This window comes from Streptomyces sp. NBC_00075, from assembly GCF_045041225.1.
GTDB lineage: Bacteria > Actinomycetota > Actinomycetes > Streptomycetales > Streptomycetaceae > Streptomyces > Streptomyces adonidis.
In genome coordinates, this window is record NZ_CP108243.1 from 6,771,434 (window position 1) to 7,000,977 (window position 229,544).

Consider the following 229,544-nt stretch of genomic DNA (forward strand, 5'->3'; position numbering starts at 1 on the left):
AACTCGGTACGTCCACCATCAGATCGCGCGGCAGGGACATCGCGGTGGCGCTGCGCCGGTCGGCGGCGAGATGCAACAGGATGGTCGTGTCCGACCGCTCGGTCCCGGAGTCCCGCCCGTACTTCCGGTTCCCTTTCCCGGCCCGCGAGTCCGACCCGATCAACAGAATGTTCTGCGCCCCACGCACCAACGAGGCGGGCCGCTCCTTCTCGTACCGAGCCAGCTCGGCGGCGGCACCGTGATCGGCCGTGATGTTCCCGTCAAGCTTGACGTAGACCGCGATCCCGACCCCGACGGCAACGAGAGAGACAGCCCCCACCCCGAACAGGCCCCGCCGCACCCACCGCCTGTCGATCACCCTACGACCATGACTCGGACAGGGGACGAGGGCACCCGCTACTGGACCGAACGAATGAACGCGGGACGAGGAGACTCACCTGGGGGCGCGGGGCTGTGACATTTGCGGCTCCGCCGCGTGGGCGCGACAAGCCCCCACCGGCGGGCAGCCAAAAGACAACCTCACGCCCGGCGAGTAGCCGAAACCCGCTCATCCTCAACCCGCTTGGCCACCACACCCTCGGACACCCGCTCCAGATGCCGGCACAGAACAACAGACCCCCCGGTGGCAAGCGGCGAGTACAACCCCGCACTGACCCCTTCCCACGTGTCGTACCCCAGCCCCGACAACAACCGAGACCCGGGCCCCGTCAACCCGAACCCCACCGCATCGGCCCCGGCCCGCTCCACAACCTCCGCCCCCGTGAACTCGGCCCCGGCAACGATCAACGCCGCCGCCTCCGGATCCACAGGCGCGTACGGCACGAACCGGTCCCCCTGACCCGGCACCTCCACCGCGTAATCGGCGAAGCCCTCCGGCGCCTGCGGAAACCGCCCACCCAACGGCCGCAGCGCGAGCGCGACCCGCTCACCGGAACACGCCCGTGCCGCGTCCAGCGTGTCGGGCCCGCTGACGACGATGTCGGCGACGGAAGCCTCGCCCCCCATGTCCGCGACAACCCCCACCGACGAACACGCCAGCAGCCACACCGCCGTCTGCCAGTGCGCGGGCAGCAGCAGCGCGACCCGGTCACCCGGTTCGGCGGACAGCTCGCCCTGGAGGAGATTCGCGGTCTTGGCCACCCAATTGGCGAAGGTGGCCACGGACAATTCGACACGTTCGCCCGTGGCGTCGTCGTAGAAGGTCACCAGGGGGCGCGCGGGGTCCGCGGCGAGCGCGGAACGCAGCAGGTCGGCAGGGGTGCGGTCGGTGGCGTTCACCCGCGCAAGGGTACGCGTGGGCATGAGTGCGGGCCGACCCCCGGGGCCCCCGTTTCGGGCCGACACGCCAGACGGACCGTCAGTTCATCGTTGGACAGATATGTATGACTATGTCCAGGATCAGGGGCATGCGTAGGTATCTTGCTTCCTCGATCGGCGTCACGTGTGCAACCGCCCTGGCGCTCCCGTTGACCCTGCCCACAACCCCGGCCTCGGCCACGGCGAGACCCGCCGAGGCGAGACCGGCAGCGGTGGCCCCCACCGTCCCCGGCAGCACCCAGTCGCTCCCGCTGGCCCCCCGCCCCGGCGACCGCATCCTCGGCTCGGCCGCCGAACAGGGCCTGTACCGTCCGGACGTACGCCGCTTCTCGCTCGTCGGCGTCATCTGGGACAACCCGGACACCGAGCTGTACGGCAGTGTCGAGGTCCGTACCCGGGAGGCCGGCGGCGACCACTGGTCCGGCTGGCAGGACGTCGAGACGCACAACCATGACCACGCGGCCGACCCCGACACGGCCGAACGCTCCTCGGGCCGGGTCCGGGGCTCCACGGCACCGCTGTGGGTGGGCGACTCGGACGGCGTCGAGGTCCGCGTACGGGCGGACGGCGAGGGCCGCACGACGGGCGCCCGCGAGCCCCTCCCCGCGGGCCTGCGCCTCGAACTGGTGGACCCGGGTGAGGCGGCGGCGGAACCCGAGGGTCAAAGCACACGCGACATGAGGGCGTCGGAGACACAGGCCGAGTACGCCACCGAGATCCCGGCACTGAACAGACAGCAGACGGAGGAAGAGGCCCGCCTGCTCCAGGGGGAGCAGGCGCAGCAGGGCGAGCTGCGGGTGAAGCCGTTCATCGGCCCGCGCCCGCGGATCGTCACGCGGCGCGGCTGGGGCGCCGACGAGAAGCTGCGCGAACGCGGCTTCGTCTACACGAAGAAGGTCAAGGCGGCCTTCGTGCACCACACGGCCTCGGGCAACAAGTACTGGTGCACACAGGTCCCGTCCCTCATCCGCGGCATCTACCGCTACCACGTGCTGAGCAGCGGCTGGCGGGACATCGGCTACAACTTCCTCGTCGACCGGTGCGGAAACATCTACGAGGGCCGCGCCGGGGGCGTGGCGAAGCCGGTGAAGGGCGCTCACACGCTCGGGTTCAACACGGACAGCATGGGGATCGCCGTCCTCGGAACTTTCGTCAGCTCCAAGCCGTCCAAAGCGGCAGTGGGGGCGATCGCGCGGCTCACCGCCTGGAAGCTCGGTCTGTTCGGGGCGAATCCGAACGGAAAGACATACCTGAAGTCAGGTGGTGGCAATCTCTACCCAAAGGGAAAGAACGTACGACTGAACGTGATCTCCGGCCACCGGGACGGCTTCGCCACCGAGTGCCCGGGCCGGCTGCTCTACGGAAGGCTCGGCTCGGCGCGCCTGACGGCGGCCAAGTACCAGGGCCGATGAAGACTTCGGCCGACCGAACGCGCTGATTCGGTCGGTCCCGGCAGAAATCAGAAAACAGGAAGCAGGGACGACAGGTGACAGAAGCGATTCTCCTGGTCGGTGGCAAGGGCACCCGGTTGCGTCCGCTCACCGTGCACACCCCGAAACCGATGGTCCCCGCGGCCGGAGTCCCCTTCCTCACGCACCAGTTGGCGAGAGCGAGAGCGGCGGGGGTGGAGCACATCATCCTCGCCACCTCCTACTTGGCCGAGGTCTTCGAACCCCACTTCGGCGACGGCGCGTCCCTCGGCCTCCATCTGGAGTACGTCACCGAGGACGAGCCCCTCGGCACGGGCGGCGCGATCCGCAACGTGGCCTCGCGCCTGCACTCCGCCCCCGACGACCCGGTCCTGGTCTTCAACGGCGACATCCTCACGGGCCTGGACATCCGGGCCCTGGTCAGCACACACGAGACGACAGGGGCGGACGTCTCCCTGCACCTCACCCGAGTGACGGACCCGAGGGCATACGGCTTGGTCCCGACGGACGAATCAGGCCGAGTAACAGCATTCCTGGAGAAACCCCAGACCCCGGAGGAGATCGTCACCGACCAGATCAACGCGGGGGCGTACGTCTTCCGTCGCTCGGTCATCGACACGATCCCGACGGGCCGCCCGGTGTCGGTGGAAAGAGAAACGTTCCCGGAACTACTGGCGCTGGGAGCCCACCTCCAGGGCTTGGTGGATTCGACGTACTGGCTGGACCTAGGAACCCCCGCGGCCTTCGTACGAGGCTCGGCGGACCTGGTACTGGGCCGAGCCCCGTCTCCCGCGGTCCCCGGCCGCTGCGGCGACCGCCTGATCCTCCCCTCGGCCCGAGTGGCCCCCGACGCCAAGCTGACCGGCGGCACGGTGGTGGGCGAGGGCGCGTTCGTGGCGGAGGGCGCACACGTCTCGGGCAGCACGATCCTGGCGGGCGCGGTCGTCGAACCGGGCGCGGTCATCACCAACTCGCTGATCGGCACAAGGGCCCGAGTGGGCGAACGCTCCATCCTGACCGGCACGGTGATCGGCGACGGCGCGATCATCGGCGCCGACAACGAACTCAGGGAGGGCGTACGAGTGTGGTGCGACGCAAGAATCCCAGCGGGCGCACTCCGCTTCTCGTCGGACCAGTAAGGGTCACCCCCTGGGGGCTGCGCCCCCATACCCCCGCTCCGGCCCTGAACGGGCCTTGTCCTCAAACGCCGGACGGGCTGGAGACACGGACCGGCGCCGAGAAAGCGAGCCCGGCCGCCACAACTCGGCCTGTCCCGGCGTTTGAGGACGAGCGCGCCCGCCCCCTCCAGCCCGTCCGGCGTTTGAGGACGAGGCCGTTCAGGCCGATGGCGGGGGTCTGGGGGCGCAGCCCCCAGGGATGGGACGGGTAGGGGCGGCGGGGGCGAGATCAAAGCCGCCCAATATCTCCCTTACGCATCCGCGGCCCCCGCCGCCCCGGCACACGCCCACTCAACAGAATCAACCGAGCCGCCCGATGCCGCTGCCCCGCATACGGCTCCAGCAACGACAACATCACGTCATCATCCGCATCCCGATCTCCCGCCAACGCAAACCCCACAATCCCCGGCAGATGCAGATCCCCCACAGTCACCGCATCCGCCGCCCCATGACTCCGCTGCACAACCTCCGCGGACGTCCAGGGCCCCACCCCCGGAACCACCTCCAGCCGAGCCCGAGCCCGCTCCGGATCCAGCCCCACGGCCTCCTCCAGCCGCCCCGCGACCCGAACCGCCCGCAGAATCGTCGAGGCCCGCTTGTTGTCGACCCCGGCCCGATGCCACTCCCAGGACGGAATCAGAGCCCAGTCGCGAGCGGCAGGCATGACAAAAAGCCCTGGCACGAAAACCTCGGGCCCAGGCGCAGGCTCCCCGAACTTCCGCACAAGCAACCGCCAAGCCCGATAAGCCTCGTCGGTGGTCACCTTCTGCTCCAGCACGGACGGAATCAGCGACTCCATGACCAGCCCGGTCCGAGTCAGCCGCAACCCCGGCCGCCGATGCCGAGCGAGCGCCACCACCCGGTGCCTGGGTTCGAACGCCTCGGGATCGTCGTCCGCCCCCAGCAACCCGGGCAAGTGCTCCAGCAGCCACTCGGCCCCGGGCCCCCACGCCTCCCCCCGGACCACCCCGTCCCGCAGCGCGACCCGCAAGGTCCCGGGCCCGACAGGCGTACGACTGGCCCGCCACACGGACCCATCGGACGAGGCCCGGAACGTCGGATCCCCGGGCCCCCGCCGCAACGGCCCCAGAACGAGCCCGAGATCGAGCGGGCCGGCGGGCACCCAGGTCCGGGTCACCCCCGAAACACAGGTCTGCCGAGGCACGACACCAGGCACGACGACATCCCCACCTCGCACGGTCGTACGAGTGGGCCGAGAAGGTTGCTGAGGAGCGAACCGTCCTGCCACGAAAACCGTTCCTAACCGGAGGAATCGAACCCCACGAACCTCACCGCACCTCGACCAGGCTCACCGAACCTCGATGAACGCCCCCGCGTCCCGATCCACCCGAGCCCGCGGAGCCTCCGCCGGATGCCCGACCGCGATCGCCCCCATCGGATCCCACCCGGCCTCCAGCCCCAGCACCTCCCGCACGACCTCCCGGCAGAACATCGTCGACGACACCCACGCCGACCCGAGCCGCTCCCCGGCCAGCGCGACAAGGAAGTTCTGCACCCCGGCCCCGGTCGCGACCACGAACATCTCCCGCTCGGCCCCGTCCCGCCGCGCGTCCCCGTACGTGTGCGACCCGTCCATCACCAGACACGGCACCACGAGATACGGCGCCCCCCGCAGCACCTCGCCCCGCCGCACCCGCTTCGCGACAGACTCCTCGCTCTTCCCGTCCCGCCGCAGATCCGCGATCCAGGCGTCCCGCATGGCGTCGAGCAGCTCGGTCCGCGACCGCTGCGACTCCAGCAGTACGAAGCGCCAGGGCGTCGTGTGATGAGGAGCGGGCGCGGTCACGGCGGCGGCGACCGCCCGCCGTACCGCACCGGGGTCGACGGGCTCGTCCGTGAACGCCCGCACCGTACGCCGCTGGGTCACCGCCTCCCGTACGGCCTCCGACGTACCGAGCCGGAACATGTCGTCGCGCGCATCACGTACGAGAGCCCGCGCCCCCGCATCCTCACCGCTGTCGGTCACCACATGCGGCAGCCCGCGCACGACGGCGACCGGCAGCCCGGAGGCCTTGCCCTTGACCAGGTCCCCGGCGGCGGCCAGTTCGTCGGCGGTCGCCACGACGGTCGCGGAGAGCGGATTGCCGTACGCGTCCGTGCCCCCGCGCAGATCGTCGAGCACCTGTACGCCCGCGGCACCGATCGCCACGTCGGTGAGCCCCGCGCGCCAGGGTCGCCCGAAGGTGTCGGTCACGACGACCCCGATGTTGACGCCCAGGGCGTCGCGCAGCCCGTCCCGGATCGCCCGCGCGGACGCGTCGGGATCCTCGGGCAGCAGCAGGACCGTCCCGGACGGTGTGTTGGAGGCGTCGACGCCGGCCGCGGCCATCACCAGCCCCTGCCGGTTCTCCACGATCCGCAGCGGCCCGCGCCGGGCGACGACCCGTACGGTCTCGGCGTCGATGGCGGCCTCCCGGTCCGCCGCCTGTACGACGCGCCCCTCGGCCTTGGACACGATCTTCGAGGTGACGAGCAGCACGTCCCCGTCGAGCAGCCCGGGCCCGGCAGCGGCGGCGATCAGCTTCGCGACATCGTCCCCGGGCTGAACCTCGGGCAGCCCACCCACGGCCCACACCCGAAACCCGCCACCGACCGCACCACCGCCGCCAGTGCCACCGTCACCGAAAACCTCACCGCTCACGCGCCCCGCACCTCCTCCGCCAGCGCGAGCGCCTCGCGCGCCATCTGCGCCGACGCCTCCACGTCCGTCATCATCAGCGGCACGGCACGGCAGCGGATGCCCGCCGTCTCCACCCGCTCCACCGCACCCGCGTCGACCGTGTCGACGAGCCAGCCGTCCAGCAGCCCCGAGCCGTAGTGCTCGGCGACCGCCGCGGCCGTGGCCTCTACGCCGACCGCCGCGAGCACCTTGTCGGCCATCCCGCGCACGGGCGCGTCCCCGACGATGGGGGAGAGGCCCACGACGGGCACCCCGGCCTCGGCGATCGCCTCGCGGATCCCGGGCACGGCCAGGATCGTGCCGACGGACACGACCGGGTTGGACGGCGGGAAGAGGATCACGTCGGCGTCGGCGATCGCCTCCAGGACCCCCGGCGCCGGCTTCGCCTGCTCGGCGCCGACCGGCACGATCGCCTCGGCGGGGACGGACGCCCGCAGCCGCACCCAGTACTCCTGGAAGTGGACCGCCTTGCGCTCGCCGTCCACCTCGACGGCGACATGGGTCTCCACGCGGTCGTCGGACATCGGGATGAGCCGCACCCCGGGCTTCCACCGGTCGCACAGCGCCTCGGTGACGGCGCTCAGCGGATAACCCGCGCCGAGCATCTGCGTCCGCACGATGTGCGTGGCGAAGTCCCGGTCGCCGAGGCCGAACCACTCCGGCCCGACGCCGTACGCCGCCAGCTCCTCCTTCACGTGGAAGGTCTCGTCGGTACGCCCCCAGCCCTGCTCCTCGTTGATGCCGCCGCCGAGGGTGTACATCACCGTGTCGAGGTCGGGGCAGACCTTCAGCCCGAAGAGGTGAATGTCGTCGCCGGTGTTGCCGATGACGGTGATGTCCGCGTCCGGCACGGCCCGCTGAAGACCGCGCAGGAACCGGGCACCACCGATGCCGCCTGCCAGAACCACAATGCGCATGCCGACAAGTCTGGCAGGCGGGTACGACAACGCGTCGCCCGGTCGCGGAGACCTTGCTCTCAGCCGGTCACGGCGGCCGACGGCGCGCAGCGGGCCGCGTGCATCGGCATCTCCGTCAGGCCCGGGTAGTAGACGTGCAGGCTCACGGCGGGTTCGAGCGCGTCGTTGACCACCTCGTGGACGTACCCCGGGGCGAACACCCGCTGGGCCCCTGCCCGCAACGCGCGCGTGCCGCGCTCCGTCCGCTCCGTCAGCTGACCGTCCAGGACCGTCAGGACGCCCGACGAGCCGCCGTGGTCGTGCAGCCCGCTGCCCTGGCCCGGGACCCAGGACAGCAGCCACACCTCGTAGCCGGGGCCGGTGCGCAGCCGGTGGTACCAGCGCGAGGTCGCGTCGTACTGGACGAGGTGCGCCCACTGGGAGCGGTCCTCGGCGATGGTGCGGGCCAGGCCGACGAAGTCGGCGACGGTGGCCGGGTGCTCGCGCGGGGCCTGGAGGAGGTGCGGTACTTCGAGGATGTCGCCGGCGATCTGGAGGTCGCTGTCGCTGTTCATAAGGTGCGGAGGTCCTCGGCGGGAGAAGTGTGGGGGCTGGCTGGGTGTCGCGTACCGTCCGCCCGGGTCGCGGGCGGGAAGGCCGGGAAAAACAGAGCCCTGATGTGGGCTTCGGGGGGAACAGCAGCCGAGTCGCGGTGGACTCAAAGGCAGCCGGAGCGCGTTGGGCTCAACAGCTGGAACAGCAACAACAGCTACAGCGAGCAGGGGCAGCACCGAGGGACCGCGCGGGGCGGGTCGAGGTGAGTGCCAAGTTCGCGAGCATGCCCACAAGGACAGCGGTTCACACCTTCACTGTCAACTCGACGCCCGGTATGTGGGACATGTTTCACCTCATCCGGTTCATCTCCTCGGTGAAAGGTTTGTGCGTACGGCTTCGGGGACACATGCGCACAACCAGGCGCACCGACCTCGGAACGAGATCGAACTTCTGGGCGTCCTCTCCCGTACAGGCTCTGTGTGCGGGGGCGGTCGTCCTCCGGGGCCTCCTCTGCCTGTCAAGGTTTATGCCGATTTGAACACTTTCCGCATGGCCTTGGTTCCGCAGAGTGAATAAGGGGCCCAATAGCAGATCTCGGCTTGACTCGCCCGGAGCAGCACACTTGTAATTTCACTCGTGTCGTTCGGCCGATATCGGTTGACGGCAACCTCACGGGGACGCGAAAGACGGACGAGGGGCGCACATGACCGAGACGGTGCAGCAACTGCTGGTCGACGACGCGGACGAGGAACTCGGCTGGCAGGAGCGCGCGCTGTGCGCCCAGACCGACCCCGAGTCCTTCTTTCCCGAGAAGGGCGGCTCGACCCGCGAGGCCAAGAAGGTCTGCCTCGCCTGCGAGGTCCGCTCCGAGTGCCTCGAGTACGCCCTCGCGAACGACGAACGCTTCGGCATCTGGGGCGGCCTTTCCGAGCGCGAACGCCGTCGGCTGAAGAAGGCCGCCGTCTGAGGCGTACGGCACCGGGCTCCACGTAAACCGGCACAACGCAACGCAAACGCGGGACAACGCAGCGAACGGCCCGTCGCGGGTGGGTTATCCACAGGCGGCGGGCCGCTGTGCTGCCCAGCCGCTAGTGTGGCTGCTCGTCCGAGACGCCCCGCCGCTCACAGAGGGCTCAGGCGTCCACCACAGTCCACCGAACCGGGGCCCGTACCTCGATGTCCGCGCACAGCCACACGGCAGCCGACTACGGCACTGCCACCACGCCCGAGTTCCCGCGTCACGTGGTGACCGCGGTGCTGGTCTCCCACGACGGCGCCCGCTGGCTGCCCGACGCGCTCGCCGGGCTGCTCGGCCAGGAGCGCCCGGTGCAGAACGTCATGGCGGCCGACACCGGCAGCGCGGACGACTCCGCCCAGCTGGTCACCGACGCCCTCGGCGCCGACCGCGTCCTGCATCTCGCCCGCCGCACCGGCTTCGGCCAGGCCGTCGAGGAGGCGAACCGCACCGCGCCCGTCCTCACCCCGGACGAGCTGACGTACCTGAAGCGCCCCAGCGGCTGGGACCCCGTCACCCGCAGCTGGCGCGACGACGCGTACGACATGCCGGAGCTGCCCCACGGGGAGCCGGTCCAGTGGCTCTGGCTGCTGCACGACGACTGCGCCCCCGACCCGGACGCCCTCGCCCAGATGCTGCGCGTCGTCGAGACCGAGCACGAACTGGGCCGGGGTGACGACATCGCGGTCGTCGGCCCCAAGCTGCGCGGCTGGTACGACCGCAGGCAGCTCCTCGAAGTCGGCGTCACCATCGCCAACTCCGGCCGCCGCTGGACCGGCCTGGACCGCCGCGAGCAGGACCAGGGCCAGCACGACCACGTCCGCCCGGTGCTGTCCGTGTCCACCGCGGGCATGCTCGTACGCCGCGACGTCTTCGAGGAACTCGGCGGCTTCGACCGCCGGCTGCCCCTGATGCGCGACGACGTCGACCTGTGCTGGCGCGCCACCACCACCGGCCACCGTGTCCTCGTCGCCCCCGAGGCGGTCGTCCGGCACGCCGAGGCGTCCTCCCGGGAGCGCCGCACCGTCGACTGCGTGGGCCGCACCTCCGCGTCGCCGCACAAGGTCGACAAGGCCGGCGCCGTCTACACCCTGCTCGTCAACAGCCGTACCGCGCAGCTGCCCTGGGTGCTGCTGCGCGTGGTCCTCGGCACCCTGCTGCGCACGGTGGCGTATCTGGTCGGCAAGGCCCCCGGACAGGCCGTCGACGAGATCCGCGGCCTCCTGGGCACCCTGCTGCGGCCCGAGCGGATCATCGCCGGGCGTCGGAACAGAGGCGCCCCCCAGATCGACAAGGGCGAGCTGCGGGCCCTGTTCCCGCCGCCCGGCGCAACCGTGCGGGCCACCATCGAACAGGCCGCCGGTGAACTCGTCGGCCGCTCCGACCCCGAGGTCACCTCCGGGGCCGGCCGGCACGGCGGCGCCGTCGAGTCCGGGCCCGGCGGGGACGACGCAGACTTCCTGGAGGTCGAGCAGTTCGTCCGGCTCAAGCGCATCGCCCGCAAGCCCGGCCCGGTGCTCTTCCTCGTCCTCCTGCTCGTCTCGCTCGTCGCCTGCCGTGAACTGCTCGGCGCCGGCGCACTCGCGGGCGGCGCGCTGCTGCCCGCCCCGGCCGACTCCGCCGAACTCTGGGCGCGCTATCTGGACGCCTGGCATCCGGTGGGCGTGGGCGACACCTCCTCGGCGCCGCCCTATCTGGCGCTCGTCGCGATGCTCGCCTCCACGCTGTTCGGATCGACGGGCCTCGCGGTCACCGTCCTGCTGGTCGCCTCGGTGCCGCTGGCGGGCTTCACCGCGTACTTCGCCTCCCGCCCGCTCGTCGAATCGCGCCTCCTGCGCGCGTGGGCGGCCGTCGCCTACGCCTTCCTGCCCGCCGCCACCGGCGCCCTCGCGGGCGGCCGGATCGGCACCGCCGTACTCGCCGTCCTCCTCCCGCTGGCGGCCCGCGCGGGCATCGCGGCCAGCGGTCTGGCACATGCGTCCGGAGCGCGCGGCAGCTGGCGTGCCACCTGGGCGTACACGCTGCTGCTGACGATCACCACCGCCTTCACACCGATCGTGTGGCCCATCGCCCTGCTGCTCGGCGTCGCACTCCTCGTCGTACGACGAGGCGAGATCACCGCCTACGGCCTCCGCTTCCTGGCCCAGCTCGGCGTCCCGCTGCTGGTCCTCGCGCCCTGGTCGCTGTCCCTGCTGCCGTTCGGCTTCTTCCAGGAAGCCGGCCTGGAGTACGGCTCCGGCACCGCCGGTGCCCTCGACCTCCTCAGCGCCAGCCCGGGCGGCCCCGGCACGGTCAGCGGCCTGATGCTCATCGGCGTCGTACTGGCGGCGCTGGCCGCCCTGCTGCGCACCGAGCGTCAGTTCGGCATCTGGACCGCCTGGGCGGTCGCCCTGGTGGGGCTCGTCTTCGCGGTCCTGTCGAACAGCTCGGCGTGGGCCGGACCCGCCACCCTCGTCTACGGCCTCGCCCTGCTGGCCGCCGCCACGCTCGGCGCCGACGGGGCACGTTCGCGCGTGGCCGAGCAGAGCTTCGGCTGGCGCCAGCCGGTCGCCGCGCTGATCGCCTTCGCCGCCGCCGCAGGCCCGCTGCTCCTCGCCGCGGGCTGGATGATCCGCGGCGCCGACGGCCCCCTGGAGCGGCGCGACCCCGTCCAGGTGCCGGCGTTCGTCGCCGAGGAGAGCGGCACCCGCGACCAGGCCCGCACGCTGGTCATGGCCAGCGACTCCACGGCCCGCGTCGGCTACACCCTCGTCCGTGGCTCCGGCGCCCGGCTCGGCGACGGTGAACTCGCCGCCGAGAGCGGTGAGAACGCGCTCCTCGACAAGGTCGTCGCCAACCTGGTCGCGGGCTCCGGCGCCGACCAGGCCGACGAACTCGGCGGCTTCGCCGTGCGCTACGTCCTCGTCCACCGGGGCACGCCCCGCCAGGTCAGCCGCATCTTGGACGCCACACCCGGCCTGAGCAGGCTCAGCCAGCAGGAGAGCGGCGCGCTGTGGCGCGTCGACTCGGAGGTCTCGCGCGCCGCCATCGTCCCGGCGTCCGGCGCGGGCGACCCGCAGCCCGTGGCCGCCGGGCCCGTCGAGATCCACACCACGATCCCGGCCGGCTCCGGCAACCGCGTCCTGCGCCTCGCCGACTCCGTCGACGAGGCCTGGACGGCCACCCTGGACGGCAAGCCCCTCACCCCCACCACCGTCGACGGCTGGGCCCAGGGCTTCGAACTTCCCTCCTCCGGAGGGAAGCTGGACGTCACCTTCGACACCCCGATCGGCCACACCGCCTGGCTGTGGACCCAGGGCGCGCTCGCCGTCGTCCTCGTCGTCATGGCCCTGCCGGGCCGGCGCCGGGACGTCGACGACGACCTTCCCGAGGAGGAGCGCGAGATCCCCGCCCAGACCGCCACCGGCGAGGGCCGCCGCGCCCGCCGCCTGCGCGCCCAGGCGGAGGCGGAGGCCGAACAGGCCGACGAACAGGCCGAGTTCCCGACGGACATCCCTCCTCCCGTGGAGGAGGTCCCGGCCGCGATCCCGCAGCAGCAGCCGTACGGCGACGAGTGGAACACCGCGGCCTACGCGGGCACCCAGTACGACGGCTACAACGCCGACCAGTACCAGAACGCCCAGCAGTACCCGCCGGGCACCTACGACCCCGCCTACCAGGGGGATCCGTACCAGAACGGCCAGTACGACCCGTACGCGTACGGCGCCTCGCCCCAGACGACGGCCTACGACCAGACGTACACCCAGGGCTACGACCCCGCGTACGACCCGGCGCAGCCACACCAGCCCCACCCGCAGGGTGAGCGCCCCGACGGGAGCCAGCAGTGAACCGCACCACCATCTCCCTGATCGCCGGCACGACCGCGCTCGCCGCCGTCACCGGGTTCGCCTCGCTCAGCACACCGGACACGGCCGACGCGGGCACGGCCAAGGCAGCCGCCCAGCTGCCCGTGGAGCGCACGAGCCTGCTCTGCCCGGCTCCCAGCACCTCCGACCTCGCGGACACGACGTACACGTCCTTCACGCCCGTCACAGAGGGCACCGGGAGCGACGGCAAGGCCGAACTGGCCGCCGCCACCGTCGAGTCGGCCGCGGGTGCGAAGGGCAAGCCGAAGGCCGTCAAGCCCGTCCTCACCCCCAAGGAGCCCGGCAAACCGGTCACCGGGGACACCTCGGGCGGTGACACGCCCGCGCTCGTCGGCACCGCCGAGGGCAGGTTCGCGCCGGGCTGGGCCGTGCAGGAGACCACCGAGGTCGCCGCGGGCACCGGGCGAGGCCTGCTGGGCATCAACTGCACCGTCCCGGACACCGAGTTCTGGTTCCCGGGCGCCAGCACCGCCGCCGGCCGCACGGACTACGTGCACCTGACCAACCCGGACGACTCCGCCGCGGTCGTCGACATCGAGCTGTACGGCAAGGACGGCAGCCTCAAGTCCGACGTCGGCGAGGGCATCACGGTCCCGCCGAACGGCAGCGAGCCGATCCTGCTGTCCACCCTCACCGACGCACCGCAGACCGACCTCACCGTGCACGTGAACGTGCGCAGCGGCCGGGTCGGCGCGGCCGTCCAGGCCCTGGACGCCAAGTCCGGCGGCGACTGGCTGACCGCCTCCGCCGAACCGGCGGGCAGCCTGGTCCTGCCGGGCATCCCCAAGGACGCCACCTCGGTACGCCTGATCGCCTTCACACCCAGCGAGAGCGACGCCGACCTGAAGGTGCGCCTCGCCTCCCCGAACGGCCTGATCACCCCGGCCGGGAACGAGACCCTGCACATCAAGGCGGGCATGACCGCCGCCGTCGACCTCGGCGACGTCACGCGCGGGGAGGCGGGCTCCCTGGTGCTCACCCCGACCGACAACTCGGTGCCGTTCGTCGCCGCCCTGAAGGTCGTACGCGGCAAGGGCGCCGACCAGGAGACCGCGTTCATCCCGGCCACGGGCCCGGTCTCCGCGCGCGCGACGGCCGCCGCCAACACCGCCAAGGGCACCACGCTCTCCCTGACCGCCCCGGGCAGCACAGCCCAGGTCAAGGTCACGGCGTCCGCGGGCACCGAGGGCGGTACGGCGGCGACGAAGACGTACACGATCAAGGGCGGCACCACCCAGGACGTCGAACTCCCCGTCCCGGCAGGCCTGAAGGGCACGTACGCGCTGACGGTCGAGCGGGTCTCCGGGGGCGCCGTCTACGCCTCCAGGACCCTCGCGGCCCCGGCGGACGGCGTCCCGGCGTTCACGATCCAGACGCTCCCGGACGACCGGGGGACGGTCGCGGTGCCGGACGCGGAGCAGGATCTGTCGGTCCTCCAGAAGTGACCCTCCGGGGGCGTCAGTCCTCGCCGTAGCGGGGGTCCACGGTGTCCGGGGTGAGCCCCAGCAGTTCGGCGACCTGCTCGACGACGACCTCATGGACCAGGGCCGCGCGTTCGTCGCGGCCCTTGGTACGGATCTCGACCGGGCGGCGGTAGACCACCACGCGCGCGGGGTGACCCTCCCGGGCGGGAATCGTGCCCCCCAGGGGGACCGTCTCGTCGGCCCACGCCTCGGGCGGACCTTCGAGCCTCGGCACCTCGAGGACGACGAAGTCGATGTCCGCGAGCTGCGGCCAGCGCCGCTCCAGCCGCTCCACGGAGTCCTGCACCAGATCCGCGAACGCCTCGGCGCGGCTCGCGGAGAGCGGAACCTGCGGCGGCGCCACGGGGCCGCGCATGCCACGGCCGTGGCGATCACGGCGGCGGGGGCCGGGGCCTGCGGCGCGGGGCGGTACGGGGTTGTCCATCACTGACGAAGAGTAGTCCCCGCGACCCCCGCACGGTTGCCGGGCACGCTGCGCCCGCCTGTGTCACAGAATGATCATTCCGGCCAAGGTTGGGCTTGATTTCGCACCCCTCTTCGATCGCCCGGAGCATCGATCTCATGGCAATTGACATGGTTTGCGGCAAGTAGTGATCGGGGTCGGGGTTGTTCGGTATCTCGTAACCCGATGTCGTCCCAGGTCAACGAGTTGTCCAAGAAGACCCGTGTGGGCGGTTTCACAGCACGACACGGGGGAGTGACCTGGTGGGGAGTCGTCGCGGCCCGCTCAAGAGTGCGGTACCGTCCAACGTCGTGAGCCCTGTACGTCGCTGTTCGCGCACCGCTTGCGGCCGTCCCGCCGTCGCGACGCTGACGTACGTCTACGCCGACTCGACCGCGGTCCTCGGCCCCCTCGCGACCTACGCCGAACCCCACTGCTACGACCTCTGTGCCGAGCACTCCGAGCGCCTCACCGCGCCGCGCGGCTGGGAGGTCGTCCGGCTCCTCGACTCCTCCGCTCCCGCGCGCCCCAGCGGAGACGATCTGGAGGCGCTCGCCAACGCGGTCCGCGAGGCGGCCCGTCCGCAGGACCGGGCGGCCGGGGCCGGCGGCGCGCGTACGGCGGACCCGCGCGAGGTCGCACCACGCCGCGGACACCTGAGGGTGCTGCGCTCGCCCGACAACTGAGCGCGCGCACAAGGCTCTTCGGGTCGCCACGCCCTCCGCACTCCCGTGATTCCCGTACGGCGATTTCATTGAGTGACGCACACGCATTGACGTGAGCTTGTCGCGGACACGACCATTCCGTCACCCGTGAGAAATCGTTTTCCGCATCGCGGAACCCGGGGAGGCGCCCGTGTACGTCCAGGAACTGGAACCCGTCGCCGGCTCGCTCGGCCTGTCCGCTCTCGTCGCGACCCTGCCCCTCGTCATCGTCCTCGTCCTGCTCGGCGGCGTCCGCATGAAGGCACACCGGGCGGGCCTGATCGGCCTTCTGGCCGCCGCTCTGGTCGCCTGCCTCGCCTACGGCATGCCGGTGGACCAGACGCTCTCCAGCGCCGCCCAGGGGGCCGTGTTCGGCCTCTTCCCCATCCTGTGGATCGTCGTCAACGCCCTCTGGGTGTACCGGATGACCGTCCGCACCCGGCACTTCGACATCCTGCGCCGCTCCTTCGGGCGCCTGTCCGACGATCCGCGCATCCAGGCCCTCGTCGTCGCCTTCTGCTTCGGCGCCCTCCTGGAGGCGCTCGCCGGCTTCGGCGCACCCGTCGCGATCTGCTCGGTCATGCTCGTCGCACTCGGCTTCGACCCGGTGCGCGCGGCGGTCGTCGCACTCGTCGCCAACACGGCACCCGTCGCCTTCGGCGCGATGGGCACACCGGTCGTGACACTCGCTCAAGTCACCGGCCTGCCACTGGACTCGGTGGCCTCGGTCGTCGGCCGCCAGACCCCGCTCCTCGCCCTCGTCGTCCCCCTGGTGCTCGTCTGGCTCGTCGACGGCCGACGCGGCCTGCGCGAGACCTGGATACCGGCCCTCGCCTGCGGATTCGCCTTCGCCGTCGCCCAGTTCGCCGCCTCCAACTACGTCTCCGCGCAACTCGCCGACATCGGCGCCGCGTTGGCGGGCGCGGGCGCCCTGATGGCCGTACCGCACGCGCGCAGGCCGGCCGCCGAACCCGTCCGCGTCGCCGTGCTCACCGGCGTCCGCAGCGAGGACCTCGACGAGGAGGACCCGCGCCCCGAAGTCCTGCGCGCCTACGCCCCGTACGCCCTGATCGTCGCGATCTTCTCCGTCGCGCAGATCCCCGCCGTCAAGGACCGGCTCGCCGGGGCGACCCGGACGTACGACTGGCCCTTCCTGAACGTCGTGAACCCCGACGGGAAGGCGGTCGGCGGCAACGTCTACACCTGGCCGATCGTCTCGACCGGCGGCACGCTCGTGCTGCTCGCCGGGGTGTGCACGGCGGCCGTGATCGGGGTCCACGCGCGCGTGGCGGTCAAGGAATGGGCGGCGACCGTCTACGAACTGCGGTTCGCGATCCTCACCGTGACGTCCGTACTGGCCCTCGCCTACGTCATGAACCTCTCCGGACAGGCAGCCACCATTGGCCACTTCGTGGCGGCGGCGGGCGCCGGACTGGCCTTCCTGTCGCCGGTACTGGGGTGGTTCGGCGTCGCCGTCTCCGGCTCGGACACCTCCGCGAACGCCCTCTTCGGCGCCCTCCAGGTGACGGCGGCGCGGGAGTCCGGGCTGTCCCCGGAACTGCTCGCCGCCGCGAACAGCTCGGGCGGTGTCCTGGGGAAGATGATCTCGCCGCAGAACCTGACCATCGCGTGCGCGGCCGTCGGCCTGGCCGGCCGGGAGGGGGACCTGCTGCGGAAGGTGCTGCCCTGGAGCCTGGGGTTGCTCCTGGTGATGTGCCTGATCGTGGTGGGGCAGAGCACGGTGGTGCTGGGCTGGATGCTGCCGTGAGGACGAGAACGCGGGGCGGGCGCGTGACCAGGGGCTTCCGGTCGGCGGGGTGTCAGTGGGGGCGGGTAGTTTGGGGTGACCGATAGGACGTTCAGGAAGGTTGGCCGTGTCTGCAGATCTGTCGCAGCTCGTGAAGGCGTACGACGTACGTGGTGTGGTCCCGGACCAGTGGGACGAGCCGCTGGCGGAACTGTTCGGCGCTGCCTTCGTCCAGGTGACCGGGGCGGACGCGATCGTGATCGGACACGACATGCGCCCCTCGTCGCCCGGTCTGTCGCGGGCCTTCGCGCGCGGGGCGGCGGCACGCGGCGTCGACGTGACCGAGATCGGCCTGTGCTCCACGGACCAGCTCTACTACGCGTCGGGCGCCTTCGGTCTGCCGGGCGCCATGTTCACCGCCTCGCACAACCCGGCCCAGTACAACGGCATCAAGATGTGCCGGGCGGGCGCGGCACCGGTCGGCCAGGACACGGGCCTGACCGAGATCCGCGAACTGACCGAGACCTGGCTGGACGAGGGCGCACCGGAGCCGGAGCCGGAGGCAGAGCCCGTGACCCCGGGAACGATCACACAGCGTGACACGTTGGAGGACTACGCGGCGCACCTCCTCTCCCTCGTCGACCTGACCTCCGTCCGCCCCCTGAAGGTCGTCGTCGACGCGGGCAACGGCATGGGCGGCCACACCGTCCCGACGGTCTTCGCCGGCCTGCCCCTGACCGTCGTTCCCATGTACTTCGAGCTGGACGGCACCTTCCCGAACCACGAGGCCAACCCGCTCGACCCGGCCAACATCGTGGACCTCCAGAAGAGGGTCCGCGAGGAGAACGCCGACCTCGGCATCGCCTTCGACGGCGACGCGGACCGCTGTTTCGTCGTCGACGAGAACGGCGACCCGGTCTCCCCGTCGGCGATCACGGCCCTGGTCGCCTCCCGCGAACTGGCCCGCAACGGCGGCTCCGGCACGGTCATCCACAACCTGATCACCTCCTGGTCGGTCCCCGAGGTCGTCCGCGAACAGGGCGGCACACCGGTACGCACGCGCGTGGGCCACTCCTTCATCAAGGCGGAGATGGCCCGCACGGGCGCGATCTTCGGCGGCGAGCACTCCGCCCACTACTACTTCAAGGACTTCTGGAACGCCGACACGGGCATGCTGGCAGCCCTTCACGTCCTCGCCGCCCTCGGCGGCCAGGACGGCCCCCTGTCGGCCCTGGTCGCCCAGTACGACCGCTACGCGGGCTCCGGCGAGATCAACTCCACGGTGACCGACCAGACGGCCCGCCTGGCCGCGATCAGGACGACGTACGAGGGCCAGGAGGGCGTGACCCTGGACGACCTGGACGGCCTGACCGTCACGGCGACGGACTGGTGGTTCAACGTCCGCCCGTCCAACACGGAGCCCCTCCTGCGCCTGAACGCGGAGGCGAGGGACGGGGCGACGATGGAGAAGATCCGGGACGAGGTACTGGGGATCATCCGGGCCTGACCCTCCCGAACTTCTTTCCTCGCCCCCGCCGCCCCTACCCGTTCCCATCCTCGGGGGCTGCCGCCCCCGAACCCCCGCTACGGCCCTGAACGGGCCTTGTCCTCAAACGCCGGACGGGCTGGAGGGTGCTGGCCGAGGCTGGAGAGTGGCCGTCGAGGCTTGATCTTTCAGCCCAAGCCCGGGCATTTCAGCCCGTCCGGCGTTTGAGGACGAGCGCGTTCAGCGCGATAGGGGGGTCTGGGGGCGCAGCCCCCAGGGATGGGAACGGGTAAGGGCGGCGGGGGCGAAAACCACCTCACCCGCACCCCACCCCACGCCCCGCCACCCCGCCCCCCACGGCGGTACCCTGACCAGGCCACATCACCGCACCCCCCGAAGGGACACCACATGCCGCTCGAAGCCGGCCTCCTGGAGATCCTCGCCTGCCCGGCCTGCCACGCTCCCCTCAAGGAGCAGGACGCCGAGCTGATCTGCACAGGCCAGGACTGCGGCCTGGCATACCCCGTCCGGGACGGAATCCCCGTACTGCTCGTCGACGAGGCCCGACGCCCCGCGTAACCCCGCCCCGGCGATCGGAGGTGCCACCCATGCTCGACGAATCGCTGCTCGACGCCCCCGAGGCGTTGGCGGAAGCAGACCACCGCGGCCTCCTCCGCGGAGCCGCCGAAGCAGGCGCCCGCGTCCGCACAGCCGCCCGCCACGCGGCCGAGGCAGGCATCAACGACCTGAAACCGGACGGCCGCCCCCGCGCCGTCCTCATCGCGGGCCCAGGAGCCGCCGCGACCTGCGTCGCCGACCTCCTCGGCACCCTCGCCGGCGCCACCACCCCCGTCACCCGCCTGGCCCCCACCGGCGTCGCCCCCGCGGCAGGCGCCCTGCGCTGGGAGCTGCCGGGCTGGGCCGGCTCAGTGGACCTGCTCCTGATCGCCACCCCCGACGGCACCGAACCGGGCCTGTCCCTGCTCGCCGAACAGGCGTACCGCCGAGGCTGCACGGTCGTCGCCGTAGCGCCCGCAGGCACCCCGCTCTCCGAGACGGTGCAGGGCGCGGCCCACGGCCTGTTCATCCGGATGGCGACCGCCCCGTACGAGCAGGAGGAGGCGGACCAGCCGCTCGCCGCATCCGCCCCCGGCGTCCTGTGGGCGCTGCTCACCCCGCTGCTCGCCCTCCTCGACCGCACCGGCCTGCTCACCGCCCCGCCGGACGCCCTGGAGAAGGTCGCGGACCGCCTCGACCACATCGCCGAACGGTGCGGCCCGGCCATCGCGACGTACAGCAATCCGGCCAAGACCCTCGCCGCCGAACTCGCGGACACACTCCCGGTGATCTGGACGGAGGGCACGTCGGCCGGGCCTGCGGGCCGTCGTTTCGCCGCCGCCCTCGCCGAACTCGCCGGCCGCCCCGCGCTCGCCGCCGAACTCCCCGAGGCGCTCGCCGCGCACGGAGCCCTGCTCGCGAGCCGACTCGCCGCGGGCGCCGACCCCGACGACTTCTTCCGCGACCGCGTGAACGAGGCACCGGCCCTGCACGCGCGCGTGGTGCTCCTCCGCGACCGCCCGACCGGCGGCCTCAGCGCCGCCCCCGCCGCCCGCGAACTCGCCCTCGGCCACGACACGGCGATCAGCGAACTCGAACCGGAGGACGGCGCCGAGTTGGAGAACCTGGCGGAACTGATCGCCACCACGGACTTCGCGGCGGTGTACCTGGCGCTGGCGGCAGGAACCTGACACCAGGGAACCGCCACAACAGCCCCCGAACCCCCCCCACCTGACCACCGCCCCGCCCCCTTCCCGCCCGCCTCATACCTCCCGCACGCAGAAAGACCGCTATGGACCGCCTCGACAACACCATCCGCCCCTACGCCTGGGGTTCCACCACCGCCATCCCGGCGCTCCTCGGCACCGAGCCGACCGGCGAACCGCAGGCGGAGATGTGGATGGGCGCCCACCCCGGCGCCCCCTCGCGCACCGGACGCGGCACACTCGTCGAGGTCATCGACGCCGACCCGCAGGGCGAACTCGGCACGGCGGCCGTCGCCAAGTTCGGCCCCCGCCTGCCCTTCCTCCTCAAGATCCTCGCGGCCGGCGCCCCCCTCTCCCTCCAGGTCCACCCCAACCTCGCCCAGGCGAAAGAGGGTTACGAGGACGAGGAGCGCCGCGGGATCCCGGTGGACGCCGGGCACCGCAACTACAAGGACGCCAACCACAAGCCCGAACTGATCTGCGCCCTCACCGAGTTCGACGGCCTGTGTGGCTTCCGCGACCCCTCGCAGGCCGCCGACCTCCTCGCGGCCCTGGACGTCGACTCCCTCAAGCCGTACGTCGACCTGCTGCGCGCCCACCCCGAGGAGGCGGCGCTGCGCGAGGTCCTGACGGCCGTACTCAGCGCCGACCGCGAGGACATGGCCCGCACGGTCACCGAGGCCGCGACCGCCTGCGCCCGCCTCGGCGGCGACTACGCGCCCTACGCGGACATCGCCCACCACTACCCCGGCGACCCCGGCGTCATCGCCGCGATGCTCCTCAACCACGTCCGACTCCAGCCCGGCGAGGCCCTGTTCCTCGGCGCCGGCATCCCGCACGCCTACCTCAACGGCCTCGGCGTCGAGATCATGGCCAACTCCGACAACGTCCTGCGCTGCGGACTGACCCCCAAGCACGTCGACGTCCCCGAACTCCTGCGCATCGTCCGCTTCGAGGCGAGCGACCCCGGCGTACTGCGCCCGGAGGCGTCCCCCGACGGCGAAGAGGTCTACGACACCCCCATCGACGAGTTCCGCCTCTCCCGGTACGTCCTCCCGGAGAACACCCCCGCCCGCGACCTCACCCTCCCGACCCCGCAGATCCTGCTCTGCACGGCAGGCTCGGTCCGCACAGGAGACATCGAACTCGCCCCCGGCCGGTCGGTCTTCGTACCGGCGAACGACAAGGCCGAACTGTCCGGCCCCGGCACGGTGTTCCGGGCGACGGTCGTCGTCTGACACCACCAGGCGCGTCGTTGTCGGAGCGGGCTGCAACAATGGCCCACCGGCAAAGGGCGGGCAAAGCCCGGGACAGCGTACGTACTGAAGGGACAACGCGAACACATGAGCGCGTCAGGCGGCACCAAGGCGATCGTGGCGGCACTCGGCGCCAACCTCGCGATCGCGGCAGCGAAGTTCGTGGCGTTCCTCTTCAGCGGTTCGTCGTCGATGCTCGCGGAGTCCGTGCACTCGCTCGCCGACTCCGGCAACCAGGGCCTGCTCCTCCTCGGCGGCAAGAAAGCCCAGCGCGAGGCGACCCCGCAACACCCCTTCGGCTACGGCCGCGAGCGCTACATCTACGCCTTCCTCGTCTCCATCGTGCTCTTCTCGGTCGGCGGCATGTTCGCGATCTACGAGGGCTACGAGAAGATCAAGCACCCGCACGAGATCGAGCACTGGTACTGGCCGGTGGGCGTCCTCGTCTTCGCGATCATCGCCGAGAGCTTCTCCTTCCGTACGGCCATCAACGAGTCCAACCCGCTGCGCGGCCAGCAGTCCTGGAAGGACTTCGTCCGCCACGCCAAGGCCCCCGAGCTGCCCGTCGTCCTCCTGGAGGACCTCGGCGCGCTCGTCGGCCTGATCCTGGCACTCGGCGGCGTCGGCCTCGCCCTCGCCACCGGCGACGGCGTCTGGGACGGCATCGGCACCCTCTGCATCGGCATCCTGCTCATCGTGATCGCCCTGGTGCTCGCCGTGGAGACCAAGTCCCTGCTGCTGGGCGAGGCCGCGGGCGCGGAAGCGGTCGTGGCGATCGAGAAGGCGATCGTCGACGGCGACACCGTCACCGGCATCATCCACATGCGCACGCTCCACCTCGGCCCCGAGGAACTCCTCGTCGCCGCCAAGATCGCCGTCCAGCACGACGACACCGCCGCCGAGGTGGCCACCGCGATCAACGCCGCCGAGTCCCGTATCCGCGCCGCCGTCCCGATCGCCCGCGTCATCTACCTGGAACCGGACATCTACAGCGAGACGGAAGCCGCCAAGGGCTCCGACCGCGAGGCGACTCCGGGCGGCCCGACTGCGCCCGCCGCCCACTGAGATCCCTTCCCTTCGGGCTTGATCTGTCCTGATGTGTTCGCAGGCGGACTGGGGACGGCCGGGCCTACAGGTGTAGCTTGGGACGGAGCCAGACGTCGCTGCTGATGGCGGTCGGTCGGTCCCCTCGCGGACCGGCCGAGGGAGAGAGGGCCTCCGACGGACTGCGCTGCGCGTACTCGGGCATGCCTGTGCCCTCCTCGGGCACACCTGTGTCCGCTGCCGCGCAGACCAGCCGTACCCACCTCGCCCCACCCTTGAGGAGCAGCCCGTAATGACGACTGTCGACGCCCGACAGGACTTCAAGGTCGCAGACCTCTCCCTGGCCGAGTTCGGCCGCAAGGAGATCACCCTCGCCGAGCACGAGATGCCCGGCCTGATGTCCATCCGCAAGGAGTTCGCCGCCAGCCAGCCGCTGGCCGGCGCCCGCATCATGGGCTCGCTGCACATGACCGTGCAGACCGCCGTCCTGATCGAGACCCTGGTCGCCCTCGGCGCCGAGGTCCGCTGGGTCTCCTGCAACATCTTCTCCACCCAGGATCACGCCGCAGCCGCCATCGCGGTCGGCCCGAACGGCACGCCCGAGAACCCCCAGGGCATCCCGGTCTTCGCCTGGAAGGGCGAGACCCTGGAAGAGTACTGGTGGTGCACGGAGCAGGCCCTGACCTGGCCGAACACCCCCAGCGGCGGCCCCAACATGATCCTGGACGACGGCGGCGACGCCACCATGCTCGTCCACAAGGGCGTCGAGTACGAGAAGGCAGGCAAGGTCCCCTCGGCCGACACCGCCGAGTCCGACGAGCACCGCGTCGTCCTCGAACTGCTCGACCGCACCATCACCGACGGCTCGCAGAAGTGGACCCAGCTCGCCTCGGAGATCCGCGGCGTGACCGAGGAGACCACGACCGGCGTCCACCGCCTGTACGAGATGCAGCGCGACGGCGCCCTCCTGTTCCCGGCGATCAACGTCAACGACGCCGTCACCAAGTCGAAGTTCGACAACAAGTACGGCTGCCGCCACTCCCTGATCGACGGCATCAACCGTGCCACTGACGTCCTCATCGGCGGCAAGACCGCGGTCGTCTTCGGCTACGGCGACGTGGGCAAGGGCTGCGCGGAGTCCCTGCGCGGCCAGGGCGCCCGCGTGATCGTCACCGAGATCGACCCGATCTGCGCGCTCCAGGCGGCCATGGACGGCTACCAGGTCGCGACCCTCGACGACGTCGTCGACAAGGCCGACATCTTCATCACCACGACCGGCAACAAGGACATCATCATGGCCGCCGACATGGCCAAGATGAAGCACCAGGCGATCGTCGGCAACATCGGCCACTTCGACAACGAGATCGACATGGCCGGCCTGGCCAAGATCCCGGGCATCGTCAAGGACGAGGTCAAGCCGCAGGTCCACACCTGGAAGTTCCCCGACGGCAAGGTCCTCATCGTGCTGTCGGAGGGCCGCCTGCTGAACCTGGGCAACGCCACCGGTCACCCGTCGTTCGTCATGTCCAACTCCTTCGCGGACCAGACCCTGGCCCAGATCGAGCTGTTCACCAAGCCCGACGAGTACCCGACCGACGTCTACGTGCTGCCCAAGCACCTCGACGAGAAGGTCGCCCGCCTCCACCTCGACGCGCTCGGCGTGAAGCTGACGACGCTCCGCCCCGAGCAGGCCTCGTACATCGGCGTCGAGGTCGAGGGCCCGTACAAGCCGGACCACTACCGCTACTGAGCCGACACCCCGCCGGTGGTGAGCACGTCAGTGCACCGACACGCTCACCACCAGCAGGTCCATCGCCCCGAGACAGGCCCCCGCACCCCCGTGCCGGGGGCCTGTCCCATTGCGAGGCTCAAGGAACAGCCCGAGAACACCCAGGATCCCCATGCCCCGCGGCCGTTATTCGCTCCACGATCCGCACGACCACACCCCCCTCGCAGAAGAACACTTCCACTGCGCCCCCGGCCCCTCCGGCTGGCGCTACGTCTCCCAGCTGACCGCCCCCTCGGGCGACCACACCGGCTCCGTCGACCTCACCCTCGACGACCTGGGCCGCCCCATCCGCCTCGAACTCCACGCGTCGAGCTGGCAGGTCCGCGGCGCCGCCCTGGACGGCGTCACCTGGGTCCGCACCGACCCCACCGGAACCCACGCCACCGAAGGCAACGTCCGTGCCCACGCCTTCACCGGCACATCCCCCGCGTTCCTCATCGCCACCGCCCGCCTCCTGCGCCTCACTCCCTCCTCCTCAGCAACCCGCGTACGCCTGGTGGCCCTCACGGACCCGGTCCTCGCCCCACGCACCGTGGACCAGTCCTGGGCCTTGCTGAAGAGAGAAGCACACGCCACTGACAACGGCCCCCTGACCGTGGACGAATACCAGGTCACAGCCCTGGACACCGGCGAACAGCACGCCGTGCACATCACCGGCGACGTGGTCCTGGCCGCACCGGGCATCGAGCTGGAACACCTCGAGTCCCCGCCGTCGGCGTTCTCCGACTAGGCAGGCGGCGCGAACCCACCGGAGGGGCGGTGCTCGGCAGCAGGGTCCTGCGGCGCAGCTTCGGTGACCGGGACGGGGAGGGGGACGGCGGCGGGTGGATACGGAGCCGCAGCCGGCGCCTGAGGCCGAACCGGAGGCCCGAACGGACCAGGCACCCCGTGCCCGCCGACAGCCGCCCCGCTCCTAAACGCCCGCCGAGCCTCCCGCACCTGCCGCTCCTGCACCACGGCCGCCAGATAGGCCGCCGGCGGAACATCGTGCGGCGCCGCAGTCCCCGTACACGCCGCCACGTCCGAGGCGAGCCGTTCGGCCATGGCCCAGCCCACCTGCGGATCCAGCTGCCCCATACGCGTCAGGTACTGACGTACGGCCAGCCACAGCCCGTCGGGCACGGCCGACAGATCGAGTTCCGCGAACCGTCCGGACAGCCAGGGCGGCGGGGGAGGAACGAAGGCGGTCCGACCGACGGGCACCCGCTCCCGTACGACGAGCGTGCCCGCGACGACATCACCGATCCGTCGGCCCCGCGCCGAGACGAGCGAGGCGATACAGGCCACCACACCGAACGTCATCAGAATCTCGACCACACCGACCGCACCCCGCACCAGCGCGTGCCGGAACCGGATCGGACCACCGTCGTCCCGCACCACCCGCAGCCCGCAGGCCATCTTGCCGAGCGAACGCCCATGGCTGAGCGTCTCCACCGCGATCGGCGCACCCACCAGCACCAGAATGAACGCGGCGATGGAGAGCGCGAACTGCGCCGCCTCGTCCAGCGAAGCCGTGGATATGACCAGAACAATGGTCACGACGGTGTAGACCAACCCGACCACAACAAGATCGAGCAACACGGCCAGCGCCCTGCTGGGCAGTTTCGCGGGACGTAGCTCCAGCGTCACCGCCTCGCCCGTAACCAGCTCACTCACGCCTGCCGCCCTTCACCTGACCTGCCCCTGGAACCGCCAGTCTGCCAAGCTGAAGGGGCATCGCGCCGCAGTACGACAAGCCGACACCCACGACGCGCAGTCGACGAACAGCCGAGGAGCAGGCAAAACGATGGACCTCGACGTCTTCGTCTCCGCCCACCGCGCCGAGTGGGACCGCCTGGACGCACTGCTGCGCCGCCAGCGCAGTCTCACCGGAGCCGAGGTGGACGAACTCGTCTTCCTCTACCAACGCACGGCCACCCACCTCTCGCTGATCCAGTCGAGCGCCCCCGACCCCCAGCTGACGGGTCGGCTCAGCCAACTCGTGGCACGCGCGCGTAGCGCCGTGACAGGAACCCGCCGCGCCTCCTGGCGCGACGTCACCCGCTTCCTCACCCACGGTTTCCCCGCGGCGGTCTACCGATCACGCCATTGGTGGGTCCCCGCCGCGCTCATCTCCACGGCGGTGGCGATCCTCCTGGGTTGGTGGATAGGCACCCACCCCGAGGTGCAGTCCTCCATAGCGGCGCCCGACGAACTGCGCGAGCTCACCCGCCCCGGTGGCCAGTACGAGACGTACTACTCCAGCCATCCCGCCGCGTCCTTCGCCGCCCAGGTGTGGACGAACAACGCCCAGGCCGCCGCGATGTGCCTGGTCCTGGGAATCTTCCTCTGCTTCCCGGTCGTCTTGATCCTCTTCCAGAACATGCTCAACGTGGGCGTCGGCATCGGCCTGATGTCATCGGCCGGCCGCCTCGACACCTTCCTCGGCCTGATCCTCCCGCACGGCCTCCTGGAACTGACCGCCGTCTTCGTGGCCGCGGGTACGGGTCTGCGCCTCGGCTGGACCGTCATCGACCCGGGGCCGCGCTCCCGCCGCACGGCACTCGCCGAGGAGGGACGAGCAGCCCTGGGCATGGTGATAGGCCTGGCCCTGGTCCTCTTCGTCTCGGGCGCCATAGAAGGCTTCGTCACCCCGTCGGGCCTGCCCACCTGGGCCCGCATCACGATCGGGGTCGTCGCCGAAGTGGCCTTCCTCGCGTACGTCTATGTCCTCGGCGGTCGCGCGGCACGCGCCGGCGAGACGGGCGACCTCGACGCGGTCGAGCGCAGTGCCGTCGTACCCACGGCTGCCTGATGTGCGGACACACCGGCGGGGCTGCTAGTCTCCTCTTCGCCCCACAAGAGCCGTTGACGCGGAGGGAGTGGGGAGGTAGATTAGAACAGTTGCCTAGAGCCGGACAGGCTCGGTGGCGACAGTGAAAATCTATGGGTTTCTCGAGGACTTGGATTCTTGAGGACCACTTCCCGATTACCTCAGGAATGAGCGGCCGGTAAGTCCGGCCAAAAACTTCTGATAAAGTCGGACTCGCCGAAAGAGAGCCGGAAGGCAATCGAATAGGCAAAAGCCCTCCAACGGCTACTGGATCAAAATCCCGACCGGAAACGGAACGGAAAACAGTCTGGTAAGGTTGGAAACGCAAGACCGAAGGGAAACTGCCCGGAGGAAAGCCCGAGAGGGTGAGTACGAAGGAAGCGTCCGTTCCTTGAGAACTCAACAGCGTGCCAAAAATCAACGCCAGATATGTTGATACCCCGTCCATCACATTCGTGGTGGTCGAGGTTCCTTTGAAGTAATACAACACAGCGAGGACGCTGTGAACGGTCGGGCTTATTCCGCCTGACTGTTCCGCTCTCGTGGTGTCAACCGGATTACCGGTGAACATTCACGGAGAGTTTGATCCTGGCTCAGGACGAACGCTGGCGGCGTGCTTAACACATGCAAGTCGAACGATGAACCACTTCGGTGGGGATTAGTGGCGAACGGGTGAGTAACACGTGGGCAATCTGCCCTGCACTCTGGGACAAGCCCTGGAAACGGGGTCTAATACCGGATGATACTTCTGCTCGCATGGGTGGGGGTTGAAAGCTCCGGCGGTGCAGGATGAGCCCGCGGCCTATCAGCTTGTTGGTGAGGTAGTGGCTCACCAAGGCGACGACGGGTAGCCGGCCTGAGAGGGCGACCGGCCACACTGGGACTGAGACACGGCCCAGACTCCTACGGGAGGCAGCAGTGGGGAATATTGCACAATGGGCGCAAGCCTGATGCAGCGACGCCGCGTGAGGGATGACGGCCTTCGGGTTGTAAACCTCTTTCAGCAGGGAAGAAGCGCAAGTGACGGTACCTGCAGAAGAAGCGCCGGCTAACTACGTGCCAGCAGCCGCGGTAATACGTAGGGCGCAAGCGTTGTCCGGAATTATTGGGCGTAAAGAGCTCGTAGGCGGTCTGTCGCGTCGGATGTGAAAGCCCGGGGCTTAACCCCGGGTCTGCATTCGATACGGGCAGACTAGAGTGTGGTAGGGGAGATCGGAATTCCTGGTGTAGCGGTGAAATGCGCAGATATCAGGAGGAACACCGGTGGCGAAGGCGGATCTCTGGGCCATTACTGACGCTGAGGAGCGAAAGCGTGGGGAGCGAACAGGATTAGATACCCTGGTAGTCCACGCCGTAAACGGTGGGAACTAGGTGTTGGCGACATTCCACGTCGTCGGTGCCGCAGCTAACGCATTAAGTTCCCCGCCTGGGGAGTACGGCCGCAAGGCTAAAACTCAAAGGAATTGACGGGGGCCCGCACAAGCAGCGGAGCATGTGGCTTAATTCGACGCAACGCGAAGAACCTTACCAAGGCTTGACATACACCGGAAACGGCCAGAGATGGTCGCCCCCTTGTGGTCGGTGTACAGGTGGTGCATGGCTGTCGTCAGCTCGTGTCGTGAGATGTTGGGTTAAGTCCCGCAACGAGCGCAACCCTTGTTCTGTGTTGCCAGCAACCTCTTCGGAGGGTTGGGGACTCACAGGAGACTGCCGGGGTCAACTCGGAGGAAGGTGGGGACGACGTCAAGTCATCATGCCCCTTATGTCTTGGGCTGCACACGTGCTACAATGGCCGGTACAATGAGCTGCGATGCCGTGAGGCGGAGCGAATCTCAAAAAGCCGGTCTCAGTTCGGATTGGGGTCTGCAACTCGACCCCATGAAGTCGGAGTTGCTAGTAATCGCAGATCAGCATTGCTGCGGTGAATACGTTCCCGGGCCTTGTACACACCGCCCGTCACGTCACGAAAGTCGGTAACACCCGAAGCCGGTGGCCCAACCCCTTACGGGGAGGGAGCTGTCGAAGGTGGGACTGGCGATTGGGACGAAGTCGTAACAAGGTAGCCGTACCGGAAGGTGCGGCTGGATCACCTCCTTTCTAAGGAGCATCTAGGCGCCAGCTCTTCGGAGTCGGCGTCCAGGGCCATTACGTCGGCACACGTTCGACGGTGGTTGCTCATGGGTGGAACGTTGATTATTCGGCCGGGTTCACGGGTCGGAGGCTTGCAAGTACTGCTCTCGCAAGAGGGCGTGGAAAGCATGATCTCCGGGCGGGACATGGTCGGGCACGCTGTTGGGTGTCTGAGGGTATGGCCGTTTGGCTGCCTTCAGTGCCGACCCCGGTAAAAATCCGCTCTGGTGGGTTGTGACGGGTGGTTGGTCGTTGTTTGAGAACTGCACAGTGGACGCGAGCATCTGTGGCCAAGTTTTTAAGGGCGCACGGTGGATGCCTTGGCACCAGGAACCGATGAAGGACGTGGGAGGCCACGATAGTCCCCGGGGAGTCGTCAACCAGGCTTTGATCCGGGGGTTTCCGAATGGGGAAACCCGGCAGTCGTCATGGGCTGTCACCCACATCTGAACACATAGGGTGTGTGGAGGGAACGCGGGGAAGTGAAACATCTCAGTACCCGCAGGAAGAGAAAACAACCGTGATTCCGGGAGTAGTGGCGAGCGAAACCGGATGAGGCCAAACCGTTTACGTGTGAGACCCGGCAGGGGTTGCGTATGCGGGGTTGTGGGATCTCTCTTTCACAGTCTGCCGGCTGTGAGACGAGTCAGAAACCGTTGATGTAGGCGAAGGACATGCGAAAGGTCCGGCGTAGAGGGTAAGACCCCCGTAGTCGAAACATTGACGGCTCGTTTGAGAGACACCCAAGTAGCACGGGGCCCGAGAAATCCCGTGTGAATCTGGCGGGACCACCCGTTAAGCCTAAATATTCCCTGGTGACCGATAGCGGATAGTACCGTGAGGGAATGGTGAAAAGTACCGCGGGAGCGGAGTGAAATAGTACCTGAAACCGTGTGCCTACAAGCCGTGGGAGCGTCGCGCATTGAGTTTACTCAGTGCGTCGTGACTGCGTGCCTTTTGAAGAATGAGCCTGCGAGTTTGCGGTGTGTTGCGAGGTTAACCCGTGTGGGGAAGCCGTAGCGAAAGCGAGTCCGAATAGGGCGTTTTAGTAGCGCGCTCAAGACCCGAAGCGGAGTGATCTAGCCATGGGCAGGTTGAAGCGGAGGTAAGACTTCGTGGAGGACCGAACCCACCAGGGTTGAAAACCTGGGGGATGACCTGTGGTTAGGGGTGAAAGGCCAATCAAACTCCGTGATAGCTGGTTCTCCCCGAAATGCATTTAGGTGCAGCGTCGTGTGTTTCTTGCCGGAGGTAGAGCACTGGATAGGCGATGGGCCCTACCGGGTTACTGACCTTAGCCAAACTCCGAATGCCGGTAAGTGAGAGCGCGGCAGTGAGACTGTGGGGGATAAGCTCCATGGTCGAGAGGGAAACAGCCCAGAGCATCGACTAAGGCCCCTAAGCGTACGCTAAGTGGGAAAGGATGTGGAGTCGCAGAGACAACCAGGAGGTTGGCTTAGAAGCAGCCACCCTTGAAAGAGTGCGTAATAGCTCACTGGTCTAGTGATTCCGCGCCGACAATGTAGCGGGGCTCAAGCGTACCGCCGAAGTCGTGTCATTCATACAACAGCCCCAACGGGTGTGTGGATGGGTAGGGGAGCGTCGTATGCCGGGTGAAGCGGCGGCGGAAGCCAGTCGTGGACGGTTTACGAGTGAGAATGCAGGCATGAGTAGCGATACACACGTGGGAAACGTGTGCGCCGATTGACTAAGGGTTCCTGGGTCAAGCTGATCTGCCCAGGGTAAGTCGGGACCTAAGGCGAGGCCGACAGGCGTAGTCGATGGATAACCGGTTGATATTCCGGTACCCGCTGTGAAGCGTCAAACATCGAACCAGGCGATGCTAAGTCCGTGAAGCCGTTCCGGACCCTTCGGGGAATGGAAAGTGGTGGAGCCGGCGAACCAGATCTGTAGTAGGTGAGTGATGGGGTGACGCAGGAAGGTAGTCCATCCCGGGCGGTGGTTGTCCCGGGGTAAGGGTGTAGGACGTGGTCTAGGCAAATCCGGATCACACATAGTCTGAGACCTGATGCCGAGCCGATTGTGGTGAAGTGGATGATCCTATGCTGTCGAGAAAAGCCTCTAGCGAGTTTCATGGCGGCCCGTACCCTAAACCGACTCAGGTGGTCAGGTAGAGAATACCGAGGCGTTCGGGTGAACTATGGTTAAGGAACTCGGCAAAATGCCCCCGTAACTTCGGGAGAAGGGGGCCATCACCGGTGATTGAATTTACTTCATGAGCTGGGGGTGGCCGCAGAGACCAGCGAGAAGCGACTGTTTACTAAAAACACAGGTCCGTGCGAAGCCGTAAGGCGATGTATACGGACTGACGCCTGCCCGGTGCTGGAACGTTAAGGGGACCGGTTAGTCACTCTTCGGGGTGGCGAAGCTGAGAACTTAAGCGCCAGTAAACGGCGGTGGTAACTATAACCATCCTAAGGTAGCGAAATTCCTTGTCGGGTAAGTTCCGACCTGCACGAATGGCGTAACGACTTCTCGACTGTCTCAACCATAGGCCCGGTGAAATTGCACTACGAGTAAAGATGCTCGTTTCGCGCAGCAGGACGGAAAGACCCCGGGACCTTTACTACAGTTTGATATTGGTGTTCGGTTCGGCTTGTGTAGGATAGCTGGGAGACTTTGATCATCGGACGCCAGTTCGGTGGGAGTCGTCGTTGAAATACCAGTCTGGTCGTGCTGGATGTCTAACCTGGGTCCGTGATCCGGATCAGGGACAGTGTCTGATGGGTAGTTTAACTGGGGCGGTTGCCTCCTAAAGAGTAACGGAGGCGCCCAAAGGTTCCCTCAGCCTGGTTGGCAATCAGGTGTTGAGTGTAAGTGCACAAGGGAGCTTGACTGTGAGACCGACGGGTCGAGCAGGGACGAAAGTCGGGACTAGTGATCCGGCGGTGGCTTGTGGAAGCGCCGTCGCTCAACGGATAAAAGGTACCCCGGGGATAACAGGCTGATCTTCCCCAAGAGTCCATATCGACGGGATGGTTTGGCACCTCGATGTCGGCTCGTCGCATCCTGGGGCTGGAGTCGGTCCCAAGGGTTGGGCTGTTCGCCCATTAAAGCGGTACGCGAGCTGGGTTTAGAACGTCGTGAGACAGTTCGGTCCCTATCCGCTGCGCGCGCAGGAACATTGTGAAGGGCTGTCCCTAGTACGAGAGGACCGGGACGGACGAACCTCTGGTGTGCCAGTTGTTCTGCCAAGGGCATGGCTGGTTGGCTACGTTCGGGAGGGATAACCGCTGAAAGCATCTAAGCGGGAAGCCTGCTTCGAGATGAGTGTTCCCACCCCTTTGAGGGGTTAAGGCTCCCAGTAGACGACTGGGTTGATAGGCCAGATCTGGAAGCCCGGTAACGGGTGGAGGTGACTGGTACTAATAGGCCGAGGGCTTGTCCTCAGTTGCTCGCGTCCACTGTGTTGGTTCTGAAACCACGAACAACCCCACACCCAGGTCACGGGTGATGGTGCGGTTGATGTGTTTCACCGTGTTTCGGTGGTCATAGCGTGAGGGAAACGCCCGGTTACATTCCGAACCCGGAAGCTAAGCCTTACAGCGCCGATGGTACTGCAGGGGGGACCCTGTGGGAGAGTAGGACACCGCCGAACAAATATTGAGAAAAGCCCCGTACCGGGGATACCGGTACGGGGCTTTTTTGCGTTGTCTCTCCTCCGAATTCGGATGGAATTGGAGGAGAGAAACTATTCAGAGGCGGCCTGCCGCCTTCAGAGCCAGATATGCGTCCGCCAGTGCCGGCGCCAGGTCGTCCGGTGTCGCGTCGACGACCGTGACGCCGTGGCGGCGGAGTTGCTCGGCGGTTCGATGGCGTTCCGTTTGCGCCTGGGCGGCGGCTGCGGCCTCGTACACCGCTTCTGTGTTTCCTCGGGCTGTTGCCATGGCAGCGATGTGGGGGTCTGCCACCGAGGCCAGGAGGACTGTGTGGCGCTGGGTCAGCTGAGGGAGCACGGGGAGCAGGCCCTCCTCGATGGGGGCCGTGTCCAGGCTGGTCAGCAGGACGATCAGGGAGCGTCTGGGGGCCGTACGGAGTGTGGTGGCCGCGAGGCCTCGGGCGTCCGTTTCCATGAGTTCGGGTTCCAGGGTGGCCATCGCGTTGACCAGGGACGGGAGGACGTCCGCTGCGGCGCGGCCCTGGGCCAGGGCGCGTACTCGGCGGTCGTACGCGAGGAGGTCCACGCGGTCGCCGGCGCGGGAGGCCAGGGCTGCGAGGAGGAGGGCCGCGTCCATGGAGGCGTCGAGGCGGGGTGCGTCGCCCACGCGGCCCGCCGACGTACGGCCGGTGTCGAGGACCAGGAGGATGTGGCGGTCCCGTTCGGGGCGCCAGGTGCGTACCGCGACCGTCGATTGGCGGGCTGTGGCGCGCCAGTCGATGGAACGGGTGTCGTCGCCGGGGACGTACTCGCGCAGGCTGTCGAATTCCGTGCCTTCGCCGCGGGTCAGGACGCTGGTGCGGCCGTCGAGTTCGCGCAGGCGGGCGAGCTTCGAGGGGAGGTGCTTGCGGCTGGTGAACGGGGGGAGGACCCGTACCGTCCAGGGGACCTGGTGGCTGCCCTGGCGGGCGAGGAGGCCCAGGGGGCCGTACGAGCGGATCGTCACGCGGTCGGCCTTGCGGTCGCCTCGGCGGGTGGGGCGCAGGCGGGTGGTGATGCGGCGGCGTTCGCCGGAAGGGACTGTCAGGCGGTGGCGGGAAGCCTCTACCTCGGTGCCGGGCTGCCAGCTGCTCGGGGGCCACGCGTCGCGTACGCGGGCGCGGAGCGGGCGGCCGGAGGGGTTGGTGATCGTGAGGGTGACGTCCGCCGGTTCGCCCAGGCGTGCGGAGGTGTCGCCGGAGCGGGTGAGGCCGAGACGGCGTACGGGGGCCGCCAGGGCGTAGTCGCAGGCGCACGCGAAGGCCAGGGGGGCGTTCACGGCGAGGATGCCTGTCCAGCTGGGGTCCCAGATGCCGATGGGGATCGAGCCCAGGGCCGCCAGGAGGGCGGCGCGGCCGGTGAGTGCCATCAGCGGGGGACGGGGACGTGGGCGAGGATCGCGTTGATGACGGAGTCTGCCGTCACGCCTTCCATCTCGGCCTCCGGGCGTAGCTGCACGCGGTGGCGGAGGGTCGGGAGGGCCAGCGCCTTGACGTCGTCGGGGATGACGTAGTCGCGGCCGGTCAGCCAGGCCCAGGCGCGGGACGTCGCGAGGAGGGCCGTGGCGCCTCGGGGGGAGACGCCGAGCGTGAAGGACGGTGACTCGCGGGTCGCGCGGCAGATGTCGACGACGTAGGCGGTGATCTCGGGGGAGATCGTTGTTTTCGCGACGGCCGCGCGGGCCGCCTCCAGGTCCTTCGGGCCCGCCACGGGGCGTATGCCGGCGGCGCGCAGGTCGCGAGGGTTGAAGCCCTCTGCGTGGCGGGTGAGGACGTCGATCTCGTCCTGGCGGGACGGGAGGGGGATTGTGAGCTTGAGGAGGAAACGGTCCAACTGGGCTTCGGGGAGCGGGTACGTGCCCTCGTACTCGACCGGGTTCTGGGTGGCCGCGACCAGGAACGGGTCGGGGAGGGGGCGCGGGGTGCCGTCGACCGTCACCTGGCGTTCCTCCATGGCTTCCAGGAGGGACGACTGGGTCTTCGGGGGCGTGCGGTTGATCTCGTCCGCGAGGAGGAGGTTGGTGAAGACCGGGCCCGGCTGGAAGGAGAACTCCGCGCTGCGCGTGTCGTAGACGAGGGAGCCGGTGATGTCGCTCGGCATCAGGTCCGGGGTGAACTGGACGCGCTTGGTGTCGAGTTCGAGTGCGGAGGCGAGTGCCCGGACGAGCAACGTCTTGGCCACTCCGGGGACGCCTTCGAGGAGGACGTGTCCGCGGCAGAGGAGGGCGACGACGAGGCCGGTCACGGCGGGGTCCTGGCCGACCACGGCTTTGGCGATCTCGGCGCGCAGGGCTTCCAGGGAGGCCCGGGCGGTGCCCGGGTCCCCGGTGATCCCGGCGTTGTCAGTGGTCGGGTCCATCATGGACGGCGTACCTCTCTTTCGAGGGCGTCGAGTTGGTCGGCGAGGGAGATGAGGGCTGCGTCGTCACCGGGCGGCGGGCCGAAGAGGAGGGTGTGCAGGGCCTGTCCGTCGCTGTGGTTCTGGAGCTGGGCGGACAGGGCGGGGAGCAAGGACTCGGGCGTGTGCGCCTGGGTGACGGGGACGCCTACGAGGGGGGCGAGGCGAGTGCGGGTGGTGGAGCGAAGAGCGCCTGCCGCGCGGTCGCGGGCGTTGGTCTTGCGGTAGAGGCGGGCGCGGCCTTCGACGGTCTCGGAGGCGCGGATCGCCACGGGGAGTCGTTCGGGTACGAGGGGGCCGAGCCGGCGTGCCCGCCAGAGGGCGGCCAGGACCGCGGCGACGAAGAGCTGCACGGTGCCCCAGAGCCAGCCCGAGGGGAGCAGGTCGAAGAAGTCGCGTTCGCCGGAGTCGGTGAGCGAGTCGTCGGAGAGCGAGGGGAGGTACCAGACCAAGTGGGGGCGGGAACCGAGCAGTTGGAGGGCGAGCGAGGCGTTGCCGTGCTCGTCGAGACGGTCGTTGTAGAGGATGTCGGGGGCGCCGAGCACGACGGTGTCGCCGTCTCCGGTGGCTGTCGGGACGCGTACGAGGGTGGGGAGACCGTTGCTCGGGTAGCAGGTGTCGGCGTCGCCGGCGGTGGTGTCGTAGCGGAAGCCGCCCGTGTCCGCGGTGCCCGCTCGTTGGGCGGCGGGCAGGGCGCAGTCCGGGGACAGCTCCGAGTCGAAGCTGATCGCGGGGTCGGCGGTGACGCCGGGAGCGAGTGTTCCGACGGACGGGCTGCTGGGGGCGATCAGGAGCGTGCGTCCGCCGGAGTTCTCCGTCGCCGTGTGCAGTTGCCGTTGTTGACGGTCGGTCAGCAGGTCGGGGGCCGCGACCAGGAGGGTGGTGTCGGCGTCGGCCGCGGCGCCTGCCTGGGCGAGCGTGGTGACCACGCGCGTGGACACGCCCCGGTCGGCGAGGAGTTCGGCGACGGCGCGGCTGCCGCGAGGGTCGGTGGAGCGCGGGTCGAGGCTGCCGCGCTGGGTGCCGGAGTTGATCACGGCGATCGCCACGGCGCCCACGAGGAGGAGAGCGACGCCGAGTACGACGCCTCGCGCGCGGGTCCACACCTGGCGGGCGGTGGGCGAGGCCGAGGTGGAGGCGGGGAGCGTGGCCTCGGTGCTCATTCGGCGGCTCCCTGGCGGGCGTTGTGGGCCGTTCCGGGCGTGCTGCTGCTGGTCGCGAGGGCCGGTTTCGTGCGCGTCAGGTCGTCGTCGAGTCCGGTGAGGCGGCGGTACGTCTGCGGGGTCGCGGTGCGTCCGCCGTACGTCACGTCGTCGAAGTCCCGGGCCGCGGTGCGCAGGCGGTCGGTGTGCGCGGGCAGGGTGCGGCCCGCTTCGGCGGCCGCCTCGTCGGCGGTGCGGCCGGGGCGGGCGTCGAGCAGCGCGCGTTCCTCCAGGGCGCGGACGACGGCACGCATGCGTTCCTGGACGGCCTGGTTCCAGCGGCCCTGGGCCGCGTGTGCCTCGGCGGCTGCGCGGTGTTCGGCGGCGCTGCGGGGGCGGTCGTCGAAGAGCGCGGCGGCGGAGGTGGGGCCGGGGCGCGGGGAGCCGAGGCGCCACCACAGGGCGCCGATCACGGCGACGACGGCCAGGAGGACGACCACCAGCCCGAGGACTCCTCCGGGGGTCGCGGTCGAGGCCGCGGTGAACAGCCTGCCGAGCCAGTCCCAGAAGGCGTCCATGGCCCGTTGCAGCACCCCGGGGTCGTTCTCGTGGTACATGCGCTTGGACAACTCGCGCCGGGCCGCCTCCCGCGCGGGATCACGCGGGATCGTCACCGGCGGCTCGTCGGCCGCCAGTGACAGTACGGCGGTGTCGCCGGCGCGCAGCAGGGCTCGTACGGCCGCTTCGGCGGTGGGCGGCAGGGCCGGCACCGTGGTGAGAAATCCCCCCGTCAGGATCACCGCATCAGCTCCCCGGGGTGGTGCCCGGGGCGCCGGAGCCGTAGCCCTGGACGCCGGCGGCGCGGGCCAGGTCGAGGTCGAGGGCCTCGCGGCGGATGCGGTGGTCGATGTAGAGGAGCACGGTCACGCCCGCGGTGATCGGGAAGGTGATCATGGAGCCGATCACCGAGCCGATGCCGCTGACGACGAGAAACGTCCAGCCGAGGCCGCCCGTGCCGTCGAGGAAGCCGCTGATGCCGTCTCCGGTCATGGCCGCGGCGACGAAGGTGAACGGGAGGACGACGATGGACGCGACGACGCCCGCGATGACCGTGGCGAGCAGCTGGATGCCGAAGACCCGCCACCAGGAGCCGCTGACGAGCTTCGCGGAACGGCTCATCGACTTCGTGATGCTCTGCTTCTCCAGCATCAGCGCGGGCGAGGCCAGGGAGAAGCGGATCATCAGCCACAGGGCGACGACGCCCGCGCCGAGGCCGCCCAGGACGGCGAGTGCCGCGCCGCCGCCCTCCGAACCCGCGACAGCCACGAGGACGCCCGGGGCGATGCCGACGGCGAAGACCGCGACGACGATGAGCAGCAGCAGGAAGATGAGGCCGAACAGCTTCGGGACCTGCGGGCGGGCGTCCCGCCAGGCCTCGCCGATGGTGACCGGCTTGCCGAGCACGGCGCGGCTGGTCACGGTCGTGAGCAGGGCCGTCGCGATGACGGTGCCGATCATGGAGATCACGAAGAGGAGGCCGGAGCCGAGGAGGGCGTCCCCCATGGCGCGGCTCAGCTCGTCGACGCTCGCGCTCGTGTCGTTGAGGGCGGCGGTGCTCGTGCTGTCGTCCAGGACGAAGCCCTGGAGGAGGATCGCGAAGATCTCCGTGACGACCGCGACGGTGAGCGAGATGCCCAGCACGGTGCGCCAGTAGGCGCGCATGGTGGAGACGGCGCCGTCGAGGATCTCGCCGACGCCGAGGGGGCGCAGCGGGATCACGCCGGGCTTGGCCGCGGGCGGGGGGCCGCCCCAGTTGCCGCCCCAGCCGGGGTGGCTGCCGGGCGGCGGGCCGTATCCGCCGTACCCTCCCGGGCCTGCGGGGCCGCCGTATCCACCGGGGGCACCGGGGTACTGGCCGCCCCAGCCCTGGCCGGGCGGCGGTGGCGGGGGCGGCGGGGCCTGGCCGGGGTTCTGGGGGCCGGTGGGAGCGGACCACTGGGCGGGTGGCGGCTGTTCCTGGGACCACTTCGGGCCGGGGCCGGTCGGGTCCTGGCGCGGCTGGTCCGCGGGTTCCGCGGGGCCGGGGCGGTCGGCGGGGGCGGACGCGTCGGGCTGCCGCCCGTCGGAGGGGGCGGATCCGGGCGAGGCCCAGCCCGGAGTGTCGTTCATCGTCGCTCCTTCACGGTGCCCGTCCGCGTTCGCGGCAGGTTGGCAGCCATCGTGCCATGGGGAGGGCACGCGGGGATCGGCCCCCGTATGGGCTGGACACCTTCAATTGTCCGACGTGCAGAGGGCAGACTGGGCGGATGGCTGATCAGTACGCGCAATCCCGCGAGGACAACCGGCCCACCGAGATACCGGCGATCCGCTGGGACGAACCTCCCGAAGGCCCGGTGCTGGTCCTTCTCGATCAGACGAGACTGCCGGCCGAGGAGGTCGAACTGGTCTGCACGGACGCGCCCGCGCTGGTGGCGGCGATCCGTTCGCTGGCCGTGCGCGGGGCGCCGCTGCTCGGTATCGCGGGGGCGTACGGGGTCGCGCTCGCCGCCGCTCGCGGCTTCGACGTGGACGAGGCGGCCGTCGCGCTGGCGCAGGCCCGGCCGACCGCCGTGAACCTCGCTGTCGGGGTGCGCAGGGCGCAGGGCGCGTACCGGGCGGAGCTGGCCAGGAGCGGTGACCGGGATCAGGCAGCCATCGCGGCGCTGGTCGCGGCGCGGGCGCTGCACCGGGAGGACGCCGAGGCCAGCGCGCGGATGGCCGTGCACGGGCTGGCGCTGCTGGACGAGTTGCTGCCCGGCGGCGGACACCGGGTGCTCACGCACTGCAACACCGGGTCGCTGGTGTCGGGCGGTGAGGGAACGGCGTTCGCGGTGGCGCTGGCGGCGCACCGGGCGGGGCGGCTGCGCAGGCTCTGGGTGGACGAAACGCGCCCGTTGCTGCAAGGTGCTCGCCTGACGGCGTATGAGGCGGCGCGCAGCGGAATGGCGTACACCTTGCTCACGGACAACGCGGCGGGCTCGCTGTTCGCCGCAGGGGAGGTGGACGCGGTACTGATCGGGGCCGATCGGATCGCGGCCGACGGATCGGTGGCGAACAAGGTGGGGAGCTACCCGCTCGCCGTGCTGGCCAGGTACCACCACGTGCCGTTCATCGTGGTGGCACCGGTGACGACGGTGGATCCGGACACCCCCGACGGGGCGTCCATAGAGGTGGAACAGCGTGCCGGACATGAGGTGACGGAGATCGCCGCACCTCAGGTGCCGGTGGCGGGAGCGGAAGCGGGAGGCGGGATACCGGTGGCACCCTTGGGAACCCAGGCGTACAACCCGGCGTTCGATGTGACGCCTCCCGAGTTGGTGACGGCGATCGTCACCGAAGCGGGTGCTGTTTCGCCCGTGACGGCTGAGGCGCTTGCTGAGCTGTGTGACAGGTCACGCCAGGTAACGATTTAGTTAATGGGATGATGTCGTTTATGAAGGGACGAGTCCTTGTCGTCGATGACGACACAGCACTGGCCGAGATGCTCGGCATCGTGTTGCGTGGTGAAGGTTTTGAGCCGTCTTTCGTAGCCGACGGCGACAAGGCGCTGGCCGCTTTCCGTGAGTCCAAGCCCGATCTGGTGCTCCTGGACCTGATGCTTCCCGGTCGGGACGGTATCGAGGTGTGCCGCCTGATCAGGGCGGAGTCCGGGGTACCGATCGTGATGCTCACGGCCAAGAGCGACACCGTCGACGTCGTCGTGGGCCTGGAGTCGGGTGCCGATGACTACATCGTGAAGCCGTTCAAGCCAAAGGAGCTGGTCGCCCGGATCCGGGCGCGGCTGCGGCGGTCGGAGGAACCGGCGCCCGAGCAGCTGGCCATAGGTGACCTCGTCATCGATGTCGCCGGTCACTCTGTGAAGCGGGACGGGCAGTCGATCGCGTTGACGCCGCTGGAGTTCGACCTGCTGGTCGCGCTCGCGCGCAAGCCCTGGCAGGTGTTCACGCGTGAGGTGCTGCTCGAGCAGGTCTGGGGGTACCGCCACGCGGCGGACACCCGCCTGGTCAACGTGCATGTGCAGCGGCTGCGCTCCAAGGTCGAGAAGGACCCGGAGCGGCCGGAGATCGTGGTGACCGTCCGTGGCGTCGGTTACAAGGCCGGACCGAGCTGACATGTCCGGGGACAGTGCCGCTTCGGCCCCCGGGCGTTCCGGGGGGCGCGCGGAGCGGCCTGTCGGCCGGCAGAAGGCGAGAAAGGCCGGCTCCGGCCGGCGGCAGTTCTTCGAGGGCGGGCTGCTCCAGGGCGGTGTCCAGGGCAGCCCGGTCCTTCGGCTGTTCATGCGCTGGGTGCGCCGGCCGCTGCTCCCCGTCATGCGGCTGTGGCGGCGCAACATCCAGCTCAAGGTCGTCGCCACGACGCTGCTGATGTCGCTGGGTGTCGTCCTGCTGCTCGGCTTCGTCGTGATCGGGCAGGTGCGCAACGGCCTCCTTGACGCCAAGGTGAAGGCCTCGCAGAGCCAGGCCGCGGGTGGATTCGCGGCGGCCAAGCAGAAGGCGGACACGGCGGCCAGCGCCGGCGGGGACGACGGGTCCGCTGCGGACGGCCGCCCCGCGCAGAACGTCATCCAATGGATGAGCGACCTGGTGGAGTCCCTCTCCAGCGGCGGCCAGGGCGCCTTCGACGTCGTGACGCTCCCGGTCGGTCAGGCCGGCGACGACAGCGGCGGCGGACGCGGCCCGCGTGCCTCCGGCGGGGTGGACCCGACGGCGAGCGTGCCGGACGCGCTGCGCGACCGGGCCGACGACAACAACCTGATGGCCCAGAGCTACACCCGCATCACCTACACCAACGGCAGCGAGTCGCAGCCCGCGCTGATCATCGGCAAGCAGGTCGACGACCCGAACGGGGATCCGTACCAGCTGTACTACCTCTTCCCGCTCACGCAGGAGGAGAAGTCGCTGAGCCTGGTCAAGGGGACGCTGGCGACGGCCGGACTGTTCGTCGTCGTACTCCTGGGGGCCATCGCCTGGCTCGTGGTGCGGCAGGTCGTGACGCCGGTGCGGATGGCGGCCGGGATCGCCGAGCGGCTGTCCGCCGGGCGGCTTCAGGAGCGGATGAAGGTCACCGGCGAGGACGACATCGCGCGGCTCGGCGAGGCCTTCAACAAGATGGCGCAGAATCTCCAGCTGAAGATCCAGCAGCTGGAGGACCTGTCGCGGATGCAGCGCCGGTTCGTGTCCGACGTGTCGCACGAGCTGCGGACGCCGCTGACGACCGTACGGATGGCCGCCGATGTCATCCATGACGCGCGCGTGGACTTCGATCCCATCACCGCGCGGTCGGCCGAACTGCTCGCCGACCAGCTGGACCGGTTCGAGACGCTGCTCGCGGATCTGCTGGAGATCAGCCGGTTCGACGCGGGCGCGGCGGCGCTGGAGGCCGAACCGATAGACCTCAGGGAGGTCGTACGGCGGGTGGTGAGCGGTGCCGAGCCGCTGGCCGAGCGCAAGGGGACGACAGTACGGGTCGTCGGCGATCAGCAGCCTGTCGTGGCCGAGGCGGACGCGCGGCGCGTGGAGCGGGTACTGCGCAACCTCGTCGTCAACGCCGTGGAGCACGGCGAGGGCAATGACGTCATCGTGAAGCTGGCCGCCGCGGGCGGTGCGGTCGCGGTGGCCGTACGGGACTACGGGGTCGGGCTCAAGCCCGGTGAGGCGACCCGGGTCTTCAGCCGCTTCTGGCGGGCCGACCCGGCACGCGCGCGTACCACCGGCGGGACGGGCCTCGGCCTGTCCATCGCGCTGGAGGACGCGCGGCTGCACGGCGGCTGGTTGCAGGCGTGGGGCGAGCCGGGCGGTGGCTCCCAGTTCCGGCTGACGCTGCCGCGGACCGCCGACGAGCCCCTGCGGGGCTCACCGATACCGCTGGAGCCCAAGGACTCACGGCGTCATCGGGGACTGGGCGAGGCGGGTCTGCCGTACGCCGGGGGCGACAAGCTCGCCACGGTGCCGGTGCAGACGGCGGCCGCCGAGCAGCGGCCGATAGCGCCGCGGCTCGCCGCCATGGCCCCGACCGCCGACCCCACGGCGCTGCCCGGCAACGGCGCGCGCGTGGTGCCGCGCCCGGCCGGCGGCGCGCGGCGGGACGGTACTTCCGGTACGGAGCCCGGATCGGAGTCGCCGTCCTCGGACACGGTGTCCTCGGATGCCGGGTCAGCGCGTGTGGACGAGCAAGGGGAGGCATTTCGTGGGCCCTGACCGCGAGCGGGACGGTCGGCGGCGGGGAACGGCTCGCGCGGTGGTGTACGCCGCCTGTGGCGCCGTACTGCTGGCCGGATGCGCCTCGATGCCCGACAGCGGGGATCTGCGCGGGGTCGAGTCCACGCCCCGGCAGGACGCCCAGGTGCGGGTCTTCGCCCTGCCGCCCCACGAGAACGCCCAGCCGGTGGAGATCGTCCAGGGCTTCCTGGAGGCGCTGACCAGCGACGATCCGCACTATGAGACGGCACGCAAGTACCTGACCCCGAGCGCGGCCAAGAACTGGCGGCCCGACCTGTCCACCACGGTGCTCGGCGGCGGGCCCAGTACGGGCCAGGTCCCCGTGGGCAGCCGGGAGGACGGGATCGACTCCTACGCGTTCACGCTGACCGGCGGCAGGTTCGCCACGCTGGACTCCCGGCAGTCGTACGAACCCGCCGACGGGCAGTACCGGGAGACCCTGCACCTGACGCGCGAGAAGAAGAGCGGGCAGTGGCGCATCGACGAGCTGCCGCAGGGCATCGTCATGGGCAAGTCGGACTTCCTGCGCAACTACACCTCCGTCAATAAGTACTACTTCGCGTCGAACACGCCGTCGGAGCCGGCCGGGCAGCCCGTGTCCGTCGCCGATCCGGTCTACGTCCGCAAGAAGGTCGACCCGATGACGCAGACGGTGAGTTCGCTGCTCGAAGGGCCCTCACGCTGGCTGGGGCCGGTCGTCCGGTCGAGTTTCCCGACGGGTACGGCGCTCAAGAAGGGCGTCACCTCGCTGACCCCCGACGACCAGAACCGGCTGACGGTGCCGCTCAACGACAAGGCGAGCCGGGTCGGGTCCGCCAAGTGCACCGAGATGGCGGCCCAGCTCCTCTACACCCTCCAGGACCTCACCCCCACCGGTGTCGAGGAGGTCGCGCTACAGCGCTCCAACGGCACCCAGCTGTGCTTCCTCGACAAGGACCGGGCCGAGATCGTCGCCGCGCGCGTCGCGGTGCAGAGTCCCGACTACCAGTACTTCATCGACGGCAAGCACCGCCTCGTACGCGTGGCCGGCGGGAACCCCGACCCCGACGACAAGGTCTCCCCGGTGCCGGGCGCGCTCGGCGAGGGGGAGAAGCAGCTGCGGTCCGCTGCGGTCTCGCGCGACGAGGACAGCGCGGCCGGGGTCTCGCTGGACGGAACCTCGCTGTACGTGGGGTCGCTGGTGTCCGGCGGATCGCTCGGCGAGCCGGTGCTGACCAGCCAGGGCGCCACCAAGGAAGACCGGCTGACCACACCCAGCTGGGACGGCGACGGCGACCTCTGGGTGGCCGACCGCAACCCTGCGAAGCCCCGGCTGCTGCTCCTGAAGAAGGGCGCGGGTGAGCCGCTGGAGGTGAAGACCCCGGGGCTCGACGGGCGCATCGAGGCGGTACGGGTGGCCGCCGACGGGGTGCGGATCGCGCTCATCGTGGAGAAGGACGGCCTGCGTTCGCTCTACATCGGGCGGATCGAGCGGGACGAGCGCTCGGCGGAGACGTCGGACGAGGCGGCGAAGTCGGGGCAGGCGGCGGGACAGAAGGCCGGGGAGCAGTCGGTCGTGTCGGTTCTCGAACTGCACTCCGTGACACCGCAGTTGGAGGAGGTCACCGCCATGTCGTGGGCCGGTGACAGTCGGCTCGTGGTGGTGGGGCGTGAGCAGCGAGGCGTCCAGCAGATGGCATACGTGCAGGTCGACGGCTCGACGCCGGTGGGGTCCGCGCCGACCGCGCTGACCGGCGTGAAGGCCATCGCCGCGGCCGAGGACGAGCGGCTGCCGCTGGTGGCGTACTCGGAGGAGGACGGGATCGTGCGGCTGATGGCGGGGTCCAAGTGGCAGAAGCTGGTCAAGGAGGGGTCGGCTCCGGTGTATCCGGGGTGAGAGGTTTCCTCCGCTGTGCTCGGTGTCCGCGGTGGTCTTGCGGGGGCTCTCGGGTGGTTTCGTTGTGACGGCTCGTCGGATGTCCGGCGGGCCGTCGGCGTTTCCGGGCGCTGTCGGGGCGCTGTTTTCGGGGCGCGGGGAGTTATCCACAGGGCGTTGTCCACAGGGGTGGCCGGGTCGCGCCGGTGTTGGCAGAGTGGTGGTCATGCGGGGGTGGTGGCAGGACCTCAGTGACCTGGTGCTGCCGGCCGAGTGCGGAGGCTGTGGGAGGCCTCGCACGGTGCTCTGCCCGGAGTGCCGTGCCGCCCTGGACGGGGCCGCACCGAGCCGGGTGCGACCTGTACCGGAGCCGCCCGGGCTGCCGGTGGTCCATGCGGCGGCCCGGTACGAGGACGAGGTGCGTGCGGTACTCCTCGCGCACAAGGAAAGGGGCGCACTGACACTCGCGGGGCCGCTCGGGACGGCTCTGGCGGGAGCTGTACGGGCAGGGTTGCCGACCGGCGCCCTGCGCGGTGGTACGGGTGTGCTGCTCGTGCCTGTGCCGTCCGCGCGTCGGGCCGTACGGGCCCGGGGGCACGATCCGGCCCGGCGGATCGCGCTCGCGGCTGCGGGGGTGCTGCGCGGGTCCGGTACGTCGGCCCGGGTACTGGCGGTGCTGCGGCAGCGGCGTGCCGTGGCCGACCAGGCGGGGCTCAACTCCCGGGAGCGGTTGGACAATCTCGCGGGTGCGCTGGGCGTGGTCGCGGGGGGTGGGCGGTTGCTGGTGGGTGGGAGTGGGAGTGGGAGTGGGAGTGAGGGAGGCGGGGGTGGGGAGGGGGGAGGGGGCCCCGGTTCGGGCTCTGGTGGGGGTGCGGTTGTTCTGGTCGACGATCTGATGACGACCGGTGCCTCGCTGGCCGAGGCCGCGCGTGCGGTGCGGGAAGCGGTTGCGGACGTGAGAGGGGCGAGGAACGCCGTGTATTCGGGAGCGGGGTGGGAAGGCAGAGGGGAACGGTGGCCGGGAGCCGCGGGCACGGGTGTGGAGCGGAGGCCAGGAGTGTCGGGAATGGTGGCGCCGGCCGCCTTCGAAGTCATGATCTGCGCGGCTGTGGTCGCCGCGACGCCTGATTCTTTCGAAATAAACCGGAACTGACCGCGAACTTGCATCGTTGCAGGTAGTGAGAGGGTCAATTCACTTGAACGGAGGTACGCGCCGGTAGAGGGTGACGACATCCGTCCGGGCGAGATATGTTCGGTTGTGAGGGAAAGCCGCAGGCCACACCTCGCAAATCCGAATGCCGTGCTGCGGGTTTTGCTTAATCACCCCAGCCGGCCGAGTGGGGATCTTGCCCATGGGGGAGGAGGAGGTGGAAGTCGCCGAGTCCGAGGTTCCGGGGCACACCGGAGCCTGGTGCAAAAGGGAGACGCTCCGCCACTGAAGCGGGGCGATCCGGGAACGGAGTTCTGCGTGGACATCGTCGTCAAGGGACGCAAGACCGAGGTGCCCGAGCGGTTCCGGAAGCACGTGGCCGAGAAGCTGAAGCTGGAGAGGATCCAGAAGCTCGACGGCAAGGTGATCAGCCTCGACGTCGAGGTGTCCAAGGAGCCCAACCCCCGGCAGGCCGACCGCTCCGACCGAGTGGAGATCACGCTCCACTCCCGCGGTCCGGTGATCCGGGCGGAAGCAGCGGCAAGCGACCCGTACGCGGCACTCGACCTCGCGGCCGACAAGCTCGAGGCCCGGCTGCGCAAGCAGCACGACAAGCGTTACACCCGACGGGGCGCAGGCCGGCTCACGGCCGCCGAGGTCGCCGACCACGTCCCGGACGCGGCAACGCTGAACGGCAACGGTCACCCCGTCCAGGAGGAAGCCGCGGACGGCGTGCCCATCAAGAGGATCGGCTCGCTGGAAGTGAAGGGCGAAGGCCCCCTCATCGTCCGCGAGAAGACCCACGTCGCCTCCCCGATGACGCTCGACCAGGCTCTCTACGAGATGGAACTGGTCGGGCACGACTTCTACCTGTTCGTCGACTCCGAGACCAAGGAACCGAGTGTCGTCTACCGGCGGCACGCCTACGACTACGGCGTGATCCACCTCAACACGGACCCGATGGTCGCCCATCAGGCGCATTCCCCCGCGGCGGGTGGCACGCTGGGCGGCTGACCGCCCCCGGAGAGAGCCGAGCGGGTGCCCCTGGAGCGCGCGTGCGCCCCCAGGGGCACCCGTGTGCGACCCCTCCGGAACCCGCTCTGTCACCGCACTGTCGCCCGGGCATGGAATCATGGCCGCAACGGCCCAACCGGTGGGCCGTTGCCTTGGGTTGGCGATGGCACAGAACCACAGGCCACAGCCTTCAGGGGGAGGAACGATGGCGGACAGCTTCGGACCGATGCAGGTCGAGGATGCCGACGACAGCGTCACCGGCATGGGCCCGGACACGGGTACCTCGCGCAAGGAGCCGATCAGAGTCCTTGTCGTGGACGACCACGCCCTCTTCCGTCGTGGACTGGAGATCGTGCTCGCGGCCGAGGAGGACATCCAGGTCGTCGGTGAGGCGGGGGACGGGGCGGAGGCGGTCGACAAGGCCGCCGATCTACTGCCCGACATCGTGCTGATGGACGTACGGATGCCGAAGCGCGGTGGGATCGAGGCGTGCACCTCCATCAAGGAGGTCGCGCCCAGTGCCAAGATCATCATGCTGACGATCAGCGACGAGGAAGCCGATCTGTACGAGGCGATCAAGGCGGGGGCGACCGGTTATCTCCTCAAGGAGATCTCCACCGATGAGGTGGCCACGGCCATTCGCGCGGTCGCCGACGGACAGTCGCAGATCAGCCCCTCGATGGCGTCGAAGCTGCTCACCGAATTCAAGTCGATGATCCAGCGGACGGACGAGCGGCGGCTGGTGCCCGCGCCGCGGCTCACGGAACGCGAGCTGGAAGTGCTGAAGCTCGTCGCCACCGGGATGAACAACCGGGATATCGCCAAGGAGTTGTTCATCTCCGAGAACACCGTGAAGAACCATGTGCGCAACATCCTGGAGAAGCTGCAGCTGCACTCCAGGATGGAGGCCGTGGTTTACGCGATGCGGGAGAAGATCCTCGAGATCCGGTAACGGCTTGAGTTCCGGTAGCGGTGAGTCAGCCCAGGGCCTTGGTCAGTTCCCTTGCCAGGGGGGTGCGTAGGTCCGGGGTGTCCACCCGTTCCACTCGTACGTCTGTGCAGTTCACCCAGGTCGCTGCCTCCAGGAGGGCCTGGGCCACCGCCGGGACCGCCTTCGGGCCGTGCAGGCTGACCTGTCTGGCCACCAGGGTGTTGCCCTCTCGGGCGGGGTCGACCCTTCCGACGAGGTGGCCGCCTGCCAGGACCGGCATCGCGAAGTAGCCGTACACGCGCTTCGGCTTCGGGACGTAGGCCTCCAGGCGGTGCGTGAAACCGAAGATCCGTTCCGTGCGGGCCCGCTCCCAGATGAGGGAGTCGAACGGGGAGAGCAGGGTCGTGCGGTGGCGGCCTCGTGGGGGTGTCTCCAGGGCTGCCGGGTCGGCCCAGGCCGGCTTGCCCCAGCCCTCGACCGTGACGGGGACCAGGCCCGAGTCCGCGATCACCGCGTCGACCTGTTCCGCCTTGAGACGGTGGTAGTCGGCGATGTCGGAGCGGGTACCGACGCCCAGGGACTGGCCCGCGAGGCGGACCAGGCGGCGCAGGCACTCGGTGTCGTCCAGTTCGTCGTGCAGCAGCGTGGGCGGGATGGCTCGCTCGGCCAGGTCGTACACCCGCTTCCAGCCTCGGCGTTCCACGCAGACCACCTCGCCGTACATCAGGGCGCGTTCGACGGCGACCTTGGTGCCGGACCAGTCCCACCATTCGCTGGTGCGTTTCGCGCCGCCCAACTCCGTTGCGGTGAGGGGGCCTTCGGTGCGGAGTTGCTTGATGACCTGGTCGTAGGTGCCGGGTGGGAGGTCGTGGTTCCAGTGGGGGCGGGAGCGGTAGGCGCGGCGGCGGAAGGCGAAGTGGGGCCATTCCTCTACGGGGAGGATGCAGGCGGCGTGGGACCAGTATTCGAAGGCGTGGGGGTGGGGGTGGGGGTGAGGGGCGTGGGGTGTGGCTTCTGCTGTGGGGGTGGGGTTCCAGTACGCCGCTTCGACGTTCTTGCGCGGTATGGCGCCCAGGCGGGCGTACGGGATGAGTTCGTGGGAGCGGGCCAGTACGGAGATCGTGTCGAGCTGGACCGCGCCGAGGTGGCGGAGGATTCCGCGGGTGCCTGCCTTGCGGTTGGGGGTGCCCAGGAAGCCTTGGGCTCGTAGGGCGATGCGGCGGGCTTCGTCGGCGGAGAGTTGTGTGGGGTGCGGCGGGCTGCTCGTCATGCTTCCGCACGATAGGGGGTGGGACTGACAGTGCGGGGTGAGCTGGGGGTTTGGGTGCGGGTGATGGTTTTTTCGCCCCCGCCGCCCTTACCCGTCCCATCCCTGGGGGCTGCGCCCCCAGACCCCCGCCATCGGCCTGGACGGCCTCGTCCTCAAACGCCGGACGGGCTGAGATGGCTGGCCTGGGTGGGTAGAAGGTCGCGCTGAACGCGCTCGTCCTCAAACGCCGGACGGGCTGGCATGCCCAGGTCGCCCTCAGACGCCGGACGGGCCGGAGGTGTTCGGGGCCGGGAGGTACGGGGACGTTGACGGGAGGCCCAGGTCTGAGGGGAGTAGGGAGGCTACCCAGCAGTCTCGGCGTACTCCCTTGTTGTTGATTGCTGAGCGGAGGGTGCCTTCCAGGGTGAAGCCTGCTCGTTCTGCTGTTGCTCGGGAGGGGGTGTTGCCCACCTCCGCTCGCCATTCCACTCGGTCCACCGAGAGGTGGGTGAAGGCCCAGTGGGAGGCTTTGGTCGTGGCTTCTGTGATGTAGCCGTTGCCTCGGTGGGTCTTCGTGGCCCAGAAGCCGATCTCGGCCACTCCCAGGGAGCGCATCGTCAGGGCGAGCATGCCCACCAGTTCCTCCCCTTCGGGGAGGAAGACGCCGAACGTGAACATCGAGCCGTCCGCCCAGCCGTCGGGCACCAGCTGGGTGGTGAAGCTGTGGGCGTGCTCGGGGAGGTAGGGCGACGGGATGGTCGTCCAGCGCTGGATGTCGGCGTCCTGCACCGCGGCGTACACGGCGTCCGTGTCGAGGGGGCCGACCGTGCGCAGGAGCAGGCGGGCCGTGGTGAGCGTGACGGGGTCCATCGGCCGATTCTGCTCGGGGCGGGATGAGGGCGCCATCCCTTTTGCTGAGCGTGAGTTCGTGATCACAATTCGTGCAATTCGTGGGTCGGGCGCGGCACCATCCGTGACTCCCGGCCGTTCTCCTTATGGCTGTCCCACTGGCAGGCCTCCCGGCTTGGCGGGGTCCTCGCATACGATGGCCGTTGCTCAGTTAAGACAATGGAAACCGACCGTCCCAGGCCCGACCGGCAAGGAGACCAACCCCCGTGTCCGTCCTCTCGAAGATCATGCGTGCAGGCGAAGGCAAAATCCTGCGCAAGCTGCACCGCATCGCGGACCAGGTCAACTCCATCGAAGAGGACTTTGTCGACCTCTCCGACGCCGAGCTGCGGGCCCTCACCGATGAGTACAAGCAGCGGTACGCCGACGGTGAGAGTCTGGACGACCTGTTGCCCGAGGCCTTCGCCACCGTGCGCGAGGCCGCCAAGCGCGTGCTGGGGCAGCGCCACTACGACGTACAGATCATGGGCGGCGCGGCCCTCCACCTCGGCTATGTCGCCGAGATGAAGACCGGCGAGGGCAAGACCCTGGTCGGCACCCTCCCGACGTATCTGAACGCCCTCTCCGGAGACGGCGTCCACCTCATCACGGTCAACGACTACCTGGCCGAGCGCGACTCCGAACTCATGGGGCGCGTGCACAAGTTCCTGGGCCTGACTGTCGGCTGCATCCTCGCCAACATGACGCCGGCCCAGCGACGCGAGCAGTACGGCTGCGACATCACGTACGGCACGAACAACGAGTTCGGCTTCGACTACCTGCGCGACAACATGGCGTGGTCCAAGGACGAACTCGTCCAGCGCGGCCACAACTTCGCCGTGGTCGACGAGGTCGACTCGATCCTCATCGACGAGGCCCGTACGCCGCTGATCATCTCCGGCCCGGCCGACCAGGCCACCAAGTGGTACGGCGACTTCGCCAAGCTGGTCACGCGCCTCAAGCGCGGCGAGACGGGCAACCCCCTCAAGGGCATCGAGGAGACCGGCGACTACGACGTCGACGAGAAGAAGCGCACGGTCGCCATCCACGAGTCGGGTGTCGCCAAGGTCGAGGACTGGCTGGGCATCGACAACCTGTACGAGTCGGTGAACACGCCGCTGGTGGGCTACCTGAACAACGCCATCAAGGCCAAGGAACTCTTCAAGAACGACAAGGACTACGTCGTCATCGACGGCGAAGTCATGATCGTCGACGAGCACACCGGCCGTATCCTCGCCGGCCGCCGCTACAACGAGGGCATGCACCAGGCGATCGAGGCGAAGGAAGGGGTGGACATCAAGGACGAGAACCAGACCCTTGCGACCATCACCCTCCAGAACTTCTTCCGTCTCTACGAGAAGCTCTCCGGTATGACCGGTACGGCCATGACCGAGGCCGCCGAGTTCCACCAGATCTACAAGCTCGGTGTCGTCCCGATCCCGACCAACCGCGACATGGTCCGCAAGGACCAGTCCGACCTGATCTACCGCACCGAGGTCGCGAAGTTCGAGGCGGTCGTCGACGACATCGCCGAGAAGCACGAGAAGGGTCAGCCGATCCTCGTCGGTACGACCTCTGTCGAGAAGTCCGAATATCTTTCGCAGCAGCTCTCCAAGCGCGGCATCCAGCACGAGGTGCTGAACGCCAAGCAGCACGACCGCGAGGCGACCATCGTCGCCCAGGCCGGCCGCAAGGGCGCCGTCACGGTCGCCACGAACATGGCCGGCCGTGGTACGGACATCAAGCTCGGCGGCAACCCCGACGACCTCGCCGAGGCGGAGCTGCGTCAGCGCGGCCTCGACCCCGAGGAGCACATCGAGGAGTGGGCCGCGGCCCTGCCGGCCGCCCTGGAGCGGGCCGAGAAGGCCGTCAAGGCCGAGTTCGAAGAGGTCAAGGACCTCGGCGGGCTCTACGTCCTCGGCACCGAGCGGCACGAGTCCCGGCGGATCGACAACCAGCTGCGCGGTCGTTCCGGACGTCAGGGCGACCCCGGCGAGTCGCGGTTCTACCTCTCCCTCGGCGACGACCTCATGCGGCTGTTCAAGGCCCAGATGGTCGAGCGCGTCATGTCGATGGCGAACGTTCCGGACGACGTACCGATCGAGAACAAGATGGTCACCCGGGCCATCGCCTCCGCCCAGTCGCAGGTCGAGACGCAGAACTTCGAGACCCGCAAGAACGTCCTCAAGTACGACGAGGTCCTCAACCGGCAGCGCGAGGTCATCTACGGCGAGCGTCGCCGCGTCCTGGAGGGTGAGGACCTGCACGAGCAGGTCCAGCACTTCATGGACGACACCATCGATGCGTACATCGGCGCGGAGACCGCCGAGGGCTTCGCCGAGGAGTGGGACCTGGACCGGCTGTGGGGCGCCTTCAAGCAGCTCTACCCGGTGAAGGTCACCGTCGACGAGCTGGAGGAGGCGGCGGGCGACCGGGCCGGGCTGACCGCCGAGTTCATCTCCGAGTCGATCAAGGACGACATCCACGACCAGTACGCGTCGCGCGAGGAGCAGCTCGGCTCCGAGATCATGCGTGAGCTGGAGCGCCGGGTCGTGCTGTCGGTCCTCGACCGCAAGTGGCGCGAGCACCTCTACGAGATGGACTACCTCCAGGAGGGCATCGGCCTGCGCGCCATGGCGCAGAAGGACCCGCTGGTCGAGTACCAGCGCGAGGGCTTCGACATGTTCACCGCCATGATGGAGGGCATCAAGGAGGAGTCCGTCGGCTACCTGTTCAACCTGGAGGTCCAGGTCGAGCAGCAGGTCGAGGAGGTCCCGGTCGCGGACGCCAAGCCGTCGCTGGACAAGGGCGTCGAGGACTCGGTGCCGGCGCAGGCGAGCGCCGGTTCCCGGCCGGAGATCCGGGCCAAGGGGCTCGACGCTCCGCAGCGGCGGGACCGGCTCCACTTCTCCGCGCCGACCGTGGATGGCGAGGGCGGCGTCGTCGAGGGCGACCTGGTCGGTGACGACGACGAGGTGCGGTCCGAGGCGGACGGGCTCACGCGCGCGGAGCGGCGCAAGCAGCAGCGGAGTGGGCGTCGGCGCAAGAAGTAGGCGAGAAGCCGGCGAGAAGCAGGCGGTAATTCGCTAGTGCAGTAGTGCAGTAGTGCAGTAGTGCAGCAAGCAGTGAGTACCTCTGGTAGTCGCTGTGTGAAGGGCCGGGCATCCGATGGGGTGGCCGGCCCTTCTGTCTTGTGTGCGGGAGGGCGGGCGGGGCTCAGTCGTCCGTGTGCGGCCTTCGGGGGCCGCCCAGTTCCACCGCCGTGCAGCGCCAGCGGAAGTCGTGGCCCAGTTCCAGGCGGAAGGCCATCGCGCGGAGCTGGTCGCCGGCGCCGATGCGGGCGAAGGCCTCCAGGGCGCCCTGGCTGGGTTCGTAGTAGCCGACGTCGCGGACCACGGGGCGGGTGCCGCGGGTGCGCAGGGGGCCGCGTTCCGCGAGCCAGGCCAGTTCGTCGTAGGCGCGGCCCACGGTGTGGCGCAGCATGCTGTGGACGGGGCGTTCGCCGCTCAGGACGGCCAGGAGGCGGTCGGCGAAGAGGTCGGTGGGGCGGGGCTGCGGGAGGGGTGCCTGGCGGGGCTGGAGGGGGCGCTGGGGCGTTGTCCTGTGCTGTCCCTGGGCGGGGACCCGGGGTTCGGGGCGGGTTCCGGTGCTGGGCGTGGTGGTTTCGAGGACGGGCGTACGGGGCGCGCCTCCGCCCGGGGTGGTGCGGTGTGGGGCGCTGCCGGGGCGGCGGGTGTCGCGGCGTACCGGCGGGCGGGACGGGGTTCGGCGGACCGTCCTTGTCATCACCTTGTTCATGGAATGTCCCCGTTTCTTGGGGCCCGGGTGGGTACCGGGCGGTAACTTTCTGGTGGGGATCTTGTACGGGGAGTGATCGACTGGGTGCAAGCAGGGAGAGGCCGTGGTTCGGAGGGATCCGAGGTTCACTTATCAGAGTGGTTTTCGGAGGGAAAAGGCCTGGTGGGTGCGGGGTGCGGGGGTGAATTTCGGGGAGCGGGGTGGACGCTCGGAGAGGCCTGGGCGGGGACTCGAAAGGGGACGCCCCGACGTATTCTGAGGGTCTTCCCGGGTCGTACGGGAGGGTCCCGGCTGCTGGTTTCCGGTTGCTCGTTCCGGTGCTGGTTCCGGTCGCGGAAACGCCTACTACGAAAGCGGTCAGTCATGCGCGTCTACGTCCCTCTGACCCTCCCTGGCCTTGCCGAGGCGTACAAGACGGGTGAGTTGGGGGCGGGGCCGTTCGTCGCGTACGCCGTCACGCCCGCGTTGCGTGAGTGGTATCTGTCCGACGACATCGAGGAGCTGGAGTACGCGGCGTTGAATCGGGCCGCGCTCGCTTCTCTGCGGTTGCTTGCGATGGAGCCCGGGGTGGTGCGGCGGCGGGTGGTTGTCGCCCTTGATGTCGCGGACGGGGTGGCTGTTGCCGACCCCGATCGTGGGCTTGATCCCGGGGCGTTGGGTGAGGTGCGGGTCGGTGGGGCTGTTTCCCTGGGGAAGGCTGCGGCTGTGCATGTCGATTCAGGGGAGGCGGAGGGGGATGTCGCGGCGGCTGCGGATGCGTTGGGGGCGGCGGATCGGGGGGATGACGATGCGCAGTTCGTCGTGGACGGGGCTGAGGATCATGAGCTGCTTTGGTATGCCACGCAGGAGATTCCCAACCTGGTGGGGTTGTCGGGGTGAGGCGTGAGGGGGCGGGGGGTGGTTTTTTCGCCCCCGCCGCCCCTACCCGTCCCATCCCTGGGGGCTCCGCCCCCAGACCCCCGCTGTCGGCCTGAACGGCCTCGTCCTCAAACGCCGGACGGGCTGGGTGGTGCCGGCCGTCGCTGGGGCGGGTGCGTGGGAAAGTCGGGCTGACGCGCTCGTCCTCAAACGCCGGACGGGCCGAAGATGCCTGGGCCTGCGCTCGAGTGGGGTCTGTCAGTGGTGCGGGGTACGTTCTTCGTATGGGGAAGTACGGAGTGGCTCACATCGTGTGGGACTGGAACGGGACCTTGTTTCATGACACCGAGGCCGTCATAGGGGCGACCAACGCGGCGTTCGGGGAGCTGGGGCTGGAGCCCATCACGCTGGAGCAGTACCGGGAGCTGTACTGCGTACCCGTGCCGCGGTTCTACGAGCGGCTGCTCGGGCGGCTGCCCACCGAGGACGAGTGGGCTGTCATGGATGACATCTTTCATCGGTACTACGCGGAGCATCGCGTGGCTTGTGAGCTGGCCGTGGGGGCGCGGGATCTGCTCGCCGGGTGGCAGTCGGCCGGGCGTAGTCAGTCCATTCTGAGTATGTATGGGCATGACGAACTTGTTCCGCTGGTCAGGGGGTTCGGGATCGAGCCGCACTTCGTCCGCGTCGACGGGCGGACCGGGCCTTCCGGTGGCAGCAAGGCCGAGCACATGGTGCGTCATCTCGGTGCGCTCACCGGTGTCGAGGCCGCGCGCACCGTGGTGATCGGGGATGCCGCCGACGATGCGATCGCCGCCCGGCATGTGGGGGCGCGGGCCGTGCTCTACACCGGTGGGTCCCATGGGCGGGCCAGTCTTGAAGCGGTGGGTGTGCCCGTGGTGGACAGCCTGGAGGAAGCCGTCGCGGAGGCCGAGCGTTTGGCCGCGTAGGGCGGTCTGCGCAGTCGTCCGGGGGTGTTTCGGGCTTCCTTCCTTCTCCCGCTGTTCAGAATGTCAAACTTCCCGGCCTGCTTTTGTACACAAATGGCTCATGACGTGGCCCCCGTCATGAGCGATAGCCTGGTGGCGTGATCAGCGCGATACGTCGCGGGGGCGCTCATGCCCCTGCCCTGCGCCCGGAGTGCACGGACCACATCCGTGCCCGGGCGGTGATCGCTGGTCGGCGCGGGCGGGACGGAACCCCGAGGGTTCCCAGGACGCCGTACGCATCCCATGGACCGGCGTTGCCGAGAGCAGCGTCACACTCCGTCGGGGTGCCGAGAATGGCTGATAACCCCCCGCTCTTCCCACCCTGCGGCATAGCGTCGGAACTGACCGGAGACCCCGCGTCGTGGCGTTGTGCCGGAGAGGGAGACCTACTTCCTTCTACGTCACGCAACGACGCGCGACAGGAGCCAGAGGACAATGCAGACCAAGCTGGACGAAGCCAAGACCGAGCTGCTCGAAAGGGCCGCCCGGGTAGCTGAGAACAGCCCGGTCGGGGGGCACCTACCGACTGGGACGACACGTGCAACCACGCCCGGCGGAGACCCCGGCACCCCGGACCACGACACCGTGCTCGCGTTCCTCCAGCGCTACTACCTGCACACCGCCCCGGAGGACCTCGTCGGCCGCGACCCGGTCGACGTCTTCGGCGCCGCCTTCTCGCACTACCGCCTGGGCGGGACACGGCCGCAGGGCACGGCGAGCGTGCGGGTGCACACCCCGACCGTCGAGGAGAACGGCTGGACGTGCAGTCACTCCGTCGTCGAGGTCGTGACGGACGACATGCCCTTCCTCGTCGACTCGGTCACCAACGAACTGTCCCGGCAGGGGCGCGGCATCCATCTCGTCGTCCATCCGCAGTTCGTCGTACGACGGGACCTCACCGGCAAGCTCGTCGAGGTGCTGCCCGCCCAGGCGACCGGGAGTGCGGCGAGCGCCGAGCTGCCGCACGACGCGCACGTCGAGTCGTGGATCCATGTCGAGATCGACCGTGAGACCGACCGCGCCGATCTGAAGCAGATCACCAACGACCTGCTGCGCGTCCTGTCCGACACCCGTGAGGCCGTCGAGGACTGGGAGAAGATGCGCGACTCCGCGCTGCGCATCGCCGAGGAACTGCCCAAGGAGCCCACCGCCGACGACCTGCGCGACCAGGACGTCGAGGAGGCGCGCGAGCTGCTGCGCTGGCTCGCGGACGACCACTTCACCTTCCTCGGCTACCGCGAGTACGAGCTGCGGGAAGATGATTCGCTGGCCGCTGTGCCCGGTACCGGGCTCGGCATCCTGCGGTCCGACCCGCACCACTCCGAGCACGAGGGGCATCCGGTCAGCCCCTCCTTCGAGCGGCTGCCCGCCGACGCCCGCGCCAAGGCCCGCGAGCACAAGCTCCTCGTCCTGACCAAGGCCAACAGCCGGGCGACTGTTCATCGGCCCTCCTATCTCGACTACGTCGGGGTCAAGAAGTTCGACGAGAACGGTGAGGTCGTCGGGGAGCGGCGGTTCCTGGGGCTGTTCTCCTCCGCCGCCTACACCGAGTCCGTGCGCCGGGTGCCCGTCGTCCGCCGCAAGGTCGACGAGGTGCTGCGGGGCGCCGGGTTCTCGCCCAACAGCCATGACGGGCGCGACCTCCTCCAGATCATGGAGACCTACCCGCGCGACGAGCTGTTCCAGACGCCGCCCGATGAGCTCCGGTCGATCGTCACGTCCGTTCTCTACCTTCAGGAGCGGCGGCGGCTTCGGCTCTACCTGCGGCAGGACGAGTACGGGCGCTACTACTCCGCCCTCGTCTATCTGCCGCGTGACCGGTACACCACCGGCGTACGGCTGCGGATCATCGACATCCTGAAGGAGGAACTCGGCGGTACCAGCGTCGACTTCACCGCCTGGAACACCGAGTCGATCCTTTCCCGGCTGCACTTCGTCGTTCGCGTTCCGCAGGGGACCGAGCTGCCGCAGCTGTCCGACCGGGACAAGGAGCGCATCGAGGCGCGGCTCGTCGAGGCCGCCCGGTCCTGGGCCGACGCCTTCGCCGAGGCCCTCAACGCCGAGTGCGGCGAGGAGCGCGCCGCCGAACTGCTGCGCCGGTACGGGAACGCCTTCCCCGAGGGCTACAAGGCCGACCACAACCCGCGCGCCGCCGTCGCCGACCTCGTCCACCTCGAAAAGCTGGGCGTCGGCACGAACTTCGCGCTGAGCCTCTACGAGCCGGTGGGCGCCGCGCCCGGTGAGCGCCGGTTCAAGATCTACCGCACCGGCGAGTCCGTCTCGCTGTCCGCCGTACTGCCCGTCCTCAACCGGCTCGGCGTCGAGGTGATCGACGAGCGGCCGTACGAGCTGCGCTGCTCGGACCGGACCACCGCCTGGATCTACGACTTCGGGCTCCGGCTGCCCAAGTCGCTGAGCGGCGGCGGGGATTATCTCGGGGACGACGGCCGCGAGCGTTTCCAGGAGGCTTTCTCGGCCACCTGGACCGGGCAGGCCGAGAACGACGGCTTCAACGCGCTGGTGCTGAGCGCGGGCCTCGACTGGCGGCAGGCGCTGGTGCTGCGGGCGTACGCCAAGTACCTGCGGCAGGCCGGTTCCACGTTCAGCCAGGACTACATGGAGGACACCCTCCGCAACAACGTCCACACCACCCGGCTGCTCGTCTCGCTGTTCGAGGCGCGGATGTCGCCGGAGCGGCAGCGGGCGGGCCTGGAGCTGACCGACGCCCTCATGGAGGAGCTGGACGCGGCTCTCGACCAGGTGGCCTCCCTCGACGAGGACCGCATCCTGCGGTCCTTCCTCACCGTCATCAAGGCGACCCTGCGGACGAACTTCTACCAGGAGAGCGCGGGCGGCAGGCCGCACGACTACGTCTCCATGAAGTTCGACCCGCAGGCCATCCCGGACCTGCCGGCGCCGCGTCCGGCGTACGAGATCTGGGTCTACTCGCCGAAGGTGGAAGGCGTCCATCTGCGGTTCGGGAAGGTCGCGCGCGGCGGTCTGCGCTGGTCGGACCGGCGGGAGGACTTCCGTACGGAGATCCTCGGGCTGGTCAAGGCGCAGATGGTGAAGAACACCGTCATCGTGCCGGTCGGCGCCAAGGGCGGGTTCGTCGCCAAGCAGCTGCCGGATCCGAGTGTGGACCGGGACGCGTGGCTCGCCGAGGGGGTCCGCAGCTACAAGACGTTCATCTCGGCGCTCCTCGACATCACCGACAACCTGGTGGCCGGCGAGGTCGTGCCGCCCGCCGACGTCGTACGGCACGACGAGGACGACACCTATCTCGTCGTCGCCGCCGACAAGGGCACGGCGACCTTCTCGGACATCGCCAACGAGGTCGCCCAGGCGTACAACTTCTGGCTCGGCGACGCCTTCGCGTCGGGCGGCTCGGCCGGGTACGACCACAAGGGCATGGGCATCACCGCGCGGGGCGCCTGGGAGTCCGTCAAGCGGCACTTCCGTGAGCTGGGCGTCAACACGCAGAGCGAGGACTTCACCGTCGTGGGTGTCGGTGACATGAGCGGTGACGTCTTCGGGAACGGGATGTTGCTGAGCGAGCACATCCGGCTCGTCGCCGCCTTCGACCACCGGCACATCTTCATCGACCCGAATCCGGACGCGGCCACCTCCTACGCTGAGCGGCGGCGGATCTTCGAGCTGCCGAGGTCGAGCTGGGCGGAGTACGACAGCAAGCTGATCTCGTCCGGGGGCGGCATCTTCCCCCGTACCGCCAAGGCCATTCCGGTCAACTCGCACATCCGCGAGGCGCTCGGCATCGAGGCCGGCATCGCCAAGATGACACCGGCCGACCTGATGAAGGCGATCCTCCAGGCCCCGGTCGACCTGCTGTGGAACGGCGGCATCGGCACGTACGTCAAGGCGAGTACGGAGTCCCACGCCGACGTCGGCGACAAGGCCAACGACGCCATCCGCGTCGACGGCGGCGATCTGCGCGTCAAGGTCGTCGGCGAGGGCGGCAACCTCGGGCTCACCCAGCTCGGGCGGATCGAGTTCGCGCAGACCGGCGGGAAGATCAACACCGACGCCATCGACAACAGCGCGGGCGTGGACACCTCCGACCACGAGGTGAACATCAAGATCCTGCTCAACTCCCTGGTCGCGGAAGGCGACATGACCGTCAAGCAGCGCAACACGCTGCTGGCGAAGATGACCGACGAGGTCGGCAAGCTCGTCCTGCGCAACAACTACGCGCAGAACACGGCCATCGCCAACGCCCTCGCCCAGTCCAAGGACATGCTCCACGCCCAGCAGCGCTTCATGCGCCACCTGGTCAGGGAGGGGCACCTGGACCGGGCGCTCGAATTCCTGCCGACCGACCGGCAGATCCGTGAACGGCTCGGCGGCGGACAGGGGTTGACCGGTCCGGAGACGGCCGTGCTCCTCGCGTACACGAAGATCACCGTCGCGGACGAGCTGCTGCGCACCTCGCTCCCCGAAGACCCGTATCTGCGCCGCCTGTTGGACGCCTACTTCCCGAGCGCGCTGCGCAAGAAGTTCCCCGAGCAGATCGACGGGCACGCGCTGCGCCGCGAGATCATCACGACCGTCCTCGTCAACGACACGGTCAACACGGGCGGTACGAGCTTCCTGCACCGGCTGCGCGAGGAGACCGGGGCCTCGCTGGAGGAGGTGGTGCGGGCGCAGACCGCGGCCCGCGCGATCTTCAACTCCAGCGCGGTGTGGGACGGGGTCGAGGCGCTCGACAACACCGTCGAGGCCGCCGTCCAGACCCGGATCCGCCTGCACTCGCGGCGACTTGTCGAGCGCGGCACCCGCTGGCTGCTCAACAACCGGCCGCAGCCGCTGCAACTCACGGAGACCATCGAGTTCTTCGGCGAGCGGGTGGGCCAAGTCTGGTCCCAGCTGCCCAAGTTGCTGCGCGGCGCGGATCTGGACTGGTACCAGAAGATCTACGACGAGCTGACGGGCGCCGGTGTCCCCGACGCACTCGCCACCCGGGTCGCGGGCTTCTCGTCCGCCTTCCCGACGCTGGACATCGTCTCGGTCGCCGACCGGATGGGCCGTAAGCCGATGGACGTCGCCGAGGTGTACTACGACCTCGCCGACCGGCTCCACATCACCCAGCTGATGGACCGCATCATCGAGCTGCCGCGCGCCGACCGCTGGCAGTCCATGGCCCGCGCCTCCATCCGCGAGGACCTGTACGCGGCCCACTCGGCGCTCACGGCGGACGTCCTCGCGGTCGGCAACGGCACGTCGACGCCCGAGCAGCGCTTCAAGGCGTGGGAGGAGAAGAACGCGGCGATCCTGGGCCGGGCGCGCACGACCCTGGACGAGATCCAGACCTCGGACGCCTTCGACCTGGCGAACCTGTCGGTCGCGATGCGCACCATGCGGACGCTGCTGCGGACGCATTCGTAGGCGGTACGCATGTACGGGGGTGCCCCGGGCCGTGACGGCTCGGGGCACCCCCGTTTTTCTTGACAACTGTTGGAGAAAAGCAGACGGGGAATTTACCCTTTCCTGCTAGTCCGAGCGCCTCGGATAAAGTCGCGGGCGTGAGTGTGAATGTCTCCGAGAACCCGATTTCGGATCCTGCCCGGCCGGTGCGGCGCGTAATCCTCGAAGCGGTGAAATTCGGGGCCGTCGGCGGCAGCGGTGTGCTGGTGAACTTCCTGTTCTTCAACCTGCTGCTGCACGGGCTCGGTTGGCGGGCGATGACGGCGACCGTGTTGGCCAGCCTGATCGCCATGGGCAGTAACTACCTGGGTTTCCGCTATTTCACGTACCGGGACAGGGCCTCACGGACCAGGCAGCAGATCGTGCTGTTCTTCGTGTTCAGCGCGATCGGCATCGCGATGGAGAGCGGGCTGTTCTACATCGGTTATCACGGCCTGGGGCTGCACGGGCCGGTCGAGTCGAATGCCGTGAAGGGCGTCTCGATCGTGCTCGCTTCCGGGTTCCGGTTCCTTGTTTATCGGACGTGGGTTTTCCGCCACTAGGCGGCTTTGGGTGCGGCTTTGGCCGGGCGGTTCGTGAAGGCCTCGTACTCCTTCAGTACGTCGTCGGTCGGGCCGTCCATGCGGAGTTCGCCGCGTTCCAGCCACAGGACGCGGTCGCACGTGTCCCGGATCGACTTGTTGTTGTGGCTGACCAGGAACACCGTGCCCGCGTGCTTGCGCAGCTCGCGGATGCGTTCCTCGGAGCGCTGCTGGAAGGAACGGTCGCCGGTCGCCAGCGCCTCGTCGATCAGCAGCACGTCGTGGTCCTTGGCGGCGGCGATGGAGAAGCGCAGGCGGGCGCCCATGCCGGAGGAGTACGTGCGCATGGGGAGGGTGATGAAGTCGCCCTTCTCGTTGATCCCCGAGAAGTCGACGATGCCCTGGTAGCGCTCCTTGATCTGCTCCCGGGACATGCCCATCGCGAGACCGCCGAGATAGACGTTGCGCTCGCCCGTCAGGTCGCCCATCAGGGCCGCGTTGACGCCGAGGAGGGAGGGCTGGCCGTCGGTGTAGATGTGGCCGTGCTCCACCGGGAGGAGGCCCGCGACCGCCTTGAGCAGCGTGGACTTGCCGGAGCCGTTGGTGCCGATCAGGCCGATGGCCTCGCCGCGGTAGGCGACGAAGGAGACGCTCTTGACGGCGTGCACCTTGCGGACCCCGGCCGCCTTCTCGCTCTGCTTGCGCCGCAGCATCCGGTTGAGGGCGGCGGTCGCGGTGCCGCGTCCGGCGCCCGTGCCGTTGACCCGGTAGACGATGTCGACGTGGTCGGCGACGACGGTGGGGATCTGCTCGTTCGGGGTCTCGCTCTGGTTCTGGTTCGGGGTCTCGTTCGGGTTCTCAGCCACGGCCGTACGTCTCCTCAGCCTTCCAGAAGTAGATGAAGCCGCCGACGCCGACGAGCAGCGCCCAGCCGGTCGCGATCGGCCAGACGTGCGCCGGCAGCTGGCTGGAGTGGTAGCTGTCGATCAGCGCGAAGCGCATCAGGTCGATGTAGATCGCCGCCGGGTTGGTCTCAAGCAGCACCGACACCACGTGCGGCAGGTTGTCCTTCGTGGCCAGCTTGTCGATGCTCCACATGACCCCGGACACGTACATCCAGGTGCGCAGCACGAACGGCATCAGCTGGGCGATGTCCGGAGTGGACGCGCCCATCCGCGCCATGATCATCGACACGCCCGCGTTGAACACGAACTGGAGTACCAGGGCGGGGACGACCAGCAGCCAGGAGGCGCTGATCGGGATGCCGAAGCAGAGCAGGATCACGATCAGCGCGGCCATCGAGAACAGCAGCTGCTGGAGCTGCTGGAGGCAGAACGAGATCGGCAGGGCCGCGCGCGGGAAGTGCAGGGCCCGTACGAGACCGAGGTTGCCCGCGATCGCGCGGGTGCCCGCCATGATCGAGCTCTGCGTGAACGTCCAGATGAACACGCCCGTGACCAGGAACGGGATGTAGTCCGGCACGCCGTGCTTGGTGCCCAGCAGGACGCCGAAGATGAAGTAGTAGACCGCCGCGTTGAACAGCGGGGTCATCACCTGCCAGATCTGGCCGAGCTTCGCCTGGCTGTACTGGGCGGTCAGCTTGGCGGTGGCGAACGCGGTGATGAAGTGGCGCCGCGCCCAGAGCTGGCGGACGTACGTCGGCAGGCTGGGCCGGGCCCCGCTGACCGAGAGGCCGTGCCGGAGGGCGTACGCCGAGAGGTCGCCCTCGGGCGGGACGACCGGCGGCGCGGGTGCCGTGGACTGGGGCGGTGTGTCGAGGGCCTGGCTCACATCCGCTGCTTTCGCTTGGGGGAGTGGGGTGGAGAGGGGGCTGTCTTACGCGTTTCTTGCCAAACTCTTACGTCGGGACGGGACCGTATCGTCGTAACGGGAGCGTATTCCGATTCGGCGTCGGAACGCAACCGTTTCGTCGTGACGCCCCTATGCTGGTCCGTATGACGACGAACGCCGACGAGCCCGGGACCGCGCCGGTGCGGACCCGCCGCCGGGCCCCCGCCGGGGCCGCCGTACTGCGGGAGGACGTGACGGAGGCCATTCGCACGGCCGTGTTCGAGGAGCTGGCGGCCGTCGGATACGCCCGGATGTCCATCGAGGGCATCGCGCGGCGGGCGGGCGTCGGCAAGACGGCGGTGTACCGGCGCTGGCGTTCGAAGCTGCACCTGGTGCTCGACCTGGTCTCGGCGATCGCGGTGCAGGGGCTGCCGGCGCCGGACACGGGCACGCTGGAGGGCGATCTGCGGCTGCTGTACGAGCTGACGTCCCGTGCCCTGCGCCACCCGGTGGCCTCGCAGATCATCCCGGACCTCCAGGCGGAGGCGGCCCGCAACCCCGAGATCGCCGACGCCATGCAGAAGGCGCTGCGGGAGGGGCAGGAAGGCGTCGCGAGCGGGATCGTGGCGGCGGCGGAGGCGAGGGGCGAGGTCCGCGCGGGCATCGACGCCGATCTGGCCCTCGATCTGATCTCGGGGCCGCTCTACTGGCGCTCGGTGGTGATCCGCAGTCCGAAGCTGCCGAAGGGATATCTGGGGTCGCTGGCGCGGGCGACCACGGCGGCGCTCAAGGCGCTGTAGAGCACGTACGGGAACGGGGGCGGGCGGTGACCATCGGTCACCGCCCGCCCCCGTTCCCGCCGCTGTTTCAGGCCTGCTGCGCCTGCCCACGCCCCTTCAGCAGGGCCGATCCCGCGCCCAGCGACACGACTCCCATGCCGACGGCGGTCGCGATGCCCTGTGCGCCGTCCACCGCGAAGGGCGCGACGGCCGCCACGGCGAGGTTGAAGAGGAACAGGAACCAGAGGACCGGACGGGACGAGAGCAGCGCCTTCATGGGATTGCCTTTCGGAGGGGGGAGCGGTGTGCTTCCGAGATCAACGATCCCGGTATCCGCCCGCCGCCACGAGGGAGTGCTCTCCCGAACCCATGGTGTAGCGGGCTACACCCTCACCCGGGGGCAGGGTCTCCCGCGCACCGGCGATGCCGTCGCCTAGCCTGATGGCCATGTGGAAGACACTGCGGCAAGCAGCGCGGGCCACGGTCCAGCTGGTCGCGGTCGCGATCCTGGCCTTCGGCTCGTACATATTCATCACCGTCCTGCTGATCACGGCCACCGTCTCGCTCGCGGTCGTCGGCATCGGGTTGCTGCCCGAGACGGTCCTGCTCATCCGGCGGCTCGCCGGCACCAAGCGGCGGATGGCGACCGAGTGGTCGGGCGTGGAGATCCCCGAGGCGTATCTGCCCATCCAGGGCAAGCTGAAGGAGAAGCTCCGCACGGTGGTCCGCGACCCCGGCACACGCACGGACCTGCGCTGGATGCTCGCGCACTATGTGTACGGGGCTCTGCCGCTGCTGATGATCCCGCTCTGGCCGGTCGGCCTGGTCGTCGACGGCGTGTGGTGCGGGCTGCTGCGCCGCGAGGCGGTCGTCCTCCCCCTGATCAGCAGGCTCGCCGACCTCGACGCCTCCTGGTCGGCCGCTCTGCTCAAGCCCTCGCCCAAGGCGAATCTCGTCGAGCGCGTCGAACAGCTGAAGGCGACCCGCGCCGACGCGGTCGCCGCGCACGGGGCCGAACTCCGGCGCATCGAGCGCGACCTGCACGACGGCGCCCAGGCCCGCCTGGTCTCCCTGTCCATGCGGATCGGCCTCGCGAAACGGGCGTACGACCGTGACCCGGAGGCCGCCCGCAAGCTGCTGGAGGACGCCCAGGACCAGGCCGAGGAGGCGCTGACCGAGCTGCGCAACGTGGTGCGCGGCATCCATCCGCCGATCCTCACGGACCGGGGTCTCGTGGGCGCCGTACGGGCCCTGGCGTCGAGCAGTGGCCTGGAGGTCGGCGTGGTCGACGACGGTGTCGAGGACGGCGTACGAGCCCCTGCGGCCGTGGAGGCCGCCGCCTACTTCGTGATCGCCGAGGCGCTGACGAACGCGGCGAAGTACAGCGGCTCGCCGACCGCCTGGGTCGAACTCGCCCGCGTACCAAGGGGGTTGAAGGTCCGGGTGGGCGACCACGGCCAGGGCGGCGCCGACGAGAAGGGCGGCACCGGTCTGCTCGGGATGCGCCGCCGGGTGGCCGCGCTCGACGGCAGCGTGGAGGTGTCGAGCCCCGTAGGGGGCCCGACCGTGATCGACGTGGAGCTGCCCTGCGTATGGTGAGCGCGCATGCCGCAGAGCGGTCGAGCAGCTGGACCGGATGAACGGATGGAGAACGAACCGTCATGCGTGTAGTGATCGCCGAGGACAACGCCCTGCTCAGACAAGGGCTCGTCCTGCTGCTGACGTCGGCCGGACACGAGGTCCTGGCCGAAGTGGGCAGTGGCCCCGAGGTACTCCCGGCCCTCCTCGAACACCGCCCGGACGCCGCCGTACTGGACGTCCGGATGCCCCCCGGCTTCCGCGACGAGGGCCTGCGCGCGGCCCTGGAGGCGAGGGAACAGATCCCCGGCCTCCCGGTGCTGGTCCTCTCCCAGTACGTGGAGGAGTCGTACGCGGCGGAGCTGCTGGGTGGCGGCGCGAGCGGCGTCGGCTACCTCCTCAAGGACCGCATCGGCAGGGTCGACGAGTTCCTCGACGCCCTGGACCGGGTGGCCGCCGGCGGCACGGCCCTCGACCCCGAGGTGGTCGCCGAACTCCTCACCCGCCGCCGCGACTCCCCCCTCGACTCCCTCACCCCCCGCGAACGCGAGGTCCTCAAACTGATGGCGGAGGGCCACGACAACACGATGATCGCCAAAACCCTGGTGGTCACGGAACGCTCGGTCAGCAAACACATCGGCAACGTGTTCCTGAAACTGGGCCTGCCGCCGAGCGACAGCGGACATCGCCGGGTGCTGGCGGTACTGGCTTATCTGAACAACCAGTAGGGCCCCTGGGCACCGCCCCTCGCTAGCCTGCCCGCATGGCCGATTCCCCCGTCGCCCGCTTCTACGACCAACTCGCCCCCGACTACCACCTCCTCTACGCCGACTGGGACGCGAGCGTCGCCCGGCAGGGCGCGGCCCTCGACCGGGTCATCAGGGAGCGGCTCGGGGCGGGTGCCGGGGCGGTGCTCGACTGTGCCTGTGGGATCGGTACGCAGGCTGTCGGGCTGGCGATGCGGGGGTACGACGTCGTCGGGAGCGATGTCAGTGAAGTGGCCGTCGGGCGTGCTGTGGCGGAGGCCGCCGATCGGGGGGTGCGGGTTCGGGGCGCTGTCGGTGACATGCGGCAACTGCCTTTCCCGGACGGGCGGTTCGATGCCGTCGTCTGTGCCGACAACGCCCTGCCCCATCTGCTCACCGAGGCGGATGTACGGGCCGCTCTCGTCGACATGCGGCGCGTGCTGCGGGACGGTGGGGTGCTGGTGGTCAGTACGCGGCCGTACGACGAGATCCTCGCCGAGCGGCCCGCCGCCACCCCGCCCAGCGTGTCCCGGTCCGGGGGCGGGCGTGCCGTCGGATTCCAGCTCTGGGAGTGGCATGCGGACGGGGAGCGGTACGACTACGAGGTCTTCCTGCTGGAGGAGCAGGGCGACGAGTGGGCCGTACGGGTTCGGCGGGCCACCTACTGGGCCCTGCGGCGCAGCGAGTTGGCTCGGTTCGTCGTCGACTCCGGGTTCTGTGAGGTGACCTGGTCGGAGCCCGCCTCGACCGGCTTCTTCCAACCCCTTCTTGTCGCTACCGCCCGGTCTGCCCAGGCGTAGTCCCCGCCTCCGGGTGCAGGCGCACCCAGCCCTCCCATGCCGAGGTGATCATGTCCTGGACGTCGTGCTTCGCCTTCCAGCCCAGTTCCGTGGCGATGCGGTCGGCCGAGGCCACCACCCTCGCCGGGTCGCCCGGGCGGCGCGGGGCCACGACCGGGGGCAGGGTGTGGCCCGTCGCCTCGTTCACGCGGTCGATCATCTCGCGGACCGAAACCCCTTCCCCCCGGCCGATGTTGAGGGTGAGTGCGCGGCCCGGCGTCGCCTCCAGTGCCCGCGCGGTCGCCACATGGGCCTCCGCCAGGTCCGTCACGTGGATGTAGTCCCGTACGCAGGTGCCGTCCGGGGTCGGGTAGTCGTCGCCGAAGACGCGCGGGGGTTCGTCGGCCGTCAGCCGTTCGAAGATCATCGGGATGATGTTGAAGACGCCCACGTCCGCCAGGGACGGGGTCGCGGCGCCGGCCACGTTGAAGTAGCGCAGGCACGCCGTCGACAGGCCCGTCGCCCGGCCCGTCGCGCGGACCAGCCACTCACCCACCAGCTTCGTCTCGCCGTACGGGCTCATCGGTGCGCACGGTGTCTCCTCCGTCACCAGGTCCACATCCGGCATGCCGTACACCGCCGCCGACGACGAGAACACGAACGACGGGACCCCGGCCGCCGTGACCGCGTCCAGCAGGACGCGCAGCCCCTCCACGTTCTCCCGGTAGTAGTGCAGGGGGCGGTCCACCGACTCGCCCACCTGCTTCTTCGCCGCCAGGTGGACCACGCCGGTCACCTCGTGGTCCCGCAGGGCGCGCGCCACCCGCTCGCCGTCCAGGGTCGAGCCGACGACCAGCGGCACGCCGTCCGGCACCCGCTCGGCGATACCGGTGGACAGGTCGTCGTACACCACGGCCCGCTCGCCCGCCTCGGTCATCGCGCGGACGACATGCGCCCCGATGTAGCCGGCGCCGCCGGTGATCAGCCAGGTCATATGGGGTCGTCCCCTCGTGTGGTCGGGTGGTCGCTCGGGCTTTGTCAGCTAACTCCCGTTACGGCGCACTTAGTTCCCGCTCGGGGAGTGAAGCGACGGACGCGGGCGGTGAAGGGTGCGGAATCGTGGCCGGGCGGGTCGCTCGCCACAACCGTACGAAGGACGTGATCGCCGCCGCTGCCAGCAGGCCGTTGCGTACGACCATCACCGCCACGCCCGTCCAACTGCACTCGATGACATCGGCGTACATGGCCGGATAGTCGACGCTGGTCACCGCGGTGGCCGCCAGCAGCAGCCAGGCCACCGGGCGCTGGCTGGTGTGCCGCGAGGTCAGGCAGACGGCGGCCAGGCCGAGCAGCCAGACCATGTACTGCGGGCTGATCACCCGGCTGGTGATCGTGAAGAGGAGTACGGCGGTCAGCGCCGCGTCGAACGGCGTCGCCTCCGTCCAGTGCCGGGCCCGTACCCGCCACAGCAGCAGGAGCCCGAACGCCACGACCGTCAGGCCGAGGGACAGCGCGGCCACGGACGACACGTACGGGCCCACGAACTCCATCGCGCCGTACTGGTAGCGCACGCGCCCCTCCCACCCGGCGCGCGTGGCGAGGGCGAGCGCGGTACCGCCGAACGACTCGATCTGCACGCCCCGCCCGCCCTGCTGGCGCAGGAAGGAGAACGGGTCGCTGAAGGCCACCGCCAGGACGCCCAGCGCGACCGTCGCCGTGACCGTCGCGGACGTCCACGCCGATCGGGTCGTACGGCCCCTCGGCAGACCCACCAGCACCAGCGCGGGCCAGACCTTCACCAGGGCGCCCAGTGCCGCGAAAGCGCCGCACGCGCGCGGGGAGCGCGACAACGTCAACAGGGAGATGACGGCGAACGCCGTGACCTGCACGTCGTAGCGCGCGAGCGGCACCTGGAGGAGCAGCGGCAGACCCGCCGTCCAATAGACGGCACCGCGCAGGGAACGCCCGGGACGCCGTCCCGCGCGCGTGAGGGCGATCAGGATCAGGGCGTCGGTGGCGAGCGTGAGCGCCACGAACGCCTCGAAGTACGTCAGCGGCGGCAGCAGCGCGGGCGACAGCAGCACCGGACCCGCACCCGGCGGGTACTGCCACAGCGTGTCGTCCACGGGGAAGGCGCCCTGGGTGAGGACGCCGTACCAGCGGAAATACAGCCGCTGCACCTCACGCGCCACCCCGCCGCCACCGAGCAGCGGGAAGTCGTCGTGGACCAGCAGCCACAGCATCAGGGCCCGGGAGACGGCCCAGCCGACGGCGAGGGTGAGGAGGTGGCGGTTCTTGGTGGGGGGTCTCGTCACGGCCGGAATCGTAAGCCGCACGGATGCCGTATTCACGTCAATTCGGCATCAATCGCCGCCCAAGGTTGTCTAATCGCACAAAATCAATCCCGTGATCAACGGGCCGATGGACAAGGGATGAACAAGAACAAGGGGATGAACAAGAAGGCAGCCGCCGTCGCGGTCCCCGTGATCCCCATGGCCGTCATGCTGGCGATCGGCTGCTGGGGGCTCGACCGGGGCGGCATATGGCGTGACGAGGCCGCCACCTTCCAGGTCGCGCGGCGCACGGTCCCGCAGATCTGGCGGCTGCTGCACGAGGTCGACGCCGTGCACGGCCTGTACTACCTGCTCATGCGGCCTGTCCTCGCCGTCCACCCCGGCGAGGTCCTGCTCCGCCTCCCGTCCGTCCTCGCCGCCACCGCGACCGCCGGCCTGGTCGCGGCCCTCGGCGCCCGCCTGGCCTCCCCGCGCGTCGGCCTCTGGGCCGGTCTGCTGTACGCGGTCACACCGATGGCCGGCCACTACGCCCAGGAGGGCCGCTCGTACGCGCTGGTCGCGGCCGGTGCGGCAGGCGCGACGCTGCTGCTCGTACGGGCACTCGCGGGCCGCTCCTGGACGCCGTACGGAGTGGTCCTCGCCGTCACCTGCCTCCTCCACGAGTTCGCCGTACTGCTCCTCCTCGCCCACGCCATGACCCTCGCGCTCACCCGCGTCCCCCGACGGATGTGGACGCGCTGGCTGTGCGCGTCCGGCGCCGTGACGCTGACGCTGCTCCCACTGGCGCTGCTCTCGCACGCCCAGTCCGCGCAGGTGGCATGGCTGCGCCCACCCGGACAGGGCAGCGTCGACCGCCTCGTACGCCAGTTCGCCGGCCCGACGGACGAGGTCCTCGCCCCCTGCCTGATCCTCATGTACGTGGCCCTGCGCCGCCCCTGGCCCACCCGCCCCGGCGCCGAGCCACCCTTGGCGGCCGTAGCCCTCCCGCTGCTCCTCGTACCCCCGGCGATCCTCATGACGGTCTCCCAGTGGTCGCCGCTCTACGACGACCGTTACGTCCTGTACGCCCTGGCCGGCGCCCCGCTCCTGGTCGCCGCCGGAGCCGACCGCATCGCCCGGGCCGTGCCGAGCCCGCCCCGCGCGACCGTCACGGCGGCCGGGGTGCTGGCGGTGACCCTGGTCTGCGCACACCAGCTCCCGCTCCTCCGCCAGGACCGGACGATGGCCCACCGCGGCGGCGCCAACCTCGCCACCGCCTCCGCACTCGCGTCCCGCGAACTGCGCCCCGGCGACCCGGTCCTGTTCCTCCCGTCCCTCGGCCGCCGCTCGGCCCTGGCGTATCCGAAGGGCTTCAGAGGAGTCCGGGACGTGGCCCTCGCCGAGTCGGCGCGCACCTCCGGCACCCTGTACGGCATCGAGGCCGACCCGGCCGCACTACGCCGACGACTGGCGGCACTGGACCGGTTCTGGCTGATCGCGGAACCGTACGCCCTGAGCCCGGCCTGGCACCCGGAAACTCCGACGGACCGACTCAAACGGACGGTGGTGCAGGAGCAGTTCACACCGATCCGGGAGTTCAGGGGCAGCGGCGTAACACTACGGCTGTACAAACGCGCCCCTTTTAGGGGCGCGGGGAACTGCGCGACCAGCCCCCACGGCGCCGCACCAACCCGACAACCCTGAGCACTAAGCCTCAAGCGCCGCCGCATCCAACGCACCGGTCAGCTCATCCAACCGCGCCCGCAGAGCCCGAATCTCCTCCACGTCGAAACTCGTCGCCGCCACGATCCGCCGAGGCACCTCACGCGCCCGCTCGCGCAGCGCAACCCCCTCCTCGGTGGCCCGCACCTCCACCGACCGCTCGTCCCGCGCACTGCGCTCACGCCGGACGAGCCCGGCCGCCTCCAGCCGCTTGAGCAGCGGCGACAGCGTGCCGGAGTCGAGGCGCAGATGCTCGCCGACCTTCTTCACGGGCAGCTGGCCGTGCTCCCAGAGGACGAGCATCACCAGGTACTGCGGGTAGGTGAGCCCGAGGTCCTTGAGGACCACGCGGTAGACGCCGTTGAAGGCGCGCGACGCCGCGTTCAGGGAGAAGCAGATCTGCTGGTCGAGACGGAGGAAGTCCTCGGCGGAGGTGGCGGAGGTTGCTGACATGCCTCCAGGATACCTCTTGCCCGTCATCTAGTTGTGCACAATTGAATTGTGTGCTTAAGTTATCTCCGTACGGAACCCCGCAAGGGGCTCCACGAGAACTTCGATGAGAGGGACGGGTTCCATGGACGCGATCTACACCGCAGTCGCCACCGCCACGCACGGCCGCGAGGGCCGCGCCGTCAGCTCCGACGGCAAGGTCGACCTCCCGCTGGCCATGCCGGTGGAGCTGGGCGGCAACGGCGCCGGAACCAACCCCGAGCAGCTCTTCGCCGCCGGTTACGCCGCCTGTTTCGGCAGCGCGCTCGGCCTGGTCGGCCGGGGCGCCAAGGTCGACCTCAGCGACGCCGCCGTGACCGCCGAGGTCGGCATAGGCAAGCAGGGCGAGGGCTTCGGCCTCAAGGTCGCGCTGCGCGTCGAGCTGCCCGACTCCATCGACGCGGAGACCGGCCGCAAGCTGGTCGAGCAGGCCCACCAGGTCTGCCCGTACTCCAACGCGACGCGCGGCAACATCGAGGTCGACCTCGTCATCGAGTAGTACGACCAGTACATCCGGTACGTCGTTCAGGAGCCGTTGGGGACCGGCGCGCCGTCGGTGCTCGGCTCAAGACGCTCCACGCTCGCGAGCGGTGCGCCGCCGAACGCGGCGGCCGCCGACGGCACCGGGTGGCGCTCGGCGAGCGGAGTGACCGACGCCGCGCCGGCCGTCTCGCCCAACACCAGCCGCCGGACGACCCGTTCGGCGGCTCGTCCGTCGTCGTACGGGCAGAACCGCTCGCGGAACGCGGTCCGCAACTGTGTGGAGCGCGACCCGCGCCAGTGGCCGGTCGCGAAGATGTCGATCAGTTCGTCCTCGCTGCGCGAGATCGCCCCCGGCGGGAAGGCGCGCAGGTCGAAGTAGGTGCCACGGGCCGCCTCGTACGCCTCCCAGTCGTCCGCGTGGATCACGATCGGCCGGTCCAGGTTGGCGTAGTCGAACATCAGCGACGAGTAGTCGGTGACCAGTGCGTCCGAGGCCAGGCACAGCGACTCGACGTTCGGATGGTCGGTCACGTCGATGAGCCGGCCGCCGGAGGCGTGCGTCAGCGGGGCGCCGTAGACGCGGTGGGCACGGGCCAACAGCACGTAGCGCGGGCCGAGTTGGCGCAGGATCCGCTCCAGGTCGAGCGTCTGGCGCGGGCCGCGCAGATAGTCGCGGTGGGTCGGCGCGTACAGGATCGCGACCGAGCCCTCCGGGATGCCGAGCGACTCGCGCAGCCGGGTCACGTCCGCCGAAGTCGCCTGCTGGAACACGTCGTTGCGGGGCTGCCCCGTTTCGAGGGTGCTGTAGTCGCCGGGGAAGACGCGCTCGAACACGAGGGTGGAGTGGCGGTTGGCCGACAGGCAGTGGTCCCAGGTGTCGACGTCCGCGAGGAGCGCCGTGAAGTCGGTGTCGCGGGCGGCGGCCGGGCGGTCCTGGAGGTCGAGGCCCATCCGCTTCAGCGGCGTCCCGTACTGCGTCTGGATCACCACCTGCCCGGCCCGCTTCGCGAACCGCTGCTCCCAACTCACGTTGCTCACCAGATACTTGGAGCGGGCCAGCGCCGTCCAGTACGCGGCGGTGCCGGGCCGGACCCGGGCGGTCGCCGTCGGGAGCGTGTGATGGTGCTCGGGCCGGGCGACCCACGCCGTCCGCATGCCCGGCACGAAGGAACGGAACGCGGCTTCCAGGGCGCCCGGATTGCAGCCGTACCCGCGCCCGGAGTGACTGGTGAAGACCGCCCGGTCGGCGCGCAGCGGCAGCCGTAGCTGGACCCGGTAGTGCAGGCGCAGAGCGATTGAACGGATGCTTCGCGCAAGGGACTTGACGAAGCGCGTGGTGTGCCGGCGCAGGGCGGACGCGAGGCGCACCGCCCGATACGTGCGGTAGCTGCCCGTCCGGACGAGCAGGTGCCGGAGCCGGGCGTACAGCGGTACGGCGGCACCCGGGGTGCGGTAACGGCGGTAGTGGGCCCGGGACTTGCGCAGGAACTCGGCACGGGCGGTGCGCGGCAGCCGGTCCGGGCGGCCCAGCACCGACATCAGCTGGTCGACCATCCGGCGGAACAACACCGGCCGCCAGTGCGCGAGTTCGGGGCGCGCGTCGACGAACGCGAAGATCCGGTCGTACTGCTCGTGGATGTCGAAGTGGCCGCTTTCGGAGACGGCGTCGGCGGTCTTTCGGGGCCTGCGGTGGTGGACGCAGACCCGGTCCAGGGTCGCGACCGACTCGGCGGCCAGCAGCGCAGGGACCGTCCAGGGGAGGTCCGCGTAGGCGCCGGACGGGAAGGTGAGGCCCTCGCGCTCGACGAACTCCCGCCGGTACGCCTTGTTCCAGGCCACCATCGGCAGCTTGAGCAGCAGCGGGCGGTCGTCGAGCCGGAAGGGGGCCGGACCCTGCTCGGTGAGCTGCCCGAGGAACGGGCTGCGGACGGTCTCGCCGGTCCAGAGGGCGTGCGCGTGGTCGTAGACGACGACGTCCGCGTCGCCCGCCTCCTTGATCCGGTCGGCGATGGCCCGCAGCGCGTCCGGGGCGAGGGTGTCGTCGCCGTCGACGAAGACGAGATAGTCCCCCGTCGCATGCTCGATCCCGGCGTTGCGCGCCCCGCCCACCCCGCCGTTCTCCGGCAGATGGACGGGGCGCACCCGGGCGTCGCGCGCCGCGAACTCGTCGACGAGCGCACCGCAGGCGTCGGGCGAGCAGTCGTCGACGGCGATCACTTCGAGATCCGGATACGACTGGCCGAGCACCGATTCCAGGCACTCCTGCAGATACGCCTGAACCTTGTACGCGGGGACGATGACACTGAACCTGGGCAAGGCACATCCATGGGTCGGCGGGTCGGCGCGGGCCTACTGCCCGGGAACGGCCGATGGAGTGACTTGGTTACGCCGATTGCGGCATGTGGGGGACGAATGAACTGAGCTGTTTATCCGGTTACGTACCCCGCTTATCGGGTTACGTGCCTCGCGGATTATTTGACCGCTCCCGCCATCACCCCCGACACGAACTGCCGCTGGAACGCGAAGAACACGGCCAGCGGGATCACCATCGAGATGAACGCGCCCGGCGCCAGCACCTCGATATTGCTGCCGAACTGCCGTACCTGCTGCTGGAGCGCGACCGTCAGCGGCTGCGACTGGGAGTCCGAGAACACCAGCGCGACCAGCATGTCGTTCCACACCCACAGGAACTGGAAGATCCCCAGGGACGCGATCGCGGGCGCGGCGAGCGGCATGACGACGGTCGCGAACAGCCTGATCTCGCCCGCGCCGTCCAGCCGGGCGGCTTCGAGCAGTTCGCGCGGGATCTCCGCGAAGAAGTTCCGCAGCAGGAAGATCGCGAACGGCAGCCCGAAGCCCACATGGAACAGCACCACACCGATGATGTCGCCGAAGATCCCGATCTTCCCGAAGAGATCGGAGAGCGGGATCAGCGCCACCTGCACGGGTACGACGAGCAGCGCGACGACGACCAGGAACCACCAGTCGCGCCCTTTGAAGTCCATCCACGCGAAGGCGTACCCGGCCATCGCGCCGATCAGGACGACCAGGAGCGTCGCCGGGACCGTGATCCAGACGGTGTTGAGGAGGGAGCTGGTGATCGCGTCGTTCTCCAGCAGCGTCTCGTAGCTCTTCGCGGTCAGCTGCCCGGGCGCCGTGAACACCTTCCACCACCCGGAGGCGGCGATGTCGGTCGGGTCGCGGAACGACGACACGAGCAGCCCGAACGTCGGCACCATCCAGATCAGCGCGACGACGATGAGGAAGAGCCGCATCACGCCACCGGCGGTGCCGCTCGCGACACGGGAGGCGAAGGAGCGCTTGGCGCGCACGGGTGGGTCGAGAGCCGTCACCGTTGACGCTCCTTCCTGAGTCGACGGAGATTGAAGAACATCACCGGCAGGACGAGCAGCAGCAGGATGACGCCGATCGCGCTGCCGACGCCGTAGTTGCCGCCACCGCCGAACGACGACAGGAACAGCTGGAGCGCGAGGACGTTGGCGTCGTCCTGGCTGGGCTGCGGGGCGATGATGTAGACGAGGTCGAACACCTTCATCACGTTGATCATCAGCGTGACGAGGACGACGACCAGCACGGGTGCGAGAAGCGGCACGGTGACCCGCCGGAACACCTGCCACTCGTTGGCGCCGTCGACGCGCGCCGCCTCCAGCAGATTCCGGTCCACACCCGCGAGCCCGGCCGCGATGAGGACCATGGCGAACCCGGCCCACATCCACACGTAGCTGCCGATGATGGCCGGGGTGACGAGGGTGGGCCCGAGCCAGTCGATCCCGTTGTAGGCGGCGGCGAAGTTCGAGCCGGGAAGCCGCAGTTGGGCCCCGCCGGCATCGGCGGGCAGGCTGAAGGTCCCGTCGGCGCCGCTGGTCGCCGAGGCGACGACCTTCCCGTCCTTCACGGCCTCGACCTTGACCCCCTTCAGCGCCTTCTCACCGGGGTCGACCTGCCCCTTCGTACCGCCACCGCCGAGCTTGAAGTCCAGCCAGACGGTGCCGTTGATCCCGGAACCCGCGGCCTCGGGGGCCTTCGCGTTCTCGGGCGTGCCCGGGAGCTTGTTAGGGGCGATGCCCACGAGGGGGACGAGGGCCGGGGCGCCCGGGCTGGCCGTCCCGGTGGACGTGAACGAGCCCCCGCCGGACGACTTCAGATCGCTGACCTGGGCGTTCGGGCGGGCCTTCGGATAGACGGAGGAGTCGACGAAGGCGTCGTGCACGGACGTCACGATCGCGTTGGCGACGCCCTGGTCCGGGTCCTGCTCGTAGACGAGGCGGAAGATGATGCCCGCCGCGAGCATCGAGATCGCCATCGGCATGAAGACGACCAGCTTGAACGCCGTACCCCAGCGCACCCGTTCGGTCAGCACCGCGAAGATCAGACCGAGCGCGGTGACGACGGCGGGCGCGACGGCCACCCAGATCGCCGTGTTGCGTACGGCGGTCAGCGTGGCGTCGTTCGTGAAGATGTCGCCGTAGTTCTCCAGGCCGACGAAGCCGGAGCCGTCGGCGTCGTAGAGGCTGCGCCAGACCGAGTAGCCGATGGGATAGACGACGAGCGAGCCGAGCAGGATCAGGGCGGGCAGGAGGAAGACACCGGCGACCCACCAGCGGGTGCCGGTGACGCTTCTGGGAGGACGGGTGGGGGTTCCGGGGGCTCCAGGGGTTTCGGGATTTTTGGGGGCTTCGGGTTCGGGCTTGTTCTCTGTGGACGTCATCCCGGCGCCGTCAGCTGCTCTTGTACGCCTTGGCGGCGTCGGCCTCGAGTTTCTGCTGGGTGCCCGCGACGTCCTTCGGGTTCTTCAGGAAGTCCTGGAGGTCCTTCCACTCGCCGACGCCCTGGGTACCGCCGAAGGCGGCCGGGGCCTGGTCGGACATGTCGAAGCGGAAGTCGTCGCCGGCCGCGATGAGGGCCTTGGCGATGTCCCGGGTGACGTCGTCCTTGTAGCTGGCCTGGTCCATGGTCTTGCTGGGGGAGAGGAAGCCGCCCTGGGCCGCCCAGATCTCGGCCGCGTCGGTCGAGCCGAGGAAGGTGAGGAGGGCCTGGGCGCCCGCGCCGTCCTTGAGGGCCACGGCCACGTCGCCGCCACTGACGACGGGCGCCTGGTCGCCGACTGCGGGGAACGGGAAGACTTTCGCATCCGTGCCGAGCTTCGCCTTGGTGTCGGCGTTGATGTTGGCGGCCACGAAGTCGCCCTCGAAGACCATCGCCGCCGGGGTGTCACCGGAGAAGGTCTGGGTGACCGACTTCGGGAACTCGGTCGCCAGCGCGCCGGAACGTCCGCCCGCGATGAGGTCGTCCTGGCCCCACAGTTCGGCGAGGGTGGTCAGGGCGTCCTTGACGGAGGGGTCGGTCCACTTGATCTTGTGCTGGGCGAGCTGGTCGTACTTCTCGGGCCCGGCCTGGGACAGATAGACGTTCTCGAACCAGTCGGTGAGGGTCCAGCCGTCGGCGCCGCCGATGGACACGGCGGGGGAGCCGGCGTCGGAGAGCGTCTGGGCGGTGGCGATGAAGTCCTTCCAGGTGGTGGGGGTGTCGGTGAGGCCCGCCGCCTCGAACGCGGCGGTGTTGTACCAGACGAGGGACTTGTTGGCGGCTTTGACGTAGATCCCGTACTGCTTGCCCTCGAAGGCGCCGAGGTCCTTCCAGCCGGCGGAGAAGTTCTTGTCGAGCTGGGCCTGGGCGTCCGTGCCGAGCGGCTTGATCCAGCCCTTCTCGGCGAACTGGTGCAGGACGCCGACCTGTGGCAGGAACGCGACGTCCGGGGGCTGCCCGCCCTCGATCTTCGTACCGAGGAACGTGGAGGTGTTGTTGCCGGTCGGTACGAAGTTGACCTTCGCGCCGGTGCGCTTCTCGAACTCGTCCAGAACCTTGGTGAAGTTCTCCTGCTCGGGGCCGGTCCAGACGGCGGCGACCTCGAGGGTCTGGCCGTTGAGCTTGGGGAGTTGGACGGAGGCGGAGGTGTCACCGCCGGTGCCGGTGCTTGTGTCTGTCGTGTCCGGGCTGTCGTCGTCGGAGCCGCAGGAGGCGAGTGTGAGGGTGAGGGCGGTGGCTGTGAGGGCGGTCAGGGTGCGTGTACGAAGGTTGCTGCGCATGTCTGCCCCGTTCGTCGTTCGGCGTTGAACGTGTTCGGCGCTGTCCCGTGGGCTCTGGTCTACGCCGGGTCGTTGGGGTCGGCAAGTGCGCCTGCACTGTCAAGCGGGTGATCGTGACCGCGTCGTGTCCTTGCTCCTCGCCCCCGCCGCCCCTACCCGTCCCATCCCTGGGGGCTCCGCCCCCAGACCCCCGCTCCGGCCCTGAACGGGCCTTGTCCTCAAACGCCGGACAGGCTGAGTAGATCACCCCACCCGGCGATCGAAGACAAGGCCGGCCTTGTTCGCCACCCACCCTCCTGCAACCCCTCTAGCCCGTCCGGCGTTTGAGGACGAGGCCGTTCAGGCCGAAAGGGGGGTCTGGGGGCGCAGCCCCCAGGGATGGGACGGGTAGGGGCGGCGGGGGCGAGGAAAGCCCGCCCCGCTCACAGCAGCGACGGAACCTCCGTCGCCGACACCGAGCGCGCCGCTCGTTCCAACGCGCTCGCCAGCAGTGCCAGGTCCGTGGGCCCGTTGCCCAGTTCGCGGACCGGGCGGCGGGTCGGCGGGTCGCCCATCCGCTGCCAGTCCAGCGTGGCGACCGTCGGGCGCAGCGTCGCCGTGCGAGGGATGCGCCCCGTCACCCGGCCGCCCTGGAAGGGGATGCTCCGACCGTCCGTCCCGCTCAACCGGCCCCGCCCCGCCGCAGGCTCGTCCGGCCCAGGCGCCGGCGCATCCAGCACGACCCGCAGCGCGGCCCCCCGGGCCAGCTCCGTCTCCGCCGTACGCCCACCGAACCCCGCCGCGGCCACCAGATGCACCCCGAGCCGCTCACCCTCCCGGGCCACCGCCTCCAACGCCCGCACCACGGACCCCGCCGACGGCCGGCCCGGCGACCCCAACGGCGGCGAGACCAACGCGTCCAGATCGTCCACGACCACCACCAGCCGGGCCAGCGGCGGTGTCTCCGTACGCCGTCGGCTCGCCGCCGGACGCAACCGCAACGTCGAACTGGGCGGCGTGTCCAGATCTCCGGCGCCTTCTCCTGCGCCCGCCGAACCCTGTGTGCCCGATCCCGATCCCGATCCCGACCGCTGCGGGCCGATCCGGCCGGACAGCTCGCGCCCGGTGTGCCACTCGCCGAAGCCGACCCGCCCGAGCAGCTCGGCCCGCCGCTTCAGCTCGGCGCTGAGCGACTGGGCGAACTCCCGCATACGGACGGGATCGTTGGCCGTGAGGTGGGTGGTGACATGCGGAAGGTCGGTGCACACCCGCAGCCCCTCCCCGTGCGGCGCGCTCCCGCCGGTGCCGTCCCGGCCGTCCATCAGCACGATGCCCAGCCGGTCGGGCCGCTCGGCGGCGGCCAGCGACGCGACGACCGCCCGCAGCAGCTCCGTACGGCCGCTGCCGGGCGGGCCCTCGATCAGCAGGTGCGGCCCCTCGGCCGCGAGGTCCACGCCCACCGGCCCGCGCGGGCCCGCGCCCAGGACGGCCCAGGCCCGGCCGCCGAGCGTCTCGGTGTCGTCGGCCGCGTCCGCCCAGCGGGCCATCAGGGACGCCGGGGTGGCCCGGGCGAGCCCCAACTCGTCGAGCAGCCGCGCCGCTTGTGGCAAGGGCGCGGAGACCCGCTGCTGGCGTCCTCCGGCCGCGCCGTCGGTGCGCAGCGGAGCCAGCGCCCGCCCGAACCGCTCGGCCCAGGCCAGGGACACGGCGTCCACGGCGGCCACGGAACCCTGCCCGACCAGCCCGGCGCGACCGCCGAGGTCCGCCTCGGCGGAGTCCGGCCGCCCGGGTGCGCTCACCCCCGCCCGTGCCACCCGCATCACATGCAGCGCCGTGGCCACGTCACCGCCGAGCAGCGCCACCGCCCCGCACTCACGGAACGGCGGCGAGGCCGCGCACGCCGCCTCGTACGTCTCCGTCACCGGGGACACGGGCGACGCCGCCTCCGTCTCCGCGAGGCACACGATGTGTATCCCGGCGCGCGGTCCTTCGTGCGCCAGCCGCGCGACGGCCTCACGGACCGCCGCACCGCCCGGATCGCCGTCCACGACGACCACGGTGTACGGCCCCGCGAAACCGCCCGCCCCCGACGACTCGTCAGGGTCGTCGTCCCGCGCCCAGGAGGGCCGTCGGGCACCCTCCGAACCACTGTGGCCCGGCTCTCCGCCGCCGTGGGCGAGGGTCTTCGCCGCCGTCTCCGTGTCGTGGTCCTCCAGACGGCGCAGGAGTTCGTCCGTGCGGGCCGTGGCCTGTTCGCGGTCGTAGGCGAGGAGGAGCCGGCAGTCCTGGCCGTGCCCGGGGCGCAGATGCGGGAGCCAGCCGAGCCAGGACCACTCGGCGGTGCGCTCCTCGGGGGTGCGCGAGCGGTCCGCGCTGATCAGGACGATCTCCAGGGCCTCCGGGGAGTGCAGCGCGGCCAGCTGGGCCACCACCGCGCGGGCCAGCCCCGCGAGCCGCGCGCGCGGGCCGGCCAGCCCCAGCGCCCCGACCTCACGCAGCCCGGCGGTCACCGGGACGGCAGGGAGCAGCCCCGAACCGTCGGGGGCCGCGCGGTCCGCCGTACCGAGCCGGACCGTGAGTGCCTCCGGGTGGCCCGGGCCGCGCTCCCAGAGGCGGGGGCCGGGGCCCAGGGCCGTCAGCAGCAGTGCCGCCGGGTCGGGCCAGCTCTCCGGTGCCTGTGCCGGTGTCTGTGGTACGGCGCTCGTGGACTCCGGGGTCGGCGCGTCGGCCACCGGCCCTTCGTCCTCGTACTCCTCGTCCTCGGCCGTCTCCTGCTCCCCGCGCCCGCCGGTCAGCCGCCGCGCCCACTTGGAGAGCCCACCGCGCCTGCTGCGGACTCCCGGCGGAACGTCCGTCCCCCGCAGGGGCGTCCCCTTGCGCCCGCTGCCCCCGGAGAACTCCGCCTCCGCCTCCGAGTCGTCCTCGTCGTGGGCGCGGGCGTGCGGTACCGCCCTGGCCGCGGATGTCTGTCCCGGTACGGAGAAACCGGCGCCGTGGGTCTCCCCGGCACCGCCCGGAACCCGGCCCGTGCCCGCCGTGCCCCGGGTCTCGATCCTTGGTGCCCGCCCCTGACCCGGGACCAGCGGCTGCGCAGCCTCCGCCGGACCCCGCGCACCGCGCGACTCGGGCACGCTCCCGGCCGCTCCCCAGCTCGCCGAACCGTAGGCGTGATGGGTCTCCCCGGAGGGCGGCTTCGCCGTGCCGCCGGGCCGCACGCGCGCGGAGTTCGCGGTGTATGCCTGGGACGGCCGCCGGTCGCGGGTGTCCTCGTCGGCCTCCTGGGCGGCGTCGTTCGACGGACGGCCCGGGGCCTTCGTACTCCCCGGGGTGACGCTCACGCGGACATGGCCCTCGCCGTCCGGCGTCGTGCCCACGCGCGTGGCGGCGTCGCCAGGTGGCGTCAGCCGCAGGGCCGACTCGCCGATGCGCAGCAGGGCGCCCGGTGCGAGGCGGACCGGGCGGGAGCCGAGGCGGGCGCCCGAGAGGGTCGTGCCGTTCGTGGAGCCGAGGTCCGCGACCGCTATCCGGCCGTCCGCCGCGACCGTGACCGCGCAGTGCAGCCGGGAGACGTCCGGGTCGTCCAGCGGGACGTCGGCGTCGGCGGAGCGGCCGATGGTGATCTGGCCGCCGTGCAGCAGATGGACCCCGCCCGCGTCCGGTCCCGCCACCACATGGAGCTGGGCCGCCGCCTCGTCCGCCTCGGGGTGCGGCTCGGGCTCCGCGGGGGTGCCGAGGGCCAGCACGGCGCCGTCGACCAACGGGGGTTCGCCCAGGGTGCAGCGCTGGGTGTCGAGGCGCTGGTCGCCCACGTACAGCACCACCGCGCCGCCGCTCTCGCGGCCTGGGCCGCGCTCGGGCATCGACGCACCGTCGCCCGCGACCGCCGAGGCCAGGGCCGAGGCGACCGCGGCGAGCGCCGTGCCGGCGGGCGCGGTGACCAGTACGTCGCAGCTCGCGGCACGCGCCCACGGCTCCGAGGGCGGCCCCAGCGGGTCTACGACGGTCAGCCGGATCTGCATCGCCGTCAGCGGTCCCTTCTGCGCGGGCACCCGGGAAGGAGGACGAAGCCACGCCACGGGTCCCACCACCGCGGACTTCCCCCACCGCACACGAGCACGTCGGCCAGTACTGGAGGCATCCTCGCACCTGCCACTGACAACGCGCCCGCCCCCCACCCATAAGTGATCTTGAATGGTCACCTCTGCCCGCAAAAGTGCCTGACCAGTGAGCGGCGGCTGTCCGATTCGGATCGGTTTGGTTATCGGTTTGAGATCGGTCACGTTCGGGATCCGGCAACCGAAGCGACCGAATCGGGCGTCTTTCCATCGAACATGTGCGGGAGGCCGTACGTAGCCGTACATGGACGGCGGCCGTTCCCAGGGGGTCCCGGGAACACGGCACTACAGTGGGTCGGAACACCGTGTACGGGATGCGTGTACGGGATGTACGTACGCAAGGGAGCCATGACGTGCGGCCGGTAGGGAGCAAGTACCTCCTTGAGGAGCCGCTGGGACGCGGCGCCACAGGCACCGTCTGGCGTGCCCGCCAGAGGGAGACCGCGGGAGCCGAGGCCGCGGTGGCAGGCCAGCCCGGCGAGACCGTGGCGATCAAGGTCCTCAAGGAGGAGCTCGCCAACGACGCGGACATCGTGATGCGCTTCCTGCGCGAGCGGTCCGTGCTGCTGCGGCTGACCCACCCGAACATCGTCCGGGTACGGGACCTGGTGGTCGAGGGCGATCTGCTGGCGCTGGTCATGGATCTCATCGACGGTCCCGACCTGCACCGCTACCTGCGGGAGAACGGCCCCTTCACGCCCGTCGCCGCCTCCCTCCTCACCGCCCAGATCGCCGACGCGCTCGCCGTCAGCCACGCCGACGGCGTCGTGCACCGGGACCTGAAGCCCGCCAACGTCCTGCTCATGCAGGACAACGGCCGGATGCACCCGATGCTCACCGACTTCGGCATCGCCCGCCTCGCCGACTCCCCGGGCCTCACCCGCACCCACGAGTTCGTCGGCACGCCCGCGTACGTCGCCCCGGAGTCCGCCGAGGGCCGTCCGCAGACCTCCGCCGTCGACATCTACGGCGCCGGCATCCTGCTGTACGAGCTGGTCACCGGCCGTCCGCCGTTCGGCGGCGAGTCCGCCCTCGAAGTGCTGCACCAGCACCTCAACGCCGAGCCGCGCCGCCCGTCGACCGTGCCCGAACCCCTGTGGACGGTCATCGAGCGCTGCCTGCGCAAGAACCCGGACGAACGGCCCAGCGCCGAGAACCTCGCGCGCGGGCTGCGTGTCGTCGCCGAGGGCATCGGCGTCCACTCCAACTCGATGCAGATCGCGGCGGCCGAGGGGGTCGTCCATCTGCTCGCCCCGGATCCGGCGCCGACCGCGGTGCCCGGAGCGGGCGACCCGACCCAGGTGCTGCCCCACGGTGGGGGAGCGCAGGGGGCGTACGACCCGAACGCCGCCACCAGCGTGCTGCCGCACACCGGGGGGCCCGTTCCCGCGGGTTCGGGTTCCTTCGGCGCCGCGGACCCCACGGCCGTCATGCCGCCGGTGCCGCAGAACCGGCCAGGAGGGCCTGGCAGCCCCGAGGAGCCGCACCCCTGGCAGAACCAGCTGCGCGCCGCCCGGGACCGCAACGAGCAGACGCAGGTCCAGTACCTGGACCCCGGCGAGGACCCCCTGCGCCGCCGCCCCCAGCGACAGCCGGGCCGGCCGCCGCAGCAACAGCCCCAGCAGCCGCCGTACCAGCAGCAGCGGGGGCCGCAGCCGCAGCCCGGATACGGGTACCCGCAGGGGCCCGGACAGGGCCGGCCGCCCCAGCACCAGCAGTACGCGCCGCCGCAGCACCAGCAGCAGCCGCAGCGGTACGCCCCGCCCGCCCCGGCGCCCGCGCCGCAGCAGCCCCAGCGCCCTCAGCAGCCCGAGGGCCGGCCGCCGCGCGAGCCGAGGGAGCCCCGCCGGCGCAGTGCCAACCCGATGAAGATCCCCGGGCTCGGCTGCCTCAAGGGGTGCCTGTTCACGATCGTCATCCTGTTCGTCGCCGCGTGGCTGATCTGGGAACTGAGCCCGCTCCAGGGGTGGATCGGTTCGACGAAGGGGTTCTTCGAGCAGATCGGTGACTGGATCGACACCGTCAGCGGGTGGATAGGGGATCTGGGCGGTGGCTCCGGGGGCTCTGGCGGTTCCGGGGGTCCTGGGGGCGCCGGGAACTAGCCCGCGCGCGTGCAGTAGCGCTCCGGTCGGCGGTCGCGTGGTGGTGTCCTGCCGCGGTGTCCTGCCATGGTCCGGGCAATCCGGCGGAAGTCGAGGCAATTGAGGAGCAGATGGGCTGCGCTCCGACTGTGATTCCGGTACGACTCTGGGGATTTGTCGACACCTGGCGGGTGATTTCCGTCCTGGCGGTGAAGGTTACGGCTCCGGACGCGTAGTTTTATCGGCTGAGGTCGAGGCTTTGTCGGCCGGGGGTCCGGGGGTGGCCCCCGGGTCGGCGCAGTCTCGGCTGAGGTCGAGGTCTCGTCGGCTGGGGGTCCCGGGGACCCGTGGCATAGCCGCTGGTGTTACGCGTCTGTAGGAGCAGTCTTGGCACGGAAGATCGGCAGCCGGTACACCGCCAACCAGATCCTGGGGCGGGGCAGCGCCGGCACGGTGTGGCTGGGCGAGGGACCCGAGGGGCCCGTCGCCGTCAAGCTGTTGCGCGAGGACCTGGCGTCGGACCAGGAGCTCGTCGGACGCTTCGTACAGGAGCGGACCGCGTTGCTCGGTCTCGAACACCCGAACATCGTGTCCGTACGGGACCTGGTGGTCGACGGGAACGACCTCGCGCTCGTCATGGACCTGGTGCGGGGTACGGACCTGCGCACCCGGCTCGACCGGGAGCGCCGCCTCGCACCCGAGGCCGCGGTCGCGATAGTGGCCGACGTCGCCGACGGGCTGGCCGCCGCGCACGCCGCCGGGGTCGTGCACCGCGACGTCAAGCCGGAGAACGTCCTGCTGGACATGCAGGGCCCGCTGGGCCCCGGCGGCTCGCACCCCGCCCTCCTCACGGACTTCGGCGTCGCGAAGCTCATCGACTCACCGCGGCGGACCCGGGCCACGAAGATCATCGGTACGCCGGACTACCTCGCCCCCGAGATCGTGGAGGGCCTGCCCCCGCGCGCGGCGGTCGACATCTACGCGCTGGCGACCGTCCTGTACGAGCTGCTGGCCGGCTTCACGCCCTTCGGCGGCGGCCATCCCGGTGCGGTGCTGCGCCGGCATGTGACGGAGACGGTGGTCCCGCTCCCCGGGATCCCGGAGGAACTGTGGCAGCTCCTCGTGCAGTGCCTGGCCAAGGCGCCGGCGTCTCGGTTGCGGGCGTCCGAGCTGGGGGTGCGGCTGCGGGAGCAGCTGCCGTTGCTGGTGGGGATGCCGCCGCTGGACGTGGACGAGCCCGAGTCGGAGGACGCGGGGGAGGGCCAGGGCGAGGGGCAGGTTTCTCAGGGCGAGGTGTACGACGAGGTTGCCGTGCCGGTGGGGGAGCGGGTGCGGAGGGGGGCGGTGCCTCTGGTGCGGGGGGCGAAGCCGGACTCGAACCGGGACACGCATACGTCGATGCGGGTGCCTGGGCCGGATGAGCTGGCGGGTGGGGCGCTGGGGACGGCGCGTGTGCCGCGTCCGGCGGGGGCGCCGCGTCCTGGCTCGGCCAGGCATCGGGCTTCGGCGCGGCGGCGTCGGCTGACGCTGGGGGTCGCTGCGGTGGCTCTGGTGGCGGCGGTGGGGGTCGGCACGTGGCTGGCCACGTCCGGGGACGACGCGGGGGCGACCCCCCAGGACACGAAGAACTCGGCACCGGCGTCACCGTGAGGGGCCATTTCGCCCCCGCCGCCCCTACCCGTTCCCATCCCTGGGGGCTGCGCCCCCAGACCCCCCTTTGTCCTCAAACGCCGGACGGGCTGACAAACCAGCCCTCCGGCGTTTGAGGAGCGGGGGTTCGGGGGCGGAGCCCCCGAGGGATGGGAACGGGTAGGGGCGGCGGGGGCGAGGAAAAGGCGGTTCGGCTGGGGGAAAGTCTGTCGCTCGGTGGAGCCGTTACGCTGGTGTCGTGGCAGTCGTCGATGTATCCGAAGAGCTCAAGTCCCTCTCCTCGACCATGGAGTCGATCGAGGCCGTCCTGGACCTCGACAAGCTGAGGGCAGATGTCGCCGTGCTCGAGGAGCAGGCGGCAGCGCCGTCCCTGTGGGACGACCCGGAGGAAGCGCAGAAGATCACCAGCAAGCTCTCCCACCTCCAGGCGGAGGTGAGGAAGGCCGAGGCGCTGCGCGGGCGGATCGACGATCTGAGCGTGCTCTTCGAGATGGCCGAGGAGGAGGACGACCCGGACACCCGCGCCGAGGCCGAGGCCGAGATGACCTCCGTCAAGAAGGCGCTGGACGAGATGGAGGTCCGTACGCTGCTCAGCGGCGAGTACGACTCCCGCGAGGCCCTCGTCAACATCCGCGCCGAGGCCGGTGGCGTGGACGCCGCCGACTTCGCCGAGAAGCTTCAGCGGATGTACCTGCGGTGGGCCGAGCAGAAGGGCTACAAGACCGAGGTCTACGAGACCTCGTACGCGGAGGAGGCCGGCATCAAGTCGACCACCTTCGCCGTTCAGGTGCCGTACGCCTACGGCACGCTCTCCGTCGAGCAGGGCACGCATCGCCTCGTGCGCATCTCGCCCTTCGACAACCAGGGGCGTCGCCAGACCTCCTTCGCCGGTGTCGAGATCCTGCCCGTGGTGGAGACGACCGATCACATCGAGATCGACGAGTCCGAGCTGCGGGTCGACGTCTACCGCTCCTCCGGTCCCGGCGGCCAGGGCGTCAACACCACCGACTCCGCGGTGCGGTTGACCCACATCCCCACCGGCATCGTGGTCTCCTGCCAGAACGAGCGGTCGCAGATCCAGAACAAGGCCACCGCGATGAACGTCCTCCAGGCCAAGCTCCTCGAGCGCCGCCGCCAGGAGGAGCAGGCCAAGATGAACGCGCTCAAGGGCGACGGCGGCAACTCCTGGGGCAACCAGATGCGTTCGTACGTCCTGCACCCGTACCAGATGGTCAAGGACCTGCGGACGGAGTTCGAAGTCGGCAACCCCGAGGCCGTGTTCAACGGCGAGATCGACGGTTTCCTCGAAGCCGGGATTCGCTGGCGCAAGCAGCAGGAGAAGTAGGGCCCGCAGAGAACGCCTTATCGACAAAGCAACCGCCGCCAATCGGGCGGCGGTTGCTTTGCTTTACGTCACATTCACAGGGTCTATGTGCGGCAATGATGGAACAAGCGGACATTGCGTACGCAACGACCTTGACGTTCCCTTGGAAAATCGGAAGGGTAACGCGCGGCATGCGTATCTCTGGGGCGCATGTGAACCGGGGGGTGCTCAACTCCCTGTCGATCACCGCCCCGAGCGCGGCTCCACCGATGAATTCAGCTACTGGGGGTAGCAGCCATATGACGAATAAGACGCGGATCCGGGTCGCGCGGATCGCGGCCGGAGCGGTGATCGCCGCCGGTGCGTCCTTCACCGCCGCGGGTATTGCCTCCGCAGACGACGAGGAATGCGTGCTCGTGGTCTGTGCCGGTACGCCGAGCCCGGACCCGACCCCGACCGACACCGGGGTTCCGACCCTGCCCGAGGACCCGCCGCCCACCACGGCCGACCCCGAGCCCTCCGTGCCCGAGAACCCGGACCCGACCACGGCCGACCCGGAGCCCTCGGAGCCCGAGGAGCCCTCCACCGAGCCGAGCGAGCCCACCGAGGAGGACCCGACCGCCACGCCGACGGACGACGACGGCAGCGGCACGGGCGGCGACGACACCGACGGCGGCGGCAACAACGCCGACCCCGACGGTGGCTCCAACACCTCCACCCAGGAGGAGGGCTCCTCCGCCCTCACCGACACGGGCTCGGAGACCTCGGCCCAGGGTTCGGGCGACGAGCTCGCCGAGACCGGTGCCGCCGAGACGACCTTCCTGATCATCGGTGCGGCCACGATGATCGCCGGCGGTATCGCCTTCCGCGTCCTCCCGCGCCTCGTGGGCGGCCGTGGCGGCGCTGCGGCCTAGTAGTCGTACACGTACGCACAAGGGCCCGGAGCATCGTCGCTCCGGGCCCTTCGTGCGTCCCTGGGTCCTGGCTGCCTGATGGCCGGCTATGCCGTCTGGTGTGCCACCAGTGCCAGTGCCGCGATCAGTATTGCCAGCAGCGCGATCAGCGCCATCGGGTTGAGTCCGGCGAACGGGTTCTCCTGCTGGAGCCGCTCGCGGTTCGCCCGGCAGACGGGACAGCGTCCCTCGCTCACGGGCGACGCGCAGTTCGCGCACACCAATCGGTCGTACGTCATGCGCCTTGCCCTCCTTGCGCCGCTTTCCCCTACACAACGCTTGCGGGAACGCAACCGTTCCCCGCTCTACCTCTCCACTGTGCCAGGTTCCTCCGGAGGTCGCGCGGTTCGCTCCGGGGAGGGTGGCTTGTATTGTCTCGCGGCCGGCGGTTGTGTGTGGCTTGTCGCGCAGTTCCCCGCGCCCCTTTGTCGGGGCTACGCCCCGTACAAAAAGCCGCAACCACTCCCTAACCGTGACCGGAGCCTGCGCCGGGACACCCGGGTCGCGTAGGGTCACGGTCGTCCGCCCCCGATGTCTCCGACGGCCTGTGGTGTATCCGTGATCCGATTCGACAGCGTCTCCAAGGTCTACCCCAAGCAGAACCACCCCGCCCTCAGGGATGTCACCCTGGAGGTCGAGAAGGGTGAGTTCGTCTTCCTCGTCGGGTCCTCCGGCTCCGGAAAGTCCACCTTCCTGCGGCTGATCCTCCGCGAGGAGCGGGCCAGCCACGGTCAGGTGCACGTCCTGGGCAAGGACCTCGCGCGCCTCTCCAACTGGAAGGTGCCGCAGATGCGGCGCCAGCTGGGGACGGTGTTCCAGGACTTCCGGCTGCTGCCGAACAAGACGGTCGCCGAGAACGTCGCCTTCGCGCAGGAGGTCATCGGCAAGTCCAAGGGTGAGATCCGTAAGTCCGTACCTCAGGTGCTCGATCTTGTCGGGCTGGGGGGCAAGGAGGAGCGGATGCCCGGTGAGCTGTCCGGTGGTGAGCAGCAGCGTGTCGCCATCGCGCGGGCCTTCGTGAACCGGCCCAAGCTGCTGATCGCCGACGAGCCGACCGGCAACCTCGACCCGCAGACCTCCGTCGGCATCATGAAGCTGCTCGACCGGATCAACCGGACGGGCACGACCGTGGTGATGGCGACGCACGACCAGAACATCGTGGACCAGATGCGCAAGCGCGTCATCGAGCTGGAGAAGGGCCGCCTCGTCCGTGACCAGGCGCGCGGCGTCTACGGCTACCAGCACTGACAGTCCCCCGAAAGGCTTGAGCACGCCATGCGCGCCCAGTTCGTACTGTCGGAGATCGGTGTCGGTCTCCGTCGCAATCTGACGATGACCTTCGCCGTCGTCGTCTCCGTCGCCCTGTCGCTCGCCCTGTTCGGCGGGTCGCTCCTGATGAGCGACCAGGTCAGCACGATGAAGGGCTACTGGTACGACAAGGTCAACGTCTCGGTGTTCCTCTGCAACAAGAGCGACGCGGAGTCCGACCCGAACTGTGCCAAGGGCGCGGTGACGAGCGACCAGAAGAAGCAGATCCTCGCCGATCTGGAGAAGATGGACTCGGTCGTGCAGAACGTCACGTACGAGTCCGCGGACGAGGCCTACAAGCACTACAAGGAGCAGTTCGGCGACTCTCCGCTGGCCAGTTCGCTCACCCCGGACCAGATGCAGGAGTCGTACCGGATCAAGCTCAAGGACCCGGAGAAGTACCAGGTCATCGCGACCGCCTTCGACGGGCGCGACGGGGTGCAGTCCGTGCAGGACCAGAAAGGCATCCTTGACAACCTGTTCGGGCTGCTGAACGGCATGAACTGGGCGGCCCGCGCGGTGATGGCGCTGATGCTCGTCGTCGCGCTGATGCTGATCGTCAACACCGTGCGTGTGTCCGCGTTCAGCCGTCGGCGTGAGACCGGGATCATGCGGCTCGTCGGTGCCTCCGGGTTCTACATCCAGGCGCCGTTCATCATGGAGGCCGCCGTCGCCGGGCTGATCGGCGGGGGTGTGGCCTGCGCCTTCCTGCTGGTCGCCCGGTACTTCATCATCGACCACGGGCTGGCGCTGTCCGAGAAGCTGAACCTGATCAACTTCATCGGCTGGGACGCCGTGCTCACCAAGCTCCCGCTGATCCTCGCGACGAGTCTGCTGATGCCCGCGCTGGCCGCGTTCTTCGCGTTGCGCAAGTACCTGAAGGTGTGACGCATGCCAAGGGGGCCGTTCGGTCAACCGACCGTACGGCCCTTCGCGTTGTCCTAGACTCACCGGCATGTCAGGCCGTGACCTGTTCGCACAGCCCCGCCGCGCAGGCCGCGGGGCGGCTCTGACGTTGCTCTTCGCCAGTGTCCTGGTCGCCGGTGCGGCCACCGGCTCGTTCCCCGAGCCCGCCGAGCGGAAGTCGGCCCTCCCGGACACCGCCCGCGCCGCCGCCCCCGCAGGTCACCACGAGGACGTCGCCGCCGCCGCTGCCGAGGCCATGGCCGACGGCAAGTCCCCCATGGAGGCCGCCGAGCGCGCCGTCAGCCGCAGCGGGGACCGCTGGGGGGCGGTGTACTCCCCGGGGGAGTACGAGGAGCTGGAGGAGGCCCTCGACGGCCAGTACACCGGCGTCGGGCTGTGGGCGCGGCGCGCGCGGGACGGCCGTATCGAGGTCACCAAGGTGCGGTCCGGGTCGCCGGCCGCCGCCGCCGGGATCCGCAGCGGAGACCGGCTGCTGAGCGTGGACGGCCAGGCGGTCGCCGGACGGCCGGTCACCGAGGTCGTCTCCTTACTGCGCGGTGACGCACAGGACGCCGCCGCCGGTACGACCGTCCGGCTCGGCCTGGAGCGCGGCACGCGCGCGTGGAGCGAGACCGTACGCCGGGCACTGCTCTCCACGGACTCCGCGACCGTCCGGCAGGTCGCCGACAGCAAGGTCACCGTCATCAGGGTCGCCGCCTTCACCAAGGGCGTGGGGGACGTGGTCCGCACCGCCGTACGGCAGGCTCCCACCCACGCCGGGATCATCCTCGACCTGCGCGGCAACTCCGGCGGACTGGTGGACGAGGCCGTCACCGCCGCCTCCGCCTTCCTCGACGGCGGCCTGGTCGCCACGTACGACGTCAACGGCGAGCAGCGCGCCCTGCACGCCGATCCGGGCGGCGACACCACCAGACCCCTGGTCGCGCTCGTCGACGGCGGCACGATGAGCGCGGCCGAACTGCTCACGGGAGCCCTCCAGGACCGTGGCCGGGCGGTCGTCGTGGGCTCCAGGACCTTCGGCAAGGGCTCGGTGCAGATGCCGAGCCGGCTGCCCGACGGCTCCGTCGCCGAACTGACCGTCGGCCACTACCGCACCCCGTCGGGGCGCGGCGTCGACGGCGTGGGCCTCACGCCCGACCTCGACGCCGACCAGGGAGCACTGGAGCAGGCGGAGACCGTGCTGAGCGGGTTGGGCGACCCCACGTAGGCCCTTGGTAATCCCCTTTCCCGGGAGCGGGTCCCTAGTGCGAAAATGGTCAGCACTATGGCTAAGGAAAAAGGGCGGAAGCTGATCGCCCAGAACAAGAAGGCGCGGCACGACTACGCCATCATCGACACCTACGAGGCCGGTCTGGTCCTCACCGGTACCGAGGTGAAGTCGCTGCGTCAGGGGCGGGCCTCGCTCGTCGACGGCTTCGTGCAGCTCGACGGGCACGAGGCGTGGCTGCACAACGTGCATGTGCCGGAGTACAGCCAGGGCACCTGGACCAACCACAGCGCCCGGCGCAAGCGGAAGCTGCTGCTGCACCGCGCGGAGATCGAGAAGCTGGAGTCCAAGTCGCAGGAGTCGGGCCACGCGATCGTGCCCCTCGCCCTGTACTTCAAGGACGGCCGGGCGAAGATCGAGATCGCGCTGGCGCGAGGCAAGAAGGAGTACGACAAGCGGCAGACGCTCCGGGAGAAGCAGGACCGGCGCGAGACGGACCGGGCGGTCTCGGCGGTGCGGCGCAGGCAGCAGCACGCGTAGCGCCGGTGGCGCCGGGAATTAGGTGGCATCGGCGCGCGTTGGTCACGTACGATGGCAACTGCACCTCACCGAGGGTGCGCCGTTCCTCTCCGGAGGGATTCCTCTTCGGAGGGCTTTGAAAAAACAACATGGGGATGATCGGTTTCGACAGCGGCTGTCGAAGCAGGTGAAGCGTGCCGAGGAAGCGGCCATGATCTCGTAAACCACAGGCCGAAAAAAATAATCGCCAATTCCAACAGCGATTCTCCCGCGCAGCAGTTCTCTCTCGCCGCCTGATTTCAGGTAGCGACGAGCCTGCTCCGCACTAATGGGAGTGTCAGCCCGGGAGTGTTCCCGACCCGGATCCTGGCATCAGCTAGGGGACTAAACCTTGATCCCGGTCACGGGGTGAAGAGGGAAATCTAACAGTGACTGGGCCCGTCGGCGACTTGTTCGCGTGATTGCCGGGGCCGAGAAAAGCACAGCGAACTGCGCACGGAGAAGCCCTGATTCCGCACCGTTGGACGCGGGTTCGATTCCCGCCATCTCCACAATTCCCATGTTATGCAGTACCAAAGGCCCCGTCGCTTTCGAGCGGCGGGGCCTTTGACGTGGCTCAGGGCGCCGTCCGCATCACCGTGCTCGCCCGTTCCGTCATCCGTGGTGGCAGGAGTGTCGTCTCCGGGCTGGGGCCCGTGCCGTTCAGTTTCTTCATCAGGAGGTCCACCGCCCGGGCCCCCACCTCCGCCGACGGTATGGCGACCGAGGTGACCGGGACGGGCAGGTTCTCGGCCAGGTCGTCCGGGCAGATCGCGGTGACGGAGAGGTCGCCGGGGACCCGTAGGCCGAGTTGTTCGAAGGCGTCCATCAGGGGTTCCAGGATCGCCTCGTTGTGGACCACGACCCCCGTCAGCGCCGGGTGCTCGCGCAGGAGTTGCTCCGCCACCACCCTTGCCCCGGCCGGGGTCGCCTCGCAGGGGTGCACCGAGGACGACAGCCCGCTCCGGTCCGCCGCGGCCGTGAACCCCTGGACCACACGCTGGGCGAACGCGGTCCGGCGTACGTACACGGCGGGTGGTGAGCCGATCAGGGCGATCACCCGGTGGCCCAGGGCCGCCAGCCGCTCCACGCACAGCTCGCCCGCCGCCTTGAAGTCCAGGTCGATGCAGGTCAGGCCGGCCGGGTCGGAGGGGAAGCCGATCAGGACCGACGGGAGGTCCAGTGTGCGCAGCAACGGCAGCCGGGGGTCGTCGAGTTGGACGTCCATCACGATCAGCGCGTCGACCAGTGCCGTGTCCGCCACCCGGTGCAGGCCGTCCTCGCCCTCCTCCTGGGTGAGGAGCAGGACGTCGTGGTCGTGGCGGCGCGCGGCCGTCACCACCGACACCGCGAACTGCATGACCACCGGGACATGGATGCCCGCCCGTAACGGCATGACCAGCGCCAGTACGTTGGATCTGCTGCTAGCGAGGGCGCGGGCGCCGGCGTGGGGGCGGTAGCCGAGTTCCTTGATCGAGCGTTCGACGCGCTGCCGGGTCTCCTCGGAGATCGGGCGCTTGCCGCTGAGGGCGTACGAGACCGTGCTCGGGGAGACCCCGGCATGCCGTGCCACATCGGTGATCTTCACCATCACTCGCCTCCCAGCTCCACGGTCAGGAACCCGGTGCCCGCCTTCGCCCGCGCCTCGCGTCCGCCCGCCGTCAGTCCCCACGGCGCCGACGGATCGCTGCACGAGGCCCGCAGGGTGTCGCCCTCGCGGACCACCGTGTACGTCAAGTCGCCTACCGGGACGGTCACTTGGGCGCCGCGCTCCAGGCCGTACGCGTGCAGGGTGACCCCGTCGGCGTACGGGTAGTCGGGGCGGTCGTCCACCGCGCCGACCGGGATCACCGAACCGGGGCGTACGAGCAGCGGCACGCTGTCGAAGGCGTGCTGTTCCCGCACCCAGCGGGGGCCCGTGACCGTCCGGCCGGTCAGGAAGTGGGTCCACTCGCCCTCCGGGACGTAGTACGAGACGTCCCCCTCGTCGCTGAACACCGGCGCCACCAGCAGGTCCGGGCCGAGCATGAACTGCCGTTCCAGGTAGGCGCATCCGGGGTCGTCCGGGAACTCCAGGACCATCGCGCGCATCATCGGGACGCCTTCCGCGCTCGCGGTGCGGGCGGCCTCGTAGAGGTAGGGCATGAGACGGAGCTTCAGCCTCGTGAACAGCCGCAGGACGTCCACGGCCTCCTCGTCGAACAGCCACGGAACGCGGTAGGAGGAGCTGCCGTGCAGCCGGCTGTGGGACGACAACAGGCCGAAGGCCACCCAGCGTTTGAAGAGCGCCGGGCTCGGGGTGCCCTCGAAGCCGCCGATGTCGTGGCTCCAGTAGCCGAACCCGGAGAGGCCGAGCGACAGACCGCCTCTCAGCGACTCCGCCATCGACTCGTACGTCGCCTCGCAGTCGCCGCCCCAGTGGACCGGGAACTGCTGACTGCCGGCCGTCGCCGAACGCGCGAACACGACCGCCTCCCCTTCGCCGCGGTGCTTGCGCAGGACGTCGAAGACGGTCCTGTTGTAGAGGTACGTGTAGTAGTTGTGCATCCGCTCCGGGTCCGAGCCGTCGGCGAACTCCACGTCCAGCGGCACCCGTTCACCGAAGTCGGTCTTGAAGCAGTCGACGCCCTGCGCGAGCACGGCCTCCAGCTTCGACGCGTACCAGTCGCGGGCCGCCGGACTGGTGAAGTCGACCAGGGCCATGCCCGGTTGCCACAGGTCCCACTGCCAGACACTCCCGTCCGGTCTGCGGAGCAGATGGCCAAGTGCCTTGCCCTCGGCGAAGAGTGGCGACCGCTGGGCGATGTACGGGTTGATCCAGACGCTGATGTGCAGGCCCCGTTCCTTCAGCCTGGCCAGCATGCCCTCGGGGTCGGGGAACACCCGTGGGTCCCACCGGAAGTCGCACCAGTTGAACTCGCGCATCCAGAAACAGTCGAAGTGGAAGACGGAGAGCGGGAGTTCACGCTCCCGCATGCCCTCGATGAACGACGTCACCGTCTCCTCGTCGTAGGAGGTGGTGAAGGAGGTGGAGAGCCACAGGCCGAACGACCACGGGGGCGGCAGCGCCGGGCGACCGGTCAGGGCCGTGTACTTGCGGAGGATGTCCTTGGGGGTCGGGCCGTGGATGACGTAGTACGTCAACTGCTGTGTCTCGGCGCTGAACTGGACCCTCGACACCGCCTCCGAGCCGACCTCGAAGGAGACCCGGCCGGGGTGGTCGACGAAGACTCCGTAGCCCGCGTCGGTGAGGTAGAACGGCACGTTCTTGTAGGCCTGTTCGGTCGCCGTGCCGCCGTCGGCGTTCCACATGTCGACGACCTGGCCGTTCTTGACCAGCGGTCCGAAGCGTTCGCCGAGGCCGTAGACGCTGGTCCCGACCCCCAACCCCAGCTGCTCGCGCAGGTAATGGGCCCCGGTCGTCGCGTCGCGCATGATGCCCATGCCCTTGGGGCCGCTGCTGGTGAGGACGCGGCCGTGGGCGAGGAAGTCGACGTGCCAGGGGGTGGTGCGGCTGACCCGGATCGAGAGGGTGCCGGAGGTCAGGGTCGCGTGTTCCTCGTCGTACTCCGTGTGGGCCGTCAACTCCTCTTTCCGCACCTCGAACTGGGGGCTCTGCGGCTGCTCGCCCTGGAAGTGGGTGAAGGTGACGCCGATGACGTCGGGCATCGGGGCGTGCGCGCTGATCGTCACGACGGGTCCCTTCAGCAGGTCGCCGCGGTGGCGGATGGGCTGGGTCGGCGCGTGGATGTCGAGCGTGCCGTCGGTGTCCGTCACGTCGAGGACCTCGACCGGGTGGGCGGCGGTGACGCCCTCGCGCAGCAGCCAGTAGCCGTCGGTGAACTTCACGTGGGGGGTCTCCTTGCTGCTGGACTACTTGACGGCACCCACGGCGATGCCGCGAGTGAGCGTTCGCTGGAAGACGAGGAAGAAGACGACAGCGGGCAACACGCCCAGCAGGGCGGCCGCGTTGGTCATCGTGGCGTCCATCAGACGCTGGCCCTGGAGGACACCGAGGGCCACCGACACCGTCTGGTTGTCGTTGGAGATCAGCATCACCAGGGGCAGCAGGAACTCGTTCCAGGTCCAGATGAAGAAGAAGACGAGGAGGACACCGAGCGTGGGGCGGCTGACCGGGACGACGATCCGCCACAGCACCTGCCACTTGTTCGCGCCGTCGATCCGCGCGGCCTCGATGATCTCCCGGGGGAACTGGCCGAGGACGGAGGAGAGGAGGTACGTACCGAAGGCCGCCTGGACGACCGTGAAGACGATGATCACGCTCAGCCGGGTGTCGTACAGGCCGACTTCCTTGCTCAGGTAGTACACCGGGTAGACCAGCGCCTCCTGCGGCAGCATGTTCGCCAGGACGAAGAAGGCCAGGACCCAGGTGCGGCCCCTGATCCGGCCGATGCCGATCGCGTACGCGTTCAGGACCGAGAGCACAGCCGCCAGGACCGCCACCGAACCGCTGATCAGCACCGAGTTGACGAGCTTCTGCCCGAAGTCGACCCGTTCCCAGAAGTCCTTGACGCCGTCGAGGTACAGGCCCTCGGGGAGGCTGAGCGGGCCGTTCGCGGAGTACTCGGCGGGCGACTTCACGGCGTTGACCGCGACGATCAGGAACGGGACGACCATGAACAGGGCCGCGAGGACGAGGGCGATGAGCACCGGGTAGCGGCGCAGGGCGGTCGTCACGTACGGGCTCCTTCCTCGGCGTCCTCCGCACGGGTCTGGAGTTTCAGGCCGATCAGCGAGAGGGCGAGGATGATCACCGTCAGGACGGTGGAGACGGCGGCGCCGTAGCCGACCTGCGTCTTCTCGAAGAACGTGGTGAAGGAGAAGTAGGACGGCACGTTGGTCGCGCCGCCCGGGCCGCCCTTCGTCAGGACGTACACCGCGCCGAACACCTTCAGCGCGGCGATCGTGCACCAGGTGAGGACGACGTAGATCTCGGGCCGGATCTGGGGGACCGTGATGTGCCGGAAGCGGCGCCACCAGCCGGCGCCGTCCAGTTCGGCGGCCTCGTAGAGCTGCGGGTCGACGCGTTGCAGGCCCGCCATGAAGACGACCAGGGGGAAGCCGAGCTGCACCCAGACCATCACGCCCATCACGCTGTAGAGCGCGATGTCCGGGTCGCCGAGCCAGTCCTGCTGCCAGGAGCCGAGCCCGACGGCTTTCAGCAGCTCGTTCAGCGAGCCGTTCTCGGGCGCGAGGATCCAGCTCCAGACGATGCCGGCGACCGCGATCGGCAGCACCTGGGGGAGGTAGAAGCAGGCGCGGAGCACGGCCGCCCAGCGACTCCCGAAGTGCTTGCCGACGTAGTCGAACAGGGCGGCGGCGAGGACGAGTCCGAGCGCCGTCGGTACGGCCGCCATCGCCACCACCATGAACAGGCTGTGCCGGAACGACGCCCAGAACTCCGAATCGTCCAGCAGCGCACGGTAGTTGGCGAGCCCCGACCACTCCGGGCTGCCCACACCCCGCCAGTCGGTGAAGCTCACCCCGGTGTTCATCAGGAACGGCACGACGATCACGGCGAGGAAGGCGAGGGCCCCGGGGAGGAGGAAGAGGGTGTACGAGTCCCTGCGGCGCCGCGAACTCCGGGGGCGGTGCCCGGAGTTGGTGAGACGGTGTCGGCTGCCGGCCCGTTCGACGGTGACCGTCATGTCTTCGGTACGCCCTTGTCGTACGCCTCCTGCAACGAGTCGAGGACCGCGTCCGGTTTCGCGCTGCCCGTGATCAGCTTCTGTACCTCGGAGACGAGGACGTCGTAGAAGCCGGGGACCGGCCAGTCGGGGTAGAAGGCGAGCCCGTCGCGGTCGGCGAGGGTGTTGAAGTCGGCGATGAGCGACTTGGCCTGCGGGTCGGTGATGGCGGCCGGGTCGGCGGCCACCGGGACCCCGCCCTTGTTGCCGAGCAGGTTCTGGATCTTCTCCGACATGGTGATGTCGATGAAGTCGTAGGCGAGTTCCTTGTTCTTCGCCCCCTTGGGGACGACCCACAGATTGCCGCCGGAGCCGAGGGTGAGACCGGTGTCGGGCCACAGGAACGTGCCCCAGTCGAAGGTCGCCTCGCTCTTGAAGCGGCCGTACCACCAGCTGCCGGAGAACAGGATCGGGCTCTTGCCCTGGATGAAGGAGACCCCGGCGTCCTCCGCCTTGAGGCTGCTGGACTTCTCGCTGATGTACCCCTTCTTCACCCAGTCGGCGAAGGTCTCGGCGCCGTACGTCCAGGCGGCGTCATGGAAGTCCGTCCTGCCCTTGTACAGCTCGTACTTGTCGACCCAGGCGCGGTCCGCCTTCGACAGGGCGAGCTGGTACAGGTACTGCTGGGCCGGATATTCGGCGCCGGCGCTTGCCAGCGGGGTGACGCCCTCGGCGACGAACTTGTCCATGGCGGCGGTGAGTTCGTCGAACGAGGTCGGCTCGGCGATCCCGTGCTGCTTGAAGAGATCCTTGTTATAGAACACCATCGTGTACTCGGCGTAGTTGGGCACGCCGTACCAACTGCCGGTCCCCATCACGCCGTTGGCGTCGTACTGGCTGGTGGTGCGGACACCGGCGCCGATCTTCTTGTCCCAGCCGCGCTTCGTCACCTCGGCGGTGAGATCGGTGAGCAGGCCCTGCGTGGAGAGCAGCCCTGCCGTCGCGTTGCCCTTGTTGTACTCCATCAGGTCGGGCGCGTCGGAGGAGTTGAGGACCATCGGGGCCGTCTTCTGGATCTGTTCGAAGCCCTTCTCCTCGAACTTCACCGTGACGCCCGGATGCGTCGCCTCGAACTCCTCGATGGCCGCGTTCCAGGCCACGGCCATCGCACTGTCGGGGCCTTCGTAGTGCCAGAGGCGGAAGGTCTTCCCGTCGGACGACCCGCTCTCCGAGCCGCCGCAGGAGGTCAGCAGCAGGGCCCCGGCCAGGCCCGCCGCCGCTATCATCATGCACCTGCCATTCCTTCTTGCCGTGAACATCCAGTGCCTCCAGGGGAGTCGGATGGATCTCGGTCACCCGTCACGCAGGGGGCGTCGAACTGATTCGACGTGTGTCGTCGAAGCGCTTCGACGGGCGAAGGTATGTGCCGCGTGCAACCGAGTCAATGGGATATACGGGAATCGGTCCGGCGGGCCGTGGCCAGTGACAGCACCAGCGCGCTCGCGGCCGCCGCGACCGGAACGCCGTACCCCGCCGTGGCCGACACATGTTCCGCCGTCCAGCCGCCGGCCGCCGAACCGCAGGCGATGCCGCCGAGAAGGCCGGTCACCGCGAGGGTCATGCCCTCGTTCAGGCGGCCCTCGGGGGTGCGGCCCTGGACCAGGGTCATGTTGGTGATCATCGTGGGCGCGGTGGCCATCCCGGCCACGAGCAGCGCGCCCGCGAGGACGCGGAGCGAGCCGGTCAGGGCGGCGGCGAGCAGGGGAAACGTCATCAGGACCGTCATCGCGGCCAGACACCAGGGGTGGCGCCGCTCGGCAGGTCCAGCGGGCTTCAGCGCCCCGTACAGCAGACCGGCCGCGCACGATCCGGCCGCCTGGAGGGCGAGTACGGCACCGGCGGCAGCCCTGTGCCCCCGCTCGTCCGCGAACGCGATCGTGACGACCTCCATCGACCCGAACACAGCGCCCGTGGCCAGGCACACGGCGAGCAGCGGGCGCATCCCGGGGGCGCGCAGCGGAGACGTACCGCGCTGGTGAAGCCCTTCGACGCGGGGCCGGACCGGCGGCTCGGTCGACCGCTGGGCGGCGAAGACGAGTACCCCGGTCATCATCAGCACCGCCCCGACGAGCGTGCCCGCCTCCGGGAACAGCGCCCCGCAGAGGAAGGCCGCGAGGACCGGGCCCAGCATGAAGCAGAGTTCGTCGGCGGACTGTTCGAAGGAGTTGGCGGTGTGCAGCGCCTTCTCGTCGCCGTCCAGGAGGTGGGCCCAGCGGGCGCGTGACATGCCGCCCGTGTTGGGGGTCGTGGCGGTGGCGGCGTACGCGGCGAAGAGGGTCCAGTCGGGGGCGCCGAGGTGCACGCACAGGAGCAGGGCGAGGGAGCCGAGGGCGGCAAGTGCCGTGGCGGGTACGGCGATTCGGGCCTGGCCGTGGCGGTCGACGAGCCGTGCGGTCCAGGGGGCGACCACGGCGGTCGCGGCGAGCCCGGTCGCGGTGACGGCACCGGCGAGGGCGTACGAGCCGCGCGCACCGGCGATCATGATGACCGCGCTCACGCTGAACATGCCCATGGGCAGCCGGGCGATCAGGTTCCCGGCGGTGAAGGCGCGGGTGCCGGGGACGGTGAAGAGACGGCGGTACGGGCCGGGCGGGCGCCGGGCGGACCTCGTACGGGGGCCGAAGTCGGCGATGACCAGGGTGTCCTGGGTGACGGCGGGGAGTGGGCGGGGGTGAGGGCGGGAGTGCGCACGAGCGCGGTCGTGAGGGGTTGGCTGCGGCATGTGTCCACCGTCGGCCCGAGCCGATCACCGGGTCCAACACCTGTTCCCCGCCCATTCACGCACTCCTGTTGTAAGTTCGCCGGATGCCCGCGTCTGCCCCGCACCACTCCGCCCCGCACCACCTAGACCCCCGTCTCCTGCGCGCCTTCGTCGCCGTCGCCGAGGAGCTGCACTTCACCCGGGCCGCCGCCCGTCTCTATGTGGCCCAGCAGGCGCTGAGCCGTGACATCCGGCGCCTGGAACGGGAGTTGGGCGCCGATCTCTTCGTACGGTCGACCCGGCGGGTGACGCTGTCGGCCGACGGTGAGCGGCTGTTGCCGTACGCCCGGCGGGTGTTGGCCGCCCACGACGAGCTGCTGGCCGCGTTCGGGGAGGCCCGGCCGCTGCTGGTGGATCTGAACTCGCCGGGGCTGGCGACCGGGCGGCGAGTGCTGCACCGGGCACGTGAACTCGCCCCGGAGTGCGAGCTGATGGCCCGGTTCGAGAGCGGACTCACCTTCGCGGCCGGGGAGTTGCTCGCGGGCCGGCTCGACGCGTCGTTCGGACGGTTCGCGGGCCTGGACCCGGTGCTGCGGGCCCAACTGGACCAACAGCCTGTGCGCTACGAGCCGATGGCGGTCGTCCTGCCCGAGGACCACCGGCTGGCGGAGCTGTCCGAGGTGCCGTTGGCCGCGCTGGCGGGGGAGACCGTGTACGCGGGTGCGGGAAACCCCCGTACACCGGAGTGGACCGATCTCGCCCGTCAACTCTTCGAGGGACGCGGCATCGACATCGCGCCACCCGCTCCGCTCGCTGTGGGCGACGAGGAGTTCCAGCGGATCATGGCCAAGATGCGGAATCCGATTCTCGTCGTGGTGGATTTTCCGCCCATGGCTCGAACAGTGTTGCGACCGCTGGTCGACCCTGTCCCGTTCTCGCCCGTGTCGTTGGTATGGCGGAAGGGGTTGTTGCATCCGGGAATCGATGCCCTTCGGCAGGCCGCGGCTCAGCTCTCGAGGGAGGAGGGATGGCTGCGGAGGCCCGCTGATGGTTGGATTCCAGCCACCGATGTCAACATCATTTCGGTCCAGAAGTAACACATGGCAAACACAGCACCTCCATGTGCGCTACATTCGAGGCCCGGGTGCAGTGTGATAAATGGGGGCGCTCGGACCGGATGGGGGTCCGGTTCGAACATGGATGTACGAATAACCCGGAATCGTACGCGCACCCGAAAGTTCCCGTGGGGGGATGTGCGTGCGTGTGAAGAAGTGGCGTGAAGACGCCCAACCGGAGTGGGCCGACAGCGAGGCCGCGTCCGGAACCCAGCAGCTTCCCGGAGTCGCTCCGGGCAGCACCGGTCCTGTTCCCCGGCAGAGACACGCCGGGGCACCGGCGCGCCCCGGGCGAACCGGAGGCAGAGGCGCGCATGCCCAGCCGCGTCAGGGCGGATCTGGACCGGCGGAACCGACCGGCCCGACCGATTCGATCGCGTCGCTCTCCAGCCGTCCCTGGGAGAACACCGCGGAGGCGGGTCACACCCATGACCCGCACGAGGTGACCGTCCAGCTCGACGGCGTCGGCCGGCAGCTCGAGGAACTCCTCGTGCGGCAGGCCAAGGAGGGCGCGGACGCCGGCGCGGGTGACGGCCCCGTCTTCGTCGACGAGACCGGTCGCCGCAGCCGCCGCTACCGCCGGATAGGCATCGTCGTGGGTATCGCCTGCGCCGTGTACGCCGCCGTCATCGTCGGCACCCTTCTCTCCGGCAACTCGGACGCGCCCTGGCTGCCGGTACCGGGCCAGCAGGACGAGCAGCCGGCGGGCAAGGTCGACACCTCGCCGCTGCCCGCCGATTCGGTGCTGCCGTCGGACTCGGCCGGGGTCACACCGACCCCGGAGGCGTCGGTCAGCACGGGGGCCACACCGTCGCAGGGGAGCACCGCCGCCACACCGGGCGCCTCCTCCAGCGCGGCCAACCCAGGCCCGTCCGTCGAGCCCAAGCCCTCGTCCAGCGCCACCGTGCCCGGCCCGGGAACCACGTCGAGCGACCCGGACCCCGAGCCGTCCGCGACGGTGTCCAACTCGCCGGAGCCGAGCCCGTCGGAGACCGTCGGTTCCTCGCCCGACCCGTCGGAGTCCCCGGCCACGGACGGCGGCGCGGACGGCGGCACGGTCGCCGGTGGTACGACCGACCCCACCCCGATCGCCGAGAGCCCGGCCGAACCGAGTGCCACCGGCTCCGCCGGTGACCCGGTCTCCGCGTCGGAGCCGGCCACCACGACGGCCTGACCACCCTCCGCCCCGCCGACCGCCGACTCCGTTCTGATCTCCTCGTCCCCGGAGAACAACCTCTGATGGCATCTCGCACCCGCCGCCGCGGCGCCCGGAACGGCGCCCCCGGCGCCGCCCGGCGCCGACGGCTGCCCATGCGCCTGCTGCTGCCCTCGCTCATCCTGGTCGCCCTGATGGCGATGCTGATGCTGCGCGGGTACGTGCACAGCGAAATCCTCGCCGACCACCGCATCCAGACCGAGGCCTCCGCGGACCGGGTGCCGGAGAAGATCCTGGAGGGCGGGCCGGTCATCGACACCAGAAGCGGCAAGGCCACCAGCCTTCAGATGCCCGACCACCGCCTCGTCCTCACGTTCGACGACGGCCCGGACCCCGAGTGGACCCCGAAGGTCCTGGACGTCCTGAAGAAGTACGACGCGCACGCCGTCTTCTTCGTCACGGGCACCATGGCCTCGCGCTACCCGGAACTCGTACGGCGGATGGTGGACGAGGGCCACGAGGTGGGGCTGCACACCTTCAACCACCCCGACCTCTCCCTCCAGTCGAAGAAGCGGATCGACTGGGAACTGTCCCAGAACCAGCTGGCGCTCGCCGGTGCGGCGGGCATCCGCACGTCACTGTTCCGGCCGCCGTACTCCTCCTTCGCCGACGCGATGGACAACAAGTCGTGGCCGGTCACGGAGTACATCGGCAAGCGCGGCTACATCACCGTCGTCAACAACACGGACAGCGAGGACTGGCGCAAGCCGGGCGTCGACGCGATCATCCGCCAGGCCACCCCCAAGGGCGGCAAGGGCGCGATCGTCCTCATGCACGACTCCGGCGGCGACCGGCACCAGACCGTCGAGGCCCTGGACCGCTTCCTGCCCGACATGAAGAAGAAGGGGTACGAGCTCCAGAACCTCACCGAGGCCCTGGACGCGCCCAGCGCGCACACCCCGGTCGCGGGCGTCGAACTGGCCAAGGGCAAGGCATGGTCCTTCCTGGTCCGTGCCTCCGACGGGATCACCTCCGCACTGGTCGTCGGCCTCGCGATCATCGGCGTCCTCGTGTTCGCCCGGTTCGGCCTGATGCTGCTGCTCTCCGTCCTGCACGCCCGCCGCACCCGCCGCCCCGACTTCAGCTGGGGCCCGCCGATCACCGAACCGGTGTCGGTGCTGGTCCCGGCGTACAACGAGGCCAAGTGCATCGAGGCCACCGTGCGGTCACTGATGCGGAGCGAGCATCCCATCGAGGTGATCGTCATCGACGACGGGTCGAGCGACGGCACGGCCCGCATCGTCGAGAACATGGGCCTGCCGAACGTACGCGTGGTGCGCCAGCTCAACGCGGGCAAGCCCGCCGCCCTCAACAGGGGTGTCGCGAACGCCCGGTACAACCTGATCGTGATGATGGACGGCGACACGGTCTTCGAGCCGGGCACCGTCCGTGAACTCGTCCAGCCGTTCGGCGACCCGCGCGTGGGCGCCGTCGCCGGCAACGCCAAGGTCGGCAACAAGGACTCCCTGATCGGTGCCTGGCAGCACATCGAGTACGTGATGGGCTTCAACCTGGACCGCCGGATGTACGACGTCCTGGGCTGCATGCCGACGATCCCCGGCGCGGTGGGCGCGTTCCGCCGCTCGGCCCTGAAGCGGGTCGGCGGGATGAGCGACGACACGCTCGCCGAGGACACCGACATCACGATGGCCCTGCACCGCGACGGCTGGCGGGTCGTGTACGCGGAGAACGCCCGCGCCTGGACCGAGGCCCCGGAGTCCGTCCAGCAGCTGTGGTCCCAGCGCTACCGCTGGTCGTACGGCACCATGCAGGCGATCTGGAAGCACCGCCGCTCCGTGATCGAACGGGGCCCCTCGGGCCGCTTCGGCCGCGTCGGCCTGCCTTTCGTCTCCCTCTTCATGGTGGTGGCCCCGCTCCTGGCCCCCCTGATCGACGTGTTCCTGCTCTACGGGCTGGTGTTCGGCCCGACCGAGAAGACCGTCTTCGCCTGGCTGGGCGTCCTCGCCGTCCAGTTGATCTGCGCGGCCTACGCGTTCCGCCTCGACCGCGAGAAGATGACCCACCTGATCTCGCTGCCCCTGCAACAGATCCTCTACCGCCAGCTCATGTACGTCGTCCTGCTCCAGTCCTGGATCACCGCCCTCACCGGCGGCCGGCTGCGCTGGCAGAAGCTGCGGCGCACCGGTGTCGTCGGCTCGGCCCCCGACGCCGTACCGGCCGCCCGGACGAGCGCCGGTGACAACAGGAGGCCTGTGGGATGACCCAGCCACCCCCGGCGACGTCCTCGCCGACGTACGACATCCCGCTCCAGCCGACGGCGGACGAACCGCCCGCCGCAGCCCCGGCGAAGAAGCCCGGCCGCGATCGCTACCTGGACCTGCTCCGCAGCATCGCCCTGGTCCGAGTGGTCGTCTACCACCTGTTCGGTTGGGCGTGGCTGACGATCCTCTTCCCCTCCATGGGCGTGATGTTCGCGCTGGCGGGCTCGCTGATGGCCCGCTCCCTGAAGCGCCCGGCGCTCGGGGTCATCAGGGGCCGGATCAGGCGCCTGCTGCCCCCGCTGTGGGCGTTCAGCGCGGTGGCGCTGACGCTGATGTTCATCGGCGGCTGGAACCCGACCAAGGATCCCGACCACGGCGGCACCTGGGGTCTGGTCGAACTCCTCAACTACATCGTCCCGATCGGCGCCCCGCCCTACCCCTGGAGCATCGGCTCCAAGTCGGGCGTGCTGGAGAACACCTGGGCGGTCCAGGCGGCGGGCCCGCTCTGGTACCTGCGGGCCTATCTGTGGTTCGTGATCGCCTCGCCGCTCCTGCTGTGGGCGTTCCGCCGCCTCCCGTGGGCGACCCTGCTCGCCCCGCTGGCCCTGACGGCGGTGGTCGGTACGGGCCTGGTGAAGATCCCCGGGGAGACCGGCAACGCGGTGACGGACTTCGCGATGTTCGGCGGCTGCTGGGTGCTGGGCTTCGCCCACCACGAGGGCCTGCTGAAGAAGATCCCGCGCTATCTGTCCGTGTCCTGCGCGGTCCTGATCATGGCTTTCGGCATCTGGTGGGCCTCGGGCCACCAGGGCCCCGACGGCTGGGACCTCAACGACATCCCGCTGGCCCAGGCGACCTGGTCCTTCGGGTTCGTGGTGATCCTGCTCCAGTACTCCCCGTCGTGGCAGGAACTGCCGGGCCGCCTGGCGAAGTGGGACAAGCTGGTCACCCTCTCCAACAACAGGGCCGTCACGATCTACCTGTGGCACAACCTCCTGATCATGGCCACGGTTCCCCTGATCGACCTCCTGTACGAACTCCCGTTCATGAACGACGGAATGGTGTCCGCGCTGGACACGACGTACAACCTGTGGATGTTCGTCCTGGTCTGGCCCCTGATCGGTCTGATGATCCTGTCCCTGGGCTGGATCGAGGACGTCGCCGCCAAGCGAAGCCCACGGCTGTGGCCGAACGGGGCGAAACGCGGGGGAGGGCGTCGGAAGGGCTGAGGGCGGGACGGCCCCTCGATCACGATCGTGGAGGGCGAGCCGGCGAATTCAGTCCTTCCGGAGTGAGACCGACGGACCGCGGGACCCTGGGCGGCGGATTCCGACCACGCCGCCCAGGCCGACCTTCTCCCAGGGGAACAGCCCCAGCGGAACCCAGCTGAAACCGATGACGAAGACCCCGACCAGGTTGGTGACGACCGCGGGCAGGATCCACCCCAGCAGGGACACGACGAGGGCCAGGACGAACACGTAGACGTCGAAGGCGAGCACCCCGAGGGCCCTACGGGCAGCCGCGCCGCCCCCCAGGCGGGGATTGTTCTCGTCGCCCCGCACCATTTCGAACAGGGTGAACGGCGCGAACGCCCCGATGCTCGCGCCGAGAACGATCCCTCCGGCCACCAGGCCGCCCCGCCCGTCCTCGTGCATCAGGGACGACAGAGGCGTGGAGTCCCCCAGCCTCAGCATCAGGAACACACCGGCGAACGCCCCGCCCATCGTCGTCGCGAAGACGAAGAGGAACGCCGCCGCGGAGAGCGTCTTCCTGGCGAGCGTGCGCCGAGCAGGCTGTGCCTCAGCCCTGCCGGACCTGGAGGCGGCGGACATGGACTCTCCCGTTCCCTGTGTGGGGTCCGCCAGAGAATAGCGGGACACGGTGGCCCCCAGGAGTGGCCCGCCGTGCTCTGGCCGTGACCTCCGTCTGCGTAACCTCTCATCCCACCTCCTCGCGGGGTGAGAGCAAAGTTCCCTTCCGGTCACCCACAGCCACAGTGCGGAAACGCGCTCTGCCTACCTTCGGGACTCATCACCGCTCAGTACCCCGAAAAGAACCACCCGAGCCCCGGACCACCGTGGAGGCGTCATGACAGCCCCTAGTTCAGCCCCCGCACCCGGCAGGGGAGGCCGCTGGATCGAGCACTGGGATCCCGAGGACGAGGCCTTCTGGAACGCGACCGGCGAAAAGGTCGCCCGCCGCAACCTGTTCTTCTCCGTGCTCTCCGAGCACATCGGCTTCTCCATCTGGACGCTGTGGTCCGTGATGGTGCTGTTCATGGGACCGGAGTACGGGCTCACCCCGGCCGACAAGTTCTTCATCGTGTCGATGGCGACCGCCGTCGGAGCCGTCGTCCGCGTCCCCTACACCTTCGCCGTCGCCATCTTCGGTGGCCGGAACTGGACCATCGTCTCCGCGTCGCTCCTGCTCATCCCCACCATCGCGGCGTTCATCGTGATGGAGCCGGGCACGTCCTTCGGCACGTTCCTCGTCTGCGCGATGCTCGCCGGCATCGGCGGTGGCAACTTCGCCTCCAGCATGACGAACATCAACGCCTTCTTCCCGCTCAGGAAGAAGGGCTGGGCCCTCGGGCTCAACGCGGGCGGCGGCAACATCGGCGTCCCGGTCGTGCAGCTCATCGGCCTCGCGGTCATCGGTGCGAGCGGCGGACCGCGCGTACTCCTCGGGATCTACATCCCGTTCATCGTCGTCGCCGCGGTCCTCGCCGCGCTCTACATGGACAACATCACGTCCCTGAAGAACGACACCGGCGCCGCCAAGGACGCCGTCAGGGACGCGCACACCTGGATCATGTCCTTCCTCTACATCGGGACGTTCGGGTCGTTCATCGGCTACAGCTTCGCCTTCGGCCTGGTCCTCCAGACCCAGTTCGGGCGTACGCCGCTCCAGTCCGCGTACGTCACCTTCATCGGCCCGCTGCTGGGCTCGCTGATCCGTCCCGTGGGCGGCTGGCTCGCCGACCGCTACGGCGGCGCGAAGATCACGCTGTGGAACTACGTCGGCATGGCCGCGGCTACCGGCATCATCGTGATCGCCTCGATGGAGAAGTCGCTGCCGCTCTTCACCACGGCCTTCATCGCCCTGTTCGTCCTCACCGGCCTCGGCAACGGCTCGACGTTCAAGATGATCCCCGGCATCTTCCACGCCAAGGCCCTGGCCAAGGGGCTGGACGGTGAAGAGGCCGCGGCGTACGGCCGTCGCCTGTCCGGTGCCTCCATGGGGCTCATCGGTGCGGTGGGCGCGCTCGGCGGCCTCGGCATCAACCTCGCCTTCCGCCAGTCCTTCCTGAGCGTCGGCTCCGGCACCGGTGCCTTCGTCGCCTTCCTCGCCTTCTACGGTGTGTGCTTCGTGGTCACCTGGGCTGTATACCTTCGCCGTCCGGCGAGCGCACAGGCCACAGAGACCACAGCCTCCGAGGCAAAGACGCAGCTCAGCTACGCCGAGGTGTGACAGTCGCCCAAAGCGGCTTAAGTAACACCAGCGACATGAAACCGAACCGAGCCTGTCACGCGCCGTTGACAGGCTCGTTCGGCACGCCACTGCCGGATGTGACCCGACTGCGGGACGAGAGCCATGTACGACGAAGAGCAGCGACCAGAACGACCGGCCCAACCTGACCACGGTCCCCTCGCGGGGTTCACCGTGGGTGTCACGGCCGCGCGTCGGGCCGATGAACTCGGGACACTCCTCCAGCGGCGGGGAGCGGCCGTCGTACACGCGCCCGCCCTGCGGATCGTGCAGCTCGCCGACGACAGCGAGCTGCTGGCGGCCACGAAACAGCTCATCGGCCAGGCGCCGGACATCGTCGTCGCCACGACCGCCATCGGCTTCCGGGGCTGGATCGAGGCCGCCGACGGCTGGGGGCTCGGCGAGGACCTGCTCGCCTGTCTCGGCGGCGTCGAACTGCTGGCGCGCGGCCCCAAGGTCAAGGGTTCCGTCCGGGCCGCCGGGCTCACCGAGCACTGGTCGCCGTCCTCTGAATCCATGGCCGAGGTGCTCGACCGGCTTCTGGAGGAGGGGGTCGACGGCCGCCGTATCGCCATCCAGCTGCACGGGGAGCCTCTGCCCGGCTTCGTGGAGTCGCTGCGGGCGGCAGGTGCGGAGGTCGTAGGCGTACCCGTGTACCGGTGGATGCCGCCGGAGGACATCGGCCCCGTCGACCGGCTCCTGGACGCCACGGTCTCGCGCGGCCTGGACGCGCTCACGTTCACGAGCGCGCCCGCAGCGGCGTCGCTCCTCTCCAGGGCGGAGCACCGGGGCATGCTGCCGGAACTCCTGGCCGCCCTCCACCACGACGTGCTGCCCGCGTGCGTGGGCCCGGTCACGGCACTGCCGCTCCAGGCCCAAGGCGTGGACACGGTGTCTCCGGAACGCTTCCGCCTGGGCCCGTTGGTCCAGCTCCTCTGCCAGGAACTCCCGGCCCGCGCACGGGCGTTGCCCATCGCGGGCCACCGCGTCGAGATCCGAGGCCACGCGGTCCTGGTGGACGGCGCCCTGCGCCCCGTCCCTCCGGCCGGCATGTCCCTCCTGCGGGCCCTGTCCCGCCGTCCCGGCTGGGTCGTGGCCCGGGCGGAACTCCTCCGCGCCCTCCCCGGAGCCGGCCGCGACGAACACGCGGTGGAGACAGCGATGGCGCGCCTGCGCACGGCCCTGGGCGCCCCCAAACTGATCCAGACGGTAGTAAAACGCGGCTACCGCCTGGCCCTGGACCCGGCAGCAGACGCCAAGTACTCCGACGCGTAGTTCCTTCATCCGCGCGCGGGTAGGGGCTTGTCGCGCAGTTCCCCGCGCCCCTGTCGGGGGTCGATCCGTGGGTTCTTCGTCCGCGGCCCGGTGGGGGCTGAGCGCGCAGTTCCCCGCGCCCCTGGCGCCCCGGGCGCAACGCGCCCGACAGGGGCGCGGGGAACTGCGCGACAAGCCCCCACCGGCCCGCAGTCGAAGAACGGCACATCCCGCGGAGCGACCCCCACCGGCCCGCAGTCGAAGAACGGCCCATCCCGCGGAGCGACCCGCGGAGCGACCCGCGGAGCATCTTGCGGAGCCGAGGGGTTCCGGCCGCGACAGCGGCCAGGCACTGTAGAGGCAACGGTTCCCCCTGCCCCCGTCACTGGCATCCGCATCGGAGACGACCGTGGCCACAGCCTCTGCCTCGTACGAGCTGCGTTTCGACGCCGGGCGGATCTGCCTGGACCTGCTGGCGACCACCCACCCCGACGAACGGCTCGGCGCCGTCGAGCCGCTCCGTGCCTGGATCACCGCATCCGGGCTCGTCCCGCCCGGCACCCCCCTCCATCACGCCGACGACCCCTGGGCAGCCCGCTTCCGTGAACTCCGGGACCTCGTCGGCCGGTTGGTGCGAGGCCCCACAACCATCGACCCGCCTCTCCTCGACCGGCTCAACGACCTCGCCCGCCCCGCACCCCCGGCCCCCCGGGCCGTCCGCGCCGAAGACGGCACCCTCGTACGGGAGTTGCACGGGCCGCCCGACTGCGCGGCCCTGCTCGGCGTGGTCGCGCGGGACGCCGTGGAGCTGCTCACCGACCCCGTGGCGCGCGCGTGTCTGCGGCAGTGCGAGGGCGACAACTGCCCGATCGTCTACCTCGACACCTCCCGGGGCAGACGACGCAGATGGTGTTCCAGTGAAATCTGCGGCAACCGGGAGCGGGTCGCGAGGCACCGCCGACGGGCCGCACTCGCACGCGCGTAGACCCTTCGTGAGTCAGGTGCGATCCGTTCACAGTTCGCCCATAGCGGTCCTCTCGGGCGGAATCGGGCCCACCAACTCCCGTAGGTTGCAGTGATGTTGATTACACGTGAGTTTCCAGTCGGCGCGCCGCGGGCATCGCCGTGATCTTGCCAATGTGGCGGAAATGTAAAGCACTTGCGGCGGGAATGTGCCCCCATGTCCCTCACGTCTCGTCCAGATAAAGAAAGTTGTGGTCGCACGTTGAACATCCCGCACGCCACTTCCGTACCTCGGGGGGAGCGACCGACTGGGGGAACCCGGGACAGCGGAGGTGGGCGTGCGCAAGGATTCCGTCGTGGCCAATGAACGAGCACCGAGGGCCCGACATCGCATGTCCCAGCCCTCGGAACCCGACGAGGACTTGATGCGTGCGCTGTACCGAGAGCACGCAGGGCCTCTCCTGGCATATGTCCTCAGGCTGGTCGCCGGAGACCGGCAACGAGCCGAGGACGTCGTGCAGGAGACGCTCATCCGTGCCTGGAAGAACGCCGGTCAGCTCAATCGAGCAACCGGTTCGGTACGCCCCTGGCTGGTGACGGTCGCCCGGCGCATCGTCATCGACGGCCACCGCAGCCGGCAGGCCCGGCCGCAGGAGGTGGACCCGTCGCCGCTGGAGGTCATCCCCGCGGAGGACGAGATCGACAAGGCGTTGTGGCTGATGACGTTGTCGGACGCGCTGGACGACCTGACCCCTGCCCACAGGGAGGTCCTGGTCGAGACTTACTTCAAGGGGCGTACCGTAAACGAAGCCGCCGAAACGCTGGGCATACCCAGCGGAACGGTGCGCTCACGGGTGTTCTATGCCCTGCGTTCGATGAAGCTCGCACTGGAGGAGCGGGGGGTGACGGCATGAGCATTTACGGGGGGTTCGGAGCGGGTAGTCCTGGTTCCATGCGAGGAATGCAGGGTTCCCAGGGACCGAACGAACACGAAACCGTAGGCGCCTACGCCCTCGGCATCCTCGACGACGCGGAGGCCACGGCCTTCGAGGCACACCTCGCCGGTTGCGAGTGGTGCGCCCAGCAGCTCGACGAGCTGGCCGGGATGGAACCGATGCTGGCCGCCCTCGCGGACCTGCCCGGTGCCCAGGGATCCCCGGCCATCGGCGAGTCACTGTCCGCCCGCCCGAGTCCGCAACTGGCGACACGGCTGGTCGACGAGGTCGCGGAACGGCGTGCGACCAAGCGTCGCCGCAGCTTCTACATGGTGGCCGCCGCGGCAGCTCTCATCATCGGCGGCCCGGCCACGGTGTTCGCGACGACCAGCGGCAACACCAGTAACGAGGCCGCGCCCGCGCCGTCGTCGTCCGTGGCGAAGGCCACCGGCTCCGCCCAGGAAGCCTTCGCTCTCATGACCGACCGGGTCTCGGCCACCGACCCCACCACCAAGGTCACCGCGACCGTGGCGATGGACGCGAAGAACTGGGGCGTCGGCGCGGTCCTGGAGCTGGCCGGCGTCAAGGGCCCGCTGAAGTGCTCCCTCGTCGTCGTCGGCAAGGACGGCTCGCGCGAGACGATGTCCAACTGGTCCGTCCCGAAGTGGGGTTACGGCATCAAGGACTCGACGAACGCGGAGGCCCGCAACCCGCTCTACATCCACGGCGGAACGGCCTTCACCGCCGACGAGATCGACCACTTCGAGGTCGTCACCTCCACCGGCAAGCAGCTCGTCGAGGTCGACGCCTGACCTCTTCGTACCTCTGTCAACCGCTCCGCGACCGCCCCAGGACGCCTCGTACGAAGACTCGTACGGTGTCCTGGGGCGGTTGCGTAGCCTCACGGCCTCCCTTTCGCGTACGGTTGACGGCTGCCCAGCACGTCAGAAGGGGGCCCGGTGGCCGCACAGGCTCAGCAGGAAACGGCGCTCGTACCGGTCGAGGACTCCTCAGTACAGGACTCCGTCCGCGACCGCGAGATCAGCGTCGAACAGGAACACCTGGACCGGGTGTACCGCCGTCTCGAGGAGAAGATCGACGAGGCCGAGTTCCTCATGCACGACGCGGCCAAGCGAGGCCAGGTCGGCACCCCTGGCGCGCTCGCCGAACGGGACGCCCAGGTGTTCCGCGCAGGTATCCACCTCAACAGGCTGAACAACGAGTTCGAGGACTTCCTCTTCGGCCGTATCGACCTGCTGCGGGGCATGGACGGCAAGAAGGGCCCGGACGGCGCGTACACGGCCGTGGAGCCCGCTGAGGGGGCCGTACGCCCCGACAGCACCGCTGACATCGCCGAGACCCTCCACATCGGCCGTATCGGCGTCCTCGACGAGGAGTACGCGCCCCTCGTCATCGACTGGCGCGCCCCGGCCGCCGCGCCCTTCTACCGCTCGACCCCGGTCGACCCGGGCCGGGTGGTCCGCCGGCGCGTCATCCGCTCCAAGGGCCGGCGTGTCCTCGGCGTCGAGGACGACCTGATGCGCCCCGAGCTGAAGGCGTCCCTGGACGGCCACGAGCTCGCGGTGATCGGCGACGGCGCCCTGATGGCGGCCCTCGGCCAGGCCCGCAGCCACACCATGCGGGACATCGTGTCGTCCATCCAGGCCGAACAGGACCTGGTGATCCGCGCCCCCGCCGCCTCGGTGACGTACGTCGAGGGCGGCCCGGGGACGGGCAAGACGGCCGTCGCGCTGCACCGCGCCGCCTACCTCCTCTACCAGGACCGCCGCCGGTACGCGGGCGGCATCCTGATCGTCTCGCCGACCCCGCTCCTCGTGGCGTACACGGAGGGCGTCCTGCCCTCCCTCGGCGAGGAGGGCCAGGTAGCGATCCGCGCCATCGGCTCCCTCGTCGACGGCGCCGAGGCCACCCTGTACGACGCCCCGGCCGTGGCCCGCGCCAAGGGCTCGTACCGCATGCTCAAGGTGCTGCGGAAGGCCGCGCGGGGCGCCCTCGAACACAACGACCAGTCGGCCAGGCTGCGGGTCGTCGCCTTCGGCCGCCGTATCGAACTGGAGGCCCCCGAACTGGCCCGCATCCGCGAGTCGGCGCTCAGCGGCACGGCCCCCGTCAACCTGCTGCGCCCCCGCGCCCGCAAGCTCCTCCTGGACGCCCTGTGGGCCCGCTCGGGCGCCCAGGGCCGCCACACCGACCCGGAGCTGGCCGCGGAACTCCGCTCCTCCTTCGACGAGGACATCACGACCGAGGACGACTTCATCGCGTTCCTCGACGCCTGGTGGCCGGAACTGACCCCTGCCTCCGTCCTCACGGCCATGTCCGACGAACGCCGCCTCGGCCGCTGGGCGCGCCGCATCCTGAACCCGGGCGAGGTCCGCCGGGTCGCCCGCTCCCTCAAGCGCGACGGCCTCTCGGTCCACGACGTGGCCATGCTCGACGAACTCCTCGCGATCCTCGGCACCCCGGCCCGCCCCCGCAAGAAGCGCGACCAGGACCCCCTGGACCACCTCACCGGCCTCGAAGAACTGATGCCGGTACGGGAGGAGTCGCAGCGCGAACGCGCCGAGCGCCTCGCCCAGGAGCGCACCGAGTACGCCCACGTCATCGTCGACGAGGCCCAGGACCTCACCCCGATGCAGTGGCGCATGGTCGGCCGCCGCGGCCGGCACGCCACCTGGACGGTCGTCGGCGACCCGGCCCAGTCCTCCTGGTCCGACCCCGACGAGGCGGGCGAGGCGCGGGACGAGGCCCTCGGCACCCGCCCCCGCCGCCGCTTCACCCTCACCGTCAACTACCGCAACCCCGCCGAGATCGCCGACCTGGCGGCGAAGGTCCTGGCCCTGGCGATGCCCGGCTCGGAGTCCCCGAGGGCGGTCCGCTCGACGGGAGTCGAGCCGCGCTTCACCGCCGTACGGGGTTCCCTCGCCAAGTCGGTCCGCGAGGAGGCCGCGCGTCTCCTGGACCTCGTGGACGGGACAGTGGGCGTCGTGGTCGCCATGAACCGCCGCGAGGAGGCGGCCCGCTGGCTGGCGGGCCTGGGCGACCGCGTGGTGGCCCTGGGCAGCCTGGAGGCCAAGGGACTGGAGTACGACGCCACCGTGGTCGTCTCCCCGGCGGAGATCGCCGACGAGAGCCCGGCCGGTCTGCGCGTGCTGTACGTCGCCCTGACCCGGGCGACGCAGCAGCTCACGGTCGTGTCGGCGGACCGTGACGAGCCCGATGCGCGAGGGGTGCCCGACCTTCTCCGTGACTGATGCCAAGAGTGTGGCCGATGGGAATTGCCTTACGGGGATCGTTTGTTACCGTTGACGTGGCACCGGCTCGATCCAAGCCCCCGGGCCCAACCTTCGTCGCTACGAGCGACCACTTGCCGCGAGGCGAGCATGGCGGGTCGGTGCCACTGAACATGTAGAGGTCCACGTCACCTGGTGACGTGGACCTCTTTTTGCTCAAGAACTTGCTGAAGAACGTATTGAGAACAAAACGTTCGCAATCGAGGCCCCGCTACCAGCTACCCAACGGTAGGTGCGACGATCGGACAGCAAACCAAGCATCAGGGTGAAAGCAGAAGGAAGTCGGCCATGGCAACGGCGCCCAGCGTCTCCTACTCGATCACGGTCCGGTTGGAGGTGCCCGCGAGCGGAACCGCGGTCTCTCAGATCACCACCGCCGTGGAGTCCTCCGGAGGCTCGGTGACCGGCCTCGACGTCACCGCCTCCGGCCACGAACTGCTCCGGATCGACGTCACCATCGCGGCCACCTCGACCGCGCACGCCGACGAGATCGTGCAGAAGCTCCGCGGCATCGAGGGCGTCACCCTCGGCAAGGTCTCGGACCGTACGTTCCTCATGCACCTCGGCGGCAAGATCGAGATGCAGTCCAAGCACCCCATCCGCAACCGTGACGACCTCTCGATGATCTACACCCCGGGCGTGGCCCGTGTGTGCATGGCGATCGCCGAGAACCCCGAGGACGCCCGCCGCCTCACCATCAAGCGCAACACCGTCGCGGTCGTCACCGACGGCTCCGCGGTCCTCGGCCTCGGCAACATCGGCCCGATGGCCGCCATGCCGGTCATGGAGGGCAAGGCGGCCCTGTTCAAGCGCTTCGCCGACATCGACGCCTGGCCGATCTGCCTGGACACCCAGGACACCGACGAGATCGTCACCATCGTCAAGGCCATCGCCCCGGGCTTCGCCGGCATCAACCTGGAAGACATCTCGGCCCCGCGCTGCTTCGAGATCGAGGCCCGCCTCCGTGAGGCCCTCGACATCCCCGTCTTCCACGACGACCAGCACGGCACCGCGATCGTCGTCCTCGCCGCCCTCACCAACGCCCTGCGCGTCACGGGCAAGGCGATCGGCGACATCCGGGTCGTCATGTCCGGCGCCGGCGCGGCCGGTACGGCCATCCTCAAGCTGCTGATCGCGGCCGGCGTCAAGCAGGCGGTCGTCGCCGACATCCAGGGTGTCGTCCACGCGGGCCGCGCGGACCTGGTGAACGCGGCCCCCGACTCCCCGCTGCGCTGGATCGCCGACAACACCAACCTGGAGGGCCTCACCGGCACCCTCAAGGAGGCCGTGCGCGGCGCCGACGTCTTCATCGGCGTGTCCGCCCCGAACGTCATCGACGGGGACGACGTGGCCGCGATGGCGGACGACGCGATCGTGTTCGCGCTCGCGAATCCCGACCCCGAGGTCGACCCGGCGATCGCCCGCCAGACGGCGGCTGTCGTGGCCACCGGCCGCTCGGACTTCCCGAACCAGATCAACAACGTGCTGGTCTTCCCGGGTGTCTTCCGCGGCCTCCTGGACGCGCAGTCCCGCACGGTCAACACCGAGATGATGCTCGCGGCGGCCACCGCACTCGCGAACGTCGTCACCGAGGACGAGCTGAACCCGAACTACATCGTGCCGAGCGTCTTCAACGACAAGGTCGCGGGCGCGGTCGCGGGTGCGGTGCGCGAGGCGGCGAAGGCCGCGGCGGCCGCCGAGTAGGCGTCCACACGGGCAGACGGGCACAATATGTGACGGTTGCCACGGGCCCTCGTACCGGCGCGTCGGGGGCACCCCGCCCCCGGGCGGCTCTAGGGTGGCGGCCAGACTCACCCCGCTCGGCCCCGGCCGGTGACGCTTTCCAGGTGACTCCCAAGGGTGTTCGTGTGACTCCCAGGGGTGCCGGATTGGCTTTCCCGCCGCAGGTGGGGGCAGGATGCGTCTTCGGGCGCGAGGGTCCGACGACGGACCCGGGTCCGGGGACCCACCGAGGACCCTGGCAACATCGGCTTCGCTGTGCCCACCGTGCGGCTCCGCCGCGGGGCACGCCTCAACAGCAAGAAGAACACGGGAGTAACGACATGAACCGCAGTGAGCTGGTGGCCGCGCTGGCCGACCGCGCCGAAGTGACTCGCAAGGACGCCGACGCCGTGCTGGCCGCGTTCGCCGAGACCGTCGGTGAGATCGTCGCCAAGGGCGATGAGAAGGTCACCATCCCCGGCTTCCTGACCTTCGAGCGCACCCACCGTGCCGCTCGCACCGCGCGCAACCCGCAGACCGGCGACCCGATCAACATCCCCGCCGGCTACAGCGTCAAGGTCTCCGCGGGCAGCAAGCTGAAGGAAGCGGCCAAGGGCAAGTAAGGGCGCCTGTTCGCCGTTGCGGCTTGGCGCCGTGGGCGACTGCGGGGCCGCTGTGGCTGGTCGCGCAGTTCCCCGCGCCCCTTAGGGGGTTGCAGTTGACGCCGATGGGGCGGCCACCCGGACTCGGGTGGCCGCCCCATCGGCGTTCGTGCGACTGATGCCTATCCGAGCGCCTTGCCCGGCAGTTCGACCTTCGCACCCAGCTCCACGAGCTTCTCCATGAAGTTCTCGTAGCCGCGGTTGATCAGGTCGATGCCGTGGACCCTGGAGGTGCCCTGGGCGGCCAGGGCCGCGATGAGGTACGAGAAGCCGCCCCGGAGGTCCGGGATGACCAGGTCGGCGCCCTGGAGGCGCGTGGGGCCCGACACGACCGCCGAGTGGAGGAAGTTGCGCTGCCCGAAGCGGCAGTGCGAGCCGCCGAGGCACTCGCGGTAGAGCTGGATGTGCGCGCCCATCTGGTTCAGCGCCGAGGTGAAGCCGAGCCGGGACTCGTACACCGTCTCGTGGACGATGGACAGGCCCGTCGCCTGCGTCAGGGCGACGACCAGCGGCTGCTGCCAGTCCGTCTGGAAGCCCGGGTGTACGTCCGTTTCCAGGGCGATGGACTTCAACTGGCCGCCCGGGTGCCAGAAGCGGATGCCCTCGTCGTCGATCTCGAAGGCCCCGCCGACCTTCCGGTAGGTGTTCAGGAACGTCATCATCGAGCGCTGCTGGGCGCCGCGGACGTAGATGTTCCCCTCGGTCGCCAGCGCCGCCGACGCCCACGACGCGGCCTCCAGACGGTCCGGGAGGGCCGCGTGGTTGTAACCGTCGAGCTTGTCGACACCGGTGACACGGATCGTCCGGTCGGTGTCCATGGCGATGATCGCGCCCATCTTCTGCAGTACGCAGATGAGGTCCTCGATCTCCGGCTCCACAGCCGCGTTGGACAGCTCCGTGACGCCCTCCGCCAGCACCGCCGTCAGCAGGACCTGCTCGGTCGCGCCCACGGACGGATACGGCAGTGCGATCTTCGTACCGCGCAGCCGTTGTGGGGCCTCCAGGTACTGCCCGTCCGCCCGCTTCTCGATCGTCGCGCCGAACTTCCGCAGCACCTCGAAGTGGAAGTCGATCGGCCGGCCGCCGATGTCACAGCCGCCGAGACCCGGGATGAACGCGTGCCCGAGCCGGTGCAGCAGGGGGCCGCAGAACAGGATCGGGATACGACTCGAACCCGCGTGCGCGTCGATGTCGGCGACGTTGGCGCTCTCCACGTGCGACGGGTCCATGATCAGCTCGCCGGGCTCCTCGCCCGGCCGGACCGTCACCCCGTGCAGCTGGAGCAGCCCGCGCACGACACGGACGTCACGGATGTCGGGGACATTGCGCAGTCGACTTGGCGCACTGCCCAGCAGGGCGGCCACCATGGCCTTCGGTACGAGGTTCTTCGCACCGCGGACACGGATCTCGCCCTCCAGCGGGGTGCCGCCGTGGACAAGCAGTACGTCGTCTGTGCCGTTGACCGTCATGTATCTCGCGTTCCGATGAGTTGGGCGGGGGTGTTGGGCGGGCCCGTCGTGCAGGACGCGGTCGTACAGGCACGCGCAGGAGCCGAAGAGACAGGGTAATCGCCGTACACCCCCCTTCTGTAAGCCCAAGCGCCGCCCAGCCGTGTCATAGCTTTGCCACAACACGAACGGTTCGCCGCCGGGCACATGCGGTCACCGGCGCCGGAATGCGCCCGCCCCGCTTCCCCGCGCCCGCCCGTCTCCCACGACCACCCTCAAACGATGGCCTTACCAGGCCGCCTATCCGATTCATGGCTGCGTTCACCCGGGTACCCCGATTGGCTCCCCGCACCGGGGGAAGATGCGGGATCATGTCTGGCATGACCGAGGTGTCCTCGCTCACAGGGCGGCTGCTCGTGGCCACGCCCGCCCTGGCGGACCCGAACTTCGACCGCGCGGTGGTGCTCCTTCTCGACCACGACGAGAAGGGCTCCCTCGGTGTCGTCCTCAACCGTCCGACCCCGGTGGACGTGGGCGACATCCTGGAGGGCTGGGCGGATCTCGCCGGCGCCCCCGGGGTCGTCTTCCAGGGCGGCCCGGTCTCCCTCGACTCCGCGCTCGGCATCGCGGTCATCCCCGGCGGCGGGATGTCCGGGGAGCGCACCCCGCTCGGCTGGCGGCGCGTGCACGGCGCGATCGGCCTCGTCGACCTGGAGGCCCCGCCCGAACTGCTGGCCAAGGCGCTCGGCTCGCTGCGCATCTTCGCCGGCTACTCGGGCTGGGGACCGGGCCAGCTTCAGGACGAGCTGACGGACGGCGCCTGGTACGTCGTGGAGTCGGAACCGGGGGACGTCTCCTCGCCGTCCCCGGAGCGCCTGTGGCGCGAGGTGCTCAGACGCCAGCGCAGCGAACTCGCGATGGTCGCGACGTATCCCGATGACCCTTCGCTCAACTGACGGCTGTGACCTTCAGTACCCTTGCCGTTATGAGCACTCTTGAGCCTGAGACCCAGCCCCAGCGCGGGACTGGTACGGGGACCCTCGTCGAACCGGCGCCGCAGACCTCGCACGGCGACGGCGACCACGAGCGCTTCGCCCACTACGTCCAGAAGGACAAGATCATGGCGAGCGCCCTCGACGGGACTCCCGTCGTGGCGCTGTGCGGCAAGGTGTGGGTGCCGGGCCGCGACCCGAAGAAGTACCCGGTGTGTCCCATGTGCAAGGAGATCTACGAGTCCATGGGCTCCGGCGGCGACGAGGGCAAGGGCGACGGCAAGAAGTAGGGCTGCGCGCTGGTCGGTTGTTCAGTAGAGCGAGGTCCCCAGGGTGCGTTTTGCGTGCCCTGGGGACCTTTGCGCTGTCTGTCGTTGCACGGGGTGCTTCGGCCGGTCACAGAGTGGTGGAGACGTGGTCAAGACCTCTTGTGGCCATGTCCATGTAGTCCATAATCTCCGTGGTGTTGTGCAGAGCGAAACATCCATTGCGCATGTTGCAACGCTTTTACCGGAGGAAACGCCAGATGAAGCACTCTGTCCGATCTGTTCGATCCGCTCGGCTGGTCGCCTCCGTGGCCGCCCTGGCCCTCGCCGGGCTCACCGCCACCGCCTGTGCCCCCGAAACCTCGGACAACTCCTCCTCCGGCAAGGACGAGCAGACCGGCACCCTGCGGGTGTGGCTCTTCCAGGAGGTCGGCAACGCCCCCAAGGAGAAGGTCGTCACCTCGGTCGTCGACGCCTTCGAAAAGGCCCACAAGGGCGCCGAGGTCAAGATCGAGTACATCCCCGTCGAGACCCGCGCCCAGCGCATCAAGGCCGCCTTCAACGACCCGAAGAGCGCCCCCGACGTCATCGAGTACGGCAACACGGACACCGCCGGTTACGTCGCCGACGGCGGACTCCTCGACATCAGCAAGGAGTTCGCGGCCTGGGACGAGTCGTCGGACACCGACCCGACGGCCCGTCAGTCCGTCACCGTCGACGGCAAGGTCTACGGCGCTCCCTTCTTCGTGGGCGTCCGCGCCTTGTACTACCGCACCGACATCTTCAAGGAACTCGACCTCGAAGTCCCCAAGACCCTGGCCGAGTTGACCGAGACCGCCCACGCGATCCGCGCGGCCAGGCCCGACCTGTACGGCATCGCGGTCGGCGGCGCCTACACCTACGGCGCGATGCCGTTCGTCTGGGCCAACGGCGGCGAACTCGCCACCGGCCGGGGCGGCTCGTACGCCTCCGCCATCGACAGCACCGCCTCGCAGAAGGGCATCAAGGCCTACACCTCGCTCTTCGGCGACGACAACTGTCCCGCCGCCAAGTGTGCGGGCATGGGCGGCAACGACAGCGTCACCGCCTTCGCCGCGGGCAAGGCCGGCATGGTGATCGGCGGCGACTTCAGCCACACGGCCGTCGAGGCGGGCAAGGTGAAGGGCAAGTACGCGGTCGTACCGCTGCCGGGCGTCACGGCCGGCTCGGTGGCGCCGGCGTTCGCGGGCGGGAACAACCTCGGTGTGCTGAACAGCACTTCGCATCGGACGCTCGCGGTCGACCTCATGGAGGCGCTCGCCTCCAAGCAGACGCAGACCGAACTCTTCGACGCGATGGGCTTCTTGCCGACGTTCGCGGACACGCGGGACGCGGTGGCCAAGAAGGAGCCGTTCGTCGCGCCGTTCGTGAAGACGCTCGCCTCGGGGACGAAGTTCGTGCCCGCGTCGCCCGCGTGGTCGCAGATCGACTCGTCGTTGGTGCTGCCGACGATGTTCCAGGAGATCGTCAGCGGTAAGAAGGATGTTGCGGCTGCCTCTGCCGACGCGGCGAAGAAGATGGATGACGCGTTTGGGTCTGTGGGGTGACGGCGCCTACTCGGGTGGGGGGTGCGGAGCGTTTGCGCGTGCCGGTCCGTCGTGGCTTGTCGCGCCCACGCGGCGGTAGCCGCAAATTCAGAACAGCCCCGCGCCCCTTGGGTTCGTCCAGTGTCCCTTGGATTTATCTTGCTCCGGCTCTTGTTGTTCTTGGGGGGTTGCTTCTTTACCCCATTTATCAGCTTGGGTTGATCTCGTTCTTCGACTACACCCAGGCGCAGGTCAGTGGCGGTAAGCCGACCACCTTTGAGGGGTTTGCCAACTATCGGGAGATCTTTTCCGACTCCCAGTTCTGGCAGGTGCTGCTGGCGACCGTGCTCTTCGCGGCGGCCTGTGTGGTGTCCACGCTCTCCGTCGGGTGTGCGCTCGCCGTGCTGCTGACTCGTGTCCGTGCGCTGCCCCGGCTCGTGTTGATGCTGGCGGCGCTCGGGGCGTGGGCGACGCCCGCGGTCACCGGGTCCACCGTGTGGCTGTTTCTGTTCGACCCCGACTTCGGGCCCGTCAACCGGATGCTCGGCCTCGGCGACCACTCATGGACGTACGGCCGGCTGAGCGCCTTCTTCCTGGTGCTGCTCGAAGTGGTGTGGTGCTCCTTCCCGTTCGTGATGGTCACGGTGTACGCGGGGATCCGCGCCGTACCGGCCGAGGTGCTGGAGGCGGCCGCCCTGGACGGCGCGTCCCAACTGCGCATCTGGCGCTCGGTGCTGGCGCCGATGCTGCGTCCGATCCTGGTGGTCGTCACCATCCAGTCGGTCATCTGGGACTTCAAGGTCTTCACGCAGATCTATGTGATGACGAACGGCGGCGGTATCGCCGGCCAGAACCTCACCCTCAACGTCTACGCCTACCAACAGGCCTTCGCCTCCTCCCAGTACAGCCTCGGCTCGGCGATCGGGATCGTGATGCTGCTGATCCTGCTCGCCGTGACGCTCGTGTATCTGCGGCTGCTGCGCAGGCAGGGGGAGGAACTGTGATGTCCGGCAACGTTGTCCACCGGCTTGTACGGCGGCCCTGGCGGCTGGCCGCCGAGGTGTCGGCGCTGCTGATCGCGGCCGTCGTCGCCTTCCCCCTCTACTGGATGGTGCTCAGCGCCTTCAAACCGGCCGGCGAGATCGAGTCGACGGAGCCTCGGCCCTGGACGCTGGAACCGTCCCTGGACTCCTTCCGGCGGGTCTTCGGACAGCAGGAATTCGGCCGTTACTTTCTCAACAGCCTGGTGGTCGCCTGCTCGGTGGTCGTCGTCTCGGCGCTGATCGCGTTTCTCGCGGCGACCGCGGTGACCCGATTCCGGTTCCGATTCCGGACCACCCTGCTGATCATGTTCCTGGTGGCCCAGATGGTGCCCGTGGAGGCGCTCACCATCCCGCTGTTCTTCCTCATGCGGGACTTCGGGCAGCTGAACACGCTGGGTGCCCTGATCCTGCCGCACATCGCCTTCTCGCTGCCCTTCGCGATCTGGATGCTGCGGGGCTTCGTGAAGGCCGTTCCGGAGGCCCTTGAGGAGGCCGCGTACATCGACGGGGCGAGCCGGTCGCGATTCCTGTGGCAGATCCTTTTCCCGCTGGTCTTCCCGGGGTTGGTGGCCACGAGCGTGTTCTCCTTCATCTCGGCCTGGAACGACTTCCTGTTCGCCAAGTCGTTCATCATCAGCGACACCTCCCAGTCGACGCTGCCGATGGCCCTGCTGGTCTTCTACAAGCCCGACGACCCGGACTGGGGCGGCGTGATGGCCGCCTCCACGGTGATGACGATTCCGGTGCTGGTGTTCTTCGTACTCGTACAGCGGCGCCTGGTCTCCGGGCTCGGCGGCGCCGTCAAGGACTGAAGGGTCTGATCATTCATGGATCTCATTCCGGCACCTCGCCAGACGGAGCGGGCCACGGGCTTCCACGAACTCGGCGACGGCTTCGGGATCGAGGCCGGGCCGGGCACCGAGGACACCGCCCGCTGGCTGCGCGCGACACTCGGCGCGGCCACCGGGTTCGCGCTGCCGCCCAAGAAGGGGGACGAGCACGACGTCCTCCATCTGTCCCTCCGGCCGGGCCTCGACGCCGAGGAATACCGGCTCGCCATCGCCCCCCACGGCATCCACCTCCAGGGCGGCTCGCCCGCCGGTGTCTTCTGGGGCGCCCAGACGCTGCGTCAGCTCCTCGGCCCCGACGCCTTCCGGCGCGCACCCCTTCCCGGCCGTACATGGCGGCTGCCCCTGACGGAGATCCGGGACGCACCCCGCTTTGCCTGGCGCGGCCTCATGCTCGACGTGGCCCGGCACTTCATGCCCAAGGAAGGTGTTCTGCGCTACCTCGACCTGATGGCGGCGCACAAACTCAACGTCTTCCACTTCCACCTGACGGACGACCAGGGCTGGCGCGTCGAGATCAAGCGCTACCCGAAGCTGACGGAGGTCGGCTCCTGGCGGGCCCGGACGAAATTCGGCCACCGTGCCTCACCGCTGTGGGAGGAGAAGCCGCACGGGGGCTTCTACACCCAGGACGACATCCGCGAGATCGTCGCCTACGCCGCCGAGCGGCATATCACCGTCGTCCCCGAAATCGACGTACCGGGGCACTCGCAGGCGGCCATCGCCGCATATCCGGAACTCGGCAACACGGACGTCATCGACACGGCCTCCCTCTCCGTCTGGGACAACTGGGGGATCAGCCACAACGTACTCGCCCCCACTGACAACACCCTGCGCTTCTACGAGGGCGTCTTCGAGGAGGTCCTCGACCTGTTCCCGGGGGAGTTCATTCACATCGGCGGCGACGAGTGCGCCAAGGAGCAGTGGCGGGAGTCGCCCACCGCGCAGGCCCGCATCGAGGAACTCGGTGTCGGCGACGAGGACGGGCTCCAGTCGTGGTTCATCCGGCACTTCGACACCTGGCTGACCGCGCGCGGGCGCCGGCTCATCGGCTGGGACGAGATCCTGGAGGGCGGCCTCGCACCGGGGGCCGCCGTCTCCTCCTGGCGCGGCTACGCGGGCGGCATCACGGCCGCGCGCGGGGGCCACGACGTCGTCATGTGCCCCGAGCAGCAGGTGTACTTGGACCACCGTCAGCACGGCGGTGCCGACGAACCCGTCCCCATCGGGTACGTCCGCACCCTTGAGGATGTCTTTCGTTTCGAGCCGGTTCCACCGGAGTTGGGTCCCGAGGAGGCGCGGCACGTCCTCGGCGCCCAGGCCAACCTGTGGACCGAGGTCATGGAGGACACCGGGCGCGTGGACTACCAGGCCTTCCCACGCCTGGTCGCCTTCGCCGAGGTCGCCTGGAGTGCTCTTCCCGCGCCCGCCGAACGGGACTTCGCCGACTTCGAACGCCGGATGACCGCCCATTACGGGCGACTTGACGCCCTCGGCGTCGGCTATCGGCCACCCGCGGGCCCGCATCCGTGGCAGCGGCGGCCGGGAGTGCTCGGACGTCCGATCGAGGGGACGCCCCCCAACGTGTGAGGTCCCACGGGCCCGAGGCCTCGTAGGAACTCGTAAGGAGTCGTGGGAAAAAGCTCACAACAGTCGCCGACCAGTTCCAATCGGAACCGGTCGGCGATCTCGTACGAAAACGGACCATCCCGCTGGTGAGACGGGCGAATGCCTCCTAGCGGACCCCTGCGTTCGGGTCTCGCGAGAATGTGCCAGAGTTGCCACGTCCGCCCTGTCAGCACGTACCGTACGGCAACACAGGTGGGACCAGGTGGGGCAGCGGGAAGGGGCAGCCGGTTTGACCACGCACGCACCGCAGGCGGCGCAGGCCGTGACGCTGCCCGCCTCGCTGGACGAGGCCGTCGCGGCGCTCGCCGCCATGCCGGCCGCCGTCCCCGTGGCGGGCGGCACCGACCTCATGGCCACCGTCAACTCCGGGCAGCTGAGGCCCGCCGCGCTCGTCGGCCTGGGCCGGATCAGCGAGATCCGCGGCTGGCAGTACCAGGACGGCCACGCCCTGCTGGGCGCCGGTCTGACCCACGCGCGGATGGGCCGCCCCGACTTCGCCGCCCTCATCCCGGCCCTGGCCGCCTCCGCGCGCGCCGCGGGCCCGCCGCAGATCCGCAACGCGGGCACCCTGGGCGGCAACATCGCCACGGCCGCCCCCACGGGGGACGCGCTTCCCGTGCTGGCCGCCCTGGAGGCGACGCTCATCATCGCGGGCCCCGGTGGTGCCCGCCGGGAGATCCCGGTGTCGCACCTGCTGGCGGGCGTCGAATTGTTGCGCGCGGGTGAACTCATCGGCTTCGTGCGCGTGCCCCTGCTGCACGCGCCCCAGGTCTTCCTGAAGGCCACCGGACGGACCGGCCCCGGGCGCGCCCTCGCGTCCGTGGCGCTCGTCCTCGACCCCGCCCGGCGTGGCGTCAGGTGCGCCGTCGGTGCCATAGCGCCGATGCCGCTGCGCCCCCTGGACGCCGAGCAGTGGGTCGCCCGGCTGATCGACTGGGACAACAACCGCACGATCGTCCCGGAGGCACTGGGTGCCTTCGGAGAGTACGTCGCCGCGGCCTGCATCCCCGACCCGGTCCCGGACGCGGACGGCTCCGTGCCGTCGCTTCCGCCCGCCGTACTGCATCTGCGGCGCACCGTCGCCGCGCTGGCCCGACGAGCACTGGGGAGGGCACTTTCGTGACCGACGACCAGTACAGCGACGACCAGTACGGGGACGGGCGCGGGAATCAACAAGGGGCGCAGGGGGAGGGCGCGCCCCGGGGCGGGGGCCGTTGGGACCCGCTGCCCCAGGGCGACTACGACGACGGTGCCACCGCCTTCGTGAAGCTCCCCGAGGGGGGTATCGACGCGCTCCTGGCCTCCGTGGACAGCCCGCTGGCGGCGCCCGGCCACGGGTATGTGCCCCCGCAGATAGAGACAGCGCCGGGCGTCGGGGCCGAGGACGGTTCCTGGGGTGCGCCGCCCGCGCCCCCCGGGGGTGTCCAGTGGCCGGACCCGAACGCCGTGTCCCGGGAGTCCCCGCAGACCCAGCACGACGGGTTCACGTACGAGCAGAGCTCGACGGGGCAGTGGGCCTTCGAGCGGGGCGCCGCCGCGCCGGAGGGCACGGGTCCCGGTACGCCGGGCCGCGAGGTGACCGGGGAGTGGCGGATCCCCGTCGCGGGCGGCGATCTTCCGGACGAATCGGGCGAGTTCAGTACATCCGCGTTGGTCGAGCAGTGGGGCGGCACGCCGCCGGCCACGCTCCCCGGCGGCGCGCCCGCGCCCTGGGCGACGGAGGGCGCGGGACAGACCTGGGCGCCCGGAGCCGAGTCGACGCGGGAGCGCGAGCCCGGTCCCGCGCCGGGCGCGGAGCCGACGTACGCGCCCGAAACCGTGCACGAAACGGGCGGCGCCGGTCGCCCGGCTGTCGGGATCGGTCACCCGGCCGACGGCTCCGGTCGCACCGCTGCCGAAGCCGGTCACCCGGTCGCCGACGAGGACCGCATCCCCGTCGAGATCACCCATGACCCCGCCGAGGGCCCTGGAGGCCCCGCAGGGGCCGCAACGGACCCCGACGCGACCTCCGGGCCGGAAGGCTCGCCGGAGGCCGCTGAGGAGCCCGTGGAGGGCGAGCCCGACGCGGACTCCGAGGCATCCGGTGCCAGGGCCGCCGACACGGAGCCCGACGCCGACCCGGACGCGACCGACGACGCCCCCGGGATGCCCGGCGAGGAACACCCCCTCGCCTCCTACGTGCTGCGCGTCAACGGCTCCGACCGGCCCGTCACCGACGCCTGGATCGGCGAGTCGCTGCTCTACGTACTGCGCGAGCGCCTCGGCCTCGCCGGCGCCAAGGACGGCTGCTCCCAGGGCGAGTGCGGCGCCTGCAACGTCCAGGTGGACGGACGCCTCGTCGCCTCCTGCCTGGTGCCCGCGGTCACCGCCGCAGGCAGCGAGGTACGCACCGTGGAGGGCCTCGCCACCGACGGACAGCCCTCGGACGTGCAGCGCGCGCTCGCCAAGTGCGGAGCCGTGCAGTGCGGCTTCTGCGTCCCCGGGATGGCGATGACCGTGCACGACCTCCTGGAGGGCAACCCCGCCCCGACCGACCTGGAGACCCGCCAGGCCCTGTGCGGCAACCTGTGCCGCTGCTCCGGCTACCGGGGTGTCCTGGAGGCGGTCCGCGAGGTCGTCGCCGAACGCGAGGCGCACGCCGCCGACGCGGAGGCGGAGGACGGCGAGGCCCGTATCCCGCACCAGGCCGGACCGGGCGCGGGCGGGGTCAACCCCTCCGCGTTCGACGCGCCGGGCTTCGAGCCCGCCCGCAACCACGACTCGCACGCCCCGCACGACCAGACGTACGGCCAGGACGGAGGCCAGACGTGAGCAACGAAGCCGCCACCGCGACCACGGCCGCGGAGGCCGCCCCCGACGCGGAGGCGCTCCCGCACGGCCTCGGCGTGTCGCTGCCGGCCGCCGACGCGCGCGCGAAGACCGAGGGCACGTTCCCCTACGCGGCCGACCTGTGGGCCGAGGGCCTGCTGTGGGCCGCCGTACTGCGCTCACCGCACCCGCACGCGCGCATCCTCTCCATCGACACCACCCACGCGCGGGACATGCCCGGCGTACGGGCCGTCGTCACGCACGAGGACGTGCCGGGCGCCGAACTGCACGGCCGGGGCAGGGCCGACCGCCCGATGTTCGCCTCCGAGGTCGTACGCCACCACGGGGAGCCCATCGCCGCCGTCGCCGCCGACCACCCCGACACCGCGCGCATGGCCGCCGCGGCGATCATCGTCGAGTACGAAGTACTCGACCCGGTGACCGACCCCGAGCAGGCCTTCGAGGCAGAACCGCTGCACCCCGACGGCAACCTGATCCGGCACATCCCGCTGCGCCACGGCGACCCGGACGCGGCCGGCGAGATCGTCGTCGAGGGCCTCTACCGGATCGGCCGCCAGGACCCCGCCCCCATCGGCGCGGAGGCGGGCCTCGCGGTACCGCGTCCCGACGGCGGTGTGGAGCTGTACCTGGCGTCGACGGACCCCCACGGGGATCGCGACGCGGCCGCCGCCTGTTACGGCCTGGAACCGGAGCGGGTGAAGGTGGTCGTCACGGGAGTCCCCGGCGCCACCGCCGACCGCGAGGACCAGGGCTTCCAGCTCCCGCTCGGCCTGCTGGCGCTGAAGACGGGCTGCCCGGTGAAGCTGACGGCGACCCGCGAGGAATCCTTCCTGGGCCACGTCCACAGACACCCCACCCTCCTCCGCTACCGCCACCACGCGGACACCGACGGCAAGCTGGTCAAGGTCGAGGCACAGATCCTGCTCGACGCGGGCGCGTACGCGGACACCTCCGCGGAGGCCCTCGCGGCGGCGGTCTCCTTCGCCTGCGGCCCGTACGTCGTCCCCAACGCCTTCATCGAGGGCTGGGCGGTCCGCACCAACAACCCCCCTTCGGGCCATGTCCGCGGTGAGGGCGCGATGCAGGTCTGCGCGGCCTACGAGGCCCAGATGGACAAACTCGCGAAGAAGCTCGGCGTCGACCCGGCGGAGCTGCGCCTGCGCAACGCGATGGCCACAGGGGACGTCCTCCCGACCGGCCAATCGGTCACCTGCCCGGCCCCGGTGGCCGAACTCCTCCAGGCGGTACGGGACTTCCCGCTGCCGGCGCTCCCCAAGGACACCCCCGAGGACGAGTGGCTGCTCCCGGGCGGCCCCGAAGGCGCGGGCGAGCCCGGCGCCGTCCGCCGTGGCGTGGGCTACGGCCTGGGCATGGTCCACATGCTCGGCGCCGAGGGCGCGGACGAGGTCTCGACGGCCACCGTCAAGGTCCACGACGGCATCGCCACGGTCCTGTGCGCGGCGGTGGAAACAGGCCAGGGCTTCACCACCCTGGCCCGCCAGATCGTCCAGGAGACGCTCGGCATCGACGAGGTCCACGTGGCCCCCGTCGACACCGACCAGCCCCCGGCGGGCCCGGGCGCGCGAGGCCGCCACACCTGGGTGTCGGGCGGCGCGGTGGAACGGGCGGCGAAGATGGTCCGCACGCAACTCCTCCAGCCCCTGGCCCACAAGTTCGGCATGTCCACGGAACTGCTGCAAATCACCGACGGCAAGATCACCTCGTACGACGGTGTCCTGTCGACCACGGTGACGGAGGCGATGGACGGCAAGGAACTGTGGGCGACGGCACAGTGCCGCCCGCACCCCACGGAACCCCTGGACGAGGCGGGCCAGGGCGACGCCTTCGTGGGGTTGGCGTTCTGCGCGATCCGCGCGGTGGTGGACGTCGACATCGAGCTGGGCTCGGTGAGAGTGGTGGAGGTGGCACTCGCCCAGGACGTCGGCCGCGTCCTGAACCCTGCCCAACTGGCGGCCCGTATCGAGGCGGGCGTCACCCAGGGCGTAGGCATCGCCCTGACCGAAAACCTGCGCTCCGCGCGCGGGCTGATCCGCCACCCCGACCTCACGGGCTACGCCCTCCCGACGGCCCTGGACGCCCCCGACATCCGCATCGTGAAACTTGTCGAGGAACGGGACGTGGTCGCCCCCTTCGGCGCGAAGGCGGCGAGCGCGGTACCGGTGGTGACGTCCCCGGCGGCCATCGCCTCGGCGGTACGGGCGGCGACGGGCCGCCCGGTGAACCGCCTTCCGATCCGCCCGCAGGCGGCGGTGGTGACGGCGACATGACGCTGCCGGAGGATGAGCCGCGATACGAACCGGGGCCGACGCCGGGCAAGATCCTGGCGTGGGTGCTGCTGTTCGTGGTGGCGGCGGTCGTGGTTGTCGCGGGCGGCGTGTACTTCGGCTGAGAGGCGTGTTTCGGCTTCGTCCCAGCTCAGAGCCCTTTGTCAGTGGTGCCGCGTAGTGTTCTGGTCAGTGGGAGGGCCTGCCGGGCGGCGGTCGTTTTTCGACGTTGCGCCCGGGGGACTGCGAACAACCATGCGCGGGGGAAACCATGAGCACGACGATCAGTCTGACCAGGGGCGAACTGCTGACGCGTGTGGGACTGCCGGGTGCCGAGGGCCGGTTGAGGTTCGGCGCGCTGCGCACGGGTGTCGTGCGTACGGTGGTGAACTCGACGGGAGAGACGCCTGCGGCACCTTTCCCGCGCAACCGCCGCGCCCCGCTGGACCGGCGCGCGCCGGCCTCCTCGCTGGAGGTGCTGCTGCGGTTCGCGGCGGCGACGGAGGAGATGACAGCAGCGCGAGGCCGATTCGCTTCCGGCACAGGCCGATTGGGCTCGCGGACGGTGGCGGAGACGTCCCGGCACCTGCTGACGGTCTTCGCGCAGGGCACCAACGGTGATGTGCTGCCGTACTGGAAGATGGCCGCCCTGATCCGCCCGCTGGCCAGGTTCGCCGCTCCTGGCGCGGAGTCGGGCCTCGCCCTGGACCTGCCCGCGAGGCTCCTGGAGAAGGAGTTCGGCCACGGCAGGGTGGCACGCTTCGAGAACGTCGACTTCCCGGCCCCGCTCACCCACGAGCCGACCCGCCGCTTTCTGGCCGGCACGGGCCTCCCGGAGGACGACGGCCACTTCCAGCTGGACACGGAGATACCGCTGCCGACGCTGACGGAGTACTGCGCGGACGAGGACACGGCAACCGAACTCCCGCAGGGAGCGGCCGACTTGATCCGCCTGGGCGGGTTGACGCAGGACAACAGCCTGGTGCTGGACGGCAGAACGGGCACGATCCTCGTCTGGAACGAGCCCGAGACAACCCTCCACCGCCTGAACACGGACGTCTCGACCCTCGCGTACACCCTGTGGCTGCTGCACCGGGCGAAGACGATCGACTTCGAGGCGGAGGCGGGCAAGGTGCGCTGAGCGCTGCCTGACACTCAAGTAACTCGGGTCAGCCGGGTCAGTCGGGTTTCCGGACGGGAGCACTGCCACGCCCGCGTTCCCGACCGCTCAGCTCGGCGTCGAGCGTCTCCTGAGCCACGCGCATGGCCTCGGCGTACACGGGGTCGTGCAGCCGCTTCCACATCTCGTCCTCGGGGACGTCCTCGACGTGGCTGACCACCCACCAGATATTGCCGAAGGGATCCTTGATGCGCCCTCCGCGATGTCCGAAGGCGTCGTTCGCCACAGCGGTGACGACCTGGCCTCCGGCAGCGGCGGCTTGTGAGAATGCTTCGTCCGCGTCGGGGACGTACACACGGAGCAGACTCGGCATGACGGGCCAGTCCGTATGCCGGTCGAACGCCAGCACGACGGTGTCGCCGACCCGGATCTCCCCGTGCCCGACCAGACCGTCCTCCGTCAGCACCCGCCCGAGTTCCTCCCCGCCGAACGCCTGGGCGACGAAGTCGAGAAAGGCCCCCGTGTCGTCGGTGACGACCCAGGGCGCAACGGTGGTGTAGCCCTCTGGCGCGGTGTTGCCCTGTTTGGACATCACGGTCCCTTTCGCCGATGCCGGATGCTGACAACGACGCTAGGCGAGATATAGGTCTGTTTCTGTCCTAGACGGAGGGTTTCGAGCCGAGATGAACGGCAGATGGGGTGACCCTCGAAGGAGGGCCACCCCATATCCATTTGCCATGGTCGGGCTGTCTGAGGCCGTGGCGGGAATCGAACCCACGTAACTCGCTTTGCAGGCGAGTCCCTAAACCACTCGGGCACACGGCCGGGCTTGGAGCGGATGGTGGGGCGGGCTTCGTGGCCGTTCCCTTGTCCGTTCCGAACTTCGTTACCTGACCGTAGGGGTGGGGTGCGGGGAGGGGCAAGGGAGTCGGGCGGGCCGCAATGGGACTGCCATACGCCGTTCATGAACCGGGGGTCGGCGGACCGGGGGCGTACGTCCAAGGTCTCGGGTCGGGCCCTACCTCCGACAGGGGTCAAGGTCAGTGTTGGCCCTTACGCTGGCCTGCATGACCTCACTGGAATCGGGCGACACCGGCGTCGCCACCGACAGCGTCGACGCGGATGCTCCCTTGGCTGCCGTACCCGGTGAGGGGGTGCTCGGGCGTTCCTATCGGGCGCTCAGTGTCGGGATCGTGTCCGTCGTGCTGCTGATCGCCTTTGAGGCGACTGCCGTGGGGACCGCCATGCCTGTCGCTGCTCGGGAGCTGGACGGGGTGTCGCTGTACGCGTTCGCCTTCTCCGGGTACTTCACGACCAGTCTGTTCGGGATGGTGCTTGCCGGGCAGTGGTCGGACCGGAAGGGGCCGCTGGGGGCGCTCACCACGGGCATCGCCGCCTTTGCCGCCGGGTTGTTGTTGTCCGGGACCGCCGGGGTCATGTGGCTGTTCATCGCCGGGCGGGCCGTGCAGGGGCTCGGGGGTGGACTGGTGATCGTTTCCCTGTATGTGGTTGTCGGGCGGGCTTATCCCGAGCGGTTGCGGGCTTCCATCATGGCTGCCTTTGCCGCTAGCTGGGTTGTGCCGTCTGTGGTTGGACCCCTTGCCGCCGGGGCCGTCACCGAGCAGCTCGGGTGGCGGTGGGTTTTTGTCGGGATTCCCGTACTTGTTGTCTTTCCGCTGGCCCTTGCCCTGCCGCAGATACGGCGGCTCGCCGGTGGGGCTGTGAAGGAGGGGGAGCGGGACGAGCAGGGGGATCGGCGTCGTATCCGGCTTGCCTGCGGGATTTCGCTCGGTGCCGGGCTGCTTCAGTACGCCGCCCAGGATTTGCGGTGGGTCTCCGTCGTTCCGGGGCTTCTGGGTGTCTCGTTGCTCGTGCCCGCCGTGCTTGGGTTGCTTCCTCACGGGACCTATCGGGCCGCTCGCGGGTTGCCGTCCGTTGTGTTGTTGCGTGGAGTGGCCGCAGGGTCCTTCATCGCCGCCGAGTCCTTCATTCCGTTGATGCTTGTCACCCAGCGGGGGCTGTCGCCGACGTTGGCCGGGTTCTCGCTCGCCGCGGGGGGCGTTACATGGGCGTTGGGATCGTCCGTGCAGGCTCGGGCGCGGATGGAGCCGTATCGGGAGCGGCTGATGACGTTCGGGATGGTTCTCGTCGCCGCGTCCATCGCCGGGGCGCCTGCCGTGCTGATCGATGCCGTGCCGGTGTGGACCCTTGCGGTGGTGTGGGCGTTCGGGTGCTTCGGGATGGGGCTCGTCATCGCCAGTACCAGCGTCCTGCTGCTTCATCTCTCCGCGCCCGAGGAGGCCGGCGCCAACTCCGCTTCTCTACAGATCTCCGACGGGCTGTCCAACGTGTTGCTGCTGGCGGGTGGGGGTGCGGCTTTCGCCGCGCTGGGTGGGGGGACGGTGGCTCATGCCTCCGGCGCAGCGGCCGGGGGTTCCCATCCGGCCGCCTTCGTCGTCGTGTTTCTGCCTATGGCGGGGGTGGCGTTGGTGGGGGCCTGGGTGACTACGCGGTTGCGGGAGAGGTGAAGTGGTACCACAGTGGCCCCATCCTTGGTACCGTGGTGGTATGGCTATGAACCTTCGTCTGCGCGACGACCAGCAGGAGGCCCTGAAGCTGCGTGCCGAGGAGGAGGGGCGCAGCATGCACGCCATAGTGCTTCAGGCGATCGACCGGTATCTGGAGCAGGAGGCGGACCGGAACACGGTCCGTCGTCTGGGGGCGAAGTACGCGGCGGGCCATGCTGACCTGCTGCGCAGGCTGGGGGAGTAGTCGGTGAAGTACCTCACGGTCCAGGAAGTCCTGGAGCTGGCGGAGCTGGCGTGTGGGGAGCAGACACAGGTCGCCGTGCGCGACCTGGGACTGCTCAGCTCGGCCGTTCACCGTCCCCGGTCGCAGATGTTCGGCGTCGAGGCGTACACGGACCTTTTCGAGAAGGCCGCCGCGCTGCTTCAGTCGCTCGCCGTGAACCACCCTCTGGTCGACGGCAACAAGCGCATGGCGTGGATGTCCACGGTCGTCTTCCTCGACTTCAACGGCACCGACATGCTCGATGTCGATCAGGACGAGGCGTACAAGCTTGTCATCGAGGTGGCGGCGGGCACTTTGGAGGATGTCGGGCTGATCGCCCGGCGTTTGAGGGCTCTGCACGAGGCGATGTGAGCTGAGTCCCATCCCCGGGTGACCCCGCGTCGTACGCACGTTGACAGCACCGGGCCGCCGGTAGGGTGGCCCGGTTGTCATACGTAGCTCCAGCCCCAGCCTTCCCGCTGTAGCTGCAACCGCCGCCGAGCCGCCCGACCCACCACCCCCGGAGACCGTGACTACCACCGCCGCCAGTGCTGCCACCGCCACCGCCTCGAACCATCACCTCTCGCCCGCCTTCCCGGGCCGTGCCCCCTGGGGTACCGCCAGCAAGCTGCGTGCCTGGCAGCAGGGGGCGATGGAGAGGTATCTCAAGGAGCAGCCGCGTGACTTTCTCGCCGTCGCCACACCCGGCGCCGGCAAGACGACGTTCGCGCTGACGCTCGCCTCCTGGCTGCTGCATCACCATGTCGTGCAGCAGGTGACCGTGGTCGCGCCCACCGAGCATCTGAAGAAGCAGTGGGCCGAGGCGGCGGCGCGGATAGGGATCAAGCTCGATCCCGAGTACAGCGCCGGGCCGCTCAGCAAGGAGTACCAGGGCGTTGCCGTGACGTACGCGGGGGTTGGCGTGCGGCCCATGCTGCACCGCAATCGCTGCGAGCAGCGGAAGACCCTCGTCATTCTCGACGAGATCCACCACGCCGGTGACTCCAAGTCCTGGGGTGAGGCCTGTCTGGAAGCCTTCGAGCCCGCCACCCGGCGGCTCGCGCTCACCGGTACGCCCTTCCGGTCCGACACCAATCCCATTCCCTTTGTCACGTACGAGGAAGGGAACGACGGGATTCGGCGGTCCTCCGCCGACTACACCTACGGGTACGGCAACGCGCTCGCCGACCATGTCGTCCGGCCCGTCATCTTCCTCTCCTACAGCGGGCAGATGCGGTGGCGGACCAAGGCGGGGGATGAAATCGCCGCTCGGCTCGGCGAACCCATGACCAAGGACGCCATCTCGCAGGCCTGGCGTACCGCCCTCGATCCGCGCGGTGAGTGGATGCCGAGTGTGCTGCGGGCCGCCGACAAGCGGCTGACCGAGGTGCGGAAGGGGATTCCGGACGCGGGGGCCCTCGTCATCGCCTCCGACCAGGAGTCCGCCCGCGCCTACGCCAAGTTGATCCGCGACATCACCGGGACCAGGGCCACCGTCGTCCTCTCCGACGACTCCGGCGCATCCGACCGTATCGACGAGTTCGCCCACAACGACTCCCGCTGGATGGTCGCCGTCCGGATGGTGTCCGAGGGGGTTGACGTGCCTCGGCTGGCTGTCGGGGTGTACGCCACCACCATCTCCACCCCCCTCTTCTTCGCCCAGGCCGTCGGACGCTTCGTACGGTCCCGGCGGCGCGGTGAGACCGCGTCCGTGTTCCTGCCGACCGTCCCCGACCTCCTCACCTTCGCGAACGAGATGGAGGTCGAGCGCGACCACGCCCTCGACAAGCCCAAGAAGGAGGGCGAGGAGGACCCGTACGCCGAATCCGAGAAGGAGATGGAGGAGGCGAACCGGGAGGAGGACGAGGACACCGGGGAGCAGGAGCAGTTCTCCTTCGAGGCGCTGGAGTCCGACGCCGTCTTCGACCGGGTGCTGTACGACGGCGCCGAGTTCGGCATGCAGGCGCACCCGGGGAGCGAGGAGGAGCAGGACTACCTCGGGATCCCGGGGCTGCTCGAACCCGATCAGGTGCAGCTGCTGCTCCAGAAGCGGCAGGCCCGGCAGATCGCGCACAGCCGTAAGAAGCCCGACGACGAGGCCGATCTTCTGGAGTTGCCCGCCGAGCGGCGGCCTGTGGTCTCCCACAAGGAGATGCTCGAACTGCGTAAGCAGCTCAACACCATGGTCGGCGCGTACGTCCACCAGAGCGGCAAACCGCACGGGGTGATCCACACCGAGCTGCGGCGGGTGTGCGGCGGGCCGCCGAGCGCGGAGGCCACCGCGGGACAGTTGCGACAGCGCATCACCAAAGTGCAGGAGTGGGCCACCCGGATGCGGTGATCACCTCACCGCCGCCCGGCGCGTCCGGTGAGGGGGCGTGTGCGGTCGTACACACGCTGTGCATATCGGGAGGAAGCGCAGTAGTCCGTACCGCGGAGTGACCGGATTCTGGACGTAGCCTTCCGCTGAGCGAACCGCCTTCGCTAATGTCCCCGACACGCACACGCCCCGTGGCAGCGCCGCCGCGGAGCGCAGTCGTGAAGCGACCGTGTCCGGGAGAGCCCGGGCCGCGCCGATCGGCCGCCTCTGACACGCGTCGCCCACGGGACCGGCGACGCACCCGTCGTCAGGGAGCTGCCGACCTCACCACGTGAAGGAGTGGGCGTCGTGACCGCGGAGACCTCCCAGACGCTCGACCGGGGACTGCGCGTCCTCAAGCTGCTCGCCGACACCGACCACGGGCTGACCGTCACCGAACTGTCGACCCGCCTCGGCGTCAACCGGACCGTCGTGTACCGGCTCCTCGCCACCTTGGAACAGCACGCTCTCGTACGCCGTGATCTGGGCGGCCGCGCGAGGGTGGGCCTGGGGGTGCTGCGGCTCGGGCGGCAGGTGCATCCCCTCGTACGGGAGGCCGCGCTGCCCGCGCTCAGGTCGCTGGCAGAGGACATAGGCGCCACCGCCCACCTGACCCTCGTCGACGGGACGGAGGCGCTCGCCGTCGCCGTCGTCGAGCCGACCTGGACCGACTACCACGTGGCGTACCGGGCCGGTTTCCGCCACCCCCTGGAGCGCGGCGCGGCCGGCAAAGCCATCCTCTCCGCGCGGCAGCAGCCTCCCACCGACCCCGGGTACACCCTCACCCACGGGGAACTGGAGGCCGGCGCGAGCGGGGCGGCGGCTCCGCTGATCGGGGTGACGGGGGTCGAGGGGAGCGTGGGGGTCGTCATGCTCGCCGACGCGGTGCCCGAGCGGGTGGGGCCCCGGGTCATGGACGCGGCCCGGGAAGTGTCCGAGGCCCTGCGCTGACCGGCGTACGGGAGGCCAGGGCAGCCGCCCCTGGCCTGAACTCGGCCCCACGTTAGATTGACCCCGTGCTCTCTCGCCTCACGCGCCCCCGGGCCGTCGCCGTCTGTGCCCTGCCCGTCGTGGCCCTGCTCGCCACGGCCGCGTTCGCGCCACTGCCGTTCGCCTTGGCGCAGCCCGGGATGACGGCGAACGTTCTCGGCGACAACGACGGTGACCCGGTCATCACCATCACCGGTGCGACGGTCCGTGAGACGCGCGGTGAGCTGCGGATGACGACCATCGAGGCGACCGGTCCTGACACCCACGTGAGCCTGGGCGACGTACTCGATGGTTGGTTCTCCACCGATCAGGCCGTGATGCCGCGCGACTCGGTCTATCCGAGCGGTGACAGCACGAAGGAGATCGAGGAGCACAACGCGGCCGAGATGAAGGAGTCGCAGGACGCTGCGGCCGAGGCGGCGCTGAAGTATCTGGACGTGGACTCCGGCAAGGTCAAGGTCTCGCTGAAGCTTTCGGATGTCGGTGGGCCGAGCGCGGGGTTGCTGTTCTCGCTGGGGATCGTGGACAAGCTGGACGGTGACGGTCGCGGGGGTGATCTGACCGGGGGGCGGTCCATCGCGGGTACGGGGACCATCGACGCGGAGGGGACTGTTGGCGCGGTGGGGGGTGTCGCGTTGAAGACGCAGGCTGCTCGGCGGGATGGGGCGACTGTTTTTCTGGTGCCTGAGGCGGAGTGTTCGGATGCGGAGTCCGAGCTTCCTAAGGGGTTGCGGTTGATTCCGGTGACGACGTTGAAGGGGGCGGTTGGGGCGTTGGTGGCGTTGTCGTCGGGGCAGGGGACTGTGCCTAGTTGTTGAGCACGGTCGGTTCCTCGGCTGCGGGCCGGTGGGGGCTTGTCGCGCAGTTCCCCGCGCCCCTGAAGGCATCACCGCGACCCCCGTCAGCCAGATCCGTTGGACCCAGCCCCCAGCCCCCAGCCCCCAGCCCCCAGCCCCCAGCCCCAGGCCAGCCCCGTCTTGCCTCTAGGTCACCTTGCCAGCTCCCAGTCCTGCGAGCCGTCCGTCGTCGCGTTCTGCAAGGTCAGGGGAGCCCCGGCCGTCGCGCCCGTCAGGTACAGGTTCGTGTTCTTCGCCGACTGCAACCTGTAGAAGCCGTCGTCCGTCTTGATCAGGTTCCAGGTGCCTGTGGCGCTGTTGTCGACCCACTGGCCGATCCGCTGGCCGACCGTCGCGTTGCCGGTCCAGATGGCTGCCGCGCGGCCGCCGGACTTGTTCAGGAGTGTCGTGCCGCCGTTCGGTTCGGTCACCATGTGCCAGTACTGGGTGTCCGGGTTGGCCGCTGAGCCCGGCGCCTCCAGTGCCACGTCGGGCACGTCGCCGTTGCCGAGGTTCGCGTCGTTCGTGTGGTTGCCCGTGCCGATCACCTGGTCGGTCTTCCGGTTGACCAACTGGTAGTAGGCGCCCGCCGACTGCCCCAGGTCGACCTCCGCGAACGCCAGTGTCGAGGTGCCCTGGTTGTTGAGGATCGCGACGCGGCCGGTGCCCTCCACGTACTGGAGATTGCGGCTGTACGCACCCGGCGACGTCGTCTGGTACTCCTTCCAGCGGCCGTCGCTGCGCCCGCTCTCGTTGACCCAGACGCTGCCGCTGCCGGCCGCGTTGTAGACCAGCCGCCCACCAGGAAGCTGGATGATGACCGGGCTGCCGTTTCTCGTGAGCGGACGGGAGCCGGTGTCGACCGGCAGAGAGGCGACGTCCGTGCCGGTGGCGGAGCCCTTGTAGAACTCCAGCGGGTTGTCGGCGATCACGTACCGGGTGTTGGCCCCGCCGCCCCAGTACTCGAAGGGGAGCATCCACTTGCCGTCCGTCGTCCGCACGACGTTCGCCATGCCCGGCCGCCCGCCGCCGATCTCCGTCTTGCCGCCACCCATGTTGTCGGTCAGTCCCGCCACGTCGACGACGGGAGCGCTCCACGGCGTCGCAGCGCGGCCGTTCCACGTCTTGTGGGCGAGGATCTGGCCGTGCGAGTCCGTGGCGGTGTCGTTGGCGGGGTCCAGCGTCGGGACGCCGGTGGTCGCGTTGAAGCCGAGGTAGTCGTTCTCGTCCGAGTAGTAGCAGACGAGCTTGCCCTTGTAGACCATCAGGTACGGCTCCCAGAGGGGGTCCACCTGCCGGTTCGTGTTCGCGGCGGCGATGTTCGTCCCGACCGCGCCCGCGCTGCCGCCCTGCCAGCCGCCCGTCGCGACGACGTTCTCGACCTTCCACGTCACGCCGTCGTCCACGCTGGAGTACAGGGCGATCGCGATGTCGCTGCGGTCGCCGTCGTTGGACGGCGTCCAGTTCGGGTCGGCCGCCTTGTGCTCCTTGTAGTAGGCGTCGTCGCCCGACACGACACTCGCCAGGAGCAGCGTGCCCGCCTTGAGGTCGCCGACGTCCTGGGGGAGCGCGTAGAGGTAGGGGTTCGTCCAGTTGCTCTTGTACTTGGCGTACTGGGGGTCGCTGGACAGGTACGCCGGTGCCTTGACCTCCGACAGGGGCTGCCACGACGTTCCGCGGTCGTCGCTCTTGTAGACCGGGAGGGTTTCCCGGTCGGCGCTGCCGGTCGCCGTCACGACGGTGGCCTTCTCGAACGCCGCGACCAGCCGCCCGCTCGGCAGCTGCGCCGACTTCGGGTAGATCGCGCAGTTGCCCCGGCCCTTCAGGCACGGCTCGTTGCCGAGCTGGTAGAGGATCCCGCCGGTCGGGTTGTAGGCCTGCGCACTGGCCATGGGCACCGCCAGCAGCGCGGCCGCCGCGACGAGACTCCCCAGCGCCTTGGTCGACTTTCGTCTACTCTGCGTTCTCTGCCTGCTCCGCATTGCCCCTCCGGCCGCTCTGTACCGAGTCCATTTGTGACTGCGTAGTCAGGCCGGAGTCTGTGGCTCTGATCCAGGTAGCGTCAATAGTCGTACACTGATTTCACGTTTCTCTGACAGCGCAGTCCGATGACGCGTAGGGTGACGCATCCGGTGAGGAAGGGGCTTCAGTGGCCGGTACTCAAGGTCGTGACGGCATCTCGCGGGCCCCGGCGACGAGTTCCGATGTCGCCCGCCTCGCCGGTGTCTCCCAGAAGACGGTCTCGCGGGTCATGAACAACGAGCCGTACGTCCGTGAGGAGCTGCGCACGCGTGTCCTGCGGGCGGCCCAGCAGCTCGGGTACCGTCCCAACGGCGCGGCGCGCAGCCTCACTTCGGGGCGCAGCCGGAGGCTGGGGGTCATCTCTCTGGGCGCCCGCCTCTACGGCCCCACGACCATGCTCGTCGCCATAGAGCGCTCGGCGCGCCGGCTCGGCTACTCGGTCAGCGTCGCCCACACCACCGAGGACGACGAACACGGCACCGCCGAGGCCATCGACAGCCTCCTCGAACAGGGTGTCGACGGCATCGTGCTGTCGGAGGCGATCGACGAGGGCAGCCCGGTCAAGGTCTGGCTGGACGTGCCGATCCTCACCATCGGACGCTTTCCGGGGCTGGTCGCGGCGCGGCGCATCCGCTCGGCGGAGAAGTCGGACCGCAGCGGGTATGTGGCGACCCGGCACCTCGTCGACCTCGGGCACACCGAGATCCGGCATGTCTCGGGACCGGCCCAGTGGTGGGCGTCCCGCGACCGCGCGGACGGCTGGCGCTCGGCGCTGACCGAGGCCGGCCTGCCCGTGACCGAGCCCGTCGCGGGGGACTGGTCCTGTGCGAGCGGGTACGAGGCGGGGTTGCGGCTGGCGGACGACTCGGCGATGACCGCCGTGTTCGTCGCGAACGACGACATGGCGATCGGCCTGGTCAGGGCGTTGCACGAGCGGGGGCGGCGGGTTCCGGACGAGGTGAGTGTGGTGGGGATGGACGATATTCCGGCTGCCCGTTTCCAGCAGCCCGCGCTGACCACGGTGGCGCAGGACTTCGACGCGGTGGCGACGGAGGGGGTTGGGATGCTGGTGGAGGAAATTGCGAACCCGGGGTCTACGGAGCGGGTTCTGCATGAGGTGGATCCGCCGTTGGTGGTGCGGGAGTCGAGCGGGCGGCCTCCTCGGTAGGGCTTCGTTGGGGGTGCCGTGGAGGGTTGTCTGTTTGCCGCGGCGCCGTCGTGGCTGGTCGCGCAGTTCCCCGCGCCCCCGGAGGGGCCTGCGGCCCCGTCGGGGGTGAGGCGAGGGGTGGTGGTTTGCTGCGGGCCGGTGGGGGCTGGTCGCGCAGTTCCCCGCGCCCCTGGGGGTCTGCGGCCCCGTCGGGGGTGCTGTTGAGCTGTCGTGGAGTTCGTCGGCGCGTCGTTGGGGGTGCGGCGAGGGGGTGGTGGTTTGCTGCGGCGCCGTCGTGGCTGGTCGCGCAGTTCCCCGCGCCCCTCTAGGGGCCTGCGGCCCCATCAGGGGCGATGCCGAACCGTCGGTCGCGCCCCTGAAGGGGCTGCGGCCCATCGGCGGCGATGTCGAACCGGCGCGGATTTCGCCGCGTCCGATTACGCGATCCTCGGCTTCGGCGGCGTCGAAGCCAGACGTAGGCCGACCTCTACGAGGGTCCAGCCGACGCGGGTGCGCAGGTCCGGCGTGGGGCCCTTGGCGGCGACGGCGAGTCTGTGGGCGTCGGCCTCGGCTCGGAGGTCGGCGGCTCGGAGGTGGTGGAGGGCGAGGTAGGGCTCGGTGGGGTTCATCGGGCGCGGCCTCTCAGGTCGTGTGGGTCGGGAAGACATGGGTGTGGACGCGTACCGTCTCCGCTTCCGGGGTGCCCTCGGCCGGGGCCTGGGCGCGGTAGCTGTCGACGAGTTCGTGCATCCGGTGGATCAGGTCCAGGGCGGTCTCGGGTGTCAGCCGTAGCGTCATGTCGCTCAGGTCCGACGAACTCCGCCATGCCTCGGACCAGTCGTTCGGGTTGCCCAGCCAGGTCGAGATCTCCCTGGTGTGGATGTTCGCGACCTCGTGGATGAACAGGTCGGCGGCGCCACGGACGGCCGGGTCGGGGTCCCTGTGCAGGGCGTCGTTGAACTGCACGCCCTCGTGCGCCGCCTGCCACCAGCGTTCCCGGCCCTTGCCGTGCTCGGGCGCGTCCTCGATGAAGCCGTGCGCGGCGAGCTGCCTCAGGTGATAGCTGGTCGCGCCGCTCGACTCGCCCAGTTTCGCGGCCAGTTGGGAGGCGGTGGCAGGTCCGCTCCGCCGCAGCGTGGTCAGCAGCTGCATCCGCAGCGGATGGGCGAGACCACGCAGCGAGCGGGCGTCGAGTTCGACTACCTGGGGGGTCGGCGGGGTCGGGGGGATCGCGGGGATCGGGTCTTCGGGCTGCTCCGGCATGCTTACAAAGGTAGCCTTGCAAAGGAATGGTTGCAAGGGTTTCTTTGCAACCACTCCTTTGTATTGCAACCACTCCTCTGTGGAGAGTGGGCCTGCTTCACCGGCCTACTTCACAAACCCCTCCGCCCGCATCCAGTCCAACGCCACCTGATGCGGATCCTCCCCCTCCACATCCACCTTGGCGTTCAGCTCCTGGGCCACCGCGTTCGTCAGTTTCGCCGTCACCGGGTCGAGGGTCTTCGTGATCGCCGGCCACTTCTTCAAGGTCTTCGAGTTGATCTCGGGGGCCGCGTTGTAGTTGGGGAAGAACTTCCGGTCGTCGGCCATCACCGCCAGGTCCATCGACTTGATGCGGCCGTCCGTCGTGAAGACCTCCCCGTACACGCAACTCCCCTTCGCCGCCTGCGTGTAGATGATCCCGGTGTCCATCTGGGTGATGTTCCCGGCGGGCAGACTCATGCCGTACGCCTTCTCCATGCCCGGCAGTCCGTCCGCGCGGTTGGCGAACTCGCCCTCCACGCACAGCGTCACCGCCTTCGGCCGGGTCGCCGTCAGCCCGGCCACCGCCGACAGCGTCTTCGTGCCGTACTCGCGGAAGTTCGCCTGGTTCATCGCCAGGGCGTACGTGTTGTTCAGCGCCGACGGGGACAGCCACGTCAGTCCGTTCTTCAGGTCGGCGTCCCGTACCGCCTTCCACTGTTCGTGCGGGTCGGCGATCGGTTCGCTGTTGCCCTGGTACGTGATCCACGCGGTGCCCGTGTACTCGTACATGCCGTCCGCGTCGCCCTTCTTCACCGCCTCGCGGGCGCCGAACGAACCCTGGATGCCCGTACGGTCGAGCACGTCCGCCCCCGCCGCCTCGAAGGCGATGCCCATCATCGCGCCGAGGATCAGGTTCTCGGTGAACGACTTGGACGTCACCGTCAGTTGGGCGCCCTTCAGCGGCTTCCCCTTGCCGATCGAGCCCGGTTCGACGTCGTCGACCATCGGGGAGCCGCTGGTCAGACCGCAGCCGGGCACCAGTGCCGCGAGGAGCACGCAACCGGCCACGGCCGGCCCCGCCCGCCCGCGCCGCCTCATGTCCCCGCCTCCAACCCCCGTGGCCGCAGCAGCAGTTCGGCCAGCGAGGCCAGCCAGTCCACCAGCAGGGCCAGTACGACGGTCAGGATCGAGCCCAGCATCAGCACCGGCATCCGCTGGTTGGTGATCCCGGTCGTGATCAGCACCCCCAGCCCACCGCCCCCGCCGAACGCGGCCAGCGTCGCCGTGCCCACGTTCAGGACGAGCGCCGTCCGCACGCCCGCGAGGATCAGCGGTACCGCCAGCGGGAGTTCGACCCGGGCCAGCACCCACGGCGACGACATGCCGATGCCCCGAGCCGCCTCCAGAAGCGTCGGGTCGTTGGCCTTCAGGCCGGCGATCGTGTTCGACAGGACGGGCAGGACCGCGTACGCCACGATGCCGATCAGCGCCGACCTCCGGCCGATGCCCAGCCAGATCACCAGCAGCGCCAACAGGCCGATCGCCGGGGTCGCCTGACCCATGTTGGCGACCGCCATCACCACCGGGGTCGCCCGACGGAACGCCCGCCGAGTCAGCAGGATGCCCAGCGGGATCGCGATGATCAGCACGAAGAACGTGGAGATCGCCGTCAGTTCGATGTGCTGCCAAAGAGCCTTCGACACCTGCCCGTCCGACAGCGCGTTCTCGGAGATCGCGTCCAGGTCGGCCTGCCGGAACCACAGCCAGGTCGCGAGCAGTACGAGGACCAGGACCCCGGGCAGGATCGTCAGCCGCTGCCAACTCAGCCTGGGCGTAGGGGTTTTGAGGGCATGGGGGACAGGGAGGACAGGGGGAGAGGACGCCGGAGTCTCACCGAGCCCCGGTTCCGTCGCCGCGCCCTCCTCCTCCATCTCCGGGTCGACCGTCCGAGTGGTCACGCCCGCACCTCCGCTCCTTCTCCGTCCCCTTCCTGCTCGGCATGTGTCAGGTCCGTCCGTGCCGTCTCCAGGTCGTGCTGTGCCTCCACCGCCTCCAGCCGGTCGGCGTCCAGGAGTTCGTGCACGGAGTTCATCAGGGTCTCCATGTCGACGACGCCCTCGTACTCACCGCGCCGCCCGGTCACCGCGACCCGCCCCGCGTTGTCCGTGAGCACCGCCTCCAGCGCGTCCCGCAGGGTCGCGTCCCGGGTCACCGTGTCGGAGACCAGCGTCCCGGCGCGCGCCAGCGAACCCCTCGCCCGCATCAGGTCGCCCCGCCGCAGCCACTTGTACGGGCGGCGCCGCTTGTCGAGCAGCAGGATCTCGTTCGTACCGCTGGACCGGAGCTTGTTGAAGATGTCCTGGAGCGGGTCGTCGACGGCCACCGTCGGGTAATCGGTGATCTCCACATTCCGCACGCGGGTGAGGTTCAGCCGCTTCAGGGCCGCCCCCGCGCCCACGAAACCGGACACGAAGTCGTCGGCGGGGTTGGTGAGGATCGCCTCCGGGGTGTCGAACTGGGCGATGTGCGAGCGCTCGCGCAGGACCGCGATCCGGTCGCCCAGCTTGATCGCCTCGTCGAAGTCGTGGGTGACGAAGACGATCGTCTTGTGCAGTTCGTGCTGGAGCCGGATCAGCTCGTCCTGGAGGTGGTCCCGGGTGATCGGGTCGACGGCGCCGAACGGCTCGTCCATCAGCAGGACCGGCGGATCGGCCGCCAACGCCCTTGCCACGCCCACCCGTTGCTGCTGACCGCCGGACAGCTGACGCGGATAGCGGTCGTGGAACTCGCCGGGGTCCAGGCCGACCAGGTCGAGCATCTCCTCCACCCGTGACTTGATCCGTCCCGACGGCCAGCCCGTCATCCTCGGGACGAGCGCGATGTTCTGGGCGACCGTCATGTGCGGGAAGAGCCCGGACGACTGGATCGCGTACCCGATCCTGCGGCGCAGCTTCACCGGGTCCATGTCGGTGACGTCCTCGCCGCCGATGCGGATGCGGCCGGCGCTCGGCTCGATCAGCCGGTTGATCATCTTGAGTGTCGTCGACTTTCCGCAGCCCGACGGGCCCACGAAGATGACGGTCTCGCCCGCCTTGATCTCCATCGAGACGTTGTCCACGGCGGGCCGGTCACTGCCCGAGTAGCGCTTGGTCAGACCCTCCAGCTCGATGGTGGCCCCATGGGAACTGGTCTCAGACACGGATCCCCCTCGGAATCGTCAGCCGCCCGACGAGCACGTACGCCGCGTCGAACAGCAGCGCGAGCACGATGATCCCCAGCGTGCCGGCGAGGACCTGGTTCAGGGCGTTCTTGCTGCCCAGCGAGGCGATGCCCCGGAAGATCTCGTTGCCGAGCCCAGGGCCTGACGCGTACGCGGCGATGGCCGCGATGCCCATCAGCATCTGCGTCGAGACCCGGATACCGGTCAGGATCGGCGGCCAGGCCAGCGGCAGCTCCACTCGGGCCAGCTGCGCCACCCGGGACATCCCGATGCCCCTCGCCGCGTCGACGAGCGACGGGTCGACCCCGCGCAGGCCCACGATCGCGTTGCGCACGATCGGCAGGAGGCCGTAGAGGGTGAGCGCGATGACCGTCGGGGGCACACCCAGGCCCACGATCGGGATCAGCAGGCCGATCATCGCGAGGGAGGGGATCGTCAGGATCGTCGACGTCGCCGTGGTCGCGAGGTTGCCCGCCCAGTCACTCCGGTAGGTGACGACACCGAGCGTGATCCCGATGACCGTCGCCACGACCATGCACTGGAAGACGGCGCTGGCGTGCTGGAACGCGTCCGTGAGCAACTGCTGATGGCGGTTTCCGAGGTACTCCCAGAAGTTCACCGCCATCACCCTTCAGCCGGTCCCGGTTCAGTCGCTGTCCTCCAGGGCCGCCTGCTCCACCAGCGGGATGATCCGCAGCGGAACGGGGTTCTCCATGACGATCGCCGTGGCGGCCCGGTCGATGCCATCAAAACCGACGACCCGGTCGATCACCCGCTGGAGATCGGCGTTCGAGCGGGCCACGAGCCGGCACAGCATGTCCCCGCTGCCGGTGGTCGTGTGCAGCTCCAGCACCTCCGGCACGGACGCCAAGTGGGCCCGTACGTCCGGCCCTTGCCCCTGCCGGATCTGGAGCGTCGCGAACGCGGTGACCGGGTAGCCGAGGGCCGCCGGGTCCACCTGCGGCCCGAACCCCCGGATGACGCCATTCGAAGTAAGCCGGTCGAGCCGCGCCTGTGCCGTCCCGCGCGCCACTCCCAGCCGCCGGGACATCTCCAGCACACCGATCCGCGGCTCCCGCGCCAGCAGCACGATGATCCGCCCGTCCAGCTCGTCGATCGTCACAGGAACCCCTCAGATGGGATGGTCATCGTGTACAGAAAGCCTGCCTGTACGGGGCTACAGCTGAGCAGAATGTCCATCCGCAACGCAAACTGTTGCGCATCTTGCCAGCTCGGAGCGACGCTTCAGCCATGACGCAGACCACACACCACACTCCCGACACCGCCCGGCAGGCAGACCCCTTCCCGGTCAAGGGAATGGACGCGGTCGTCTTTGCCGTGGGCAACGCCAAACAGGCCGCGCACTACTACTCCACGGCCTTCGGCATGCGGCTCGTCGCCTACTCCGGACCGGAGACGGGCAGCCGCGAGACGGCGTCGTACGTCCTGGAGAACGGCTCCGCCCGGTTCGTCTTCACCTCGGTCGTCAAGCCCGCCACCCCCTGGGGCCACTTCCTGGCCGGCCATGTGGCCGAGCACGGTGACGGCGTCGTCGACCTCGCCATCGAGGTCCCGGACGCCCGCGCCGCGTACGAGTACGCCGTCGGCCACGGCGCCCGCTCGCTGGCCGAGCCGTACGAGCTGAAGGACGAGCACGGCACCGTCGTACTCGCCGCCATCGCCACCTACGGCCAGACCCGCCACACCCTCGTCGAGCGCACCGGGTACGACGGCCCGTACCTCCCGGGATACGCCGCCGCGACCCCCCTCGTCGAACCGCCCGCCCGGCGCACCTTCCAGGCCATCGACCACTGCGTGGGCAACGTCGAACTCGGCCACATGAACGAATGGGTCGGCTTCTACAACAAGGTCATGGGCTTCACGAACATGAAGGAGTTCGTGGGCGACGACATCGCCACCGAGTACAGCGCGCTGATGTCGAAGGTCGTCGCCGACGGGACGCTCAAGGTCAAGTTCCCGATCAACGAGCCCGCCATCGCCAAGAAGAGGTCCCAGATCGACGAGTACCTGGAGTTCTACGGCGGCGCGGGCGTCCAGCACATCGCCCTCAACTCGAACGACATCGTCGAGACCGTACGAACCATGCGGGCGGCCGGGGTCCAGTTCCTCGACACCCCCGACTCGTACTACGACACCCTGGGGGAGTGGGTCGGCGACACCCGCGTCCCCGTCGACACCCTCCGCGAGCTGAAGATCCTCGCCGACCGCGACGAGGACGGCTATCTGCTCCAGATCTTCACCAAGCCGGTCCAGGACCGGCCGACCGTCTTCTTCGAGATCATCGAACGGCACGGCTCGATGGGCTTCGGCAAGGGCAACTTCAAGGCCCTCTTCGAGGCGATCGAGCGGGAGCAGGACAAGCGCGGCAACCTGTAGCCGGCAACCTCCGACCAGCGGATACCGGTGGTCAGCTGGGCGGGCCCGATGCCACGGGCTCGCCCAGCGCCGCCAGTGCCTCCTGCGCCGCCGGGACCCCCGCGAGCGAGAAGTACGGGTTGATCCGCAACGCCTCCTCCAGATGCCGGCGCGCGGGCCCCGCCAGCCCCAACTCCCGCTCGATCATGCCCCGGTGGTACGCGTACAGCGCGCTGCGCACCTCGCCGCCGTGCTCCTTGTCGGTCGCCCGCCTGGCCCAGCCGAGCGCCAACTCGCCCTTCCCTGACCGGTGCAGCGCCCAGCCCAGCGCGTCCGCGACATCGAGGCCCGGCTGCCGGGCCCACTCCGCCCGCAGCCGCCGTACGGCCGACTCCGCGTCCCCGTGGTCCGCCTCGAAGCGTCCGAGCAGCAACTCGCCGTCGACACCGACGGCTTGCTCCTTCGCGACCCGGGCCCGCAGTACGGCGTACTGCGCACGTGCTTCTTCCTGTTGCCCCAGGGACTCGTACAACTCGCCCAGCTCCAGGGCGTATTGGGGAGACGGCTGCTCTGCGAGGGCCGCGCGGTAGGCGGTCACCGCCTCCGTCGGCCGGCCCAGCGCCGCCAGCGCCCGTCCCTCGCCCGCCCGTGCGGAGCCCAGGCCGGGGTCGAGGCGCAGGGCGGCCTCGAAGTGGTCCAGGGCGGCGGTCGGTTCGCCGCGCTCCCAGGCCAACTCGCCCGCCCGGTACTGCCATTCGGCCTCCTCGGCCGGGGTCGTCGCCCGTGCCGCCGCGTCCGCGAGCGCCGCCTGCGCGTCCTCGCGCCGGCCCTGGTCCCGGTACACGCCCGCCGTCCGCGCCAGCACCGCAGGTACCGCCGCCCCGGAACGCAGCCCTTGCAGCCGCTCCAGCGTCCGCCGCACCGCCTTGTGGTCGCCGAGGCCGGTGTAGGCGTCGAGCAGCGGTGCGTACGACGTCCAGCGCCTCGGCGCCTCGCGCAGCGCCGCCTCCCCCCACTTCCGGGCGGCCGGAAAGTCACGGCGGGTGTTCGCGAGTGCGGCCAGCGCGCCGAACGCCTCCGCGTTCCCGCCCGGGCGGACCTTGATCGACGTACGCAGCGCCCGTTCAGCCCTGGGGAGGTCGGCGGCGTCGGCCGTCCGCCGGCCGCGCTCCACGTACGCCGAGCCGAGCTGCGCCCAGGCCTGTCCGTCACGCGGATGGGTGCGTACGAACGCCTCGCGGTCGCCGATGAGCGCCGCCAGGTCGGGCAGCGCGGCGGGCACCCCGCCGGTCACCGCCCGTTCCGCGCGGGCCGCCGGACCCGGCGCCGGTGGCGAGTCGGGCCGGTCCAGGGGCAGCAGCATCAGGGCGCCGCCGAGTACCGCACACCCCGCGAGTGCGGCGATCAGCGGGCGCGGGAGGACACGAACGCGGGCTCTCTCCATCTCCATGGCGCTCACTCTGCGTCAGTACGACGACCGGATTCCCGTACCGAAAGCGCCTCGCAGACGGGGTTCACACCGATGGCCCCGGGTGCGACGCTGTGATCATGAGCCGTATCCAAGCCGCACCCGACGAAGCCCAGGGCAACCTCACGGACCGGCTGCTCGCGGAGCTGCCGGCCGAGGCGGTGCTCACCGATCCGGACGTCACGTCCGCCTACGCGAACGACATGGCGAGCTTCTGCGAGGCGGGCGCCCCGGCCGTCGTGGTCCTGCCGCGCACGGTCGAACAGGTCCAGCACGTCATGCGCGTCGCCACCGAACTGCGCGTCCCGGTCGTCCCGCAGGGCGCCCGCACCGGACTGTCCGGCGCGGCCAACGCCTCCGAGGGCTGCATCGTGCTGTCGCTGGTGAAGATGGACCGGATCCTGGAGATCAGCCCCGTCGACCGCATCGCCGTCGTCGAGCCCGGCGTCATCAACGCCACGCTCTCCCGCGCCGTCAACGAACACGGTCTGTACTACCCCCCGGACCCGTCCAGCTGGGAGATGTGCACGATCGGCGGCAACATCGGCACCGCATCGGGCGGGCTGTGCTGCGTGAAGTACGGCGTCACGGCCGAGTACGTACTGGGGCTGGACGTGGTGTTGGCCGACGGACGGCTCATGTCCACCGGGCGGCGGACCGCGAAGGGCGTCGCCGGGTACGACCTCACCCGGCTGTTCGTCGGCTCGGAGGGCTCGCTCGGCATCGTCGTACGGGCGGTCCTCGCCCTGAAGCCGCAGCCGCCCCAGCAGCTGGTGCTGGCCGCCGAGTTCGCGTCGGCTTCCGCCGCCTGCGACGCCGTGTGCCGGATCATGGAGGGCGGTCACGTCCCGTCCCTCCTCGAACTGATGGACCGTACGACCGTCAAGGCCGTCAACGACCTGGCGAACATGGGTCTCCCGGAGTCGACGGAGGCACTCCTCCTCTGTGCCTTCGACACCCTCGATCCCGCGGCCGACCTGGCCGCCGTCGGCGCGCTCTGCGAGGCGGCCGGGGCCACCCAGGTGGTGCCCGCCGACGACGCCGCCGAGTCCGAACTGCTGCTCCAGGCGCGGCGGTTGTGCCTGGTCGCGCTCGAAGCGGTCAAGGGCACGACGATGATCGACGACGTGTGCGTACCCCGGTCGCGGCTCGCCGAGCTGCTGGAGGGCGTCGAGCGCATCGCCGAGAAGTACCAGCTGACCATCGGGGTGTGCGCGCACGCCGGTGACGGCAACACCCACCCCACCGTCTGCTTCGACGCCCAGGACGCCGACGAGTCCCGGCGGGCCCGTGAGTCCTTCGACGAGATCATGGCCCTCGGCCTGGAACTCGGCGGCACGATCACCGGGGAGCACGGCGTCGGCATCCTGAAGAAGGAGTGGCTGGCGCGCGAGCTGGGCCCGGTGGGCATGGAGATGCAGCGGGCGGTCAAGGCGACCTTCGACCCGCTGGGCATCCTCAATCCGGGCAAGTTGTTCTGAGCGACCGGCGGCAGGTGTCATTCGCCGTCCTGGGACTCGTCCGAGGGCCACGGGTCGCGCAGCCACAGGTCATCGGCCGATGGGGGTCCCCCCTGCTCAAGCGAAGCCGAGAGCTTGGGGGAGGGTGCGAGCAGCTCGGCGAGGCCGTCGTCGATACCGAGCTGCTCGGCCTCAGAGCCCGGGGGGACCGCCCGGAGGGTGCGCTCCAGCCAGGCGGACACCTGAGCGGCGGGTGCCTCAAGCAAGGCGTCTCCGTCGGGTGAACTCAGCGCCATCAGGACGACGCTGCGCCCGTCGACCTTCGTCGGCCACACGCGTACGTCACCGTGGCCGCACGGCCGGAACACCCCTTCGACCAGGAGTTCTCGGGCGAACGTCCAGTTCACGGGGTTCTCGGAGCTGATGTGGAAGGCGATGTGGACGGCGAACGGATCGTTGGCGCGATAGGTGAGCCGCGCCGGGACGGGGATGCTCCGCTCCGGCGACAGGATGAGTTTCAGCTCCAGTTCCCGTTCCACCACGGTGTTCATGGCGTGCGTCATGGCGGTACTTCCTCTCTTGTCGAACCTGTCGTGCATGTCGTGCGGGGGCCCTGTCGGGCCCGCAAGAGGAGAGAGGGCTCAGAGGCGTCAGCATTACGCGAGTTTCCGGGAAGTTTTTCGGAGATGTTTCTTGCGAACGATGTCGAACGGTGTCCAACGGTGTCGGACCCGTCGCGACAGATGGCAGAAGCTGTCACGAACGAGGTAGCTAGGTCGTGTCCGCAATGTCAGGGGAGCCAGAGTCGTAGGCAGGCGATGGTGACGAGGGCCTGGTAGTGGCGGGCGCGTTTGTCGTAGCGGGTGGCGAGGGCTTTGTTGTGTTTGAGCTTGTTGAAGCAGCGTTCGACGACGTTGCGGCGCCGGTAGGCGGCCCGGTTGAGTCGGCAGCGGCTCTCGCCGCGCCGGATGCGGCCGTTGATCTGATCGATGCGTTCGGGGATCGCTGCTCTGATGCCTCGTCTGCGCAGGTAGGAGCGGATCTTCGTGGATGAGTAGCCCTTGTCCGCGACGACCCGCTCGGGCCGCGATCTGGGTCGGCCGGGCCCGCACCGGCTGACGCTGATGCGGGCCATGACCTGCTCGAACTGGGTGCAGTCGTTGACGTTCCCGGCGGTGAGGGTGAAGGCGAGCGGCCGGCCCTGCCCGTCGCAGGCCAGGTGGATCTTCGTGGTCAGCCCGCCGCGGGACCGTCCGATCGCCTCGCCCGGCCAGAGCCCCCTTTTCGGGCTCCGGCCGCATGCTGGTGGGCCCGCACAGTGGTGGAATCCACGCAGACGACCGTCCAGTCGACGGCGCCGACAGCGTCGCAGTGCTGCTGGACACGGGCCAACAGCCGGTCCCAGGTACCGTCCTGCGACCAGCGGCGGAAACGCTCGTAGACCGTCTTCCACGGCCCGTACCGCTCAGGCAGATCTCTCCAGGCCGCCCCCGTGGACAGCTTCCACAGGATCCCGTTGACCACCTGGCGGCGATCGCGCACCGGTCTGCCCATCCTCGACGGAGCCAGCAACGGCTCAATCACCGCCCACGACTCATCAATCAGCTCATGACGACGCACCACGAACAGACCAACGACCCCACCACTTTGCGGACACGACCTAGGGCACGAGGGGCATCGATGAGTGCGCTCGTCTGATAGATGTGGGGCACCCCAAATGACCCCCGAGCAGATACGGGACGACGGACATGAGCGCCCCAACCCCGGCCCCCGGTGACGACAGGCCCCGCGAAGGGTATTACCCGGACCCGTCCATTCCTGGATATGTCCGGTTCTGGAACGGCACCGCCTGGGTGCCGGGCACCAGCCGTCCCGCGCCGTCCGACGGTGCGTCGGCCGTGGCGCGGGTCGATGAGACCGGGCCGCACTTCTTCGACGAGGACCCGCAGTCGCAGGCCGCCGAGCCGCGCCGGGCGACCCCCGCGGAGGCCCAGCACGGCAGCCGGCCCGAACCGGCGTCCGCCTGGGGCGCCGACCGCTCCCACCAGTCCGGCTTCGGCGGAAACCGGGACCGCCAGGTCTCCTGGGGCTCCCCGGCGGCCGACCCCCGGGTGACGAACGAGCCCCCGGCCCAGCCGGACGGGCGCTCGGCCCGTACGGACGGCACGGCGACGATCCCGCCCGCCGAGCCGGACGCCGGTGACGTGCCCGAGTCGGGCACGTTCGTGTTCCGCCGGCCCACCCCCGGACCGGCCGCCGTCGGAGGTGGTAGCGCGGAGGGAGGCGTTCCCGGCACCCGTGGCCCCGTCCCCTCCGAGAGCACCATGACCTTCCGCGCGCTCACCCCGCGCACGGAGCGCGAGGGCGGGGCCGGCGGCGCGCAGTCGGGGAGCACGGGCTCGCCGGGGGGCGCGCAGGGCCCGGTCACGGCACCCGCGTCCGGTTCCGGTGGCTTCGGCGCGGGCAAGGCCGCGGCGGCCCGCGCGGCGGCGGCCCAGGGCGCCAACCCCGCTCTGCTGCCCGCGACCCCGGCCGTCCCCCAGCAGAACAGTCCCGGCGCCGGTGCGCCCATGGCCCCCGGCGTCGGCGGCGGCCAGCCCTCCTGGGCCCAGCAGGTGGGCCGCCTGGCCGCGCCCGAGGAGGGCGGAGAACCGCGCCTCGCGCCCTGGAAGCCGCCCGTCGAGGACGTGTTCCAGGCCGCCGCCCGCAGACAGGCGTCGGCCCGTCCGGCGGGCCTCGGCAAGCGGCTCGTGGCACGACTCGTGGACACGCTCGTCCTCGGCGCCCTGACCGCCACGGCCGCCGTCCCGCTGGGCACCATGGCCGTCGACCACATCACCGGCAAGATCGACGCGGCCAAGCTCTCCGGCGAGACCGTGACCGTATGGCTGCTGGACGGCACGACCGGGCTGTACCTGGGCATCGTGCTCGCCGTGCTGCTGCTCGCCGGGATCCTGTCCGAGGCGTGGCCCACCGCCAAGTGGGGCCGCACCCTCGGCAAGAAGCTGGTCGGCCTTGAGGTCCGGGACATCGAGGGCCACGAGCCCCCGTCGTTCGGCCTCGCCCTGCGCCGCTGGCTCGTCTACGCCGTCCCCGGACTCCTCGGCATCGGCGTCGTGGGCGTCCTGTGGTGCCTGTTCGACCGCCCGTGGCGCCAGTGCTGGCACGACAAGGCGGCGCACACCTTCGTCGCGGGCTGAGCCCACAAGGTCGTACGGCGGTCATACGTTCGACACGGGCCCGCCCGGTACGGCGTACGGCTCACCGGATTCGGTCCCCCGGACGGCCGCTCGCCGGATGCGGAGCCGGGCGGTTCGCGGTCGACTCGGGCCATGAGCAGCGAACCGCCCCCCGGCGCCGGTCAGCAGCCACCGGAAGACGACGACCCGTTCAGGAAGCAGCCGCCGCCTCCGTCGTACGGCGCAGGCGACCCGTACGGCGGATCGGGCCCGGCCGGCGGCGGCTCGCCGTACGGAGGCGGTGCCGGTGATCCGTACGGGAGCGGCGGCGGTGATCCGTACGGCGGGGCCGGTGACCCCCTCGCGGGCATGCCGCCCCTCGCCGACAGCGGTCGGCGCGTGCTCGCGCGGATCATCGACATGATCCTCGTGTTCGTCGTCGTCTTTCTGCTCACCTGGGGCTTCAACGTCAACGAGTACGAGGTCGACAGCGACAAGATCGAGTACGGTCGTTCGCTCGGCCAGGGGCTCATCGCCGCCGTGCTCTACATCGGGTACGACACGATCATGATGTCCCGGACCGGGCAGACCCTCGGCAAGAAGTGGCTCGGGCTCCGGGTGGCCAACCTCGACAACGGCTCCACGCCCTCCGTGCAGACCATGCTCATCCGGTCGCTCGTGCTGTGGATCCCGTTCGCGTTCTGCTGCTTCTGCATCTGGACGGCGATCGCGGGCGGCTGGAGCTTCTTCGACAAGCCGTACAAGCAGGGGCTGCACGACAAGGCGGCCAAGACGGTGGTGGTCAGCACGGGTTGACCAACCCCGGGGACGGAAACGGCGGTTGGGCGGACCTGCATGACGCAGGTCCGCCCAACCGCCGTTTCCGTACGGGCGGTTCAGTCCTGGTGCACCGAGGAGGCCTGCACCGGGACGCGTTCGCGCGGAGCCGCAGGCGCGGCCGACGAGGCGACGACCTGTGAGGTCGCCCTGGACTGCTTGGGGCGGGGCACGGTCATGGCGACGAGCAGCCCCAGGACGAGTCCCACGAGGGCGATCAGCACGACCCCCGGGCCCGAACTCGTCTGAGACAGCAGCAGCATGGCGAGCGTCGAGAGAATCACGGTGCACGAACCGTAGGCGAGCTGTGCGGTGGTCGGACGCGGCGCGGTCGGACGAGTCGGACGAGGCATGGCAATCGAGTCCTCGTTGGATTCGGGGGTGAGGGGAGCGTGTCGGCCTGGCTTTCCACCGGACATCCGGCGTTCCGCCGACCGACTCTAATCGCGTGCATGCCCGAGTGGAACGCGCAGTAAGCGTGACCTAACCCACGGCTCCGGAGCACAGGGGGCGCACGGAGTCATGACGTCCACCAAGTGGACGCGCCCGCGCGCCGGTTGGGCGACAGATCGGATGTGCCCCTGATGTCCGTATAGCGAACACAAGGGGCAGGTCAACTCCGCATAATGCAATTGACCTGTGCAAGTCAAGGTCTGTCTTTTCTTCTGAACCTCTAGTCAAATTGCGTCACTTGACTACACGCGTATACCGCGCGCGGACAGATTCCGAACCGGGAACCCCCCATCCGCGCGGACGGACGCGGGGGAGGACCCTCAAGTGACCAGCAGACCCTGGACGTTCAGAACGGCGGCCGTCGGCGTGGCACTCGCCACAGCCGCCGCCACCTTCTCCACCTACGCCATCGCGCAGGCCGACTCGGGCGCCGCGGCGGCGCTCAACCGGCACGACCCGGCGGAGCAGCAGCACGCCGAGCAGGAGCACGACCTCGACGGCCCGCTCAGCAAGACCCAGGAGGCCCAGCGCGAGGAAGCGCTCAACCAGGTCATCTCCGGTGAGGCCACGGCCAAGAACCGTGACGGCTCGCAGGTCGTGCAGCTCAAGAGCGGCAAGGGCAAGGGCAAGTACGTCGAGCTGGGCCGGGAGAAGACCGACAAGATCTTCACCATCCTGGTCGAGTTCGGCGACCAGATAGACAGCCGCTACGGCGGCACGGTCGGCCCGCTCCACAACGAGATAGCCGAGCCGGACCGCACGCAGGACAACAGCACGGCCTGGCAGGCGGACTACAACACCGAGCACTTCCAGGAGCTGTACTTCGGCACCGGCAAAAATGTCGAGTCGATGAAGAAGTACTACGAGAAGCAGTCCTCGGGCCGCTACTCGGTCGAGGGCACGGTCTCGGACTGGGTCAAGGTCCCCTACAACGAGGCCCGTTACGGCTCCAACCTGGCCAACGACGGTGCCTGGTACGCCGTTCAGGACGGTGTCACCGCATGGGTCGCGGCGCAGGAGGCGGCAGGCGCGACCGACGCGGAGATCAAGGCGCAGCTGGCCGAGTACGACCAGTGGGACCGCTACGACTTCGACGGCGACGGCGACTTCAACGAACCCGACGGCTACATCGACCACTTCCAGATCGTGCACGCCGGTGAGGACGAGTCCGCGGGCGGCGGCGCACAGGGCGAGGACGCCATCTGGGCCCACCGCTGGTACGCGTTCGGCACCGACGCCGGCTCGACCGGCCCCTCGGGCAACCTGCTCGGCGGCGCGCAGATCGGCGACACCGGCATCTGGGTCGGCGACTACACGATCCAGCCCGAGAACGGCGGACTCGGCGTCTTCGCCCACGAGTTCGGCCACGACCTGGGTCTGCCGGACCACTACGACACCACCAACACCGGTGAGAACTCGACCGGGTTCTGGACGCTGATGTCGTCCGGCTCCTGGCTCGGCACCGGCGGCGACAACATCGGCAACCTGCCCGGTGACATGAACGCCTGGGACAAGCTCCAGCTGGGCTGGCTCGACTACGACACGGCGAAGGCCGCGACGAAGTCCAGCCACAAGCTGGGCGTCGCCGAGTACAACACCAAGAACGCGCAGGCGCTTGTCGTCGAGCTGCCGAACAAGACGGTCACCACCGAGGTCGTCACCCCGGCGCAGGGCGCGACCCAGTGGTGGAGCGGCAGCGACAACAACCTCTCCAACACGCTGACCCGTTCGGTCGACCTCACCGGCAAGTCCTCGGCCACCCTGACCCTGGACGGCTGGTACGACATCGAGGCCGACTACGACTACCTCTACACCGAGGTCTCCACCGACGGCGGCGCCACCTACACGCCGATCGACGGCACGGTCGACGGCGCGGCCATCCCGCGTGACGGCAGCGGCAAGCCGGCGCTCACGGGCACGATCGACGCGTACGCGAAGCTGTCGTACCCCCTGGACGCCTACGCGGGCCAGAAGTTCACCCTGCGTTTCCGCTACACCTCGGACGGCGGCGTCTCCCAGAAGGGCTTCACGGCCGACGAGATCACGCTCACCGCGGACGGCGCGACGGTCTTCTCCGACGACGCGGAGAGCGCGGACGCGGCCTGGACGACGAAGGGCTTCTCGCGCATCGGCGCGGGCATCACGGACGACTACCCGCAGTACTACATCGCCGAGAACCGCCAGTACGTGTCGTACGACAAGACCCTCAAGGTCGGCCCGTACAACTTCGGCTTCTCGACGACCCGTCCGTCGTGGGTCGAGCACTTCCCGTACCAGAACGGCCTGTTGATCTGGAAGTGGGACACCTCGCAGAAGGACAACAACGTCACCCAGCACCCGGGTGTCGGCCTGGTCCTTCCGGTGGACGCGCACCCGACCCCGCTGAAGTGGGCTGACGGCACGCTGATGCGCAGCCGCATCCAGTCCTACGACTCCCCGTTCAGCCTGTCCCGCACGGACGCCCTCAAGCTCCACAAGGCGGACGTGCTGACGAAGGTCGCCTCCCAGAAGGGTGTGTCGACCTTCAACGACCACACCTCCACGTACTACGACGCGGCGACCCCGCTGGCGGGTGTGAACATCACTGACACCAACACCAAGATCAAGATCATCAAGGAGGCCAAGGACGGCTCCACGATCTCGGTCCAGGTGGGCCCCGCGGTGAAGTAATCCACATAATCGCAGGTCAGAGCATGATCGGCCGTGACCCCCTGGCGGGTCGCGGCCGATCGTGTTTAGGTGCCTCCTGTGGCTTTCTTATTGACACCGAGTCCCACGGGGGGTTGACCGCATGGCCGCAGGAGGTTTCTGCAAGCTGCCCAGTGGCAGCGTGGTGGTGGCGCTGAACCTGCCCAGCCCCACCGCCCCGACCACGGCGGTCGGCCCGCCCGGCGTACGCGTCCTGGTCCTGGCCCAGAACCGCGCCCGGGCCCTGACCCGGCTGCGCAACCTGGGCCTGCGAGCGGTCTACCTCCGGGGCAACGCGGCCCCGCCCACCCCGGACGAGATCACGGCCGTCCTCCACCACCCCGACGGCCTGATATGGCGCACGGCCCCGGACAACAGCGTCCCGCCGACGGCCCTGGAGCGGACGGAACTGTGGCATCCGATCAGGTCGCTGCTGCGGAGGCCGGCGGCGCGGGCGTGAGGTTGCCCGGGTGCCTCCGTCCCTCGGTCCCTGGACCTAGTCCCACCGCCGGATGTGACCGCCCGGCGTACGCCCATACCCTCGCCGCATGACGGCAGAAGCTGACGCTCCCCCCACCGGACCCCGCAGTATCGAGCAGCGCATGCGTGAGGCGCTGGAGCGCCTCGACAGGGACATCGACGTATGGGTCGCCACGGCCGACGCCACCGGCGAGCCGACCCTCGTTCCGCTGGCCTTCTGGTGGGACGGCGAGGCGGTGTGGCTGGCCACCCGCGACACCAACCCGACCGGCCGCAACCTGATCGCCTCGGGCCGGGTGCGCCTCTGCTTCGGCCACACCCGGGACGTGGTCCTGATGCACGGCACGGCCCGCGCACTGTCCCGCGAGGAGCTGCCGGCCGGGGTGGGTGACGCCTTCACGGCAAAGGACGGCTGGGACCCGCGCGAGGATCACGCCTCGTACGTCTGGTTCCACATCACCCCGGATCTGATCCAGGCATGGGGAACGGCCGCCGAGATGCGCAACCGAAACCTGATGCGCGACGGCAAGTGGCTGATCCGGGCCGACTGAACCGGGGCCCTTGGTTTCCTCGCCCCCGCCGCCCCTACCCGTTCCCATCCCTGGGGGCTGCGCCCCCAGACCCCCGCTTGTCGCGCTGAACGCGCTCGTCCTCAAACGCCGGACGGGCTGAAATACCTGGACCTGGGCCGAAAGATCAAGCCCCGGTCGGGGTTCGAGGACAACCGGCCTCAGCCCACCCCTTTCCCCGCCGCACTTCAGCACGGGCCCGGTCATTCCAGCCCGTCCGGCGTTTGAGGACGAGCGCGTTCAGCGCGACCTTCCCACCCGCCCCCGCCACTTCAGCCCGTCCGGCGTTTGAGGACGAGGCCGTTCAGGCCGACAGCGGGGGTCTGGGGGCGGCAGCCCCCAGGGATGGGAACGGGTAGGGGCGGCGGGGGCGAAGAAAAGCGGGCTACACCACCGGCTTGCCCGACAGTTCCACCCCTGCCTCTCGCAACTCCTCCAGCGCTCGCTCCGTCGTCTCCTCGGCCACCCCCGCCGTGAGGTCGAGCAGCACATGTGTGCGGAAGCCCTCACGGGCCGCGTCCAGGGCCGTCGCCCGCACGCAGTGGTCGGTCGCGATGCCGACCACGTCCACCTCGTCGATCTCGCGGGCCCGCAACCATTCGGCCAGCGTGACCCCGTTCTCGTCGGCGCCTTCGAAGCCGCTGTACGCCGCCGCGTACGCCCCCTTGTCGAACACCGCGTCGACCGCCCCGGAGGCGACCGCCGGCGCGAAGTTCGGGTGGAACCCGACCCCCTCCGTGCCGGCCACACAGTGCGCGGGCCAGGAGTGCCGGAAGTCGGGGTTGTCGGCGAAGTGGCCGCCGGGGGCGATGTGGTGGTCGCGGGTCGCCACGACGTGGCGGTATCCGGCGGGGGCCTGCCCGATCAGCTCGGTGATCGCGGCGGCCACGTCGGCACCCCCGGCCACCGCGAGACTGCCTCCCTCGCAGAAGTCGTTCTGCACATCGACGACGATCAGGGCGCGGCGCATGGTCGGTCTTCCTTCGACTGGTGTGGAGGGGTGCGGGCCCGGCCAGTGTGAATATGTGAACTACCGAGCCTAGAGGCCCGAGGACCGCTTCGGGAGGGGGCATTCGGGGCAACCGGCGCACGTGGACGCCCGTTGCCCCTGTGGACCACGGGTCGTACCAGGGTCGTACCGGGGGTCAGACGGGCAACTGGACGTACTCCGTCGGAATGACCGCCTCCCCGCGCGACAGCTGGGTCGCCGACAGCGGCAGGTTGGCGCGCGCGGCGGCATGCCGGTCCCGTACGACGTCCAGGGGCTCGCGGGCGACGACCTCGCCGCCCTTCACCAGCTCGACCAGCAGCTGCCGGTCCGCCAGCTCCTCCGGCACCGGCCCCGTACCGATCACCTCGGCCTCCGCGATCCCGTCCCGGTCGAGCCGCCGAGCGGCCCACTTCCGGCCCCCGATCGACGTCTTGCCGCCGGTCGCCTTCTTCGCCACCGGGACGAGCGGAGCCTTCGGGTCCGCCGACTCCGCGCGGGCCACCAACTTGTAGACCATCGAGCAGGTCGGGTGGCCGGAACCCGTCACCAGCTGCGTACCGACCCCGTACGCGTCCACGGGCGCCGCCGCCAGCGAGGCGATCGCGTACTCGTCGAGGTCCGACGTGACGACGATCCGCGTCCGCTCCGCGCCGAGCGCGTCCAGCTGCTGCCGCACCCGGTGGGCGACGAGGAGCAGGTCCCCGGAGTCGATGCGCACCGCGCCCAGCTCGGGCCCGGCGACCTCCACCGCCGCACGTACCGCCTCGGCGACGTCGTACGTGTCCACCAGCAGCGTCGTGTTCCGGCCCAGCGAGTCCACCTGGGCCTGGAAGGCGTCCCGCTCGCGGTCGTGGAGCAGGGTGAACGCGTGGGCGCTGGTCCCGACGGTCGGGATGCCGTAGCGGAAACCGGCGGCCAGGTCGGACGTGGTCGTGAAGCCCCCGACGTACGCGGCCCGGGACGCGGCCACCGCGGCCAGCTCGTGGGTGCGCCGGGCGCCCATCTCGATCAGCGGGCGGTCACCGGCGGCCGAGGCCATCCGGGAGGCCGCCGCGGCGATCGCGGAGTCGTGGTTGAGGATCGAGAGGATCACCGTCTCCAGCAGCACGCACTCCGCGAAGGAGCCCTCGACCCGCAGGATCGGCGAGCCGGGGAAGTAGACCTCGCCCTCGGGGTAGCCCCAGATGTCCCCGCCGAACCGGTACGAGGCCAGCCACTGGAGGGTCTCCTCGTTGACGATCCCGCGCTCGCGCAGGAAGCCGAGGACGTCCGGGTCGAAGCGGAAGTTCTCCACCGCGTCGAGCACCCGCCCGGTGCCCGCGACGACGCCGTAGCGGCGGCCCTCCGGCAGCCGCCGGGTGAAGACCTCGAAGACGGACCGCCGGTCGGCGGTGCCCGCCTTCAGGGCGGCCTGGAGCATGGTCAGCTCGTAGTGATCCGTGAAGAGCGCCGTAGAGGGAACATCCACCGGCAGCCCGAGGTCCGCTGTGTTCATAATGCTGGATGCTACCCCCATCTCGTCACCTTGACGATTTCCGGGTCCGTTTGGCCGGAGACCCCCTTCTGGTGGCAGCATGGGCAATGTGACGTCACCCGCTCCCGTAGAGATCGAACGCACCGAGTCGGCGGAGGAGACCTTCGCCGTACCCGAGCCCGACGTCCCCTGGGTCACCATCGTCCACAACGACCCGGTCAACCTCATGAGCTATGTGACGTACGTCTTCCAGACGTACTTCGGCTACCCGAAGGACAAGGCCACCAAGCTCATGAAGGACGTCCACCACAAAGGCCGGGCCGTTGTCTCCAGCGGCAGCCGCGAGGAGATGGAACGCGACGTGCAGGCCATGCACGGCTACGGTCTGTGGGCCACCCTCCAGCAGGACCGGAAGTAGCCCGACGTGGCCCGAAGCAACCCGACCCGCGCGCAGGACCGGAAGTAGCGAACTCACTCCATGCCAGGACACTTCGAACCGCTCCCCGGCGGCGGCGCGGCCGTCGCGCTCGACGACGTCGAGATCTCCATCATCCGGTCGCTGGCCGTCCAGCTCCTGGAGCTGATCGGCCCCGGCCCCGCCGAGGACGCCCCCGACGACCCGCTCGCCGAGCTGTTCGCCGAGGGCCCGAGCGAGCCGCCCTCCGACCCGGTCCTCAGGCGCCTGTTCCCGGACGCCTACGGCGACCCCGTCGACGTACCGTCCTCCCCCGAGCAGGCCCAGGAGGAGAAGGAGTACGCCGCCGAGTTCCGCCGGTTCACCGAGAACGACCTGCGCACCGGCAAGCGCGAGAGCGCCCTCGCCGTCATCCGCTCGCTGGACTCGCTGACGCCGCCCGGTGACGGCGGCGCGGTCCTCAAGCTGACCCACGAGGAGTCCCAGCAGTGGCTGGGCACGCTCAACGACCTGCGCCTGGCGATCGGCTCCCGGCTGGACGTCGTCGACGAGGAGGACACCGACCTCCTCTACCGGTTGCCGGACGAGGACCCCCGTAAGCCGATGGTGATGGCGTATCTGTGGCTGGGCGGCTTGCAGGAGACGCTCGTCTCCACACTCATGTCATGAGACGGGACGGGAATCTCCCGTTGTGTGACGGTTCTGTGTTCGCTCAGCGGACGCTCAAATCCGGATAACGATCGCGTTACCGCTGCCGTCGGCTGTGTCCCTTCCGTGCTCCGTTTGACCCCTTCTTCCTGTGGTGTGCCCCACAACTCGCTCCGGTGATCAGCGGTGCGGCCGTGATAGATCTTCACGCTGCATCAGTCCGGGGGGCCGGGAAGAAAGGTTCACCACGCATGACGTCCCAAGCGCCCGAAGCATCCGAAGCATCCGAAGCATCCGAAGCGCCCGCAGCGGCCGAAGAGGGATACGAGCGCGGACTCGGCAGCCGCCAGGTCCAGATGATCGCGATCGGCGGCGCCATCGGCGTCGGCCTCTTCCTGGGCGCCGGGGCGAACATCGCCAAGGCCGGCCCCAGCCTCATCTTCATGTACGCCCTGGCCGGCGTGATCGTCTTCTTCATCATGCGGGCGCTGGGCGAACTGCTCCTCTACCGCCCGGTCTCCGGCTCCTTCGCCGAGTACTCACGGGAGTTCCTCGGCCCGTTCTTCGGCTACTTCACCGGCTGGACCTACTGGCTGATGTGGGTGGTCACCGGCATGGCCGAGCTGACGGCCGCCGCGATCTACGTCAACTACTGGGCCCCCGGCGTCCCCCAGTGGGTGACGGCCCTGGTCTTCCTGGTGATCCTCTTCGGCGTGAACCTGATCTCCGTGAAGGTCTTCGGCGAACTGGAGTTCTGGTTCTCGATGGTCAAGGTCACCGCCCTCATCGGCATGATCGTGATCGGCCTCGGCGTCCTCACCTTCGGCTTCAGCTCCGCCGGTGACACGGCCGCCGTCTCCAACCTCTGGGCCTTCGACGGCTTCTTCCCCAAGGGCATCGGCTCGTCCCTGATGACCCTCCAGGGCGTGATGTTCGCCTACCTCGCGGTCGAGCTGGTCGGCGTCACGGCCGGCGAGTCCGAGAACCCCGAGAAAACCCTCCCCAAGGCCATCAACACCCTCCCCTGGCGCATCGCCCTCTTCTACGTCGGCGCCCTCACCGTCATCCTCTGCGTCGTGAAGTGGACCGAGTTCGCCCCGGGCGTCAGCCCGTTCGTCGAGGCGTTCGCGAAGATCGGCATCCCGGCGGGCGCGGGAATCGTCAACTTCGTAGTCCTCACCGCCGCCCTGTCCTCCTGCAACTCGGGCATGTACTCGACGGGCCGCATGCTCCGCACCCTCGCGGACAACGGCGAGGCCCCCAAGGTCTTCAGCAGGCTGTCGACGACGAAGACCCCGGCCTTCGGCATCGCCATCTCCGTCGCCTTCATGGGCATCGGCGTCGTCCTCAACTACGTCGTCCCGGAGAAGGCCTTCGGCTACGTCATGTCGGTCGCCACCGCCGCCGGCATCTGGACCTGGCTGATGATCCTGATCAGCCACGTCCTCTACCGCCGAGGCGTGGTCGCCGGCCGCCTCCCCGCCTCCTCCTTCCCGGCCCCGGGCGGCTCGGTGTGCAGCTGGATCGCCATCGCCTTCCTCCTCTTCGTCACAGCCCTCATCGCGTACGACGCGGACTCCCGCGTCTGCCTGTACGTGATGGCGGGCTGGGCGGCGGCCCTCGGCGTCGGCTGGGCGGTCCTGAAGGCCCGCACCCCGCAGGTGGCGGCGCCCCGATAGGGGCGCGGGGAACTGCGCGACCAGCCCCCACCGGCCCGGCAGCGAACGAACAACCGAAGACATCCCGACATGTGGGCAGTCCCGTACCACCCCTCGGTACGGGACTGCCCATCCGTTCGTACGGGTTGCTTATCCTGACGAACATGCTGACCATCACCCAGGCCCTCGTCGACCAGATCGTCGCCCACGCCCGCAAGGACCACGCCGACGAGGCCTGCGGCGTCGTCGCGGGACCGGCGGGCTCGGACCGCCCCGAACGCTTCATCCCGATGCTGAACGCGGCCATGTCGCCCACGTTCTACGAGTTCGACTCCGGGGACCTGCTGAAGCTGTACCGCGAGATGGACGACCGCGACGAGGAACCGGTCGTGATCTACCACTCCCACACGGCGACCGAGGCCTACCCCTCCCGCACCGACATCTCCTACGCCAACGAGCCCGGCGCCCACTACGTCCTGGTGTCCACGGCCGACACCGACGGCCTCGGCGAGTTCCAGTTCCGCTCGTTCCGGATCGTCGAGGGCGAGGTCACGGAGGAAGAGGTCAAGGTCGTGGAAACGTACTGATCTCACCTGACGGCCCGAAAATGTCCAGAATGCGGGACGACCCTCCGGGATCCGGACCGGGAATCGATACGATGAGCCCATGGTTCCCTACGACGTGAGCGAGAAGACGCCGAGCGCCCCGCTGCTCGTGGCGCGTCTGCACGTCGACCTGTGCAGGCTGGCCAGCGCCATCTGTTGACGCCGGCCCCTGCCGCCGTACGGCCGTGAGCCGCGGCGCCTCACACGCATGACCTGCATCGACCCCGCATTTCGCGCCGCCGCGCGCCCATCGACCTACCACTCCCGACAGGAGCCCCGAGCCATGGCCATCGAGGTCCGCATCCCGACCATCCTCCGCACCTACACCGACGGCGAGAAGGCCGTCCCCGGTGCCGGGGAGACCCTCGCCGAGCTGTTCGCCGACCTCGAGACCCGGCACGCGGGAGTCCAGGCCCGCATCGTGGACGACGGCAAGCTGCGCCGCTTCGTCAACGTCTACCTCAACGACGAGGACGTCCGCTTCCTCGACGGCATCAACACCAAGCTCGCCGACGGCGACACCGTGACGATCCTGCCGGCCGTGGCCGGCGGCATGGCCTGACAGGCTCCTGGCACCGATGCGCTACGACTCGCCGCTGGCCGCGGTAGGCAACACCCCCCTGGTGCGCCTGCCGCGGCTGTCGCCGTCCACCGACGTACGGATCTGGGCGAAGCTGGAGGACCGCAACCCCACCGGCTCGGTCAAGGACCGCCCCGCCCTGCACATGGTCGAGCAGGCCGAGAAGGACGGCCGGCTCACCCCCGGCTGCACGATCCTGGAACCCACCTCCGGCAACACCGGCATCTCGCTCGCCATGGCGGCGAAGCTCAAGGGCTACCGCATGGTCTGCGTGATGCCCGAGAACACCTCGCAGGAACGCCGCGAGCTGCTCGCCATGTGGGGCGCCGAGATCATCCCGAGCCCGGCGGCAGGCGGCTCCAACACGGCCGTACGCGTCGCCAAGGAGCTGGCCGCCGAGCACCCGGACTGGGTGATGCTCTACCAGTACGGCAACCCGGACAACGCGGGCGCCCACTACGCCACCACCGGTCCGGAGATCCTCACCGACCTCCCCTCCATCACCCACTTCGTCGCGGGCCTCGGCACCACCGGCACCCTCATGGGCGTCGGCCGCTACCTCCGCGAGCACAAGCCGGACGTCAAGATCGTCGCCGCCGAGCCGCGCTACGACGATCTGGTGTACGGCCTGCGCAACCTCGACGAGGGCTTCGTACCGGAGCTGTACGACGCCTCCGTACTGACGACCCGCTTCTCCGTCGGCTCGGCGGACGCGGTCACCCGTACCCGTGAACTCCTCCAGCAGGAGGGCATCTTCGCGGGCGTCTCCACCGGCGCCGCGCTGCACGCCGCGATCGGCGTCGGCAACAAGGCCGTCAAGGCGGGCGAGAGCGCGGACATCGTCTTCGTGGTCGCCGACGGTGGCTGGAAATACCTCTCGACAGGCGTCTACACGGCTGCCACGACAGAGGAAGCCATCGAGACCTTGCAGGGCCAGCTCTGGGCGTAAGCCCCTAACCGGCCGAAGTCCGGTGGTTTTTCGCGGTTCCTCGTGATTCCCCGTGGTTCACGTGGCGAGGTGTCGGACCTGGTCCCACAGGGCCGGGTCCACCACCCCCACCCGCCGCCGGAACTCCCACACGGGCAGGTCACGCAGCTCGTCCGTCTCCAGGAAGCTCGGCCGGCCCCGGGCGTCGCCCACCGCGCCCGGCGGCATCGGGATCACCCCGGGCCGCTCGTCGTGGTACTTGCTGGTGATCTTCGCGACGGTCGCGTGCCGCCCGTGCACCGCGAGCACCAGGCACGGCCGGTCCTTGCCCCCGGGGCCGTCCTCGTAGGGCACGTTCGCCCACCAGATCTCCGCAGGCCGGGGCCGTACGGACCGCCCCCGCTGCCGCTCCGGCCCCTCCGCCCGTCCCGGCGGCCTGCCCCCGCGGTTCCGGGGCCGATGCCCGCGCCCCCAGCCGTCCACCAGCGCCGCGACCAGCGCGAGCAGCACGACGGCCGCCAGGGCGAGCCACCATGACGTGTCCATACGGAAGACGGTACCGGCGCACCCCCCGACCCGCCCGTGCTACCGGCACTCCAGGTCCAGCCGAACCGGTGACAGCACAGGTGAGTTCGCCCACAACAGCCCTTGGCGGAGGAGCGACGGGAGGTTTTGCGCCTTACGCTCGACGGACCGCAAGAACCCCGTCACGTTTGTTTTGATGCTCCCCGCCAGCGGAGGTTTCTGCTTTATGAAGCTCACCGTCGTCGGCTGCTCGGGGTCGTTCCCGTCCGCGGAATCGGCCTGTTCGAGCTACCTCGTAGAGGCCGACGGCTTCCGGCTGCTTCTCGACATGGGCAACGGTGCCCTTGGAGAGTTGCAGCGCCACGTTGGTCTTTACGACCTCGACGCCATCTTTCTCAGCCATCTGCACGCCGACCACTGCATCGACATGTGCGCCTATTTTGTCGCACGGTACTACCGCCACGACGGCGGCCGCTGCGACCCGATCCCGGTCTACGGCCCCGAGGGCACCGAACACCGCCTGACCACGGCGTACGCCGACACCCCGACCGCCTCCTCCATGAGCGAGGTCTTCGACTTCCACACGGTCAAGCCGAGCACGTTCGACATCGGCCCGTTCACCGTCCACACCGAGCGGGTCCGCCACCCGGTGGAGGCGTACGGCATCCGGGTCGAGCACGCCGGGAAGTCAATGACGTACTCCGGGGACACCGGCGTAAGCGACGCGCTGGTCCAACTCGCCCAGGACACCGACCTGTTCCTCTGCGAGGCAGCGTTCACGCACGGCAAGGAGAACATCCCGGACCTGCACCTCAACGGCCGCGAGGCGGGCGAGACGGCGAACCGCGCGGGCGCGCGCAAGCTCGTACTGACCCACATCCCCCCGTGGACCGACCCGCAGGTCAACCTGGCCGACGCACGCGAGGTGTTCAGGGGGCCGGTGGAACTGGCGATGCCGAGGGCGTCGTACGAGATCTGATCTTTGGTGCGGTACGACGAGGGCCCCGGAACCGTGTCGGTTCCGGGGCCCTCGTCATGTCGTATCCCTGTGCGGCTACGCCTTGGTGAGGTCCTCGATCTCCTCCACGGGCTCGCGGCCCGGGGTCTGGAGGTCGAACTTGGTGATCGCGAAGCGGAAGAGGAAGTAGTAGATCGCGCCGAAGACGAGACCGATCGGGATGATCAGCCAGGGCTTGGTGGCGAGGTTCCAGTTCAGGGCGTAGTCGATGAAGCCGGCGGAGAAGGTGAAGCCCGCGTGGACGCCGAGGGCCCAGGTGACCGCCATGGACAGGGCGGTCAGGACCGCGTGGATCACGTACAGCAGCGGGGCGATGAACATGAACGAGAACTCGATGGGCTCGGTCACACCCGTCACGAAGGACGTCAGCGCGAGCGAGATCATCATGCCCATCACGGCCTTGCGGCGCTCGGGGCGGGCGGAGTGCGCGATGGCGATCGCGGCGGCCGGGAGACCGAACATCATGATCGGGAAGAAGCCCGACATGAACTGACCGGCGGTCGGGTCGCCCGCGAAGAAGCGGTTGAGGTCGCCGTGGACGACGGCGCCGGTGGCGTCGGTGAAGTCGCCGATCTGGAACCAGGAGACGGTGTTCACGAACTGGTGCATGCCGACCGGGATCAGCGCGCGGTTGATCAGGCCGAACAGACCGGCGCCGAGGGAGCCGAGACCCGTGATCCACTCGCCGAAGTCGGAGATGCCCTCACCGATCGGCTCCCAGACGAGGCCGAAGAAGACGCCCATCGCGGTGCCGACGAAGGCCATGATGATCGGCACCAGACGGCGGCCGTTGAAGAAGCCGAGCCAGTCGACGAGCTTCTTGCGGTGGTACCGCTGCCACAGTACGGCGGACAGCAGACCCATCACGATGCCGCCGAGGACACCGGGGTTGTTGTAGGTGGCGGCTATGTCGGCGCCCGCCTGGACCTTGGCCTCGCTGACCGGGAACGCCTTGAGGACGTTGCTGTAGACCAGGTAGCCGACGAGGGCGGCGAGTGCGGTGGAGCCGTCCGACTTCTTGGCGAAGCCGATCGCCACACCGATACAGAACAGCATCGGCAGGTTGTCGAAGATGGCGCCACCGGCGGTGGCGAACACCGCCGTCACCTTGTCCGGCAGGTTCAACTTGTCGTGCACGTCCTGCTGGCCGAGGCGGAGCAGGATGCCCGCCGCCGGAAGCACGGCGATCGGGAGCTGCAGGCTGCGGCCGACCTTCTGCAGGCCCTGGAACAGGCCGGATCCCCTCTTCTTCGCGGGGACCGCCGCGGTGGTGGCGGTGCTCATACTTCCTCCAACGGGGAACATGGTCTACACCAGTCAGTGGTGTAGACCACGTTGTAGCACGGTTAAGGCCGCATAAGGAACCCTCGATTTCACAACAAGGGCTTACTGGTGTAGACCAGTCGACGAATGACGCGCGGAGGCGTAGATCGTTCGCGAAGACCGGTCAACTGTGGGTTACTGCGACAAAGCGGCTCGGATCAGGGAGAAACGACATGGCCACCAAGGCTGAGAAGATCGTTGCCGGACTCGGCGGCATCGACAACATCGAAGAGGTCGAGGGCTGCATCACCCGCCTCCGCTGCGAGGTCGCCGACCCCGCGCTGGTCGACGACGCGGCCCTGAAGGCCGCCGGCGCCCACGGCGTCGTCAAGATGGGCACCGCGATCCAGGTCGTCATCGGCACGGACGCCGACCCGATCGCGGCGGACATCGAGGACATGATGTAACTCCGGGCCCGAACCCCCGAACCCCCGAACCCCCGTACCTCGGAACTCCCGTACCTGGTACGGATGTTCACCCCTGAGAGGGCCTTTCCCGCTGACGGGAAGGGCCCCCTCCGCCGTTGCGGATAGGCTCGTCGCCATGTCACGTATCGACGGCCGCACCCCCGAACAGCTCCGCCCCGTCACCATCGAACGCGGGTGGAGCAAGCACGCCGAGGGCTCTGTCCTCGTCTCCTTCGGCGACACGAAGGTCTTCTGCACCGCCTCCGTCACCGAGGGCGTCCCGCGCTGGCGCAAGGGCAGCGGCGAGGGCTGGGTCACCGCCGAATACTCGATGCTCCCGCGCGCCACGAACACGCGCGGTGACCGTGAGTCCGTCCGCGGCAAGATCGGCGGCCGTACGCACGAGATCAGCCGTCTGATCGGCCGCTCCCTGCGCGCGGTGATCGACTACAAGGCGCTCGGCGAGAACACGATCGTCCTCGACTGCGACGTCCTCCAGGCCGACGGCGGCACGCGTACGGCGGCCATCACCGGCGCGTACGTCGCCCTGGCCGACGCGATCGCCTGGGCACAGGGCAAGAAGCTGATCAGGGCCAACCGCCAGCCCCTCACCGGCACGGTGAGCGCGGTGTCGGTGGGCATCGTCGGCGGAGTCCCCCTCCTCGACCTCTGCTACGAGGAGGACGTACGCGCGGAGACGGACATGAACGTCGTCTGCACCGGCGACGGCCGCTTCGTGGAGGTCCAGGGCACGGCGGAGGCGGAGCCCTTCGCCCGCGAGGAGTTGAACTCCCTCCTCGACCTCGCGGTCGCCGGCTGCACGGACCTGGCGGCACTCCAGCGCAAGGCACTGGACGAGGCCCTGGAAAGGTAAAGGGCAGACCAAATAGGGTGGCGGGAGCGGGCAACCGCACACCTGATCCAGCGCGTCTCCAGAGACACGCAGCGATACGCAGGAACGTGGGCGTACGGCATGCCGCCGTACGCCCGACCAGCCGACGGAGGGAACCCCAACGATGCCCGTGAGCCGCCGAATCCGAAACGTACGAGGACTCGGACGAGGGCGCCGTACGGCAGCCGTCGCCGCCACCGTGGCGGCCGTTGTGCTGACCGCCGGGCTCACCACCGGATGCGACGCCGTCAACAAGGCCCTGGACTGTGTCCAGACCGCCGATGCCATCGCCACCAGCGTGTCCGACCTCCAGCAGGCGGTCGAGAACGCGGCGAACGACCCGACGCAGGCGTCCGAGGCCCTGGACTCGATCGACAAGAACCTCAGCGACATCGGCGACAAGACGGACAACGCCGATGTCAACAAGGCGGTCGACGACCTCAACACGGCTGTGAACAACGTCCAGACGGCCATCAAGAACGGCGACGAGACCCCGGACATCAGTGGCGTGACGGACGCGGCGGGAGAACTGACGAAGGTCTGCACGTCGTAAACGGTGTGAGTGGCGAGGAGGGGGCCCGGGATACTGGACGCCATGACACGCCTGATCCTCGCCACCCGTAACGCCGGAAAGATCACCGAGCTGAGGCAGATCCTCGCCGACGCGGCCCTCCCCATGGACCTGGTCGGCGCGGACGCCTACCCGGAGATCCCCGACGTCAAAGAAACGGGCATCACGTTCGCGGAGAACGCCCTGCTCAAGGCCCACGCCCTGGCCCAGGCAACAGGCCTCCCGGCGGTGGCCGACGACTCGGGCCTGTGCGTGGACGTCCTGAACGGCGCGCCGGGCATCTTCTCGGCGCGCTGGTCGGGTCGGCATGGGGATGATCGAGCGAACCTGGAACTACTGCTCGCCCAGCTGTCGGACATCGCGGACGAACACCGGGGCGCCCACTTCGCGTGCGCGGCGGCGTTGGCGCTGCCGGACGGCACGGAACGGGTGGTCGAGGGCCGTCTGAGGGGCACCCTCCGCCACACCCCGGAGGGCACGGGCGGCTTCGGCTACGACCCGATCCTCCAGCCGGAGGGCGACACCCGGACGTGCGCCCAGCTGGCGGCCGCGGAGAAGAACGCGATCAGCCATCGGGGGCAGGCGTTCCGGGGGTTGCTGCCGGTGGTTCGGGAGTTGTTGGGCTGACGAACGGGAGAGGGGCCGCCCGGTGGGCGGCCCCTCTTTGCGTGTGCGGCCGGTGGGACTCGAACCCACACGGGTGATTAACCCACTGGGACCTAAACCCAGCTCGGCTGCCAATTACGACACGGCCGCCCAAAACGGTCATTACGTTCAACCGGTAGCGCCTAGTTTACGGGCGAACACATCACCCCGCGAGAGGCACCCTCCCTTTTGCGGCACCAGGTGGGGGTGGCCCAGCCACTCACGGGCGTTGGAGGCCGGGTCAGATCACGCGGAAGAGGTCGGCGGCTGTGTGGACGTCGGTGAGGTCCTCGATGGTGCGGAGGTTGTCGCACAGGGACTCAAGGACCGAGTCGGCTTCGGCGACGCGGGGGGTGCCGACCGCCACGCCGAAGACGCGGAAGCCCAGACGGTGTTTGGCGGCGTTCCAGCCGCGCATCCATTCCTCGGTGACGCCGCAGTCGTCGTCGGTGATCATCACGATGTCGCCGCGCGTGCGGGCCGTGTCGTTGAACTCCTCCTCCAGCAGCTTCCGGGCCGCCGAGAGTGGTGTCTGGTAGCTGGTTCCGCCCCCTAGTAGTGCTTCGTTAGGTTCTGGTTCTGCGTCGGCGTGTGGTGAGGGGGCGGCCGCAGGTGGTGCAGGTGCCGCTCCAGCACCGCAGCAGGTCCTGTAACGCGTCGAGGACTTGGTAGAGGGTCAGGCTTTCGTGCGGGCTTTTGGGTCGTAGCGCCGCAGAGTGAGGAAGGCCTGGGCGGCGGTGACGAGGGTGACGTGGTGGTGCCAGCCGCGCCAGGTGCGGCCCTCGAAGTGGTCCAGTCCCAGACCGTGTTTGAGTTCGCGGTAGTCGTGCTCGATGCGCCAGCGCATCTTGGCGAAGCGCACGAGATCGACGATCGGTGTGGTGGCGGGCAGATTGGTCATCCAGTAGCCGGTGGGTTCTGGCGCCGTATCGGGCTGTTCGACCAGCAGGGTCCGCAGCGGCAGCTCGCCGTTCCACCGGCTGCGTCCGCCGGCGTGTTCCTGCGCGGTGCGGGTGGCTTCCTTGCCCGAGGGCCGCACCTCGAGCACGGCAAAGCGTGAGGTCATCGGTCCTTTGCTGCCCTGGCGCCAGGTGACGGTTTCGAAGCAGGTGCCCGCATCGATCAGTTGATGCAGGGGGCGGGCGGGCTCGCGGTAGCGGGGCAGCGTGGGCGGGCCCAGGCCCTGGTAGGGAGGCAGATGCGGCGCGGCAGCGGCCGGGCGGGCGATCTCCTTGGGCTCGACGGCCATGACGTAGGACCAGCCACGTTCCTCCAGGGCCAGGCGGAAGGAGACACTGCGGCCATAGCCGCAGTCGGCCACGATCACCGGCACCGACCCCAGCCAGCCCGCCAGCCTCTCCAGCAGCCCCAGAGCCAGACGGGGCTTGGTCACATGCCCGACCTCCTCGGGCACGCCCGCAGCCGTGCGGCGCCGGCTGTCGTGGGCCCATTCCTCGGGCAGGAACAGCTCCCATTCCAGTGGGCAGGAAGCAAGATCGGTGGCCGCGTGCACACTGACGGCGACCTGGCAGTTGGCCCGCTTGCCCAACGCCCCGCAGTACTGCCGGGCCACCCCGACCGAGGACCGCCCGCACTTGGGAAACGACACATCGTCGATGACCCACACCTCGGGCCTGACCACCTGGACCAGCCGCTCGGCGATCCGCCGCCGCACCGGCGTCCACTGCCACGGCGACTGGCTGACGAACTGCTGCAAGGCCTGCATGTTCCCGTCCGGCAGCCGCTGGGCCATCGGCTGGATCGACTTGCGCCGGCCATCCAGCATCAGCCCGCGCAGATAGCACTCGCCCTTGGCCCGCTGATCCTTGCGCGGCACCGAGGCGAACACATCGGCCACGAACAGCCCTAACGAGGCCCGCAATCGGTTCACTTCATGCGTGTCCACCTAACCAACATGCTCTTGATCAGCGACAACGACTAGACCTAACGAAGCACTACTAGGAACGTCTCCGCGAAGTCGAGTACCTGCGGGATCTCCGCGGGCTGGTCGGCCGGGAAGCGGAAGATCTGGATCTTGCCGGGAGCGGAGAACAGGATGCCGACGAAGTCGCGCCCCGCCTCGCGGGCCTGGTCCAGCAGCGCCAGGGCGCATGCCTTGGCCCACGCCTCCCGGGTGACTCCGCCGGGCCCTGCCTCGTACATGGAGTGCGAGGTGTCCACGCAAGCGATGACGGCGCCCTGGCCGGTGGCCTGCTCGCCCTCGCTGTCGTAGAGCATCAGTTCCCCGGCGGCGTAGCGCACGGCGAACACCGCACGCAGCGCGGGCAGCCCGAGGTTGGCCAGCTCGGAGGGGATGACGCGGGAGAGGTCGTCGCCGAGCGTCACGCCGACCAGTTCGCCGGTGGTGTTCTCCACCTTGCGCGCACGCTCACCCGCGGCCATCTGCCGGAAACGGCCGATCAGTTCGGCCCATTCGGCGAGCCGGCCGGTGCGCAGCCGCTCGGCGAGCCGGGCACGCTCGTTGAACGGCATCCGCTCCAGCCTGCCCGGAGCGACGCCCCACGCCCGCATCAGCGCGGCCTCCTCCCGTACGGCCCCGGCGGCCGTCGCCGTCGCGTTCCGCGCGGCGGCCCGGACCCCGGGCGTCGCCGCTGCGAGGGCCTGCGCCGCGGCTTGGGCGGCCTGCCGTGCGGCGGCTTCCGCTGCCTCGATCGCCTGGCGTACGGCGGTGGCGGTGGCCGGGGTCGGCGCGGTGCCCTCCTCGGCGGCCCCGTCCGCCAGCCCGTCCGTCGCCCCGGCCGACGCCCCGTCCGTCGTCCCTTCGGCTGACTGCTGGAGTGCCTCGCCCGCAGCGGTTGCCGCGTCTTCGGCGGCCCGCCGGGCCCGCTCCGCCCCCTCGGCCTGTTCCTGGGCGTCCCGGGTCCGCTCCAGCATCCGGCGCAGCGCGGCCGCCTGGGCGAGTACGGCCATGGCGGCGGCGTAGGGGTCGCCTGCCGTCTCCCGGCGCAGTCCGGCGAACTCCGGTGACTCCATCAGCGAGGTGATGATCTGGTGGTTGACCAGCCGGGAGAGGTCCATTTCCGTGCGCTCGCGCAGTCGCGGCCCGACCTTGTAGGCGGCGAGGAACACGTCGGTCAGGAGGTCGGTGGTGTGGTTGTGGTGTCTGGCCAGCTCCTCGGCCAGGTCGCGTAGTCCGGCCGACTGCTCGTAGGTGTCGCGCCAGGTGAACCGGTCGAACCGGTCCGCGACCACGGCCGCGGTGTGCCGCTCGGGAGTGGCGGTGGTGGTGGCGGAAAGGTCCGGCCCGGTCCCGGCCGGGCTCGTCGGCTCGTTGGGCTTGTGTGGGGTGCTCAGAGCTGGGCCTGCACCATGCTCGCGTCGACGCCGAGGGCCTCGGTGAGGACTCGGGCGCGGACGGCGCGTTGGCGGCCGGTGACCCGGTCGATGGCGGCGGTGGAGCGGCCGGCGCTCGCCGCTTCCTGGCGCAGTTTCTCCAGCCGCTTCCCCGCCAGGGCGAGCTGGTTGTGCGCCTTCTTGATGACCCACTCGCTCAGCGCCTCGCGGGACTGCCCGGCCATGGCGTCGAGCTGGGCCTCCAGTTCCTCGATGACGTCGGCCAGATCGAGGGCCTCCTTGGCGTCGGGGTTGACCAGGTGCAGCACCTCACGCTCGACGGTCGGGCGCTGGGCGGGGGAGTCCCACAGCACATGGGTCAGCACCGACAGGTCGGTCTCGGCGACCGACGGGCGGCCGTCGAGGTACGCGGACGCCTGGAGCAGGCCCACCGCCTGCCGCCAGCGGCGGTCGGAGGCGACGAGTTCCTTGCGGCGCAGGGCGGCGCGCAGTGTGCACACCGCGTCGACGATCATGTCGGGGACGTCCACGGCCGGGACGGCTTCCGTCACGGCGTGCCGTAGCGCGGCCAGCTCGACGGTGGTCCGTGCCGGTGCCGCCGGGCGGCTGACGGCGGAGCGGACCAGTGCGGCGAAGTTCGAGGGGTCTTCCAGGTATCCGACCTCGATCCTGACCAGCAGCCGGTCGTAGATCGCGGCCGTGTCCTCCCCGCTCGGCAGTTCGTTGCTCGCCGTGATGGCCCCGATCAGGGGGCAGCGGATCGGCTCGCCGCCGCTCTCGGGGTGGTAGATCCGTTCGTTGAGGTAGCCCAGCGTCTCGTTCAGTGCCGCCGTGGAGCACTTGAAGATCTCGTCGATGAACGCGATGTGGGCGGTGGTGGCGCGGCCGTCGTAGACCTGGCGGTACTCGCCCCGGGCCAGTGCGGCGACGTCGATGGGGCCGAACATCCGCGTCGGTGCCGTGAACTTCGACAGCAGGATCTCCCAGTACGACGCCCCTTCGATCCTGCCCGTCAGCTCCCGGGCCATCTCGGACTTCGCCGTTCCGGGCGGGCCGAGCACCAACGAGTGCTGCCCGGCCAGCAGTGTCACCACCAGTGTGCGTACTACGTCGGCCCGCTCGTAGAAACGGTCCGAGAGTTCGTCGCTGATCGCCCGCAGCCTCTTGGCAGTGTCCTGCGGGTCCTGCGAGTCCACATTCAACTCCTTGCCTGCGACGCCCTGTTGGGATGACGATCAGCGGAACGGTGCCTCGGGTCAGACGCCCAGGTCCTTGATGATCTTCGCCACGTGGCCCGTCGCCCGTACGTTGTACAGGGCCCGTTCCACCTTGCCCTCCTCGTCCACGATGATCGTGGAGCGGATGACTCCGACGTACGTCTTGCCGTAGTTCATCTTTTCGCCGAAGGCGCCGTACGCCTCCAGGACCGTCTTGTCCGTGTCGCCGAGCAGGGTGACCTTCAGGTCCTCCTTCTCGCGGAACTTCGCCAGCTTCTCCGGCTTGTCGGGGGAGATGCCGATGACGTCGTAGCCCGCGCCGGCCAGGAGGTCGAGGTTGTCCGTGAAGTCGCAGGCCTGCTTGGTGCAGCCGGGGGTCAGGGCGGCCGGGTAGAAGTAGACGATGACCTTGCGGCCCTTGTGGTCGGCCAGCGACACCTCGTTGCCGTCGGCATCGGGCAGGGTGAAGGCGGGGGCCACATCCCCGGGCTGGAGTCGCTCGCTCATCCGTCTGCTCTCCTCGTACGTCCTGTGCGGTGTGTCCACGCGCGCCGGTGAAAGGCGCGGGACCGAGCCTATCCGGGGGTGCTGACAGTGCGGTCCCGAGTGGAGCTGACAGACTGTCCGAAGCAGGGCATCAGTGCATCAACGCATCAGCGGACTTCGGAGGGCGTACGGTGGCGGACACCTCGGACAGCAGAACCCCGGTGCAGATCGAGGCGGACATCAAGCGCCGTCGCGAGACGCTGGCCGAGACGCTCGACGAGATCGGGGTGCGGGTGCACCCGAAGACGATCGTCGGCGATGCCAAGGCCAGGGTCGCCTCGCACATCGATCACACCCTCGGGCGTGCCTACGTCGGCGTCAACCGCGTCGTCGGGGACGTCAAGGGACGGTTCGTCCGTGAGGACGGGGCGCCCCGGCTGGAGCGGATCGTGCCCGTCGCCCTCGTCGCCGCGGGGCTGGTCGGGCTGCTCGCTCTGGGAACCCGGCGGCGCAAGGGCTGACGAGGCAGGTAGGTTCGGAGTGTGAGCGCCAAAAGCAATGAGCAGAGCACCCATCACGACAAGCTGCCCATCCGGATGCTGCACGACCGTGTGCTCGTGCGGCAGGACACCAGCGAGGGCGAGCGGCGTTCCGGTGGCGGCATCCTGATTCCCGCCACCGCGGCCGTCGGCCGCCGGCTGGCCTGGGCGGAGGTCGTCGCGGTCGGGCAGAACGTACGGACGGTCGAGCCGGGCGACCGGGTCCTGTACGACCCGGAGGACCTCGCCGAGGTCGAGGTGCGCGGCGTCGCCTACGTGCTGATGCGCGAGCGGGATCTGCATGCCGTCGCCGCCGACCGCTTCGAGGGCTCCGAGGACTCGACCGGCCTCTACCTGTAGATCAGCCTGTAGATCAGCGGTATCGCCGTACGCATTTGGGGCTGGTGACCATCGTCACCAGCCCTTTTTACCTGTCATTTGCTAGCTTGGAATGACCCCGACGAGACGCGCCGTACCGGGCCCGACGCAAAGACGACGCACCCCGTTCCGTACGCCGTACGTCTCTCGGAGGTGGCCGTCATGGCCTGGGTACTGCTTGTCGTCGCCGGTTTGTTGGAAATCGGCTGGTCGGTCGGTATGAAATACACCGACGGGTTCACCCGGCCGCTCCCCAGCCTTCTCACCGGTGCCGGCATCGTCGCCAGCATGTATCTGCTCTCCTGCGCCGCCAGGTCGCTGCCCATCGGTACCGCCTATGGCGTCTGGGTCGGGATCGGGGCGGCCGGGGCGGCGGTCGTCGGCATGGTGGTGCTGGGGGAGCCGGCCACCGCCGCCCGGATCTTCTTCGTCTGTCTGCTGCTCGTCGCCGTCGTCGGGCTCAAGGCGACCTCCGGTCACTGACCGGAGGCCGCCGTCAGTCCCGTCAGCCCCGTCAGTCTCTTCTCGACGTGGTCAGCGCGCCCGTCGTCAACCCCGCCGTCGTCCCTCCCGTGTTTCCGCCCGTGTCCGTCGTGCCGCCGGTGTCGGTGGTCCCGCCGTCGGTCGTCGTGCCGCCGGTGTCCGTGGTGCCGCCGGTGGTGGTCGTGCCGCCCGTGTCCGTCGTACCCCCGGTCGTGGTGGTGCCGCCGGTGTCCGTCGTCCCGCCGGTCGTCGTCGTGCCGCCGGTGGTGGTCCCGTCCGTCGTCGTGCCGCCGGTCGTCGGGGTGGCCCCGGTGGTCGCGCCGGTTGTCGCGCCCGGGGTCTCCCGGCCGCCGTCGGTGGTGCCGCCGTTGTCCTGGCCGGCGTCCGTGCCGGGGTCGGGCCGGGTGTCGGCGGGCGGGGCCTGCTGTTCCTCGGCGCCCTCCTGGAGCTGGAGGTCGAACTCCTTCGCCTTCTTGCCCTTCAGGGCGGCCTTCGTGAACTGGGCCCAGATCTCGGCGGGGGCGCCGCCGCCGTTGATGCGGTCGAGGCCCATCGCGCCGTAGAGGGACTTGTGCTTGCCGGTTACCGGGTCCTGGCCCATCACCGACACGACCGTCGCCAGGTCGGGGGTGTAGCCCGCGAACCAGGCGGCCGTGTCCTCCTCGGCGGTGCCGGTCTTGCCCGCCGCCGGGCGGCCGGCCTCCAGCGCGGCCGTCGCCGTACCGCTCTCCACGACGCTCTGCAGGATCGAGGTGGTCGTGTCGGCGGCCTCCCGCGACACCACCTGCTTCGTCTTCTGCTTCGGGAGGGTCACCGAACCGGCCTCGCCGTCCTTGGTGATCTTCTCGATGATCGTGTACGTGCCGTGCTTGCCGTGGTTCGCGAGCGTGGCGTACGCCTCCGCCATGTCGAGGACGCTGGCCGTCGACGTACCGAGCGCGATGGACGGGTACGGGTTCAGCTCGGGCGTGTCGGAGGGGAGGCCCAGAGCGATCGCCGTTTGTTTGACCTTCGCGGGCCCTACGTCCACCGCCAGCTGCGCGTACACCGAGTTGACGGACTTGTCCGTCGCCGTACGGACCGTGATGTTGCCGTACGAGACCTGGTCCTCGTTCTCGGGGGCGTACTCGTCGCCGCTCCAGCCCTGGACCGGGCGCTCGTTCGTGCCGTCGTAGTACGTGTTCGGGGTGATCGTCTGGCCGTCCTGGGTGACCGAGCCGTTCTCGACGGCCGCGGTGAACACGAACGGCTTGAAGGTGGAGCCGTCCTGGTAGTCACGGCGGGTCGCGTTGTTGACGTACTGCTTGGTGTAGTCGATGCCGCCGTACATCGCGAGGACCTTGCCGGTCGCCGGGTCGATGGCGACACCGCCCGCGCGGACGTAGTTGTCGACCTTGTTGTCCTTCTTGTCGAGCTTCTTCATCACCTGGTCGTTGACCGCCTTCACGAAGGCGTCCTGCTTGGGCTTCTGAAGGGTGGTCGTGATGCGGTAGCCGCCGGCCTGGAGCTCGTCCTCGGTGAGGATCTTGTTGTCGAAGAGGTAGTCGTCGACCGCCTTGACCAGATAGCCGCGCTGACCGGACATGCCCGTCGAGACGATCGACTGCTTCGGCTCGGGGAAGGTGGTGGCCTTCCGCTCGGCCTCCGTCAGCCAGCCCTTCTTGACCATGCCGTCGAGGACGTAGTTCCAGCGCGCGAGCGCGGCCGGCCGGTTCTCGGGGTGGGCGATCACGTCGTACTCGCTCGGCGCGTTCAGCAGCGCGGCGAGGTAGGCGCCCTGGCCGGCCGTCAGGTCGATGGCGTCGATGCCGTAGTAGGCCTGGGCGGCTGCCTGAAGACCGTACGAGTTGCGGCCGGCGTAGCTGGTGTTGAGGTAGCCCTCCAGGATCTCGTCCTTGGACTTCACCTGGTCCAGCTTGATCGAGATGAAGAACTCCTTCACCTTGCGGGTGACGGTCTGCTCCTGCGCGAGGTAGTAGTTCTTCACGTACTGCTGGGTGATCGTCGACCCGGACTGCTTGCCCTTGCCGGTCACCGTGTTCCAGGCGGCGCGGAGCATCGCCTTCGGGTCGACGGCCGACTCGGTGTAGAAGTCGCGGTCCTCGGCGGCCAGTACGGCGTGCTGGGCGGCCTTGGAGATCTGCGACAGCGGCACGTTCTCCCGGTTGACCTCGCCGTCGCGGGCGAGCTGGCTGCCGTCGGCGTAGAGGTAGACGTTGCTCTGCTTGGTGGCCGCCGCGTTCGCCGCCGGGATGTGCACCGCGTAGTAGCCGAACGCGAACAGGCCGACGACCAGCAGGATCCCGAGCACGAACGTGCCCAGCACGAACCGCCAGGTCGGGACCAGCCGACGCCATCCGGTGCGCCGGGGCCGCTTGGGCTTCTTGACCTTCTCGGCCTTCCCGGCGTTCTCGGCGTTCTCGGGCGTCCCGTCCTCCGCCACTTCGGGTTCTCTCGGTGTCCAGCCCTGCGTCGGCTGCTGCGGCTCTGGCTGGTCGCTCATGTCGTGCACGGACTCCTGTTTCGCGTCGTACGTTCCCGTACGACCTCTCACGCGTTCAAACGTCTCTTACGCCCCCTCTTGAAGACTGCCGCAACACGCGATCAGTTCCCTGACCTCGGTACGCGTCCTGCCTGAAAACGCCTGGCGGGCGGGGAAGGGTGCGGACTAGGCTCTTGCGTTTCGGTCCGGATGCGGGGCGGATGCGGGGCGGATACGGGGGAGAGGGCTGGTGTCGGTGGGTTCTGGGCGGTTGTACGCGGCCGTCGCGGCGGGGGGTTTCCGACGGTATGCCACCTATCGTGCGGCCACGCTCGCGGGGGTGTTCACCAACACCGTCTTCGGCGTGATCCTGGCCTACACCTACATCGCCCTGTGGGACGAGCGGCCGCACCTCGGCGGGTACGACCAGTCCCAGGCCCTGACCTTCGTGTGGCTGGGCCAGGCGCTGCTGATGACGATGTGCGTGATGGGCGCGGGCTTCGAGGAGGAGCTGATCGAGCGTATCCGTACGGGTGACATCGCGATCGACCTCTACCGGCCCGTCGACCTCCAGCTGTGGTGGCTGGCCCAGGACATGGGCCGGGCCCTGTTCCATCTGCTGGGCCGGGGGCTGATCCCGGTCGCGTTCGGCGCATGGGTGTTCGACCTGACACTCCCGACCTCCGCGCTGCCCTGGCTGGCGTTCCTGGGCGCGGTCGTGCTGGGGATCGTGGTCAGCTACTCGATCCGGTTCCTGGCGTCCATGGCCGCGTTCTGGCTCATGGACGGCGCGGGCATCATCCAGATGGTGTGGCTCGCGGGCGTCTTCTGCTCGGGCATGGTGCTCCCGCTGAACGTCTTCCCGGGGGTGCTCGGCGAGATCGTACGGGCGCTGCCGTGGGCGGCGTTGATCCAGGCGCCGGCGGACGTGCTGATGGGGGAGGCGGATCCGGTGGGCACGTACGCCTTCCAGGCCGGGTGGGCGGTCGCGCTGCTGGGGCTGGGGCGCGCGGTGCAGGCGGTCGCCACTCGGCGGGTGGTGGTTCAGGGTGGGTGAGACGGCGGGCGTCACGGGCGCGGCGGAGACCGGTGTCCGGGAGGACCGGGCGGCCCATGGTGGTGGCTGGGACGACGGGCCCCAGAGCCGTGCCGAGCGGGTGCTCGACGGCGTACGGGCCTATCGGCTGATCGTCGCGATGTGGATCCGCTCCACGATGGCCTACCGCGCCTCCTTCGCGATGACCACGTTCGGCAACTTCGTGGCGACCGCGCTCGACTACTCGGCGATCCTGCTGATGTTCTCGCAGGTAGAGCGGCTCGGCGGCTACTCGCTGCCCGAGATCGCGCTGCTGTACGGGCTGTCGACGACCGCGTTCGGGATCGCCGACCTCGTCGTCGGGTCGATGGACCGGCTCGGGCGCCGGGTCCGCGACGGCACCCTGGACACGCTGCTCGTCCGCCCGGCGCCGGTGCTCGCGCAGGTCGCCGCGGACCGCTTCGCGCTGCGCCGCCTGGGCCGGATCACCCAGGGCCTGCTGGTGCTCGCCTACGCCTTCCTGGCCCTGGACGACGTCCACTGGACGTTCCTCAAGGTGCTGCTGATGCCGGTGACGGTGCTCAGCGGCGGGGCGATCTTCTGCGCGGTGTTCGTCGGGGGCGCGGCCTTCCAGTTCGTGGCGCGGGACGCCTCCGAGGTGCAGAACGCGTTCACATACGGCGGCTCGACGCTGCTTCAGTATCCGCCGGGCCTCTTCGCGCAGGACCTGGTGCGCGGGGTGACCTTCGTCCTCCCGCTGGCCTTCGTCAACTGGCTGCCCGCGCTGTACGTGCTGGGCCGCCCCTATCCGCTCGACCTGCCGGAGTGGGTGGCGTTCCTGCCACCACTGGTGGCGGCGGGCTGCTGCGCGCTGGCCGGGCTGGCCTGGCGGGCGGGACTGCGTTCGTACCGGAGCACGGGGAGTTAGCCAGATGGACGGTCATTTCATTGAGTTGGACCGGGTCGAGAAGGTCTTCGACGTGCGCAAGAAGACCGGGTTCATGCGGAGCGAGCGGCGCGAGGTGCGGGCGGTCGACTCGATCTCGTTCCGGGTCGCGAGAGGGGAGATGGTCGGCTACATCGGACCGAACGGCGCCGGAAAGTCGACAACGATCAAGATGCTGACGGGCATCCTGACTCCCACCGGCGGCCGACTCCGAGTGGCGGGCATCGACCCGTCCCGGGAACGCACCCGCCTCGCACGACGCATCGGGGTGGTGTTCGGACAGCGGACAACACTCTGGTGGGACCTCCCGCTGATCGACTCGTACCGCCTGATGCACCGCATGTACAGGATTCCCGATGAGCGCTACAGGTCGAACCTCGACCGCTGCGTAGAACTCCTGGAACTGGCCGACCTGTTGGACGTCCCCGTCCGCCAACTGTCCCTGGGGCAACGGATGCGGGGCGACATCGCGGCGGCGCTGCTGCACGACCCCGAGGTGCTGTACCTGGACGAGCCGACGATCGGCCTGGACGTGATCTCGAAGGCGAGGGTCCGCGAGTTCCTCCGCGACCTGAACACCGAACGAGGCACGACGGTCCTGCTGACGACGCACGACCTCCAGGACATCGAGCAGTTGTGCTCGCGGGTGATGGTGATCGACCACGGCCGTCTGATGTACGACGGCCCGCTGACCGGCCTGCACGAGGTGGGCGACAGCGAGCGGACCCTCGTCGTGGACCTGGAGCGCGAACTGCCGCCGATCGAGGTGCCGTCGGCGCGGGTCGTACGGGTCGAGGGCCCGCGCCAGTGGCTGGCGTTCCCGGCATCGGAGTCGGCGGCTCCGCTGGTCGCGCGGATCGCGGCGGAGTATCCGCTGGTGGACCTGTCGGTACGGGAGCCGGACATCGAGGCGGTGATCGCGAAGATGTACGCCGACCGGACCTCGGGCACATTGGCATAGTGCCGGGGGCGGCCACCTCGTAGGCTGCCTGTATGACGGACGACCTTCCGGAGCTGCGCGCCTCCGACGCCGATCGTGAACGAGTCGCCGAGGTACTGAGGGACGCCCTCGCGGAGGGCCGGCTGGACATGGCCGAGTTCGAGGAGCGCCTCGATGCCACCTACCAGGCGCGTACGTACGGCGAGTTGACGCCGATCACGCGTGACCTGCCCGGCGGCCCCGCGGTGAACATGGTCAAGCGGCCTACGGGAAGCGGAGGTTGGCCTGACCGGATCGTGGGGGGCGAGGGTTCTTCGCGGTGGGGTGTCGCGATCATGGGCGGGTTTCAGCGCAAGGGGCGCTGGACGATGCCCCGGCGGTTCAACACGTTCGTGTTCTGGGGCGGTGGGGAGATCGATCTGCGGGACGCGAACTTCGCGGACCGTGAGGTGGTCGTCAACTGCGCGGTGATCATGGGCGGCATGGGCGTGATCGTGCCGCCCGGCGTCGAGGTCGTCGTGCGGGGCGTCGGCATCATGGGGGGCTTCGACCATGGCCAGGAAGGAGTCCTGGGCGACCCCGGCGGCCCCCGCGTGATCATCCAGGGGTTCGCCTTCTGGGGCGGGGTGGGCGTGACCCGAAAGCTCCCGAAGGCGGAACGCCAACGCCTGAAGGAGGAACGCCGCCAGGAGAAGCTGGAGCGGCGGGAGGGGCGGGGGGAGCTGGGCGGCTCCGACTCCGGGTCCCACCACGGCATGCACAACATGCACAAGCGAAACGAGGACTGAGCCGACGGCTGGTGCTGGGGGGTGGGTCGCGCAGCCCGGCGCTGACGGGGTGCCGCTCTCGGTGGGACGGGAGCCGCCCCTAGCGGCACGCATGCCCGCAGCTATGCGGGCAGGGCTGCCCCGTCAGGGGCGCGGGGAACTGCGCGAGCAACCCCCACCGGCCCGCAGCCGGACGGATAGGGCCGGACGGAGCTTTTAGGGGCGCGGGGAACTGCGCGCTCAACCCCCACCGGCCCGCAGCCGGACGGATAGGGCCGGACGGAGCTTTTAGGGGCGCGGGGAACTGCGCGACCAGCCCCCACGCTCCCGCAGTCGGACTCACAGCTCCGCCGGTGCCGCCCCCTTCAAGTCCTCCAGGTCGAACACCTCTCCCATCCGCGCATACCCCCGGTCACTCGGATGCAAATGGTCCCCGGAGTCGTACTCCGGGCGGAAGCGGCGCGGGTCGTACGGGTCGCGTAGTGCCTTGTCGAAGTCGGTGTACGTGTCGAACACCCCGCCCGCGCGGATCTGCGCGTTCACGGACTGGCGCAGGGACTCCGTGGTCGCCGAGTAGCCGCGGAAACCCCCGAACGGCATCAGCGTCGCGCCCACCACCTTCAGGCCCCGCCCATGCGCCTCGGCCACCAGTTCGCGCAGGCCCGCCACGATCGAGGACGCGCTCAGGGTCTTCGGGTCGCGGGCGCGCAGGATGTCGTTGACGCCCAGGTCGATGACGACGACCTTGACGTTCGTGCGGCCGAGGACGTCCCGGCCGAACCGGGTCAGCCCGCTGGCGTTGGGCGCCGGCGTACCGACGCCGCCGTGCCGCAGGACGCGGTTGCCGCCGATGCCCTGGTTGACGACGCTGTAGCGGGGCACGTCCGCGCCGGACTCCGCCGCGGAGTGGAGGCGGTCGGCCAGGACGTCCGGCCACCGGCTGTTCGTGCCCACGCTGGACGTGCTGCCCGCGGTGAGCGAGTCGCCGAGGACGACGACCGTCCCGTCGGCCTGGTTGCTGAGGACGTCCACCGCGGTGACGTACCGCCAGGCCTCGGTCTGTTCCGTGTACGCCGTGCCGGTCGGGTCCTCGGTGTGGTCGCCCACCGCCGCGTACGAGATCTGGCGGGCGCGCGGGTGGTAGGTGACCGGGCCGGACGGGACCGCCGAGTACGTCGTCACCAGGATGTCCGTGTCGCGCGGGACGCTCACCCGTACCGCGTCCGAGACGATCTGGCGGCCGGCCGGGATCGTCACCGAGGGGCTGCCGCCGAAGGCCAGCCGGCGCATCGTCGCGGCGTCGGCCGCCGCGCTGTTCTCGGCGGCGGCGACGGCTATCGAGGCGTGGGCGATGGTCAGGGGCTGCTTGCCGTACAGGTTGGAGAGCGTGACGCGGGCACTCGTACCGCCCGCCGCCGTGTGCACGATGTTGCGCAGCGAGCGGCCGGCCAGGCCCTTCGCCTGGGTGCCCGGTTCGCCTTCGACCGGGGACGCGGCCCAGGTGCCGACCCACGCACCGGTGGACGCGGGGGCGACGGCGTTGCCCGAGTCGCCGCGGGCGCGGCTGACGGCCTTCGTGTGCCGGCTGCCGTCGTCGAGGGTCGCCCCGACGTAGATGGCGGCGGAAACGGCCACGACGAGCGTGACCATCGCGGCGAGCAGGCCATAACCGTGGCGCCTGGTCATGGGATGCGTGACTCCTCGTACGGCGGGGAGCCATGGGCTCCGGTGGGCTGAGCCCATGATGCGGGATGGGCCTGTGCGAGCCCGCCGAATCCTGCGGTCGGACTCCCTCCGGATATACGCGGGGAACTCCTGTTCCGTTCCGGGAGTAGGTCAGGAAGGGACAATGTGTGAGGGATCACTGAGAAGGATCACTGAACGGTGGAGAAAGTGGATCGAACCAGAACAGGCCCTGGGGACGGTGTGGACGGTACGGGCGGCCGTACCGTCCCGGGGCGTGCCATGACCTCCTTCGGTTCCGCCGACGAGGAGCGCATGCGCGGCGTGCGCCGGATGAAGCTCACCGCGGTCGGTCTGCTGCTCCTCGTCGCCGTCGTGTACGTCCTCGCCAAGTGGGCCGGTGACCAGGGTGCCGGTGCCTGGACGGGCTATGTCGCCGCGGCGGCCGAGGCCGGCATGGTCGGTGCGCTGGCCGACTGGTTCGCGGTCACCGCACTCTTCCGCCGGCCCCTCGGCCTGCCCATCCCGCACACCGCGATCATCCCCACCAAGAAGGACCAACTCGGTGTCTCGCTCGGGGAGTTCGTCGGCGAGAACTTCCTCTCCCAGGACGTCGTACGGCAGCGGCTGCGCGCCGTAGGCATCGGCAGCCGGCTCGGCGCCTGGCTCGCCGAGCCCGACCACGCGGACCGCGTCACCGCCGAACTCTCGGCCGCCCTGCGCGGCGCGCTCACGGTCCTCCGTGACTCCGACGTCCAGGCGGTCGTCGGCGAGGCCATCACCCGGCGGGCCGACGCCCAGGAGATCGCGCCCGGCATAGGGAAGATGCTGGAGAAGGTCGTGGCGGACGGCGGCCACAGGAGAGTGGTCGACCTGATCTGCGTACGGGCCCACGACTGGCTCGTCCTCCACGAGGAGGAGGTCATGGGGGCCGTGCAGGGCGGCGCGCCCGGCTGGACGCCCAAGTTCGTCGACAAGAAGGTCGGCGAGCGCGTCTACAAGGAGCTGCTCCGCTTCGTCACCGAGATGCGCGACGCGCCCGCCCACCCGGCGCGCGGCGCCCTCGACCGCTTCCTCAACGACTTCGCCTCCGACCTCCAGTCCGACACGGACACCCGCGCGCGTGTCGAGCGGCTGAAGACCGAGGTCCTCGGGCGCGGCGAGGTCCAGGACCTGATCGCGTCCGCCTGGACGGCCGTACGCTCGATGATCGTCTCGGCGGCGGAGGACGAGCGCAGCGAGCTGCGGCTGCGCGTACGGGCGTCGCTGCTGTCGCTGGGGTCGCGGATGTCGGTCGACGCCGGGTTGCAGAACAAGGTGGACGGCTGGGTCGAGGGCGCGGCGGTGTACGTCGTGACGACCTACCAGGGCGAGATCACCTCCCTGATCACGGACACGGTCGCGGGCTGGGACGCCGAGCACACGACGAAGAAGATCGAGGCGCACATCGGCCGCGACCTTCAGTTCATCCGGATCAACGGCACGGTGGTCGGCTCGCTGGCCGGCCTGCTCATCTACACGCTCTCGCGGGCGGTAGGCGTGTGAGCGGGGGACAACTAGGTACGCGCACCTGAGTATCCGTACTCTGTCGGACCGCTCCCGAGCAGGGAACCCTCGTACGTATGACCGAGATGACTGGTACTGGCACTACCGGGAAGCTGTTCCGGCCGCTGGGGGCGCGTCCCTGGGCCGAGCGCTGGCTGACGCGCGCACTCGGCGTCGTCGTCGCTTCGGCGGCGTACGTCCTCTGCGTCCCCTGGGACCTGCGCAACCGCGTCGAGAGCGCGGGCTCGACCCAGGAGACGACCCCGGTGACGGGTGTCGGGGTGGTCGCCCTGGGCGTCGTACTCCTGCTCCTGGCGGCCTACTTCGGCTACCGAGACAGCCGAGGCTGGCCCCTGCTCCTGGTCGCGGTCCCCCCGGCGGCCCTCATGTACATCTCCCTGCGCACCCACCCCGGCCCACCCGACGGCTTCGCCAACGCCTGGCCCCTGACCTGGGCCTTCTTCACCCTGGTCATCGCGGCGGGCGTACTGGTGGCGGCGGGAGTGGGCCGGGCGTTCCGGGTCGAGGAGGAGTCGCTGGAGGGTCTGGTGTCGGCGGTGAGTTCCCAGCAGGGCTTGCGGTGATCCCCTAGGGGCGCGGGGCTGTATCTGATCTGCGGCTCCGCCGCGGGGCGCGACCAGCCCCCACCGGACCCGTAGACGAACCACCGGACCCTACGCCCCTGTGGTGGAACCCGGCCGCACAATCATCAACACCGTCACCGTCGCCCACAACAGGTTGAAGACCCCGGTGAACATGGCGAGTTGAACGGTCACACCCCGATCTGCCCCACCCTCGGCGAGAAGACTCTCCTGCCGAGGCAGCACCAGCACCACCAACACGATCGCCGCAGCCACCGTCAACGCCATGGACACGATCAGCCACGCATCCCCCATCACGCCCATGCTGCTCGCCGTCGCGATCCCGAACACAGGCACGGCGATGCCGACCCCCGCGTACACCCGGCAGATCCGATGCAGCAGCCGTACGGTCTCCAGCGCCCGCGGATCATCGGGCGCCGCAAGCGCCTTCCGCGCGCTGGGCGGAAACATGCTGGCCGCGACGGTGACGGGACCGACCGCGACGATCGCGGCGAGGACATGGACGGCGAGGAGAAACTTGGTCACGGGGTGACGCTAGGTGCGGGGGAGGGGCGCGCAGAAGTGGCGGTTCTGCCAGGGGTCAACGGATTCTCGCCAGGGCCGGCCTCTACGCTCTCCCCATGCACACCGTCGCCGTACTGGCCCTCGAAGGGGTCATCCCCTTCGACCTCTCCGCGCCGATCGACGCCTTCGGCTGGGCGAGACTCCCGGACGGACGGGAGGCGTACCGCGTACGGGTCTGTTCAGTCGCCGACGAGGTGAGCGCGGGGGCATTCACGGTCCGGGCCCCGTACGGGCTCGACGCACTCGCGGACGCCGACACGATCGTCCTGCCGGGCACCGCCGACCCGACCCTGCCGCTGCCGCCGGGCGTCGCGGAGGCGCTGTGCGCGGCGGCGGCCAAGGGGACGCGGATCGCCTCGATCTGCGTCGGCGCGTTCCTCTTCGCGGCGACGGGCCTGCTGGACGGGCTGCGCGCGACCACGCACTGGATCGCCGCGCCGGATCTCGCGGCCATGTACCCGAAGGTGACCGTCGACCCGAACGTCCTCTACGTCGACAACGGACAGTTCCTCACCTCGGCGGGCGCGGCGGCGGCCATGGACATGTGCCTGCACATGATCCGCAACGATCACGGCTCGGCGGTCGCCGCACAGGCGGCCCGGATGTGTGTGATGCCCCTCGAACGGGAGGGCGGCCAGGCCCAGTTCATCGTCCAGGCCCAGCCGCCGGCCCCGGCGGGCGCGACGATGGAACCGGTGCTGCGCTGGCTGGAGGAACAGGCGGACCGCGACGACCTGACCCTGGCCGACATCGCGGCCCAGGCCGGCATGAGCACCCGTACCCTCAACCGCCGCTTCCGCGAACAGACCGGCACGACGCCCTTGCAGTGGCTGCACCGGGCGCGTGTACGGCGGGCGCAACACCTGCTGGAGACGACGACCCACCCGGTCGAACGCATCGCCGCCCAAACGGGTTTCGGCTCCCCGACGGCATTCCGAGACCGCTTCAAAAGGGTGGTGGGAACAAGCCCGCAAGCGTACAGAAGAACATTCCAGGCAGCCCCGTAGGGGCAAGCCTTCAGGGGCGCGGGGCTGTATCGATTTGCGGCTCCGCCGCGCGGGCGCGACCAGCCACAACGGCGCAGCAGCGACCCAACAACCCCTGAACGGCGCCCCTACCGCCGGTCGGCGACAACCCAGGACGCAAGCGCGACAGCCCCCGCAACCCCGAACACGGCAGGCCAGGCCCCCACCTTCTTGGCCAAGGGGTGCGACCCCGCAAACGCACCGACGTACGCCACGGTCAGCGCCCCCGCAGCAGCCACCCCCGCCTGTTCCCGCCACTGCTGAGCCGCGACGGTCCCGGCGACGGCCAGCACAGCCCCGCCGAGCTGCCGGTTCCTGCTCCAGCGAGCGACGCCGTACCCGCCGACAAGCCCGCCGGCGGCCACAAGCGCCGTAGGAACCTTCGTCGTCTTCGCCATGGTGGCCTGCCTCCCGCGCGGTCGGTCATGTCGTACGGGGCGAGGCTAACCCGTGATCCTGGGTGTCTCGTCCGGCGGGGTGGCGGCGGCCCGGCGGGCGGCCAGCTCGGCCTCGTACCCGGCGCCGACGGCGAGCGCGACCCCGGCCAGCGCGAACCCGAGCGCGCCCGGATTGACGTACCCCGGCACGCGGTCGGAGACGTAACTCCCGCCGCCACGCGTCTCGCAGACGAACCGGAGGGGGACGTACTCGATGGTGTAGTCGACCGCCTCGACACCCTTCGTAGGAGTCGTACGACAGGGCCGTGCCGGCGCCGAGTCCGCCCCGCCGTCCTCCGCCTCCAGCACCGCACCGAAGACGTGCAGCAGCCCCCAGCAGTACAGCGCGACCGCGAGGGCGCCGGACAGCAGCGCGAGCCCACGGAGCAGGGAACCGCGATCCAGGTTCAGGAAGAGCAAGGCGGTCCCGTCCAAGTGCTTTGATGGCGCCGGTCGTTCCGATTATGCCAATCGACTATGCCTGCTCCGATCACCCGGCTGCCCCAGCGGCCGGGTCGGCCGGGTCGGCCTGGTCGCCGTCCTTGCTTCCGCCGCCCGCCGCCGCCTCTATCTCCGCGATGTGCTCGGTCGCCCACCCGGCGAGGGCGAGCGCCGGTGGGATGAGGCTCCGGCCGGTGGGGGTCAGCGCGTACTCGACGCGGGGCGGGACCTCCGCGTACGTCGTCCGGGACACCAGGCCGTCGCGCTCCAGGTTCCGGAGGGTCAGCGTCAGCATGCGCTGCGAGATCCCGGGGATCTGCCGGTGCAGATCGGTGAAGCGCAGGCGGCCCTGGTCGAGGGTCGCCACGATCAGCAGCGTCCACTTGTTGCGGATCCGGTCGAGCACGGCGCGGAGTGTCCGCCCGCCGTCGCCGCGGATCAGACACGTGTGCCGGTGCTGCGACATGACGACAACTCCCTGTGCGTAGGGCACACATGTGTGCCTTTTGTAAGCCCCTCGACGCTCACCCATGATGAGGCAACCGAGGCGGCCCGCGCCCGGCAACCACCGTGCAGGGGAGCCACTTTGACCGTCGCCTACTGGGTCGTCGCCGCGCTGCTCGCGGTGTTCTACCTCTACGCCGGAGGCAAGAAGGTCATCCAGAGCCAGGAGCAGCTCCAGCCCATGATGGGGTGGGTCGACCGCGTCCCGATGCCGGTCGTCAGACTCGTCGGAACCCTGGAGGTCCTCGGCGCGGCCGGTCTGGTCCTGCCGCCGCTGACCGGGATCGCGCCCTGGCTCGCGGTCGCGGCGGCCATCGGCTTCGTCCTGATCCAGGTCGGCGGCATCGCGGTCCACGTCTCCCGTGGCGAAGCCCGGCTGATCGGCCTCAACATCGCCCTCCTGGTCGCCGCCGCGGGGGCCGCGGGCCTTGGCACGACGTGGCTCTGATCAGTCCGACGGTACGACGGTGACGACCACGTTCCCGATCTTCTGGCCGGTCTCGACGTACCGGTAGGCGTCGGCGATCCGCTCCAGCGGGTACCGCCGGTCGATGACAGGCCGGAACTCCCCGGTCTCCATCAGCCCCCGGAGGAACCGCACCATCTCCTGACCCTCCACGGGGAAGGGGAACACCACCTTCCGCCCCCGGAACAGCGGTGTGACGAGCGGCAGGAGGATGTTCTGCCCGCCGGGACCCAACTCCGAGGACGAGTACACCCCGCCGGGCTTCAACAGCCGCCTACAGCGCCCGAACGTGCTCTTGCCGACGGCGTCGAGCACCGCGTCGTAGCGCTGCTCGTCCCGGGTGAAGTCCTGGGCGGTGCGGTCGACGACGCGGTCCGCGCCGAGCCCCTTGACCAGCTCCAGATGCGCCGTGTCGCACACCGCGGTCACGGTCGCCCCGCGCTGCTTCAGCAACTGCACCGCCGCCGAGCCGATCCCGCCGGTCGCGCCGTACACGAGGACGTCGTGCCCGGCCCGGACGCCCGACTTCCTGACGAACGCCAGCGCGTAGTGCGCGCCCTCGGTGCCGGGAGCGGCCTCCTCGAAGGTCATGCCGTCCGGCATGGTCGCGACGGCCCCGTCGTGCGGAACGGACACGTACTCGGCGTGGGTGCCGAACGGGCCCTCGTTGTACCCGAACACCCGGTCACCGACGGCGAAGGACGCGACGCCGCTCCCGACCGCCTCCACCACGCCGGCGTACTCGGTGCCGAGCACGGTGAGCCGGGGCCGGGTGAGCCCGGTGAGCGCGCGCATGAAGAAGGGCCGGGCGGCGCGGTAGGCGCAGTCGGTCCGGTTGACGGTCGTCGCGTGCACCCGCACCAGGACGTCCCCGTCCCCGACCGCCGGTTTGTCCGTCTCGACGATCCGGACGACGTCCGGGGGCCCGTACCGGCTGCGTACCGCTGCCTTCATGGGCGCACTGTAGCGACGGGGCGAGTCGTTCCACAGCTCCACAGCACACAGCAACGCCAGTACTGTGCGCGGATGACCGAACAACTGCCGTGCACCGCAGACACGTTGGTGCTGCGCACCGACTTCTCCAGCGGCGCCGCGTGGGAGGCCCTGGGTCAGGCCCTCGCCACACCGAGCGAGGACGACTTCCTGCCGAACGTCGAACTCGTCACCGACCACCGGTTCGCCGGAACGACCACGGAGGACGCACTCGCCGCGCTCCCGGCCGCGTACGAGCACCCCATCCTCGTCCTGGCGGACGCACCGGCCCTGGCCTCGCAGGAGTTCCCCCTCCTCGTCGTGGATCTGCGGCAGGAGTACGGGCGTTGCCTCCGCGTCGTGGCGAGCGAACTGTGGGGCATCGAGAACAACCTGTCGATCGCCAACATGGACTTCTGGGAGTTCGCGGCGGCTGTCGGCGAGGACGGAATCCACCGGGGCTTCTGACCATCCGACCACCGGACCCATCGGCCCCGCGCTCGGTTACTGTGCGCGAATGCCAAACACACGCACGTACGGCGGCTACCGGACCGGCGGACTGTGGGTCGCGGCCGGGATCTCGTTCGGTGCGGTGGTCGTCGGTTCGGCGCTGGCGCTGTTCGGCATGCTGGAGTTCGACGAGCGGTGCGCGCAGGGGATGGTGACGGGACCGGGCAAGCTGGGGGACATCCGGTACCGGGCCTTTCCTCCGGCCACCATCTGCGAGTTCGAGCACGGGGACGTGACGTCCGTCGGGGGAGGGTTCGTCCTCGGCGGGCTGCTCTGGATCGGCATGCTGATCCTGGTCGTGTGTCTGTTCGCCGCCCTGATCGCGGAGTGGTTCGAGCCGGAGCTGGGCGGTCCGTTCGTGCAGCCGGTCTCCAGGGCCGCGAAGCTGCGCCGTACAGCCGTGGCGTTCTTCGTGACCGGGTCGGCGTTCCTGATGTTCTACGCGCTGGCCGGCTGGAAGCTGCTCGCGGGCCCCTCGTCCGCCTGCGCGGCGGGCGCGGACTGGGGAACCAACCCGCCGACGACCCTGGACCACAGCTTCCTTCCCCCGCAGGCGACCTGCCGGTTCACCAGCGGTACGACGCGGCAGCTCAACCCGGACTGGGTGGCTTCCCTGGCAACGGAGTTGGCCGTGCCCGCGCTGATCGCCGGGGTGGGGTTCGGGCTCGCGTGGTGGCGCCGGCGGGAGGAGAGGCGGGCGATCGGGCAGCGGGACGCGGCCGTTCCGTAGTGCGCCGGAGGCATAGTCGCTACGCTCCACGCGGGGGCAACACAGTTGCGGAGTGGGGGAGTTGATGGTGTTCCGGAGGCCCGTGCGGCAGTGCTGCGGAGCGTTGTTGGGCGTCGGTCTGTTATTGGCCGGCTGTTCAGGTTCGGGAGGGGGCAAGGCCGCCGGGGCCAAGGGCCCGACGGGCTCGACCACCAGCGCCGACACCCGTTCCAGCCCGACTTCGAGCCCCGATCCAAGCTCCACCCCGAACCCGAGTGCCACCTCCAGCTCCTCGGTCTTCTCCTTCGACCCCGACCCCGCCCGCCTGCCGAAGACCCGCGCACAGGCCGTACGCCTGGCCCGCGCCGTCACGGCGGAGCCCGTCAAATGGGGTCCCGGTTTCGTGAAGCGCGACCCGTACGAGACCGACCCCGGCGACTGGCCCGTGCTCGACGCGAACTGCGTCTGGCAGCGTGACTCGCTGCCCCCGACGGTGCTCGCCACCCTCACCCGCTACAGCGAACTGCCCGCCCAGGACGGCAAGGGCCCGATCCGGGTCTCCGCCGTCGTCACCGTGCACCGAACCGTGACGGACGCCGGCTGGGAGATGGCCGGGATGCTCGAAGAAGCGCTGCGCTGCCCCGACCAGCAGCTCCGCCAGGGCGAGCGGATCACCGGACTGCTCTCCCAGGGCGCGGCGTTCGGTCTGATGGGCAACCTCACCTCCGAGGACTCGCTCTCGGAGGGCGGCCAGTACTACAGCGACGAACTCGGCGGCCCCCACTACTACTACTGGACCCAGAGCCGACTGGGCCAGGTCACCGTCGCCGTCGCCGGCCGGGGCGCCAAGGGCAGGACCGAGGCAGAGGTCAGTACCGCCATGAGCCAGGCGATCACCCAGATGCTGAGCGACGTCGAGACCGAACTGGGGGCGGCCGAATGAGCGAGCGCCTGCTTCCCACCGACCCCTCCTCGATCGGCGGCCACCGGCTCCTCGCCCGCCTCGGCGCGGGCGGCATGGGCGTGGTCTACCTCGGCCGTACGGAGGCCGGGTCACTGTCCGCCGTCAAGGTCATCCAGGCCGAGTACGCCGACGAGCCGGACTTCCGCGCCCGCTTCCGCCGCGAGGTCGAGGCCGCCCGCCGGGTCACCAGCCCCTGGGCGGTCCCGGTCACCGGCGCCGACCCGGACGCGGCGGAACCCTGGCTGGCCACCGCCTTCGTGCCCGGACCCTCGCTCGGGGAGGCCGTCGTACGACATGGTCCGCTGCCCGCCCGGAGCGTACGGATCCTCGGCCGGATGCTCGCCATGGCACTCCGCGAGGTGCACGCGGCCGGGCTCGTCCACCGTGACGTCAAGCCCGCCAACGTCCTGCTCGCCGTGGACGGTCCGCGCCTGATCGACTTCGGCATCGCCCGCGCGACCGACGAGACCGCGATCACCTCCCCCGACCTGGTCGTCGGCACGCCCGGCTTCCTCTCCCCCGAGCAGGCCGAGGCACGCGGCGCGGAGGTGGGCCCGCCGAGCGACGTCTTCTCGCTGGGCTGTCTGCTCGCGTACGCGGCGACCGGCCGCCCGCCCTTCGGCACCGGCACGGTGGACGCCCTGCTCTACCGCACGGTCCACGACGAACCCGACCTGGCCGGCATCGGGTCCGGCAACGACGACGGCGACGCGGAGAGCGGTGACGCGGACAGCGGTGACATGGACAGCGGCGAACTGCTGACGCTGCTGCACATGTGCCTCGCGAAGGACCCCGCGGACCGTCCGACGGCCGAGCAGATCTGCACGGTGCTGCTGGTCGAGGACACCGTCCCCGACGGCGGCCAGACCGACTGGCTGCCCGACGACGTCGTACGGGGAATCGCGGACCGCTCGGCCGAGATGCTGGCGCTGCCCGACATCGAGCCGACCGTCGCCGACGCGGCACAGGAAGCGCAGCCGGAGTCGCCCGGCCGGCGCCGCCTGCTCCTGGCCTCCGGCGCGGCGCTGCTCCTGGCGGCGGGCGGCGCCGCGGCCTGGGCCGCCCTCCGCGACGAGGACACCCCGTCCGCACCGGCGGCCCGCCGCTGGGCCATCGGCGTGCAGGCGGACCTCAGCGGCGCACAGAAGACGTCGGGCCGGGCGCAGGAGCAGGGCGCGCGGCTGGCGGTCGAGCAGTTCAACGCCCGCAAGAACACACCGTTCGAACTCACCCTGAAGACGGTCGACGACGGCGGCAGCGCGGGGCGGGCACCCGCCGCCGCCAGGAAACTGATCCAGGACCCCGACGTACTCGCCGTGCTCGGCCCGACCAACGACGAGACCGCCCACGCGGTCCTCGGCGCGTACGACGAGGCCCTGCTGCCACTGCTGTCGGTCTCGGCCGGCGGGCTGATCCTGACGACGACGCAGTACCGGTCCTTCGTGCACTGCCGGCCCAGTGACTCGGCGCTCGCCCTCCCGATCGGCATCTACCTCATGGGGCAGAAGGAGACAGCGCGCCCCGGTGTGCTCCAGGACCGGACCGCGCAGACGTACGCCCAGGAAACCGCCTCGATCAGCGTCATCATGCTGCGCCAACTGGGCCGGCCCGCCTACCCCCGGGTGGTCCCGGCGGGGACGGACGACCTGGAGCCCGTGGTCGCCGACATGCTGCGGGCCGGGATCGGCTCCTTCATCTACGCCGGCTACGCACAGGGCGCGGCCCAGGTGGCCCGGGAGCTGGCGACCGCCGGCTTCGACAGGCCGCGGATCACCTCGCAGGCCGTGATCGACCAGGAGTTCCTCGATCTGGCCGGGGCCGCGGCCGAGGGCTGGCTGATGACCTCCTCCTTCATCGACCCCACCGCCGTGCCGGCCGCGGCGGCCTTCACCACCGCCTTCCGCAAGCGGTATGGTGCCGCGCCCGGCTACTACGCCGCCGAGGCGTACGACACGGTCAACCTGGTCATCCAGGAACTGCTGAAGGCGACGAAGACCACGAAGGCGACGAAGACCGCGCAGGCCGGACGGCCGCCGAGCCGCCAGGAGTTGGTGGGCCTGCTGCGCAAGAGCCGCTACAAGGGCATCACCAAGGAGTTCTCCTTCAAGCCCGAGGACGGCACGTTCGCCGGGTGGGGCATCTTCCTGCACCAGGTCGAGAACGGCCGCTTCCGCTTCCTCGGCGACGCCCCCTCCGAGGTGTAGCAGCGGTGGGCGGGACGCACCCGGACGGCGGCCACGCGGGGGACGGCGCGGGCGGCGCGGACGGCCGCGCGGAAGGTGGCATGGCGGGCGGCGTGGAAGGCCGAGTGGGGGACGGCGCGGAAGGTCGGACGGCGGGCGGCGCCGGAGGCGGTGAGGAAGGCCGGGTCGCGGGCGGCGCAGCAGCAGGTCGCCGGGAAGGTGGTGCCGAAGGTCGGGTGGGGGACGGTGCGGCAGGACGCGTGGAGGATCTTCCGGCGGGTGGCGCCGAAGGCCGAGCGGGAGGCGGTGAGGAAGGTCGGGTCGCGGGCGGCGCAGTAGCAGGTCGCCGGGAAGGTGGTGCCGAAGGTCGGGTGGGGGACGGTGCGGCAGGACGCGTGGAGGATCTCCCGGCGGGTGGCGCCGAAGGCCGAGCGGGAGGCGCTGCGGAAGGTCGGGTGGTGGACGGCGCAGCAGGCCGCGTGGAAGGACGTACGGCCGAAGGCGGCGGGGCAGGCCGGGTGGGAGTGCAACCGCTCAAGCCGGGCGACCCGCCCTTCGTCGGCGGACACCGGCTGCTCGGCCGGCTCGGCGCGGGCGGGATGGGCGTGGTCTACCTGGCCCGTTCGACGGGCGGGGCGCTGGTCGCGCTGAAGGTGATCCGCGCCGAGTACGCGGCCGACCCCGGCTTCCGGACCCGGTTCCGGCGCGAGGCGGAGGCGGCGGGTGGGCTCACCGGGCGGTGGCTGGTCCCGGTCACGGCGGCGGAACCGGACGCCCACGAGCCCTGGCTGGCGACCGCCTTCGTACCGGGCCCGTCGCTGGCCGAGGCCGTCGAGCTGTACGGGCCCCTGCCGGACCGCACGGTACGCGCCCTGGGCGCCCGGCTGGCCGAGGCGCTCACCGAGGTGCACGCGGCGGGCCTGGTCCACCGGGACGTCAAGCCGCACAACGTCCTCCTCGCCCTGGACGGCCCCCGGCTGATCGACTTCGGCATAGCCCGCTCCACCACGGCCACCGCGCTGACCGCGACCGACGTGGTGATCGGCTCGCCCGGCTACCTCTCGCCCGAGCAGGCGCAGGCGCGAGCCGGTGACATGGGCCCGCCGAGCGACATCTTCTCGCTGGGCTGCGTCCTGGCGTACGCGGCGACCGGCCGCCGCCCGTTCGGCACCGGCACCCCGGCCGCCGTCATCTTCCGTACGGTCCACGAGGAACCGGACCTGGACACGGTGCCCTGGACCCTGGTCCCGCTGCTGACGGGCTGCCTCGCCAAGGACCCGCAGGCCAGACCCACGGCACGGGAGGTACGGGATGCCCTGACCGACGAGGCCGGGTCCGCGAACGACGGGGCCGGGGCCGGGGTCGGGGTCGGGGGAGACTGGCTGCCGCCCTCGCTGCCCCGCCTGATCGCCCGACGCTCGGCCGCCGTCCTGGCCCTCCCCGACCCCGTGCCGGCCACCCTCGTACAGTCGCCGGACCGGCCCGCCCCCTCCCGGCGCCGATTGCTGACCCTGGGCTCGGCCGCCGCGGTGACCCTGACCGGCGGCGGCCTCGCGGCCTGGGTCGCCTCCAGGCCGACGGCGGGCAGCGGGAGCGGGACAACGGGCTCAGGACCACTGCCGGTGTACGTCATCGGAGTGCACGCGGACCTGTCGGGACCGGACGCGACGATCGGCCGGGCGCAGGAACGGGGCGTACGGCTGGCGGTGGAGGACTTCAACTCCCGCTCCCGCTCAGGCAGTTCCGGTTCCTCCGCCGGCCACGCCTTCGAGCTGGCCCTGAAGGTCCTTGACGACGCGGGGGAGGCGAAACGGGCCGCGGAGGTGGCCGCGAAGTTCATCGCGGACGACGACGTGTACGCCGTCATCGGCCCGACCGGCAACACCTCGACCGAGGCATCCGTCACCCGCTACGACAAGGCCCTGCTGCCCCTGGTGACCGTCTCCGCAGGCCTGGACCCGTACGCCAGCACCCGCGCGTTCTTCCAGCTCAGACCGGACGAGAACGCACTCTCAACGCCCTTCATCTACTACCTCACCCACAACGAGAAGAGCACGAGAACCGCCCTGATGGACGACAGGGCGGCAAGCCGCACCAGCTGGCAGATCGTCAAGACCCTGACCGCGTACCCGCCCGCCGACGCGACGACCACCACCCACGTCGTCCCCGCGGACAGCGAGGACTTCGACACGGTCGCCGCCGCCGTGCTCGCGGCCGAGGCGGACGCGGTGGTCTACGGCGGCACCTCCCCGCACCGGGCCGCCCTGTGCGCCCGCGCGCTGGCACAGGCCGGATTCAAGGGCACGCGCATGGCCCCGGAACAGGTCCTGGAACCCGCGTTCCTCAAGGAGGCGGGCACCGCGGCCGAGGGCTGGCTGATCAGCGCGACCTACGTAGACCCGGCCGAACTGCCCGCCGCCGCCCGCTTCGTGACGGCGTACCGGAAACGCTTCGGGGTGCGCACCGTGGACCGCTTCGCGGTGGAGGCGTACGACGCACTGCTCTTCGTCGCCCAGGGGCTGGGCGGGCTCGGCGCTGTCGAGGTCGAACGGGGCGCCATGGTGCGCAGGCTCCGGACGTCCCCCTACAAAGGCCTCGCCAAGACCATCGAATTCGACGCGGCGACCGGACAGTTCCAGCTGGTCAACGGCCTCTTCCTGCACCGGGTGGAGAACGGCGCGCCGCGCTTCCTGGGGCGGTACGACCAGCTCGGGAAGACGTGAGCACCATGTACAACCCTCCGATGTACAACCCTCACGCGACCTCGATCTCGAAGACGACGGGACAGTGGTCGGAGGCCTTGGGCTTGTCCATGCCGACGCCCATGAGGCGGGGGCCCGTGTACTTGTTCGCCCGCAGTGGCAGCCCCTTGCGGTAGATCTCGGGGACCACGGTGGTCGCGGCGGCGAGCGAGGCCGACGGCAGCAGGTAGTCCAGCTGGTGGTACTCGTCGTCCTTGGCGTAGTAGTGGGTCCACTGCTCGTCCGCGGGCAGCCGGGTCACGACGTTCTCCACCTGGTCCCAGCCGACCAGATCGCTTATGCCCGGAGTTCCCTCCTCGTCCGTCGCCAGGTAGTCGTTGAGATCTCCCAGGACCACGAACGCACTGTCGCCCGGGTTGCGGCCGAAGCGCTCGGTGACCAGCTCCATGACCTTCGCGGCCTGCTGCACCCGCTTCTCGCGGGTCTCGCTCCGCCCGCCACTCATCGACTTGAAGTGGTTGACGTAGAGCGTCACCGTCTTTTTCGAGGCGCCCGCCCCGACCTCCACATCGACCTCGAGACAGTCCCGGGAGAACAGGGCCGTCGTAGGGCTGATGGGGTCCAGGAAGTGCTGGTGGGAGCGGATGTGGGTGATCGGGAACCTGGAGAGCACGGCCACGTCGATCAGCCGCGGATCGTTTCCGTCCACCCCGGCGACGTACGGATACGCCGCACCGAGCGAACGCGCGCGGAAGTGCTTGAGCGTGTCCACGTTCTCCACTTCCTGAAGAGCGAGCACGTCCGCACCGACCTCACGCAACGCGGCCCCGGTGATGGCCTTGTCGTCCTGCCCCAGCTCGACGAACTGAGTCCGATCGACTATCCACCCCCGCTTGTTGGCATCCGCGGGATTCACACCTTCCTTGAAACGCCAGCGCGCGAAGAGGTTCTCGACATTGAACGTGGCCAGTCGCAGGGTGGTGGTCATCCGGGACCTCCGGAAAGGGACAAGGAAAGGGGAGGGAAGGAAAGGGGAGGGAAGGGGAGGGAAGGGGAGGGAAGGGGGGAGAAGGGGGGAGAGGGGAAGTGGGGAGAGAACGGGACCGGCGACTCGAAACCACCCCCGCGGTTTCCTCACCATGTTTCCCCTTTTCCCCGTACTTCCAGCTTCCTCCAACGGACCCGACCCGCAACCTCAGCAGCCATCAAGCCCGGCAACCGGCAACCGGCAACCGGCGACCGGCGACTGACAACTGGCGACCTCACGGAGATGCGCGCACCCTGGAACCAGGGCTTCCCTACACGGCGAGTTCTGTCTGCGCTGCCGACGCGGATGCGGGGACGAGGTCGTGGCGGATGTACCACTCGGTGGAGAGCAGCAGTTCCCGTTCGGCGGGGGCGAGCCCGGCGATCAGCCCGGGGGCGGCTCCCCGCTCGACCTCGGTCTGGTGGGCCAGCACGGCGGCGACCTTCTGTTCCAGCCAGGGCGTGACGTCGACGGTCGCGGTGACCGTCTCGTCCGGGACGGTGAGCATGGCCTTGCCGGTGGGGGCGAGATGCCCGCCCCATGCGGCTGTGGCCGAGTGCGGATGCGTAGCCAGATAGAGGGCGCTCGGCTGCCAGGGCGCACCGGCACCAGGGTAGAGCCGCTCAAGTCCGGCCGCGTGGACGGCGAGCAGGGTCACCCGGTGCGTGTGCACATGATCCTCGTGCCCGGTAAGCCCACCGTACGCATCGTGCGTGACCACGATCTCCGGCCGGAACTCCCGGATGTGCGCGACCAGTTGCCCGATCGATTCGTCGAGCGGCGCGTCGAGGAAGCGTGCGCGGCCCGGGGCGGACTCCGGGACACGGGAGTCGGCGTAACCGAGCATGCGGGGCGCCTCGGCGCCGAGAACACGAAGGGCTTCGGCGAGTTCGGCGGCGCGTTGGGTGGTCGCGCCCCAGGTCGCGGTGACGACTGCGGTGCGGGCACCGGAGGTCGCGTGGCGGGCGAGGGTGCCGCCGGCGGAGAGGGACTCGTCGTCGGGGTGGGCGAAGACGGCGAGGAGGGTGGGTGCGGGCATAGGGGGCCTTCCGGTGCGGTGCGGTGCGGAGCGGTGGGGAGCGTACGGATCACAGGCAGGCCGGTGCGTGTTGTGCACGTTCGATCTGACGAGGAGGGCGCGTCCGATTGTCAGTGGCGGCCCATAGGGTCGGCGCATGACTGATCGCGACACTTTCGCACCCCTGGTCTTCTTCGAGTACGACCACAAGCCCGGCAGTTTCTGCCTCATGCTCAGTGACCAGCACATGCTGGACACCGAGAAGGTCTTCGCGGACCGCGGGTACGAAGGCAATGGGTATGGCTGGGCCGGCGTGGCACGATCCGCGGTGCGCTCACGAGCTCCCGAACTGACCGACCGCTTCGGCCTCGACCCCGAGGCGGGCATGTGCGTCGCGTACGGCGAGGACGCGGACGCCCTGCGGGCCCTGGCGCCGCTGCTGGTGCAGGCCCTCGAAGACCACCGTCTGCTGGGGGAGTTGATCGACGCCGGCGAGCCGGACTGGTTCGACTGAGGCAGTCCGCGACCGACACGGGGGCGCATCCGCAGCCACTCCTACTGCGGGGCGTACGGCAGCATTGTCAGGCCCGGGTGACGCTCGCCCTTCTGACTGTTGCTCATCGGCAAGTTCGGCAACCGAGTCTCCGAGCGATGACCCCACACCCACACCCGCACGGTCCGTTCCGTCTCCGCGGCAGATCCTTCACGGCCGGATGCGGGCCGCGGACAATGAGGTCGACCGAGGAGAGGAGCGGCACTGTGTCCCAGGAGGAACGTGACGCCAGGCTGGGCCTCACAGGCTTGACCGGCGCGGAGCGAGAAGCCCGAATACGCCTGCTGACGGAGCAGGTTCAGCGGGAGGCCGCTGTGGCCAGGGCTGCATTGCAGGCAAAGCGGGCATCCAGGGGTGCGGCTGCTGCCGGAGCCCCTGCCCTGGCGCAGGCCGGTCCAGAGGGCAGCTACACAAGGACGCTCGAGGCGTTCTGGGCTGCGGCCAAGCAGAGGGCCGGGGACCGGGAGGGCACACGGCTACTGAACGAGGTCCTGCTGCTGCGCCGACAGCTGCCCGCTCACGCGCTGATCGCCGGCATTGACGCGGCCCTGAAGATCGGCTCGGTCAGTACGGACCTCGTCGCCACGGAGGCCCGCAAGGCGATCGAGGACACCGAAGACACCGGCATGGACACCTGCGACGAGAACGGCAGCCTCACCCCGGCCGCCACGGTTGACGGCTCGGGTCTGCCCAATGGCCAAGGTACGGGAACAGCACCAACAGGATGATGGCCCGGTGCTGCTACCCGAAGCTCTCGTGAGGTACCTCGGGTTTCAGCGGATCATGGCGGCTGGGGACGCCGTCGGACGTGTAAGCGACAGCCAGTCGGCGTCTGAGACCTGCCCAACGTTTACGCATCCCCCGGCGGATACGGCGGGATCGACGACGAGCCGTCAATCAGTGCCCCAGAAGGCCAGCGCCTTTTCGATCAACTCGCGGGCATCGTCACCATAGGAGGCGGCGTCGCTGAGGAGACCGAAGGCCTTGTTGTGGAGGGCGAGTTCGGCAGGGTCGGTGATGTCGACGCCGGTGGAGACGAGCTCGTAGTGGGCTCGGCTGCCGTCGTACATGTTGAAGCCGTGCGCGGGCACCATGCCGACGTCGGCGGAAGCGGGAAGGATGCCAAGGGTGAGGGAGGGAAGGTCGATCTCACGGAGAAGGCGTTCGAGTTGCGCGCGCATCACCTCGGGCCCACCAACGTACGTGTACAGGCCCTGTTCGCCGAGGATCACGTCGTACCGATGCTCACCGTCGTACAGCACCTGCTGACGCTCCATCCGCTTGGCCACGCCCGCCGGCACATCGTCGGGAATGCCGAGGAAGTCGACGACCTTACGGAGGATCACGGTCGCGTAGGCCTCGGTCTGAAGGGTGCCTCAGATCATGGCGGGGACGTAGGCCTTGCTGTGCCGAGTCAACTGGTAGAGGCTGACGACCTCGTTCTGGACGCTTTCCGTGCCGGTGGACAGACGTTGCTGCCAAGAGACCGAACTGGTCACCGTGTCCCCCCATTACTTGTTGATGGACTGCCACTCGTGATCGAGAACGGCATGGACGATGCTGTCCCGCCAGCGGCCCCCGCGCTGAATGTGTTCCCGGATCCGCCCTTCCACGACCATGCCGGCCCGCTCCATGGTCCGGGCCGAGGCTTCATTGGCGGGCGAGCGCGCACCCCAGACCCGGTGCAGTCCGAGATCGTCGAAGGCGACGGTCAGGACCAGCCGGACGGTCTCCACTCCGTAGCCGCGCCCCCAACTCGATGCCCTGAGGGCGAAACCCATCGTCGCGGCCCTCGGCTGGTGGGGGTCGAACGCCAGACGCCCGAAACCGATCAGCTCCCCACCGGCCCGCTCAACGACGGCCAGGGCGTACTCATGGCGCTCGTCAGCACGAGCGGCCTCGATAGATCGGGCGACGATCTGCTCGACCTAGTCCCGGTACGCGGATCGAAGGAGAGGTGTTCCGTGGCTCTCGGGTCGCCGTAGATCGCGTGTACGGCGTCCACGTCGTCCGGGGCGAGTTCGCGTACGAGGAGGCGGTCGCTGGGGCGGTGCAGCTGATGCATGCCGGGACCTCGTTGGGTTAGCCTCGCGCTTTCATGAAGCGGGCTGTCCGATAGGCGGTCAGGCAAGCAGAAAGTGCCTCTGACCAGCAAGAATGAGGATTGTCTAGGTCCTTGTTCCCGCTGAAACCAAAGGCACTTTCCAGGTGAAGAAGCCTATCGGGTCCTACCCCCGTGTCCGTATCCGGGAGGACGGCCGGGCCGTGGTCTCGCAGGCCGGTTCGGTCCTGCTGATCGAAACTGTCCGCAAGACCGGTCTTGACCAGGCCTTATCCGCAGCCCTGACCTTGTGGCGGAAGCCGCGGGCCGTCCACGACCCCGGCAAGATACTCGTGGACCTCGCACTGGCGGTCGCGCTGGGCGGGGACTGCCTCGCCGATATCACCCTGCTGCGGTCCGAGCCTGCCGTGTTCGGGCCGGTCGCCTCCGACCCTACGGTCTCCCGGCTGATCGACACCCTTGCCGCCTCGGGCGAGAAGGCGCTGACCGCCATCCGCGCCGCACGTTCCGAAGTCCGCCGACGCGTCTGGGAGTTGGCCGGCAACCGGGCTCCGGACACCGGCGGACAGGTGACCGTGGACCTGGACGGGGTCCTGGTCGTCGCGCACTCGGACAAGCAGGACGCGGCCCCGACCTGGAAGAAGTCCTACGGTCATCACCCGCTCATGGGGTTCGTCGACCACGGTCCGGGAGGGACCGGTGAACCCGTCGCCGCCCTGCTGAGACCCGGGAACGCGGGCTCGAACACGGCCGTCGACCACATCGCAGCCGCCCGCCTGGCCCTCGCTCAACTGCCCAAAAAGTACCGGCAAGGACGGCGGACGCTGATCCGCTGTGATTCTGCGGGCGGCACCCATGAGTTCGTGGCCTGGCTCGCCCAGCGCGGGCGTTGGCTGTCCTACTCGGTCGGCATGGTGATCACCGAGGCCATCCACCAGCACGTTCTTCAGATCCCCGCATCGGCCTGGACGCCCGCGGTCGAGCCGGACGGCGAGGTTCGTGACGGGGCCTGGGTCGCCGAACTCACCGGAGACCTGCTCGACGGCTGGCCGCAGGGCATTCGGTTGCTCGTCCGCAAGGAACGTCCCCACCCCGGAGCCCAGTTGCGGATCACGGATGCGGACGGCATGCGTCTCACGTGCTTCGCCACCAACACCGCCGACCGGCCGATCGCCGAACTCGAGCTCCGTCACCGGTTGCGGGCTCGCGCGGAGGACCGGATCCGAGCCGCCCGGGCCACCGGGCTCCGCAACCTTCCCTGCACGACACCGCGCAGAATCAGGTCTGGCTGGAGACCGTCCAGATGGCGCTCGATCTGCTGGCCTGGATGCCCATGCTCGCCCTGACCGGCCAGGCGAGACTTTGGGAACCGCGTCGCTTGCGGTTCCGCCTGTTCTCCGCGGCCGGCCAGCTCGTCATCACCGGCCGGCGCCGCCTCCTCCGCCTTGCCCGCCACTGGCCCTGGACCCGCGAGATCACAGACGCCCTCGAACGGCTCGCACTCTTGCCGAACCCCGGCTGACCAGCAGCTTTCCCACCCCTACGAGCAGCATCACCCTCACCCGGAACAGTGGAAACCGGCGTCCACCCGAGACGACACCCGGGCCCCCGGCCTGCCCGGTCTCGGCCATCGACAACGAAATGGGCCGCCGACTTCGTCGACGGCCCATCAAGAAAGATCGAGGTTAGGGCCGGGAGGGTTGTGCGGCTACCCGTTTCGTCAACTGTGATCGTCTGACCGCGCAGCCTCCGCCTCGGGAGCATCGAGCCCAAGCGGCAACTGGCTTCAATCCTCACATCTCAGATTTCTCAACGCCCCTATGAACACCTGCCACGCCTGGCCTCGAACAGCGACTACAGGCCCTCTGCCATGCTTTGAGTCGCGTACGAGGGTGCCGTCTGCCATCCGCGCACACTCGACGCATTCCGTCCCACTACCCCCGCTATACGAAGACTTGAACCACGAGAGGGCCGGTGCGGACGGTTCAGGCATCACGTCTCCTTGCTTATGCGGGCGATGAGGGCTGCCGAAGACTCAAGGTCGAGCGCCTGTGCGCTCAGGTACTCGAACGCCAACCTATAGCGGTCCAGTTCCTGGGGCTTCTCCATGAAGAGTCCGCCGCCGAGGAGGTCCACGTAGACCACATCCAGGTCGGGCTGCGGCCCGCGCAGGACGGCGAAGCTGCCAACCGCCGCTGCATGGGCTCCTGTTGAGAAGGGGAGCACTTGGACAGTGATGTTCGGGCGCTCGCACATGGTGAGCAGGTGTCGCAGCTGTTCGCCCATGACCTCACGCCCCCCGACGCTGCGTCGGACGGCGGCTTCGTCGATCACAGACCAGATGTGCGGCGGCTCCTCCCGCTCAAGGAGCTCCTGCCGCTTCATGCGGATGTCCACCATGTGTTGCACTTCCCGCTCCGCGCACTGAACCTCCGAAGCCCGGTGAACGGCCTCGGCGTACTTGCGGGTCTGGAGAAGCCCAGGGATGTACATGCAGGCGTAGTGATCCTCGCGTACGACCTCGTCCTCAAGCGTGAGCATGAGGTTCATGGAGTCGGGGATGGGGTCGGCGAGTGATCGCCACCAGCCCTGAATCCTGGCCCCCTTCGCGAGTTCGACCAGGGCCAGCCGCTCTTCATCGGTCGCTCCGTATTCGCGACAAAGCGCGTCCACGGCCGGCCACTTGACCGTGCCTTCCTTCGTCTCGTAGCGACTCAGCGTTGCCTTGGAGATGCCGACGCGCGCGCCTGCTTCCTCAAGGGTCAGACTCCTGAATTCGCGTAGGCGGCGCAGATCCGCGCCCAGTTGGCGCCTTCGCGTGGTGGGTCCAATCGGCATGCCTACAAGCCCTTCGTGTCGATCCATCAGATCGTCCTGGTTGCGTGCGCAGGTCGGCAAGGCGGTGTGCGCTGGGGGCGTGAGATTTGGCGGTGCGCTCCTCCTCGACTCTCATGAGAGTTCCATTTTGAGAGTTCCAATGCAACTCTAGGTGCGTGGCCGAGTGCGTTGTGCAACTCGGCGGGGGTGAGAAGGAGTTGAACATGGACTGCACCACCTGCATGCCAAGGAAGCCCTGGGACCTTCACTTTCTGGCGGAGCCCGAGGAAGTCGCAGGCCTACGGCGCGTACTTCGGATCCACCTCGGGCTCTGGGGCTTGGACGAGCTCATCGACGCGGCTCAACTCTGCGTCAGCGAACTCGTCTCCAACGTGATCACGCACATCGGCCCCGGCACCCCCACTACCCTCGCGGTCTCCATGAAGGACACTCGCCTTCGGATCGAGGTCTACGACCCCGACACCCGCGCGCTGCCGACGCTGCTCAACCAGGGCGTCAACTCCGAATCAGGGCGAGGGATGGAGCTCATTACCTGCACCGCTGACCGTTGGGGCGTGCAGCTTCTCGCCGATCGCAAGATGACGTGGTGCGAGCTCTCCACCACGTTGACCTCCCCTTACGGTCACCGCGGCGGACCCCGCATCACAAGAGCGGAGGAAGTACTCGACCTCTACAGCGAGAGGAAGCTGGTGCCCGCAGGCAAGCCAGGTCGGCTGGGCGCAGCCTTGGCGGAGGAGGCGGCGATCGGTGCGATTGCTGACCTCCTCCACTGGCTCCGGGCGCACGGCCGCGATGCGGATGAGGCGTTGGACCGTGCGCAGATGCACTTCGAAGCGGAAGCGGGGGTGGTGGGCGGCTCGATGTGAAGCGCTACCCCGCTTTGATCGTCGAGTACGTCCAGACGTCCGCCGGGATCTCGTGCCTCAGCTTCCAGGTGATCGCCATCGGCTTGCTACCCGTGTGCTTCTCGTACTCCGCAGGGCCGAGCAGTATCCACGGCTGGGCACCGCCAATATCGGTGCTCTTGTAGCGGCGTACGAAGAGCAGGACATGGCTGCCCTCAGCGACGTGACGCTGGTAGCGAAGACCAGTGGGGGAGGTCTCGGACGTCTGGTTCTGGGACTCCCAGTGGAAGAGAGTCTCGCTCTGTGCGTAGTCGTGATACCGGGTTTGCGGTGAGAAGTCCTTCTCGTCCTTCTCCAGCGTGATGAGGAGAGCATCCGTCTTGATCGAGTCGCACCACTTCACACCCTCGCGGAAATCGGCCGGCATGAAGCCCCCGATGTACGACTGCCCCAGCGCAGGCAGGATCTCCTCGCGGCTGTACGAGGCGTGCACGGTGAGGGGGACGCCACTCGGACCGCCCAAACCCAAGAGAGGGATCGGCACGTGCTCGGTGTGAGCGAGGTTGTACTCCAGCACCTGGCGCAGCTCACTTCGGAAAGCGTGCTGCTTGCGCAGGGTCGCAAATCCGGCGTCGTAGTTGGCGTACCCCTTGCGGACAATGCCGCCGAGTGGCCACAACTGGAAGAACAGCACACGGCTGGACAGTTGCATACGGTCCTGAGCGAAACGGATACATCAGCGGGTCTGTCATCCGTGTAGGGATGGCGCCATCCCTACACGGATGACAGACCCGCAGTGCGAGCGCCATCAATCTGCGCGTATATCGCCGATCCTCCGAGCGCCCGGATCTGTGCCCCTATTTTGTTGTCATTAGTACGTCGACATCACGAAATCCCGCGAGAATCTGTTTCACGGTCTTGACCTCTTTCTGAGGATCAGGTCTTACCTGCATCTTGGCAGCTTTATGCGCAACCTCACCCCGGGCCGTTGCCCAGGTCTCAGTGACGCTAAGCCATACCGGATCTATCTCCTTCTCGGTGATCCCTATGGGTAACAGCAATCGAAGTATATTTTTCTCTTTTATGCCGTGATTTTGGGTCCTGACGTATCGATTAAACTCGTTCTTGCCCGCTTCAACTCTAGCCTGCAAGTCTGGATACTTTTTCTTCTGTGTTGCATCCGAAAGCGAGTCGGGCATGGCGTGCTGCGATTCTTTATAGGCCACCACGGAGAGGAGGCTTGTGGAAATTACCCCTGAGTATTCCCAGCGAGAGAACGCGGTGTTTACTACCTCGATGACGCGATCCTCTATGAATGCCTCAAACTCCGCGTGTACGAGAACCCGGAAAGCCCTGGTGTGCTCGTACACGGCATCGTCGTAGCTTCCCATGGGATCAAAGGGAGAGGGGATGAAATACTTCTCTAGGTCCGTGATTCGTGTATCTAGATCCTGGAATCGCGAGGAAGGCATATCGACTCCTTCCTAGAGAACGATGCGATTCTCTTGCAGGGCTGGGAGATCGATATCCATTTCGAGTGCCTCTGAAAGCTTTTTCCCCCAGAGAGATAGTCTGCGGTGTGTGGCAGAAGTTGTTTTAGTAGTCGTCTGAATGGACTCTACGAATCGCGGATCCATCTCGCATAGAGCTTGGAAGGTCGCTTCGACGGCATCCGCTCGGTCAACTGCCCGCTCTGCGATTGACTCGTCGGTGAAGTAGTATGTCATGATGTCGAACACCGCTCGATTAAACCGACCCTCATAACGGGTCCCCGACCAACGGTAGAAAGAATTATCGCCGAAGATCTCGAAAGTGGTCTCAATTGCCCGATCGAACGTGACTCCTACCTCTCGAATTTCCCCCTCGTTAACCTCCCACTCCTCATTGAGATAGTTCACGGTGTCGTCAAGGAATTTCTTGAGGTTTCCGGTGTATTCTTCTAGCATGTATCTAAAGGCGAAGTAGCGAAGTAGAACTTCGACATCTCGCATTCGAAAGTCCGGCTTCTCGTTTCGCAGTGCTTTACGCAATGAGTTGCTACTGGTAGCTACATCGTCCAGGTAATCAGTGAACGGCCCGGGATGGAGCGCTTGGCGGAGTTCCTGTGGTGACAGCTTCACGCTACCCGTGTTTAGTCGCAAAAACACAAGGTTCAGGAAGTCTTCATTCGGCCACCGCCGAACCACAACGGTCCGAATGGTTTCATTGAGGAACGCGTTCAAGTCATCCAAATGCTCGTCGCTCTTCTCCATCTTTTTTAGAGTGACGAGTTTAAGATCTTCACGTACCTCAAGGCCTGTGAGGGAGAACCCTTTAAAATCTTCGTCACCGTCTGATACGGAGAATGAAGAGCCTGCCGCAAATTGGCGAAGAGCGAGAAGTCGCTGCTTCCCGTCAAGTACTATAAATTTTCCCCTCTTATTCTTGTCCTCGGCTAGGACAATTTGCGGGATGGGCAGTCCCAAGATCAAAGACTCAATGAACCGACTCTTCCTGGGTTTAGCCCAAGCGTCGCGACGCTGAAAGCGAGGATTGAGTTGAATGTTTCCTCGTCGGAGCTGACTCAAGATCGTTTCAGCCGTCCAGTCTGTGTCCGTGACGACGGCGCGTGTGACGTCCTCTGAGCTAACGGGCTCGGTCGTGTCATCGGCCTCGCCATCGACATCGTCCCATTCCTGCGTATCTGCGTCTGCCACGGCTTCCCAATCTCGGTGATAGTCGGAAGGGCCCTACTTGGCCCGTAGTCATACCTTGTCAGAATCTGCACAGAGCTGCGATCGCTTCGCTCAACTTCCTGGATTCGAGTTGGTCTGCCCGGAATTAGGCGACCTGCGCCTACGGGTAAGGGCCCGTAGCTGCAGTCACTGATCGGGTGACGGCGTCGCCGTCCGCAACGGACAGGGCTCTCATGCCGTTGAGGGAGGTCTTCGGCATCTCAACTCATCTGCGCAGGAGCCTTGTTGTTCCATATCCTGTCGCACTCGACCTGCCTCATGCCCTGGTCGAGTTGGGTCACCATGCTCATCGTCACCCGGGAAGGTGACCGCCGCTGCAAGCTTCCACGATGGCGTCCCGCCAGGTGGTGTAGCCGATCAACTAAGCGGAATGCGCAGGTCATCGCCGCGCGATGGCGGATCGGGGGCCACCCGTGTGCTGACGGCAGGCCAGCCGGACGCGGAGCGGGAGCCGTGCCCCGATGAGCGGCCGGGGCGCGGCTCGCCGGAACGCGTTGAGCCAGGTCGCTTGCACCACGAGGCGGGACACGACCGCTTCCACCGCACCAACGTGCCCTATTCGGCCTGATCTACCTGCGGCGCCACTAAGACATCATCTCATTTGGCGAGTCTGCGGTAGCAGATGAGGGTGCAGGCGATGCTGGTGAAGGCCAGGAAGTGATCGGCTTTGCGCTCGTAGCGTCGGTGCAGTCTGCGGCATCCGGCGAGCCAGGACATCGTGCGTTCTATGGTCCAGCGGTGGCGGCCAAGGCGGGTCGAGGACTCGATGCCTCTGCGGGCTATGCGGTGCCGGATGCCGCGTCCGCGTAACCATCGCCGCAGATGGTCGTAGTCGTATCCCTTGTCGGCGTGGAGTTTGGCCGGCCTGCGCCGTCGGCGTCCGCGCCGGGAGCGGATCGGCGGTATCCCTTTCACCAGCGGGATCAGCGCCTGGCTGTCGTGCAGGTTCGCCCCGGAGATCCCGACGGACAGGGGCAGACCGGTCCGCTCGGTGATCAGGTGGATCTTCGAGCCGTACTTGCCTCGATCCACAGGATTCGGGCCTGTCAGCTCCCCCTTTTCAGGGCCCGCATGTTGACGGAGTCGATCGCACAGCGGGACCAGTCCAGCTCGCCGCGGGAGCCGAGTTCGTCGAGGACCAGGCGGTGGAGCTTGGCCCACACCCGGGCCTTCGACCACTCGGCAAAGCGCCGGTGAGCCGTCGCTCCCGACGGACCGAACGACGCGGACGGCAGCTGCTGCCACGTGCAGCCCGACGTGGCCACGAACACGATTGCCGCCAGTACCTCCCGGTCACCATGCCGACGCCGACCGCCGCCCTGAGGCCGCGACGGCGCCTCCGGCACCACTCGCTGGAACAGCTCCCACAACTCATCCGGCACCAGCCGCTCAACGATCGAAACCACGACGGACAGGCTACCGAACCAAATGAGATGACGTCTAAGAGGTCCTAACAGAAGTTGTTGATCATGTGACTTTCGGCCTGGATGGTCGTTGGTCTGGTCGTGGGGAAGCGACAGTCGCGGCCATGGATCGTGTCGGATGAACTGTGGTCGCTCATCGAGCCGTTGCTGCCGGGACCGAGGCCGAAGTTGGTGGAGGGCCGCCCGCGGGTCCCGGACCGGCAGGCGCTGTGCGGGATCTTGTTCGTGCTGCATACGGGCATCCAGTGGGAGTACCTGCCGCAGGAGTTGGGCTTCGGCTCGGGCATGACGTGTTGGCGGCGCCTGGCCGCGTGGAACGAGGTCGGCGTGTGGGAGGAACTGCACCTGGTGCTGCTGAAGAAGCTGCGGGCCGCGGGGAAGCTGGACTGGTCGCGGGCGGTGATCGACTCCTCCCACGTCAGGGCGGCGCGGCGCGGCCCAAAAGCGGGCCCAGCCCGGTCGATCGCGCACGGCCTGGCAGCAAACACCACGTCCTCACCGACGGGCAGGGGATCCCCCTCTCCGTGTCGCTGACCGGCGGCAACCGCAACGACGTCACGCAGTTGCTGCCGCTGCTGGACAAGGTTCCGGCGGTGGCAGGCGTCGTCGGCCGGCCCCGACGCAGACCCGACGCGCTCCTCGCCGACCGCGGCTACGACCACGACAAGTACCGCCGCCTGCTGTGGCAGCGCGGCATCCGCCCAGTCATCGCCGAACGAGGTGTTGAACACGGCTCTGGCCTGGGCGTTTTCCGTTGGGTGGTAGAGCGCACGATCGCCTGGCTGCACGGCTTCCGCCGCCTGCGGATCCGCTGGGAACGACGCGACGACATCCACGAAGCCTTCCTCGGCCTCGCCACCTGCCTCATCACCCACCGACACGTCCAACGCCTTTGTTAGGACCTCTAAACCCTCGCGCAACTTGCAGCCGGCTTCGGTATCTCTGTCGGCACCGCCACGCCAACACAGCAGCCCGCCTCACCCTGCTCACTGACCGCGAACCCGGGCTCCTGCGTGCCCTGCGCGAAGCCGCCCCCGACTACTTCCTGCTCGACGGCACCCTCGCGGAGTGCGACCGGGTCGGCGACAGCCGGGCCGACTTCTCCCATAAACACCGCTGCCACGGCACGAACGTGCAGGCGGTGATCGATTCAGCCGGACGACTGCTGTGGATCTCGCCGCGCGCGATCTGACCGCGGCCTGCACCCACCGAATCCTCCGGATCTGTGAACGCTAGGGCATCCCGATCCTCGCTGCCCACACCCCTACCGCGGACTAACCGCCCCGTCATACACATTCCCCGGCGTAACAATCCCCGTGACCGCCCGAGCGACAAGCGTGGACGGCTCCTGACCCCCACTCGTGATGTCCGTGTTGATCATGATGACCAGGGTGGCCTTCTTCGAGGGCAGATAGACGGTCACCGTCTCGTAGCCCGGGATGGAGCCGTTGTGGCCGATCCAGCCGCCGGTTTCGAAGATGCCGAGGCCGTAGCTGAGGCCGGGGAGGCCGGTCGGCAGCGTCCTCAGGCGCTGTGCCTGGGTCTGGGGGCTGAGGAGTTTGCCCGTGGCGACGATTTCCGCCCAGCGGCGCAGGTCGTGCAGGTCGGAGATCATCGCCCCGGCTGCCCAGGCCCAGCTGGGGTTCCAGTCCGTGGCGTCGGTGACCGCGCCGGTCAGGGTCTGGTTCGTGTAGCCGCGCGGGTGCGGCTCGGGGAACTCGGGTCCCTGCGGGAACAGCGTGTGGCCCAGGTGGGAGGGCCGTAGCACCCGCTTGTCGATGACGTCGGCGAGCCGCTGGCCGCTGACCTTCTCGATCACCAGGCCGAGGAGGACGAGGTTGGTGTTGGAGTACTGGAACTCCGTTCCCGGCGCGAAGGTGTTCTTGTGCTTGAAGCCGTACGCGAGGACTTCCCGAGGCGTGAAGGAGCGCTGCGGGTCGCTCAGCAGGTCCTGGACGAAGTCCGGATCGGAGGTGTACGGGAACAGGCCGCTGCGCATCTCCGCGAGGTGGCGCAGGGTGATGCGGCCACCGTTCGGTACGCCGCGCACGTAACGGGAGATCGGGTCGTCCAGCCGGATCCGGTGGTCGTCGACGAGTTCGAGCAGCGCGGTGACAGTGAAGGTCTTGGTCTCGCTGCCGATCCGTACGAAGCCGTCGGTGGTCATCGGCCGGCGGGTCTCGGTGTCGGCGACACCGGTCGCGCGGACGTAGCTTCCCTTGCCGGGCATCCACACGCCGACGACGACACCGGGGATGCCGGCCTGCCGGCGGACGTCCTCGATCGCCTTGTCCAGCCGGGCGGTCACCTCGGGGCCGAGGCCGCCCGGCGGGCAGTCGTCCTGGTGGTGCCGGTCGACCCCTGCGGTTTGGACGGCCGCTGCGGGAGCCGCTGCCATCGGGACCAGAGCGGCACACGCCGCGAACAGCGTTGCGGCGAGCATCCGGAGGTGGGGGGTACGTCGCATCTGGGGGTGCCTCTTCCAGTCACGGCAGTCACGGGCTCGGACGGCAAGATCACCATCGGCGACTCGTCGCTGACGCCCCCATACGATGGCGTACCGGTGAGTCCACTCGTTCGGAGCCGCGCGGGTGGCTGAGGCGGCCCTGCCCAGCCCCAGTAGCACTCCGAGGTGACGTCAGGGGAGCGGCCGCACCGGTCGCTCCCCTCGCCGTTCCCGTGACATGTCAGCGCGAGTTGAGGGGCGGCCTTCCGTGACTACGGGTCAGCCGGTCTCGTCGGCTCTCTCGGGTGGTCGGAGACGGCGGTTCCTGCGTGCCGGAGGTGACGAACACGATCAGATATGACTCGAAGCCCGTGGCTCGCTCGGCATCCGCGCCCGGCAATGCCTCGTCGAACCGCTCGCGGGAGTCGGAGCGGCCTTGGGACCACACCTGTACGTCATACGTGTGGGACGGATCCAGGTCGAGGGTCGGCGCACCCGGGCTGACCTGCTGCCCGAACACTCCGACGGGGTCGTCTGCACTCCGTGCCGGGCCATTCGTCGTGTCGAACGCGGCCATGCGGCCCGTGTAGACAGGTCGGTACGCCACGGAGGCAAGCAATTCCCACCCGGACCCTGGAGCTTGGCCCTGCTGGCCCCGCTGGTTGCCGAGGGCCAGCACAACAGGCGCGGTGTGCCCCTGTACTCGTGATCGCACGATGATGACACCAGGGGCGACGACGACTGCCTCGCTCGCGTGAGGGTCCGGGTTGTCGTTCTGTCGCTCGAAGCCCGGTTCCCACAGCTCCCCGACGGGGAAGTGGCCGTACTCGATGTTGACGGCCCCGGCTCGACTGATCTGCGCCATGCCCAGAGGCTCGCAGGGATGCAGGGAAACTCGCAGGGATGCAGGGAAATCGGTGCAGTGCATGGGCTCACGGACCGGCCAGGGCCATGGGACGACGTCTCAGCCGGAGAACCTCTTTGCGCGGTCCCGGTGCCAGTCCACGACCTTGGCCAGCTGGTCGCTGGTGATGTTCATGCCGGGCGTCCAGCCCAGGCGTTCGACCTGGTCGGCGATGCCCAGGTGCTCCCGGTGGGCGTGTTCCCGACAGGTGAGGCACGTGACGCTTTCCGGGCGGGGCGAGGTCATCGCGTAAGGCACCTGGAGTCCGCAACCGGTGGTGACGACGGTCGGTCCGTCGGGCACGCGCCCGAACGTCGCGACGATCGCATTGCGGACGTCGGCACCGGACTGCCCCACCTTCTGTTCGACGTGGATGTGCGGATCGGTCTCGCTCATCTGCGCTCGCGCCTCCGTCCCCGTTCCTGTCCCCGTTCCCGTTCCCGTTCCCGTTCCTGTCCTCGTCCTCGTCCTCGTCCCCGTGCCCGTGCCCGGGCCCGTCCTCGTCGTCTGGAGTCAGGCTAGCGGCGCGATTCCGAGCCGGTGGCGTACTAGTGGCGTCACTCGGGGGCGCCCTGGATGTCGTCGCCGCTGTCGCTCTGGTGGCCGCGGCGGGCGTCGCGGTCGAAGATGCCCAGGATCTCGCAGGGTCCGCCGTCGGCGCCGATCGCGTGCGGCATCATCGTGGGGAACTCGGCGGCCTGATGGGTCTCGAGGCGGAAGCGGCGGTGGCCGAGCATGAGGATCGCCGTGCCGGACAGGACGACGAGCCATTCGCGCCCCGGGTGGGCACGCATGCGCGCCGGGTTCTCCGGGGGCGGTTGGGTCATGCGCTGACGCACCACGCTCATCCCGGGTTCGGCCTTGATGGTCCAGCGCATCCGGCCGCGAGTGCCGTCGATCGTCGGGCTGGTGACGACGTCGTCGGTGGCGGTCTCCACGAGCTGATCGAGCGTGGTGTCCAGGGCGCGGGCGAGGGTGACCAACTGATCCAGTGCGAGGCGGCGTTGGCCGTTCTCGATGCGGCTCAGTGAGGACTGGCTGAGGTGGGCGCGCGAGGCCAGCTCTTCCAGGGACCAGCCCTGTGCGACCCGCAAGGCGCGGATGCGTTTGCGTACGAGGCTGTCCAGATCTCCATCTTCTTGCGTCACGAGCAAAAGTGTATGCCTTTGCTGCAAGTCCGGCTTAGCGTCGTGTGCGGATGGTCCGCAACGCCTGGGACCGAAACCTCCGCCCTCTGACATCCCGGCGCGGCACCGGCCGCCGTACGCCCTCGATGCGTGCGGCGGCCCGGGCCGCGCCCACTCGCCCACCCCCTTCACCGGCGACCGGCCCTGCTCCGGCGCTGACCCGGCATGCCCTTTTCGAGAGGAATCCATGAGTACGAACCAGCCCGTACCGGCCGCGCAGGCCACTGGCCGGGGCGCCCCCGAAGCGCGGCAGCTGCGCATGATCCTGATCACCGTCTCCATCGCCCTGATGGCGGTCATCGCCTCGGTGACCGGGCTGAACGTTGCGCAGACTCACATGGCCGTGGAATTCGGTGCTTCCCAGAGCACGGTCCTGTGGATCATCAACATCTACACCCTTGCCCTGGCCGCGCTGCTGCTGCCGCTCGGTGCCCTGGGCGACCGCCTGGGCCGCAAGCCCATGCTCGTCGCCGGACTGAGCGTCTTCGGCATCGCCACCGTGGTCGCGGGCCTGGCCCCGACGGCGGAGGTGATGCTCGCCTCCCGCGTGGCCGGCGGCATCGGCGCTGCCATGATCATGCCGATCACGCTCGCGGTCATCACCTCCACCTTCCCCGAAGAGCAGCGCGGCAAGGCGATCGGGGTGTGGACCGGTATTGCCGGAGGCGGCGGCATCCTGGGCATGTTCCTCTCCGCGCTCCTCGTCGACGTGGCCGACTGGCGCCTGCTGTTCGTCCTGCCCGCGGTCCTGGTCCTCGTGGCGCTGGCCATGACGCTGAAGTCGGTTCCCAACTCCCGCGAGACCTCGGCCCATCGGTTCGACACCGTCGGCGCGCTGGTCTCCGTCGTCGCCGTGGTCGGCCTCATCTTCGTTCTGGAGGAAGGCCCCGAACGCGGCTGGACCGCGCCCGAGACGCTGGTCGGCCTGACCGTCGGCCTCATCGCCACCATCGGTTTCGTGGCCTGGGAGCTGCACCGCCGCGACGCCTCCCTGCTGGACGTGCGCCTGTTCCGGGAGCGCGGACTGTCGGGTGGCTCGGTCACACTGCTGGTGGTCTTCGGTGTCCAGGCGGGCATCGGCGTGCTCCTCTTCCCGTTCTTCCAGGCCGTACTCGGCTGGTCAGGCCTGCTGTCCACGGTCGCGATGATGCCCATGGCCCTCGCGATGATGACGGCCTCCGGCCTGGCCCCCAGGCTGGCCGCGGGGATCGGCGCACGCTCGACCATGCTCGTGGGCATCGCACTGGCAGGCGTCGGCATGGCGCTCATGGCGCTGTACGTCTCCGTCGGCGGCGGCTACTTGTCCGTCCTGCCCGGCCTGCTCGCCATGGGCGTCGGCATGGGCCTGTCGATGACCCCGTCCACGGAGGCCATCACCGCCTCCCTGCCGGGCGGGAAGCAGGGTGTCGCCTCCGCACTCAACGACGTCACCCGCGAATTCGGCACCGCGCTCGGCGTCGCCCTGCTCGGCGCACTCGTGTCCGCCGGCTACCGCAACGCCATCGACGACAAGCTCGACAAGCTGCACGGCATCCCCCAAGGCGCCGCGGACACCGCCCGGGAAGGCGTCGCCAACGCCGTTGAGGTGGCGGGCAGCACCGGACCACACGCACCGGACGTGCTCCACGCGGCGCGGCAGTCATTCGTCGACGGCTGGCAGCAGGCCATGTGGGCAGGCTTCGTCATCATGGGCGCCCTGTTCGTCTACGTCGCCCTCTGCGGCCCCAAGAACTCGCAGCCCTCCGCGGTCGCGGACGAGACAGACCCCGCCGAGGCTGTCTCCGTCGGCTGACCGCGACAGCAGTAACCTCTGCACGAGCGAGGCACACGAGCGAGGCCGCGACCGGAACCAGAAGCCGGTCACGGCCTCGCTCGTGCCGCGTGCACCACTCGATTCCTTGCCAGGAGGCGCTCGGCGCTCTCACCGGCGACGACGCAGAACCGGCTGACGCTCTCGCGACAGCTGTCCGGCGTGCTGTGGTGCTTCTTGTGGGGCGGGCCGGCGATCCACGTGAACGTCGGTTCGTCCGCTGCCCTCACTGCGTACTACCCCGTCGCCTGCACCGCCAGTAAGTGGGCCCCCGGAGCGGAGATCCTCTCGGACACGATGCGGCCGGGGGCGGAGTAGCGGAGTAGCGGAGTACGAGCCGCCCACACACCCCCAGGCCGTCCCAGCGCACCCTCACGGAGACGAAACCCTCAGCCCCCTGAGCCGTCCCGTGTTGTCGAACGACCCGAAGCCCACTCTCCCGGAGGCGAGCGTCGTGTCCACGGCCGTCATCAGTGGCCGTTTCGAGCCGTCGACGTAGACCGCGATCTCGCCCGTGCCCGCGCAGCGCACCACCCGTACCTTGTGCCAGGCGGTGTCGGTGATGGCCGGCGGGGCGCCCGTCGTGCCGTTCCACTGGTCGTCGATGCGCAGGCGGTCGGCGTCGTCGACCACGAAGATGCCGTTGTGCGGGTAGATCGTGTTGTCCTGGGACAGGTGGACGTAGGAGAACCTCGTGTCCGACTGGTAGTCGAAGACGACGATCACGTCCCTGTTGGTCGTCTCGACCGGGGTGTCTATGCGGACTTCCGCGTCGATCCGTACGTCGCCGTACGCCGCCGGGCCCGCCGTCAGTACCGCGTACTCGTACGGGCGGCGCGGGCCCGGGCGCTGGACCCCGGCCTCCGCGAGGACGGCCTCTCGGCCCGGGAAACGCCACTTGGAGGGGGTGACGGGAGCCCAGTTCCGGCCGTCCATGACGTGGGTGAGCCGGGAGCCGGTGGTGTCGCAGGACGCGAACTGGCGCGTGCCGGTGATCTTCCAGATCTTGCCGTTGGCCTTCGACAACAAATACAACTCACCTTCGGCGTCCCGGCCGAAGTGCAGGTCCACCCGGGGGTCCTGGGCCAGGTCCCGCATCGTGACGCGCTTGCCGCTCGTGTCGTACAGCATCAGGTCGTACAGCTGCGCCAGTTGCCCGCTGCCGCGCCGCATGTCCTTGGTGTCGGCGAACAACAGGCGTCCGTCGACTATGTCTCCGAAGATGTACTTGCCGCGTAGCGCGGGGAGGTCGCTGCCCCGGTAGACGAAGCCGCCGACCACTGCCCGGCCGACGTCGGAGGTGCAGTTCCAGTCGGCGGGCGGGTCGTGGTCGTAGGCGACCACGGGGTAGACGTAGCCGTACTTCTCGTCGTCCTCGGGGAGCGGGAGGATCTGGTCGCAGGGGTCGGTGGCCGTCTTGTCGAAGACGAACGGGCCTTCGCGTTCGCTCCAGCCGAAGTTGTCGCCCGCGCGCACCTCGTAGACCGACTCGACGGCGTGCTGGCCGATGTTGGCGACGTACATACGGTGGCTGCCCGCCGGGTCCCAGCTGAAGCGGTGCGGGTCTCGCAGGCCGTACGCGTAGATCTCGCCGAGTGCGCTGGGTACGCCCGCGTACGGGTTGTCCGGCGGGATTCCGTACTTGCCGTTCGCGCTGTTCGTACCTCGCGGGTCTATGCGCAGGATCTTGCCGTGGGGGAGGGAGAGGCTCTGCGGCTCGGTGTTTCTTACGCCCTGGCCGCCATCGCCGACTGCTAGGTAGAGCAGTCCGCGGTCGGGGTCGTGGGGTCCGGCCGTCGGGTTGAAGTCGATCTGCTGGATGCCGTGGATCGTGCCCGTGAAGCCGATGCGGAGGATTTCGCGGCGGGTGCCGCTGAAGGTGTCGGCCGAGGGGTCGGTGGCGGTCCACTCGGTGACGATGCCGTGGTAGACGGTGGACGCCTGCTGGCGGTAGTCGGGTACGGCGGTGGTGGCGGAGGCCAGTTCGGTGTGCACGGTGTAGAAGCGGCCGTTGCGGCGGAAGTCGGGGTCGAAGGTGACGAAACCGAAGCCCTGGCCGAGGCCCCGGCTGGCGAAGAACGCGGGGGAGAAGGCGGCGGCGATGTCCAGGTAGAGGCGGGGGCTGCTGCCGTCCCGGACCAAGTACAGCTTGCCGTTGAGGTCGGGTACTGCCTTTCGGCCCGAGCGGTCGGGGAGTTCGCTGAGGTAGTTGATGCGGGCCTGCCGCATCAGCCGGGGGTCGGTGACCGGGCCGGGCGGCGGATCGGTCTTCGGGAAGGAGGCGTACTCCTCCACGGTCAGCCCGATGCCGGAGGCGGCGGGGCGCTCGGGGATGGGGTCGGTGAGGGGGCCGGCAGCCGCCGCGAGCGCTGTGCCGGGGAGTGCGACCAGGGCCGACAGCAGCAGGGCCAGGGCGATCAGAAGGATCAGAGGGGAGTGGGCTCGGGGTCTGGTGCCGGGAGATGCGGCCATGGGAATGGCACTCCTTTGTCTGTCTGCATGGGTCGTCAGTGGGCGGCCATCAGGCGGTACTGGGCCCGTATCCGGTCGCCGCCCACCGCGTTGTCCAGGAACATCAGGCTGTCCATGCGGCAGTCGCAGGGATTGCGTTCGACGGTGTTCTGCGGGAAGCTGCCGCCGATCTTGATGCCCCGCGGGTCGGTCGGTGATGCGCGGTGCGGGCCCGGGCCCGCGAGGTCCCAGGGGTCGCCGGGGACGGTGTAGGAGCCGTCCAGCGGCCGGCCGTTGCGGTACAGCGCCATCGCTCCCGTGTCGAAGTCGAAGGTGGCGGCCAGGAAGACCCACTCGCCGACCGGCAGCAGGGTCCGCCAGTCCTCGGACGCGGCGAACGTCTGCGAAGCCGACCCGTCCACGCGTCGGCCCAGGGCTACGAGCCGCAGTTCGCCGTTCACCTCGATGATCTCCAGCAGGCCCCGCACGGCGTGCCCGTCGGAGTCCCCCGACAGCACTCCGGCCAGGCCCACGGCGCCGTAACGGTCGTCCGGGGCGGCCGTGTTGCTGTTGAGGGCCGGGTTCGGGCCGGTCATCTTGAACCAGCCCATCACCGTCATCCCCTCAACCCCGTTGAACGCTCGGAGAGTTGGCACGCCGGACGGCCCGTACACCCCCGCCTTCCAGTCGTCGTTGCCCTTCGTGGCCGGGGTGACCTGCCGAACCTGGAGCGAGGCCCGGCTGCCCCGGTGCGCTCCGTCGTACGTCCGCATCCGTGTCCCGCCGCCGACCAGGTCGATGTCGGTACGGGAGAAGCCCAGGTCACGTTCGCGCGCCGGGTTGCCGCGGACCGGGTGCTCGAAGTCGTAGTACGCCGCCAGGTGAGGGCGGAGGGAGGGGAGTACGGGGCCTGCCCCCACTCCCATCCCTGTTCCTGTTCCTGTTCCTGAGGGTGCCGCTGCTGTGGCGGCCAGGGCGGTCAGCAGTGCGGCGACTGCTGTCACGAGCGTGTTCCGTCTGCTGCGCATCAAGGTTCTCCTTGGCGTCATCGGACTCATCGGCGTGCGGGCCGACCGCCCAGATACAGCTCGCCGAGCTGCGGGTCGGCCAGCAACTCCCGTGCCGGGCCCGCGATATGGACCCGGCCGAGATCGAGGACACAGCCGGTGTCGGCGGCCTCCAGGGCGCGCCGCGCGTTCTGTTCGACCAGCAGGACGGCGGTCCCCGCGTCCCGCATCCGGACGATCTGCTCGAAGACCACCCCGGTCGCCTTGGGATCGAGCCCCATCGACGGCTCGTCGAGGAGCACGACCCGGGGTTCGACCATCAGGGAACGCGCGAACTCCACCTGCTTCTGCTGCCCGCCGGAGAGCAGCCCGGCCAGGCTCGTCCACCGCTCGGCCACGACCGGGAACAACTCCCGTACGAAGTCGGCCCGTTCGGCGACGAGTGCCTTGTCCCGCAGGGTGTAGCCGCCGAGCAGGACGTTCTCGGCGACCGTCATCTCCCTGAAGACGCTGTGGCCTTGGAGGACATGGGCGACCCCGGCCGCCAGCATCCGCTGCGGGCCGTGGCCTGTGACGTCCTCGCCGTCCACGAGGATCCGGCCCGAGCGCGGGGTGAGGAGACCGCTGGCCACCTTCAACACGGTTGACTTGCCCGCCCCGTTGGGGCCGACCAGGCAGACGATCGCCCCGGCCGGTACGCGGACCGTCAGCCCGCGCAGGACCAGCGCCGCCCGGCCGTATCCGGCGCGGATGTCGTCGAGTTCGAGAAGGAAGGCCGGGTCGGTGCCGGAGCCGGCCCCCGAGCCCGGGTCGGTGTGCGCGTCAGACGCCAAGATATGCCCCGAGTACTCGTTCGTCGGACTGGATCAGTGAGGGCGGGCCCTGGGCGATCGGCCGGCCGCGGTCGAAGACGACGACGTGGTCACTGAGGCTCATGACCATGTCCATGTTGTGCTCGACGATCAGGAACGTCCGTCCCTCGGCGTTGAGTTCACGCACCAGGTCGCCGATGCGGTCGATGAGCGCCGGGTTGACCCCGCCCGCCGGCTCGTCCAGCAGGATCAGCTCCGGCTCGCTGGTCAGTACGCCGGCCAGCTCCAGCAACTTCTGCTGCCCCCAGGAGAGTTGGCGGGCCTCGGCCTGCTCCAGGTGCTCGATGCCCATCCGGGTCAGCCAGTAACGGGCCCGCTCGGTCTCCGCACGCGTGCCCGAACGTCCGAGCTGTCTGGTGAGACCGCGCGGCCGGACGGCGGCGAGGAGGTTGTCCAGCACGGTCATCCGGGGGAAGACCCGGCAGAGCTGGAAGGAACGCCCGATGCCGGCGCGGGCGATCCGGTGCGGGGGGCTGCCCGTGAGGTCGCGTCCTCGGTACGTGACGCGGCCGGAGTCCGGGCGGATCATCCCGGTGACACAGTTGAAGAAGGTCGTCTTGCCCGAACCGTTGGGCCCGATCAGGGCGTTGACCTTGCCGTGGTGGAAGGTCACGGTGGCCGAGTCGAGTGCGGTGACTCCGCCGAAGGCCTTGGTGAGCCCGGTGGTCGCGAGGCTCGGCTCGGGCTCCACTCCAGCAGATGCCTCTTCAGGTGCCGCTTCGTTCACTGTTCCTCACCTCCGTCGCGTCGCGCCCGTCGGTCTCCTCGAACTCCCCGCCCCGCTCCCGCAGTTCGGCCGCGGTCACCTCCCGTATGGAGGCGTCGCCGGTCCGGCGGAACCGGCCGAGCAGGGCGCCGACGGCCGGGATGACGCCGTCCGGCATGAACGTCACGACGACGCCGAGAAGCAGCCCCGCCACGACCAGATGCAGAGGTGTGTCCCCGTACTCGACCTTGGAGTACTCCAGGGCGTACCCGACGATCAGCGCGCCCAGCAGCGGCCCGTACAACTGCCGTACGCCACCGAGCAACGCCATGAGCACCATGTACGACCCGCTGAGGATGGAGAACTGGAAGACCGGGTCGAGGTCGCCGAACCACAGGGCGTACAACCCGCCGGCCAGCGAGGTGAAGGCGGCGGAGACGACGAAGACCACCAGCTTGTACGCGAACGTGGGGATGCCGAGCGACTGCGCCTTGTCCTCGTCCTCGCGGATCGCCTTCAGGCCCATGCCGAACCGTGAGCGGTCGATGATCCACCACACCAGCAGGGCCAGCGCGAGCAGTGCCAGGAAGAGGAAGTAGAAGGTGCGGTGGTGGTCGGCACGCAGCATGCCGGGGAAGGGCCTCGGTACGACCAGGCCCCGGGAACCGCCGGTGAGGGAGGCCCAGCTCTGGAAGACCAGCAGCAGGATGAGGACGAGCGCGATGGAGACGATGACGAAGGAGGCACCGCGTACGCGCAGGGCGGCGTAGCCGACCGGAACGGCGAGCGCAGCCACCAGCACCGCGGACACGAACAGCGCGGCGAAGGGCGGGAGTTCGCCCTTGGCGACCAGCAGTCCGGTGCCGTACGCCCCGAGTCCGGCGAACGCCCCATGTCCCAGGGAGACATAGCCCGTGAAGCCGCCGACGAAGTTCCAGGAGGTGGACAGCACCGCGTAGTTGAGGATCGCGATGCCCACGGTGATCTCGTAGGGGCTCGGGGCCATGGACGGGAAGGAGAGCGCCACGGCGGCTGCCAGGAGCAGGACGCCGATATGGACGTACCGGGGATGGACGAGGCTGGACCTGAAGTCAGAGGGATCAGAACCGTTGCGCAAGCCGCCCCCCGAAGAATCCCTGCGGCCTCACGGCCAGCGTGGCGAAGAGCGCGACGTAGAAGACGGTCTGCGCCCAGGTGGTGGACAGTTCGAGTTGCAGCAGGCTCTGGAGGATGCCCAGCGTCATGGCGGCGATGGCGGCGCCCGGCACGCTGCCGAGTCCGCCGACGACGATGATGGCCATCAGCGGGCCGATCCAGTGCCAGTGCAGCGAGGGGTAGATGGTGGTGTCGAGGGCGAGTGCCGTGCCGCCGACGGCCGCTGTGGCGAGGCCGAGACCGAAGCCGTAACCGGCGATCCGGTCGGTGTCGATGCCCAACAGCCGGGCGGCGTCCGGGTGTTGGATGGTGGCGCGCAGTGCCTGGCCGAACCGGCTGTGCTTCATGAGGAGGTAGAGGCCGAGCAGGGCGAGTGCGGCCATGCCGAAGGCGATCAGCTTCACCACCGCCACGCGGGCCCCGAGGAAATCGATGCTCGCGGAGCTGTAGCCGAGCCGGATCCGGCGCTGGGTGCCGCTGAACGCGTACCCGAGCAGCCCCTCGATGACCAGCGCCACCGCGAACGTCAGCAGCACGGACATCATGGTGAGCGTCGCCGGGCGGAGCCGGGTGAGGAGCAGCCGTTGCATGGCGACGCCCGCGGCGAAGAACAGGGGCACGGTGACGACGAGGGTGAGGAGCGGGTCGACGCCGGTCTCCCGGTGCGCGAACCAGGCGAGGTAGGCGGCGAGGATCAGGAAGGCGGAGTGGGCGATCACCACGACGCGCATCACGCCGAAGTAGAGGGTGAGGCCCGCCGCCAGGAGGGCGTACAGCCCACCCAGCAGCACGCCTAGGACCAGGCTCTGGAAGACGAGGCTCGCGGAGGGCACGCCGGCCTCACCACTCCGGCTTCGGATAGACCAGACCGGCTTCCTTCTGCGCCTCGGGGAGCACGATCTGGATCTCGCCGCCGACCCACTGCTGGATCATGTGCGCGCTCTGCGGCCGGCCCTTGTCGTCCCACTTCAACGGGCCCACGACGGTGTCCACTTGATTGCCGCGGAGCCACTCCACCAGCTTGCTCTGGCAGTCCGGGTCCTGGGAGGCGCACTGGGCGGCCTCGACGGCGGCGGCCACCACCTGACCGGTCGTGTACGCGTTGGCCTCGTCCTCCTCCGGAGCCTTGCCGAACTGCTCGGTGTACTTCTCGACGAACTCCTTGTTGGACGGGTAGTCGGCCTTCTGGGTGTAGCCGGTGGGCGCGAGGATGCCCTCGGTCTTGTTGCCGATGGCCTTGGCGAACTCCGGCTCGGTCGGCGCGGTGGAGAAGGCGGCCAACTTCGGCTGGTAGTCGAGCTGTTGGAGGGCGACGATCAGGTTGACGCCGTCCTGGTACTGGGTGCCGCCCACCACCATGTCGGCCTTGGAGTCGGCGATCTGGGCGGCGATGCTGCCGAAGTCGGTGGTGTTGGGCGGGTAGACCTCGTCGGCGACGGTCCTGACGCCGCCCTTCTCCAGCTTCTCCTTCAGCCCGTACGCGGTTCCCTGGGCGAAGGGGTCGTCCATGGCGGCGTACGCGACCGTCTTGGGACGCTCGCTCTCCGGCATGGCCAGGATGTGCTCGGCCAGGAGGTTGTAGTGGTCGTCGGCGACGGCCGGAGCGGCGTAGAAGAGGTTCTTGAAGCCCTGCTCGAAGACCTCCGGGGCCGCACCCGCCGGTTCGACGAAGAGCATCCCGTACTCCTCGGCCAGCCGCGCGGACGGGACGACGAGCCGGGTGGAGAACGGCCCGAAGAGCAGGTCGACCTCGTCCCTGCCGATCAGCTGCTCGTAGTCGGAGACGACGCGGTCGGCGTTGGACTGGTCGTCGAGGATCTTCAACTCGACCTCGCGGCCCAGCAGTCCGCCCTTGTCGTTGACGATCTTCGCCCAGGCCTTGTAGCCCCGTTCGACGCCCTTGCCGGGTTCGGAGAAGTCGCCGGTGAGCGGTAAGGAGACGCCGATGACGATGGGGTCGTCGGCCGAGTCCTGGGAACCGGAGCCGGAGCCGCAGGCACTGGCGGTGAGCACCAGGGCGAGTGCGCCGACGGTGATCCCTACGTCTCTGCGGCCTTGTCTGCGGTGCGTTCTGGTCATCGCTTGACACCCCTCGTGACTTCCGTGTGGTGGCGATCGAGCCCGCGGTAGACGTAGCGCGAGGCGTCGGCGGACGCGGCGTCGGTGCTCGGCGTCCGCGACAGGGTGCGTACGAGAGCGTGGTCGGGGGAGAGCGCGCAGGCGGGGTCGGTGCGGGCGGCGTCACCGGTGAGCGCGTGGGCCTGGCAGCGGCAGCCGCCGAAGTCGATCTCGCGGCGGGGACAGCCACCGCAGGGTCCGGTCACCGTCCACTCGGTGCCGCGATAGCGCTCGAAGGCCGGGGAACTGGTCCAGATCCACTCCAGGGACCGGTCGCGTACGTTCGGTACGTCGTCCGGGCCCAGCAGGTCCCGGGACGCTGGGCAGGGCAGGACGGCGCCGTCCGGGGCGACCGTCAGCGACACCGCACCCCAGCCGCCCATGCACGGCTTCGGCACCCCGTCGAAGTGGTCCGGCATGACCCACACCAGCTCGGTGGTGCCCGCCAGTTGCTCCCGCCGGCGCTCGACCGCGTCCCGGGCGCGGGACAGCTGGTCGCGGGTGGGCAGCAGCGCGGTGCGGTTGCGCAGGGCCCACCCGTGGAACTGGACGTTGGCCAGCTCGATCCGCTCGGCGCCCCAGGCCACGCCCAGGTCCACGATGTCGTCGACGGCGTCGAGGTTGTCGCGGTGCAGGACGATGTTGAGACCCAGCGGCAGACCCGCGTCCCGTACGAGAGCGGCGGCCCGTTCCTTCGCCCCGAACGACCTGTGACCGCCGATCCGGTCCGACGCCACCGCATCCGCGTGCTGCACCGACAGCTGCACGCTGCGCAGCCCGGCGGACACGAGCGTGGACATCCTCGCCGCGCTCAACCCGACGCCACTGGTGACCAGTTGGGTGTAGATCCCGGCTCCCTCGGCGGCGGCGACGACCGCCGTGAGGTCGCGGCGGAGCAGCGGTTCGCCGCCGGAGAGGTGCGTGTGCACGATGCCGAGGTCCGCCGCCTGCCGGAACACGTCGTCCCATTCCTCGGCGGAGAGTTCGTGCGAACGGCGCGTGAGTTCCAGGGGGTTGGAGCAGTAGGGGCAGTGCAGCGGGCAGGCGTGGGTGAGTTCGGCCAGCAGGGCCCAGGGAGGCGGCGGAGCCGTGTCCGGCGGTGGGCTTGTCATCGCAGCCAGCCCTCCTCACGTACGCGGTCCAGGAACCGGGGGACCTCGGCCGCCACGGGGGCGCCGGGGAAGCGGGCCGCCAGCTCCTCGACGATCTCGTCCACGTGCCGTCGGCCGTCGCACAGCCGCAGGATGTCCGCCGCCCGGCCGCTGAGGACCACCACCCGCTCCGGCAGGACCAGCAGGTCCGCCCGGCGCACCCGGTCGTGGCGGAGCACCACCGAGCGCGCCAGCGCCGGCCGCCACCCGGTCCCGGTCACAGTCCCGGTCACAGTCACCGTCATGCGCGCTCCTTCCGCTCACCGTGGTCGATCGCGTCGAGCAGCGACCACAGCACGTCGCACTTGAAGGCGAGGGCCGCCACGGCACGCTCCTGGTCGGCCTCGGTGCGGGCCCAGTCCAGGACGAGGCCCAGTGCCTCGCCGCTGTCCTGCCGGCCCTGGGTCTCGCGCGTACGGAAGTACGCGAGCCCGTCGGCGTCGATCCACCGGTAGTGACGCTCGAACGCGGCGATGCGCGTGCGCATGATGTCCGGCGCGGACAGCTCGGTGAGGGACGCCGCGACGGCCTCCAACGGGGAGCGGAGCCGGCAGAAGTTGACGTATCCGTCCACCGCCAGCCGTACGCCGGGCAGCACTCCCTC

Annotated in this window: 198 protein-coding genes, 2 tRNA genes, 3 rRNA genes, 1 other RNA gene, 7 pseudogenes and 1 riboswitch (2 of these 212 running past the window's edge); of the genes and pseudogenes, 117 read left to right on the top strand and 94 right to left on the bottom strand. The window is 69.5% G+C overall.

All coding sequences use genetic code 11. The features are described 5' to 3' along the window. Together OG787_RS29615 and OG787_RS29620 are read right to left on the bottom strand one after the other, a co-directional pair. Positions 1 to 358, bottom strand: partial view of an LCP family protein gene (locus OG787_RS29615; RefSeq protein ID WP_369037157.1) — the start only. It extends 824 nt beyond the left edge of the window; 358 of the gene's 1,182 nt are visible here — the first part of the coding sequence; the start codon lies at positions 356 to 358; its stop codon lies off the left edge, out of view. 161 nt (positions 359 to 519) lie between these two features. Beyond that, entirely contained in the window at positions 520 to 1,278 is a 759-nt protein-coding gene (locus tag OG787_RS29620; protein ID WP_369037158.1) for a TIGR03089 family protein, read from the bottom strand. A gap of 128 nt (positions 1,279 to 1,406) precedes the next feature. On the opposite strand from OG787_RS29620, the gene OG787_RS29625 reads away from it, so the two are divergent. Together OG787_RS29625 and OG787_RS29630 are read left to right on the top strand one after the other, a co-directional pair. Beyond that, positions 1,407 to 2,729 carry a peptidoglycan recognition protein gene (locus OG787_RS29625; protein WP_405537107.1) on the top strand — a complete coding sequence of 441 codons (1,323 nt, stop codon included), beginning with the start codon at positions 1,407 to 1,409 and terminating at the stop codon, positions 2,727 to 2,729. 74 nt (positions 2,730 to 2,803) lie between these two features. Then, complete coding sequence (locus OG787_RS29630) at positions 2,804 to 3,886, top strand: sugar phosphate nucleotidyltransferase (RefSeq protein ID WP_369037160.1); 1,083 nt, start codon at positions 2,804 to 2,806, stop codon at positions 3,884 to 3,886. 268 nt (positions 3,887 to 4,154) lie between these two features. Here OG787_RS29630 and OG787_RS29635 read toward each other — a convergent pair whose 3' ends face one another. Genes OG787_RS29635 through OG787_RS29650 form a run of 4 tightly spaced genes read right to left on the bottom strand, consistent with a single transcriptional unit; the run spans position 4,155 to position 8,097 of the window. Next, positions 4,155 to 5,174, bottom strand: coding sequence for a DNA-3-methyladenine glycosylase family protein (locus OG787_RS29635; RefSeq protein WP_405537108.1), 1,020 nt, complete (start codon positions 5,172 to 5,174; stop codon positions 4,155 to 4,157). 60 nt (positions 5,175 to 5,234) lie between these two features. Further along, positions 5,235 to 6,587 carry a coenzyme F420-0:L-glutamate ligase gene (locus OG787_RS29640; RefSeq protein WP_405537109.1) on the bottom strand — a complete coding sequence of 451 codons (1,353 nt, stop codon included), beginning with the start codon at positions 6,585 to 6,587 and terminating at the stop codon, positions 5,235 to 5,237. Continuing rightward, positions 6,584 to 7,543: a 2-phospho-L-lactate transferase gene (cofD, locus tag OG787_RS29645; RefSeq protein ID WP_405537111.1), complete on the bottom strand. Its 960-nt coding sequence runs from the start codon at positions 7,541 to 7,543 to the stop codon at positions 6,584 to 6,586. The genes OG787_RS29640 and cofD overlap by 4 nt, the downstream gene beginning before the upstream one ends. Before the next feature lie 59 nt (positions 7,544 to 7,602). Then, positions 7,603 to 8,097 carry a cysteine dioxygenase family protein gene (locus tag OG787_RS29650; protein ID WP_235478205.1) on the bottom strand — a complete coding sequence of 165 codons (495 nt, stop codon included), beginning with the start codon at positions 8,095 to 8,097 and terminating at the stop codon, positions 7,603 to 7,605. A gap of 683 nt (positions 8,098 to 8,780) precedes the next feature. On the opposite strand from OG787_RS29650, the gene OG787_RS29655 reads away from it, so the two are divergent. The 3 genes from OG787_RS29655 to OG787_RS29665 all read left to right on the top strand — a co-directional run bounded on the left by OG787_RS29655 (position 8,781) and on the right by OG787_RS29665 (position 14,403). Next, positions 8,781 to 9,044, top strand: a complete 264-nt coding sequence (locus OG787_RS29655) for a WhiB family transcriptional regulator (protein WP_010034659.1) — start codon at positions 8,781 to 8,783, stop codon at positions 9,042 to 9,044. 209 nt (positions 9,045 to 9,253) lie between these two features. Continuing rightward, complete coding sequence (locus tag OG787_RS29660) at positions 9,254 to 12,919, top strand: glycosyltransferase (RefSeq protein WP_405537112.1); 3,666 nt, start codon at positions 9,254 to 9,256, stop codon at positions 12,917 to 12,919. Then, positions 12,916 to 14,403 carry a DUF5719 family protein gene (locus OG787_RS29665; RefSeq protein ID WP_369037165.1) on the top strand — a complete coding sequence of 496 codons (1,488 nt, stop codon included), beginning with the start codon at positions 12,916 to 12,918 and terminating at the stop codon, positions 14,401 to 14,403. Before OG787_RS29660 ends, OG787_RS29665 begins: the two co-directional genes overlap by 4 nt. A 13-nt stretch (positions 14,404 to 14,416) precedes the next feature. Here the strand turns inward: OG787_RS29665 and OG787_RS29670 are convergent, their stop codons facing one another. Then, entirely contained in the window at positions 14,417 to 14,866 is a 450-nt protein-coding gene (locus OG787_RS29670) for a metallopeptidase family protein (protein WP_235480096.1), read from the bottom strand. A gap of 281 nt (positions 14,867 to 15,147) precedes the next feature. Here OG787_RS29670 and OG787_RS29675 point away from each other — a divergent pair, with 281 nt between their 5' ends. From OG787_RS29675 to OG787_RS29715, 9 genes are all read left to right on the top strand, one after another. Beyond that, positions 15,148 to 15,570 carry a DUF3499 domain-containing protein gene (locus OG787_RS29675; RefSeq protein WP_235478208.1) on the top strand — a complete coding sequence of 141 codons (423 nt, stop codon included), beginning with the start codon at positions 15,148 to 15,150 and terminating at the stop codon, positions 15,568 to 15,570. A gap of 169 nt (positions 15,571 to 15,739) precedes the next feature. Beyond that, positions 15,740 to 17,356 (top strand): L-lactate permease, encoded by a 1,617-nt coding sequence (locus OG787_RS29680; RefSeq protein ID WP_369037166.1) that lies wholly within the window; start codon positions 15,740 to 15,742, stop codon positions 17,354 to 17,356. Positions 17,357 to 17,462: 106 nt separating this feature from the next. Next, the gene (locus OG787_RS29685; protein WP_405537114.1) at positions 17,463 to 18,842 is read left to right on the top strand and encodes a phosphomannomutase/phosphoglucomutase; all 1,380 of its coding nucleotides are present in this window, start codon (positions 17,463 to 17,465) and stop codon (positions 18,840 to 18,842) included. Positions 18,843 to 19,229: 387 nt separating this feature from the next. Then, complete coding sequence (locus OG787_RS29690) at positions 19,230 to 19,400, top strand: Trm112 family protein (protein WP_020940431.1); 171 nt, start codon at positions 19,230 to 19,232, stop codon at positions 19,398 to 19,400. Between the two features lie 29 nt (positions 19,401 to 19,429). Then, positions 19,430 to 20,569 carry an SIS domain-containing protein gene (locus OG787_RS29695; protein WP_405537116.1) on the top strand — a complete coding sequence of 380 codons (1,140 nt, stop codon included), beginning with the start codon at positions 19,430 to 19,432 and terminating at the stop codon, positions 20,567 to 20,569. A gap of 101 nt (positions 20,570 to 20,670) precedes the next feature. Beyond that, positions 20,671 to 21,822, top strand: a complete 1,152-nt coding sequence (gene manA / locus OG787_RS29700) for a mannose-6-phosphate isomerase, class I (protein ID WP_405537117.1) — start codon at positions 20,671 to 20,673, stop codon at positions 21,820 to 21,822. Between the two features lie 105 nt (positions 21,823 to 21,927). Continuing rightward, the gene (locus OG787_RS29705) at positions 21,928 to 22,905 is read left to right on the top strand and encodes a cation diffusion facilitator family transporter (protein WP_369037170.1); all 978 of its coding nucleotides are present in this window, start codon (positions 21,928 to 21,930) and stop codon (positions 22,903 to 22,905) included. A 271-nt stretch (positions 22,906 to 23,176) separates the two neighbouring features. Further along, positions 23,177 to 24,634 (top strand): adenosylhomocysteinase, encoded by a 1,458-nt coding sequence (gene ahcY, locus OG787_RS29710; protein WP_405537118.1) that lies wholly within the window; start codon positions 23,177 to 23,179, stop codon positions 24,632 to 24,634. 151 nt (positions 24,635 to 24,785) lie between these two features. Next, positions 24,786 to 25,403, top strand: a complete 618-nt coding sequence (locus OG787_RS29715) for a hypothetical protein (protein WP_369037945.1) — start codon at positions 24,786 to 24,788, stop codon at positions 25,401 to 25,403. On the opposite strand, the gene OG787_RS29720 is transcribed toward OG787_RS29715, so the two are convergent. Further along, complete coding sequence (locus OG787_RS29720; protein ID WP_405537120.1) at positions 25,400 to 26,329, bottom strand: RDD family protein; 930 nt, start codon at positions 26,327 to 26,329, stop codon at positions 25,400 to 25,402. The genes OG787_RS29715 and OG787_RS29720 overlap by 4 nt on opposite strands. A 130-nt stretch (positions 26,330 to 26,459) precedes the next feature. On the opposite strand from OG787_RS29720, the gene OG787_RS29725 reads away from it, so the two are divergent. The 4 genes from OG787_RS29725 (at position 26,460) to rrf (ending at position 33,234) form a co-directional block, all read left to right on the top strand. After that, on the top strand, positions 26,460 to 27,467 hold the full coding sequence (locus OG787_RS29725) for a stage II sporulation protein M (protein WP_405537122.1): 1,008 nt from the start codon (positions 26,460 to 26,462) through the stop codon (positions 27,465 to 27,467). 588 nt (positions 27,468 to 28,055) lie between these two features. Next, positions 28,056 to 29,582 (top strand): 16S ribosomal RNA (locus OG787_RS29730). A gap of 321 nt (positions 29,583 to 29,903) precedes the next feature. Then, a 23S ribosomal RNA gene (locus tag OG787_RS29735) occupies positions 29,904 to 33,025 on the top strand. A gap of 92 nt (positions 33,026 to 33,117) precedes the next feature. Beyond that, positions 33,118 to 33,234, top strand: a 5S ribosomal RNA gene (rrf, locus tag OG787_RS29740). The 16S, 23S and 5S rRNA genes sit together here, the layout of an rRNA operon. Positions 33,235 to 33,331: 97 nt before the next feature. On the opposite strand, the gene OG787_RS29745 is transcribed toward rrf, so the two are convergent. From OG787_RS29745 to OG787_RS29765, 5 genes are read right to left on the bottom strand one after another with little or no spacing between them, the layout of a single operon-like run. Continuing rightward, entirely contained in the window at positions 33,332 to 34,642 is a 1,311-nt protein-coding gene (locus OG787_RS29745) for a DUF58 domain-containing protein (RefSeq protein ID WP_405537123.1), read from the bottom strand. Then, on the bottom strand, positions 34,642 to 35,631 hold the full coding sequence (locus OG787_RS29750) for an AAA family ATPase (RefSeq protein ID WP_369037057.1): 990 nt from the start codon (positions 35,629 to 35,631) through the stop codon (positions 34,642 to 34,644). The genes OG787_RS29745 and OG787_RS29750 overlap by 1 nt, the downstream gene beginning before the upstream one ends. After that, positions 35,631 to 36,833 carry a DUF4350 domain-containing protein gene (locus OG787_RS29755; protein WP_405537125.1) on the bottom strand — a complete coding sequence of 401 codons (1,203 nt, stop codon included), beginning with the start codon at positions 36,831 to 36,833 and terminating at the stop codon, positions 35,631 to 35,633. The genes OG787_RS29750 and OG787_RS29755 overlap by 1 nt, the downstream gene beginning before the upstream one ends. Then, entirely contained in the window at positions 36,830 to 37,612 is a 783-nt protein-coding gene (locus tag OG787_RS29760; RefSeq protein WP_369037055.1) for a DUF4129 domain-containing protein, read from the bottom strand. The genes OG787_RS29755 and OG787_RS29760 overlap by 4 nt, the downstream gene beginning before the upstream one ends. A gap of 4 nt (positions 37,613 to 37,616) precedes the next feature. Further along, complete coding sequence (locus OG787_RS29765) at positions 37,617 to 38,981, bottom strand: glycerophosphoryl diester phosphodiesterase membrane domain-containing protein (RefSeq protein ID WP_405537126.1); 1,365 nt, start codon at positions 38,979 to 38,981, stop codon at positions 37,617 to 37,619. A gap of 137 nt (positions 38,982 to 39,118) precedes the next feature. Between OG787_RS29765 and mtnA the strand changes: the two genes are divergently transcribed. The 7 genes from mtnA (at position 39,119) to OG787_RS29800 (ending at position 48,040) form a co-directional block, all read left to right on the top strand. Beyond that, positions 39,119 to 40,264 carry an S-methyl-5-thioribose-1-phosphate isomerase gene (mtnA, locus tag OG787_RS29770; RefSeq protein WP_369037053.1) on the top strand — a complete coding sequence of 382 codons (1,146 nt, stop codon included), beginning with the start codon at positions 39,119 to 39,121 and terminating at the stop codon, positions 40,262 to 40,264. 8 nt (positions 40,265 to 40,272) lie between these two features. Further along, positions 40,273 to 40,962, top strand: coding sequence for a two-component system response regulator MtrA (mtrA, locus tag OG787_RS29775; protein ID WP_187284748.1), 690 nt, complete (start codon positions 40,273 to 40,275; stop codon positions 40,960 to 40,962). A 1-nt stretch (position 40,963) separates the two neighbouring features. After that, positions 40,964 to 43,048, top strand: a complete 2,085-nt coding sequence (mtrB, locus tag OG787_RS29780; protein WP_405537127.1) for an MtrAB system histidine kinase MtrB — start codon at positions 40,964 to 40,966, stop codon at positions 43,046 to 43,048. Further along, the gene (locus OG787_RS29785) at positions 43,038 to 44,945 is read left to right on the top strand and encodes an LpqB family beta-propeller domain-containing protein (RefSeq protein ID WP_405537128.1); all 1,908 of its coding nucleotides are present in this window, start codon (positions 43,038 to 43,040) and stop codon (positions 44,943 to 44,945) included. The genes mtrB and OG787_RS29785 overlap by 11 nt, the downstream gene beginning before the upstream one ends. Before the next feature lie 205 nt (positions 44,946 to 45,150). Further along, complete coding sequence (locus OG787_RS29790) at positions 45,151 to 46,077, top strand: ComF family protein (protein WP_405537130.1); 927 nt, start codon at positions 45,151 to 45,153, stop codon at positions 46,075 to 46,077. A gap of 315 nt (positions 46,078 to 46,392) precedes the next feature. After that, positions 46,393 to 47,088: a ribosome hibernation-promoting factor, HPF/YfiA family gene (hpf, locus tag OG787_RS29795; RefSeq protein ID WP_405537131.1), complete on the top strand. Its 696-nt coding sequence runs from the start codon at positions 46,393 to 46,395 to the stop codon at positions 47,086 to 47,088. Positions 47,089 to 47,293: 205 nt separating this feature from the next. Beyond that, entirely contained in the window at positions 47,294 to 48,040 is a 747-nt protein-coding gene (locus OG787_RS29800) for a response regulator transcription factor (RefSeq protein ID WP_235478226.1), read from the top strand. A gap of 25 nt (positions 48,041 to 48,065) precedes the next feature. Here the strand turns inward: OG787_RS29800 and OG787_RS29805 are convergent, their stop codons facing one another. Further along, on the bottom strand, positions 48,066 to 49,289 hold the full coding sequence (locus tag OG787_RS29805) for a winged helix-turn-helix domain-containing protein (RefSeq protein WP_405537132.1): 1,224 nt from the start codon (positions 49,287 to 49,289) through the stop codon (positions 48,066 to 48,068). Between the two features lie 255 nt (positions 49,290 to 49,544). Then, entirely contained in the window at positions 49,545 to 50,138 is a 594-nt protein-coding gene (locus tag OG787_RS29810) for a GNAT family N-acetyltransferase (RefSeq protein WP_405537134.1), read from the bottom strand. Between the two features lie 245 nt (positions 50,139 to 50,383). Between OG787_RS29810 and secA the strand changes: the two genes are divergently transcribed. Beyond that, positions 50,384 to 53,209 carry a preprotein translocase subunit SecA gene (gene secA / locus OG787_RS29815; protein WP_369037047.1) on the top strand — a complete coding sequence of 942 codons (2,826 nt, stop codon included), beginning with the start codon at positions 50,384 to 50,386 and terminating at the stop codon, positions 53,207 to 53,209. Between the two features lie 163 nt (positions 53,210 to 53,372). On the opposite strand, the gene OG787_RS29820 is transcribed toward secA, so the two are convergent. Next, positions 53,373 to 53,954: an Rv3235 family protein gene (locus tag OG787_RS29820; protein WP_369037046.1), complete on the bottom strand. Its 582-nt coding sequence runs from the start codon at positions 53,952 to 53,954 to the stop codon at positions 53,373 to 53,375. 363 nt (positions 53,955 to 54,317) lie between these two features. Between OG787_RS29820 and OG787_RS29825 the strand changes: the two genes are divergently transcribed. From OG787_RS29825 to OG787_RS29840, 4 genes are all read left to right on the top strand, one after another. After that, a complete protein-coding gene (locus OG787_RS29825) occupies positions 54,318 to 54,833 on the top strand; it encodes a DUF6912 family protein (protein ID WP_369037045.1) in 516 nt (171 codons plus the stop codon). A 263-nt stretch (positions 54,834 to 55,096) separates the two neighbouring features. Beyond that, positions 55,097 to 55,762 carry an HAD family hydrolase gene (locus tag OG787_RS29830; protein ID WP_369037044.1) on the top strand — a complete coding sequence of 222 codons (666 nt, stop codon included), beginning with the start codon at positions 55,097 to 55,099 and terminating at the stop codon, positions 55,760 to 55,762. A 474-nt stretch (positions 55,763 to 56,236) separates the two neighbouring features. Further along, the gene (locus tag OG787_RS29835) at positions 56,237 to 61,204 is read left to right on the top strand and encodes an NAD-glutamate dehydrogenase (protein WP_405537135.1); all 4,968 of its coding nucleotides are present in this window, start codon (positions 56,237 to 56,239) and stop codon (positions 61,202 to 61,204) included. A 137-nt stretch (positions 61,205 to 61,341) separates the two neighbouring features. Further along, a complete protein-coding gene (locus OG787_RS29840; protein ID WP_369037042.1) occupies positions 61,342 to 61,785 on the top strand; it encodes a GtrA family protein in 444 nt (147 codons plus the stop codon). On the opposite strand, the gene OG787_RS29845 is transcribed toward OG787_RS29840, so the two are convergent. Then, positions 61,782 to 62,630: an ABC transporter ATP-binding protein gene (locus tag OG787_RS29845; protein WP_405537136.1), complete on the bottom strand. Its 849-nt coding sequence runs from the start codon at positions 62,628 to 62,630 to the stop codon at positions 61,782 to 61,784. The genes OG787_RS29840 and OG787_RS29845 overlap by 4 nt on opposite strands. Next, positions 62,623 to 63,555 carry an ABC transporter permease gene (locus tag OG787_RS29850; RefSeq protein WP_405537138.1) on the bottom strand — a complete coding sequence of 311 codons (933 nt, stop codon included), beginning with the start codon at positions 63,553 to 63,555 and terminating at the stop codon, positions 62,623 to 62,625. Before OG787_RS29850 ends, OG787_RS29845 begins: the two co-directional genes overlap by 8 nt. Positions 63,556 to 63,719: 164 nt before the next feature. Between OG787_RS29850 and OG787_RS29855 the strand changes: the two genes are divergently transcribed. After that, positions 63,720 to 64,355 (top strand): TetR/AcrR family transcriptional regulator, encoded by a 636-nt coding sequence (locus OG787_RS29855; protein ID WP_369037040.1) that lies wholly within the window; start codon positions 63,720 to 63,722, stop codon positions 64,353 to 64,355. A gap of 67 nt (positions 64,356 to 64,422) precedes the next feature. Here the strand turns inward: OG787_RS29855 and OG787_RS29860 are convergent, their stop codons facing one another. Together OG787_RS29860 and OG787_RS29865 are read right to left on the bottom strand one after the other, a co-directional pair. Beyond that, positions 64,423 to 64,611: a hypothetical protein gene (locus tag OG787_RS29860; protein WP_369037472.1), complete on the bottom strand. Its 189-nt coding sequence runs from the start codon at positions 64,609 to 64,611 to the stop codon at positions 64,423 to 64,425. A gap of 40 nt (positions 64,612 to 64,651) precedes the next feature. Further along, positions 64,652 to 64,783 (bottom strand): hypothetical protein, encoded by a 132-nt coding sequence (locus OG787_RS29865; protein WP_405537140.1) that lies wholly within the window; start codon positions 64,781 to 64,783, stop codon positions 64,652 to 64,654. Between OG787_RS29865 and OG787_RS29870 the strand changes: the two genes are divergently transcribed. The 3 genes from OG787_RS29870 (at position 64,782) to OG787_RS29880 (ending at position 67,458) form a co-directional block, all read left to right on the top strand. After that, positions 64,782 to 65,933, top strand: a complete 1,152-nt coding sequence (locus OG787_RS29870) for a histidine kinase (protein ID WP_369037474.1) — start codon at positions 64,782 to 64,784, stop codon at positions 65,931 to 65,933. The two genes, OG787_RS29865 and OG787_RS29870, sit on opposite strands and share 2 nt — an antisense overlap. Positions 65,934 to 65,995: 62 nt before the next feature. Further along, positions 65,996 to 66,640: a LuxR C-terminal-related transcriptional regulator gene (locus OG787_RS29875; protein WP_369037475.1), complete on the top strand. Its 645-nt coding sequence runs from the start codon at positions 65,996 to 65,998 to the stop codon at positions 66,638 to 66,640. Positions 66,641 to 66,675: 35 nt separating this feature from the next. Next, positions 66,676 to 67,458, top strand: coding sequence for a class I SAM-dependent methyltransferase (locus OG787_RS29880; RefSeq protein WP_405537141.1), 783 nt, complete (start codon positions 66,676 to 66,678; stop codon positions 67,456 to 67,458). Here the strand turns inward: OG787_RS29880 and galE are convergent. After that, complete coding sequence (galE, locus tag OG787_RS29885) at positions 67,433 to 68,431, bottom strand: UDP-glucose 4-epimerase GalE (protein ID WP_369037477.1); 999 nt, start codon at positions 68,429 to 68,431, stop codon at positions 67,433 to 67,435. The genes OG787_RS29880 and galE overlap by 26 nt on opposite strands. 58 nt (positions 68,432 to 68,489) lie before the next feature. Then, complete coding sequence (locus tag OG787_RS29890) at positions 68,490 to 69,752, bottom strand: glycosyltransferase 87 family protein (RefSeq protein ID WP_405537143.1); 1,263 nt, start codon at positions 69,750 to 69,752, stop codon at positions 68,490 to 68,492. A gap of 117 nt (positions 69,753 to 69,869) precedes the next feature. Here OG787_RS29890 and OG787_RS29895 point away from each other — a divergent pair, with 117 nt between their 5' ends. Beyond that, on the top strand, positions 69,870 to 71,414 hold the full coding sequence (locus OG787_RS29895) for a glycosyltransferase family 39 protein (protein ID WP_405537145.1): 1,545 nt from the start codon (positions 69,870 to 69,872) through the stop codon (positions 71,412 to 71,414). Positions 71,415 to 71,417: 3 nt separating this feature from the next. Here the strand turns inward: OG787_RS29895 and OG787_RS29900 are convergent, their stop codons facing one another. Continuing rightward, positions 71,418 to 71,912 (bottom strand): MarR family winged helix-turn-helix transcriptional regulator, encoded by a 495-nt coding sequence (locus OG787_RS29900; protein ID WP_369037479.1) that lies wholly within the window; start codon positions 71,910 to 71,912, stop codon positions 71,418 to 71,420. A gap of 94 nt (positions 71,913 to 72,006) precedes the next feature. Between OG787_RS29900 and OG787_RS29905 the strand changes: the two genes are divergently transcribed. Then, entirely contained in the window at positions 72,007 to 72,420 is a 414-nt protein-coding gene (locus OG787_RS29905; protein WP_369037480.1) for an organic hydroperoxide resistance protein, read from the top strand. A gap of 26 nt (positions 72,421 to 72,446) precedes the next feature. On the opposite strand, the gene OG787_RS29910 is transcribed toward OG787_RS29905, so the two are convergent. From OG787_RS29910 to OG787_RS29930, 5 genes are all read right to left on the bottom strand, one after another. Continuing rightward, positions 72,447 to 74,720, bottom strand: coding sequence for a CDP-glycerol glycerophosphotransferase family protein (locus OG787_RS29910; protein WP_405537147.1), 2,274 nt, complete (start codon positions 74,718 to 74,720; stop codon positions 72,447 to 72,449). A gap of 155 nt (positions 74,721 to 74,875) precedes the next feature. Then, the gene (locus OG787_RS29915) at positions 74,876 to 75,757 is read right to left on the bottom strand and encodes a carbohydrate ABC transporter permease (RefSeq protein ID WP_369037482.1); all 882 of its coding nucleotides are present in this window, start codon (positions 75,755 to 75,757) and stop codon (positions 74,876 to 74,878) included. Continuing rightward, a complete protein-coding gene (locus tag OG787_RS29920; RefSeq protein ID WP_369037483.1) occupies positions 75,754 to 77,133 on the bottom strand; it encodes a carbohydrate ABC transporter permease in 1,380 nt (459 codons plus the stop codon). The genes OG787_RS29915 and OG787_RS29920 overlap by 4 nt, the downstream gene beginning before the upstream one ends. A 10-nt stretch (positions 77,134 to 77,143) precedes the next feature. Continuing rightward, entirely contained in the window at positions 77,144 to 78,511 is a 1,368-nt protein-coding gene (locus OG787_RS29925; protein ID WP_369037484.1) for an ABC transporter substrate-binding protein, read from the bottom strand. Positions 78,512 to 78,933: 422 nt separating this feature from the next. Continuing rightward, on the bottom strand, positions 78,934 to 82,509 hold the full coding sequence (locus OG787_RS29930) for an FHA domain-containing protein (RefSeq protein ID WP_405540625.1): 3,576 nt from the start codon (positions 82,507 to 82,509) through the stop codon (positions 78,934 to 78,936). 449 nt (positions 82,510 to 82,958) lie between these two features. On the opposite strand from OG787_RS29930, the gene OG787_RS29935 reads away from it, so the two are divergent. From OG787_RS29935 to OG787_RS29950, 4 genes are all read left to right on the top strand, one after another. Next, entirely contained in the window at positions 82,959 to 84,707 is a 1,749-nt protein-coding gene (locus OG787_RS29935; protein ID WP_369037485.1) for a serine/threonine-protein kinase, read from the top strand. A gap of 366 nt (positions 84,708 to 85,073) precedes the next feature. Beyond that, positions 85,074 to 86,336, top strand: coding sequence for a serine/threonine-protein kinase (locus tag OG787_RS29940; protein WP_369037486.1), 1,263 nt, complete (start codon positions 85,074 to 85,076; stop codon positions 86,334 to 86,336). 238 nt (positions 86,337 to 86,574) lie between these two features. Next, complete coding sequence (gene prfB, locus OG787_RS29945) at positions 86,575 to 87,681, top strand: peptide chain release factor 2 (protein ID WP_369035613.1); 1,107 nt, start codon at positions 86,575 to 86,577, stop codon at positions 87,679 to 87,681. 278 nt (positions 87,682 to 87,959) lie between these two features. Continuing rightward, on the top strand, positions 87,960 to 88,574 hold the full coding sequence (locus OG787_RS29950) for an LPXTG cell wall anchor domain-containing protein (protein ID WP_369035612.1): 615 nt from the start codon (positions 87,960 to 87,962) through the stop codon (positions 88,572 to 88,574). Positions 88,575 to 88,660: 86 nt separating this feature from the next. Here OG787_RS29950 and OG787_RS29955 read toward each other — a convergent pair whose 3' ends face one another. After that, positions 88,661 to 88,852, bottom strand: a complete 192-nt coding sequence (locus OG787_RS29955; protein ID WP_235478254.1) for a hypothetical protein — start codon at positions 88,850 to 88,852, stop codon at positions 88,661 to 88,663. A gap of 319 nt (positions 88,853 to 89,171) precedes the next feature. Here OG787_RS29955 and ftsE point away from each other — a divergent pair, with 319 nt between their 5' ends. From ftsE to ssrA, 5 genes are all read left to right on the top strand, one after another. Further along, positions 89,172 to 89,861, top strand: a complete 690-nt coding sequence (gene ftsE / locus OG787_RS29960) for a cell division ATP-binding protein FtsE (protein ID WP_044472073.1) — start codon at positions 89,172 to 89,174, stop codon at positions 89,859 to 89,861. Between the two features lie 27 nt (positions 89,862 to 89,888). After that, a complete protein-coding gene (gene ftsX, locus OG787_RS29965) occupies positions 89,889 to 90,809 on the top strand; it encodes a permease-like cell division protein FtsX (protein WP_369035611.1) in 921 nt (306 codons plus the stop codon). Positions 90,810 to 90,876: 67 nt separating this feature from the next. Continuing rightward, positions 90,877 to 92,055: a S41 family peptidase gene (locus OG787_RS29970; RefSeq protein WP_405537148.1), complete on the top strand. Its 1,179-nt coding sequence runs from the start codon at positions 90,877 to 90,879 to the stop codon at positions 92,053 to 92,055. Between the two features lie 57 nt (positions 92,056 to 92,112). Continuing rightward, positions 92,113 to 92,595, top strand: a complete 483-nt coding sequence (smpB, locus tag OG787_RS29975; protein WP_369035609.1) for an SsrA-binding protein SmpB — start codon at positions 92,113 to 92,115, stop codon at positions 92,593 to 92,595. 130 nt (positions 92,596 to 92,725) lie between these two features. Beyond that, positions 92,726 to 93,128, top strand: a transfer-messenger RNA (tmRNA) gene (gene ssrA / locus OG787_RS29980). Positions 93,129 to 93,190: 62 nt separating this feature from the next. Here ssrA and OG787_RS29985 read toward each other — a convergent pair. The 6 genes from OG787_RS29985 to OG787_RS30010 all read right to left on the bottom strand — a co-directional run bounded on the left by OG787_RS29985 (position 93,191) and on the right by OG787_RS30010 (position 101,043). Further along, positions 93,191 to 94,204, bottom strand: a complete 1,014-nt coding sequence (locus OG787_RS29985) for a LacI family DNA-binding transcriptional regulator (RefSeq protein WP_369035608.1) — start codon at positions 94,202 to 94,204, stop codon at positions 93,191 to 93,193. After that, the gene (yicI, locus tag OG787_RS29990; RefSeq protein WP_405537150.1) at positions 94,204 to 96,462 is read right to left on the bottom strand and encodes an alpha-xylosidase; all 2,259 of its coding nucleotides are present in this window, start codon (positions 96,460 to 96,462) and stop codon (positions 94,204 to 94,206) included. Before yicI ends, OG787_RS29985 begins: the two co-directional genes overlap by 1 nt. 24 nt (positions 96,463 to 96,486) lie before the next feature. After that, positions 96,487 to 97,311, bottom strand: a complete 825-nt coding sequence (locus OG787_RS29995; RefSeq protein ID WP_405537151.1) for a carbohydrate ABC transporter permease — start codon at positions 97,309 to 97,311, stop codon at positions 96,487 to 96,489. After that, positions 97,308 to 98,282, bottom strand: a complete 975-nt coding sequence (locus tag OG787_RS30000) for a carbohydrate ABC transporter permease (protein ID WP_369035605.1) — start codon at positions 98,280 to 98,282, stop codon at positions 97,308 to 97,310. The genes OG787_RS29995 and OG787_RS30000 overlap by 4 nt, the downstream gene beginning before the upstream one ends. Beyond that, complete coding sequence (locus OG787_RS30005) at positions 98,279 to 99,580, bottom strand: extracellular solute-binding protein (RefSeq protein ID WP_405537153.1); 1,302 nt, start codon at positions 99,578 to 99,580, stop codon at positions 98,279 to 98,281. Before OG787_RS30005 ends, OG787_RS30000 begins: the two co-directional genes overlap by 4 nt. 122 nt (positions 99,581 to 99,702) lie before the next feature. After that, positions 99,703 to 101,043 (bottom strand): MFS transporter, encoded by a 1,341-nt coding sequence (locus tag OG787_RS30010; RefSeq protein WP_405537154.1) that lies wholly within the window; start codon positions 101,041 to 101,043, stop codon positions 99,703 to 99,705. 83 nt (positions 101,044 to 101,126) lie between these two features. Here OG787_RS30010 and OG787_RS30015 point away from each other — a divergent pair, with 83 nt between their 5' ends. The 4 genes from OG787_RS30015 (at position 101,127) to OG787_RS30030 (ending at position 106,804) form a co-directional block, all read left to right on the top strand. Further along, positions 101,127 to 102,119, top strand: a complete 993-nt coding sequence (locus tag OG787_RS30015; RefSeq protein WP_369035603.1) for a LysR family transcriptional regulator — start codon at positions 101,127 to 101,129, stop codon at positions 102,117 to 102,119. Between the two features lie 460 nt (positions 102,120 to 102,579). Next, a complete protein-coding gene (locus OG787_RS30020) occupies positions 102,580 to 103,311 on the top strand; it encodes a hypothetical protein (protein WP_369035602.1) in 732 nt (243 codons plus the stop codon). Between the two features lie 65 nt (positions 103,312 to 103,376). After that, positions 103,377 to 105,575, top strand: a complete 2,199-nt coding sequence (locus OG787_RS30025; protein WP_405537155.1) for a polysaccharide deacetylase family protein — start codon at positions 103,377 to 103,379, stop codon at positions 105,573 to 105,575. After that, the gene (locus tag OG787_RS30030; protein WP_405537157.1) at positions 105,572 to 106,804 is read left to right on the top strand and encodes an acyltransferase; all 1,233 of its coding nucleotides are present in this window, start codon (positions 105,572 to 105,574) and stop codon (positions 106,802 to 106,804) included. Before OG787_RS30025 ends, OG787_RS30030 begins: the two co-directional genes overlap by 4 nt. Before the next feature lie 48 nt (positions 106,805 to 106,852). Here OG787_RS30030 and OG787_RS30035 read toward each other — a convergent pair whose 3' ends face one another. Next, positions 106,853 to 107,407 (bottom strand): hypothetical protein, encoded by a 555-nt coding sequence (locus OG787_RS30035; protein ID WP_405537159.1) that lies wholly within the window; start codon positions 107,405 to 107,407, stop codon positions 106,853 to 106,855. Positions 107,408 to 107,663: 256 nt separating this feature from the next. Here OG787_RS30035 and OG787_RS30040 point away from each other — a divergent pair, with 256 nt between their 5' ends. The 8 genes from OG787_RS30040 to OG787_RS30075 all read left to right on the top strand — a co-directional run bounded on the left by OG787_RS30040 (position 107,664) and on the right by OG787_RS30075 (position 117,872). After that, positions 107,664 to 109,046 (top strand): nitrate/nitrite transporter, encoded by a 1,383-nt coding sequence (locus tag OG787_RS30040; protein ID WP_369035598.1) that lies wholly within the window; start codon positions 107,664 to 107,666, stop codon positions 109,044 to 109,046. A gap of 123 nt (positions 109,047 to 109,169) precedes the next feature. Further along, a complete protein-coding gene (locus tag OG787_RS30045) occupies positions 109,170 to 110,339 on the top strand; it encodes a uroporphyrinogen-III synthase (protein ID WP_369035597.1) in 1,170 nt (389 codons plus the stop codon). A 388-nt stretch (positions 110,340 to 110,727) separates the two neighbouring features. After that, a complete protein-coding gene (locus OG787_RS30050; RefSeq protein WP_405537160.1) occupies positions 110,728 to 111,303 on the top strand; it encodes a CGNR zinc finger domain-containing protein in 576 nt (191 codons plus the stop codon). Between the two features lie 370 nt (positions 111,304 to 111,673). Further along, entirely contained in the window at positions 111,674 to 112,195 is a 522-nt protein-coding gene (locus OG787_RS30055) for a sigma-70 family RNA polymerase sigma factor (RefSeq protein WP_044471680.1), read from the top strand. Between the two features lie 47 nt (positions 112,196 to 112,242). Further along, positions 112,243 to 113,028, top strand: a complete 786-nt coding sequence (locus OG787_RS30060; RefSeq protein ID WP_369035595.1) for an anti-sigma factor — start codon at positions 112,243 to 112,245, stop codon at positions 113,026 to 113,028. Between the two features lie 147 nt (positions 113,029 to 113,175). Beyond that, complete coding sequence (locus OG787_RS30065) at positions 113,176 to 115,488, top strand: HelD family protein (protein ID WP_405537162.1); 2,313 nt, start codon at positions 113,176 to 113,178, stop codon at positions 115,486 to 115,488. A gap of 327 nt (positions 115,489 to 115,815) precedes the next feature. Then, positions 115,816 to 117,231: an NAD-dependent malic enzyme gene (locus OG787_RS30070; RefSeq protein WP_369035593.1), complete on the top strand. Its 1,416-nt coding sequence runs from the start codon at positions 115,816 to 115,818 to the stop codon at positions 117,229 to 117,231. Positions 117,232 to 117,590: 359 nt separating this feature from the next. Then, complete coding sequence (locus OG787_RS30075) at positions 117,591 to 117,872, top strand: HU family DNA-binding protein (protein ID WP_105974351.1); 282 nt, start codon at positions 117,591 to 117,593, stop codon at positions 117,870 to 117,872. A gap of 161 nt (positions 117,873 to 118,033) precedes the next feature. On the opposite strand, the gene murA is transcribed toward OG787_RS30075, so the two are convergent. Further along, positions 118,034 to 119,380 (bottom strand): UDP-N-acetylglucosamine 1-carboxyvinyltransferase, encoded by a 1,347-nt coding sequence (murA, locus tag OG787_RS30080; RefSeq protein WP_235478274.1) that lies wholly within the window; start codon positions 119,378 to 119,380, stop codon positions 118,034 to 118,036. Between the two features lie 359 nt (positions 119,381 to 119,739). Between murA and OG787_RS30085 the strand changes: the two genes are divergently transcribed. The 11 genes from OG787_RS30085 to OG787_RS30135 all read left to right on the top strand — a co-directional run bounded on the left by OG787_RS30085 (position 119,740) and on the right by OG787_RS30135 (position 131,957). Then, complete coding sequence (locus OG787_RS30085; RefSeq protein ID WP_369035592.1) at positions 119,740 to 120,315, top strand: YqgE/AlgH family protein; 576 nt, start codon at positions 119,740 to 119,742, stop codon at positions 120,313 to 120,315. A gap of 29 nt (positions 120,316 to 120,344) precedes the next feature. Next, complete coding sequence (locus tag OG787_RS30090) at positions 120,345 to 120,641, top strand: DUF3039 domain-containing protein (RefSeq protein ID WP_053741615.1); 297 nt, start codon at positions 120,345 to 120,347, stop codon at positions 120,639 to 120,641. A 236-nt stretch (positions 120,642 to 120,877) separates the two neighbouring features. Next, positions 120,878 to 122,203 (top strand): extracellular solute-binding protein, encoded by a 1,326-nt coding sequence (locus OG787_RS30095; protein WP_405537164.1) that lies wholly within the window; start codon positions 120,878 to 120,880, stop codon positions 122,201 to 122,203. A 56-nt stretch (positions 122,204 to 122,259) separates the two neighbouring features. Further along, complete coding sequence (locus tag OG787_RS30100; protein ID WP_405540627.1) at positions 122,260 to 123,186, top strand: carbohydrate ABC transporter permease; 927 nt, start codon at positions 122,260 to 122,262, stop codon at positions 123,184 to 123,186. Next, complete coding sequence (locus OG787_RS30105) at positions 123,186 to 124,037, top strand: carbohydrate ABC transporter permease (protein WP_369035589.1); 852 nt, start codon at positions 123,186 to 123,188, stop codon at positions 124,035 to 124,037. The genes OG787_RS30100 and OG787_RS30105 overlap by 1 nt, the downstream gene beginning before the upstream one ends. A gap of 15 nt (positions 124,038 to 124,052) precedes the next feature. After that, complete coding sequence (locus OG787_RS30110; RefSeq protein ID WP_369035588.1) at positions 124,053 to 125,663, top strand: beta-N-acetylhexosaminidase; 1,611 nt, start codon at positions 124,053 to 124,055, stop codon at positions 125,661 to 125,663. A 268-nt stretch (positions 125,664 to 125,931) separates the two neighbouring features. Continuing rightward, entirely contained in the window at positions 125,932 to 126,825 is an 894-nt protein-coding gene (locus OG787_RS30115; RefSeq protein ID WP_235478279.1) for a xanthine dehydrogenase family protein subunit M, read from the top strand. Continuing rightward, the gene (locus OG787_RS30120) at positions 126,822 to 128,513 is read left to right on the top strand and encodes a 2Fe-2S iron-sulfur cluster-binding protein (protein WP_405537165.1); all 1,692 of its coding nucleotides are present in this window, start codon (positions 126,822 to 126,824) and stop codon (positions 128,511 to 128,513) included. Before OG787_RS30115 ends, OG787_RS30120 begins: the two co-directional genes overlap by 4 nt. Then, a complete protein-coding gene (locus tag OG787_RS30125; protein ID WP_405537167.1) occupies positions 128,510 to 130,819 on the top strand; it encodes a xanthine dehydrogenase family protein molybdopterin-binding subunit in 2,310 nt (769 codons plus the stop codon). The genes OG787_RS30120 and OG787_RS30125 overlap by 4 nt, the downstream gene beginning before the upstream one ends. Then, positions 130,816 to 130,941, top strand: coding sequence for a hypothetical protein (locus OG787_RS30130; RefSeq protein ID WP_369035585.1), 126 nt, complete (start codon positions 130,816 to 130,818; stop codon positions 130,939 to 130,941). The genes OG787_RS30125 and OG787_RS30130 overlap by 4 nt, the downstream gene beginning before the upstream one ends. 146 nt (positions 130,942 to 131,087) lie before the next feature. Continuing rightward, positions 131,088 to 131,957, top strand: coding sequence for an SUKH-4 family immunity protein (locus OG787_RS30135; RefSeq protein ID WP_405537168.1), 870 nt, complete (start codon positions 131,088 to 131,090; stop codon positions 131,955 to 131,957). 37 nt (positions 131,958 to 131,994) lie between these two features. Here the strand turns inward: OG787_RS30135 and OG787_RS30140 are convergent, their stop codons facing one another. Both OG787_RS30140 and OG787_RS30145 read right to left on the bottom strand, forming a co-directional pair. After that, positions 131,995 to 132,528 (bottom strand): VOC family protein, encoded by a 534-nt coding sequence (locus OG787_RS30140; RefSeq protein WP_405537169.1) that lies wholly within the window; start codon positions 132,526 to 132,528, stop codon positions 131,995 to 131,997. Positions 132,529 to 132,689: 161 nt separating this feature from the next. After that, positions 132,690 to 132,761 (bottom strand) — tRNA-Cys (locus OG787_RS30145). A gap of 242 nt (positions 132,762 to 133,003) precedes the next feature. Between OG787_RS30145 and OG787_RS30150 the strand changes: the two genes are divergently transcribed. The 6 genes from OG787_RS30150 (at position 133,004) to OG787_RS30175 (ending at position 138,893) form a co-directional block, all read left to right on the top strand. Then, positions 133,004 to 134,464 carry an MFS transporter gene (locus OG787_RS30150; RefSeq protein WP_405537170.1) on the top strand — a complete coding sequence of 487 codons (1,461 nt, stop codon included), beginning with the start codon at positions 133,004 to 133,006 and terminating at the stop codon, positions 134,462 to 134,464. Between the two features lie 46 nt (positions 134,465 to 134,510). Further along, positions 134,511 to 134,708, top strand: coding sequence for an Arc family DNA-binding protein (locus OG787_RS30155; protein WP_006375907.1), 198 nt, complete (start codon positions 134,511 to 134,513; stop codon positions 134,706 to 134,708). 3 nt (positions 134,709 to 134,711) lie between these two features. Beyond that, the gene (locus OG787_RS30160) at positions 134,712 to 135,098 is read left to right on the top strand and encodes a type II toxin-antitoxin system death-on-curing family toxin (RefSeq protein ID WP_369035581.1); all 387 of its coding nucleotides are present in this window, start codon (positions 134,712 to 134,714) and stop codon (positions 135,096 to 135,098) included. Between the two features lie 157 nt (positions 135,099 to 135,255). Beyond that, on the top strand, positions 135,256 to 137,067 hold the full coding sequence (locus OG787_RS30165; protein WP_405537171.1) for a DEAD/DEAH box helicase: 1,812 nt from the start codon (positions 135,256 to 135,258) through the stop codon (positions 137,065 to 137,067). Positions 137,068 to 137,394: 327 nt separating this feature from the next. Then, positions 137,395 to 138,036, top strand: coding sequence for a helix-turn-helix domain-containing protein (locus OG787_RS30170; protein WP_319206773.1), 642 nt, complete (start codon positions 137,395 to 137,397; stop codon positions 138,034 to 138,036). Positions 138,037 to 138,101: 65 nt separating this feature from the next. Next, positions 138,102 to 138,893, top strand: a complete 792-nt coding sequence (locus tag OG787_RS30175; RefSeq protein WP_369035579.1) for a S16 family serine protease — start codon at positions 138,102 to 138,104, stop codon at positions 138,891 to 138,893. 170 nt (positions 138,894 to 139,063) lie between these two features. Here OG787_RS30175 and OG787_RS30180 read toward each other — a convergent pair whose 3' ends face one another. Further along, complete coding sequence (locus tag OG787_RS30180) at positions 139,064 to 140,893, bottom strand: RICIN domain-containing protein (protein ID WP_369035578.1); 1,830 nt, start codon at positions 140,891 to 140,893, stop codon at positions 139,064 to 139,066. Positions 140,894 to 141,060: 167 nt separating this feature from the next. Here OG787_RS30180 and OG787_RS30185 point away from each other — a divergent pair, with 167 nt between their 5' ends. Next, entirely contained in the window at positions 141,061 to 142,101 is a 1,041-nt protein-coding gene (locus tag OG787_RS30185) for a LacI family DNA-binding transcriptional regulator (protein WP_369035577.1), read from the top strand. Between the two features lie 416 nt (positions 142,102 to 142,517). Here OG787_RS30185 and OG787_RS30190 read toward each other — a convergent pair whose 3' ends face one another. The 7 genes from OG787_RS30190 to OG787_RS30220 form a co-directional block, all read right to left on the bottom strand. After that, the gene (locus OG787_RS30190) at positions 142,518 to 142,709 is read right to left on the bottom strand and encodes a hypothetical protein (RefSeq protein WP_369035576.1); all 192 of its coding nucleotides are present in this window, start codon (positions 142,707 to 142,709) and stop codon (positions 142,518 to 142,520) included. 13 nt (positions 142,710 to 142,722) lie between these two features. Next, positions 142,723 to 143,343, bottom strand: coding sequence for an ArsR/SmtB family transcription factor (locus OG787_RS30195; RefSeq protein WP_369035575.1), 621 nt, complete (start codon positions 143,341 to 143,343; stop codon positions 142,723 to 142,725). Positions 143,344 to 143,448: 105 nt separating this feature from the next. Further along, positions 143,449 to 144,423: a glycine betaine ABC transporter substrate-binding protein gene (locus tag OG787_RS30200; protein WP_405537172.1), complete on the bottom strand. Its 975-nt coding sequence runs from the start codon at positions 144,421 to 144,423 to the stop codon at positions 143,449 to 143,451. Further along, complete coding sequence (locus OG787_RS30205; protein WP_405540629.1) at positions 144,420 to 145,256, bottom strand: ABC transporter permease; 837 nt, start codon at positions 145,254 to 145,256, stop codon at positions 144,420 to 144,422. Before OG787_RS30205 ends, OG787_RS30200 begins: the two co-directional genes overlap by 4 nt. A 23-nt stretch (positions 145,257 to 145,279) precedes the next feature. Beyond that, positions 145,280 to 146,524, bottom strand: coding sequence for a betaine/proline/choline family ABC transporter ATP-binding protein (locus OG787_RS30210; protein WP_405537173.1), 1,245 nt, complete (start codon positions 146,522 to 146,524; stop codon positions 145,280 to 145,282). After that, positions 146,517 to 147,164 carry an ABC transporter permease gene (locus OG787_RS30215; protein ID WP_235478298.1) on the bottom strand — a complete coding sequence of 216 codons (648 nt, stop codon included), beginning with the start codon at positions 147,162 to 147,164 and terminating at the stop codon, positions 146,517 to 146,519. Before OG787_RS30215 ends, OG787_RS30210 begins: the two co-directional genes overlap by 8 nt. A 27-nt stretch (positions 147,165 to 147,191) precedes the next feature. Continuing rightward, positions 147,192 to 147,668, bottom strand: coding sequence for an Lrp/AsnC family transcriptional regulator (locus OG787_RS30220; protein WP_369035571.1), 477 nt, complete (start codon positions 147,666 to 147,668; stop codon positions 147,192 to 147,194). 128 nt (positions 147,669 to 147,796) lie between these two features. On the opposite strand from OG787_RS30220, the gene hppD reads away from it, so the two are divergent. Then, a complete protein-coding gene (gene hppD / locus OG787_RS30225) occupies positions 147,797 to 148,942 on the top strand; it encodes a 4-hydroxyphenylpyruvate dioxygenase (RefSeq protein WP_369035570.1) in 1,146 nt (381 codons plus the stop codon). Between the two features lie 31 nt (positions 148,943 to 148,973). On the opposite strand, the gene OG787_RS30230 is transcribed toward hppD, so the two are convergent. Beyond that, positions 148,974 to 150,371 carry a tetratricopeptide repeat protein gene (locus OG787_RS30230; protein ID WP_405537174.1) on the bottom strand — a complete coding sequence of 466 codons (1,398 nt, stop codon included), beginning with the start codon at positions 150,369 to 150,371 and terminating at the stop codon, positions 148,974 to 148,976. A gap of 92 nt (positions 150,372 to 150,463) precedes the next feature. Here OG787_RS30230 and OG787_RS30235 point away from each other — a divergent pair, with 92 nt between their 5' ends. Next, positions 150,464 to 151,870: an FAD-binding oxidoreductase gene (locus tag OG787_RS30235; RefSeq protein WP_405537176.1), complete on the top strand. Its 1,407-nt coding sequence runs from the start codon at positions 150,464 to 150,466 to the stop codon at positions 151,868 to 151,870. 17 nt (positions 151,871 to 151,887) lie between these two features. On the opposite strand, the gene OG787_RS30240 is transcribed toward OG787_RS30235, so the two are convergent. After that, on the bottom strand, positions 151,888 to 152,400 hold the full coding sequence (locus OG787_RS30240) for an SsgA family sporulation/cell division regulator (RefSeq protein ID WP_369035614.1): 513 nt from the start codon (positions 152,398 to 152,400) through the stop codon (positions 151,888 to 151,890). 239 nt (positions 152,401 to 152,639) lie between these two features. Then, a pseudogene (locus tag OG787_RS30245) lies at positions 152,640 to 153,469 on the bottom strand (IS5 family transposase). A gap of 128 nt (positions 153,470 to 153,597) precedes the next feature. Between OG787_RS30245 and OG787_RS30250 the strand changes: the two are divergent. Together OG787_RS30250 and OG787_RS30255 are read left to right on the top strand one after the other, a co-directional pair. Then, complete coding sequence (locus tag OG787_RS30250) at positions 153,598 to 155,049, top strand: RDD family protein (RefSeq protein WP_405537177.1); 1,452 nt, start codon at positions 153,598 to 153,600, stop codon at positions 155,047 to 155,049. A gap of 132 nt (positions 155,050 to 155,181) precedes the next feature. Continuing rightward, the gene (locus OG787_RS30255; protein ID WP_405537179.1) at positions 155,182 to 155,844 is read left to right on the top strand and encodes an RDD family protein; all 663 of its coding nucleotides are present in this window, start codon (positions 155,182 to 155,184) and stop codon (positions 155,842 to 155,844) included. Positions 155,845 to 155,924: 80 nt separating this feature from the next. Here the strand turns inward: OG787_RS30255 and OG787_RS30260 are convergent, their stop codons facing one another. Further along, positions 155,925 to 156,218 (bottom strand): hypothetical protein, encoded by a 294-nt coding sequence (locus tag OG787_RS30260; protein WP_369033440.1) that lies wholly within the window; start codon positions 156,216 to 156,218, stop codon positions 155,925 to 155,927. A 424-nt stretch (positions 156,219 to 156,642) separates the two neighbouring features. Here OG787_RS30260 and OG787_RS30265 point away from each other — a divergent pair, with 424 nt between their 5' ends. The 3 genes from OG787_RS30265 to OG787_RS30275 all read left to right on the top strand — a co-directional run bounded on the left by OG787_RS30265 (position 156,643) and on the right by OG787_RS30275 (position 160,037). Continuing rightward, positions 156,643 to 158,988: an immune inhibitor A domain-containing protein gene (locus tag OG787_RS30265; protein ID WP_369033441.1), complete on the top strand. Its 2,346-nt coding sequence runs from the start codon at positions 156,643 to 156,645 to the stop codon at positions 158,986 to 158,988. Between the two features lie 121 nt (positions 158,989 to 159,109). Continuing rightward, a complete protein-coding gene (locus OG787_RS30270; RefSeq protein ID WP_235478307.1) occupies positions 159,110 to 159,466 on the top strand; it encodes a hypothetical protein in 357 nt (118 codons plus the stop codon). 88 nt (positions 159,467 to 159,554) lie between these two features. Next, entirely contained in the window at positions 159,555 to 160,037 is a 483-nt protein-coding gene (locus OG787_RS30275) for a pyridoxamine 5'-phosphate oxidase family protein (RefSeq protein ID WP_405537180.1), read from the top strand. A 403-nt stretch (positions 160,038 to 160,440) separates the two neighbouring features. Here OG787_RS30275 and OG787_RS30280 read toward each other — a convergent pair whose 3' ends face one another. Both OG787_RS30280 and OG787_RS30285 read right to left on the bottom strand, forming a co-directional pair. After that, on the bottom strand, positions 160,441 to 161,025 hold the full coding sequence (locus OG787_RS30280) for an isochorismatase family protein (protein WP_405537181.1): 585 nt from the start codon (positions 161,023 to 161,025) through the stop codon (positions 160,441 to 160,443). Positions 161,026 to 161,200: 175 nt separating this feature from the next. After that, positions 161,201 to 162,541 (bottom strand): nicotinate phosphoribosyltransferase, encoded by a 1,341-nt coding sequence (locus OG787_RS30285; protein ID WP_369033444.1) that lies wholly within the window; start codon positions 162,539 to 162,541, stop codon positions 161,201 to 161,203. A 79-nt stretch (positions 162,542 to 162,620) separates the two neighbouring features. Here OG787_RS30285 and clpS point away from each other — a divergent pair, with 79 nt between their 5' ends. From clpS to OG787_RS30320, 7 genes are all read left to right on the top strand, one after another. Further along, positions 162,621 to 162,938, top strand: a complete 318-nt coding sequence (gene clpS / locus OG787_RS30290; protein ID WP_369033445.1) for an ATP-dependent Clp protease adapter ClpS — start codon at positions 162,621 to 162,623, stop codon at positions 162,936 to 162,938. Between the two features lie 60 nt (positions 162,939 to 162,998). Then, a complete protein-coding gene (locus OG787_RS30295) occupies positions 162,999 to 163,604 on the top strand; it encodes a DUF2017 domain-containing protein (RefSeq protein WP_405537182.1) in 606 nt (201 codons plus the stop codon). A gap of 230 nt (positions 163,605 to 163,834) precedes the next feature. Beyond that, the gene (locus OG787_RS30300; protein ID WP_405537183.1) at positions 163,835 to 165,262 is read left to right on the top strand and encodes an amino acid permease; all 1,428 of its coding nucleotides are present in this window, start codon (positions 163,835 to 163,837) and stop codon (positions 165,260 to 165,262) included. 143 nt (positions 165,263 to 165,405) lie between these two features. After that, positions 165,406 to 165,828: a Mov34/MPN/PAD-1 family protein gene (locus tag OG787_RS30305; protein WP_369033448.1), complete on the top strand. Its 423-nt coding sequence runs from the start codon at positions 165,406 to 165,408 to the stop codon at positions 165,826 to 165,828. Between the two features lie 79 nt (positions 165,829 to 165,907). After that, positions 165,908 to 166,006, top strand: a complete 99-nt coding sequence (locus tag OG787_RS30310) for a putative leader peptide (protein ID WP_343239847.1) — start codon at positions 165,908 to 165,910, stop codon at positions 166,004 to 166,006. 123 nt (positions 166,007 to 166,129) lie between these two features. Then, complete coding sequence (locus tag OG787_RS30315; RefSeq protein ID WP_235478314.1) at positions 166,130 to 166,408, top strand: MoaD/ThiS family protein; 279 nt, start codon at positions 166,130 to 166,132, stop codon at positions 166,406 to 166,408. 16 nt (positions 166,409 to 166,424) lie between these two features. After that, positions 166,425 to 167,375 (top strand): PLP-dependent cysteine synthase family protein, encoded by a 951-nt coding sequence (locus tag OG787_RS30320; protein WP_235478315.1) that lies wholly within the window; start codon positions 166,425 to 166,427, stop codon positions 167,373 to 167,375. 57 nt (positions 167,376 to 167,432) lie between these two features. On the opposite strand, the gene OG787_RS30325 is transcribed toward OG787_RS30320, so the two are convergent. Continuing rightward, entirely contained in the window at positions 167,433 to 167,900 is a 468-nt protein-coding gene (locus tag OG787_RS30325) for a type II toxin-antitoxin system PemK/MazF family toxin (protein ID WP_369033449.1), read from the bottom strand. A 205-nt stretch (positions 167,901 to 168,105) separates the two neighbouring features. On the opposite strand from OG787_RS30325, the gene OG787_RS30330 reads away from it, so the two are divergent. Beyond that, a complete protein-coding gene (locus OG787_RS30330; protein WP_369033450.1) occupies positions 168,106 to 168,858 on the top strand; it encodes an MBL fold metallo-hydrolase in 753 nt (250 codons plus the stop codon). Positions 168,859 to 168,933: 75 nt separating this feature from the next. Here OG787_RS30330 and OG787_RS30335 read toward each other — a convergent pair whose 3' ends face one another. Beyond that, the gene (locus tag OG787_RS30335; RefSeq protein WP_369033451.1) at positions 168,934 to 170,181 is read right to left on the bottom strand and encodes a PTS transporter subunit EIIC; all 1,248 of its coding nucleotides are present in this window, start codon (positions 170,179 to 170,181) and stop codon (positions 168,934 to 168,936) included. A gap of 212 nt (positions 170,182 to 170,393) precedes the next feature. Between OG787_RS30335 and OG787_RS30340 the strand changes: the two genes are divergently transcribed. The 4 genes from OG787_RS30340 (at position 170,394) to rdgB (ending at position 172,717) form a co-directional block, all read left to right on the top strand. Continuing rightward, on the top strand, positions 170,394 to 170,627 hold the full coding sequence (locus tag OG787_RS30340) for a glucose PTS transporter subunit EIIB (protein ID WP_369033452.1): 234 nt from the start codon (positions 170,394 to 170,396) through the stop codon (positions 170,625 to 170,627). A gap of 136 nt (positions 170,628 to 170,763) precedes the next feature. Then, complete coding sequence (rph, locus tag OG787_RS30345; RefSeq protein ID WP_235478320.1) at positions 170,764 to 171,501, top strand: ribonuclease PH; 738 nt, start codon at positions 170,764 to 170,766, stop codon at positions 171,499 to 171,501. Between the two features lie 142 nt (positions 171,502 to 171,643). Then, on the top strand, positions 171,644 to 172,072 hold the full coding sequence (locus OG787_RS30350) for a hypothetical protein (protein ID WP_405537187.1): 429 nt from the start codon (positions 171,644 to 171,646) through the stop codon (positions 172,070 to 172,072). A 42-nt stretch (positions 172,073 to 172,114) separates the two neighbouring features. Then, the gene (gene rdgB / locus OG787_RS30355; RefSeq protein WP_405537188.1) at positions 172,115 to 172,717 is read left to right on the top strand and encodes an RdgB/HAM1 family non-canonical purine NTP pyrophosphatase; all 603 of its coding nucleotides are present in this window, start codon (positions 172,115 to 172,117) and stop codon (positions 172,715 to 172,717) included. Between the two features lie 44 nt (positions 172,718 to 172,761). Here rdgB and OG787_RS30360 read toward each other — a convergent pair. The 6 genes and pseudogenes from OG787_RS30360 to bcp form a co-directional block, all read right to left on the bottom strand. Then, positions 172,762 to 172,846: transfer RNA gene (locus OG787_RS30360), tRNA-Leu, on the bottom strand. A 130-nt stretch (positions 172,847 to 172,976) separates the two neighbouring features. After that, a pseudogene (locus tag OG787_RS30365) lies at positions 172,977 to 173,300 on the bottom strand (hypothetical protein); the annotation flags it as partial. A 111-nt stretch (positions 173,301 to 173,411) separates the two neighbouring features. Then, complete coding sequence (locus OG787_RS30370) at positions 173,412 to 174,641, bottom strand: IS701 family transposase (RefSeq protein ID WP_405537190.1); 1,230 nt, start codon at positions 174,639 to 174,641, stop codon at positions 173,412 to 173,414. A 53-nt stretch (positions 174,642 to 174,694) separates the two neighbouring features. Continuing rightward, positions 174,695 to 176,050 (bottom strand): annotated as a pseudogene (locus tag OG787_RS30375) (hypothetical protein); the annotation flags it as partial. Continuing rightward, entirely contained in the window at positions 176,047 to 177,246 is a 1,200-nt protein-coding gene (locus tag OG787_RS30380) for an AAA family ATPase (RefSeq protein WP_369033456.1), read from the bottom strand. The gene OG787_RS30380 and the pseudogene OG787_RS30375, both read right to left, overlap by 4 nt. A 60-nt stretch (positions 177,247 to 177,306) precedes the next feature. After that, entirely contained in the window at positions 177,307 to 177,774 is a 468-nt protein-coding gene (gene bcp / locus OG787_RS30385; RefSeq protein WP_405537191.1) for a thioredoxin-dependent thiol peroxidase, read from the bottom strand. 170 nt (positions 177,775 to 177,944) lie between these two features. Between bcp and OG787_RS30390 the strand changes: the two genes are divergently transcribed. The 3 genes from OG787_RS30390 (at position 177,945) to OG787_RS30400 (ending at position 179,153) form a co-directional block, all read left to right on the top strand. Beyond that, entirely contained in the window at positions 177,945 to 178,274 is a 330-nt protein-coding gene (locus OG787_RS30390) for a DUF3618 domain-containing protein (protein ID WP_369033458.1), read from the top strand. A 21-nt stretch (positions 178,275 to 178,295) separates the two neighbouring features. Then, complete coding sequence (locus OG787_RS30395) at positions 178,296 to 178,652, top strand: co-chaperone GroES (protein WP_369033459.1); 357 nt, start codon at positions 178,296 to 178,298, stop codon at positions 178,650 to 178,652. Between the two features lie 70 nt (positions 178,653 to 178,722). Next, positions 178,723 to 178,794, top strand: a riboswitch (guanidine-III (ykkC-III) riboswitch). Positions 178,795 to 178,832: 38 nt separating this feature from the next. Next, entirely contained in the window at positions 178,833 to 179,153 is a 321-nt protein-coding gene (locus OG787_RS30400; RefSeq protein ID WP_369033460.1) for a multidrug efflux SMR transporter, read from the top strand. A 31-nt stretch (positions 179,154 to 179,184) separates the two neighbouring features. On the opposite strand, the gene OG787_RS30405 is transcribed toward OG787_RS30400, so the two are convergent. Beyond that, the gene (locus OG787_RS30405) at positions 179,185 to 181,656 is read right to left on the bottom strand and encodes a transglycosylase domain-containing protein (protein ID WP_405537192.1); all 2,472 of its coding nucleotides are present in this window, start codon (positions 181,654 to 181,656) and stop codon (positions 179,185 to 179,187) included. 235 nt (positions 181,657 to 181,891) lie between these two features. Here OG787_RS30405 and OG787_RS30410 point away from each other — a divergent pair, with 235 nt between their 5' ends. The 4 genes from OG787_RS30410 (at position 181,892) to OG787_RS30425 (ending at position 185,345) form a co-directional block, all read left to right on the top strand. Then, a complete protein-coding gene (locus OG787_RS30410) occupies positions 181,892 to 182,692 on the top strand; it encodes an ABC transporter permease (RefSeq protein WP_369033540.1) in 801 nt (266 codons plus the stop codon). Positions 182,693 to 182,792: 100 nt separating this feature from the next. Further along, the gene (locus OG787_RS30415; protein ID WP_405540630.1) at positions 182,793 to 183,599 is read left to right on the top strand and encodes an ABC transporter permease; all 807 of its coding nucleotides are present in this window, start codon (positions 182,793 to 182,795) and stop codon (positions 183,597 to 183,599) included. A 4-nt stretch (positions 183,600 to 183,603) separates the two neighbouring features. Beyond that, positions 183,604 to 184,578, top strand: a complete 975-nt coding sequence (locus tag OG787_RS30420; RefSeq protein WP_369033462.1) for an ATP-binding cassette domain-containing protein — start codon at positions 183,604 to 183,606, stop codon at positions 184,576 to 184,578. 32 nt (positions 184,579 to 184,610) lie between these two features. Further along, positions 184,611 to 185,345 carry a DUF1707 domain-containing protein gene (locus OG787_RS30425; RefSeq protein WP_405537193.1) on the top strand — a complete coding sequence of 245 codons (735 nt, stop codon included), beginning with the start codon at positions 184,611 to 184,613 and terminating at the stop codon, positions 185,343 to 185,345. 318 nt (positions 185,346 to 185,663) lie between these two features. Here the strand turns inward: OG787_RS30425 and OG787_RS30430 are convergent, their stop codons facing one another. Next, positions 185,664 to 187,010 carry an SGNH/GDSL hydrolase family protein gene (locus OG787_RS30430; RefSeq protein ID WP_405537194.1) on the bottom strand — a complete coding sequence of 449 codons (1,347 nt, stop codon included), beginning with the start codon at positions 187,008 to 187,010 and terminating at the stop codon, positions 185,664 to 185,666. Positions 187,011 to 187,289: 279 nt separating this feature from the next. Here OG787_RS30430 and OG787_RS30435 point away from each other — a divergent pair, with 279 nt between their 5' ends. Both OG787_RS30435 and OG787_RS30440 read left to right on the top strand, forming a co-directional pair. Further along, a complete protein-coding gene (locus OG787_RS30435) occupies positions 187,290 to 188,552 on the top strand; it encodes a DUF445 domain-containing protein (protein WP_405537195.1) in 1,263 nt (420 codons plus the stop codon). 77 nt (positions 188,553 to 188,629) lie between these two features. After that, positions 188,630 to 189,136 carry a hypothetical protein gene (locus OG787_RS30440; RefSeq protein ID WP_405537196.1) on the top strand — a complete coding sequence of 169 codons (507 nt, stop codon included), beginning with the start codon at positions 188,630 to 188,632 and terminating at the stop codon, positions 189,134 to 189,136. A 90-nt stretch (positions 189,137 to 189,226) separates the two neighbouring features. Here the strand turns inward: OG787_RS30440 and OG787_RS30445 are convergent, their stop codons facing one another. Beyond that, a complete protein-coding gene (locus tag OG787_RS30445) occupies positions 189,227 to 189,679 on the bottom strand; it encodes a hypothetical protein (RefSeq protein WP_369033466.1) in 453 nt (150 codons plus the stop codon). A gap of 95 nt (positions 189,680 to 189,774) precedes the next feature. Here OG787_RS30445 and OG787_RS30450 point away from each other — a divergent pair, with 95 nt between their 5' ends. Then, positions 189,775 to 190,725 carry a GlxA family transcriptional regulator gene (locus OG787_RS30450; RefSeq protein ID WP_405537197.1) on the top strand — a complete coding sequence of 317 codons (951 nt, stop codon included), beginning with the start codon at positions 189,775 to 189,777 and terminating at the stop codon, positions 190,723 to 190,725. Between the two features lie 107 nt (positions 190,726 to 190,832). On the opposite strand, the gene OG787_RS30455 is transcribed toward OG787_RS30450, so the two are convergent. The 3 genes from OG787_RS30455 to OG787_RS30465 are packed head-to-tail and all read right to left on the bottom strand — an operon-like array spanning position 190,833 to position 192,087. Beyond that, complete coding sequence (locus OG787_RS30455; RefSeq protein ID WP_369033468.1) at positions 190,833 to 191,141, bottom strand: hypothetical protein; 309 nt, start codon at positions 191,139 to 191,141, stop codon at positions 190,833 to 190,835. Between the two features lie 45 nt (positions 191,142 to 191,186). Further along, positions 191,187 to 191,615 (bottom strand): hypothetical protein, encoded by a 429-nt coding sequence (locus OG787_RS30460; RefSeq protein ID WP_405537198.1) that lies wholly within the window; start codon positions 191,613 to 191,615, stop codon positions 191,187 to 191,189. 55 nt (positions 191,616 to 191,670) lie between these two features. Next, positions 191,671 to 192,087 (bottom strand): winged helix-turn-helix transcriptional regulator, encoded by a 417-nt coding sequence (locus OG787_RS30465; protein ID WP_405537199.1) that lies wholly within the window; start codon positions 192,085 to 192,087, stop codon positions 191,671 to 191,673. A gap of 120 nt (positions 192,088 to 192,207) precedes the next feature. Between OG787_RS30465 and OG787_RS30470 the strand changes: the two genes are divergently transcribed. Further along, the gene (locus tag OG787_RS30470) at positions 192,208 to 192,573 is read left to right on the top strand and encodes a DoxX family protein (RefSeq protein ID WP_405537200.1); all 366 of its coding nucleotides are present in this window, start codon (positions 192,208 to 192,210) and stop codon (positions 192,571 to 192,573) included. Here OG787_RS30470 and OG787_RS30475 read toward each other — a convergent pair whose 3' ends face one another. Next, entirely contained in the window at positions 192,574 to 193,545 is a 972-nt protein-coding gene (locus OG787_RS30475) for an NAD(P)-dependent alcohol dehydrogenase (RefSeq protein WP_405537202.1), read from the bottom strand. A 72-nt stretch (positions 193,546 to 193,617) separates the two neighbouring features. On the opposite strand from OG787_RS30475, the gene OG787_RS30480 reads away from it, so the two are divergent. The 5 genes from OG787_RS30480 (at position 193,618) to OG787_RS30500 (ending at position 200,652) form a co-directional block, all read left to right on the top strand. Further along, complete coding sequence (locus tag OG787_RS30480; RefSeq protein WP_369033473.1) at positions 193,618 to 194,031, top strand: DUF6924 domain-containing protein; 414 nt, start codon at positions 193,618 to 193,620, stop codon at positions 194,029 to 194,031. Between the two features lie 49 nt (positions 194,032 to 194,080). Then, positions 194,081 to 194,803: a hypothetical protein gene (locus OG787_RS30485; RefSeq protein ID WP_369033474.1), complete on the top strand. Its 723-nt coding sequence runs from the start codon at positions 194,081 to 194,083 to the stop codon at positions 194,801 to 194,803. A 52-nt stretch (positions 194,804 to 194,855) separates the two neighbouring features. Further along, complete coding sequence (locus OG787_RS30490) at positions 194,856 to 195,725, top strand: hypothetical protein (protein WP_405537203.1); 870 nt, start codon at positions 194,856 to 194,858, stop codon at positions 195,723 to 195,725. Then, a complete protein-coding gene (locus OG787_RS30495) occupies positions 195,722 to 197,950 on the top strand; it encodes a bifunctional serine/threonine-protein kinase/ABC transporter substrate-binding protein (RefSeq protein ID WP_405537204.1) in 2,229 nt (742 codons plus the stop codon). The genes OG787_RS30490 and OG787_RS30495 overlap by 4 nt, the downstream gene beginning before the upstream one ends. 503 nt (positions 197,951 to 198,453) lie before the next feature. Continuing rightward, positions 198,454 to 200,652 carry a bifunctional serine/threonine-protein kinase/ABC transporter substrate-binding protein gene (locus tag OG787_RS30500; protein WP_405540632.1) on the top strand — a complete coding sequence of 733 codons (2,199 nt, stop codon included), beginning with the start codon at positions 198,454 to 198,456 and terminating at the stop codon, positions 200,650 to 200,652. 31 nt (positions 200,653 to 200,683) lie between these two features. On the opposite strand, the gene OG787_RS30505 is transcribed toward OG787_RS30500, so the two are convergent. Next, positions 200,684 to 201,619 (bottom strand): endonuclease/exonuclease/phosphatase family protein, encoded by a 936-nt coding sequence (locus OG787_RS30505; protein WP_369033478.1) that lies wholly within the window; start codon positions 201,617 to 201,619, stop codon positions 200,684 to 200,686. 310 nt (positions 201,620 to 201,929) lie between these two features. Beyond that, a complete protein-coding gene (locus OG787_RS30510) occupies positions 201,930 to 202,697 on the bottom strand; it encodes a PIG-L deacetylase family protein (protein ID WP_405537205.1) in 768 nt (255 codons plus the stop codon). 136 nt (positions 202,698 to 202,833) lie between these two features. Between OG787_RS30510 and OG787_RS30515 the strand changes: the two genes are divergently transcribed. Both OG787_RS30515 and OG787_RS30520 read left to right on the top strand, forming a co-directional pair. Further along, the gene (locus OG787_RS30515) at positions 202,834 to 203,190 is read left to right on the top strand and encodes an immunity 51 family protein (RefSeq protein WP_369033480.1); all 357 of its coding nucleotides are present in this window, start codon (positions 202,834 to 202,836) and stop codon (positions 203,188 to 203,190) included. 245 nt (positions 203,191 to 203,435) lie between these two features. Beyond that, positions 203,436 to 203,957, top strand: a complete 522-nt coding sequence (locus OG787_RS30520) for a hypothetical protein (protein WP_405537207.1) — start codon at positions 203,436 to 203,438, stop codon at positions 203,955 to 203,957. 165 nt (positions 203,958 to 204,122) lie between these two features. Here the strand turns inward: OG787_RS30520 and OG787_RS30525 are convergent. From OG787_RS30525 to OG787_RS30540, 4 genes and pseudogenes are all read right to left on the bottom strand, one after another. Further along, positions 204,123 to 204,593: pseudogene (locus tag OG787_RS30525) on the bottom strand (DUF5753 domain-containing protein); the annotation flags it as partial. Between the two features lie 12 nt (positions 204,594 to 204,605). Further along, positions 204,606 to 204,728: a hypothetical protein gene (locus OG787_RS30530; RefSeq protein WP_405537209.1), complete on the bottom strand. Its 123-nt coding sequence runs from the start codon at positions 204,726 to 204,728 to the stop codon at positions 204,606 to 204,608. A 12-nt stretch (positions 204,729 to 204,740) separates the two neighbouring features. Beyond that, complete coding sequence (locus OG787_RS30535) at positions 204,741 to 205,148, bottom strand: GNAT family N-acetyltransferase (protein ID WP_405540634.1); 408 nt, start codon at positions 205,146 to 205,148, stop codon at positions 204,741 to 204,743. Further along, complete coding sequence (locus OG787_RS30540; protein ID WP_405537210.1) at positions 205,061 to 205,294, bottom strand: hypothetical protein; 234 nt, start codon at positions 205,292 to 205,294, stop codon at positions 205,061 to 205,063. Before OG787_RS30540 ends, OG787_RS30535 begins: the two co-directional genes overlap by 88 nt. Positions 205,295 to 205,437: 143 nt before the next feature. Between OG787_RS30540 and OG787_RS30545 the strand changes: the two are divergent. Then, a pseudogene (locus tag OG787_RS30545) lies at positions 205,438 to 206,813 on the top strand (IS1380 family transposase). A gap of 264 nt (positions 206,814 to 207,077) precedes the next feature. Here the strand turns inward: OG787_RS30545 and OG787_RS30550 are convergent. Together OG787_RS30550 and OG787_RS30555 are read right to left on the bottom strand one after the other, a co-directional pair. After that, complete coding sequence (locus OG787_RS30550) at positions 207,078 to 207,284, bottom strand: DUF397 domain-containing protein (protein ID WP_405537211.1); 207 nt, start codon at positions 207,282 to 207,284, stop codon at positions 207,078 to 207,080. Further along, positions 207,284 to 208,129 (bottom strand): helix-turn-helix domain-containing protein, encoded by an 846-nt coding sequence (locus OG787_RS30555; RefSeq protein WP_405540635.1) that lies wholly within the window; start codon positions 208,127 to 208,129, stop codon positions 207,284 to 207,286. The genes OG787_RS30550 and OG787_RS30555 overlap by 1 nt, the downstream gene beginning before the upstream one ends. Before the next feature lie 203 nt (positions 208,130 to 208,332). Here OG787_RS30555 and OG787_RS30560 point away from each other — a divergent pair, with 203 nt between their 5' ends. After that, positions 208,333 to 208,995 (top strand): ATP-binding protein, encoded by a 663-nt coding sequence (locus OG787_RS30560; protein WP_405537213.1) that lies wholly within the window; start codon positions 208,333 to 208,335, stop codon positions 208,993 to 208,995. A gap of 4 nt (positions 208,996 to 208,999) precedes the next feature. Here OG787_RS30560 and OG787_RS30565 read toward each other — a convergent pair. The 4 genes and pseudogenes from OG787_RS30565 to OG787_RS30580 all read right to left on the bottom strand — a co-directional run. Then, positions 209,000 to 209,674 (bottom strand): annotated as a pseudogene (locus tag OG787_RS30565) (DUF3427 domain-containing protein); the annotation flags it as partial. 157 nt (positions 209,675 to 209,831) lie between these two features. Then, a complete protein-coding gene (locus tag OG787_RS30570; protein ID WP_405537214.1) occupies positions 209,832 to 210,446 on the bottom strand; it encodes a HEPN domain-containing protein in 615 nt (204 codons plus the stop codon). 12 nt (positions 210,447 to 210,458) lie between these two features. Then, positions 210,459 to 211,670, bottom strand: a complete 1,212-nt coding sequence (locus tag OG787_RS30575; protein WP_405537215.1) for a DUF262 domain-containing protein — start codon at positions 211,668 to 211,670, stop codon at positions 210,459 to 210,461. A gap of 636 nt (positions 211,671 to 212,306) precedes the next feature. Next, a protein-coding gene (locus OG787_RS30580; RefSeq protein WP_369033439.1) for an IS5 family transposase occupies positions 212,307 to 213,106 on the bottom strand; the annotation gives its coding sequence in 2 pieces (ribosomal slippage) (positions 212,307 to 212,758 and positions 212,758 to 213,106; 801 coding nt in all). Positions 213,107 to 213,196: 90 nt separating this feature from the next. Between OG787_RS30580 and OG787_RS30585 the strand changes: the two genes are divergently transcribed. Then, a protein-coding gene (locus tag OG787_RS30585) for an IS5 family transposase (protein ID WP_405537216.1) occupies positions 213,197 to 214,032 on the top strand; the annotation gives its coding sequence in 2 pieces (ribosomal slippage) (positions 213,197 to 213,578 and positions 213,578 to 214,032; 837 coding nt in all). A gap of 9 nt (positions 214,033 to 214,041) precedes the next feature. After that, positions 214,042 to 214,366, top strand: a pseudogene (locus OG787_RS30590) (IS5/IS1182 family transposase); the annotation flags it as partial. Positions 214,367 to 214,397: 31 nt separating this feature from the next. Here OG787_RS30590 and OG787_RS30595 read toward each other — a convergent pair. The 4 genes from OG787_RS30595 to OG787_RS30610 all read right to left on the bottom strand — a co-directional run bounded on the left by OG787_RS30595 (position 214,398) and on the right by OG787_RS30610 (position 217,631). Further along, a complete protein-coding gene (locus tag OG787_RS30595; protein ID WP_405537218.1) occupies positions 214,398 to 215,600 on the bottom strand; it encodes a serine hydrolase domain-containing protein in 1,203 nt (400 codons plus the stop codon). A 220-nt stretch (positions 215,601 to 215,820) separates the two neighbouring features. Continuing rightward, positions 215,821 to 216,444, bottom strand: a complete 624-nt coding sequence (locus OG787_RS30600) for a hypothetical protein (protein WP_369033499.1) — start codon at positions 216,442 to 216,444, stop codon at positions 215,821 to 215,823. A 99-nt stretch (positions 216,445 to 216,543) separates the two neighbouring features. After that, on the bottom strand, positions 216,544 to 216,879 hold the full coding sequence (locus OG787_RS30605) for a hypothetical protein (RefSeq protein WP_369033500.1): 336 nt from the start codon (positions 216,877 to 216,879) through the stop codon (positions 216,544 to 216,546). 161 nt (positions 216,880 to 217,040) lie between these two features. Beyond that, complete coding sequence (locus OG787_RS30610) at positions 217,041 to 217,631, bottom strand: helix-turn-helix domain-containing protein (protein WP_369033501.1); 591 nt, start codon at positions 217,629 to 217,631, stop codon at positions 217,041 to 217,043. Between the two features lie 226 nt (positions 217,632 to 217,857). On the opposite strand from OG787_RS30610, the gene OG787_RS30615 reads away from it, so the two are divergent. After that, positions 217,858 to 219,462, top strand: coding sequence for an MFS transporter (locus OG787_RS30615; RefSeq protein ID WP_405537219.1), 1,605 nt, complete (start codon positions 217,858 to 217,860; stop codon positions 219,460 to 219,462). Between the two features lie 390 nt (positions 219,463 to 219,852). On the opposite strand, the gene OG787_RS30620 is transcribed toward OG787_RS30615, so the two are convergent. The 10 genes in view from OG787_RS30620 to pqqC are tightly spaced (at most 35 nt apart) and all read right to left on the bottom strand, a layout consistent with a single transcriptional unit that may run on beyond the window. Beyond that, entirely contained in the window at positions 219,853 to 221,952 is a 2,100-nt protein-coding gene (locus OG787_RS30620; RefSeq protein WP_405537220.1) for a PQQ-dependent sugar dehydrogenase, read from the bottom strand. A 35-nt stretch (positions 221,953 to 221,987) separates the two neighbouring features. Beyond that, entirely contained in the window at positions 221,988 to 222,959 is a 972-nt protein-coding gene (locus OG787_RS30625) for a hypothetical protein (RefSeq protein ID WP_405537222.1), read from the bottom strand. A 26-nt stretch (positions 222,960 to 222,985) separates the two neighbouring features. Continuing rightward, positions 222,986 to 223,771, bottom strand: coding sequence for an ABC transporter ATP-binding protein (locus OG787_RS30630; protein WP_369033505.1), 786 nt, complete (start codon positions 223,769 to 223,771; stop codon positions 222,986 to 222,988). Next, the gene (locus OG787_RS30635) at positions 223,761 to 224,537 is read right to left on the bottom strand and encodes an ABC transporter ATP-binding protein (protein ID WP_405537223.1); all 777 of its coding nucleotides are present in this window, start codon (positions 224,535 to 224,537) and stop codon (positions 223,761 to 223,763) included. The genes OG787_RS30630 and OG787_RS30635 overlap by 11 nt, the downstream gene beginning before the upstream one ends. After that, positions 224,518 to 225,633: a branched-chain amino acid ABC transporter permease gene (locus tag OG787_RS30640; protein WP_405537224.1), complete on the bottom strand. Its 1,116-nt coding sequence runs from the start codon at positions 225,631 to 225,633 to the stop codon at positions 224,518 to 224,520. Before OG787_RS30640 ends, OG787_RS30635 begins: the two co-directional genes overlap by 20 nt. After that, on the bottom strand, positions 225,617 to 226,504 hold the full coding sequence (locus OG787_RS30645) for a branched-chain amino acid ABC transporter permease (protein ID WP_405537225.1): 888 nt from the start codon (positions 226,502 to 226,504) through the stop codon (positions 225,617 to 225,619). Before OG787_RS30645 ends, OG787_RS30640 begins: the two co-directional genes overlap by 17 nt. 7 nt (positions 226,505 to 226,511) lie before the next feature. Continuing rightward, the gene (locus OG787_RS30650; protein ID WP_405537226.1) at positions 226,512 to 227,750 is read right to left on the bottom strand and encodes an amino acid ABC transporter substrate-binding protein; all 1,239 of its coding nucleotides are present in this window, start codon (positions 227,748 to 227,750) and stop codon (positions 226,512 to 226,514) included. Next, positions 227,747 to 228,901 carry a pyrroloquinoline quinone biosynthesis protein PqqE gene (pqqE, locus tag OG787_RS30655; RefSeq protein ID WP_405537227.1) on the bottom strand — a complete coding sequence of 385 codons (1,155 nt, stop codon included), beginning with the start codon at positions 228,899 to 228,901 and terminating at the stop codon, positions 227,747 to 227,749. Before pqqE ends, OG787_RS30650 begins: the two co-directional genes overlap by 4 nt. After that, complete coding sequence (pqqD, locus tag OG787_RS30660; protein WP_369033511.1) at positions 228,898 to 229,185, bottom strand: pyrroloquinoline quinone biosynthesis peptide chaperone PqqD; 288 nt, start codon at positions 229,183 to 229,185, stop codon at positions 228,898 to 228,900. The genes pqqE and pqqD overlap by 4 nt, the downstream gene beginning before the upstream one ends. Beyond that, positions 229,182 to 229,544 carry the end of a pyrroloquinoline-quinone synthase PqqC gene (pqqC, locus tag OG787_RS30665; RefSeq protein ID WP_369033512.1) on the bottom strand. 363 nt of this gene lie beyond the right edge of the window, so the window shows 363 of its 726 coding nt (coding positions 364–726); its start codon lies off the right edge, out of view; it ends in the stop codon at positions 229,182 to 229,184. The genes pqqD and pqqC overlap by 4 nt, the downstream gene beginning before the upstream one ends.

Excerpts from the sequence above, each read along its gene's own strand:
- OG787_RS30605 (WP_369033500.1), bottom strand. The coding sequence starts at position 216,879 with ATGAGCGAGACCGATCCGCACATCCACGTCGAACAGAAGGTGGGGCAG.
- OG787_RS30295 (WP_405537182.1), top strand. The coding sequence starts at position 162,999 with ATGCCAGGACACTTCGAACCGCTCCCCGGCGGCGGCGCGGCCGTCGCG.
- OG787_RS29800 (WP_235478226.1), top strand. The coding sequence starts at position 47,294 with ATGGCGGACAGCTTCGGACCGATGCAGGTCGAGGATGCCGACGACAGC.
- OG787_RS30440 (WP_405537196.1), top strand. The coding sequence starts at position 188,630 with ATGACCGAGATGACTGGTACTGGCACTACCGGGAAGCTGTTCCGGCCG.
- OG787_RS30315 (WP_235478314.1), top strand. The coding sequence starts at position 166,130 with ATGGCCATCGAGGTCCGCATCCCGACCATCCTCCGCACCTACACCGAC.
- OG787_RS29875 (WP_369037475.1), top strand. The coding sequence starts at position 65,996 with ATGCGTGTAGTGATCGCCGAGGACAACGCCCTGCTCAGACAAGGGCTC.
- hppD (WP_369035570.1), top strand. The coding sequence starts at position 147,797 with ATGACGCAGACCACACACCACACTCCCGACACCGCCCGGCAGGCAGAC.
- OG787_RS30550 (WP_405537211.1), bottom strand. The coding sequence starts at position 207,284 with ATGCCTGAACCGTCCGCACCGGCCCTCTCGTGGTTCAAGTCTTCGTAT.
- OG787_RS30615 (WP_405537219.1), top strand. The coding sequence starts at position 217,858 with ATGAGTACGAACCAGCCCGTACCGGCCGCGCAGGCCACTGGCCGGGGC.
- OG787_RS29880 (WP_405537141.1), top strand. The coding sequence starts at position 66,676 with ATGGCCGATTCCCCCGTCGCCCGCTTCTACGACCAACTCGCCCCCGAC.
- OG787_RS29860 (WP_369037472.1), bottom strand. The coding sequence starts at position 64,611 with ATGAAGGCGCTGCTCTCGTCCCGTCCGGTCCTCTGGTTCCTGTTCCTC.
- OG787_RS29670 (WP_235480096.1), bottom strand. The coding sequence starts at position 14,866 with ATGGACAACCCCGTACCGCCCCGCGCCGCAGGCCCCGGCCCCCGCCGC.
- OG787_RS30305 (WP_369033448.1), top strand. The coding sequence starts at position 165,406 with ATGCTGACCATCACCCAGGCCCTCGTCGACCAGATCGTCGCCCACGCC.
- OG787_RS30450 (WP_405537197.1), top strand. The coding sequence starts at position 189,775 with ATGCACACCGTCGCCGTACTGGCCCTCGAAGGGGTCATCCCCTTCGAC.
- OG787_RS30035 (WP_405537159.1), bottom strand. The coding sequence starts at position 107,407 with ATGTCCGCCGCCTCCAGGTCCGGCAGGGCTGAGGCACAGCCTGCTCGG.
- OG787_RS29745 (WP_405537123.1), bottom strand. The coding sequence starts at position 34,642 with ATGGCACTCACCGGCCGCGCCGCCCTCCTGGCGGCCCTGGGCTCGATC.
- OG787_RS29870 (WP_369037474.1), top strand. The coding sequence starts at position 64,782 with ATGTGGAAGACACTGCGGCAAGCAGCGCGGGCCACGGTCCAGCTGGTC.
- OG787_RS30350 (WP_405537187.1), top strand. The coding sequence starts at position 171,644 with ATGCCCGTGAGCCGCCGAATCCGAAACGTACGAGGACTCGGACGAGGG.
- OG787_RS30255 (WP_405537179.1), top strand. The coding sequence starts at position 155,182 with ATGAGCAGCGAACCGCCCCCCGGCGCCGGTCAGCAGCCACCGGAAGAC.
- OG787_RS30570 (WP_405537214.1), bottom strand. The coding sequence starts at position 210,446 with ATGCCTTCCTCGCGATTCCAGGATCTAGATACACGAATCACGGACCTA.
- OG787_RS29925 (WP_369037484.1), bottom strand. The coding sequence starts at position 78,511 with ATGCGCAGCAACCTTCGTACACGCACCCTGACCGCCCTCACAGCCACC.
- OG787_RS30325 (WP_369033449.1), bottom strand. The coding sequence starts at position 167,900 with ATGGACACGTCATGGTGGCTCGCCCTGGCGGCCGTCGTGCTGCTCGCG.
- bcp (WP_405537191.1), bottom strand. The coding sequence starts at position 177,774 with ATGAGCGAGCGACTCCAGCCCGGGGATGTGGCCCCCGCCTTCACCCTG.
- OG787_RS30515 (WP_369033480.1), top strand. The coding sequence starts at position 202,834 with ATGACTGATCGCGACACTTTCGCACCCCTGGTCTTCTTCGAGTACGAC.
- OG787_RS29725 (WP_405537122.1), top strand. The coding sequence starts at position 26,460 with ATGGACCTCGACGTCTTCGTCTCCGCCCACCGCGCCGAGTGGGACCGC.
- OG787_RS30060 (WP_369035595.1), top strand. The coding sequence starts at position 112,243 with ATGCAGGGTTCCCAGGGACCGAACGAACACGAAACCGTAGGCGCCTAC.
- OG787_RS29695 (WP_405537116.1), top strand. The coding sequence starts at position 19,430 with ATGCTCGACGAATCGCTGCTCGACGCCCCCGAGGCGTTGGCGGAAGCA.
- manA (WP_405537117.1), top strand. The coding sequence starts at position 20,671 with ATGGACCGCCTCGACAACACCATCCGCCCCTACGCCTGGGGTTCCACC.
- OG787_RS29790 (WP_405537130.1), top strand. The coding sequence starts at position 45,151 with ATGCGGGGGTGGTGGCAGGACCTCAGTGACCTGGTGCTGCCGGCCGAG.
- mtrA (WP_187284748.1), top strand. The coding sequence starts at position 40,273 with ATGATGTCGTTTATGAAGGGACGAGTCCTTGTCGTCGATGACGACACA.
- OG787_RS30240 (WP_369035614.1), bottom strand. The coding sequence starts at position 152,400 with ATGAACACCGTGGTGGAACGGGAACTGGAGCTGAAACTCATCCTGTCG.
- OG787_RS30105 (WP_369035589.1), top strand. The coding sequence starts at position 123,186 with ATGTCCGGCAACGTTGTCCACCGGCTTGTACGGCGGCCCTGGCGGCTG.
- OG787_RS30025 (WP_405537155.1), top strand. The coding sequence starts at position 103,377 with ATGGCATCTCGCACCCGCCGCCGCGGCGCCCGGAACGGCGCCCCCGGC.
- OG787_RS29970 (WP_405537148.1), top strand. The coding sequence starts at position 90,877 with ATGTCAGGCCGTGACCTGTTCGCACAGCCCCGCCGCGCAGGCCGCGGG.
- OG787_RS30650 (WP_405537226.1), bottom strand. The coding sequence starts at position 227,750 with ATGACCAGAACGCACCGCAGACAAGGCCGCAGAGACGTAGGGATCACC.
- OG787_RS30485 (WP_369033474.1), top strand. The coding sequence starts at position 194,081 with ATGCCAAACACACGCACGTACGGCGGCTACCGGACCGGCGGACTGTGG.
- OG787_RS30505 (WP_369033478.1), bottom strand. The coding sequence starts at position 201,619 with ATGACCACCACCCTGCGACTGGCCACGTTCAATGTCGAGAACCTCTTC.
- cofD (WP_405537111.1), bottom strand. The coding sequence starts at position 7,543 with ATGCGCATTGTGGTTCTGGCAGGCGGCATCGGTGGTGCCCGGTTCCTG.
- OG787_RS29625 (WP_405537107.1), top strand. The coding sequence starts at position 1,407 with ATGCGTAGGTATCTTGCTTCCTCGATCGGCGTCACGTGTGCAACCGCC.
- OG787_RS30425 (WP_405537193.1), top strand. The coding sequence starts at position 184,611 with ATGACGGACGACCTTCCGGAGCTGCGCGCCTCCGACGCCGATCGTGAA.
- OG787_RS29855 (WP_369037040.1), top strand. The coding sequence starts at position 63,720 with ATGACGACGAACGCCGACGAGCCCGGGACCGCGCCGGTGCGGACCCGC.
- OG787_RS30510 (WP_405537205.1), bottom strand. The coding sequence starts at position 202,697 with ATGCCCGCACCCACCCTCCTCGCCGTCTTCGCCCACCCCGACGACGAG.
- OG787_RS30495 (WP_405537204.1), top strand. The coding sequence starts at position 195,722 with ATGAGCGAGCGCCTGCTTCCCACCGACCCCTCCTCGATCGGCGGCCAC.
- OG787_RS30275 (WP_405537180.1), top strand. The coding sequence starts at position 159,555 with ATGACGGCAGAAGCTGACGCTCCCCCCACCGGACCCCGCAGTATCGAG.
- OG787_RS30400 (WP_369033460.1), top strand. The coding sequence starts at position 178,833 with ATGGCCTGGGTACTGCTTGTCGTCGCCGGTTTGTTGGAAATCGGCTGG.
- OG787_RS30260 (WP_369033440.1), bottom strand. The coding sequence starts at position 156,218 with ATGCCTCGTCCGACTCGTCCGACCGCGCCGCGTCCGACCACCGCACAG.
- OG787_RS29805 (WP_405537132.1), bottom strand. The coding sequence starts at position 49,289 with ATGACGAGCAGCCCGCCGCACCCCACACAACTCTCCGCCGACGAAGCC.
- OG787_RS30465 (WP_405537199.1), bottom strand. The coding sequence starts at position 192,087 with ATGTCGCAGCACCGGCACACGTGTCTGATCCGCGGCGACGGCGGGCGG.
- OG787_RS30310 (WP_343239847.1), top strand. The coding sequence starts at position 165,908 with ATGGTTCCCTACGACGTGAGCGAGAAGACGCCGAGCGCCCCGCTGCTC.
- OG787_RS30055 (WP_044471680.1), top strand. The coding sequence starts at position 111,674 with ATGTCCCAGCCCTCGGAACCCGACGAGGACTTGATGCGTGCGCTGTAC.
- OG787_RS29810 (WP_405537134.1), bottom strand. The coding sequence starts at position 50,138 with ATGGACCCCGTCACGCTCACCACGGCCCGCCTGCTCCTGCGCACGGTC.
- galE (WP_369037477.1), bottom strand. The coding sequence starts at position 68,431 with ATGACCTGGCTGATCACCGGCGGCGCCGGCTACATCGGGGCGCATGTC.
- mtrB (WP_405537127.1), top strand. The coding sequence starts at position 40,964 with ATGTCCGGGGACAGTGCCGCTTCGGCCCCCGGGCGTTCCGGGGGGCGC.
- OG787_RS29705 (WP_369037170.1), top strand. The coding sequence starts at position 21,928 with ATGAGCGCGTCAGGCGGCACCAAGGCGATCGTGGCGGCACTCGGCGCC.
- OG787_RS30030 (WP_405537157.1), top strand. The coding sequence starts at position 105,572 with ATGACCCAGCCACCCCCGGCGACGTCCTCGCCGACGTACGACATCCCG.
- OG787_RS29655 (WP_010034659.1), top strand. The coding sequence starts at position 8,781 with ATGACCGAGACGGTGCAGCAACTGCTGGTCGACGACGCGGACGAGGAA.
- OG787_RS30135 (WP_405537168.1), top strand. The coding sequence starts at position 131,088 with ATGAGCACGACGATCAGTCTGACCAGGGGCGAACTGCTGACGCGTGTG.
- OG787_RS30130 (WP_369035585.1), top strand. The coding sequence starts at position 130,816 with ATGACGCTGCCGGAGGATGAGCCGCGATACGAACCGGGGCCGACGCCG.
- OG787_RS30070 (WP_369035593.1), top strand. The coding sequence starts at position 115,816 with ATGGCAACGGCGCCCAGCGTCTCCTACTCGATCACGGTCCGGTTGGAG.
- OG787_RS30420 (WP_369033462.1), top strand. The coding sequence starts at position 183,604 with ATGGACGGTCATTTCATTGAGTTGGACCGGGTCGAGAAGGTCTTCGAC.
- OG787_RS30600 (WP_369033499.1), bottom strand. The coding sequence starts at position 216,444 with ATGGCGCAGATCAGTCGAGCCGGGGCCGTCAACATCGAGTACGGCCAC.
- OG787_RS30085 (WP_369035592.1), top strand. The coding sequence starts at position 119,740 with ATGACCGAGGTGTCCTCGCTCACAGGGCGGCTGCTCGTGGCCACGCCC.
- OG787_RS30015 (WP_369035603.1), top strand. The coding sequence starts at position 101,127 with ATGCCCGCGTCTGCCCCGCACCACTCCGCCCCGCACCACCTAGACCCC.
- OG787_RS29715 (WP_369037945.1), top strand. The coding sequence starts at position 24,786 with ATGCCCCGCGGCCGTTATTCGCTCCACGATCCGCACGACCACACCCCC.
- OG787_RS30320 (WP_235478315.1), top strand. The coding sequence starts at position 166,425 with ATGCGCTACGACTCGCCGCTGGCCGCGGTAGGCAACACCCCCCTGGTG.
- OG787_RS30150 (WP_405537170.1), top strand. The coding sequence starts at position 133,004 with ATGACCTCACTGGAATCGGGCGACACCGGCGTCGCCACCGACAGCGTC.
- OG787_RS29930 (WP_405540625.1), bottom strand. The coding sequence starts at position 82,509 with ATGCAGATCCGGCTGACCGTCGTAGACCCGCTGGGGCCGCCCTCGGAG.
- OG787_RS29660 (WP_405537112.1), top strand. The coding sequence starts at position 9,254 with ATGTCCGCGCACAGCCACACGGCAGCCGACTACGGCACTGCCACCACG.
- rph (WP_235478320.1), top strand. The coding sequence starts at position 170,764 with ATGTCACGTATCGACGGCCGCACCCCCGAACAGCTCCGCCCCGTCACC.
- OG787_RS30010 (WP_405537154.1), bottom strand. The coding sequence starts at position 101,043 with ATGCCGCAGCCAACCCCTCACGACCGCGCTCGTGCGCACTCCCGCCCT.
- rdgB (WP_405537188.1), top strand. The coding sequence starts at position 172,115 with ATGACACGCCTGATCCTCGCCACCCGTAACGCCGGAAAGATCACCGAG.
- OG787_RS30595 (WP_405537218.1), bottom strand. The coding sequence starts at position 215,600 with ATGCGACGTACCCCCCACCTCCGGATGCTCGCCGCAACGCTGTTCGCG.
- OG787_RS30435 (WP_405537195.1), top strand. The coding sequence starts at position 187,290 with ATGACCTCCTTCGGTTCCGCCGACGAGGAGCGCATGCGCGGCGTGCGC.
- OG787_RS30110 (WP_369035588.1), top strand. The coding sequence starts at position 124,053 with ATGGATCTCATTCCGGCACCTCGCCAGACGGAGCGGGCCACGGGCTTC.
- OG787_RS29755 (WP_405537125.1), bottom strand. The coding sequence starts at position 36,833 with ATGAGCACCGAGGCCACGCTCCCCGCCTCCACCTCGGCCTCGCCCACC.
- OG787_RS30040 (WP_369035598.1), top strand. The coding sequence starts at position 107,664 with ATGACAGCCCCTAGTTCAGCCCCCGCACCCGGCAGGGGAGGCCGCTGG.
- OG787_RS30555 (WP_405540635.1), bottom strand. The coding sequence starts at position 208,129 with ATGCCGATTGGACCCACCACGCGAAGGCGCCAACTGGGCGCGGATCTG.
- OG787_RS30045 (WP_369035597.1), top strand. The coding sequence starts at position 109,170 with ATGTACGACGAAGAGCAGCGACCAGAACGACCGGCCCAACCTGACCAC.
- OG787_RS29820 (WP_369037046.1), bottom strand. The coding sequence starts at position 53,954 with ATGAACAAGGTGATGACAAGGACGGTCCGCCGAACCCCGTCCCGCCCG.
- OG787_RS30430 (WP_405537194.1), bottom strand. The coding sequence starts at position 187,010 with ATGACCAGGCGCCACGGTTATGGCCTGCTCGCCGCGATGGTCACGCTC.
- OG787_RS30270 (WP_235478307.1), top strand. The coding sequence starts at position 159,110 with ATGGCCGCAGGAGGTTTCTGCAAGCTGCCCAGTGGCAGCGTGGTGGTG.
- OG787_RS30540 (WP_405537210.1), bottom strand. The coding sequence starts at position 205,294 with ATGCATCAGCTGCACCGCCCCAGCGACCGCCTCCTCGTACGCGAACTC.
- OG787_RS29765 (WP_405537126.1), bottom strand. The coding sequence starts at position 38,981 with ATGAACGACACTCCGGGCTGGGCCTCGCCCGGATCCGCCCCCTCCGAC.
- OG787_RS29920 (WP_369037483.1), bottom strand. The coding sequence starts at position 77,133 with ATGACGTCCACAGAGAACAAGCCCGAACCCGAAGCCCCCAAAAATCCC.
- OG787_RS30560 (WP_405537213.1), top strand. The coding sequence starts at position 208,333 with ATGGACTGCACCACCTGCATGCCAAGGAAGCCCTGGGACCTTCACTTT.
- OG787_RS30455 (WP_369033468.1), bottom strand. The coding sequence starts at position 191,141 with ATGGCGAAGACGACGAAGGTTCCTACGGCGCTTGTGGCCGCCGGCGGG.
- OG787_RS29835 (WP_405537135.1), top strand. The coding sequence starts at position 56,237 with ATGCAGACCAAGCTGGACGAAGCCAAGACCGAGCTGCTCGAAAGGGCC.
- OG787_RS29750 (WP_369037057.1), bottom strand. The coding sequence starts at position 35,631 with ATGGACCCGACCACTGACAACGCCGGGATCACCGGGGACCCGGGCACC.
- smpB (WP_369035609.1), top strand. The coding sequence starts at position 92,113 with ATGGCTAAGGAAAAAGGGCGGAAGCTGATCGCCCAGAACAAGAAGGCG.
- OG787_RS30405 (WP_405537192.1), bottom strand. The coding sequence starts at position 181,656 with ATGAGCGACCAGCCAGAGCCGCAGCAGCCGACGCAGGGCTGGACACCG.
- OG787_RS30230 (WP_405537174.1), bottom strand. The coding sequence starts at position 150,371 with ATGGAGATGGAGAGAGCCCGCGTTCGTGTCCTCCCGCGCCCGCTGATC.
- OG787_RS30475 (WP_405537202.1), bottom strand. The coding sequence starts at position 193,545 with ATGAAGGCAGCGGTACGCAGCCGGTACGGGCCCCCGGACGTCGTCCGG.
- OG787_RS30205 (WP_405540629.1), bottom strand. The coding sequence starts at position 145,256 with ATGGAGGAGGAGGGCGCGGCGACGGAACCGGGGCTCGGTGAGACTCCG.
- OG787_RS30140 (WP_405537169.1), bottom strand. The coding sequence starts at position 132,528 with ATGTCCAAACAGGGCAACACCGCGCCAGAGGGCTACACCACCGTTGCG.
- OG787_RS29830 (WP_369037044.1), top strand. The coding sequence starts at position 55,097 with ATGGGGAAGTACGGAGTGGCTCACATCGTGTGGGACTGGAACGGGACC.
- OG787_RS30095 (WP_405537164.1), top strand. The coding sequence starts at position 120,878 with ATGAAGCACTCTGTCCGATCTGTTCGATCCGCTCGGCTGGTCGCCTCC.
- pqqE (WP_405537227.1), bottom strand. The coding sequence starts at position 228,901 with ATGACAAGCCCACCGCCGGACACGGCTCCGCCGCCTCCCTGGGCCCTG.
- OG787_RS30280 (WP_405537181.1), bottom strand. The coding sequence starts at position 161,025 with ATGCGCCGCGCCCTGATCGTCGTCGATGTGCAGAACGACTTCTGCGAG.
- OG787_RS30195 (WP_369035575.1), bottom strand. The coding sequence starts at position 143,343 with ATGCCGGAGCAGCCCGAAGACCCGATCCCCGCGATCCCCCCGACCCCG.
- OG787_RS29825 (WP_369037045.1), top strand. The coding sequence starts at position 54,318 with ATGCGCGTCTACGTCCCTCTGACCCTCCCTGGCCTTGCCGAGGCGTAC.
- OG787_RS30075 (WP_105974351.1), top strand. The coding sequence starts at position 117,591 with ATGAACCGCAGTGAGCTGGTGGCCGCGCTGGCCGACCGCGCCGAAGTG.
- OG787_RS29985 (WP_369035608.1), bottom strand. The coding sequence starts at position 94,204 with ATGGTGAAGATCACCGATGTGGCACGGCATGCCGGGGTCTCCCCGAGC.
- OG787_RS30155 (WP_006375907.1), top strand. The coding sequence starts at position 134,511 with ATGAACCTTCGTCTGCGCGACGACCAGCAGGAGGCCCTGAAGCTGCGT.
- OG787_RS29895 (WP_405537145.1), top strand. The coding sequence starts at position 69,870 with ATGAACAAGAACAAGGGGATGAACAAGAAGGCAGCCGCCGTCGCGGTC.
- pqqD (WP_369033511.1), bottom strand. The coding sequence starts at position 229,185 with ATGACGGTGACTGTGACCGGGACTGTGACCGGGACCGGGTGGCGGCCG.
- OG787_RS30190 (WP_369035576.1), bottom strand. The coding sequence starts at position 142,709 with ATGAACCCCACCGAGCCCTACCTCGCCCTCCACCACCTCCGAGCCGCC.
- ahcY (WP_405537118.1), top strand. The coding sequence starts at position 23,177 with ATGACGACTGTCGACGCCCGACAGGACTTCAAGGTCGCAGACCTCTCC.
- OG787_RS29955 (WP_235478254.1), bottom strand. The coding sequence starts at position 88,852 with ATGACGTACGACCGATTGGTGTGCGCGAACTGCGCGTCGCCCGTGAGC.
- OG787_RS30480 (WP_369033473.1), top strand. The coding sequence starts at position 193,618 with ATGACCGAACAACTGCCGTGCACCGCAGACACGTTGGTGCTGCGCACC.
- OG787_RS29950 (WP_369035612.1), top strand. The coding sequence starts at position 87,960 with ATGACGAATAAGACGCGGATCCGGGTCGCGCGGATCGCGGCCGGAGCG.
- OG787_RS30000 (WP_369035605.1), bottom strand. The coding sequence starts at position 98,282 with ATGACGGTCACCGTCGAACGGGCCGGCAGCCGACACCGTCTCACCAAC.
- OG787_RS30335 (WP_369033451.1), bottom strand. The coding sequence starts at position 170,181 with ATGAGCACCGCCACCACCGCGGCGGTCCCCGCGAAGAAGAGGGGATCC.
- OG787_RS30285 (WP_369033444.1), bottom strand. The coding sequence starts at position 162,541 with ATGAACACAGCGGACCTCGGGCTGCCGGTGGATGTTCCCTCTACGGCG.
- mtnA (WP_369037053.1), top strand. The coding sequence starts at position 39,119 with ATGGCTGATCAGTACGCGCAATCCCGCGAGGACAACCGGCCCACCGAG.
- OG787_RS30090 (WP_053741615.1), top strand. The coding sequence starts at position 120,345 with ATGAGCACTCTTGAGCCTGAGACCCAGCCCCAGCGCGGGACTGGTACG.
- OG787_RS30005 (WP_405537153.1), bottom strand. The coding sequence starts at position 99,580 with ATGTTCACGGCAAGAAGGAATGGCAGGTGCATGATGATAGCGGCGGCG.
- OG787_RS29905 (WP_369037480.1), top strand. The coding sequence starts at position 72,007 with ATGGACGCGATCTACACCGCAGTCGCCACCGCCACGCACGGCCGCGAG.
- OG787_RS30180 (WP_369035578.1), bottom strand. The coding sequence starts at position 140,893 with ATGCGGAGCAGGCAGAGAACGCAGAGTAGACGAAAGTCGACCAAGGCG.
- OG787_RS30330 (WP_369033450.1), top strand. The coding sequence starts at position 168,106 with ATGAAGCTCACCGTCGTCGGCTGCTCGGGGTCGTTCCCGTCCGCGGAA.
- OG787_RS30625 (WP_405537222.1), bottom strand. The coding sequence starts at position 222,959 with ATGCGCAGCAGACGGAACACGCTCGTGACAGCAGTCGCCGCACTGCTG.
- OG787_RS30200 (WP_405537172.1), bottom strand. The coding sequence starts at position 144,423 with ATGAGGCGGCGCGGGCGGGCGGGGCCGGCCGTGGCCGGTTGCGTGCTC.
- OG787_RS30250 (WP_405537177.1), top strand. The coding sequence starts at position 153,598 with ATGAGCGCCCCAACCCCGGCCCCCGGTGACGACAGGCCCCGCGAAGGG.
- OG787_RS30620 (WP_405537220.1), bottom strand. The coding sequence starts at position 221,952 with ATGGCCGCATCTCCCGGCACCAGACCCCGAGCCCACTCCCCTCTGATC.
- OG787_RS29690 (WP_020940431.1), top strand. The coding sequence starts at position 19,230 with ATGCCGCTCGAAGCCGGCCTCCTGGAGATCCTCGCCTGCCCGGCCTGC.
- OG787_RS29650 (WP_235478205.1), bottom strand. The coding sequence starts at position 8,097 with ATGAACAGCGACAGCGACCTCCAGATCGCCGGCGACATCCTCGAAGTA.
- OG787_RS30300 (WP_405537183.1), top strand. The coding sequence starts at position 163,835 with ATGACGTCCCAAGCGCCCGAAGCATCCGAAGCATCCGAAGCATCCGAA.
- OG787_RS29900 (WP_369037479.1), bottom strand. The coding sequence starts at position 71,912 with ATGACGGGCAAGAGGTATCCTGGAGGCATGTCAGCAACCTCCGCCACC.
- clpS (WP_369033445.1), top strand. The coding sequence starts at position 162,621 with ATGGGCAATGTGACGTCACCCGCTCCCGTAGAGATCGAACGCACCGAG.
- OG787_RS29865 (WP_405537140.1), bottom strand. The coding sequence starts at position 64,783 with ATGGCCATCAGGCTAGGCGACGGCATCGCCGGTGCGCGGGAGACCCTG.
- ftsX (WP_369035611.1), top strand. The coding sequence starts at position 89,889 with ATGCGCGCCCAGTTCGTACTGTCGGAGATCGGTGTCGGTCTCCGTCGC.
- OG787_RS30340 (WP_369033452.1), top strand. The coding sequence starts at position 170,394 with ATGGCCACCAAGGCTGAGAAGATCGTTGCCGGACTCGGCGGCATCGAC.
- murA (WP_235478274.1), bottom strand. The coding sequence starts at position 119,380 with ATGACGGTCAACGGCACAGACGACGTACTGCTTGTCCACGGCGGCACC.